The 228,469-nt window shown below is 69.0% G+C and carries 205 protein-coding genes, 3 tRNA genes and 4 pseudogenes (2 of these 212 only partly in view); 104 read left to right on the forward strand and 108 right to left on the reverse strand.

Features of this window, described 5'->3' with window-relative positions:
* The 5 genes from ACGFNK_RS03505 to ACGFNK_RS03525 all read right to left on the reverse strand — a co-directional run.
* A protein-coding gene (locus tag ACGFNK_RS03505; RefSeq protein WP_393411473.1) for an FkbM family methyltransferase crosses the window boundary here: on the reverse strand, positions 1-577 show its 5' portion. 200 nt of this gene lie to the left of the window's left edge; 577 of the gene's 777 nt are visible here — the first part of the coding sequence; it begins with the start codon at positions 575-577; its stop codon lies off the left edge, out of view.
* 26 nt (positions 578-603) lie between these two features.
* The gene (locus ACGFNK_RS03510) at positions 604-1,998 is read right to left on the reverse strand and encodes a hypothetical protein (RefSeq protein ID WP_393411475.1); all 1,395 of its coding nucleotides are present in this window, start codon (positions 1,996-1,998) and stop codon (positions 604-606) included.
* A 121-nt stretch (positions 1,999-2,119) separates the two neighbouring features.
* The gene (locus ACGFNK_RS03515; protein WP_393411477.1) at positions 2,120-3,061 is read right to left on the reverse strand and encodes a glycosyltransferase family 2 protein; all 942 of its coding nucleotides are present in this window, start codon (positions 3,059-3,061) and stop codon (positions 2,120-2,122) included.
* Positions 3,058-4,101 (reverse strand): GDP-mannose 4,6-dehydratase, encoded by a 1,044-nt coding sequence (gene gmd, locus ACGFNK_RS03520; protein WP_393411479.1) that lies wholly within the window; start codon positions 4,099-4,101, stop codon positions 3,058-3,060. The genes ACGFNK_RS03515 and gmd overlap by 4 nt, the downstream gene beginning before the upstream one ends.
* Before the next feature lie 26 nt (positions 4,102-4,127).
* Positions 4,128-4,688 (reverse strand): SAM-dependent methyltransferase, encoded by a 561-nt coding sequence (locus ACGFNK_RS03525; RefSeq protein ID WP_393411481.1) that lies wholly within the window; start codon positions 4,686-4,688, stop codon positions 4,128-4,130.
* Between the two features lie 215 nt (positions 4,689-4,903).
* Between ACGFNK_RS03525 and ACGFNK_RS03530 the strand changes: the two genes are divergently transcribed.
* On the forward strand, positions 4,904-5,950 hold the full coding sequence (locus ACGFNK_RS03530; RefSeq protein ID WP_393411483.1) for a GDP-L-fucose synthase family protein: 1,047 nt from the start codon (positions 4,904-4,906) through the stop codon (positions 5,948-5,950).
* Between the two features lie 166 nt (positions 5,951-6,116).
* On the opposite strand, the gene ACGFNK_RS03535 is transcribed toward ACGFNK_RS03530, so the two are convergent.
* The 4 genes from ACGFNK_RS03535 to ACGFNK_RS03550 form a co-directional block, all read right to left on the reverse strand.
* Positions 6,117-6,983, reverse strand: coding sequence for a tyrosinase family protein (locus ACGFNK_RS03535; RefSeq protein ID WP_393411485.1), 867 nt, complete (start codon positions 6,981-6,983; stop codon positions 6,117-6,119).
* Entirely contained in the window at positions 6,967-7,443 is a 477-nt protein-coding gene (locus ACGFNK_RS03540; protein WP_393411487.1) for a tyrosinase family oxidase copper chaperone, read from the reverse strand. Before ACGFNK_RS03540 ends, ACGFNK_RS03535 begins: the two co-directional genes overlap by 17 nt.
* A 245-nt stretch (positions 7,444-7,688) precedes the next feature.
* Positions 7,689-7,940 (reverse strand): hypothetical protein, encoded by a 252-nt coding sequence (locus ACGFNK_RS03545; protein WP_386352727.1) that lies wholly within the window; start codon positions 7,938-7,940, stop codon positions 7,689-7,691.
* Positions 7,941-8,235: 295 nt separating this feature from the next.
* Positions 8,236-8,856 (reverse strand): hypothetical protein, encoded by a 621-nt coding sequence (locus tag ACGFNK_RS03550; protein ID WP_393411490.1) that lies wholly within the window; start codon positions 8,854-8,856, stop codon positions 8,236-8,238.
* 426 nt (positions 8,857-9,282) lie between these two features.
* Here ACGFNK_RS03550 and ACGFNK_RS03555 point away from each other — a divergent pair, with 426 nt between their 5' ends.
* From ACGFNK_RS03555 to ACGFNK_RS03590, 8 genes are read left to right on the forward strand one after another with little or no spacing between them, the layout of a single operon-like run.
* Positions 9,283-10,554 (forward strand): glycosyltransferase, encoded by a 1,272-nt coding sequence (locus tag ACGFNK_RS03555; protein WP_393411493.1) that lies wholly within the window; start codon positions 9,283-9,285, stop codon positions 10,552-10,554.
* Positions 10,551-12,143 carry a sugar transferase gene (locus ACGFNK_RS03560; protein ID WP_393411495.1) on the forward strand — a complete coding sequence of 531 codons (1,593 nt, stop codon included), beginning with the start codon at positions 10,551-10,553 and terminating at the stop codon, positions 12,141-12,143. Before ACGFNK_RS03555 ends, ACGFNK_RS03560 begins: the two co-directional genes overlap by 4 nt.
* A 6-nt stretch (positions 12,144-12,149) precedes the next feature.
* On the forward strand, positions 12,150-13,514 hold the full coding sequence (locus ACGFNK_RS03565; protein WP_393411497.1) for an O-antigen ligase family protein: 1,365 nt from the start codon (positions 12,150-12,152) through the stop codon (positions 13,512-13,514).
* The gene (murJ, locus tag ACGFNK_RS03570; protein WP_393411499.1) at positions 13,511-15,211 is read left to right on the forward strand and encodes a murein biosynthesis integral membrane protein MurJ; all 1,701 of its coding nucleotides are present in this window, start codon (positions 13,511-13,513) and stop codon (positions 15,209-15,211) included. The genes ACGFNK_RS03565 and murJ overlap by 4 nt, the downstream gene beginning before the upstream one ends.
* The gene (locus ACGFNK_RS03575; protein WP_393411501.1) at positions 15,195-15,971 is read left to right on the forward strand and encodes a polysaccharide deacetylase family protein; all 777 of its coding nucleotides are present in this window, start codon (positions 15,195-15,197) and stop codon (positions 15,969-15,971) included. Before murJ ends, ACGFNK_RS03575 begins: the two co-directional genes overlap by 17 nt.
* A gap of 19 nt (positions 15,972-15,990) precedes the next feature.
* Complete coding sequence (locus ACGFNK_RS03580) at positions 15,991-17,151, forward strand: glycosyltransferase (RefSeq protein WP_393412152.1); 1,161 nt, start codon at positions 15,991-15,993, stop codon at positions 17,149-17,151.
* Positions 17,151-17,834 (forward strand): lipopolysaccharide biosynthesis protein, encoded by a 684-nt coding sequence (locus tag ACGFNK_RS03585; protein ID WP_393411503.1) that lies wholly within the window; start codon positions 17,151-17,153, stop codon positions 17,832-17,834. The genes ACGFNK_RS03580 and ACGFNK_RS03585 overlap by 1 nt, the downstream gene beginning before the upstream one ends.
* Positions 17,831-18,952 carry a GNAT family N-acetyltransferase gene (locus ACGFNK_RS03590; protein WP_393411505.1) on the forward strand — a complete coding sequence of 374 codons (1,122 nt, stop codon included), beginning with the start codon at positions 17,831-17,833 and terminating at the stop codon, positions 18,950-18,952. The genes ACGFNK_RS03585 and ACGFNK_RS03590 overlap by 4 nt, the downstream gene beginning before the upstream one ends.
* Here the strand turns inward: ACGFNK_RS03590 and ACGFNK_RS03595 are convergent.
* The 7 genes from ACGFNK_RS03595 to ACGFNK_RS03625 form a co-directional block, all read right to left on the reverse strand.
* Complete coding sequence (locus ACGFNK_RS03595) at positions 18,942-20,228, reverse strand: glycoside hydrolase family 26 protein (protein ID WP_393411507.1); 1,287 nt, start codon at positions 20,226-20,228, stop codon at positions 18,942-18,944. The genes ACGFNK_RS03590 and ACGFNK_RS03595 overlap by 11 nt on opposite strands.
* 228 nt (positions 20,229-20,456) lie before the next feature.
* A complete protein-coding gene (locus ACGFNK_RS03600) occupies positions 20,457-21,107 on the reverse strand; it encodes an LPXTG cell wall anchor domain-containing protein (RefSeq protein WP_393411509.1) in 651 nt (216 codons plus the stop codon).
* A gap of 663 nt (positions 21,108-21,770) precedes the next feature.
* On the reverse strand, positions 21,771-21,980 hold the full coding sequence (locus ACGFNK_RS03605; RefSeq protein ID WP_386352698.1) for a hypothetical protein: 210 nt from the start codon (positions 21,978-21,980) through the stop codon (positions 21,771-21,773).
* Positions 21,981-22,453: 473 nt separating this feature from the next.
* Entirely contained in the window at positions 22,454-22,660 is a 207-nt protein-coding gene (locus ACGFNK_RS03610; RefSeq protein WP_393411511.1) for a hypothetical protein, read from the reverse strand.
* A gap of 710 nt (positions 22,661-23,370) precedes the next feature.
* Positions 23,371-23,667 (reverse strand): hypothetical protein, encoded by a 297-nt coding sequence (locus ACGFNK_RS03615; RefSeq protein WP_393411513.1) that lies wholly within the window; start codon positions 23,665-23,667, stop codon positions 23,371-23,373.
* Positions 23,668-24,069: 402 nt separating this feature from the next.
* Positions 24,070-24,378 carry a hypothetical protein gene (locus tag ACGFNK_RS03620; RefSeq protein WP_393411515.1) on the reverse strand — a complete coding sequence of 103 codons (309 nt, stop codon included), beginning with the start codon at positions 24,376-24,378 and terminating at the stop codon, positions 24,070-24,072.
* Between the two features lie 212 nt (positions 24,379-24,590).
* Positions 24,591-26,510 carry an AMP-dependent synthetase/ligase gene (locus ACGFNK_RS03625; RefSeq protein ID WP_393411517.1) on the reverse strand — a complete coding sequence of 640 codons (1,920 nt, stop codon included), beginning with the start codon at positions 26,508-26,510 and terminating at the stop codon, positions 24,591-24,593.
* A 350-nt stretch (positions 26,511-26,860) separates the two neighbouring features.
* Here ACGFNK_RS03625 and ACGFNK_RS03630 point away from each other — a divergent pair, with 350 nt between their 5' ends.
* Entirely contained in the window at positions 26,861-30,001 is a 3,141-nt protein-coding gene (locus ACGFNK_RS03630) for a glycoside hydrolase family 2 TIM barrel-domain containing protein (protein ID WP_393411520.1), read from the forward strand.
* 4 nt (positions 30,002-30,005) lie between these two features.
* Here the strand turns inward: ACGFNK_RS03630 and ACGFNK_RS03635 are convergent, their stop codons facing one another.
* From ACGFNK_RS03635 to ACGFNK_RS03650, 4 genes are all read right to left on the reverse strand, one after another.
* Positions 30,006-31,598: a von Willebrand factor type A domain-containing protein gene (locus tag ACGFNK_RS03635; protein WP_393411522.1), complete on the reverse strand. Its 1,593-nt coding sequence runs from the start codon at positions 31,596-31,598 to the stop codon at positions 30,006-30,008.
* A gap of 180 nt (positions 31,599-31,778) precedes the next feature.
* On the reverse strand, positions 31,779-33,620 hold the full coding sequence (locus ACGFNK_RS03640; RefSeq protein WP_393411524.1) for a hypothetical protein: 1,842 nt from the start codon (positions 33,618-33,620) through the stop codon (positions 31,779-31,781).
* A gap of 145 nt (positions 33,621-33,765) precedes the next feature.
* Positions 33,766-34,008, reverse strand: coding sequence for a hypothetical protein (locus ACGFNK_RS03645; RefSeq protein ID WP_386352675.1), 243 nt, complete (start codon positions 34,006-34,008; stop codon positions 33,766-33,768).
* A 124-nt stretch (positions 34,009-34,132) separates the two neighbouring features.
* A complete protein-coding gene (locus ACGFNK_RS03650) occupies positions 34,133-34,462 on the reverse strand; it encodes a hypothetical protein (RefSeq protein ID WP_393411526.1) in 330 nt (109 codons plus the stop codon).
* A gap of 290 nt (positions 34,463-34,752) precedes the next feature.
* On the opposite strand from ACGFNK_RS03650, the gene ACGFNK_RS03655 reads away from it, so the two are divergent.
* A complete protein-coding gene (locus tag ACGFNK_RS03655; RefSeq protein ID WP_386352670.1) occupies positions 34,753-35,088 on the forward strand; it encodes a hypothetical protein in 336 nt (111 codons plus the stop codon).
* Between the two features lie 93 nt (positions 35,089-35,181).
* On the opposite strand, the gene ACGFNK_RS03660 is transcribed toward ACGFNK_RS03655, so the two are convergent.
* The 3 genes from ACGFNK_RS03660 to ACGFNK_RS03670 all read right to left on the reverse strand — a co-directional run bounded on the left by ACGFNK_RS03660 (position 35,182) and on the right by ACGFNK_RS03670 (position 39,557).
* Positions 35,182-35,691 (reverse strand): hypothetical protein, encoded by a 510-nt coding sequence (locus ACGFNK_RS03660; protein ID WP_386352668.1) that lies wholly within the window; start codon positions 35,689-35,691, stop codon positions 35,182-35,184.
* Between the two features lie 201 nt (positions 35,692-35,892).
* Complete coding sequence (locus ACGFNK_RS03665) at positions 35,893-36,771, reverse strand: ABC transporter permease (RefSeq protein WP_393411529.1); 879 nt, start codon at positions 36,769-36,771, stop codon at positions 35,893-35,895.
* Positions 36,768-39,557 (reverse strand): alpha/beta fold hydrolase, encoded by a 2,790-nt coding sequence (locus ACGFNK_RS03670; protein WP_393411531.1) that lies wholly within the window; start codon positions 39,555-39,557, stop codon positions 36,768-36,770. Before ACGFNK_RS03670 ends, ACGFNK_RS03665 begins: the two co-directional genes overlap by 4 nt.
* A 400-nt stretch (positions 39,558-39,957) precedes the next feature.
* Here ACGFNK_RS03670 and ACGFNK_RS03675 point away from each other — a divergent pair, with 400 nt between their 5' ends.
* Positions 39,958-41,166: a S8 family peptidase gene (locus tag ACGFNK_RS03675; RefSeq protein ID WP_393411533.1), complete on the forward strand. Its 1,209-nt coding sequence runs from the start codon at positions 39,958-39,960 to the stop codon at positions 41,164-41,166.
* 250 nt (positions 41,167-41,416) lie between these two features.
* Here the strand turns inward: ACGFNK_RS03675 and ACGFNK_RS03680 are convergent, their stop codons facing one another.
* From ACGFNK_RS03680 to ACGFNK_RS03695, 4 genes and pseudogenes are all read right to left on the reverse strand, one after another.
* Positions 41,417-42,844: a sialidase family protein gene (locus ACGFNK_RS03680; protein WP_393411535.1), complete on the reverse strand. Its 1,428-nt coding sequence runs from the start codon at positions 42,842-42,844 to the stop codon at positions 41,417-41,419.
* 131 nt (positions 42,845-42,975) lie between these two features.
* Complete coding sequence (locus ACGFNK_RS03685) at positions 42,976-43,320, reverse strand: hypothetical protein (protein ID WP_393411537.1); 345 nt, start codon at positions 43,318-43,320, stop codon at positions 42,976-42,978.
* Entirely contained in the window at positions 43,317-45,251 is a 1,935-nt protein-coding gene (gene iolD / locus ACGFNK_RS03690) for a 3D-(3,5/4)-trihydroxycyclohexane-1,2-dione acylhydrolase (decyclizing) (RefSeq protein WP_393411539.1), read from the reverse strand. Before iolD ends, ACGFNK_RS03685 begins: the two co-directional genes overlap by 4 nt.
* A pseudogene (locus ACGFNK_RS03695) lies at positions 45,248-45,701 on the reverse strand (5-deoxy-glucuronate isomerase); the annotation flags it as partial. The gene iolD and the pseudogene ACGFNK_RS03695, both read right to left, overlap by 4 nt.
* A 388-nt stretch (positions 45,702-46,089) precedes the next feature.
* On the opposite strand from ACGFNK_RS03695, the gene ACGFNK_RS03700 reads away from it, so the two are divergent.
* From ACGFNK_RS03700 to ACGFNK_RS03710, 3 genes are all read left to right on the forward strand, one after another.
* Positions 46,090-46,290, forward strand: coding sequence for a helix-turn-helix transcriptional regulator (locus ACGFNK_RS03700; RefSeq protein ID WP_386352649.1), 201 nt, complete (start codon positions 46,090-46,092; stop codon positions 46,288-46,290).
* Between the two features lie 448 nt (positions 46,291-46,738).
* Entirely contained in the window at positions 46,739-46,960 is a 222-nt protein-coding gene (locus ACGFNK_RS03705; RefSeq protein ID WP_386352646.1) for a heavy-metal-associated domain-containing protein, read from the forward strand.
* 21 nt (positions 46,961-46,981) lie between these two features.
* Positions 46,982-49,240, forward strand: coding sequence for a heavy metal translocating P-type ATPase (locus ACGFNK_RS03710; RefSeq protein WP_393411543.1), 2,259 nt, complete (start codon positions 46,982-46,984; stop codon positions 49,238-49,240).
* A 532-nt stretch (positions 49,241-49,772) separates the two neighbouring features.
* On the opposite strand, the gene ACGFNK_RS03715 is transcribed toward ACGFNK_RS03710, so the two are convergent.
* Both ACGFNK_RS03715 and ACGFNK_RS03720 read right to left on the reverse strand, forming a co-directional pair.
* On the reverse strand, positions 49,773-51,062 hold the full coding sequence (locus ACGFNK_RS03715) for a citrate synthase (RefSeq protein ID WP_393411545.1): 1,290 nt from the start codon (positions 51,060-51,062) through the stop codon (positions 49,773-49,775).
* A gap of 209 nt (positions 51,063-51,271) precedes the next feature.
* The gene (locus ACGFNK_RS03720) at positions 51,272-53,542 is read right to left on the reverse strand and encodes an ATP-dependent RecD-like DNA helicase (protein WP_393411548.1); all 2,271 of its coding nucleotides are present in this window, start codon (positions 53,540-53,542) and stop codon (positions 51,272-51,274) included.
* Between the two features lie 142 nt (positions 53,543-53,684).
* Here ACGFNK_RS03720 and ACGFNK_RS03725 point away from each other — a divergent pair, with 142 nt between their 5' ends.
* The 5 genes from ACGFNK_RS03725 (at position 53,685) to rbsD (ending at position 59,749) form a co-directional block, all read left to right on the forward strand.
* The gene (locus ACGFNK_RS03725; RefSeq protein ID WP_393411550.1) at positions 53,685-54,716 is read left to right on the forward strand and encodes a LacI family DNA-binding transcriptional regulator; all 1,032 of its coding nucleotides are present in this window, start codon (positions 53,685-53,687) and stop codon (positions 54,714-54,716) included.
* A gap of 35 nt (positions 54,717-54,751) precedes the next feature.
* Complete coding sequence (locus tag ACGFNK_RS03730; protein ID WP_393412154.1) at positions 54,752-56,356, forward strand: sugar ABC transporter ATP-binding protein; 1,605 nt, start codon at positions 54,752-54,754, stop codon at positions 56,354-56,356.
* The gene (locus ACGFNK_RS03735; protein ID WP_393411552.1) at positions 56,346-58,301 is read left to right on the forward strand and encodes a substrate-binding domain-containing protein; all 1,956 of its coding nucleotides are present in this window, start codon (positions 56,346-56,348) and stop codon (positions 58,299-58,301) included. Before ACGFNK_RS03730 ends, ACGFNK_RS03735 begins: the two co-directional genes overlap by 11 nt.
* 66 nt (positions 58,302-58,367) lie before the next feature.
* Positions 58,368-59,360, forward strand: a complete 993-nt coding sequence (locus ACGFNK_RS03740; RefSeq protein ID WP_393411554.1) for a ribokinase — start codon at positions 58,368-58,370, stop codon at positions 59,358-59,360.
* Positions 59,357-59,749 (forward strand): D-ribose pyranase, encoded by a 393-nt coding sequence (gene rbsD, locus ACGFNK_RS03745; RefSeq protein ID WP_393411556.1) that lies wholly within the window; start codon positions 59,357-59,359, stop codon positions 59,747-59,749. Before ACGFNK_RS03740 ends, rbsD begins: the two co-directional genes overlap by 4 nt.
* 206 nt (positions 59,750-59,955) lie before the next feature.
* Here the strand turns inward: rbsD and ACGFNK_RS03750 are convergent, their stop codons facing one another.
* The 4 genes from ACGFNK_RS03750 to ACGFNK_RS03765 form a co-directional block, all read right to left on the reverse strand.
* Positions 59,956-60,807 carry an MBL fold metallo-hydrolase gene (locus ACGFNK_RS03750; RefSeq protein WP_393411558.1) on the reverse strand — a complete coding sequence of 284 codons (852 nt, stop codon included), beginning with the start codon at positions 60,805-60,807 and terminating at the stop codon, positions 59,956-59,958.
* Between the two features lie 182 nt (positions 60,808-60,989).
* Positions 60,990-61,787, reverse strand: coding sequence for a sugar phosphate isomerase/epimerase family protein (locus ACGFNK_RS03755; protein WP_393411561.1), 798 nt, complete (start codon positions 61,785-61,787; stop codon positions 60,990-60,992).
* Positions 61,788-61,813: 26 nt separating this feature from the next.
* Positions 61,814-62,965, reverse strand: a complete 1,152-nt coding sequence (locus ACGFNK_RS03760; protein ID WP_393411563.1) for a dihydrodipicolinate synthase family protein — start codon at positions 62,963-62,965, stop codon at positions 61,814-61,816.
* A complete protein-coding gene (locus ACGFNK_RS03765; RefSeq protein ID WP_393411565.1) occupies positions 62,962-64,113 on the reverse strand; it encodes a Gfo/Idh/MocA family protein in 1,152 nt (383 codons plus the stop codon). The genes ACGFNK_RS03760 and ACGFNK_RS03765 overlap by 4 nt, the downstream gene beginning before the upstream one ends.
* A gap of 179 nt (positions 64,114-64,292) precedes the next feature.
* Here ACGFNK_RS03765 and ACGFNK_RS03770 point away from each other — a divergent pair, with 179 nt between their 5' ends.
* The 7 genes from ACGFNK_RS03770 to ACGFNK_RS03800 all read left to right on the forward strand — a co-directional run bounded on the left by ACGFNK_RS03770 (position 64,293) and on the right by ACGFNK_RS03800 (position 73,259).
* The gene (locus ACGFNK_RS03770; protein ID WP_393411567.1) at positions 64,293-65,342 is read left to right on the forward strand and encodes a LacI family DNA-binding transcriptional regulator; all 1,050 of its coding nucleotides are present in this window, start codon (positions 64,293-64,295) and stop codon (positions 65,340-65,342) included.
* A 500-nt stretch (positions 65,343-65,842) separates the two neighbouring features.
* The gene (locus ACGFNK_RS03775) at positions 65,843-66,775 is read left to right on the forward strand and encodes a GNAT family N-acetyltransferase (RefSeq protein WP_386352613.1); all 933 of its coding nucleotides are present in this window, start codon (positions 65,843-65,845) and stop codon (positions 66,773-66,775) included.
* A 40-nt stretch (positions 66,776-66,815) separates the two neighbouring features.
* A complete protein-coding gene (locus ACGFNK_RS03780) occupies positions 66,816-67,616 on the forward strand; it encodes a sugar phosphate isomerase/epimerase family protein (RefSeq protein ID WP_393411569.1) in 801 nt (266 codons plus the stop codon).
* A gap of 201 nt (positions 67,617-67,817) precedes the next feature.
* Positions 67,818-69,419 carry a flavin monoamine oxidase family protein gene (locus ACGFNK_RS03785; RefSeq protein ID WP_393411571.1) on the forward strand — a complete coding sequence of 534 codons (1,602 nt, stop codon included), beginning with the start codon at positions 67,818-67,820 and terminating at the stop codon, positions 69,417-69,419.
* Entirely contained in the window at positions 69,416-70,063 is a 648-nt protein-coding gene (locus ACGFNK_RS03790) for a Rid family hydrolase (RefSeq protein WP_393411573.1), read from the forward strand. Before ACGFNK_RS03785 ends, ACGFNK_RS03790 begins: the two co-directional genes overlap by 4 nt.
* Before the next feature lie 549 nt (positions 70,064-70,612).
* On the forward strand, positions 70,613-72,430 hold the full coding sequence (locus ACGFNK_RS03795) for a glycoside hydrolase family 3 protein (RefSeq protein WP_393411576.1): 1,818 nt from the start codon (positions 70,613-70,615) through the stop codon (positions 72,428-72,430).
* A gap of 193 nt (positions 72,431-72,623) precedes the next feature.
* Positions 72,624-73,259 carry a hypothetical protein gene (locus ACGFNK_RS03800; protein WP_393411578.1) on the forward strand — a complete coding sequence of 212 codons (636 nt, stop codon included), beginning with the start codon at positions 72,624-72,626 and terminating at the stop codon, positions 73,257-73,259.
* Between the two features lie 51 nt (positions 73,260-73,310).
* Here ACGFNK_RS03800 and ACGFNK_RS03805 read toward each other — a convergent pair whose 3' ends face one another.
* The 9 genes from ACGFNK_RS03805 to ACGFNK_RS03845 all read right to left on the reverse strand — a co-directional run bounded on the left by ACGFNK_RS03805 (position 73,311) and on the right by ACGFNK_RS03845 (position 87,456).
* The gene (locus ACGFNK_RS03805) at positions 73,311-74,765 is read right to left on the reverse strand and encodes a S28 family serine protease (RefSeq protein WP_393411580.1); all 1,455 of its coding nucleotides are present in this window, start codon (positions 74,763-74,765) and stop codon (positions 73,311-73,313) included.
* 233 nt (positions 74,766-74,998) lie between these two features.
* Positions 74,999-75,391, reverse strand: coding sequence for a hypothetical protein (locus ACGFNK_RS03810; protein WP_393411582.1), 393 nt, complete (start codon positions 75,389-75,391; stop codon positions 74,999-75,001).
* A gap of 100 nt (positions 75,392-75,491) precedes the next feature.
* A complete protein-coding gene (locus tag ACGFNK_RS03815) occupies positions 75,492-79,214 on the reverse strand; it encodes an ABC transporter ATP-binding protein (RefSeq protein ID WP_393411584.1) in 3,723 nt (1,240 codons plus the stop codon).
* A 76-nt stretch (positions 79,215-79,290) separates the two neighbouring features.
* Positions 79,291-80,316 (reverse strand): esterase-like activity of phytase family protein, encoded by a 1,026-nt coding sequence (locus ACGFNK_RS03820; protein WP_393411587.1) that lies wholly within the window; start codon positions 80,314-80,316, stop codon positions 79,291-79,293.
* A 465-nt stretch (positions 80,317-80,781) separates the two neighbouring features.
* Positions 80,782-81,570, reverse strand: a complete 789-nt coding sequence (locus tag ACGFNK_RS03825; RefSeq protein WP_393411589.1) for a phosphatase — start codon at positions 81,568-81,570, stop codon at positions 80,782-80,784.
* A 121-nt stretch (positions 81,571-81,691) separates the two neighbouring features.
* On the reverse strand, positions 81,692-83,065 hold the full coding sequence (locus ACGFNK_RS03830; RefSeq protein WP_393411592.1) for a phytase: 1,374 nt from the start codon (positions 83,063-83,065) through the stop codon (positions 81,692-81,694).
* Positions 83,066-83,203: 138 nt separating this feature from the next.
* Complete coding sequence (locus tag ACGFNK_RS03835; RefSeq protein WP_393411595.1) at positions 83,204-84,964, reverse strand: thiamine pyrophosphate-binding protein; 1,761 nt, start codon at positions 84,962-84,964, stop codon at positions 83,204-83,206.
* Positions 84,961-85,941 carry an agmatinase gene (gene speB, locus ACGFNK_RS03840; protein ID WP_393411597.1) on the reverse strand — a complete coding sequence of 327 codons (981 nt, stop codon included), beginning with the start codon at positions 85,939-85,941 and terminating at the stop codon, positions 84,961-84,963. The genes ACGFNK_RS03835 and speB overlap by 4 nt, the downstream gene beginning before the upstream one ends.
* A 54-nt stretch (positions 85,942-85,995) precedes the next feature.
* A complete protein-coding gene (locus ACGFNK_RS03845) occupies positions 85,996-87,456 on the reverse strand; it encodes a sodium:solute symporter (protein WP_393411600.1) in 1,461 nt (486 codons plus the stop codon).
* A gap of 125 nt (positions 87,457-87,581) precedes the next feature.
* Between ACGFNK_RS03845 and ACGFNK_RS03850 the strand changes: the two genes are divergently transcribed.
* Positions 87,582-89,063 carry a helix-turn-helix domain-containing protein gene (locus ACGFNK_RS03850; RefSeq protein ID WP_393411603.1) on the forward strand — a complete coding sequence of 494 codons (1,482 nt, stop codon included), beginning with the start codon at positions 87,582-87,584 and terminating at the stop codon, positions 89,061-89,063.
* Positions 89,064-89,115: 52 nt separating this feature from the next.
* Here the strand turns inward: ACGFNK_RS03850 and ACGFNK_RS03855 are convergent, their stop codons facing one another.
* The 3 genes and pseudogenes from ACGFNK_RS03855 to ACGFNK_RS03865 form a co-directional block, all read right to left on the reverse strand.
* Positions 89,116-90,627, reverse strand: coding sequence for an FG-GAP-like repeat-containing protein (locus tag ACGFNK_RS03855; protein WP_393411606.1), 1,512 nt, complete (start codon positions 90,625-90,627; stop codon positions 89,116-89,118).
* Between the two features lie 191 nt (positions 90,628-90,818).
* Positions 90,819-91,646, reverse strand: a complete 828-nt coding sequence (locus ACGFNK_RS03860; protein WP_386352569.1) for an endonuclease I family protein — start codon at positions 91,644-91,646, stop codon at positions 90,819-90,821.
* Between the two features lie 372 nt (positions 91,647-92,018).
* Positions 92,019-92,156: pseudogene (locus tag ACGFNK_RS03865) on the reverse strand (sigma factor); the annotation flags it as partial.
* Positions 92,157-92,309: 153 nt separating this feature from the next.
* Here ACGFNK_RS03865 and ACGFNK_RS03870 point away from each other — a divergent pair.
* Positions 92,310-93,167, forward strand: a complete 858-nt coding sequence (locus tag ACGFNK_RS03870; protein ID WP_393411609.1) for a serine hydrolase — start codon at positions 92,310-92,312, stop codon at positions 93,165-93,167.
* 39 nt (positions 93,168-93,206) lie between these two features.
* Here the strand turns inward: ACGFNK_RS03870 and ACGFNK_RS03875 are convergent, their stop codons facing one another.
* From ACGFNK_RS03875 to ACGFNK_RS03890, 4 genes are all read right to left on the reverse strand, one after another.
* The gene (locus ACGFNK_RS03875; protein WP_393411612.1) at positions 93,207-94,190 is read right to left on the reverse strand and encodes a phosphotransferase family protein; all 984 of its coding nucleotides are present in this window, start codon (positions 94,188-94,190) and stop codon (positions 93,207-93,209) included.
* Positions 94,191-94,289: 99 nt separating this feature from the next.
* Entirely contained in the window at positions 94,290-95,189 is a 900-nt protein-coding gene (gene tesB, locus ACGFNK_RS03880) for an acyl-CoA thioesterase II (RefSeq protein WP_393411615.1), read from the reverse strand.
* Positions 95,190-95,224: 35 nt separating this feature from the next.
* The gene (locus tag ACGFNK_RS03885; protein ID WP_393411618.1) at positions 95,225-96,382 is read right to left on the reverse strand and encodes an acyl-CoA dehydrogenase family protein; all 1,158 of its coding nucleotides are present in this window, start codon (positions 96,380-96,382) and stop codon (positions 95,225-95,227) included.
* A 175-nt stretch (positions 96,383-96,557) separates the two neighbouring features.
* On the reverse strand, positions 96,558-97,160 hold the full coding sequence (locus ACGFNK_RS03890) for a TetR/AcrR family transcriptional regulator (RefSeq protein ID WP_393411621.1): 603 nt from the start codon (positions 97,158-97,160) through the stop codon (positions 96,558-96,560).
* An 85-nt stretch (positions 97,161-97,245) separates the two neighbouring features.
* Between ACGFNK_RS03890 and ACGFNK_RS03895 the strand changes: the two genes are divergently transcribed.
* The 6 genes from ACGFNK_RS03895 (at position 97,246) to ACGFNK_RS03920 (ending at position 103,629) form a co-directional block, all read left to right on the forward strand.
* Entirely contained in the window at positions 97,246-98,862 is a 1,617-nt protein-coding gene (locus ACGFNK_RS03895; RefSeq protein WP_393411624.1) for a carboxyl transferase domain-containing protein, read from the forward strand.
* Between the two features lie 19 nt (positions 98,863-98,881).
* A complete protein-coding gene (locus ACGFNK_RS03900) occupies positions 98,882-100,993 on the forward strand; it encodes an acetyl/propionyl/methylcrotonyl-CoA carboxylase subunit alpha (protein WP_393411627.1) in 2,112 nt (703 codons plus the stop codon).
* Positions 100,990-101,937: a hydroxymethylglutaryl-CoA lyase gene (locus ACGFNK_RS03905; RefSeq protein WP_393411630.1), complete on the forward strand. Its 948-nt coding sequence runs from the start codon at positions 100,990-100,992 to the stop codon at positions 101,935-101,937. The genes ACGFNK_RS03900 and ACGFNK_RS03905 overlap by 4 nt, the downstream gene beginning before the upstream one ends.
* A gap of 7 nt (positions 101,938-101,944) precedes the next feature.
* On the forward strand, positions 101,945-103,105 hold the full coding sequence (locus ACGFNK_RS03910; protein ID WP_393411633.1) for an acyl-CoA dehydrogenase family protein: 1,161 nt from the start codon (positions 101,945-101,947) through the stop codon (positions 103,103-103,105).
* 51 nt (positions 103,106-103,156) lie between these two features.
* Positions 103,157-103,393, forward strand: a complete 237-nt coding sequence (locus tag ACGFNK_RS03915) for a DUF397 domain-containing protein (protein ID WP_393411636.1) — start codon at positions 103,157-103,159, stop codon at positions 103,391-103,393.
* Between the two features lie 107 nt (positions 103,394-103,500).
* Entirely contained in the window at positions 103,501-103,629 is a 129-nt protein-coding gene (locus ACGFNK_RS03920) for a hypothetical protein (protein ID WP_393411639.1), read from the forward strand.
* A gap of 45 nt (positions 103,630-103,674) precedes the next feature.
* Here ACGFNK_RS03920 and ACGFNK_RS03925 read toward each other — a convergent pair whose 3' ends face one another.
* The 3 genes and pseudogenes from ACGFNK_RS03925 to ACGFNK_RS03935 all read right to left on the reverse strand — a co-directional run.
* Positions 103,675-104,280: a DsbA family protein gene (locus ACGFNK_RS03925; RefSeq protein WP_393411642.1), complete on the reverse strand. Its 606-nt coding sequence runs from the start codon at positions 104,278-104,280 to the stop codon at positions 103,675-103,677.
* 27 nt (positions 104,281-104,307) lie between these two features.
* Positions 104,308-105,021 (reverse strand): SDR family NAD(P)-dependent oxidoreductase, encoded by a 714-nt coding sequence (locus tag ACGFNK_RS03930; RefSeq protein ID WP_393411645.1) that lies wholly within the window; start codon positions 105,019-105,021, stop codon positions 104,308-104,310.
* Positions 105,022-105,241: 220 nt separating this feature from the next.
* Positions 105,242-105,673, reverse strand: a pseudogene (locus ACGFNK_RS03935) (transposase); the annotation flags it as partial.
* A gap of 7 nt (positions 105,674-105,680) precedes the next feature.
* On the opposite strand from ACGFNK_RS03935, the gene ACGFNK_RS03940 reads away from it, so the two are divergent.
* Positions 105,681-107,339, forward strand: a complete 1,659-nt coding sequence (locus ACGFNK_RS03940; protein ID WP_393412156.1) for a bifunctional 3'-5' exonuclease/DNA polymerase — start codon at positions 105,681-105,683, stop codon at positions 107,337-107,339.
* Here ACGFNK_RS03940 and ACGFNK_RS03945 read toward each other — a convergent pair.
* The 3 genes from ACGFNK_RS03945 to ACGFNK_RS03955 all read right to left on the reverse strand — a co-directional run bounded on the left by ACGFNK_RS03945 (position 107,299) and on the right by ACGFNK_RS03955 (position 110,816).
* Positions 107,299-108,621, reverse strand: a complete 1,323-nt coding sequence (locus tag ACGFNK_RS03945) for an FAD-dependent monooxygenase (RefSeq protein ID WP_393411648.1) — start codon at positions 108,619-108,621, stop codon at positions 107,299-107,301. The two genes, ACGFNK_RS03940 and ACGFNK_RS03945, sit on opposite strands and share 41 nt — an antisense overlap.
* A gap of 81 nt (positions 108,622-108,702) precedes the next feature.
* On the reverse strand, positions 108,703-109,806 hold the full coding sequence (locus tag ACGFNK_RS03950) for a transposase (protein ID WP_393411651.1): 1,104 nt from the start codon (positions 109,804-109,806) through the stop codon (positions 108,703-108,705).
* Positions 109,807-109,937: 131 nt separating this feature from the next.
* Entirely contained in the window at positions 109,938-110,816 is an 879-nt protein-coding gene (locus ACGFNK_RS03955; protein ID WP_393411654.1) for a ScbA/BarX family gamma-butyrolactone biosynthesis protein, read from the reverse strand.
* 185 nt (positions 110,817-111,001) lie between these two features.
* Here ACGFNK_RS03955 and ACGFNK_RS03960 point away from each other — a divergent pair, with 185 nt between their 5' ends.
* Both ACGFNK_RS03960 and ACGFNK_RS03965 read left to right on the forward strand, forming a co-directional pair.
* Positions 111,002-111,616, forward strand: coding sequence for a ScbR family autoregulator-binding transcription factor (locus tag ACGFNK_RS03960; protein WP_393411657.1), 615 nt, complete (start codon positions 111,002-111,004; stop codon positions 111,614-111,616).
* A complete protein-coding gene (locus tag ACGFNK_RS03965) occupies positions 111,613-112,587 on the forward strand; it encodes an NAD-dependent epimerase/dehydratase family protein (protein ID WP_393411660.1) in 975 nt (324 codons plus the stop codon). Before ACGFNK_RS03960 ends, ACGFNK_RS03965 begins: the two co-directional genes overlap by 4 nt.
* A gap of 70 nt (positions 112,588-112,657) precedes the next feature.
* Here ACGFNK_RS03965 and ACGFNK_RS03970 read toward each other — a convergent pair whose 3' ends face one another.
* The 3 genes from ACGFNK_RS03970 to ACGFNK_RS03980 are packed head-to-tail and all read right to left on the reverse strand — an operon-like array spanning position 112,658 to position 116,444.
* Positions 112,658-113,956: an acyltransferase family protein gene (locus ACGFNK_RS03970; RefSeq protein WP_393411663.1), complete on the reverse strand. Its 1,299-nt coding sequence runs from the start codon at positions 113,954-113,956 to the stop codon at positions 112,658-112,660.
* Positions 113,957-113,959: 3 nt separating this feature from the next.
* Positions 113,960-115,165 carry an MFS transporter gene (locus tag ACGFNK_RS03975; RefSeq protein ID WP_393411666.1) on the reverse strand — a complete coding sequence of 402 codons (1,206 nt, stop codon included), beginning with the start codon at positions 115,163-115,165 and terminating at the stop codon, positions 113,960-113,962.
* 49 nt (positions 115,166-115,214) lie between these two features.
* Complete coding sequence (locus ACGFNK_RS03980; protein ID WP_393411669.1) at positions 115,215-116,444, reverse strand: MFS transporter; 1,230 nt, start codon at positions 116,442-116,444, stop codon at positions 115,215-115,217.
* Between the two features lie 169 nt (positions 116,445-116,613).
* Between ACGFNK_RS03980 and ACGFNK_RS03985 the strand changes: the two genes are divergently transcribed.
* From ACGFNK_RS03985 to ACGFNK_RS04015, 7 genes are all read left to right on the forward strand, one after another.
* Positions 116,614-117,072 (forward strand): MarR family winged helix-turn-helix transcriptional regulator, encoded by a 459-nt coding sequence (locus ACGFNK_RS03985; protein WP_393411672.1) that lies wholly within the window; start codon positions 116,614-116,616, stop codon positions 117,070-117,072.
* A 460-nt stretch (positions 117,073-117,532) separates the two neighbouring features.
* Positions 117,533-118,639, forward strand: coding sequence for a sedoheptulose 7-phosphate cyclase (locus ACGFNK_RS03990; protein ID WP_393411675.1), 1,107 nt, complete (start codon positions 117,533-117,535; stop codon positions 118,637-118,639).
* On the forward strand, positions 118,636-119,667 hold the full coding sequence (locus tag ACGFNK_RS03995; RefSeq protein WP_393411678.1) for an ROK family protein: 1,032 nt from the start codon (positions 118,636-118,638) through the stop codon (positions 119,665-119,667). Before ACGFNK_RS03990 ends, ACGFNK_RS03995 begins: the two co-directional genes overlap by 4 nt.
* Complete coding sequence (locus ACGFNK_RS04000; RefSeq protein WP_393411681.1) at positions 119,664-120,812, forward strand: alcohol dehydrogenase catalytic domain-containing protein; 1,149 nt, start codon at positions 119,664-119,666, stop codon at positions 120,810-120,812. Before ACGFNK_RS03995 ends, ACGFNK_RS04000 begins: the two co-directional genes overlap by 4 nt.
* The gene (locus tag ACGFNK_RS04005) at positions 120,809-121,582 is read left to right on the forward strand and encodes an SDR family NAD(P)-dependent oxidoreductase (RefSeq protein ID WP_393411684.1); all 774 of its coding nucleotides are present in this window, start codon (positions 120,809-120,811) and stop codon (positions 121,580-121,582) included. The genes ACGFNK_RS04000 and ACGFNK_RS04005 overlap by 4 nt, the downstream gene beginning before the upstream one ends.
* Complete coding sequence (locus ACGFNK_RS04010; RefSeq protein ID WP_393411687.1) at positions 121,579-122,424, forward strand: sugar phosphate isomerase/epimerase family protein; 846 nt, start codon at positions 121,579-121,581, stop codon at positions 122,422-122,424. Before ACGFNK_RS04005 ends, ACGFNK_RS04010 begins: the two co-directional genes overlap by 4 nt.
* A gap of 40 nt (positions 122,425-122,464) precedes the next feature.
* The gene (locus ACGFNK_RS04015; protein WP_393411690.1) at positions 122,465-123,502 is read left to right on the forward strand and encodes an alcohol dehydrogenase catalytic domain-containing protein; all 1,038 of its coding nucleotides are present in this window, start codon (positions 122,465-122,467) and stop codon (positions 123,500-123,502) included.
* A 460-nt stretch (positions 123,503-123,962) separates the two neighbouring features.
* Here the strand turns inward: ACGFNK_RS04015 and ACGFNK_RS04020 are convergent, their stop codons facing one another.
* Positions 123,963-124,430, reverse strand: coding sequence for a transposase (locus tag ACGFNK_RS04020; RefSeq protein WP_393412158.1), 468 nt, complete (start codon positions 124,428-124,430; stop codon positions 123,963-123,965).
* 134 nt (positions 124,431-124,564) lie between these two features.
* Here ACGFNK_RS04020 and ACGFNK_RS04025 point away from each other — a divergent pair, with 134 nt between their 5' ends.
* The 10 genes from ACGFNK_RS04025 (at position 124,565) to glmS (ending at position 136,800) form a co-directional block, all read left to right on the forward strand.
* Positions 124,565-125,422, forward strand: a complete 858-nt coding sequence (locus tag ACGFNK_RS04025) for a helix-turn-helix transcriptional regulator (protein ID WP_393411693.1) — start codon at positions 124,565-124,567, stop codon at positions 125,420-125,422.
* Between the two features lie 708 nt (positions 125,423-126,130).
* Entirely contained in the window at positions 126,131-127,177 is a 1,047-nt protein-coding gene (locus tag ACGFNK_RS04030) for an ABC transporter substrate-binding protein (protein WP_393411696.1), read from the forward strand.
* Positions 127,178-127,492: 315 nt separating this feature from the next.
* A complete protein-coding gene (locus tag ACGFNK_RS04035; protein WP_393411699.1) occupies positions 127,493-128,338 on the forward strand; it encodes a siderophore-interacting protein in 846 nt (281 codons plus the stop codon).
* A 184-nt stretch (positions 128,339-128,522) separates the two neighbouring features.
* Positions 128,523-129,989 carry a lysine decarboxylase DesA gene (desA, locus tag ACGFNK_RS04040; protein ID WP_393411702.1) on the forward strand — a complete coding sequence of 489 codons (1,467 nt, stop codon included), beginning with the start codon at positions 128,523-128,525 and terminating at the stop codon, positions 129,987-129,989.
* On the forward strand, positions 129,973-131,250 hold the full coding sequence (locus ACGFNK_RS04045) for a lysine N(6)-hydroxylase/L-ornithine N(5)-oxygenase family protein (RefSeq protein ID WP_393411705.1): 1,278 nt from the start codon (positions 129,973-129,975) through the stop codon (positions 131,248-131,250). Before desA ends, ACGFNK_RS04045 begins: the two co-directional genes overlap by 17 nt.
* Positions 131,247-131,810, forward strand: a complete 564-nt coding sequence (locus ACGFNK_RS04050) for a GNAT family N-acetyltransferase (RefSeq protein ID WP_393411708.1) — start codon at positions 131,247-131,249, stop codon at positions 131,808-131,810. Before ACGFNK_RS04045 ends, ACGFNK_RS04050 begins: the two co-directional genes overlap by 4 nt.
* On the forward strand, positions 131,807-133,609 hold the full coding sequence (locus ACGFNK_RS04055) for an IucA/IucC family protein (RefSeq protein WP_393411711.1): 1,803 nt from the start codon (positions 131,807-131,809) through the stop codon (positions 133,607-133,609). The genes ACGFNK_RS04050 and ACGFNK_RS04055 overlap by 4 nt, the downstream gene beginning before the upstream one ends.
* Positions 133,610-133,683: 74 nt before the next feature.
* Positions 133,684-134,571 carry a DUF4429 domain-containing protein gene (locus ACGFNK_RS04060; protein ID WP_393411714.1) on the forward strand — a complete coding sequence of 296 codons (888 nt, stop codon included), beginning with the start codon at positions 133,684-133,686 and terminating at the stop codon, positions 134,569-134,571.
* Between the two features lie 127 nt (positions 134,572-134,698).
* Positions 134,699-134,956 carry a hypothetical protein gene (locus tag ACGFNK_RS04065; RefSeq protein ID WP_328771391.1) on the forward strand — a complete coding sequence of 86 codons (258 nt, stop codon included), beginning with the start codon at positions 134,699-134,701 and terminating at the stop codon, positions 134,954-134,956.
* A gap of 26 nt (positions 134,957-134,982) precedes the next feature.
* Entirely contained in the window at positions 134,983-136,800 is a 1,818-nt protein-coding gene (gene glmS, locus ACGFNK_RS04070; RefSeq protein ID WP_393411717.1) for a glutamine--fructose-6-phosphate transaminase (isomerizing), read from the forward strand.
* A 185-nt stretch (positions 136,801-136,985) separates the two neighbouring features.
* Here the strand turns inward: glmS and ACGFNK_RS04075 are convergent, their stop codons facing one another.
* A complete protein-coding gene (locus tag ACGFNK_RS04075; RefSeq protein WP_386352519.1) occupies positions 136,986-137,576 on the reverse strand; it encodes a GPR1/FUN34/YaaH family transporter in 591 nt (196 codons plus the stop codon).
* Between the two features lie 203 nt (positions 137,577-137,779).
* Positions 137,780-138,307, reverse strand: coding sequence for a universal stress protein (locus ACGFNK_RS04080; protein ID WP_393411720.1), 528 nt, complete (start codon positions 138,305-138,307; stop codon positions 137,780-137,782).
* A 1,099-nt stretch (positions 138,308-139,406) separates the two neighbouring features.
* Here ACGFNK_RS04080 and ACGFNK_RS04085 point away from each other — a divergent pair.
* From ACGFNK_RS04085 to ACGFNK_RS04095, 3 genes are all read left to right on the forward strand, one after another.
* Positions 139,407-140,630, forward strand: a complete 1,224-nt coding sequence (locus tag ACGFNK_RS04085; protein WP_388671078.1) for a helix-turn-helix domain-containing protein — start codon at positions 139,407-139,409, stop codon at positions 140,628-140,630.
* Between the two features lie 120 nt (positions 140,631-140,750).
* The gene (gene orn / locus ACGFNK_RS04090) at positions 140,751-141,353 is read left to right on the forward strand and encodes an oligoribonuclease (RefSeq protein ID WP_393411723.1); all 603 of its coding nucleotides are present in this window, start codon (positions 140,751-140,753) and stop codon (positions 141,351-141,353) included.
* A 93-nt stretch (positions 141,354-141,446) separates the two neighbouring features.
* A tRNA-His gene (locus ACGFNK_RS04095) sits at positions 141,447-141,519 on the forward strand.
* A gap of 73 nt (positions 141,520-141,592) precedes the next feature.
* Here ACGFNK_RS04095 and ACGFNK_RS04100 read toward each other — a convergent pair.
* Complete coding sequence (locus tag ACGFNK_RS04100; RefSeq protein WP_393411726.1) at positions 141,593-142,648, reverse strand: LacI family DNA-binding transcriptional regulator; 1,056 nt, start codon at positions 142,646-142,648, stop codon at positions 141,593-141,595.
* Positions 142,649-142,996: 348 nt separating this feature from the next.
* Between ACGFNK_RS04100 and ACGFNK_RS04105 the strand changes: the two genes are divergently transcribed.
* The 4 genes from ACGFNK_RS04105 (at position 142,997) to ACGFNK_RS04120 (ending at position 147,779) form a co-directional block, all read left to right on the forward strand.
* Complete coding sequence (locus ACGFNK_RS04105; protein ID WP_393411729.1) at positions 142,997-144,316, forward strand: extracellular solute-binding protein; 1,320 nt, start codon at positions 142,997-142,999, stop codon at positions 144,314-144,316.
* 5 nt (positions 144,317-144,321) lie between these two features.
* Positions 144,322-145,335: a carbohydrate ABC transporter permease gene (locus ACGFNK_RS04110; RefSeq protein WP_393412160.1), complete on the forward strand. Its 1,014-nt coding sequence runs from the start codon at positions 144,322-144,324 to the stop codon at positions 145,333-145,335.
* A gap of 12 nt (positions 145,336-145,347) precedes the next feature.
* The gene (locus ACGFNK_RS04115) at positions 145,348-146,256 is read left to right on the forward strand and encodes a carbohydrate ABC transporter permease (RefSeq protein WP_393411732.1); all 909 of its coding nucleotides are present in this window, start codon (positions 145,348-145,350) and stop codon (positions 146,254-146,256) included.
* Positions 146,257-146,360: 104 nt separating this feature from the next.
* The gene (locus ACGFNK_RS04120) at positions 146,361-147,779 is read left to right on the forward strand and encodes a GH1 family beta-glucosidase (RefSeq protein ID WP_393411735.1); all 1,419 of its coding nucleotides are present in this window, start codon (positions 146,361-146,363) and stop codon (positions 147,777-147,779) included.
* Positions 147,780-147,857: 78 nt separating this feature from the next.
* Here ACGFNK_RS04120 and ACGFNK_RS04125 read toward each other — a convergent pair whose 3' ends face one another.
* Together ACGFNK_RS04125 and ACGFNK_RS04130 are read right to left on the reverse strand one after the other, a co-directional pair.
* A complete protein-coding gene (locus tag ACGFNK_RS04125) occupies positions 147,858-148,277 on the reverse strand; it encodes a PIN domain nuclease (protein ID WP_393411738.1) in 420 nt (139 codons plus the stop codon).
* Positions 148,274-148,483 carry a type II toxin-antitoxin system VapB family antitoxin gene (locus ACGFNK_RS04130; protein ID WP_393411740.1) on the reverse strand — a complete coding sequence of 70 codons (210 nt, stop codon included), beginning with the start codon at positions 148,481-148,483 and terminating at the stop codon, positions 148,274-148,276. Before ACGFNK_RS04130 ends, ACGFNK_RS04125 begins: the two co-directional genes overlap by 4 nt.
* A gap of 319 nt (positions 148,484-148,802) precedes the next feature.
* Here ACGFNK_RS04130 and ACGFNK_RS04135 point away from each other — a divergent pair, with 319 nt between their 5' ends.
* A complete protein-coding gene (locus ACGFNK_RS04135) occupies positions 148,803-148,997 on the forward strand; it encodes a DUF397 domain-containing protein (protein WP_393411742.1) in 195 nt (64 codons plus the stop codon).
* Here ACGFNK_RS04135 and ACGFNK_RS04140 read toward each other — a convergent pair.
* From ACGFNK_RS04140 to ACGFNK_RS04160, 5 genes are all read right to left on the reverse strand, one after another.
* A complete protein-coding gene (locus ACGFNK_RS04140) occupies positions 148,987-149,391 on the reverse strand; it encodes a hypothetical protein (RefSeq protein ID WP_393411744.1) in 405 nt (134 codons plus the stop codon). The two genes, ACGFNK_RS04135 and ACGFNK_RS04140, sit on opposite strands and share 11 nt — an antisense overlap.
* A gap of 38 nt (positions 149,392-149,429) precedes the next feature.
* Positions 149,430-149,921, reverse strand: a complete 492-nt coding sequence (locus ACGFNK_RS04145) for a trypsin-like peptidase domain-containing protein (protein WP_393411746.1) — start codon at positions 149,919-149,921, stop codon at positions 149,430-149,432.
* A gap of 66 nt (positions 149,922-149,987) precedes the next feature.
* The gene (locus ACGFNK_RS04150) at positions 149,988-150,218 is read right to left on the reverse strand and encodes a trypco2 family protein (protein ID WP_393411748.1); all 231 of its coding nucleotides are present in this window, start codon (positions 150,216-150,218) and stop codon (positions 149,988-149,990) included.
* A gap of 97 nt (positions 150,219-150,315) precedes the next feature.
* Positions 150,316-151,197, reverse strand: coding sequence for a GNAT family N-acetyltransferase (locus ACGFNK_RS04155; protein ID WP_393411750.1), 882 nt, complete (start codon positions 151,195-151,197; stop codon positions 150,316-150,318).
* A 15-nt stretch (positions 151,198-151,212) separates the two neighbouring features.
* Positions 151,213-151,629 carry a hypothetical protein gene (locus tag ACGFNK_RS04160; protein WP_393412162.1) on the reverse strand — a complete coding sequence of 139 codons (417 nt, stop codon included), beginning with the start codon at positions 151,627-151,629 and terminating at the stop codon, positions 151,213-151,215.
* On the opposite strand from ACGFNK_RS04160, the gene ACGFNK_RS04165 reads away from it, so the two are divergent.
* Entirely contained in the window at positions 151,522-151,851 is a 330-nt protein-coding gene (locus ACGFNK_RS04165) for an SDR family NAD(P)-dependent oxidoreductase (protein WP_393411752.1), read from the forward strand. The two genes, ACGFNK_RS04160 and ACGFNK_RS04165, sit on opposite strands and share 108 nt — an antisense overlap.
* Positions 151,852-151,911: 60 nt before the next feature.
* Here ACGFNK_RS04165 and ACGFNK_RS04170 read toward each other — a convergent pair whose 3' ends face one another.
* The 3 genes from ACGFNK_RS04170 to ACGFNK_RS04180 all read right to left on the reverse strand — a co-directional run bounded on the left by ACGFNK_RS04170 (position 151,912) and on the right by ACGFNK_RS04180 (position 155,725).
* A complete protein-coding gene (locus ACGFNK_RS04170; RefSeq protein WP_393411754.1) occupies positions 151,912-153,021 on the reverse strand; it encodes an ABC transporter ATP-binding protein in 1,110 nt (369 codons plus the stop codon).
* A gap of 5 nt (positions 153,022-153,026) precedes the next feature.
* On the reverse strand, positions 153,027-154,568 hold the full coding sequence (locus ACGFNK_RS04175; RefSeq protein ID WP_393411756.1) for an ABC transporter permease: 1,542 nt from the start codon (positions 154,566-154,568) through the stop codon (positions 153,027-153,029).
* A gap of 107 nt (positions 154,569-154,675) precedes the next feature.
* A complete protein-coding gene (locus ACGFNK_RS04180; RefSeq protein ID WP_386352488.1) occupies positions 154,676-155,725 on the reverse strand; it encodes an iron ABC transporter substrate-binding protein in 1,050 nt (349 codons plus the stop codon).
* A gap of 172 nt (positions 155,726-155,897) precedes the next feature.
* On the opposite strand from ACGFNK_RS04180, the gene ACGFNK_RS04185 reads away from it, so the two are divergent.
* Positions 155,898-158,663, forward strand: coding sequence for an AMP-binding protein (locus ACGFNK_RS04185; RefSeq protein WP_393411758.1), 2,766 nt, complete (start codon positions 155,898-155,900; stop codon positions 158,661-158,663).
* A 30-nt stretch (positions 158,664-158,693) separates the two neighbouring features.
* On the opposite strand, the gene ACGFNK_RS04190 is transcribed toward ACGFNK_RS04185, so the two are convergent.
* Both ACGFNK_RS04190 and ACGFNK_RS04195 read right to left on the reverse strand, forming a co-directional pair.
* Positions 158,694-159,575, reverse strand: a complete 882-nt coding sequence (locus tag ACGFNK_RS04190; RefSeq protein ID WP_393411760.1) for a spermidine synthase — start codon at positions 159,573-159,575, stop codon at positions 158,694-158,696.
* Between the two features lie 316 nt (positions 159,576-159,891).
* The gene (locus ACGFNK_RS04195) at positions 159,892-160,383 is read right to left on the reverse strand and encodes a hypothetical protein (protein WP_393411762.1); all 492 of its coding nucleotides are present in this window, start codon (positions 160,381-160,383) and stop codon (positions 159,892-159,894) included.
* 284 nt (positions 160,384-160,667) lie between these two features.
* On the opposite strand from ACGFNK_RS04195, the gene ACGFNK_RS04200 reads away from it, so the two are divergent.
* A complete protein-coding gene (locus ACGFNK_RS04200) occupies positions 160,668-162,185 on the forward strand; it encodes a hypothetical protein (RefSeq protein ID WP_393411764.1) in 1,518 nt (505 codons plus the stop codon).
* A 49-nt stretch (positions 162,186-162,234) separates the two neighbouring features.
* Here the strand turns inward: ACGFNK_RS04200 and ACGFNK_RS04205 are convergent, their stop codons facing one another.
* A complete protein-coding gene (locus ACGFNK_RS04205; RefSeq protein ID WP_393411766.1) occupies positions 162,235-162,831 on the reverse strand; it encodes a histidine phosphatase family protein in 597 nt (198 codons plus the stop codon).
* Between the two features lie 207 nt (positions 162,832-163,038).
* Here ACGFNK_RS04205 and ACGFNK_RS04210 point away from each other — a divergent pair, with 207 nt between their 5' ends.
* The 7 genes from ACGFNK_RS04210 (at position 163,039) to ACGFNK_RS04240 (ending at position 169,793) form a co-directional block, all read left to right on the forward strand.
* Entirely contained in the window at positions 163,039-164,127 is a 1,089-nt protein-coding gene (locus ACGFNK_RS04210; RefSeq protein ID WP_393411768.1) for a phosphatase PAP2 family protein, read from the forward strand.
* A complete protein-coding gene (locus tag ACGFNK_RS04215; protein ID WP_393412164.1) occupies positions 164,036-165,259 on the forward strand; it encodes a hypothetical protein in 1,224 nt (407 codons plus the stop codon). The genes ACGFNK_RS04210 and ACGFNK_RS04215 overlap by 92 nt, the downstream gene beginning before the upstream one ends.
* A 157-nt stretch (positions 165,260-165,416) precedes the next feature.
* The gene (locus ACGFNK_RS04220) at positions 165,417-167,030 is read left to right on the forward strand and encodes a hypothetical protein (RefSeq protein WP_393411770.1); all 1,614 of its coding nucleotides are present in this window, start codon (positions 165,417-165,419) and stop codon (positions 167,028-167,030) included.
* On the forward strand, positions 167,027-168,370 hold the full coding sequence (locus tag ACGFNK_RS04225) for an AAA domain-containing protein (RefSeq protein ID WP_393411772.1): 1,344 nt from the start codon (positions 167,027-167,029) through the stop codon (positions 168,368-168,370). The genes ACGFNK_RS04220 and ACGFNK_RS04225 overlap by 4 nt, the downstream gene beginning before the upstream one ends.
* A gap of 152 nt (positions 168,371-168,522) precedes the next feature.
* Complete coding sequence (locus tag ACGFNK_RS04230; protein WP_386352459.1) at positions 168,523-168,900, forward strand: hypothetical protein; 378 nt, start codon at positions 168,523-168,525, stop codon at positions 168,898-168,900.
* A 190-nt stretch (positions 168,901-169,090) separates the two neighbouring features.
* The gene (locus ACGFNK_RS04235) at positions 169,091-169,729 is read left to right on the forward strand and encodes a hypothetical protein (RefSeq protein WP_393411774.1); all 639 of its coding nucleotides are present in this window, start codon (positions 169,091-169,093) and stop codon (positions 169,727-169,729) included.
* A tRNA-Lys gene (locus tag ACGFNK_RS04240) sits at positions 169,720-169,793 on the forward strand. Before ACGFNK_RS04235 ends, ACGFNK_RS04240 begins: the two co-directional genes overlap by 10 nt.
* A gap of 61 nt (positions 169,794-169,854) precedes the next feature.
* On the opposite strand, the gene ACGFNK_RS04245 is transcribed toward ACGFNK_RS04240, so the two are convergent.
* The gene (locus tag ACGFNK_RS04245; RefSeq protein ID WP_393411776.1) at positions 169,855-171,183 is read right to left on the reverse strand and encodes a M6 family metalloprotease domain-containing protein; all 1,329 of its coding nucleotides are present in this window, start codon (positions 171,181-171,183) and stop codon (positions 169,855-169,857) included.
* A 468-nt stretch (positions 171,184-171,651) separates the two neighbouring features.
* Here ACGFNK_RS04245 and ACGFNK_RS04250 point away from each other — a divergent pair, with 468 nt between their 5' ends.
* On the forward strand, positions 171,652-173,592 hold the full coding sequence (locus ACGFNK_RS04250; RefSeq protein WP_393411778.1) for a putative bifunctional diguanylate cyclase/phosphodiesterase: 1,941 nt from the start codon (positions 171,652-171,654) through the stop codon (positions 173,590-173,592).
* Here ACGFNK_RS04250 and ACGFNK_RS04255 read toward each other — a convergent pair.
* Positions 173,583-174,686 (reverse strand): LLM class flavin-dependent oxidoreductase, encoded by a 1,104-nt coding sequence (locus ACGFNK_RS04255; RefSeq protein ID WP_393411780.1) that lies wholly within the window; start codon positions 174,684-174,686, stop codon positions 173,583-173,585. The two genes, ACGFNK_RS04250 and ACGFNK_RS04255, sit on opposite strands and share 10 nt — an antisense overlap.
* Positions 174,687-174,765: 79 nt before the next feature.
* The gene (locus tag ACGFNK_RS04260; protein ID WP_393411782.1) at positions 174,766-175,740 is read right to left on the reverse strand and encodes a D-2-hydroxyacid dehydrogenase; all 975 of its coding nucleotides are present in this window, start codon (positions 175,738-175,740) and stop codon (positions 174,766-174,768) included.
* Positions 175,741-175,982: 242 nt separating this feature from the next.
* On the opposite strand from ACGFNK_RS04260, the gene ACGFNK_RS04265 reads away from it, so the two are divergent.
* From ACGFNK_RS04265 to ACGFNK_RS04275, 3 genes are read left to right on the forward strand one after another with little or no spacing between them, the layout of a single operon-like run.
* Positions 175,983-176,846 (forward strand): decarboxylase, encoded by an 864-nt coding sequence (locus ACGFNK_RS04265; protein ID WP_393411784.1) that lies wholly within the window; start codon positions 175,983-175,985, stop codon positions 176,844-176,846.
* On the forward strand, positions 176,843-177,574 hold the full coding sequence (locus ACGFNK_RS04270) for a decarboxylase (RefSeq protein WP_393411786.1): 732 nt from the start codon (positions 176,843-176,845) through the stop codon (positions 177,572-177,574). Before ACGFNK_RS04265 ends, ACGFNK_RS04270 begins: the two co-directional genes overlap by 4 nt.
* Before the next feature lie 15 nt (positions 177,575-177,589).
* Positions 177,590-178,999: an amidase gene (locus tag ACGFNK_RS04275; RefSeq protein WP_393411788.1), complete on the forward strand. Its 1,410-nt coding sequence runs from the start codon at positions 177,590-177,592 to the stop codon at positions 178,997-178,999.
* Between the two features lie 11 nt (positions 179,000-179,010).
* On the opposite strand, the gene ACGFNK_RS04280 is transcribed toward ACGFNK_RS04275, so the two are convergent.
* Entirely contained in the window at positions 179,011-179,511 is a 501-nt protein-coding gene (locus tag ACGFNK_RS04280) for a DUF3830 family protein (protein WP_393411790.1), read from the reverse strand.
* A gap of 209 nt (positions 179,512-179,720) precedes the next feature.
* Between ACGFNK_RS04280 and ehuB the strand changes: the two genes are divergently transcribed.
* The 6 genes from ehuB to ACGFNK_RS04310 all read left to right on the forward strand — a co-directional run bounded on the left by ehuB (position 179,721) and on the right by ACGFNK_RS04310 (position 184,155).
* Positions 179,721-180,650 carry an ectoine/hydroxyectoine ABC transporter substrate-binding protein EhuB gene (gene ehuB / locus ACGFNK_RS04285; RefSeq protein ID WP_393412166.1) on the forward strand — a complete coding sequence of 310 codons (930 nt, stop codon included), beginning with the start codon at positions 179,721-179,723 and terminating at the stop codon, positions 180,648-180,650.
* Complete coding sequence (gene ehuC, locus ACGFNK_RS04290; protein WP_393411792.1) at positions 180,647-181,387, forward strand: ectoine/hydroxyectoine ABC transporter permease subunit EhuC; 741 nt, start codon at positions 180,647-180,649, stop codon at positions 181,385-181,387. Before ehuB ends, ehuC begins: the two co-directional genes overlap by 4 nt.
* Positions 181,384-182,031 carry an ectoine/hydroxyectoine ABC transporter permease subunit EhuD gene (gene ehuD / locus ACGFNK_RS04295; RefSeq protein ID WP_393411794.1) on the forward strand — a complete coding sequence of 216 codons (648 nt, stop codon included), beginning with the start codon at positions 181,384-181,386 and terminating at the stop codon, positions 182,029-182,031. Before ehuC ends, ehuD begins: the two co-directional genes overlap by 4 nt.
* A 43-nt stretch (positions 182,032-182,074) precedes the next feature.
* Positions 182,075-182,845 carry an ectoine/hydroxyectoine ABC transporter ATP-binding protein EhuA gene (gene ehuA / locus ACGFNK_RS04300; protein ID WP_393412168.1) on the forward strand — a complete coding sequence of 257 codons (771 nt, stop codon included), beginning with the start codon at positions 182,075-182,077 and terminating at the stop codon, positions 182,843-182,845.
* 294 nt (positions 182,846-183,139) lie between these two features.
* Positions 183,140-183,898: an IclR family transcriptional regulator gene (locus tag ACGFNK_RS04305; protein WP_393411796.1), complete on the forward strand. Its 759-nt coding sequence runs from the start codon at positions 183,140-183,142 to the stop codon at positions 183,896-183,898.
* A gap of 183 nt (positions 183,899-184,081) precedes the next feature.
* Positions 184,082-184,155, forward strand: a tRNA-Lys gene (locus ACGFNK_RS04310).
* Between the two features lie 100 nt (positions 184,156-184,255).
* On the opposite strand, the gene ACGFNK_RS04315 is transcribed toward ACGFNK_RS04310, so the two are convergent.
* The 3 genes from ACGFNK_RS04315 to ACGFNK_RS04325 form a co-directional block, all read right to left on the reverse strand.
* Positions 184,256-184,858, reverse strand: coding sequence for a lytic polysaccharide monooxygenase (locus ACGFNK_RS04315; protein ID WP_386353493.1), 603 nt, complete (start codon positions 184,856-184,858; stop codon positions 184,256-184,258).
* A gap of 118 nt (positions 184,859-184,976) precedes the next feature.
* The gene (locus ACGFNK_RS04320; RefSeq protein WP_393411798.1) at positions 184,977-185,657 is read right to left on the reverse strand and encodes a nucleoside/nucleotide kinase family protein; all 681 of its coding nucleotides are present in this window, start codon (positions 185,655-185,657) and stop codon (positions 184,977-184,979) included.
* Between the two features lie 159 nt (positions 185,658-185,816).
* Complete coding sequence (locus tag ACGFNK_RS04325; protein ID WP_393411800.1) at positions 185,817-186,743, reverse strand: SPFH domain-containing protein; 927 nt, start codon at positions 186,741-186,743, stop codon at positions 185,817-185,819.
* Positions 186,744-186,889: 146 nt separating this feature from the next.
* Between ACGFNK_RS04325 and ACGFNK_RS04330 the strand changes: the two genes are divergently transcribed.
* The 3 genes from ACGFNK_RS04330 (at position 186,890) to ACGFNK_RS04340 (ending at position 191,807) form a co-directional block, all read left to right on the forward strand.
* Positions 186,890-187,591 (forward strand): FadR/GntR family transcriptional regulator, encoded by a 702-nt coding sequence (locus ACGFNK_RS04330; RefSeq protein ID WP_393411802.1) that lies wholly within the window; start codon positions 186,890-186,892, stop codon positions 187,589-187,591.
* 329 nt (positions 187,592-187,920) lie between these two features.
* Complete coding sequence (locus ACGFNK_RS04335) at positions 187,921-189,870, forward strand: glycosyltransferase family 2 protein (protein ID WP_393411804.1); 1,950 nt, start codon at positions 187,921-187,923, stop codon at positions 189,868-189,870.
* The gene (locus ACGFNK_RS04340) at positions 189,867-191,807 is read left to right on the forward strand and encodes a galactose oxidase-like domain-containing protein (RefSeq protein WP_393411806.1); all 1,941 of its coding nucleotides are present in this window, start codon (positions 189,867-189,869) and stop codon (positions 191,805-191,807) included. Before ACGFNK_RS04335 ends, ACGFNK_RS04340 begins: the two co-directional genes overlap by 4 nt.
* Positions 191,808-191,894: 87 nt before the next feature.
* Here the strand turns inward: ACGFNK_RS04340 and ACGFNK_RS04345 are convergent, their stop codons facing one another.
* The 5 genes from ACGFNK_RS04345 to ACGFNK_RS04365 form a co-directional block, all read right to left on the reverse strand.
* Positions 191,895-192,908, reverse strand: a complete 1,014-nt coding sequence (locus ACGFNK_RS04345; RefSeq protein ID WP_393411808.1) for a glycoside hydrolase family 6 protein — start codon at positions 192,906-192,908, stop codon at positions 191,895-191,897.
* A gap of 319 nt (positions 192,909-193,227) precedes the next feature.
* Positions 193,228-193,908 (reverse strand): class F sortase, encoded by a 681-nt coding sequence (locus tag ACGFNK_RS04350; RefSeq protein WP_393411810.1) that lies wholly within the window; start codon positions 193,906-193,908, stop codon positions 193,228-193,230.
* Positions 193,909-193,917: 9 nt separating this feature from the next.
* Complete coding sequence (locus ACGFNK_RS04355; RefSeq protein WP_393411812.1) at positions 193,918-194,499, reverse strand: hypothetical protein; 582 nt, start codon at positions 194,497-194,499, stop codon at positions 193,918-193,920.
* Between the two features lie 114 nt (positions 194,500-194,613).
* Positions 194,614-195,393 (reverse strand): HAD-IIA family hydrolase, encoded by a 780-nt coding sequence (locus ACGFNK_RS04360; RefSeq protein ID WP_165344314.1) that lies wholly within the window; start codon positions 195,391-195,393, stop codon positions 194,614-194,616.
* Positions 195,394-195,622: 229 nt separating this feature from the next.
* The gene (locus ACGFNK_RS04365; RefSeq protein WP_393411814.1) at positions 195,623-196,339 is read right to left on the reverse strand and encodes a hypothetical protein; all 717 of its coding nucleotides are present in this window, start codon (positions 196,337-196,339) and stop codon (positions 195,623-195,625) included.
* Between the two features lie 408 nt (positions 196,340-196,747).
* On the opposite strand from ACGFNK_RS04365, the gene ACGFNK_RS04370 reads away from it, so the two are divergent.
* Both ACGFNK_RS04370 and ACGFNK_RS04375 read left to right on the forward strand, forming a co-directional pair.
* Entirely contained in the window at positions 196,748-197,287 is a 540-nt protein-coding gene (locus ACGFNK_RS04370; RefSeq protein WP_393411816.1) for a hypothetical protein, read from the forward strand.
* Positions 197,288-197,497: 210 nt separating this feature from the next.
* Positions 197,498-197,893 carry a hypothetical protein gene (locus ACGFNK_RS04375; protein ID WP_393411818.1) on the forward strand — a complete coding sequence of 132 codons (396 nt, stop codon included), beginning with the start codon at positions 197,498-197,500 and terminating at the stop codon, positions 197,891-197,893.
* Positions 197,894-197,985: 92 nt separating this feature from the next.
* Here the strand turns inward: ACGFNK_RS04375 and ACGFNK_RS04380 are convergent, their stop codons facing one another.
* Positions 197,986-199,089, reverse strand: a complete 1,104-nt coding sequence (locus tag ACGFNK_RS04380; protein WP_393411820.1) for an ROK family protein — start codon at positions 199,087-199,089, stop codon at positions 197,986-197,988.
* A 68-nt stretch (positions 199,090-199,157) separates the two neighbouring features.
* Here ACGFNK_RS04380 and ACGFNK_RS04385 point away from each other — a divergent pair, with 68 nt between their 5' ends.
* On the forward strand, positions 199,158-200,243 hold the full coding sequence (locus ACGFNK_RS04385) for a Gfo/Idh/MocA family oxidoreductase (protein WP_393411822.1): 1,086 nt from the start codon (positions 199,158-199,160) through the stop codon (positions 200,241-200,243).
* Positions 200,240-200,722 (forward strand): heme-degrading domain-containing protein, encoded by a 483-nt coding sequence (locus ACGFNK_RS04390; RefSeq protein ID WP_393411824.1) that lies wholly within the window; start codon positions 200,240-200,242, stop codon positions 200,720-200,722. Before ACGFNK_RS04385 ends, ACGFNK_RS04390 begins: the two co-directional genes overlap by 4 nt.
* 144 nt (positions 200,723-200,866) lie before the next feature.
* Here ACGFNK_RS04390 and ACGFNK_RS04395 read toward each other — a convergent pair whose 3' ends face one another.
* The 4 genes from ACGFNK_RS04395 to ACGFNK_RS04410 all read right to left on the reverse strand — a co-directional run bounded on the left by ACGFNK_RS04395 (position 200,867) and on the right by ACGFNK_RS04410 (position 203,999).
* Entirely contained in the window at positions 200,867-201,724 is an 858-nt protein-coding gene (locus ACGFNK_RS04395; RefSeq protein WP_386352385.1) for a fumarylacetoacetate hydrolase family protein, read from the reverse strand.
* Positions 201,725-201,869: 145 nt separating this feature from the next.
* A complete protein-coding gene (locus ACGFNK_RS04400) occupies positions 201,870-202,637 on the reverse strand; it encodes a YidC/Oxa1 family membrane protein insertase (protein ID WP_393411826.1) in 768 nt (255 codons plus the stop codon).
* Between the two features lie 159 nt (positions 202,638-202,796).
* The gene (locus ACGFNK_RS04405) at positions 202,797-203,108 is read right to left on the reverse strand and encodes a DUF6412 domain-containing protein (RefSeq protein ID WP_393411828.1); all 312 of its coding nucleotides are present in this window, start codon (positions 203,106-203,108) and stop codon (positions 202,797-202,799) included.
* A 66-nt stretch (positions 203,109-203,174) separates the two neighbouring features.
* The gene (locus ACGFNK_RS04410) at positions 203,175-203,999 is read right to left on the reverse strand and encodes a class E sortase (protein WP_393411830.1); all 825 of its coding nucleotides are present in this window, start codon (positions 203,997-203,999) and stop codon (positions 203,175-203,177) included.
* A gap of 112 nt (positions 204,000-204,111) precedes the next feature.
* Here ACGFNK_RS04410 and ACGFNK_RS04415 point away from each other — a divergent pair, with 112 nt between their 5' ends.
* The 3 genes from ACGFNK_RS04415 to ACGFNK_RS04425 all read left to right on the forward strand — a co-directional run bounded on the left by ACGFNK_RS04415 (position 204,112) and on the right by ACGFNK_RS04425 (position 206,194).
* Entirely contained in the window at positions 204,112-204,555 is a 444-nt protein-coding gene (locus ACGFNK_RS04415; protein WP_393411832.1) for a DUF3592 domain-containing protein, read from the forward strand.
* 58 nt (positions 204,556-204,613) lie between these two features.
* A complete protein-coding gene (locus ACGFNK_RS04420) occupies positions 204,614-205,627 on the forward strand; it encodes an SEC-C domain-containing protein (RefSeq protein ID WP_393411834.1) in 1,014 nt (337 codons plus the stop codon).
* A gap of 99 nt (positions 205,628-205,726) precedes the next feature.
* Entirely contained in the window at positions 205,727-206,194 is a 468-nt protein-coding gene (locus ACGFNK_RS04425; RefSeq protein WP_393411836.1) for a DUF3592 domain-containing protein, read from the forward strand.
* A gap of 102 nt (positions 206,195-206,296) precedes the next feature.
* Here the strand turns inward: ACGFNK_RS04425 and ACGFNK_RS04430 are convergent, their stop codons facing one another.
* Positions 206,297-206,650 carry a YrdB family protein gene (locus ACGFNK_RS04430; RefSeq protein WP_393411837.1) on the reverse strand — a complete coding sequence of 118 codons (354 nt, stop codon included), beginning with the start codon at positions 206,648-206,650 and terminating at the stop codon, positions 206,297-206,299.
* A 212-nt stretch (positions 206,651-206,862) separates the two neighbouring features.
* On the opposite strand from ACGFNK_RS04430, the gene ACGFNK_RS04435 reads away from it, so the two are divergent.
* Positions 206,863-207,255: a very short patch repair endonuclease gene (locus ACGFNK_RS04435; RefSeq protein ID WP_393412170.1), complete on the forward strand. Its 393-nt coding sequence runs from the start codon at positions 206,863-206,865 to the stop codon at positions 207,253-207,255.
* A gap of 19 nt (positions 207,256-207,274) precedes the next feature.
* On the opposite strand, the gene ACGFNK_RS04440 is transcribed toward ACGFNK_RS04435, so the two are convergent.
* On the reverse strand, positions 207,275-208,276 hold the full coding sequence (locus ACGFNK_RS04440; protein WP_393411839.1) for a YDG/SRA domain-containing protein: 1,002 nt from the start codon (positions 208,274-208,276) through the stop codon (positions 207,275-207,277).
* A gap of 160 nt (positions 208,277-208,436) precedes the next feature.
* On the opposite strand from ACGFNK_RS04440, the pseudogene ACGFNK_RS04445 reads away from it, so the two are divergent.
* Positions 208,437-211,597: pseudogene (locus ACGFNK_RS04445) on the forward strand (DUF3427 domain-containing protein).
* Between the two features lie 3 nt (positions 211,598-211,600).
* Here the strand turns inward: ACGFNK_RS04445 and ACGFNK_RS04450 are convergent.
* Positions 211,601-212,266 carry an ATP-binding protein gene (locus tag ACGFNK_RS04450; protein WP_393411841.1) on the reverse strand — a complete coding sequence of 222 codons (666 nt, stop codon included), beginning with the start codon at positions 212,264-212,266 and terminating at the stop codon, positions 211,601-211,603.
* A gap of 202 nt (positions 212,267-212,468) precedes the next feature.
* Here ACGFNK_RS04450 and ACGFNK_RS04455 point away from each other — a divergent pair, with 202 nt between their 5' ends.
* The 4 genes from ACGFNK_RS04455 (at position 212,469) to ACGFNK_RS04470 (ending at position 214,577) form a co-directional block, all read left to right on the forward strand.
* A complete protein-coding gene (locus ACGFNK_RS04455; protein WP_393411843.1) occupies positions 212,469-213,314 on the forward strand; it encodes a helix-turn-helix domain-containing protein in 846 nt (281 codons plus the stop codon).
* Positions 213,314-213,514: a DUF397 domain-containing protein gene (locus tag ACGFNK_RS04460; RefSeq protein ID WP_393411845.1), complete on the forward strand. Its 201-nt coding sequence runs from the start codon at positions 213,314-213,316 to the stop codon at positions 213,512-213,514. The genes ACGFNK_RS04455 and ACGFNK_RS04460 overlap by 1 nt, the downstream gene beginning before the upstream one ends.
* 117 nt (positions 213,515-213,631) lie before the next feature.
* On the forward strand, positions 213,632-214,183 hold the full coding sequence (locus tag ACGFNK_RS04465; RefSeq protein WP_393411847.1) for a GNAT family N-acetyltransferase: 552 nt from the start codon (positions 213,632-213,634) through the stop codon (positions 214,181-214,183).
* Between the two features lie 40 nt (positions 214,184-214,223).
* The gene (locus tag ACGFNK_RS04470; RefSeq protein ID WP_393411849.1) at positions 214,224-214,577 is read left to right on the forward strand and encodes a hypothetical protein; all 354 of its coding nucleotides are present in this window, start codon (positions 214,224-214,226) and stop codon (positions 214,575-214,577) included.
* An 82-nt stretch (positions 214,578-214,659) separates the two neighbouring features.
* Here ACGFNK_RS04470 and ACGFNK_RS04475 read toward each other — a convergent pair whose 3' ends face one another.
* From ACGFNK_RS04475 to ACGFNK_RS04495, 5 genes are all read right to left on the reverse strand, one after another.
* The gene (locus tag ACGFNK_RS04475) at positions 214,660-214,998 is read right to left on the reverse strand and encodes a hypothetical protein (RefSeq protein ID WP_393411851.1); all 339 of its coding nucleotides are present in this window, start codon (positions 214,996-214,998) and stop codon (positions 214,660-214,662) included.
* A 103-nt stretch (positions 214,999-215,101) separates the two neighbouring features.
* The gene (locus tag ACGFNK_RS04480) at positions 215,102-215,572 is read right to left on the reverse strand and encodes a hypothetical protein (protein WP_393411853.1); all 471 of its coding nucleotides are present in this window, start codon (positions 215,570-215,572) and stop codon (positions 215,102-215,104) included.
* Positions 215,573-216,263: 691 nt separating this feature from the next.
* Complete coding sequence (locus ACGFNK_RS04485) at positions 216,264-216,485, reverse strand: hypothetical protein (protein ID WP_393411855.1); 222 nt, start codon at positions 216,483-216,485, stop codon at positions 216,264-216,266.
* A 17-nt stretch (positions 216,486-216,502) separates the two neighbouring features.
* Complete coding sequence (locus ACGFNK_RS04490; protein ID WP_393411857.1) at positions 216,503-217,453, reverse strand: MerR family transcriptional regulator; 951 nt, start codon at positions 217,451-217,453, stop codon at positions 216,503-216,505.
* Positions 217,454-217,783: 330 nt separating this feature from the next.
* Positions 217,784-218,668: a sigma-70 family RNA polymerase sigma factor gene (locus ACGFNK_RS04495; RefSeq protein ID WP_393411859.1), complete on the reverse strand. Its 885-nt coding sequence runs from the start codon at positions 218,666-218,668 to the stop codon at positions 217,784-217,786.
* Positions 218,669-218,735: 67 nt separating this feature from the next.
* Between ACGFNK_RS04495 and ACGFNK_RS04500 the strand changes: the two genes are divergently transcribed.
* The 3 genes from ACGFNK_RS04500 (at position 218,736) to ACGFNK_RS04510 (ending at position 220,560) form a co-directional block, all read left to right on the forward strand.
* Positions 218,736-219,218, forward strand: coding sequence for a carboxymuconolactone decarboxylase family protein (locus tag ACGFNK_RS04500; protein ID WP_386352316.1), 483 nt, complete (start codon positions 218,736-218,738; stop codon positions 219,216-219,218).
* A 350-nt stretch (positions 219,219-219,568) separates the two neighbouring features.
* Entirely contained in the window at positions 219,569-220,093 is a 525-nt protein-coding gene (locus tag ACGFNK_RS04505; protein WP_393411861.1) for a hypothetical protein, read from the forward strand.
* Positions 220,090-220,560, forward strand: a complete 471-nt coding sequence (locus tag ACGFNK_RS04510; protein WP_393411863.1) for a GNAT family N-acetyltransferase — start codon at positions 220,090-220,092, stop codon at positions 220,558-220,560. Before ACGFNK_RS04505 ends, ACGFNK_RS04510 begins: the two co-directional genes overlap by 4 nt.
* Positions 220,561-220,567: 7 nt before the next feature.
* On the opposite strand, the gene ACGFNK_RS04515 is transcribed toward ACGFNK_RS04510, so the two are convergent.
* From ACGFNK_RS04515 to ACGFNK_RS04525, 3 genes are all read right to left on the reverse strand, one after another.
* Positions 220,568-221,281 carry a cation transporter gene (locus tag ACGFNK_RS04515; protein WP_393411865.1) on the reverse strand — a complete coding sequence of 238 codons (714 nt, stop codon included), beginning with the start codon at positions 221,279-221,281 and terminating at the stop codon, positions 220,568-220,570.
* Positions 221,281-221,616 (reverse strand): ArsR/SmtB family transcription factor, encoded by a 336-nt coding sequence (locus ACGFNK_RS04520; protein WP_393411867.1) that lies wholly within the window; start codon positions 221,614-221,616, stop codon positions 221,281-221,283. The genes ACGFNK_RS04515 and ACGFNK_RS04520 overlap by 1 nt, the downstream gene beginning before the upstream one ends.
* A gap of 104 nt (positions 221,617-221,720) precedes the next feature.
* Complete coding sequence (locus ACGFNK_RS04525; RefSeq protein ID WP_393411869.1) at positions 221,721-222,134, reverse strand: hypothetical protein; 414 nt, start codon at positions 222,132-222,134, stop codon at positions 221,721-221,723.
* Between the two features lie 239 nt (positions 222,135-222,373).
* Between ACGFNK_RS04525 and ACGFNK_RS04530 the strand changes: the two genes are divergently transcribed.
* The gene (locus ACGFNK_RS04530) at positions 222,374-223,486 is read left to right on the forward strand and encodes an ABC transporter substrate-binding protein (RefSeq protein ID WP_393411871.1); all 1,113 of its coding nucleotides are present in this window, start codon (positions 222,374-222,376) and stop codon (positions 223,484-223,486) included.
* A gap of 370 nt (positions 223,487-223,856) precedes the next feature.
* A complete protein-coding gene (locus ACGFNK_RS04535; RefSeq protein WP_393411873.1) occupies positions 223,857-225,317 on the forward strand; it encodes a sodium:solute symporter in 1,461 nt (486 codons plus the stop codon).
* Between the two features lie 115 nt (positions 225,318-225,432).
* On the opposite strand, the gene ACGFNK_RS04540 is transcribed toward ACGFNK_RS04535, so the two are convergent.
* From ACGFNK_RS04540 to ACGFNK_RS04560, 5 genes are all read right to left on the reverse strand, one after another.
* On the reverse strand, positions 225,433-226,260 hold the full coding sequence (locus ACGFNK_RS04540) for an MOSC domain-containing protein (RefSeq protein ID WP_393411875.1): 828 nt from the start codon (positions 226,258-226,260) through the stop codon (positions 225,433-225,435).
* Complete coding sequence (locus tag ACGFNK_RS04545; protein ID WP_393411877.1) at positions 226,245-227,111, reverse strand: alpha/beta fold hydrolase; 867 nt, start codon at positions 227,109-227,111, stop codon at positions 226,245-226,247. Before ACGFNK_RS04545 ends, ACGFNK_RS04540 begins: the two co-directional genes overlap by 16 nt.
* Before the next feature lie 64 nt (positions 227,112-227,175).
* The gene (locus tag ACGFNK_RS04550) at positions 227,176-227,685 is read right to left on the reverse strand and encodes a DUF2267 domain-containing protein (RefSeq protein ID WP_393411879.1); all 510 of its coding nucleotides are present in this window, start codon (positions 227,683-227,685) and stop codon (positions 227,176-227,178) included.
* A gap of 131 nt (positions 227,686-227,816) precedes the next feature.
* Positions 227,817-228,236 (reverse strand): Hsp20/alpha crystallin family protein, encoded by a 420-nt coding sequence (locus ACGFNK_RS04555; RefSeq protein ID WP_393411881.1) that lies wholly within the window; start codon positions 228,234-228,236, stop codon positions 227,817-227,819.
* Positions 228,237-228,363: 127 nt separating this feature from the next.
* Positions 228,364-228,469, reverse strand: the final stretch of a protein-coding gene (locus ACGFNK_RS04560) for a GlxA family transcriptional regulator (protein ID WP_393411883.1). Its footprint extends 875 nt past the window's final position; 106 of the gene's 981 nt are visible here — the last part of the coding sequence; its start codon lies off the right edge, out of view; the stop codon is at positions 228,364-228,366.

Below are 228,469 nucleotides of genomic sequence, written 5' to 3' on the forward strand. Positions count from 1 at the left end.
GCGGGACACACGAGACTTCCATCTGCAGTCCGGTGCACTGACCGACGCGGTCCGCGGCTCCTTCCAGGACGGCTCCTTCATATCCCTGGACGTCCAGTTTCAAGAACACGCGCTCCTCGGGCCCGGCTACTTGCGGCCAGACGGCGTCGAGGCGAAACTGCTCGGCTTCCTGGACGTCCACGTAGCGGGATTCCGGGCAGGCCTCTGTGTGCCTGGACAACATGGGCAGCACGGAACTGCTGGCACATCCATTACCGGCTACGTTGACGTTCACGGTGCAATTCCTGTCACCGAGGGCATACGGAAACACTTTCCACAGCGGGTCCGCCGCGGCGCGGCGGCGCAGCGTCCGCAAGGGCTCATGGAGCGGCTCGAAGGAGACGATCCTTCCGTGGTATCCGAACCGCCGCAACATCGCTCCGTAGTCACCGCGGTTCGCCCCCACATCGAGCACCAAATCGATGCGACTGCGGTGAATCAGCTGCACGATGCGGTAATCGAGTGAACACTGCGGAAACCGGTTCACATCAAGGCCGATTCGCTGCACGGCAAGACGGATGCGATGAAGGAGAGTCATTGCCCCATTGTCGGGGCTGCTTCCGTTTATTGCCGGTATTCACCGTGCTTCTGATTCGCCACTTTCCTGGCTGTGTCACCCCTCTGCTGGGCGACGAGCGGTTTTCTCCGCACATCGCTGAACCGGCCTGCCGCGTCGGCACGCAGCTGCCACAGACACAGCCCGAGGAGGATCCCTTGCTCGGGGAACGGAGAGTACGAGACGAAGAGTACAAGCTGGGAGACGACCACCAGACGCAGTGCCAGCGTGCCATTCCCGCAGCGACCGAGCCGCCGCCATACGAGAACGTACAAGGTCAGCAGCGTGAGCAGTCCGATAGCGCCCAGGCGAAGCACGACGTGCAGGTAGTAGTTGTGCGGGGAGACGGAGATCACCACGCCTCCGACCCACCGGTCGTAGCCGGAGCCGAACGGACTGCCCAGCAGCCATTCGGTCAGGGTCTTGGGCCCGTCCATCAGCTCCTGCCAGCCGAGAACCCGCCAGGAGAAGGTGCTGTTCGCGTCCTGAGTCTCCGCGAAGGAGTCGGCGAGGACGCTGCCGACCCCGCCGAACGTTCCGGCGGCGAACGCCAGCGCGACCACGCACAACGACACCACGGCTGTTGCCGATGAGGCCAGGCGTTGACCTGCTCGGGCAGGAATCAGCGCCCACCACACGACCGCCATCACGATGGTGGTTGCCCAGATGGTCCGGTGTTGCAGCAGTACCACGCAGACCAGACAGAGCAGCGCCGGCAGGATCTTGCCGCGGTCGCCGTCCGGCCAGCCTCTCCGCTCCCGCCGGTCTCTTCCCGGACTGTTCTCCGTGGTAGAGGCCGGGGCGGACGAGCCCCCGCCCCATGGGCACAGCAGGAGCACCGCACTCTGTGCGAGGACCAGAGCCGACCTGGCTGGCACCGGCCTGGGATCGTACACCTTCCCTCCTACGGTGGCGGCGTCGACGACCGAATGCAGTCCGGTGTTCAGCCATCCGACCAGGCTCAGTGCGGCGTACGCGGCGGCTGAGACCAGCCACAGCCGCACGACGGCCCGGGCCCTGCCGACGTGCAGGGGCGCGGTCGCGACGTACAGGGCCGCGGCGAAGACCTGCCAGAAGTAGACGCGGGCGTCATTGGCGGCGACGGGCAGGCCCCATACACCGACTCCCCGCTGGATCGAGCATGCGATCAGGAACATCACCGCCAGTACGAGCACCAACTCGGCCCGGGGCGGCACCCCCCGCCGCAGCAGCCGGGCGCTGGCCACGAGCACGGCGCAGGCGGCCAGCAGATCACTTGGGTAGATGCTGACGCCGACATCCAAGAGCGAGATCTCACCGTCCGCGGCGATCGCCCACACCTGTACGCCCAGGAGGAGACCGATGGCGGTATTGCAGTGCTGTGTGAAGATCCACAACAGGATGCCGAAGAGCGCCAGTCCCACGAAGAGCGTCTGAGTAATGTCCGAGGCGACGGCTAGGTCGTACACCGTTGGTCCGTCCTGGGGGGGTGGTGAGCCGGAGGCGGAAGCACGCGGCGGCACGCCGTGGCCGTGAATGGGTGCTTTAGAGGGGCAGGTGACGCTCGTCACCTGCAGTGGGAGTGGCGGCGCGGGTGCGCCGCCGACCGGGAGACCGTCTCGTCCGCACCGCGGTGACCAGTGTCTTCGCATACGGGGAACAGAAGACGACCGGCGACCAGACCCCGAAATGGCGACGGCAGAAGCGCCACCATGGCCCGGGGGGCTGTTCCCGCACCGATGTCGCCCGACGCAGCGCCGTGCGTGCCGTGATCCCGGTGGCCCGTGAAGTGCCGGGGGCGAACGGCGGATGGTCGTCACAGACACCCACGTGCCCCGGAGCCAACAGAACCGGGATGCCGGCCTTCCGTGCCCGCAGTCCGTAGTCGCTGTCCCCTATACGGTGTGGGAAGGCAGGGTCCAGGTCTCCAAGTGTCTGTCGTGCCGCATGGGTGACCAGAACCGCGTTGCCGTTGCAGGAGTCGCAGGCCAGGGGCCGACGGGGGTCCGGTTCGACCCGCTCGAGACGCGGTGGGCGCCAGGGGGCGCGGCGGAGCCGGTAGCCGCCGTAAGTGGTGCGGCTTCTGTCGGCGGAGACCATTGCGCCGGCGACCACGGCCGCCCGTTGGAGCGGCTCGGCGGTGCGCAGCAGCGCGGCGAGCGCGTTCGGGGCGAGGACTACATCATCGTTGAGCCACAGCACGTGAGCGCCGGGGTCCGCTCGTGCCGCCGCCATGGCCGTGCCCGTGCCCCAGTACACATCGGGATCCGCCCCGACCACATCGGTGCCCGGAAAGGCGGCGCGCACGGCGGCGCCGGTTCCGTCGGTACTTCCGGCGTCGACGAGGTGCACGGTCAGGGCTGTCCTCGGCGGCAGTCCGAGCTGCCTGTCCAATGACGCCAGAGCTGCCAGAGTGCTGTCCCGGCGGTTATGGCAGGTCATCAGGACGGCGACCTTCTGTGGAGCCGGGCTCCCTGTGCGCGTCACTGCCCGACCAACTCCAGAGCCGTCGGAGCGGCGGATGCACCGACGGGAGCGGCAGCCGCCGGGGACAGTGCCGCGATCTCGGCGTCGACCATGAGGTGGGCCAGTTCCGGGGCTCGCACCGTCGGGCGCCATCCCAGGACTCGCTCGGCCTTCGACGCGTCTCCGACTAGGTCGTCCACCTCTGTCGGACGCAGATATCGCTCGTCGAACCGCACATGGTCCCGCCAGTCGAGGCCGACGTGGGCGAAGCACTGCTCGACGAAATCGCGCACGCTGTAGCTGACGCCTGTGGCAATCACGTAGTCGTCCGGTTCGTCCTGTTGCAGCATCCGCCACATCGCCTCGACGTATTCGGCCGCGTATCCCCAGTCCCGTCGCGCGTCGAGGTTCCCCAGATAGACCACGTCCTGCAGGTCGGCCTTGATACGCGCGGCAGCCGTGGCCACCTTGCGGGTGACGAAGGTCGGTCCTCGGCGAGGAGACTCGTGGTTGAACAAGATGCCGTTGACCGCGTACATCCCGTACGCCTCCCGGTAATTGCGCGTCGCCCAGTACGCGTAGACCTTGGCGACTCCGTACGGGGAGCGAGGGTGAAACGGGGTGCCCTCGTGCTGAGGCGGCGGCGAGGCGCCGAACATTTCCGAGCTGGACGCCTGGTAGAACCGGCAGGGAAGGCCTGTCGCCCTGATGGCCTCCAGCAGTCGCGTCGTGCCGAGCCCGGTTGAGTCCCCGGTGAACTCCGGCTCGTCGAACGACACTCGTACATGGGACTGGGCGGCCAGATGGTAGACCTCATCGGGCTGCAGTCGCTTGAGCAGCCCCGCGATCCTGGTGCCATCGGTCAAGTCGCCGTAGTGCAGGAAGAGACGCGCATCCGGGTCGTGCGGGTCCCGGTAGAGATGGTCGATGCGTTGCGTGTTGAAGGTCGAGGCGCGGCGGACGATTCCGTGCACCGTGTACCCCTTCTGCAACAGCAACTCTGCGAGGTAGGAGCCGTCCTGGCCGGTGATGCCGGTGATCAGCGCGGTCTTGGCCGTCACGCGCACTCCTTTGCTGTGCTGCGAGGTCAGGAAAACTCACTGGGGCATGGAAGGGTGGTGGGCCCCGCGCGCGGGATGTGCTCGTGCCCCCAGTACTGCGAGATGGCGACCCGAGCCCGGAACGGGAGCCACTGGATTCCCGGAAACAGCCAGTGTGGTTCTACAGGGAAATAGCGGTAGGGAGTCTGTACCCAATGGTGGTCCGCATGGGCGTGCACCGTGTCGGCGAACTGCTGCCGTCGATAGTGCCCTCCCACGTGCTCCAGGACGGAGTTCGAGTACACGAGGTCGAACCGCTTGGTGGCCACGTGTGCGGGAAGGGAGAGACCGCACGCGTCCGCGACGACCGGCGTGATTCCGGCCTCCGCGTCCGCATGCCGGGCGGTGTACGGGTCGAGATTGACGGTCACCACATGCGCCGGCCGGACGGGTGCGGCGCTCCAGGCGGCCGGAGTGCCGCCGAGATCGAGAATGTGCATCTCGGCCAGGTCGGGAAAGCCCCGCAGCAGTTCGTCCCAGCGCTTGGCCCGAGCCGAGTGGGCCAGGGACCCGGGCCTTGTGGGGTCGGCGATCTTTGTCTTCAGCATGCTGTTCCTCGCTTGCCACGTAATGCGCGGCAATGCCCGTCCTGACGGTCACGCCGAGCGCCTCCTTGTGCTGGCAGAGCTGTCAGGCGGCAGATTTGCGGCTCCGCAGGCAGGCGCCTCAGGCACTCGGCCAGGATACGGAATCATCCTTCTTTTCCGTATTATGACGTCGTGTCGCGTTTGTGCTGATATTGCGTCAGCGAAGGAGGACAACGATGCCCACGGCCACCCGCGCGCATGCCGGTGCCACACACACGCCTGTCTCGGCGTCGACCGCCGTCGACAAGGAACAGAAGGGAAGTGTCCGCCGGCCCTTCGATCGCTCCGCACACGTATTCGTGGCCGGAGGCCGGGGGATGGCCGGTTCGGCGGTGTGGAGGGAGCTGCGCCGAGAAGGATTTACCAATGTGGTCGGGCCCGGCTCGGCGGACCTGGACCTCCGGGAGCGCCGGGACGTCTTCGACTGGTTCGCGGCCATGCGCCCGGACGTGGTGGTACTGGCCGCGGCGCGGGTGGGGGGGATCAAGGCCAACGCCACCCGGCCCGCCGAGTTCCTCTCCGACAATCTGCGCATCCAGGTCAATGTGCTGGACGCGGCCCTGGAGCACGAGGTGGAGCGGCTGCTGTTCCTGGGCTCCAGCTGCATCTACCCGAAGTTCGCCGACCAGCCCATCCGGGAGGAGGCGCTGTTGACGGGCCCCCTGGAGCCGACCAACGACGCCTACGCCATCGCCAAGATCGCCGGCATTGTGCAGGTGCAGGCGGTACGGCGGCAGCACGGTCTGCGGTGGATCTCCGCCATGCCGACCAATCTGTACGGGCCCGGGGACAACTTTCACCCAGAGCACTCCCATGTGCTGCCGTCACTGATCCGACGCTTCCACGAGGCGCGGCAGACGGGGGCGCCGCAGGTGGTGAACTGGGGCAGCGGCACTCCCCGTCGAGAGTTCCTGCACGTGGACGATCTGGCCAGGGCTTGTCTGCACCTACTGGAGCACTACGACGGGGACGAACCAGTCAATGTCGGGACCGGAACCGACCTGACCATCCGTGAACTGGCAGAGATGGTCGCCGAGGTGATCGGCTATCGGGGGCGCATCGAGTGGGACGCCGACCAACCCGACGGCACCCCACGCAAACTCCTCGACATCTCCCGGATCACCGCACTGGGCTGGGCGCCTCGGATCGACCTGCGAGAAGGATTGAGGCAGGTGTGCGCATGGTATGTGGACCGCCTCGCATCCGGCGACTTGCGGCACTGACCCGGCGAGGCTGAACAATTCGGCGCCCCGCAGCAGCAGCCACCGACGCTCCCCCGCTCCTGTCATCGACCAAGTGGCTGCCGAGGGCACGGCCCGAAGGCTCGTACTCGTACCCCGCCCCTGCGTACCGTGCCTACGCAGCTAACCCGTACCCGGCCCCTGCGGCCTACGCGTACCGGTAGATCGCGCTGAGGTCCTCCACCTCGCCCGGCGTCACGTCCCACGGCGGCATCCGCTCATTCCGCGCGGCGACCCGGCCGCGCTGTTCGTCTCCCCGGGCCAGCGGCTTGGCGGGGAGATAGCGGGCGCTGGGATGCCGCCGCTGCCAGCGGGACCAGAGGAGGTCGACAAAGGCGTGGTGCATCCAGAAGACGGGGTCGTTGACGGAGGCGCCGCCGACCATCTGGCCGCCGACCCAACGATGGACCCGGTTGTGGGTACGCCATGAGACGGCGCCCCGCCCCGGCCCCCACCCCTCCAGCTTGTTACGGAACCCCTTGGCCGACGTGGAATTCCAAGGAGCCGTGTCATAGACGGGGTCCTCAAGGGCCAGTTCCAGATCCGCGGCCGTGGGCAGCGCGATCGGGTCCCGCCAGCGGCCCAGATCGCGCGCGAGGAACTCGGTGTCGGTGACCCCCACCCGGATGGTCCACGCGCCGTTGCGGTAGGCGAAGGGTCCGGTCATGACCTGCCGGTCGGACCGCCGCCCGGTGCCGCCGAGCAGGTCCTCGGTCCACGGCACTGCCGTCGTGGTGCGGTTACGCGTCCAGTCCCAGTACGGCACGGTCACCGAGTCGTCCACGCGGCGCAGCGCCTCCTCCAGGTCCAGCAGGAACCTGCGGTGCCAGGGCAGGAAGGAGGGCGCCATATGGGCGACGCGCAGCCCTGGCTCACCGTCGGAGCGGTAGTACTCGATGTGCGTACGTACGAACTGGTCGTACTCGCCACGGCGTTTCACCTCGAGCAGCGCCTCGACGAACCGGCGCCGCTCTGACCCCGTGAGCGTGCTGACGTCCTTACGCGTGTACACCACAGCGGTGCTCCCCCTTGGTTCCCGTGTCCCCGCCCGGCGTACGGCCGCTCGTGTCATCCGGCGCGCCTTCCGGTGCGCCCAGCCCTGCGGTGGGGCCGAGTTCGTCGACGGCCGCGCGCGCGGCGGCGAGCGGAGTCGCGTACGACTGGTAGTGGTCGACCATGCTCACCCAGCTGCCGTCCGCTCGGCGCATCAGATGCAGCGGCCGGCCGTCCACGGCGATGTGCCACGTGCCGGAGCCACCGCCCCCGGACCGCCCGTCCTCGTGCCAGATACCGACGATCCGGCGACCGCGATGCGTCTGCTCGAACCGCGTCTCCTGCACCCCTGTCGCCCTCGACGCCACCACGAACGGCGCGGACGCCATCCCGACCACCGCCGCGAACGCCACCCGCAACACACGCCGCCGCCCCGCGGGCTCAGCCGCACTGCGTACCGGTCGTACTGGTGGAAACCTCATTGGTCTGTTGCTCAACACGATCTGCCTCCTCCTCGTCCCTGTGCGGAACACGCTGAACGCACGGAACACGCTGAACACGGTCAAAGGGCCGATCCCGCATGCGGCGGAATCGGCCCAGGGAGCCCAGGGAGCCCAGGGACGGTCACAAGAACCGATACACAGATCCGGAAAGGAACCCGGGCGAAGAATCCCAGCGAAGGCCTGAGACGAAAGTGCGCCCCAGCCCTTCACTTCTGCACGAGTTCTCAGCGCCCCAGCTGGCCATTACCCACGGTGCCCGTCGTCTTCTCGACGGCCTTGGGCACCAGGCCCTTCTCCGTGTCGAGCATCTTCTGACCGTCCAGCCCCGGCGCCTTGGCACCCTGAGTGAGGTTGCGCACGTTGCCATTGAGGTCGCCGGGCAGGCCCCCCGCGACGTCGGCGGCGACAGCGGGGGTGGCGAGACCAGCCACGACCAGGGAACCGGCAACGATGGCGGCAGCCTTCAGAGACTTCATCGCGTTCCTTTCTTCGGCAACCCGTAAGTCGCCAGCGGGAATTGCTTCACCGAAGCGAACGAGCCCCGGACACCACGGAAACCCCGAACACCGAAAATTCCGGCCCGCCGCAGAGAAGGTCACCCGAATGAAGGGCGCGTTTTATCCGCGTTTCTCATCCTCCTATGAACGCGACTACCTACACGGGGCAACAGGAGTCCGACCGCAGCAACGGACGCCGTACCGATCCGCAACGGCGTCGGTACGGCGTCCGGGCCGAGCTGTGCCTGCTTCGCCTCAGGCACAACTCCCGTTCTCAGGAGGGCTGCTCAAGGGGCAGGCCCGGGATGGGCAGGCCGGGGAGTCCGCCCAGGAGGGCGAGGACTGCGGCCACGAGCTTCTGCGACACGGTCTTGACCGCGGCGAGGGCGCCCGCGATGTCACCGGAGTTGGCGGCGGCGACCAAGTCGGTCACGGCCTGCTGCAGGGCGGCGAGCGCATCCTGCAGGCCGTCAGCGGGCAGCTGAGCCGACGTCGCCGGATCGGCCGGCGTCACCGGCGCCAGGGGCGCGGTGGGAGTCGTCACGCCCGGCGTGGACGGGGTCGACGGGACTGCGGAAGTCACCGGGTTCGCGGCGGCCTCGGCGATGGCGGCCTTGGCGGCGTCGCCGAGCCTCGTCACCTCCGCGGCGGAGAGCGGGGAGTTCTCGGCCTTCAGCACGGCGTTCTGAAGTTCGGTGACCGGGGCCACCACGGAGCTGACGGCGCCCAGCTGCTGGACCTGGTTCTGGAGGGTGGCCGCATCGTTGGCGGGGGCCGACTCGCGAGTACTTTCCCGCGCCGTGTCGGCCGCCAGGGTGGTGGGAGCCATGACACCGAGCAGAAACGTGGCGCAGAGTGCAGAGGTCGCGATGCGCCGTGCCGAAAGAGCACGCATTGAGGTTCCTTTCGCAAGGGTGCGTGGGGTCTTGTGGCCACCCTTAAACCGGTGGACACACACTGCAACCGAGCAGACGCACAGCGTCAACATCCATCCTCTCGTGACCGGACATCATCACTGGTGAGCAGCCATGTCGACCCCCTCTGGACACCTCGCCCCGTTCGGCGCAGCACCCCGACGGCACCGGCCGTACGGCCACCGACACGAGACGGGTGATTTAAGCATTTCGTCACTCTTGCCCGATATACGAGGTACTCCGGGATAGAGTGACGCACCGTCAGCAGAATTTGACGTTCCTCGCGAAAGGGCAACGCCGGTCATGCGTCATGCCCGGGGTCTTTCCACTGCGACTCGCACGGAGCTCCGCCCGTCCCATGGCCCGTCAGGGCGGGACGGCCGCCCTGCGGGTCGACTCGCACGGTGATGGTCAGCCGGTCTGCCGGATCGTTGCGCGGAGCGACGGGGCGAGGGACTTCGCCGCGCGTCCTCCACGTCACCCAGCCGGTGGACGGTGGCGTCGCCCACGTCGTCACCGAGCTGGTGCGGGCACAGCGTGTGGCCGGTTTCGATGTCACGGTCGCCTGCCCCGGCAGCGGCCTCGCCCGGACGCTGCGGGAACTCGGCGCAGACGTACGGCACTGGCCCGCCACCCGCGCGCCGGGATGGTCGCTTCCCGATGAGGTGCGCCGGCTCGCACTCATCGTCGACGAGATCCGGCCCGAGGTGCTGCACGCGCACAGTGCCAAGGCCGGGCTCGCCGCCCGGCTGGCGGTCAGGGGGCGGATCCCGACCGTTTTCCAGCCGCATGCCTGGTCGTTCGAGGCGGTCGGCGGGCTCACGGCGGCGACTGCCCTGGCGTGGGAGCGGTGGGCGGCGCGATGGGCCGCCCGTGTGGTGTGCGTCAGCGAGGCAGAGCGCGCGCGAGGCGTACGGGCCGGGGTGCAGGCCAACTGGCGACTGATCCCCAACGGGGTCGACCCGCAGCGTTTCCAGCCCGCCGCCGACACAGCCGCACAAGCCGACACAGCCGTACAAGCCCACGCCGCCGACACCCTTGTACAAAGCGAAACCACCGTACGAGCCACCCCGGCGCTCCTCACCACCCTCGATCCGTCCGACCTCCTGGTCGTCTGCGTAGGACGGCTGTGCCGGCAGAAGGGCCAGGACGTACTGCTCCAGGCGTGGCCCTCGGTCCTGCGGCACGTGCCCGGGGCCCGGCTCGCCCTCGTCGGGAACGGGCCGGACGAGGAGCTGCTGCGGCACCGTGCGCCCGAGGGCGTGCTGTTCGCCGGTGCTGTCGCCGATGCCCTGCCCTGGTACCAGGCCGCCGACCTGGTGGTGCTGCCGTCCCGCTGGGAGGGCATGGCGTTGGCACCGCTGGAGGCGATGGCGTGCGGTCGGCCCGTGGTGGTCACGGACGTGGCCGGAGCGCGCGAGAGTCTGCCGCCCCGTCACCGGACGCACTGCCTGGTACCCCCCGGCCGGCCGGGCCCGCTGGCCGACGCGCTCACCCGTGCGCTGCTCGATCCGCCGCTGCGCGAGTCGCTCGGCCGCCAGGGGCGCCGCCACGTTCTGACCGCGCATGACGTGCGGCACTCGGCCGAGGCGGTCGTGTCCCTCTACCGCGAACTCCTCGGCTCCGGGCGCCCGGTGACCCAGGTACCCATCGAGTGCAGGGAGTCCATCCGCTCGTGACCGTCGAACGCACCGTCTCTCCCCTCGCAGCCCAGCAACCGGAGCGGGGATTCCTGCCCGTTTCGGTCGTCCCCGCACTCGGGGCCCCCGGCGGCTCGGGGTTCGCCGCCAGGCAGCGGTCCGCCGCGCGGCGCGCCCCCGCGCTACCCCTGCTCCTCGTGGACGCGACGGCCGCGCTCACCGCCGCCCCGGCCCTCCCCCACCCCCTGCTGACCGCGCCACTACTGCTCGCCGTCCTCTGGCTGAACGCGCTGGCGGCGCTGTACCGCCCGGCCGCCGTGCCCGCCGTCCTGGACGAACTCCCCGCCCTCTGCGTCCGGATCACGGTGAGCTGGTGTGCCCTCGCGGCACTGGTCGCGGCGCTCTCCCCGGCCCACGCCCCGTCCGCCCGTACGCTGCTGACCGGCTGCGCCCTGCAGACGGCGGCGAGCTGCGCAGGCCGCGGCCTGCTGCACTGGCGCCGCCGCCGGATGCTGGTCCGCAACCCCGCCGCCGCGCTCGTCGTGGGCCCGGCCGCCACCGCCCAGCGCGTGGCCGCCGCCTTCCTGCGCCGCCCGGAGTGCGGTCTCAGACCGGTGGGCGTCCTCGCCGACGACCAGGCAGGCAGTGCGGGACTGCCCGTGCTCAGCACGGACGAGGAGGTGCAGCGGGCCGTCGTCCAGAACGGCGTGCGGTCCGTGCTCCTCGTCGGCCCCGTCGGTGAACACGGCCCGACGGTGCGGGAGTTGGCCGAGTCAGGCTGCGCGCTGTGGGAAATCGACGCGGAGGTACCGTCGTACGCCCCGGCCGTGAGCTCCGCGTACGAACAGGCCGACCGCACCGCCTACGTCCTGTCAGGAACCGCGACGGGCAAGGGCCCTGCCCCACACGACGGACCCGGCAGCACGGCACTCGCACACACGGGCCGCCCGGCCTCCAAGCCGTCAACCGGCGGCCTGTCCTTCCCCCGTACCCCCCGCGAGCGCATCGCCGGCTTCTCCTGCCGTCGCCTGGAGACCGGAAGCCGACACCCCGTCAGACCAGCCAAACGCGCCCTGGACGTACTGGTCTCCGGGCTGCTGCTCCTCCTCGCCGCCCCGGTACTGCTGGCCTGCGCACTGGTGCTGCGGATCAGCGAGGGACCGGGTGTCGTCTTCCGCCAGGAGCGCATCGGCGCGTACGGACTCCCCTTCACACTGCTGAAGTTCCGCACCCATCGCCCGGCCGACGAGCACGAGGCCGCCACCCGCTGGAGTGTGGCGGGCGAGCGGGACATGAGCCGGTTCTGCCGCTTCCTGCGCCGGACCTCGCTCGACGAGCTGCCCCAGCTGTGGAACGTCTTCCGGGGCGACATGAGCATGGTCGGGCCACGCCCCGAACGCCCGTACTTCGTCGCCGGCTTCAGCCGGACCTACCCCGGTTACGCCGCCCGCCACCGTATGCGGACCGGCATCACCGGGCTCGCCCAGATCCAGGGGCTGCGCGGCGACACCTCCATCGAGGACCGCGCCCGCTTCGACAACGCGTACATCGACGACTGGTCGCTGTGGCAGGACATCTGCATCCTGCTGCGCACGGCCGCCGCGCTGGTACGCCCGACGGGGAGCTGACCACCGGTGAGCCACACAAACGCCCTGCGGACCGCGCGCGGACTGGCGCCCGTCCTGCCGGTGGTAGCGGTGATCGCCCTGCTCGCGCTGCCCGTCGCACCGGGCGGCGAGGGCGGCGCGAGCCCCGCCGACGCCGCCTCCGGTGTCGTCGTCCTGTGCTGCGCGATTCGTCTGCTGCGGCACCGGCGGCGCCCCCTGTCCCGTACGGCCGTAGTGGTACTGGGCCTGCCCGTGGCCGGGTTCGCGGTGGCGGCAGCGGGGGCCATGACGCCGGGCGCGGCGCTCACCGGCTTCGCGCGCTGGCTGCAGATCTTCGTGCTCGTCCCGGCCGCCGTCCTACTGCTCGTCCGCGACCGGCGGGACGTCCGGCTGCTGGCCTGGTCGGTGGTGGCGCTTGCGATGTGGCAGGGGGCCGTCGGGGTGCACCAGTACGCGACCGGGACCGGCGCCTCGTACATGGGCCAGGAGATCCGGGCGGTCGGCACCTTCGGGCCGGGCGATGTCATGGGGATGGCGACCGTGGTGTCCTTCGGGCTGGTGTGCGCGGTGGGCCTGGCGCTCGCAGCCGGGTCCGTACGACAGCGGGTGTGGGCCTTGGTGTGCATGGTGCTGCTCGTCGTGCCACTGGCCGTGTCCTTCAGCCGGGGTGCGTGGATCGCGACGGTCGTCGCGTGCGGGGCGCAGCTGGTGCTCGCGGGCCTGCGGCGGGCGGTGGCGGCGGGTGCGGTCGTGGCCGCGGTCTCGGTGATCCTCGTCGGCGGGTTCGGAGTCGGCTCCACCCTGTTGCAGGAGCGGGTCAGCAGCATCGGCCAGGTCGGCGACGCGCCGGACCAGTCGGTCACCGACCGGTACACGATGTGGGCGGCGGCGGCCGACATGTGGCGTGAACGGCCGCTCACGGGCGTCGGTTTCAAGGGTTTCCCCGAGCACCGCGACGCTCACGCCTCGCTGGCGCTGTCGTCGGGCAGCGACATCGAGGGCGCGGGCACGGAGTACCGGAAGCAGCCGCTGCTGTCGCCGCACAACATGTACCTGCTGGTGCTCAGCGAGCAGGGCATCGTCGGGCTGCTGGCGCTCACGGGGAGCTGGCTGGCGCTGCTGGTGCCGGCGCTGCGAAGGCTGGTCCGCGCCCGTAGAGCGCGGGACCCCGGCGACGCCCCGACGGCGGAATCGTCCCTCGACTGCGGGCTCGTCGCCTGCGGGCTGCTGGTCTGGCAGCTGGTCAACTTCGCGTACGCCGATATCGGCGGGCCCACGACCGTCCTCACCGCGATCTGCCTGGGCCTGACGGCGTGGTGGGCATTGGGGGGCCGAGAGGGCTGTCCCGAACCGGCTGTCTCCGAGGCCTCCAAGGAGGCAGCTCCACGATGACGATCGTCCCACCTCCGCAAGCCGGAGACGCCACGGCCACCGCGGTGGCAGGCCCCGGCACGGACGCCCCCGCCCCCGCCCCCGGCAGTAGGACCACTTTCGTCTCGCACGGCTTCCTCGCCAGGGCGGCCTTCGTCACCGTCCTCCTCTCCCTGGCCGGTGCCCTGCTGGGCCTCGGCCGGGACCAGGCCCTGGCGCATCTCTTCGGGGCGGGGAGCGAGACGGACGCCTTCCTGGTCGCCTGGACCGTGCCGGAGTTCGCGGCGACGCTGCTGATTGAGGACGGGCTGGCCTTCGCGCTCGTACCGGCGTTCAGCGCGGTCGTGGCCCGTCGCGCCCACGGCGGCACGGGGGGCCACGGCGACCCGGTGCGCGCCCTGGTACGCGGCACGCTGCCCCGGCTGGCGTCGGCGTTCACTGTGGCGTCGGCGCTGCTCATCTGGGGAGCGCCGTACCTGGTCGAGATGCTGGCGCCAGGACTCCCGGACCCCCGCCTCGCGGTGGACTGCACCCGGCTCACCGGCACCTGCGTACTGACCTTCGGCCTCGCGGGTTACTGCAGTGCGGCCCTGCGCGCACACCGCAGGTTCGTCGCGCCCGCGGCCATCTACGTCGCGTACAACACCGCCATCATCACGGCGATGTTCGTCCTGGGCGGACGCTGGGGCGTGCGAGCGGCGGCTATCGGCGTCGCGCTGGGTGGGGTGCTCATGATCGTCACCCAACTACCCTCACTGCTACGGCAGTTGCGCCGCCGGCAGACGACCCTCGGACCGACCGGGACGAACGCGATGGCCCCTGCGGCCCCCGGAGATCCTGCTGCCGACCCGCGCGCCCTGAACCTCACCCTCTTCGTCACCGTGCTGCTCTTCGCCCTGTGCCGACAGTCCCAGGTCCTCATCGAGCGCTTCCTTGCCTCCCCGCTCCCCGCCGGCACCATCTCGCATCTCAACTACGCCCAGAAGGTGGCCCAGTTGCCGATGGTGCTCGCCCTGATGCTGTGCACGGTCACTTTCCCCGTCGTCTCGCAGGCACTGGCCGAGGGCGACACCGAGCGGGCCCGCGACCGCGTCGAACGCGACCTCGCAGCCGTGTCGTACGTCGTGCTGCTCGGCACCGCCGTCGTCGTCGCCTGTGCCCCGCAACTCGTCCAAGTCCTGTTCCAACGGGGTGCGTTCACCGCACAGGACACCGCGGCCACCGCCGCCGTGATGCGCGTGTACGCGCTGGGGCTGCTCGGCCACGCGCTGGTGGGCGCGCTCGTCCGGTCGTACTTCTCGGCGGGGCGCCCGACCTGGTACCCGGTGGCCGCCATGACCGCCGGTATCGCCGCCACCGCGGGGGCCGGCACGTGGGCGGTAGGCCCGTGGGGCGTGCTCGGCATCGCCGCCGCCAACGCGGCCGGCGTCAGCCTCACCGCCCTGATCCTGCTGTACGGCATGGGAACGCGCGGCGTGCCGATCCGCACCCGGCCGGTGCTGGCCGCGATGGGCAGACCGCTGCGCGCCACGGTGGTCGCCTGTGGGGTGGGCTGGCTCGGCGCGAGCCTCATCGACTCCCCCACCCTCGGGCTCACGGCCGGCGGCACGGCCGTCACCGTCGTCTTCCTCCTGCTCGCCGGAATGCCGGACGGGCAGGGCCTCGCCCCCACGATCCGCACCATCACCCGGAGGCTTCCCCATGCCCGTGTCCGCTGACCGCGGCCCTTCCGCCGCCCCCCGATCAGACTCGCCCCGGCGCAGACCCGGCCCGCCCCCGTGGGTGGCGATGTACCACTCCGTGGGCGACTGCTCCCACGACCCGTACCGCGTCACCGTCTCGCCCCACCGCCTGGACCGGCAGCTCGGCTGGCTCCGCCGACGGGGCCTGCGCGGCGTCGGAGTACGTGAACTGCTCGCCGCGCGCGCCCGCGGGGAGGGCCAGGACCTGGTGGGCCTGACATTCGACGACGGGTACGCCGACTTCCTCGCGCACGCCCTGCCGCTGCTGCGCCGCCACGCCTTCGGCGCCACCCTGTTCGTACTGCCGGGCAGGCTGGGCGGCGACAACGCCTGGGACCCCTGTGGCCCGCGCAAGCCGCTGCTGTCGGCGGACGGCATCCGCCAGGCGGCCGCCGAGGGCATCGAGATCGGCTCGCACGGCCTCACGCACCAGGACCTGACCCGGGCCGACGACGCGCTGCTCCGTGCCGAGGTGAACGACAGCAGAGCGCTGCTCTCCGAAGTGACCGGTGCTCACATCCACGGTTTCTGCCACCCGTACGGCCAAGCCGACCGCCGAACCGTCGACGCCGTACGGGAAGCGGGCTACAGCTACGCCTGCGCCACCACCCCCGGCGACCTGGCCGGCCCGTACGCCCTCCCCCGCGTCCACATCGGCGAGCGCGACACGGCCTGGCGACTGCACCTCAAGCGCCGACTGCACCGCCTGCGCCTGCGCCCCGTCGACGGAGTATGAGGCCCTCGCGATGCCCGGCTTGAAGGCCCTGCACATCATCACCGGCCTGGGCGTAGGCGGCGCGGAACAGCAACTCCGGCTGCTCCTACGCCACTTGCCCATCAACTGCGACGTCGTGACCCTCACCAATCCCGGCCCGGTCGCCGAGGGCCTGACGGCGGACGGCGTCCGGGTCGTCCACCTCGGCATGTCCGGCAACCAGGACCTCTCCGCCCTGCCTCGCCTCGCCCGCCTGATCCGGTACGGCAGCTACGACCTCGTACACACCCACCTCTACCGGGCCTGCGTGTACGGCAGAATCGCCGCCCGCCTGGCAGGCGTACGAGCTGTGGTGGCCACCGAACACTCCCTGGGAGGCACCCAGTTGGAGGGCCGCACCCTGACCTCCGGCATGCGCGCCCTGTACCTGGCCAGCGAGCGGCTGGGCCGGGCCACGGTCGCGGTCTCCCCCACGGTGGCCGACCGGCTCCGCGGCTGGGGCGTGCCCGAGCCGCGCATCGAGGTCGTGCCCAACGGCATCGACGTGGCCCGCTTCCGCTTCGATCCGGCCCGCCGCGAACGCACCCGCCGCCGCCTCGGGCTGCCGAAGGACGCGTACGTCGTCGGCGGCATCGGCCGGCTGACCGCGGGCAAGCGGTTCGGCGTCCTGATCGACGCCCTCGCCCAACTCCCTTGCGACTACATCCTGTTGCTGGTCGGTGGCGGCCCCGAGGAGAGCGTGCTGCGACGCGCCGCCCAGCGGGCCGGGGTCACCGGCCGGGTGCTGTTCACGGGCGAGCAGCCGTACGAACCCGACGGCACCCGCGACCGTCTGGATCTGCCCTCGCTGACCTCGGCGATGGACGTACTCGCCTCACCGAGCGCGGAGGAATCCTTCGGCCTGGCCGTCGTGGAAGGCCTGGCAGCAGGCCTGCCGGTGCTGTATGGCTCCTGCCCGGCCGTCGAGGACCTCCCGCCACGCCTCGCCACAGGGGCCCGCCGGGTACGCGGCGGCGCGGACGCGTTCGCCCGCGCCCTGGCCGAGACCCGCGCCCGGACCGGGCACGGCCCCTCCCGCCCGACGGACCGCCGGGCCCCCGCAGCCGCCCGCCACTACTGCATCACGCGCACCGCCGCACAACTCATGGACGTGTACGCGTCCGCCGTCTCGTCCCCGTCACCCCTCGGAGCAATCCCCTGATGACCACCAAGACCGACTCCCCCGCCGCCCAGGCACCCCAGGCAACCGCTCCGTTTCGTCGGCGGGCACTGAGACGCCTGCGCGCCCTGCCCCCCTGGTCCCTGCTGGCGGCCGGCACCCTCACCGGCGCCCTGGCCGGTACCGCATACGGCGCCCTCACACCACCCGCCTACTCCGCCTCGGCCTACGTCGTCGCCGTTCCCACCGCCGAGTCCGACCCACAGGCCGCACTCGGCTTCGCCCAGGCATACGGCCGGGTCGCCACGCAACTCGCGGTACTCGGCGACGCCCAGGTCTGGGCAGGCGTTCCGGCGCGGACGCTGCGCGAGAGCGTACGGTCGGCGACCTCACCGGACGCCCCGATGATCGCCGTGACGGCCACGTCCATCCGCCCCGACCTGGCCGCCGACATGGCCAACGCGGTCACCGGCGCGATGACCCGCCACGCCACCCGCACCAAGAACGCCACGCACATCGAACTCCGCCAGTTCTCCAGGGCCATCAAACCGACCGCCCCGTCCTCGCCGTCCCCGGCCCTGACCACCCTGGTGGGCGCGAGCGCCGGCGGCCTACTGGGCGGCCTCGCACTGCTGGCCCGCCCGCGCCACACCACCGCGGGCAGCGCGAACCCGGCCGTGGTCCCCGGCCCGGCCACCGCCGCCGACGCACACGGACAGCTGTGAGCGGCCTGACGGTACAGGCGGCCGAGGACACACTGCGGGCCGAACTGTGCACCGACGAGCGCGAGTTCACCGCCCTGGCCCCGGCATGGGACCGGCTGTACCGCAACTGCGGCACGGCAACCCCGTTCCAGAGCCACGCCTGGCTGCACTCATGGTGGACGTCGTACGGCACGCCGGGCCGACTGCGGCTGGTCCTGGTCCGCGAAGGCGCCGAACTGCGGGCGGCAGCCCCGCTGATGTGCGCAGGAGGCCCGCTGCCCCGCCTGGTCCCCCTGGGCGGCGCGATCTCCGACTACGGCGACGTACTACTCGACGACGACCACGCCGACCGCGCGGCAGCCGCACTCACCCAGACCCTATGGACAGCCGCCCGCACCACACTGATCGACATCCGAGAGGTCCGACCAGGCAGCGCAGTGGAGCAGGTATACGAGCACTGGCGCGGCCCCAGGCTCCAACTGCCCGACTCGGTGTGCCTGGAACTACCCGCCCACCCCCTGAACGAGCTGCTCACCCGCATGCCGACCAGCCGCGCCCGACGCGTCCAGACGAAGCTCCGCAAGCTCACCGCACTAGGCATCGAACACCGTTTCGTCCGCCCCGAAGAGGTGGCCTCGACCGTACGCACCATGCTGGACCTGCACCGGCTCCAGTGGCAGCAGCGCAAGGTGACCCCCGAACACCTCAAACCCCGCTTCCACGAGCACCTGTCTCGCGCGCTGGGCCCGCTGGTCCGTTCCGGGGACGCCGTGGTGACCGAGTTCCGAGCCGGTCCCGACGTACTGGCAGTCGACGTGACCCTGCTCGCGCGCCACCTGGCAGGCAACTACCTCTACGGCGCCCATCCACGCCTACGGGAATGGAAGACAGACATCGCCACCATGCTGCTGCACGCCTGCGCCGATCACGTATCCCGCGACGACCGCCAGGTACTGAGCCTGCTGCGCGGAACCGAGCCGTACAAATTCCGCTGGCGCCCCGACACCGTGGTCAACCAGCGCCTGCTACTGGCCCGACGCCGCAGCGCCCCACTCCTGTCAGCGGTCGCCTGCAAGGCCTACGCGCGCAACCGGGCCCGCGAACTCGTACGCGGGCAGAAGAACCCGCTCACCAACTGAACGACCACCAGTCACTCCGCCAGTCTTCGCGAATGCAGGGCTCTCCACCGATCCAGTACTCGACCCAGTCACCCAGATTCAACGAGCGGCAGCCTGAGGTGGTCTGGGGCTCGGGAGTGGGCTCAGGCTCAGGACTGGGCTCGGGCACGGGCGTTGGAACTGCCGTTGCTACTGGCGTCGGCACCGGCAACGCCGTCGGCGGCACGGTCCCGGTACGTCCGTAGAGCACGGCCCGATACACCTGAGCCGCCCGCGGATTCCGCCCGCACTGCCACACCCCGTGCGGGCAGTAGTCGGTGATCGTGTTGTACACCGGCTTGTGCTCATCCATCCAAGCAAGCATGCGCCGCATGTACTCCGGGTTGTCCCCGTTACGGAACAGCCCCCACTCCGGATACGAGATGGGCTTCCCATGCTCCTTGGCGAAGTCCACATGCTTCTGCAGCCCGTACGGCTCCGAAACCTGCTCGTCGAAGGACATCCCCCGCGGCTGGTCGTAACTGTCCATCCCGATGATGTCGACGGTGTCATCCCCCGGATAACACTCGGTCCACGGAACGGCATCACGCCCCCGACTGGGCGTGAAGTCAAACCGGAAGGCCTGCCCCGGCACCGACCGCATGGCGCCGACGATCCGGTTCCAGTACGCCTTCCAGGCCTCCGGGTCCGGCCCGCACCGATGCGTGTACGTGATGCCGTTCATCTCCCACCCCAGCACGAGCACGGTGTCCGGCACCCCCAACTCGACCAGCCGCTCGGCCAGCCGCCGGAAGTGCACATCGAACGCCCCGGCCGCGCCCCGACGCAGCAAGTGACGCACCTCGGCATCGGAGACGTCCTCCTCGTTACGCTCCATCATCGGCACATTGAGCACAAAGATCCGGTTGCTCTTCTCCCGCCGCCAGTTCGCCCAGTCATCGAGGAAGCGGGGCGCGCCCTCGATATTGCTCCAGAGGTCCCCGGCCAAATACGTACGCCCCACCCGCAACTCGGCCCCACCCAGCCACCGACTGAACCGGTCCGTCCGGACCACACCACGCCAGCTGTAGTCCAGGTAGGCCCCGAAGGCGGGGAAAGAGGTGGGGGTTGCACCGGTGGCTGTCGGTGCGGGAGTCGGTAGCGGCCCCGGTGCCGGTACCGAACCCGGCGTCCTGGCGTCCTCTTCCGCCCCGCTGCCCAAGAGGTGTCCAGTTCCCGCCAACAGGGCAGCCGCCGCAACAATGCCGGCCGCCACATACACGGGCCATCGTCTGAGGCGCCGATACCGTGCGGCCATGGCTGCTCCCGTCTCCGCTGATCAACGGCGGCCGTAACGGCTGCACTGCCGCCCATTTCTCCGGACTGTTCATGACATCGAGTCTTATGTGCGGCGATCCCGCCAGCGGAGTCCCTTGCCTGGCCACGCTTTGACCACCCAAGGAGTGAGCCCTGGCCGGGGACGAGTTCGGGGGCCGGACGAGTCTCCGTCCGGCCCCCGAGGGAAGCACTCCCGCGTGAATCCCCGTTACCTCCGCGAAGCGGCTCGACCTCGCCGGTACAGAATGGCGCCGCTCGCCAGCATCAGCGCGGCAGCACCTGAGGCCAGGAGCACCTGCTCATCACCACCGGTCTCAGCGAGCGAGGGCGGCTCCGCCGGGGGCTCAAACGCCGGAGGCTCGGCGGCAGGGGGCTCGGCAGCCGGGGTGGACGGGTGCGGCGACGTGGGCGTCGTCACCTCCGGCGGAGTGGTGGCAGGCGGTGACGTCGACGGCTCGTCGGGCGGCGTGTGCGAGTCGCCGCCGCCGTCCCCGTAGCCGACGTCGTCGTCGCCATAGCCACTGTCTTCGTCGTCCCCGTAGCCGACGTCGTCATCGCCATAGCCACTGTCGTCGTCCCCGTAGCCGCTGTCATCGCCGTGATCGACGCCGGGGGAAGCGCCATTCGATTCGCGTGAGTCCGAGCCACTGTTCCGGGGGTACTCGACGGAGGCATCGACCTCGGCGCTCACACCGACGGAATTGTCGTCGTCGTCCGCGTCAACGTCCACCGAAGCCTCGACGTCGCCGCCCGACAGGGCGCCGGACGATGCCCCGGAGGCTCCCTCGGCACGCGAGTCCGCGAACACCGGGGTGCCGTACAGGGACAGAATGCTCGTCGCGGCGGCTGCCACGACCATTCCCCTGCTCAGGTTCTGTCGCAATCTGGTCGTCTTCCTGCTCGAAATAAGTGGGAGAAGCCGGCATTGAAACCGAAGGAACCGGTCCAAGCCGACCTGTGCCTCAGCCGTTCGACTGGTCTTCCGACAGCGGCACGGTGGGGGCGAAAGAACTGGCTCTCTCGTCAGTTCCTCCCTCTCTTCCTACGACTGCGCCGGGGAGCGGCTTCACGCCTGCCATAGTTTCGCCGCGACTGGATTTTCTGACTGGTCAGATGATGCGACCCGGTGAAGTGCCAGTACCGGCACCCGGGGCACTGATAGATCCGGTCCGGAATCTTCTGGATCAGCGGCTGCCTGATGAGCCATGCACGAGCCTCGTCCTCCGCACGGAATGACGCCTTCCCCGTATCCGGGCAACGCGGCAGGATCACCGTGTCACTCATGTCCCCTCCGAACTGCGCTACGTTGCGCGATCACCTATGGCGTGGCGATTTCTCGCTGCTGGACACCTTGGGAAATGGAAAGCGCCTCCCCCTCGGCGGATGAGGTTTTCACCCCATCCACCTGTCAGGGAAAGACGCTTTCAGGTCGGGCCACGATCCCCAAGAGAATCGAGAGAGGCCCCTGACCGCCGAACTGGAGTCGAACGATCAAAACCTGGGCCCAGAGGGCTCAGGTCGTTCAGACGACGGGGAGCTCGACCGCGGCCGTGGCGGTGGCAGTGTTGGTGTTGGTGTTGGTGCTGGTGTTCTCGTTCGTGTTGTTGTTCTCGATGACGATGTTGGTCTCGTCGTCGCCGTAATCCCCAGCGCTGGCGGCCGAGGCGGATCCCGCAAGGAGGGCCACTGCCGCAACGGTCACGGCAGCGCTCCGCTTCATGCTCTTACGCATGTCATATCTCCGTTCTGTTTCTTCCCCGTTGGAAGAACGAAACCGATATTTCCCTGATGCGGAAGGTCGCACAACTTGAAAAGGGCCCTGCACCCCCAACTTCATCCAAATGGCCCTGCATCACAGACGGAATGGATTACCGAACTGCGACCGTCTGCCATTGTTCGTGGCAATGCCAGCCCATACCGCAGCAGCAGCCGCCCCTCCCACGCCTTGCGGTCATGGAAGAGTGGCGGCTACCGCGCCACCAGACGGGCGCCGACAAGGGGACGTGACCGCAGGCCGATCGGCAATACCACGCATTCGCCGTGACCCCGCCGCCAGTCCAGTGGAGCGCCTCTCCGACGGGCGGATGAGAATGTCACACCATCCGCCCGCCAGGGAAAGACACTTTCAGGCCGGGCCACAATCCCCAAGAGAACCGAGTGAACGCCGAACAGGACTCGAACGATCACAAACCGGCCCCACAGGGGTCAGAGCAGGTCGTCCAGGTCAAGGGCAGCGGTGGCCGTGGCGGTGTTGGTGTTGGTGTTCTCGTTCGTGTTGGTGTTGTTGTTCTCGTTGACGATGAAAATGTCCTTGTCGCCGTCGCCGCCAGCGCTGGCGGCCGAGGCGGATCCCGCAAGGAGGGCCAGCGCCGCAACGGTCACGGCAGCGCCACGCTTCATGTTCTTACGCATGCTATATCTCCGTTCTGTTTCTTCCCCGCTGGAAGAACGAAGCCGATATTGCCCCGATACGGAAGGCCATACAACTTCATATGCCTCTTGGCCCGGAACTTCATCCATATGGCCCTGCACTACGCGTGAGACGGTGCATCCGGCCGTCCACTCAATGGAACAACGACTGACGGGCGGGGAGCGGAGTTGAATCACCGTTCATTTCGAACTCCAGCCCGAACGCGAAGTGCGGTGCGGAAGTCAGGAGCACGATGGCCACCGAACGAAGCATGCGATGAGACATCTTTCCTCGTGGATAGCAATAGGGGCCGACCGCCATAGGCGGTCGGCCCCTAGGTTCCAAGTACCTAAAATATCCCTTAGGTTTTCGGGAGATGTGATCACGGGCGCACGGACCCGCAACACGCGTGCGCTGCCCAATTGGGTCACCGACGTTATGGCACGGCACAACCCAGCTCCAGAGGGCTCAGCCCACCCGTCACTACTGCGGCAGCCGCCAAGCAGCGGAATGCGCGGCTCGATGCCGCGCATTCGCCGTAGGCTCGCGGCGCACGACCGGAGCGTCTCTCCCTCGGCGGATGAGGATGTCACCTCATCCGCCCGTCAGGGAAAGACGCTTTCAGGTCGGGCCACGATCCCCAAAAGAATCGAGTGACCGCCGAGCCGGACTCGAACGTGCGCAAGCCGGCTCCATAGGGCTCAGCCCAGTGTCACAGCCCCAGGCCACTCAGGAGGCCACTCACGGCGCCAAGAGCGCCAGCATCCGCCGCGGCGGCGTCCGCAGCCCCGGCACCGGCGGCGAGGTCGTCGTCAGGCGTGATGGTGGCGGTGGCGGTGGCGGTGTTGCTGTTGGTGTTGGTGTTCTCGTTCGTGTTGGTGTTGTTGTTCTCGATGACAATGGTGTCTTCGTCGCTGTACTCCCCAGCACTGGCGGCCGAGGCGGATCCCGCGAGGAGGGCCAGCGCCGCAACGGTCACGGCAGCGCCCCGCATCATGCTCTTACGCACGTCACATCTCCGTTCTGTTTCTTCCCCGTTGGAAGAACAAAACCGATATTGCCTTGACGTGGAAGGCCGCACAACTTCAAAGAGCCCTGCACTCGGAACTTCATCCACATGGCCCCGCACTAAAGACGATGCGGATTATCGAATCCCCAGGCCACAACGGGTCGGTCGCCCAAATAGAGCAATGACACAGCCCGAACGCGCGGGGCGGTGGCCAGTACTTCAGCAGCAGTTCTCTATTCCTGCCTGAAACACGTACTGCTTTACCCAAGGAGGCGACCGTCTGCCATTCGACAGTGGCGCTGCTGGCCTAAACAGCAGCAGCCGCCGCTTCCCCACGCCTTGCGGCCATGAGAAGAGCGGCGGCTGCCGTGCCATCAGACAGGCGCCGACGAGGGGGCACCGTCAGGATGCGCAGATCGTGGTGCTCTTGCGGTCGGCCTCCAGCTCGGCGCAGACCTGCGGGACCTTGTTCACGGTGAAGGTGGAGTTTTGTCGAACACCGGCAGGAACGGTCTGTCGCAGCCTCGATTCGTTCCCGCCGGTGATGATCTTTGCATCGACGGTCTGATCCTTGGGGCAATCGATGGTGAGGGTGATCTCGCTGGTCGCCTCCTTGTCGACCTTCTGGATGTCGGCCTCGCAAGGAAAGCCCTGTTGCGCGGCCGCCTGCGCGGGCGCCGCGGCGAAGACCGGTGCGGAAGCCAGCAGCACGGTGACTGCCGACCGGAGCATGCGGTGAGGCATGGAGTACTCCCAAGTGTCACTGGGGCAGACCGCCACAGGCGGTCGCCTTCAATCACGGCGCCTAAGTGTCCCTTACACGCCATTTCGGGAAGATGTGATCACGGGTGCACGAATCATGCAAAATGCGTTGCTCCACTCAGGTGATCCCCCGCATGCCCGCACTTTCATGTGCGTCAGTGTCAGTTTCCGTACAGCGCTTCGATCTCAGCCGCGTACGTCCTTGTCACCGCGTGACGCTTGACCTTCAGAGAAGGAGTGAGCAGGCGGTTTTCCTCGGTGAACTCGCCTTCGAGGAGGACGAATTCACGGATCGACTCGGCGCGGGAGACCGCCTGGTTCGCGTAGTCCACTGCCTTCTGGACGTCGGCTCGCATGGCGGGGTCGCGGATGAGGTCGGACATGGGGGTGTCCGCGGGCATTGCGCGGACGTGGAGCCAGTGGGCTACGTCCTCGCGGTCGAGGGTGATCAGAGCGGCTACGTAGGGGCGGTTGTCGCCGACGAGTATGCACTGGCCTACCGGGGGGCGGCTGCGGAGGCGGTCCTCCAGGATGGCGGGAGAGACGTTTTTGCCGCCCGACGTGATGAGGATGTCCTTCTTGCGGCCGGTGATGGTGAGGTAGCCGTCCTCGTCCAGGGCGCCCAGGTCGCCGGTCGCGAACCAGTCGTCGGTCAGGGCGGCGTCTGTGGCGGCGGGGTTGTTCCAGTACGCGTTGAAGACGATGCCGCCCTTGATGAGGACCTCGCCGTCTTCGTGGATGCGGACCGCCGTGCCGGGGACGGGGAGGCCGACCGTGCCTGGGCGGGGTTTCAGCGGCGGGACGATTGTTGCGGCGGCTGTGGTCTCGGTCAGGCCGTAGCCCTCGTAGATGATGATTCCGGCCGCGTAGAAGAAGAGATTGAGGTTGCGGTCGAGGGGGGAGCCGCCGCTGATGGCGTAGCGCATGCGGCCGCCCAGTTCCTTGCGGATGCGGCGGTAGACCAGCAGGTCGTACAGAGCCCAGGCTGCGTACAGGCCCGGGTTCGGGCCCTGGCCGCGGCCGAGGAACCTGTTGAGGTGGGCCTCGCCGAAGCGGACGGCGATGCGGTCCGCACGGTCGAAGGAGGCGCCGCGGCCGATCCGTTCGGCGGTCGCGCGGCCGGTGGCGTGGATCTTCTCGAAGAGGTACGGGACGCCGACCAGGAAGGTGGGGCCGAACTCCCTGAGCGCGGGCCGGAGTTCGTTCGGCGTGATGCTCGGGAAGTGTCCCAGCTCGATACGGGCCATCAGGCAGGCGATCTGGATGGTGCGGCCCAGGATGTGGGCGAGGGGCAGGAAGAGGAGGGTCGAGGCAACCTCGCCGGTGATCTCTTTGAAGATGGGGTGCAGGAGTTCGACCGTGTTGGCGGCCTCGGCGTACAGGTTGGCGTGGGTCAGGACGCAGCCCTTGGGCTGGCCGGTGGTGCCGGAGGTGTAACAGATCGTCGCGGGCGTGCCGGAGGTGAGGTCCTCCCGGCGCTTGATGATTTCCTCGTCGGGGATGTTCCGGCCACGGGCGGTGAGTTCGGGGAGCGCGCCTTCGTCGATCTGCCATACGCGCGGGGGATCCGGGTGGTCCGCCGTGCCGGCCGTGACCGCTTCCGCGTTCTCGGGGGTCTCGGCTATGACGAAGCGCGCGCCCGAGTCGTGGACGATCCACTCGATCTGCTCGGCCGAGGACGTGGCGTAGATGGGGACGGACTGGCCGCCGGCCGCCCAGATCGCGAAGTCGAGGACCGTCCACTCGTAGCGGGTACGGGACATCAGCGCGACTCGGCCGCCTGGTTCGAGACCCTCCGCGATCAACCCCTTGGCAACAGCGGTGACTTCGCCGGCGAAGGCCTCCGCGGTGACCGGATGCCAGGTGTCGTTCGCGCTGCGGCGGAGGATCACGGCGTCGGGGGCCTCGGCCGCGTTGATGTAGGGCAGGTCGGCGATGCTGCCGGTGGTGGCCCTCGGTGCGAGGGGCGGCATACGGGCCTCGCGGACGACGCCTTGGTGGTCCCTGACGATCTCGACCTTGGTGCGGTTCGCCAGGTCGGTACGTTTCTTGGCCTGTTTCAGATCTTTGCGTACGCCCATGACGGCTCCCCGGTCGCGGCTCACTTGCGGTGGTGCGATGCGATACGTACTTACGCGGGCGTCAACTTACTCGTGCGTAGCGGAAGTTCAATCGGTTGTTCGGCTGTGTTCGAACCGGTTGCCCCCGGCGATGGCACGGGCGGCGCCTACCCAGGGGTGAGTTCGGTTCATGGGCGAGTGCAGTTCGTCGTGGCTTGTCGTGCCCACGCGGCGGAGCCGCACATTGATACAGCCCCGCCCCCAAAGACCTGCGGGCGCCCCCAGAGGCTTATGAGGCGGAGGAGGTCTTGCGCCCTGCGCGATTCCGTTCGACGCTGAGGCTTCGTGTTGCCTTCCGGTGGAGCCGCCGCATGAGCACATACCGTCCGAGCCGCCGCAACGTCCTCGTCGCAGGAGCGGCCCTCGCAGGGACAGCCGCGTTCGCCGCGCAGAAGCGGGCGTTCGCCGCCGAGGGGGACGAGTGGGACGCGAGTCCGAGGGTCTTCCAGGTCAACAGAGAGCCGGCCCGGGCCGCCCGCCTCGTGCCGTACGCGACCACCGCCGACGCCCGGCGCGGGCAGTTCGCGAAGTCGCCGTACTACCGCTCGCTGAACGGCAGTTGGCGCTTCCACTGGGCGAGAAACCCCGACCAGCGGCCCACCGGGTTCCACGCACCCGGCTTCGACGACAGCACCTGGGACCGCATCCCCGTCCCGTCGAACTGGGAGATCGAGGGCTACCCGGAGCCGATCTACCTCAACATCAAGTATCCGTGGATCGGTTACGAGAACCCGGCGCCCCCGCAGATCCCGCACGACTTCAACCCCGTCGGCTCGTACCGCCGTACCTTCACCGTCCCCGACGGATGGAAGAAACGGCGCACACTGATCTCCTTCCAGGGCGTGAAGTCCGCGTTCTTCGTGTGGGTCAACGGCAAGCGCGTCGGTTACAGCGAGGACAGCTACACACCCGCCGAGTTCGACATCAGCCCGTATCTGAAGTCCGGGCGCAACACACTCGCCGTGGAGGTCTACCGCTGGTCCGACGGCAGTTGGCTGGAGGACCAGGACATGATCGACCTGTCCGGGATCTTCCGCGACGTGTATCTGTACTCGGTTCCGCAGATGCACGTCGACGACCTGTTCGTGCGCACGGAACTTGATTCCGCGTACCGCGACGCCGTGCTGAGCGTCGATGTCGCATTACGCAACCGGGGTGGCGACCAGTCGGTCACAAGGCATCGCATCGTGGCCGAGCTGTTCGACGCCCGCGGACGGCGTGTGCTGAAGCTGGCCGACGCGGTCGAGGACGCGGTGACGCTGAAGGGCCAGGTGAAGGGGCCTGCTCTGTGGTCGGCCGAGCAGCCGAATCTCTACACCCTGGTCGTCACACTCAATGACGGCTCCGGTAAGGTCGTCGACATTCACAGCAAGCGGATCGGGTTCCGTCAAGTCGACTACGGCCCCGGCAAGTTCACCGTCAACGGCAAGCCGATCATGTTCCGCGGCACCAACCGCCACGAGAACGACCCCGACCGCGGGCAGGCCGTCGACGAGGCGCGGATGGTGCAGGACATCCTGCTGATGAAGCGTCACAACATCAACGCACTGCGCACCGCGCACTACCCCAACCATCCGCGGATGCTGGAGCTGTGCGACGAATACGGGCTGTACGTCGTCGACGAGGCGAACCTGGAGACGCACGGGGTACGCGACACCGTGCCGGGTTCGCTGCCCGAGTGGACCGACGCGTGCGTGGACCGGCTGCGTTCGATGGTCGAGCGGGACAAGAACCACGCCTGCGTGGTCGTGTGGTCGCTCGGCAACGAGGCTGGCCAGGGCTCGAACTTCAAGGTCATGGCCGACTGGGTGCACGCGCGCGACGCCTCGCGGCCCGTGCACTACGAGGGCATGAACGCGGTGACCGACGTGCACAGCGAGATGTACACCAGCCCGGCCGGCGTCGAGAGGTACGGCAGGTCCGGCAACCCGAAGCCGTACATGCTGTGCGAGTACACGCACATGATGGGCAACAGCGGCGGCAACCTCCCCGAGTACTGGGAGATCATCGAGCGCTATCCGAACCTGCACGGCGCGTTCTTCTGGGACTGGGCCGACCAGACGATACGGCTGCCTGTGCCCGGCGACCCGAAACGCACGTACCTGTCGTTCGGGGGCGACTGGAAGCCCGGCTATCCGACGGACGGGAACTTCTGCTGCAACGGCCTGGTGGCGAGTGACCGTGCCATACATCCGGGGCTGCTGGAGGCGAAGAAGGTCTACCAGCCGGTGGGGATCACGGCCGGTGATCTCGCCGCCGGTGTGGTGAAGGTGCGCAACAAGCACCTGTTCAGCGGCCTGGACGCGTACGAGCTGCGGTGGACCGTCACACGGGACGGCGCTCGCGTGCAGCACGGCACGCTCGCGGCACCCAAGGTCGTGCCGGGCGAGGAGGGCACTGTACGCATCCCGTATCGGAAGCCGCCCGCGCTCGAACCCGGGGCGGAGTACTTCCTCAACCTCTCCTTCGTGCTGCGGAAGAAGACGAGTTGGGCCGACGCCGGGCATGAAGTAGCCGCCGAACAGCTGGCGTTGGACTGGCAGGCACCCGCGCCCACCGAACCCGCACCGCGCGGCGACCTCACGCTGACGGAGACCGACAGCGAGGTCAAGGTGAGCGGTCGCAACGTGGAGGTGGTGCTGTCGAAGGCCTCCGGCACGCTCTCCTCGTACGTCTTCCGCGGCCGGCTTCTGCTCGCCGAGGGCCCCGTGCCGAACTTCTGGCGGGCACCGACGGACAACGACATCGGCCGTAAATTCCAGAACACGGCGCGCACGTGGCGCGACGCGGGAGCCAAGCGCACCGTGACGTCGGTCAAGGCCTCGCAGCCCTCACCCGGCGAGGTCGTCATCGAGGTCGGCTGTACGCTGCCCACCTCGCCGAGCGCCTCGACGTGGCGTACCGAATTCCGGGTACGCGGGGACGGCGAAGTGCGGGTGCGGCACACACTTGAGGCGGCCTCGGGGTTGCCCGATCTGCCCATGGTGGGCGCCCTGTTGACGGCTCCCGGGGGTTACGAGCGGCTCGACTGGTTCGGGCGTGGGCCGCACGAGAACTACTGGGACCGCAAGACGTCCGCGTTCGTGGGGCGTTGGCGGTCCACGGTCGACGATCAGGTGGCGCCGTACGTCCGTCCCCAGCAGACGGGGAACATGACGGACGTACGCCACCTGTCGCTGACCGACCGTGCCGGTGACGGGCTCACCGTGGCCGCCGATCCGGCGGACGGCGAGCCGTTGCTGGAGACGAGCGCGCTGCACTACTCGCCGTTCGATCTCGACGGGCCGCGTCATCCGTACGAGTTGAAGCGGCGCGACGAGACCGTGCTGGGCGTCAACCACCGGCAGATGGGTGTGGGCGGCATCGACTCGTGGGGTGCGGCCCCGCTGGAGAAGTACCTGCTGCACTCCGGCCGGTCGTACACGTACGCCTACCGGCTCAGGCCCGCCTAGTCCGCTACCGGCGCCCGGCCTGTTCGATCGTGTCGGCGAGTTGGCGTACCTCCTCGGACTCCGTGGTGTCGGCCAACTCGTCTGCGCGGTCGGACAGTTCAGGCAGTGAGGGGGCAGCGGGGAGACTGGACCAGCGGGAGTCGCCGGAGCGAAGGGCATCGGCGAAATAGGCGGCTATGGCGGTGACCTGGAGTCCGTTGCGGGCGTTGTCGCGGCTCCACAGGGGCTGGTTGAGGGCTTCGAACTCCAGCTGGGCCGACTCCTCGTGCGGGGTGCGGGTGTCGGGGTCGAGCCAGCGGACGGTCGCGGTGGCGAGGTGGCCGAAGGCGCCGGGCTTGGTGCGGACGGCGTATAGGGCCGTGACCGTGTGGCCGGGGCCGATCTCGCCGCCGTCGACGCTGTCGTTGCGGAAGTCCTCGTCGGCGACCTGGCGGTTGTCGTAGCCGATGAGCCGGAACTGCTCGACCGTCTGCGGGTCGAAGGCGACCTGCGCCTTGGCGTCACGGGCCGTCAGGTCGATGTTGCGGGGCAGACGGTCGACGAAGACCGTGCGGGCGTCCTTTTCGTTCGATACGTAGGTGGTGTGGCCGTCGCCCTTGTCGGCGAGCTGTTCCATCAGGGCGTCGCCGTAGTCGCTGCCGACGCCGACGCCGAACAGGGTGATGCCGTGCTCGCGGCGGGCGTCGGAGATACGGTCCAGGATCGAGTCGGCGTCGGTGTCACCGGTGTTGGCGAGGGCGTCGGAGAGCAGGACGACACGGTTGGTGGCGCCTTCGCGGCGGCCCTCGACGGCGGTGGCGTATCCGGTGTCGACGCCCGCGCCGAGGTTGGTGGAGAGGGTGGGTTCCAGCGTGTCGACGGCGTCGTGGACGCGGTCGCGGTTGTCGCCGAGGCGGGTCATTGGGAGTACGGTCTCGGCCTCGTCGCTGAAGGTGACGATCGCGACGGAGTCGTCGTCGCGCAGTTCGTCCGTCATCACGCCGAGGGACTTCTTGACCAGGTCGAGCCGGCCGGGCTCGCCCATGGAACCCGAGACGTCGATGACGAAGGTGAGGGCGGCGGGCGGCCGTTCCCCCCTGTCCTCGGCCGGGCGCGTGGCGAGACCGACGCGCACGAGCCGCCAGTCGTCGCTCTCCCCGCCTGCGTCCGTACGCGCGCCGTCGACCGTGACGGAGAAGCCGTCGCCGTCGGGACGCTCGTAGTTCTGGCGGAAACTGTTGATGAACTCCTCGGGCCGTATGGTCGCCGGGTCGGGCCGCCGGCCGTCGGCGAGGGTGCGGCGCGCGTACCCGTACGAGGCGGTGTCGACGTCCAGCGCGAACGTGGAGAGGTAGTCGGCGGGAGGCGGGGTGCTCTCGCGGATTTCGCCCTGCTGTTCGCCCGGGGTGGTGCCTTCGTCGGTGCCGGCGGGGCCGGTCGGCTGCGCGGGGGCTGGAGCCGGGAAGCGCTCGGTGTCGCTGGTCTTGTTGCTGCCGTCGTACGACGACTCGCCGGCGCCCGAGCCGCATGCGGCGAGCAGCAGGCAGCCCGCAGCCGTCAGAGCGGCAAGTGCGCCGCGCGGTCGCCGTGTTCGGTGTGTCGTCCGGTACTCGCCCATGTGGGCCCCCTCTGAGTTGACGTCGACGTCTGTGACTGTGACGCCGGAGAGGGCCGAGGTGTGCGGCACGGGGCGTTGCGGATCGATCTCGAAGCGGGCACGGCGGGCGCCTGTTGAGACCGGTAGGTGATCTTCCGGAGACCTGGGGGTGTCCGTAGCGGCCCTTACGACCCCGTGTTCTCAGCGGCAGATCGGGGCGAGTTCCGGCAGGGGCAGGTTCTTGGGCGGGTGGCATACGCGCATGAAGGGCCGTCTGGGCAGTCGCGGTGAGTCAACGGTCTGCGGGGCAACGGTCTGCGGGTCAGCGGGGTGCGTGGCGGGCGCCTTTCGCGGAGTGCCTTCGCTCGTGGGGGCAGGGGCCGGCGCGGGGGAAGTCGACGCCGGTGCCTCCGGGCGGGGGTGTGGGCGAGGGGAGGCGGGCCGGGGGCGTGCGGTGTCCACGGCTGGTGGGGGCGGGAGTGCGATGAGAGCACCGCTGCCGATGCTGGTTCGCTCCGGTGCCGGTACGGGGGAGGTCGGTGCCTTGGCCGGTGGCCGACTCGAGGTGGCGGACGCTTCCGGGGATGCGGTGGCCTCTGGAGTGAAGTCCGACGGCGTGGCTTTGGGGACTGCGGGGAGCTGCGTCGAGGGGCGGGCCGGCGACGACACCAGGGACTCCAGCGTCACCGCCGCCGCGGCAGCCAGGCCACCCCACCACAGGGGTGCCGGCACCCGGCCACGGATCCGGCGCAGGAATCCGCGCAGTGCCCCGCCGGCAACGCGCTTGCGCAGCATCCGGGCGGCGAGGCCGAGCAACTGCCACAGAATCAGGACCAGCCCGAGCAGGGGAAGCAGCAGGAAGAGGATCTGTACGCAGGCCGAGGCCACGCCGAGGACGGGGTTGCTGCCCGTAGTAGCGCCACTGGCCAGCGTGACCATGGTCTGCCAGGCAGTGGCTGCGAGATCCGGAAGCCGGACGAACACGATGCCGAGTTGGATCGCAATCGCCGGCAGCACCGTGAGCACCCAGACGGTGACGACGATCTGGGGCCAGCGCTTGAGGGCGTTGAGCCGTTCGTCCGCGGGCCGACGGAGGATGGTCCGCTTGAGAATGGGGCCGACGTACTTGAAGAGGTCCGGAATTCCGACCAGGTCGGAGACGATGTAGTACCCGTCGAACCGGAGCGTGGGCAACAACTGCTGTGCCATTTCCATGTTGACGAGCAGGAAGGTCACCAACAGCAGCGGGGATCCGGTGTGGAGGTACAGCAGGACCAGGCCGAGGATGAACAGGCCGTTGAAGTAGACGCCGCCCAGATCGGTGCGTAGACGTCCGCTCTTGCTCAGTCGGTAGGAGTTGGTGACGTCGGTGTAGAAGGCGGGCCACACCAGATAGATGCCGCATCCCATGGCTCCGGGCGGCACCTTCCCGTACCGGCAGGCCGCGGCATGACCGACCTCGTGGAACGCGGCGGAGGCCAGGGTCAGCAGCACCACGAGCAGGATGCCGGCCGGGTTGGCCATCACGTGCGCCATCGCCTGGCCCATGTTCTGCGTGCTGAACAGCCAGATCTCACTGGCGACGATCGCCGTGACGGCCACGACGAGGATGAGGGGCCGGTACAGCCAGGAGAACAGTCCGCTGATGAACCAGGTGGCCCGTTCGGAGACGAGTGCGGCACGAAAGCGCAGGCCCAGGAAGGGATGCTCGCTCTTGGTGACGGTGGGCTGCGAGCCGTCGGTGTAGGTGGTGATGCCCAGCGGCGCCAGCTTGCGGTCGATCAGGAAGGTCACGTGCTCGGCTCTGAAGGTGCGGCCCGTCGTACGACTGAGTTCGCGTGCGACACGCGACGTCAGCTGACGCCCATTCAACGGTCTTTTCGCTGCCCTGGAGAGCTCGTCCAGGATCTGAGCGGTCTGGTAGAGAAGGGGCGGTAGGTGGATCACCTGACCGTCGAAGCGGTAGACCAGTAGCGGAGGGTTGCGATATCCGGATCCCGCGAACTCGCCCACCAGCTCGGTGCCTTCGGTGAGGGTGGGCACCGCGGTGGAGGAAACGAGGCCGTCCCGGGCATCGGGCGTGGATACTCGCGTACTGATGTCAATCTCCAGACGTCGGGCGGTGGAACGCAGCCGGCCGCCACGCAAGGGCGAGGTCCCTCGCAGGTTCTCGCAGGGTTTCCAGGGCTCAGCGGCTGGTGACCGCGGCAGGAATACACGTCATGCTGCTGCCGCCGCCCAGACCCAAAGTGCCGAAGGCGTCCGGCACTCCCGGGGAGTTCGTGGCCTGGCATGCGTAAGCCACATTGCCCCCGCCCTGGGGAAAGTTGAATGTCGTATGCCTGCTGAGATCAATCAGTGACAGCAGAAACTTGCCGGGGATCAACTCACCGGAGAGTTCGTCGAGTTCCCGATAGTCGACGGCAGACATGTTTCCCATTCTTGATTCCTTGGAGTTCGAGCCCGCTGTGGGGTATTCGGCCGGACAATAGGACGAGCGGCCGAGGAATGGATGAGCAAGAGCCCGTCCATTCCTCGGCCGCTCGAACACGTTCCTAGAACACGGCAGTCGAAGCCGGAATACAGGTAAGGCTGGAGTTCGGGTACAGGGCGCCGCCGAGCGGAGTGCCGCCGTTGACCAGCCCGGGCGAGCCCAGGTTGTTGACGGACTGGCAGGCCGAGGTCGACAGGGCGCCGCGGGGAGCGGCGTCACCGCCCTCCGCGACCGCTGAGCTGGAGCTGCCCGAGCTGGCGGACCCGACACCGTCGCCGCCGCCGCCGTGGCCACCGAGGTTACCGACGGGAACCACCGTGGACAGCACCGAACGCTCGGGCAACATCTCGCCGGTCAGGCTGTCGAGCTCGTCGAAGCTGATCGTAGGCATGGAATTCCTCTCGTCTCCGCATGAATTACTGCTTGCGGGAGAAGTTCTAACAGACTGTCACCGCACCACCAGCGGCCACTGTGCCGCGCCGTCGCGGTAATTCACCTGTTCCGACCAGAAGGAGCTGCACCTCATATAAACGGGGTGACACCTCATGCAAACCTCATACAAATGGGCGAGCCCCGGTGGTGGGGAACCCCGGAAGTGGTTGACGTTGAGGGAGATGCATCGGCGATCCCGTCTGCTGGCAATCGACCAGCGATCGTCGGTGTCGGAAGGAATACGCGACCATGCGTTCTGCTCGAGTACTGCTCGGCTCAGCCGTGCTGGCCACGGCCGCTCTGACCCTGTCGGCGCCCGCCGCCTTCGCCGCGCCCGGAGACCACGCCGTCGTCCAGGGCCACGACGGCAAGGGCAAGGGCATAAAGAAGCACGGCCACGGCAACGGCGACGGGAACCCCAGTTCCAGCTCGAGTTCCAGCTCGAGCGCCAGCTCCAGCAGCTCCTCCGGGGGTGGTTTCGGCGGCGGTTTCGGCGGCGTGGTGAGCGTGCCTGCCTGCAGCGTCGTGACAAGCGAAGGATCTTCGGTGTTCACCTGCCTGCCGGGCGCGACCGCGGTCTTTTAAAGGGCCGCCTCTCGACTGACCGTTCCCGGACCGGGAACGATGGCAGAAGGACCGCCGCCTCGCATGAGGCGGCGGTCCTGTCACATGACTTGCCTAACTCGTTGCCGCGGTCGCTGTTCCGCACGTCGGGCAGCGGCGCCGTGCGGCGGCCTTTGTGGAGGCCCTTGCAGCGAGGGTGCCGAGGGCCTGCTGGAGGGCCAGTTCCACTGCGGCGGGGACGAACAGCGTCCCGGTGCCGTCGGGCGGTACCAGCCATCGGAAGCGTCCTGGCATCCGATCCGGCGCCGGCACCGTGATCCAGGCTCCCTTGCCCAGGTACCGGACATCCGAGCCGACCCAGCGGCCCTCGGGATCCGGCGGCAGGAAGAAGCCCACCCTGCGTGCGCCCGTGTCCGCGAGTACGGGGCCGGGCGCCTGCGGGATGCACAGCAGGGCGTCCAGAGCCGGCACGCCCAGTTCCTCCGGCACACTCAGCACGTCCCAGAACCGTCCGCAGGGCAGTACCGCGATCCCCTCGTATCCCTGCCACCGCCGCTTGCAGTCGCGCGGGTCGGTCGCGGCGGCGGCCAGCCACTCCGTGGCCTGCTTGGTGACTGTTTGCATGGTGCCCCTCCGGATCCGTTGGCCCCGCACATGCGGGACAGCGCTCTCCCCCTCACCGCCAGGGCTGGTCGGACCCTTGCCTGCTCATGCTGATGGATCTTTCTACTCTGCGGGAGGGGTGGCGCACCGTGGCGAATACGTCCCGGATGTTCGGGTCAGGAACAGGTGTTCCCTCCGGGCCCGGAAAAACCCACCGTCGGCCTACGAGACGACGTCCTTGCGGGCGAACCCGCGGAAGGCCAGGGCGAACAGCACCAGTGCGTATGTGACGGAGATGGCCGTGCCCTGGATCATCTCGCTGTAGTCCGGATCCGGCTGGATGACGTCCAGCCAGGCGTACTGCCAGTGCGCGGGGATGAAGTCGCGCCAGTCGCCGAGAGCCGTCACCTCGTCGAGGACGCTGCCGATGATCGTCAGGCCCACCGCGCCGCCGACCGCGCCCAGCGGGGCGTCCGTCCGGGTCGACAGCCAGAACGCCAGCCCGGCGGTGACGAACTGGGACACGAAGATGTACGCCATCACGATCAGCAGAAGCCGCGCGGCGTCGCCGCTGGGGAGGGTGCCGCCGACGGGCAGTTGGAGTGGGCCCCAGCCGTACGCGACCGTGCCGACGGCGAGGGCGATGACCGGCAGCAGCACCATCGCGGCCAGGCTGAGGGTGAGTCCGACGACGAGCTTGGACCACAGCAGCCGGGCGCGGGGCACGGGCGCCGCGAGCAGATAACGCAGTGACGACCAGCTCGCCTCCGAGGCGACCGTGTCTCCGCAGAACAGCGCCACGGGGACGACGAGCAGGAAGCCCGCGGACGCGAAGAGGTTCACCGCGGCGAAGTTCGCGCCGGACGCCGTGGCCGTGTCCATCAGGTTCACCCGGTCGTTGCCGTCGCCCGGTTCGCCGCCGACCTGGAAGGCGATGGCCAGGATGAACGGCAGGGCGGCCAGGACCCCGAACATGATGAGCGTGCGCCGCCGCTTCAACTGCCGTACGAGCTCTACGCGCAGTGGCAGCGTCCGCCCCGCCCGGTAGCCCTCCGCCACTTCTTCCTTCTCGACCTTCTCGGCCTTTTCGAGGGTGCTCATTCGAAGTCTCCGATCAGGGTGAGGAAGGCATCCTCCAGGCGACGGTGCGGGCCGATCGAGGCGACGGGCACTTCGAGCCGTACGAGCTCGACGAGCAGCGCGGCGCTCCGCTCGGTGACGCCGGGCGCGCCCTCGGATTCCGGGGCGCCGGAGACGGTCACCGTGCCCTGGGCGCGGTCCGCTCCGCCGGAAGCCCCCACGCCGGCGGTCTCGGGCACGGCGGCTGCCTCTGTGGATGCCGTCGCCGGAGTCAGCCGTACGAGCAGGCCGTCATCCGTCCGTACCGCCGACTCCACGTCCCGCAGGGCCGCCACCTTCTCCACCACCGGGTCGGCGATGTCGGAGGCCAGGCCGACGAGCAGGGTGTCGCCGCCGCCGATGATGTCGCCCACGGGGCCCGCCTGGACCAGGCGGCCGTGGTCCATGACCACGATGTGAGTGCAGGACTGCTCGACCTCGGCCAGCAGATGGCTGGAGAGGATGACCGTACGGCCGGCGGCCGCGTAGCGGATCACGACCTGGCGCATCTCTCGGATCTGCGGCGGGTCGAGGCCGTTGGTCGGCTCGTCCAGGATGAGGAGGTCGGGCAGGCCGAGCATGGCCTGGGCGATGGCGAGGCGCTGGCGCATGCCCTGGGAGTACGTGCGGACCGCGCGGGACAGGGCGTCACCGAGGCCCGCGATCTCCAGGGCTTCGTCCAGGTGCGCGTCCTCCGGCGGGCGGCCCGTGGCCCTCCAGTACAGCTCGAGATTCTCGCGGCCGGAGAGGTGGGGCAGGAAGCCCGCGCCCTCGACGAAGGAACCGACGCGGGACAGCACCGGGGCGCCCGGGCGGATCGCGTGGCCGAAGACCCGGATCTCCCCGCCGTCCGGCTTGATCAGGCCCATCAGCATGCGCAGCGTCGTCGTCTTGCCCGCGCCGTTCGGGCCCAGCAGGCCCAGAACTTGGCCCTTTTCCACCGTGAAGGACAGGTCCCGGACCGCGTAACGGTCGTTCGACTTGGCGTACTTCTTGCTCAAGTCCGTGATCTGGAGCGGGACATCGGCCAGTTCCGGGTCGGGGGCGGGTGCGGCGGTGGGGCGGCGGGCCGTCAGCAGCAGGGCCAGCGCCGTGAGCGCGCCGGCCAGCGGCAGCCACCACACCCATGCGGGCAGCGGTGCCGTCGCCTCCGAGTCGCCGAGTGGCATCGGCACCCTCAGGCCGCCGTCTCCCGCCATGGAGACCGTGTAGGTCGCCGGAGCCGTCGGTGAGGCGTAGCCGAGGTCCGTCGAGGCGAGGACCAGGCGCAGCCGGTGGCCGTCGTCCACCTCGTAGTCGATCGCCGGCAGAGTGAGCCGTACGTCCTTGCCGGCCTTCGCGTCCTCCACCCTGATCGGCTCGACCAGCTGGGCGGGCAGCACTTGCTGCGCGCCGCCGTCCGGTCCGACGTCGTACACCTTCGCGAAGAGCACGGCCTCCTCGCTGGTCGACTTCACATGGACCGTTGCCGTCGGCGAGCCGGTGATCTGGAGGTCCTCCACGAAGGGCTCGGAGTCGAATGCGGCGAACTGGCCCGGGAAGTCGAGGGACACACCGATCCCGAGCGAGGAGAGCTGGGAGAGGCCGCCGGCGCCGCCGAGGCCGGGCAGGGCGGAGACGGCGGGCGGGTTGGCGCCCGCCGGGTTCTCGAAGGTCTGCTCACGCCCGGACAGGGCGATCGGACGCGTCTTGCTCGTCAGGCCGGGATAGCTGTCCGAGCTCACGCTGGTCAGCCGTGTGGTGCCCTCCTGGGAATCGACGCCGCCGCTGCGCGTGACCTGGAACGCGGGGCCGGTGTCCGCCCCCGGCTCGTCCTTCAGATAGCGGTCGAACCAGTCGCCCACGCGCGCGGACACCCGGGCCGCCTCCATGTCGCCGCCGTCGTGACCGCCCGAGATCCAGTCGACGTCCACGGGCGCGCCGTTGGCCCGGATCGCCTTGGCCATCGCGTCGGCCTGGCCGAGCGGGAACAGGGAGTCGGTCTGGCCCTGCGTGATGAGCGTCGGCACGTTGATCTCGTCGCCGACGGCGGACGGGGAGCGGGCTTCCAGCAGCTCCCGCGCCTCGGCGTCCGGCTCGCCGGACTCCGCGACCCGCTGGTACATCTCGCACAGCGTGGCCTCGAATTTGTCGCAACCGCCGCCGGTGTTCATGAAGATCCCGGCCCACAGCTTCTTGAAGACGCCGTTCGGGAACAGTGCGTCCGCGAGGTTCCAGTACGTGATCGCCGGGGCGATCGCGTCCACCCGCTGGTCGTGACCGGCCGCGAGCAGCGAGACCGCGCCGCCGTACGAGGCGCCGGTGGCGCCGACGCGCGGGTCGCCGTCCCGGTCCAGCTCGACCTCGGGGCGCTCGGCCAGCCAGTCGATCAGCTTGGAGACGTCGGCGACCTCGCCCTTGGGGTCGTTCAGGCCGATCTTGCCCGTGGACTTGCCCATTCCGCGTGCCGACCAGGTCAGCACCGCATACCCGTCGCGCGCCAGGTCCTCCGCCTGGGACCGTACGTCTTCCTTGCTGCCGCCGAAGCCGTGCGTGAGGAGGACGGCAGGGCGGCGGCCGGAGCCCGATGTGAAGTAGGAGGTGTCGATCTTCACCCCGCTGCCCATGGCCATGACTCTGTCGGCCCGGTCCACAGGTGCGGCCTCGTCCGAGGCGACGGCCGTCCACGTACCGGCGCCGGCGAGCACGACCACGGCGGCCGCGGCGGCGATCAGCCGGCGCGGCCTCCGAAGTACGGCCCCGCGCAGTCGGGGCAGTCGAAGATCCATGCGTCAACGGTAAGTGCCGCCGCCGACAACGGATGCCGTCTCCGGTCGGAAGTGGCAGACCTCCCACGGTCGTACGGCCTTCATTGCGCATACCGCAACCGCGGTACGCGGGCCATGGGCAACCGCGCGATGAATCTGAACGACCCGGCCCAGATCGCCGCACTCACGGCGCGCCACGAGGCCGGCTTCGTGCGCTCAGTCGGTCAGCCGCGGACCAGCCCTTGAGTGACTGTCATGTCGTCGGATACTCCGGCACAGGTTCCGCCCATATGGGGTGACTAGTGGTCATCAAGGATGAAAAGCACCAATAGAGCATTTAAATGATCATCTGTCTGGTCATCCTCGGATCAGCAGCATCAGCGAACACCGTCACGGGTCCGCCCGAGGAAGGCTCTTCAGGATGAGAGAAATGTTCACCGCCCGGCGGCGGATCGCCGCGGCGATCGCCGCGGCGGCCGCGGCCGCCGTCATCGGGTGCGGTACCGCCCTGCCCGCCGAGGCCACCCCGGCCACCGGAAGGATTCTGCACGAGGATTCCGTCAACGCCATCGACAACAGCTACATCGTCGCGCTGAAGGAGTCCGCCGGTTTCAACGCGAACTCGACGAAAGGCGATGAACTGGCGGCCAAGTACGGCGCCACGGTGGAGCGGACCTACAGCGCCGCGCTCAATGGCTACGCCGTCCGTGTCAGCGCCTCCGGTGCGAGGAGTTTCGCCGCTGACCCAGCCGTCGCGTTCGTCGAGCAGGACCAGGAGGTCCACGTCAATGGGACGCAGATCCTCCCGCCGTGGGGCCTGGACCGGATCGACCAGGCCAACCGTCCACTCAACCTGACGTACACGTATCCGGATACGGCGGGCGGATCCGCGACCGTGTACGTGATCGACACCGGCGTGCGTATCACTCACAGTCAGATTGACGGGCGCGCCAGGTACGGCTACGACTTTGTCGACCGTGACCCCATCGCCGCCGACGGCAACGGTCACGGAACGCACGTCGCCACCACGGCCGCCGGCAGTACGTACGGCGTGGCGAAGCTCGCCGATATCGTGGCGGTACGGGTGCTGAACAACAGCGGGTCCGGCACCGCCTCCGGCGTCATCGCGGGCGTCGACTGGGTCACTTCGCGCCGCGTCGGGCCGTCGGTCGCCAACATGTCGCTGGGCGCCGGCGCCAGCACGGCGCTGGACACCGCGGTGAGGAACTCCATCGCCTCCGGTATCACCTACGCGGTGGCCGCCGGCAACTCGACCCGGAATGCCGCCAACTTTTCACCCGCCCGGGTGGGTGCTGCCCTCACCGTGGGGGCCAGCACAAGCTCTGACTACAGATCCAGTTTCTCCAACTACGGTTCCGTGGTCGATATGTTCGCCCCCGGTTCGTCGATTCCCGCCGGCTGGCACACCAGCGACACGGCGACGCGCACGCTCTCCGGCACCTCGATGGCGGCCCCCCATGTCGCGGGAGCCGCGGCGGTCTACCTCACCTCGCACCCCACCGCCCGTCCGGCGACCGTACACAGCGCTCTCGTCAACGGGGCCACGACCGGAGTTCTGAGCAACATCGGATCCGGTTCACCCAACAGGCTCCTCAGACTCGTGCCGTAGGTGACGTCGGCCGAGTGCTGAGGCGCAGGACCAGACGGGGCCCGCCCTGGTGGGTCTTGATCTCCCACCGCTGGGCGCACAGTTCATGAAGAGGTTGGCGAGCACGGGCGACACTGCAGACCCCTGGGGCCCCCAGGGGTCTGGCTTTTTGCTCCTACGAACCGCTCCGCCGGCGCTTGCCGCATCGGTAATCAGCGCAATGGCCAGCAGTCATTTAGGAGTTGCTGGTTGGTCTCCTGGCGCGGTTGATCTAACTGGCTGCGCCGCCAGTGATCGGCAGCCCACCGGTGGGCACGAACATCGCCATGTCGAAAGTCGTTCCCTCGGGGGTCGAGGCGACGGGGATGACGCTGAAGGCGTTGCCACCAGGGGGAACCGAGGTGGAGATGTAGTCGCCGAACATGCGGCCCTTTGAGGTTGTGGGAAGCCAGGAGAGGTTCATGGGACCGGCGACCTCGGTGGCGGAACTCCATGTGGAACCGCCGTCGGTGGAGGAGATGAAGCCGGCGAAGAGCTGACAGGTCGCCGAGGTGCAGTTGGCATTGGGGTAGTAGTAATAGGTCAGACCGATCCTGGCTGTGGCACCCGAGGTACTGGGGTCGACGCCGATGCCCGGCACGAAATGGTCGACCGTGCTGTTGCCGGCATCGATGGGAACGCGAAGCGGGGCCGCCCAGGTCGTTTCGCTGGTGGATTTACTGATCACGATGTCGTTGCTGGCGCAGGTGGTCCGGAACCGGCAGTCCGACCAGGCGACGTAGGCCGTGCCGTTGGCGTCGATCTCGGCAGAGGGCAGGGTGTGGGGGGCGCGCAAGCCTCCGGCCACTGTGTGGTGCCTGACGTTGGAGACGAGAACGCTGGCGCGCCAGCTCGAACCGCCGTTGATGGAGCGGAACGAGCGAATCGAGCCGCCGGAGGAGCGGAAGGGCACGAGCACTGTCCCATTGGGACGGACGATCGGCTGACCGCCGAGACCGCGGGCACTGTCGGAGGTCGACCTGGGCGTACCCCAGCTCAGGCCGCCATCTGTGGACGTCCGCATCCGCATCAGGCTGCCGGAGCTGGTGATGTCGTACTGGGTGTAACAGTTCCCGAAGAAGGGGCTGGTGGGGTGGTTGTCGCAAACGATCCAGTTCTTGTCGACGGAGCCGGACGCGGTGGTGATCGGGTTGCTCCAGGTCAGCCCGCCGTCGGTCGAGCGGCTGGTGAAGACCCGGCGGCCAGGGCAGTTCAAGGCGAGGCTGGAAATGAGCCAGACGTTGTGGCGGGCGTCGAAGGCCACCGAGGGATCACTGGCCTGCCCGCACGGCCCGGCCTCGTTTCGCGTGATGCCCGGGAGGTAGCCGTGGGTCCAGTTGGCGCCGCCGTCCGTCGAGCGCGCGAAACCGATGTTGGACGCGCCGCCGCCGTGGACCCGCCCTACTTGGAACGCCGAGACGATGGTGTTTCCGAAGGTGAACGTGTCTGGTTCGACCTCGGTGCGGTGCTGAGCCTGGGAATCGGTGTACGGGTCGGAACTGACCTGAGTCACCGGGACGTTCGCTGCCGCGAGCAACGGCTTCGCAGAGCCGGACGAAGCGCTCGGCGTCGACGTTGCCACCGGAGCCGACGTGAGCAGCGCGGTCACCATGAGCGGCAGCGCGAAAGTGGCGGCGAGAAACATTCTTGTACGGGACACGCTGCTGTCGCCTTTGCTCAACGGGAACTGTTAAAGCTGAGGCGGCAGCGAAGCACGGATCACCGGCGGCATCCGTCAGGCCACACCGGCCAATCGGGGAAATCCGCCGGGTGGGCGATGACGATCGGCTGTCATCTCTCAAGAGGCAGCGGCATGGAGGGGCAGAACTGGGATCGAGCCCGCATCGGCGCAACGCCTCGATCGACCTTCATCGAGGCCGACGGGTCCTTTTCGCTCGGCTTGAGCACGAAGGATCTCGGTCCGCCGGGCGAGCGAGGACTGCCCCAGGTCGCGTACGCCTCCTTGGCGGCGGCGACCACCGCGTCCACCTCGTCCACGGTCGCGAAGGCGACCTGAGTGGTCACGGCGCCGGTCGCCAGGTCGGTGACCGGCCCGTACGTACCCGACACACCCTCGACGGTCTTGCCACCGATCCAGTGGCTGACGGTCTTCGTCGTGTCCGGAAACGCCCTCACAGATGGCGGCGGCGAGTGGCCGCGTGGCGGTCGTACACCTCGCGTGCCTTGACCGCCGACGAGCGGGTCGCGGTCTCGGCCACGGGTACGTCCCACCAGGCCTGCGCCGGAGGCGCGCCCGTGACCGTGTCCGCCGTCTCGGTCTCCACGTGGACACATATGGGTGTGTCGGCGGCCCGCGCCTCGGCGAGGGCGGCCCGCAGATCGCGTACGGTCTTCGCGCGCAGCACCCGCATACCCAGGCTGGCCGCGTTGGCGGCGAGGTCGACAGGCAGCGGGCGCCCCGTGAAGGTGCCGTCCTCGGACCGGTGGCGGTAGGCGGTGGCGAACCGTTCCGCGCCCACGGTCTCGGAGAGGCCGCCGATGGACGCGTACCCGTGGTTCTGCAGGATCACGACCTTGATCGCGATGCCTTCCTGGACGGCGGAGACGATCTCCGTCGGCATCATCAGATACGTGCCATCGCCGACCAGCGCCCATACGGGACGGTCCGGCGCCGCCATGCGCACGCCGATCGACGCCGGGATCTCGTAGCCCATGCAGGAGTAGCCGTACTCGACGTGGTACTGGTCCCTCGACCGCGTCCGCCACAGCTTGTGCAGGTCACCGGGGAGCGAGCCGGCCGCGTTGATCAGGATGTCGTCCCCGGTGACCAGCTCGTCGAGCAGACCGAGGACCTGCGGCTGGGTGGGCCGGGTGTCCGGCTCGTCCGCCTCATAGGCCGCGTCGACCCGGTGCTCCCAGCGCTCCTTGTCGTCCGTGTAATCGGTGACGTACGCGGGTTCGGCACGGTGGCCGTGCATCGCGAGCGACTCGGTGAGAGCCTCCAGCCCCGTGCGGGCGTCCGCGATCAGCGGCTGGCCGGACAGCTTGTGGCCGTCGAAGGGGGCGATGTTGAGGTTCAGGAAGCGGACGCCCTGGGCGGAGAAGAGGGTGCCGGATGCGGTGGTGAAGTCGGTGTAGCGGGTGCCGACGCCGATCACCAGGTCGGCGGTGCGGGCCAGTTCGCAGGCGGTCGCGGTGCCGGTGTGCCCGATGCCGCCGACGTCCGCCGGGTGGTCCCAGGCCAGCGAGCCCTTGCCCGCCTGGGTCGAGGCGACCGGGATACGGGTGGTGTCGGCGAACTCCTTCAGCGCGTCCTCGGCCTCACTGTGGTGCACTCCGCCGCCCGCGACGACCAAGGGGCGCCGGGCGTCCCGTACGGCCCTGACCGCGGCGGCCAGTTCCTCCGGGTCCGCGCCCGGACGGCGGACGGCCCAGACGCGGTCGGCGAAGAACTCCTCCGGCCAGTCGTACGCCTCGGCCTGCACGTCCTGCGGCAGCGCGAGCGTGACGGCGCCCGTCTCGACCGGGTCGGTGAGCACGCGCATCGCCTGGAGGGCGGCCGGGATGAGGGCTTCGGGACGCATGACGCGGTCGAAGTACTTCGACACCGGGCGCAGACAGTCGTTCACCGACACATCACCGGCGTACGGGACCTCGAGCTGCTGGAGGACCGGGTCGGCGGGGCGGGTCGCGAAGATGTCGCCGGGCAGGAGCAGTACGGGGAGATGGTTGATCGTGGCGAGGGCGGCGCCTGTGACGAGGTTGGTGGCGCCCGGGCCGATGGATGTCGTGACGGCGTGGGTGCTCAGGCGGTGCGACTGACGTGCGTAGCCGACCGCCGCGTGCACCATGGCCTGTTCATTGCGGCCCTGGTGGTACGGCATGACGGGAGGTCCGGAGGGCGTCCCCCCGGAAGGAACAGTGGCGTACTCGAGAAGCGCCTGTCCCAGCCCGGCGACGTTGCCGTGCCCGAAGATGCCCCAGGTGGCGCCGATCAGCCGGCGGCGCACCCCGTCCCGTTCCGTGTACTGGGCGGCCAGGAACCGCACCAGCGCCTGCGCGACCGTCAGCCTTGTCGTCGCCGTTGACGTCTTCGGCTCTGTCATCGGAAGCCCTCTGTGCTTTCTACGTGTCCCGAGTGGAAGCAGATCCGCCCCCGCCTGTCCTCACCCGGGCCGGCCGTCACGTTCAAGTAGTACCTCGCGTGACCGGGCTGGGCGATGGACGGGCCGTGCAATCCGTCGAGTACGAGGAAGGCATCGCCGGTGCGGACCTCGGCGAGGACATCGGAACCGCCCTCACGCGAGGGAAATACGCGCCGGCAGCCGAATCCGTTCGCTCGTGGGTCGGACGGGAACCTCCGGCGCGGGGCCGTAGCGGGCGGGGAGTCGTCGCTCGCACTTCGCTCCTGCCAGGGCGAAGCGGCGTCCCACGCCGGAGGCGATCTGCACCCGGGCGTCGAAAGGGGCGTCCGCGAAGTCCGTCACTTCGCTGAACGCGCCCTCTCTGCCCGGGAGTTCAAGTGGTGTGGCCTCTGCTGGGGCGGTACGGGTGCCGTTGTTCACCGGACCGCCCCGTCTTCAGCGCGTCCTCGCTACTGGACTCCAGCACGCCGGATTCCAGCGCGCCGGATTTCAGGGCATCGGACACCGCGGACTCGTCCATCGGGTTCCCTTCGCTTCGCTTCGGCTGCTCCCAGGTCTAGCGGCGCTGCGCGATGCCTGTCAATTGGTTGTCCAGACATTCGGACTAGGTCTCAGTTGCCGCGGCGCGTCACCTCTGTCACAAATACCGCCGTTCTGTCACACCCGTCCCGGTCGCGCGGGGCTTGCGTCACACCCGGGCGACAGGCACAGGCCCACGGTCACGCGATGTCGTTGGACGGTCACAGCCATGTGATCGCCAGCGCAGTGCCTTCGCGGCGCGCGCGGGGAGGTGCTATTGATGACCGACCGACAGCTCTGGTCGTACAAGGACATCGCGGCGCACATTCAGGTGCAGCCGGACACCGTGCGGTCTTATCGCAAGCACGGGATGCTTCCGCCGCCGGACCATGTGGAGTCCGGCAAGCCGTATTGGTATGCGGACACCATCCGGGCGTGGGTGGCCTCCCGGCCGGGGAACAGGGGGCGGCGGGCCGATTGACCTGCCGGTTTTTTCGCCCCTGCCGCCCCTACCCGTCCCATCCCTGGGGCTGCGCCCCGGGACCCCGCCAGGGGGTGGGGGTGACACGTCGTGTCGCGGCTGCGGGTACGTCGTGGCCCAGTCGCGCAGTTCCCCGCGCCCCTAAAAGCAAAAGCCTGCGCCCCGACGAAACTCTTACTTGCTCACCGGCGGGAGGGGACGTGGGCCGGTGCGTCGTATGCCCGTCGCTTAGGTTCTGTCTCAGGTCACCTTCGCTCTGTACCGACACCGGGCCGTACGCCCCGCCTGCGACGGGCTGACGCACCGGCCCGCGGCCCCGCACCCACCAGCCACCCAGGGGCGCGGGGAACTGCGCGACCAGCCACCCACCACCCAGGCTTTGGAGAAATACCCCCTAGGGGTACAGTGGGGAGCGAACGGTACCCCTACGCCCCCGAGGAGCAACGACATGACCGCACAGACCACCGTCACCTATCAGGTGAAGGGCATGAGCTGCGCCCACTGCGAAGGCTCCGTCTCCAGCGAGCTCTCCGAGATTCCCGGTGTCAGCTCGGTGAAGGCCGTCGCCTCGACCGGTGAGGTCACCGTCTTCTCCGCCGCCCCGCTCGACGAGGACGCCGTACGTGCCGCGATCGACGAGGCCGGGTTCGAACTCGCCGGCAAGGTCTGACCACACCAACGGACGCCCGACATGAGCAGCACGGCAACACCCCCCGCCACGCACGAGAACGCCGAGGTCGAGCTCACCATCGGCGGCATGACCTGCGCCTCCTGCGCGGCCCGCGTCGAGAAGAAGCTCAACCGCATGGACGGCGTCACCGCCACGGTGAACTTCGCGACGGAGCGCGCGAAGGTCTCGTACGAAGACGGCATACGCGTCGCCGACCTGATCGCCACCGTGGAGAAGACCGGCTACACGGCCGAGGAGCCGGCACCCCCGGAGCCGGAGCTCGAAGCAGAGGTCCCCCGCGAAGACCCCGAACTCGCCTCCCTGCGCGAGCGCCTGACCGTCTCCGCCGTGCTCGCCCTCCCCGTGGTCCTCCTCTCCATGATCCCGCCCCTCCAGTTCGACAACTGGCAGTGGCTGTCCCTCACGCTCGCCGCGCCCGTCGTCGTATGGGGCGGACTGCCGTTCCACCGGGCGACGTTCACGAACGCCCGGCACGGCGCGGCCACCATGGACACGCTCGTCTCCGTCGGCACGCTGGCCGCCTTCGGCTGGTCCGTATGGGCGTTGTTCTGGGGCCACGCGGGGATGCCGGGCATGCGGCACGGCTTCGACTTCACGGTGGCGCGTGCGGACGCCTCGTCGACGATCTACCTAGAAGTGGCCGCGGGAGTCGTCACCTTCATCCTCCTCGGCCGCTATCTGGAGGCCCGTTCCAAGCGGAGCGCGGGCGCCGCGCTGAGGGCCCTCATGGAGCTGGGCGCCAGGGACGTCTCCGTACTGCGGGAGGGGCTTGAGGTACGCGTCCCCGTCGCCGATCTCAAGGTCGGTGACCGCTTCGTCGTACGGCCCGGCGAGAAGGTCGCCACCGACGGCACCGTCGTCGAGGGCACCTCGGCGGTCGACGCGTCGATGCTGACCGGCGAGTCGGTGCCGGTGGACGTGACCGTCGGCGACGCCGTGACGGGCGCGACCGTGAACGCCGGCGGCAGGCTCGTCGTCGAGGCGACCCGCATCGGCGCGGACACACAGCTGGCGCGGATGGCGAAGCTCGTCGAGGACGCGCAGAACGGGAAGGCCGAGGCGCAGCGTCTCGCCGACCGGATCTCCGCCGTCTTCGTCCCCGCCGTCCTGCTGATCGCCGTCGCCACGTTCGGCGTCTGGCTGGGCACGACGGACGAGCTGACCGCCGCCTTCACGGCCGCCGTCGCGGTGCTGATCATCGCCTGCCCGTGCGCGCTCGGCCTCGCGACCCCGACCGCCCTCATGGTCGGCACCGGCCGCGGCGCCCAGCTCGGCATCCTCATCAAGGGCCCCGAGGTCCTGGAGTCCACGCGCCGCGTCGACACGGTCGTCCTGGACAAGACCGGCACGGTCACCACCGGCCGCATGACCCTCCAGGAGGTGTACGCCGCTGCCGGCGCCGACGAGAAGCAGGTACTGCGGCTCGCCGGCGCCCTGGAGCACGCCTCCGAGCACCCGATCGCACGGGCCGTCGCGACGGGCGCGGAGGAAGCTACCGGAACCCTCCCGGCCGTGGCCGGCTTCGAGAACGTCGCCGGGCTCGGCGTACGCGGGACGGTCGACGGGCACGAGGTGCTGGTCGGGCGGGCGCGGCTGCTCGACGAGGCCGGTGTCGCGCTGCCGGAGGAGCTGACCGCGCTGAAGACGCGGGCCGAGGCGGAGGGGCGTACCGCCGTGGCCGTCGCCTGGGACGGGGTGGCACGCGGTGTCCTGACCGTCGCCGACGCGGTCAAGGAGACCAGCGCCGAGGCGGTCCGCGAGCTGCGCGCCCTGGGGCTGACGCCCGTCCTGCTGACCGGGGACAACCGGACCGTCGCCGAGTCCGTGGCGCGCCGCGTCGGCATCGACGAGGCGTTCGTCTTCGCCGAGGTGCTGCCGCAGGACAAGGTCGAGGTGATCAGGCGGCTCCAGGCCGAGGGCCGGGCCGTCGCGATGGTCGGCGACGGCGTCAACGACGCGGCCGCGCTCGCCGTCGCCGATCTGGGGCTTGCCATGGGCACGGGGACTGACGCGGCGATCGAGGCGGGCGATCTGACGCTCGTACGCGGGGATCTGCGGGTGGCCGCGGACGCGATCCGGCTGTCGCGGAAGACCCTTGCCACGATCAAGGGCAATCTCGTCTGGGCCTTCGGCTACAACGTGGCCGCGCTGCCGCTGGCAGCGGCGGGGTTGCTGAATCCGATGATCGCGGGCGCCGCGATGGCGTTCTCCTCGGTGTTCGTGGTGACGAACAGTCTTCGACTCCGGGCATTTCGGTGATGTCGAAGTAAGAACCCCTCTAGAGTCCGACGCGAGCCTCACATAAGCTCTTCACAAGGCCCGCGCATCTTCCTTACTCTTGGGCTCCGATAGCGATATCGGGTCTCTTGTGCATCTTCAGGACATATGCAAGAGACGCAGATCACAGTGATGTGAACGTAACCCTCGAAGGAGTTCGTGAGTCTAAGTTGGCGATGTCAGAAGCGTCTTGGGGGGCGTGACTGACATCTGGGGATGTCTTGGGGGACGTTCCCGGAGCTGCGTTGCCGGGACACGTACACGGGGAGCTTGAGCGGCCCTCCCGTACGGGTCCCGGCAGACCGCACTCGCTTCAGTACGGACAGTTCAGCAGCACACGCAGTACATCGAGTTCTGCTCGTTTAGATCACAGCGATTCAGGCGCTGTCCTCAGGCGCCCGGCCGGATCCCGTGGGGGGAATCCGAACCGGGACAAGGAAGGCGCCCCGACTCCGGCCCGTGGGGGGACCGGCAGCGGGGCGCCTTCCGTTTTGCCACGTACTACGTACAGGCGTCAGCGAGACTCGACCGGGACGAAGTCCCGCAGAACCTCGCCCGTGTAGATCTGGCGCGGGCGGCCGATACGGGAACCCGGTTCCTTGATCATCTCGTGCCACTGGGCGATCCAGCCGGGCAGACGGCCGAGCGCGAACAGGACCGTGAACATCTCGGTCGGGAAGCCCATGGCGCGGTAGATCAGACCGGTGTAGAAGTCCACGTTCGGGTAGAGGTTGCGCGAGACGAAGTAGTCGTCGGAGAGCGCGTGCTCCTCCAGCTTGAGCGCGATGTCCAGCAGCTCGTCGGACTTGCCGAGAGCCGAGAGGACGTCGTGCGCGGCGGCCTTGATGATCTTGGCGCGAGGGTCGAAGGACTTGTACACCCGGTGGCCGAAGCCCATCAGGCGGACGCCGTCCTCCTTGTTCTTCACCTTGCGGATGAAGGAGTCGACGTCGCCGCCGTTGGCCTTGATGCCCTCCAGCATCTCCAGCACGGACTGGTTGGCGCCGCCGTGCAGCGGGCCCCAGAGCGCGGAGATACCGGCGGAGATCGAGGCGAACATGTTCGCCTGCGAGGAGCCGACCAGGCGGACGGTGGACGTCGAACAGTTCTGCTCGTGGTCCGCGTGCAGGATCAGCAGCTTGTCGAGCGCGGAGACGACGACCGGGTCCAGGTCGTACTCCTGCGCCGGGACCGAGAAGGTCATACGCAGGAAGTTCTCGACGTAACCGAGATCGTTGCGCGGGTAGACGAAGGGGTGCCCGATCGACTTCTTGTACGCGTACGCCGCGATCGTCGGAAGCTTGGCGAGCAGGCGGATCGTGGAGAGGTTGCGCTGCGTCTCGTCGAACGGATTGTGGCTGTCCTGGTAGAAGGTGGACAGCGCGGAGACCACCGAGGACAGCATCGCCATCGGGTGGGCGTCGCGCGGGAAGCCACGGTAGAAGTTCTTGACGTCCTCATGCAGCAGGGTGTGCTGCGTGATGTCGCCCTTGAAGGCGGCGAGCTCGTCGACCGTGGGCAGTTCGCCGTTGATCAGCAGGTAGGCCACCTCGAGGAAGGTGGAGCGCTCTGCCAGCTGCTCGATCGGGTAACCGCGGTACCGGAGGATGCCCTGCTCACCGTCGAGATAGGTGATGGCGGATTTATAGGCGGCGGTGTTGCCGTAACCACTGTCCAGCGTGACCAGACCGGTCTGAGCACGGAGCTTCCCGATGTCGAAGCCCTTGTCACCGACGGTGCTGTCTATCACCGGGTAGGTGTACTCGCCGTCGCCGTACCGCAGTACTACAGAGTTGTCGCTCACGTCATCCCTCACCGACGTTGTGCCTCTTCTTCGAGGTGCCCTGACTGCTTCTACCATCCCCCATTTGGCGCAGGAGAGTGCACTCGGGGTCGACCATGGGGCCTATTGGCGGCACTCAGTGCCGTCACCCTGCTCATCCTGCCCCCCTTCGCCCTGCTTCCGGAAGTGCTCTGTGACCCTTGCGACTCATTTGATCGATCAAATCTCGCTCACGGGTCGAGAGGCCGGGGTGAGAGCCGGAAATCCAGGGCCGTACAGCGCCGTCCCGCCGACACCGTGCGCACCGCCTGGCCTATCGCCCTGCGTGAACCGACCAGCACCACAAGCTTCTTGGCGCGGGTGACCGCCGTGTAGAGCAGGTTGCGCTGGAGCATCATCCAGGCACTGGTGGTCACCGGGATCACCACCGCCGGGTACTCACTGCCCTGGGAGCGGTGGATCGTCACCGCATACGCGTGCGCCAGCTCGTCGAGCTCGTCGAATTCGTACGGCACCTCCTCGTCCTCGTCGGTCAGCACCGTCAGCCGCTGGTCGTCCAGGTTGAGGGAGGTGACCACGCCGACCGTGCCGTTGAAGACACCGTTCGTGCCCTTCTCGTAATTGTTGCGAATCTGCGTGACCTTGTCGCCGACGCGGAAGACCCGGCCTCCGAAGCGCTTCTCCGGGAGGTCGGGCCGGGCAGGGGTGATCACCTGCTGGAGCAGACCGTTGAGGGTGCCGGCGCCCGCCGGGCCGCGGTGCATGGGGGCGAGGACCTGGACGTCGCGGCGTGGATCGAGGCCGAACTTCGCGGGAATGCGGCGGGCCGCCACGTCCACCGTGAGCCGGCCCGCCTCCTCCGTGTCGTCCTCGACGAAGAGGAAGAAGTCCTTCAGGTCCTGGGTGACCGGCTGCTTGCCCGCGTTGATCCGGTGGGCGTTCGTCACCACCCCCGACTGCTGGGCCTGCCGGAAGACACGGGTGAGGCGGACGGCCGGGACCGGGCTGCCGTCGGCGAGCAGGTCGCGCAGGACCTCGCCGGCGCCGACGCTCGGCAGCTGGTCGACGTCGCCCACGAGGAGCAGATGCGCCCCCGGAGGCACCGCCTTCACCAGCTTGTTGGCCAGCAGGAGGTCGAGCATCGATGCCTCGTCCACGACCACCAGGTCGGCGTCCAGCGGGCGGTCCTTGTCGTACGCCGCGTCCCCGCCGGGCTTGAGCTCCAGGAGCCGGTGCACGGTCGAGGCGTCCGCGCCCGTGAGCTCGGCCAGCCGCTTGGCGGCCCGGCCCGTGGGCGCCGCCAGCACGACCTTGGCCTTCTTGGCGCGGGCCAGCTCCACGATGGAACGGACCGTGAAGGACTTGCCGCAACCGGGGCCTCCGGTGAGCACGGCGACCTTCTCGGTGAGGGCGAGACGGACGGCATCTTCCTGCTCGGGGGCCAGCTCCGCTCCCGTACGGTCCTTGAGCCAGGCCAGGGCCTTGTCCCAGGCCACGTTCCGGAAAGACGGCATCCGGTCCCCGTCGGTGCGCAGGAGACGCAACAGCTGGGCGGACAAGGAGAGTTCGGCCCGGTGGAAGGGGACCAGGTAGACGGCCGTCACGGGGTCGCCGCCGTCGTGGCCGGGGACCTTTTCCCGTACGACTCCGGGGTCGCCGTCGTCCTCCTGGGGCGCCGCCAGTTCCCCGAGGCACTCGATGACAAGGCCGGTGTCCACCTGGAGCAGCTTCACCGCGTCCGCGATCAGCTGCTCCTCCGGGAGGAAGCAGTGGCCCTGGTCGGTGGACTGCGAAAGGGCGTACTGGAGACCGGCCTTGACGCGCTCCGGGCTGTCGTGCGGGATGCCCACGGACTGGGCGATCTTGTCGGCGGTCAGGAAGCCGATGCCCCAGACGTCGGACGCGAGCCGGTACGGCTGGTTCTTGACCACCGAGATCGAGGCGTCGCCGTACTTCTTGTAGATGCGGACCGCGATCGACGTCGACACCTCGACGGTCTGGAGGAAGAGCATGACCTCCTTGATCGCCTTCTGTTCCTCCCAGGCGTCGGCGATCTTCTTGGTCCGCTTGGGGCCGAGGCCGGGGACCTCGATGAGCCGCTTCGGCTCCTCCTCGATGATCTGGAGGGTGTCGAGCCCGAAGTGCTGGGTGATGCGGTCCGCGAAGACCGGACCGATGCCCTTGACCAGGCCGGAGCCCAGATAGCGGCGGATGCCCTGGACGGTGGCCGGCAGCACCGTCGTGTAGTTCTCCACCGTGAACTGCTTGCCGTACTGAGGATGGGAACCCCAGCGCCCCTCCATCCGCAGGGACTCCCCCACCTGGGCACCGAGCAGCGCTCCCACGACCGTCAGCAGATCGCCGCCGCCCCGTCCGGTGTCCACCCGGGCGACCGTGTAGCCGTTCTCCTCGTTGGCGTACGTGATCCGCTCCAGCACGCCCTCGAGAACCGCCAGGTTCCGCGCCCCGGTGCCCGCCTGGTTCCCCGCCAGATTCGACATGATCCGACGCTACCGCCCGCCTCTGACAACGGGCGAAGCCTGTGGACAACTTCATCACGATCCGGTCCCGGGGACTTGCGAAGTTTCGTGGAATCGATTCCAATCTCCCGTGGAATCGATTCCACGAGGAGGTGGGGCGGTGATGGCGAGCATCAAGGACGTCGCCGCGGAGGCGGGCGTCTCCGCTGCCACGGTGTCCCGGGTACTCAACGGCCACCCGTCCGTCAGCTCCGGAGCGCGCACCCGCGTCCTCGCCGCCGTCGACGCTCTCGGCTACCGCCCCAACGCGGTGGCCCGTTCCCTGCGCACCGACCAGACCCACACCCTCGGCCTGGTCATCAGCGACGTGCTCAACCCGTACTTCACCGAACTGGCCCGCTCCGTCGAGGAAGAGGCCCGCGCCCACGGCTACAGCGTCATCATCGGGAACGCGGACGAGCAGCCGGAGTTGCAGGACCACCACGTCCGCAACCTCCTCGACCGCCGTATCGACGGCCTCCTGGTGTCCCCCACCGACGGCGGCTCCCCCCTGATGCTGGACGCCGCGCACACGGGCACCCCGATGGTGTTCGTGGACCGGTGGATCCCGGGCGTGGACGTGCCGGTGGTCAGGGCGGACGGGCGCGAGGCGGTGCGCGATCTGGTCACCCATCTGCACGGCCTCGGGCATCGCAGGCTCGCCATCATCGCGGGCCCGGCGGCCACCATGACCGGCAGCGAGCGCGTCGAGGCGTTCCAGGAGGCACTGCGCGAGTACGGGCTTCCGCTGCCCGACGCGTACGTAGGGCAGGGCGACTTCCAGGCGGCCAGCGGACGCCGGGCCACCGAGGCGTTCCTGAACCTCCCCGAGCCACCCGAGGTGGTGTTCGCCACCGACAACTTGATGGCCCTGGGTGCCCTGGACGCCATCCGCGCGCGCGGGTTGTCGGTTCCGCACGACATCGCGCTCGCCGCGTTCGACGACATCCCGTGGTTCGTGCACACCGATCCGCCGATCACGGCGATCGCCCAGCCGACGGGCGAGCTGGGCCGGGCCGCCGTACGCGCCCTCGTCGACCGCATCGAGGGGCGGCCCCCGCAGTCCGTGACCCTCACCGCCCGTCTCGTCGTCCGCCGCTCGTGCGGCGAGCCCCCGCCCATGCAGCCTTCGTCCATGCAAAGGAGCATCACGTGAGCGATCAGGACGAGTTGCCGCGCAGCGAAGGCGAATTGCCGCCCGGCAAAGGCGAATCGCCGCATCCCGAAGACGAGTTGCTGCGTATCGAAGCGATACGCAAGACCTTCCCCGGTGTGGTCGCGCTCGACAGCGTCGACTTCGATCTGCGCCGCGGCGAGGTGCACGTGCTGCTCGGCGAGAACGGCGCGGGCAAGAGCACCCTCATCAAGATGTTGTCGGGCGCCTACCGGCCCGACGCCGGGCGCGTGGTGGTCGGCGGCAAGGAGGTCCGCGTCCATGGTGCTCAGGACGCCGAACGGCTCGGGATCGCGACCATCCACCAGGAGTTCAACCTCGTCCCCGATCTGACGGTCGCCGAGAACATCTTCCTGGGTCGCCAGCCTCGCCGCTTCGGGTTGATCGACCGTAAGCGGATGGAGGCGGACGCCGCCGAACTGCTGGAGCGGGTCGGCGTGCACGTGTCGCCACGCGCGCGGGTGCGTGAACTGGGTATCGCCCGCCTCCAGATGGTCGAGATCGCGAAGGCCCTCAGCCTGAACGCACGCGTCCTGATCATGGATGAGCCGACCGCGGTGCTCACCTCCGAAGAGGTCGACAAACTCTTCACCATCGTGCGCCGGCTGCGCGAGGACGGCGTCGGCATCGTCTTCATCACGCACCACTTGGAGGAAATCGCCGCCCTGGGAGACCGTGTCACGGTCCTGCGGGACGGCAGGAGCGTCGGGCAGGTACCCGCGACCACGCCTGAGGACGAACTCGTACGCCTCATGGTGGGCCGCTCGATCGAGCAGCAGTATCCGCGTGAACGGGCCGACGCCGGCACCGCGTTGCTCACCGTCGAGGGGCTCACCAAGGACGGTGTCTTCCACGACGTGAGCTTCGAGGTACGGGCCGGTGAGGTCGTCGGCATCGCGGGCCTGGTCGGTGCGGGACGTACCGAGGTCGTACGGGCGGTCTTCGGCGCCGATCCGTACGACCGGGGCCTCGTGGAGGTCGCGGGTGCGCGGCTGCCCGGGCACGACGTCGGCGCGGCGATGACCGCGGGCATCGGGCTCGTCCCCGAGGACCGCAAGGGGCAGGGGCTGCTCCTCGATGCCTCCGTGGAGGAGAACCTCGGGCTCGTGACGATGCGCGCGGCGACCCGTGGCGGGTTCGTCGACCTCAAGGGGCAGCGGGAGGCCGCCGCGCGGATCGCCGGGCAGCTCGGCGTGCGGATGGCCGGACTCGGCCAGCATGTGCGCACCCTTTCGGGCGGCAACCAGCAGAAGGTCGTCATCGGCAAGTGGCTGCTCGCCGACACCAAGGTGCTGATCCTCGACGAGCCGACGCGCGGTATCGACGTCGGCGCCAAGGTCGAGATCTACCAGCTCGTCAACGAGCTCACGGCCGCGGGCGCCGCCGTCCTGATGATCTCCAGCGACCTGCCCGAGGTGCTCGGCATGAGCGACCGGGTGCTGGTCATGGCCCAGGGCCGGATCGCGGGCGAGCTCTCCGCCCAGGACGCCACGCAGGACGCCGTCATGGCCCTCGCCGTCAGCACGACCCCGGAAAACACCGCGGGCACGAGCGGTACGGACAGCACGAACAGCACGAACAGCACGGACTCGGAAAAGAAGGAGGCCACCGGTGGCCACTGACACGCTCAAGAGCCGGGTAGGCGCGAGTGGCGCCCCGGGGCTGGGACGCCTCCTGCTCGACAACGGGGCACTCACCGCCCTGATCGTTCTCGTCATCGCGATGTCCGCTCTCTCCGGCGACTTCCTGACGACGGACAACCTGCTGAACGTCGGCGTCCAGGCGGCCGTGACGGCCATCCTCGCCTTCGGCGTGACCTTCGTGATCGTGTCGGCGGGCATCGACCTCTCGGTCGGTTCGGTCGCCGCGCTCTCCGCCACCGTCCTTGCCTGGAGCGCCACTTCGGAAGGCGTCCCGGTCTGGATAGCCGTGATTCTCGCCGTCGCGACCGGCATCGCCTGCGGTCTGGTCAACGGCATCCTGATCTCGTACGGGAAGCTGCCGCCGTTCATCGCGACACTGGCCATGCTGTCGGTGGGCCGCGGTCTGTCGCTCGTCATCTCGCAGGGCAGCCCCATCGCCTTCCCGGACTCGGTCTCGCACCTCGGTGACACCCTCGGCGGCTGGCTGCCCGTCCCGGTCCTGGTGATGATCGTGATGGGCCTGATCACGGCCGTGGTCCTGGGCCGTACGTACCTCGGCCGTTCCATGTACGCGATCGGCGGCAACGAGGAGGCGGCCCGCCTCTCCGGTCTCCGTGTGAAGAAGCAGAAGCTCGCGATCTACGCGCTGTCGGGCCTGTTCGCGGCGGCCGCGGGCATCGTGCTCGCCTCCCGCCTCTCCTCCGCACAGCCGCAGGCCGCCCAGGGTTACGAGCTGGACGCGATCGCCGCGGTCGTCATCGGCGGCGCCTCGCTCGCGGGCGGTACGGGCAAGGCGTCCGGCACCCTGATCGGGGCGCTGATCCTGGCGGTGCTGCGCAACGGGCTCAACCTCCTTTCGGTGTCCGCCTTCTGGCAACAGGTCGTCATCGGTGTCGTCATCGCGCTCGCGGTGCTGCTGGACACGGTGCGACGCAAGGCGGGCGCGACGCCGGGCGCCGCAGGGACCGGCGCCTCGGGCCGCAAGGGTCCGCAGGCCGTGAAGTACGCCCTCGCGGTCGTCGTCGTGGCGGCAGTCGTGGGCGCGACCTCCCTTCTCAACGGAGGCTCGTCCTCGTCTTCGTCCAGCCAGAAGATCGGTCTGTCCCTGTCGACACTGAACAACCCCTTCTTCGTGCAGATCAGGCAGGGCGCGGAGGAGGCCGCGAAGAAGGCGGGCGCGGACCTCACCGTCACGGACGCCCAGAACGACGCGTCCCAGCAGGCCAACCAGTTGCAGAACTTCACCAGCGAGGGCGTCGGCTCGGTCATCGTCAACCCGGTGGACTCGGACGCGGCGGGCCCGTCGGTGCGCGCCGCCAACAAGGCCGGTATCCCCGTCGTCGGCGTCGACCGGGGCGTGAACAAGGCGGAGACGGCCGCGCTCGTCGCCTCCGACAACGTCGCGGGCGGCAAGCTGGGCGCCAAGGCGCTGGCCGAGAAGCTGGGCGGCAAGGGCACGATCGTGATTCTTCAGGGCCAGGCCGGCACCTCCGCCAGCCGCGAGCGCGGGGCGGGCTTCGCCGAGGGCCTGAAGGCCTACCCGGGCATCAAGGTCGTCGCCGAGCAGCCCGCGGACTTCGACCGCACCAAGGGCCTCGACGTCATGACGAACCTGCTCCAGGCCCACCCCGACGTCAACGGCGTCTTCGCCGAGAACGACGAAATGGCCCTCGGCGCGATCAAGGCGCTCGGTTCGAAGGCGGGCAAGTCCGTCCAGGTCGTCGGCTTCGACGGCACACCGGACGGTCTCACGGCCGTCAGGAACGGGACGCTGTACGCCTCCGTCGCCCAGCAGCCGAAGGAACTCGGCCGCATCGCGGTGGAGAACGCGCTGAAGGCCGCGGACGGTGAGAAGGTCTCCGCGACGGTCAAGGTCCCGGTGAAGGTGGTGACGTCCGGGAACGTCGCCGACTTCGCGTCCTGAGCCGGTCCACACGGGGATTCACGGGGATTCACGGGGATTCACGGGGAACTGCACAAGGAGAGAGTGATGTACGACTACGACCTGCTGGTCGTCGGGTCGGCCAACGCCGACCTGGTGATCGGTGTCGAGCGCCGCCCCGGCGCCGGGGAGACCGTCCTCGGCTCCGACCTGGCCGTCCACCCGGGCGGCAAGGGCGCGAACCAGGCGGTCGCGGCCGCCCGCCTCGGGGCCCGTACGGCGCTGCTGGCCCGCGTCGGCGACGACGCGCACGGCCGTCTGCTGCTCGACTCGCAGCGGGACGCCGGCGTCGACACGGCGGGCGTTCTCGTGGGCGGGGCGCCCACCGGGGTCGCGCTGATCACGGTGGACCCGTCCGGCGACAACAGCATCGTGGTGTCGCCGGGCGCGAACGCGCGCCTGACGCCCACGGACGTGCGAGCCGCCGCTGCCCTCCTCACGGCCTCCCAGGTGGTGTCCGCCCAGCTGGAGATCCCGCTGGAGACGGTCGTGGAGGTGGTGCGGAGCCTGCGGCCCGGCACTCGCTTCGTACTCAACCCGTCGCCGCCGCGGGAACTACCGGAGGAGGTGCTCGCGGCCTGCGATCCGCTGATCGTGAACGAGCACGAGGCGCGGGTGGTGCTGGGTGCTGATGCGGGCCCGACGCCCTCTCAGTGGGCCGAGGCGCTCCTCGCCCTCGGCCCGCGTTCGGTGGTCGTCACCCTCGGCGGGGACGGCGCGCTGGTCGCGGACGCCACCGGGCAGACCCACGTCCCGTCCGTGAAGGTCGACGCCGTGGACACCACGGGTGCGGGCGACTCCTTCACAGCGGCGCTGGGCTGGCGGCTGGGGCTCGGGGAGTCCCTGGCGGAAGCCGCGAGGTATGCGGCACGCGTGGGCGCCGTGGCGGTCACCCGGGAGGGCGCCCAGGCCTCGTTCCCCACCGCCTCGGAGGTCGCCGCCCTGTGCAGTGCCATCCCGGGGGACAACCCCCGGACCCCCGGCCGAAAAGACGGGTCGGGCACCGCGCCCGGAACGTCCCCGCGAGGCGAGTCGCAGTGAAGAAGGCCGGAATCCTGAACCGTCACCTCGCGGGTGCGATAGCCGAACTGGGCCATGGTGACGGCGTACTGATCTGCGACGCCGGCATGCCCATCCCGGCCGGGCCGCGGGTTGTGGACCTGGCTTTCCGAGCCGGGGTGCCGTCCTTCGCGGAGGTTCTGGAGGGCCTGCTGGAGGAGCTGGTCGTGGAAAGGGCCACGGCGGCAAAGGAAATACGGGACGCGAATCCGGTGGCGTCCGCCCTGCTGGCCGACCGCTTCCCGGTCGCCCTGACGCACGTCTCCCACGACGACCTGAAGGCCCACTCGGCGAACGCTCGCCTGATCGTGAGGACCGGCGAGGCCCGCCCGTACGCCAACGTGCTGCTGCACTGCGGAGTCTTCTTCTAGGAAGCACGCCGAGAAAGCCCCGAAAAGGCTTCGAGGGGGCCGGTCCGTCGACCGAGCCCCCTCGTTCTACCCCTCCCCAACATCAGAACCCCCGCGGATCCCCCCAGATCCCCCCTCCAGAAGCCCTGATGCCAAGTACGACCCGCGGGGTGGGCGGAGGGTTGCACGGTCTCCGGAGATTTTTTCGGGAGACGCGGGAACACCCGTCACGTTGCCGATGGCCGTGGCTGTTCCGGCGGGACCGACCCCTCGGCGACCGCCATCCACTGGTCGAGGTCGGCCTGCGTGAACTCCGGCCATGCCGGAATCTCGGGAAGCCGGCGGAGAAGGTCGAACGCCTCCGCAGTCTGCGGCCCGCGAAGCACCGGCGAGTGACAGCCGGCGATGACCTCGGCGTCCAGCCGCTGGAAGTCGTCCACCACCGCCCGGAACTTCTGGCCGTCGAGCAACGCGACCCAGGGCGAGACCAGGCGCCCACCGAAGAACTGGCCGTCGCGAAATTCATCGGCGGACAGGTCGCCGATTTCGGGGACGGGAGTGGGCACGTTCGTCGCGAAGGTGTCCACCGCCCACAGGACATCGGTCTTCGGGTCGAAGAGGGCGCGTGTTGTGGGGTTGTCGTACAACGGCGGCCGCTTGGCCACCAGCGTTCGGTCACCCACATCCACCGTATCGCCGTCGATCATGAAGCGGCACCGGTTGATGGGCGTCTCCCATTCCTCGGCCATGCGCCCGATCGAGAACCACGTCGTCAGCAGCGTCGCGTTCGGGCATTCAGCGAGGACCGACAAGAGGTTGCCGGCGTGGTCACGGTCGTCGTGGGTGAGGAAGATCCACCGCACGTCCAACGGATCCACCACGGACCACGCGGCCTCCAGCCACTGCGCCCGCACCGCTGGTGCCCCGGTGTCCACAAGCACCGGTTCGGCTCCCCGGATCACCATCGAATTCATCGGGAAGTGGCCGACCGGCGGGGCTTCCAGGGCCCACGGGATGACGAACGTCTCCTCGGCAATCCGGTACGGCCGCAGAAGATTGAAGGTTTCCATGGTCGTCATCGCTGCTCTCCCTAGAACGGAGTCCGGCCACAGCACCCGTGATTCCAGTCCAGCCCCACGGCAGGCCGTCGTCAAACGCAGACAAGCGCCCACCGCAAGGAGCAGCCGTCGGCAGTGGACGTCCCGTGGGGCGCCCCTTCCCTCGCAGGGCGCCCCACGCGCGTCAGCTCCACGCACACCCCTTACGAGGCGTGCTCCACGAAACATGCCGCCGTCTCTGCCAGCACCTCGCGGCCGTCCCGTGCCCACAGGCCGGTGTTGAAGAGCTCGACCTCGATGGGGCCGGTGTAGCCCGCCTCCTCGACGTAGCCCTTCCACTCGCGCATGTCGATCGCGCCGTCGCCGATCTGACCGCGGCCGGTGAGGACGCCCTCCGGGAGCGGGGTCGTCCAGTCGGCCAGCTGGAAGGTGTGGATGCGGCCGGTGGCGCCCGCTCGGGCGATCTGGGCGGGGGCCTGGTCGTCCCACCAGATGTGGTACGTGTCGACCGTCACGCCGACCTGGTTCGCCGGGAAGCGTTCCGCCAGGTCGAGGGCCTGGGTGAGGGTCGACACCACGCAGCGGTCCGAGGCGTACATCGGGTGCAACGGCTCGATGGCCAGCCGTACGCCACGCTCCTGGGCGTACGGGCCCAGTGCGGCCAGCGCGTCGGCGATGCGCTCCCTCGCCCCGTGCAGGTCCTTCGAGCCGGGCGGGAGGCCGCCCGAGACCAGGACCAGGGTGTCCGTGCCGAGGGTGGCCGCCTCGTCGATGGCCGCCCTGTTGTCGTCCAGCGCCTTCGCCCGCTCGTCCGGGTCGATCGCCGTGAAGAAGCCGCCCCGGCAGAGGGTCGTGACCGTCAGGCCCGCGTCACGGATGAGCTTGGCCGTAGCCTCCACGCCGTACGACTGAACCGGCTCTCGCCACAGGCCCACGCCGGGTACGCCCAACTCCAGGCAGGCGTCGACCAGTTCGGGCAGAGACAGCTGCTTGACCGTCATCTGGTTGATGGAAAAACGCGACAGGCTCACTGTTCCACCCCGTACAGCGACAGCAGGTTCTTCATCCGCGCCGCAGCCTGCGCCGGGTCCGGGAACAGGCCCAGCCCGTCGGCCAGTTCGTACGCGCGGGCGAAGTGCGGGAGCGAGCGGGCGGACTGGAGGCCGCCGACCATCGTGAAGTGCGACTGGTGGCCGGCGAGCCAGGCCAGGAAGACCACGCCCGTCTTGTAGAAGCGGGTCGGGGTCTGGAAGAGGTGGCGCGACAACTCGACCGTGGGGTCGAGGAGTTCACGGAAACCCTTCACGTCACCCGTGTCGAGGACCCGTACCGCTTCCGCCGCGAGCGGGCCCAGTGGGTCGAAGATGCCGAGCAGCGCGTGGCTGAAGCCCTGGTCGTCGCCCGCGATCAGCTCGGGGTAGTTGAAGTCGTCGCCCGTGTAGCAGCGGACTCCCTTCGGCAGACGGCGGCGCAGGTCGATCTCCCGCTGGGCGTCCAGGAGGGAGACCTTGATGCCGTCGACCTTGTCGGGGTGCGCGGCGATGACCTCCAGGAAGGTGTCGGTCGCCGCGTCCAGGTCGGACGAGCCCCAGTAGCCCTCCAGCGCCGGGTCGAACATCGGGCCCAGCCAGTGCAGGATCACCGGCTCGGCAGCCTGGCGCAGCAGATGGCCGTACACGGCGAGATAGTCCTCGGGGCCGCGGGCCACCGCCGCCAGCGCCCGTGACGCCATGAGGATCGCCTGCGCGCCCGTCCCCTCCACGAGCGCGAGCTGCTCCTCGTACGCGGCCCGGACCTCCGCCAGGGGGCCCGATGCGAGCTGGTCCGTGCCCACCCCGCACGCGATCAGACCGCCGACGGCCTTCGCCTCGGCGGCCGAGCGGCGGATCAGCTCGGCCGCCCCGGCCCAGTCGAGCCCCATCCCCCGCTGAGCCGTGTCCATCGCCTCCGCGACCCCGAGTCCGTGCGACCACAGGTGCCGGCGGAAAGCGAGTGTGGCGTCCCAGTCGACGGCCGCGGGCGAATCGGGGGACACGTCGGCGTACGGGTCGGCCACGACGTGCGCGGCGGAGAAGACCGTACGGGAGCTGAACGGGGCGCCCGTGGTGAGGGCGAGCGGTTCCGTGCGCGGAGTATAGGACCTCAACACCCCGTCCACACCGGGCAGTTGGATCGTCACAGCGAGATCTCCGGTACGTCGAAGCGGCGGCCCTCGGCCGAGGACTTCAGCCCCAGCTCGGCGAGCTGGACACCGCGGGCGCCCGCGAGCAGGTCCCAGTGGTACGGCGCGTCGGCGTACACATGCTTGAGGAACAGCTCCCACTGCGCCTTGAATCCGTTGTCGAACTCGGCGTTGTCGGGCACCTCCTGCCACTGGTCGCGGAAGACCTCGGTGGCGGGGATGTCCGGGTTCCACACCGGCTTGGGCGTTGAACTGCGGTGCTGGACACGGCAGTTGCGCAAGCCCGCGACGGCAGAGCCCTCGGTCCCGTCGACCTGGAACTCCACGAGTTCGTCGCGGTTGACGCGTACGGTCCAGGAGGAGTTGATCTGCGCGATGGCGCCGTTCTCCAGCTCGAAGATGCCGTACGCGGCGTCGTCGGCCGTGGCGGCGTACGGCTTGCCCTGCTCGTCCCAGCGCTGCGGGATGTGGGTCGCGGTCAGCGCCTGTACGGACTTGACGCGGCCGAACAGCTCGTGGAGTACGTACTCCCAGTGCGGGAACATGTCGACGACGATGCCGCCGCCGTCCTCGGCGCGGTAGTTCCAGGACGGGCGCTGGGCGGGCTGCCAGTCGCCCTCGAAGACCCAGTAGCCGAACTCACCGCGGATGGACAGGATCCGCCCGAAGAAGCCGCCCTCGATGAGGCGCTTCAGCTTGAGCAGGCCGGGCAGGAACAGCTTGTCCTGGACGACGCCGTGCTTGATGCCCTTGTCCGCGGCCAGCCGGGCCAGCTCCAGGGCACCCTCGAGGCCGGTTGCGGTCGGCTTCTCGGTGTAGATGTGCTTTCCGGCCTCGATCGCCTTCTTGAGGGCGTCCTCGCGGGCGGAGGTGACCTGTGCGTCGAAGTAGATGTCGATGGCCGGGTCGTCGAGTACGGCGTCGAGGCTGGTGGACCAGTGTTCGAGGCCGTGCTGGTCCGCGAGCGCCTTCAGCGCGTGCTCGCGGCGGCCGACGAGCACCGGCTCGGGCCACAGCACGGTGCCGTCGCCGAGATCGAGGCCGCCCTGTTCGCGCAGGGCGAGGATGGAGCGGACAAGATGCTGGCGGTAGCCCATGCGTCCCGTCACGCCGTTCATCGCGATGCGCACCGTCTTGCGTGTCACGTCATTCCCTTCGTACGCGTCCTGCGCCGCGTACGCCCCACAGTGAACAGGTGAGCGTTGCAGCAAGCGCTTTCTATATGTGAAGAAGCTAGCCTCTGTGCAGCGGATCGGACAACCCCGCGCGGTGATGAGATATGCGACGAAGATGCCCGAGTAGATGCCTGACCGGAGGACGATAGATGACCGTGACCCTGGCGGACGTGGCGGCTCGCGCGCAGGTCTCGCCCGCCACCGTGTCCCGCGTGCTGAACGGCAACTACCCCGTGGCGGCGACGACCCGCGAGCGGGTGCTGCGGGCCGTGGACGAGCTGGACTACGTACTGAACGGCCCGGCCAGCGCGTTGGCCGCCGCCACCTCCGACCTGGTCGGGATCCTGGTCAACGACATCGCCGACCCCTTCTTCGGGATCATGGCGGCGGCGATCCAGTCCGAGATCGGCGGGCCGGGCGGGCGCGCGGGCGGGGAGCGGCTGGGCGTCGTCTGCAACACGGGCGGCTCCCCGGAGCGTGAGCTCACCTACCTCACGCTCCTTCAGCGCCAGCGCGCTGCCGCGGTCGTACTGACCGGGGGTGCCGTCGAGAACACCGAGCATGCGGCGGCCGTCGCGACGAAGCTGCGGAAGCTGGCGGACGCGGGGACGCGGGTTGTCTTGTGCGGGCGTCCGCCTGCGCCTTCCGACACCGAGGCGGTGGCGCTCACGTTCGACAACCGCGGGGGCGGGCGGGAGCTCACCGAGCACCTGATCGAGCTCGGGCATCGGCGTATGGGGTATATCGCGGGGCCTCAGGAGCGGACGACTACGCGGCACCGTCTCGAAGGTCACCGGGCCGCGCTGGCCGCGCACGGCATTCCCGACGAGCCCGCGTGGACTGTCCACGGCCGCTACGACCGGCGGGCGGGTTACGAGGCGACCCTCGAACTCTTGCGCCGTGAGCCGTCGTTGACGGCCGTTGTCGCCGCGAACGACACGGTGGCGCTGGGCGCGTGTGCCGCTCTGCGCGACTCCGGGCTTCGTATCCCCGATGACGTCTCCGTTGTGGGCTTCGACGACCTTCCCTTCAGCGTCGATGCGGTGCCCGCGCTGACGACGGTGCGGTTGCCGCTCTCGGAGGCGGGGGCCCTGGCCGGGCGGATCGCCATGGAGCGGGAGGAGCCGCCGGAGGGGGGGATTGTGACGGTGCGGGGGGAGTTGATGGTGCGAGGGTCTACGGGGGTCCCCAAGGAGTGACGGCTCGCTCCGCTGGGAGTGCGGTTTGAAGCTGCGGGCCGTCGGCGGTTGAGCAGGGCGCCTACCGGGAGGGTGGGTGCGGTTCATGGGGCGAGTGCAGGCCCGTCGTGGCTGGTCGCGCAGTTCCCCGCGCCCCTAGAAGCAAAAGCCTGTGCCCCGACGAAACCGGCACTCTCCCACGGCGGGAGGGGACGTGGGCCGGTGCGTCGTATGCCCCTCGCGTAGGTTCTGTCTCGGCCCACCTGCCGCCCTGTATCAGCAAAGGGCCGTATGCCCTGTTGGCGACGGGCTGACGCACCGGCCCGCGGCCCCGACCCACCACGCACCTAAGGGGCGCGGGGAACTGCGCGACCAGCCACACCCAACCCGCACTCAACAACGAACCCACCCGCCCAACCGCCGGAGGCACCCCGTGGGCGATCCATGGACGGGGAGCCGGAGGCGGCCTACTCTCGGAATGGCGATATCTCTGACTGAGTCAACCATCTTGAGGTGGGGCCATGACCATCCAGGACATCCGCTCGTTCAACCGGTTCTATACGAACGTCATCGGCGCGCTGGACTACAGCCGTCAGCTGTACGCCCCGTACACGCTGACCGAGGCCCGTGTGCTGTACGAGCTCGCGCACTCTCCCCGTACGGACGCCGCCGATCTGCGTGTCGAACTGTCGTTGGACGCCGGGTACTTGAGCCGGATTCTGGCGAAGTTCGAGCAGGACGGGCTGATCGAGCGTGTGCCGTCCGAGAAGGACACCCGGCGGAGGCACGTCACGCTCACCCCGCACGGGCGTGAGGCGGCCGATCTGCTCGACGAGCGGTCGCAGGAGGCGGTCGGGTCGCTGTTGGCGACCGTTCCGGCGGGCGAGCGGCCCCGGCTCGTAGAGGCGATGCGCACGATTCGGGACGTGCTGTCCGACGGCCGTGCGCCGCGCGGCGAGGACGTCGTCCTGCGGGAGCCCGGCCCCGGCGACCTCGGCTGGATCGTGCAGCGCAACGCCGCGCTGTACGCCGCCGAGCACGGGTTCAACACGGACTATGAGGGCCTGGTCGCCCGGATCGTCGCGGACTTCGCGGAGGATCACGACCCGCATCTGGAGCGGGTGTGGATCGCGGAGCTGGACGGCCGCGCGGTGGGCTGCGTGATGTGCGTACGGGACGAGGCGCCGGGCGCCGCACGTCTGCGGCTCCTCCTCGTCGAACCGGACGCCCGCGGCCTCGGCATCGGCGACCGGCTCGTGCGTGCCTGCATCGAGTTCGCGCGGGGTGTCGGCTACCGCGAGATGGTCCTGTGGACGAACGACGTACTGACCTCTGCCCGCAAGATCTACCAGCGCCACGGCTTCGTCCTCCTCGCCGAGAAACCGCACCGCTCCTTCGGCGTGGACCTGGTCGGCCAGGACTGGCGCCTGGACCTGCACGGCGCACAGGACTGAGTCTGCCCAGCATGCGGGGGCGGCAGGTAGGGTCCGCAGCATGAAGTTGGCCTTCTCCACTCTCGGCGTTCCCGGACTCCCCATCTCCGACGTGGTGCGGCTCGCGGCCGCGCACGGCTACCACGGTGTCGAGCTGCGCGCGCACCCCGAGGAGCCGGTCCACCCCGGTATCGAACTGAGCCGACGGGCCGACGTCGCCGCCGAGTTCAAGGCGGCCGGCGTCGAGATCCTGGGCCTTGCGGGGTACGCGCGCGTGGCCGCACCGGGCGACGACGAACCCGTACTCCAGCAGATCCGCGAACTCCTGGAGCTGGCCCGCGACTTGGGCGCCCCCTTCATCCGTGTCTTCCCCGGCGGCGGAACCGACCAGAGTCCGGAGGAAGCGGACGCGACGGCCGCGCGGCGGCTGGGCACGGCAGCGGAGTACGCCGCCGATCTGGGCGTACGCATCCTCCTGGAGACCCACGACTCGCACCGCACGGGCGCGGATGCGATCCGTGTCCTCGGCCTCGTCGGCCATCCCCGCGTCGGCGCCCTCTGGGACGTCATGCACACCTGGCTCGGCGGCGAACAGCCCGGCTCGACGTATGTGGCCCTCTCCCCCTACCTCGGCTACGTCCAGGTCAAGGACATCGCCTCGGCCGACGACACCACCCCGCTGCCGCTCGGCTCGGGCGTCCTCCCCCTCACCGAGTGCGTGGAACTCCTCTCCCGCGAGGGCTGGGACGGCTGGCTGTGCTGGGAGTACGAGAAGCGCTGGTACGAGTCGGCTGCGCCGCTGGAGGGCTTGCTGGGGGCGGGCCGGGAGCACCTTTCGCGGTTGCTGAACGAGTCGGCGTGAGCCTGGGCAACCAGGGCTCCGACCGCACCCCGCTCCTCTGATCGTCTCCGTATACGCCATTGGCATGCACCTGTAACACCTCTGGCGGAGGCTCGTAGGGCACTCCGGCCTCACCCGCAACTCACCTCCCACTGGGCCGGGTTGACCCAACGATGCGGCCCCGGCCCGGCACGGCCGTGGGCTGCGGGCGAGGAGAAATTGATGGTTGCAGAGGCATCTCGCCGTGGCTTTCTGAGATCGGTCGGGGTCGCGGGCGGCGCCGGAATGCTGTACTCGGCGATGGGGGCCCTGGGGCTCGCGCCGGTCCCCGAAGCGAGGGCCGAGGAGTACCGGGCGCCCCGGAGCGGCGACTTCGCGCTCACCGGACGGAGCCGCAAGAAGGTCCTGGTACTCGGCGGCGGCATAGCCGGCCTGGCGACGGCGTACGAACTGGGCAAGGCGGGCTACGACTGCCGGATCCTGGAGGCGAAGGACCGCCCGGGCGGACGCAACTGGACGGTCCGCGGCGGCACCACGCTGACCGACCTGGACGGGCGTACGCAAAAGGGTGCGTTCTCCAGAGGCCAGTACATGAACGCGGGTCCGGCCCGGCTGCCGCAGACCCACGTCACACTCGAGTACTGCCGCGAACTCGGCGTTCCCCTCGAGGTGTTCACCAACCAGAACGCCAACGCGTACATCTACCACGAGAAGAGCGCCGCCCTCGCGGGCAAGCCGGTCCGCTGGCGCACGGCGAAGGCCGATGTCTACGGCTATGTCTCCGAGTTGCTCGCCAAGGCCACCGACCAGGGCGCCCTGGACAGGGAACTCACCGCCGCCGACAAGGAAGGGCTCATCGCCTTCCTGCAGAACTTCGGCGCCATCAAGGGCAAGGCGGACGGCTTCGCGTACACCGGCAGCGACCGTCGCGGCTACTCGGTCGAACCGGGAGCCGGCTTCGAGGCGGGCACGGTGCTCGGCCCGGTGCCGTCCCTGTCTGACGTGGTCGCGAGCGGCGTCGGGCAGCGCTTCTCCTTCGAGTTCGGCTACGACCAGGCCATGCTGATGTTCCAGCCGGTGGGCGGGATGGACGCGATCCCGTACGCCCTCGCCAAGGCCATCGGCCAGGACCGGATCACCTACGGCGCCAAGGCGATGGAGGTCAAGAACCTTCCGGACGGCGCCGAGGTCACGTACGAGGACGCCGAGGGCCGTATCCGCACCCGGCGCGCCGACTTCGTCGTGGCGGCGGTCCCGCCCATGGTCATGGCCCGGATCAAGCACAACCTGGGAGCGGACGTCACCGCGGCGCTGAAGTACCCCGTCGCGACCCCCGTCGGCAAGATCGGGCTCGAGTACCGCAGCCGCTGGTGGGAGACGGACGAGCACATCTACGGCGGCATCACACCGACCGACACGGACCTGGCCACCATCTGGTACCCGTCGTACGGCTATCAGGGCCGCCGCGGCACGCTCATCGGCTACTACAACTTCGGTGACAACGCTGTCGCGTACAGCGGTCTGCCGCACGCCGAGCGGCTGAAGCGGGCGGTGAGCCGGGGCGTGAAGATCCATGGCGACAAGTACCGCACCGAACTCGACAACTCCTTCAGCGTCGCCTGGCACCGCACGCCTCACATCGAAGCGGGCTGGGTCGGCTGGCCCTCACAGACCGGCCCCGAGTACAGGCTGCTCAACCAGCCCGCGGGACACGTCTACTTCGCCGGTGACTGGCTCAGCCATGTCATCGCCTGGCAGCACGGAGCGTTCACCTCGGCACGCAAGGTCGTGACCGGGATCCACGAGAGGGTGATGGCCGGATGAAGCGGCGTACGAAGGTTTTCGTCGGTACGGCCCTGACCGGGGCGCTGCTGACCGGCTCGGCGACGCTGGCGGGCGCCAAGGGCTGGTGGTCGCCGGGCCCGCAGGAGGTACGGGTCATGCTGCCCGAGGGGCAGTCCAACCCGGCCATCGCGAACGGCGTGGCGACGGGCGGGGAAGTCGCCGTCTACCAGAGCAGCGGTCTCGGCCCGTCCGCGCTGAACCCGGCCGCGCCGGAGGGCACGCCCGAGCGCTACACCGACCCCGCCCTCACCGAAGGGGCGCAGGGCGTCACGATCACCGAGGCACAGGCACTCGTCGTCCTGAGGAACATCAAGACCAACCTCGAGACCGCGGGCGTGAAACCGGCCGACGTCATCACGATGAAGGCATACCTGATGAAGCCGCCGGGCGCCCCGATCGCCGACTACGCGGGCTGGAACCGCGCATACCGCCAGTACTTCGCCAACATCGACCTGAAGTCGCTCCAGGTCGTGCCGGTACCCATGGGCACCTCTGCCCCCAAGCCGCCGCTGCTCGCCAACAAGGCCCGCCCGGCGCGGGCGACGATGGAGGTCGCCTCGCTGGCGGTGCCGGGGTGGCTCGTGGAGGTCGAGGTGACGGCGACGTACGACAAGAAGCGTTGATCGGCGAGTTCACAGGTTCGCTGCGGCGCCACGGCCCAAAACAGCGCCGCAGCGACCCCATCGGACACGGTGGTGCACCCCCGTACCAATTTCCGGGAATCGGCCCGATCCGGGGAACCCATCCGCGCCACCGCCCGTCCAATGCGCAGGCTGCCGGATGAGTCTCCGCTGCGCGGTGTCGGCCCTCGCTGCTGGCTGCGATCGCTGACCCACCCTCTCCAACCGCCTGCGGCCGGCAGCATGCCGTCATCGGCGCGCCCCCCTCCAACAGCGCCGATGACGGCCCCTCTTGGGGCCACTTTCGTTCGAGCACTCCGCTGGAAGCACAGTTGAACCCGCGGATTCGTTGTGGCCGGTCGCGCAGTTCTCCGCGCCCCCTGAAGGAAGGCCTGCGGGTCTCCTTCAGGGGGCGCGGTGCCGCGCCGGACATCTCTAGTGGCGCGCGCTCTTGACTGGCAGAAAGTTCCCGGATATCCGTGACTTCTCGGAAGTTTCCTTCATACTCGCCCCTCCACGGGCCCCCTCGGGCCCTCTCCGGAAGGAGCGCACGTGTACGAACGCACGAGGAAGTCCGGCACCTCCAGACGTACGCTGCTCGCCGCCACGGCGGGCACGGCGGCGGCCGTCGCGATCGGCCAGACCCCCGCCCGGGCGGACGGCCACGACAGGCGGCTGCGCGCTCTCATCTCCCGTATGATTCTTGAAGAGAAGGTCGGCCAGCTCTTCGTGATGCGGGTGTACGGGCACTCGGCGACCGCGCCCGAGCAGGCCGACATCGACGCGAACCTCAAAGAGATCGGTGTACGGACCGCCGCCGAGCTGATCGCCAAGTATCACGTGGGCGGGATCATCTACTTCGCCTGGGCGCACAACACCCGTGACCCGCACCAGATCGCGGACCTCAGCAACGGCATCCAGAAGGCCTCGCTGGAACTGCCCCGCGGGCTGCCCGTGCTCATCTCCACCGACCAGGAGCACGGCATCGTCGCCCGCGTGGGCAAGCCCGCGACGCTTCTGCCGGGCGCGATGGCGCTCGGCGCGGGCCGCTCGCGGTCCGATGCCCGCAGGGCCGGGCAGATCGGCGGCGCCGAGCTGCGCGCGATGGGCATCCGGCAGGACTACGCGCCGGTCGCCGACGTGAACGTGAACCCGGCCAACCCGGTCATCGGCGTACGCTCCTTCGGCGCCGATCCGCAGGCCGTGGCCGCCCTGGTCGCCGCCCAGGTGAAGGGCTACCAGAGCTCCGAGGTGGCCGCCACGGCCAAGCACTTCCCGGGGCACGGCGACACCGAGACCGACAGCCACTACGGCTTCCCGGTCATCGAGCACACCGAAGCGCAGTGGGCCGAGCTGGACGCGCCGCCCTTCAGGGCCGCGATCGCCGCCGGTATCGACTCGATCATGACCGCGCACATCATGGTTCCCGCGCTCGATCCCTCCGGCGACCCGGCCACGCTCTCCCGCCCGATCCTCACCGGCATCCTGCGCGAACGGCTCGGCTACGACGGAGTGGTGGTGACGGACTCGCTCGGCATGGAGGGCGTCCGCACGAAGTACGGCGACGACCGTGTGCCGGTGCTCGCGCTCAAGGCCGGTGTCGACCAGCTGCTCAACCCGCCGAAGCTGGACGTCGCCTGGAACGCGGTCCTGGCGGCCGTACGCGGCGGCGAGCTGACCGAGGCCCGCCTCGACGAGTCGATCCTGCGCATCCTCCGGCTGAAGTCGAAGCTGGGGCTGCTGAAGGACCCGTACGTGTCCCATCGCGGCGTCGACCGCGTCGTCGGCATCCCGGCGCACCGGAGGGCGGCCGACCGGATCGCCGACGGTACGACGACGCTGCTGGTCAACTCGGGCGGTCTGTTGCCACTTTCGCGCCGTACGCATCAGAAGGTGCTCGTCGTCGGCGCCGATCCCGCCTCCCCGTCAGGGACCACCGGGCCGCCGACGACCGTACTCGCGGGTGCGCTCAAGGAGCTGGGCTTCGCCGCCACCGCGCTGTCCACCGGTACGGCTCCCTCCGCGGCGACCATCGCGCAGGCCGTGGCGGCGGCGCGGGACGCGGACGCGGTGGTCGTCGGCACGTACAACGTCACGGCGGCCGGCTCGCAGAAGACACTCGTCGGCGAACTGCTCGCGACCGGCCGCCCGGTGGTCGCGGTGGCCGTTCGCAACCCGTACGACGTGGCGCAACTGCCCGACGTTCAGGCCTGCTTGGCGACGTACTCCTGGACCGACGTCGAACTGCGCGCCGCTGCCCGGGTGATCGCGGGCCGTATCGAACCGGCGGGCAGGCTGCCGGTGCCGGTGCAGCGGGCGGACGATCCGGCGCAGGTGCTGTATCCGATCGGGCACGGGCTGAGTTACTAGCTCCTAGTCGGACAACGGGCTGAGTTACCAGGCCCTTGTCGGACATCGGACGACGTACGGCTGTACAGTCCGCCGTACGCCACGTACGCCGCACACCCGGCGCACCGCCCCCAAAAGACGCAAAGCACCCCGCACGTCTGGCGTGGGCCCGTTGTGGCGGGTCACGCTGGGCGGGGGTATCGGGGGGAGCATCATGTACAAGGCACGGTGTGGGTGGGTGGTGTGCGCGCTGCTGATGCTGGTGGCGGCGCTCACCGGATGCGAGCGGCTTTCGGGATCCGCGGATTCCGGGGAGGGCCGGCTCGGCGAGAGCGGGCAGGTGACGCCGACGCGGACCGTTGGGTTCGGGGCGGAGTTTCTGGGGGTGGACGAGTGCAGTTCGTTCGGGCGCACGTCGTTCACCGAGGTGCCGTGCAGCAGTGAGCGGGCGGCGGCTCGGGTCGTCGCGCGCCACGACGGCAAGGTGAGCGAGGGCCCCGCGTGCCCCGCCACCACGGACTTCGTGCTGCACATCAGCGAACAGAAGCCGTCCGCGGACGAGGACGGCGACGGCGCGGTCCCGCAGGGGTACGCCTGTATGCGCAATCTGGAGAAGCCGCATCCCGGCGACCCTGGCGGCGGCGGAGGCCCGCGCACGATCGTCGGCGACTGCGTCTACAGCGCGGGCGAGGGCGAGGTCCGCGAGACGGCGTGCGACGGCAAGGGCGAGAAGTCGCCGGAGTACAAGGTGACTTCGGCGGTCGAGAAGCGTACCGAGTGTCCTGCGCCGACGGCCCTGTACGTCCGGCTCGGCGGGCCGAAGCCGGTGGGCTGCGCCCGCCCGCTGTGATCAACGGACGGGCGCAGCAAGGAAGTCGGAGCAGACCGGGCAGTTACGGCTTTACGGCCGCAGCTGGCGCTCCGCGCTGTGCTTGTCCAGCTTCCTGTCGTACTTGGCCAGCGGCTTGGCCTTCGACGGGTCCTCCTGGACCGTGGCGGAGGCGACGCCCGCCCACTTCAGGATGCGGGCCGTGGCGAGGGCCTTCTCGTCGGCGACGAGGCCGGCGACATTGGCGCCGTGGTTCGCCCCGGGGGCCGTGAAGATGTACGAGTCACGGGCGCCCTTGCCCAGGTGGAACGGCTCGGCGCCCCACGGGTCGTTTTCGCCGTACACGAACAGCATCTGCTCGGCGTTGTGCTTGACCCAGGTGTCGACGTCGCGCATCGCCCACGGCTGGAACTTCATGGAGATGTCGCGCGGCACGAAGTTCCGCGGCGGCTGGTAGCCGTAGCGGATCAGCCCCGACTCGATGTGCGGGAACTCGATGGTGGGCGCCCCGAGTTGCGTACCCGCCTGGTAGTAGTACGGCGTGTACTGCTCCAGGCCCTGGTCGGCGTAGGCGGAGAAGCCGACGATCGTGTCGATCGTGCCCCAGATCTCGTCGTCGGTGGCGTTCGCGGCGTCCGCCGGGATCGTGTCGCAGTCGCCGAGCAGGCTGTACTGCCAGAAGCCCCACACGTAGTCGAGTACGACGGCCTCGTACGCCTTGTCGAGGCTGCCGACGGTGTTGAAGGTGAGGCCCTCGGCCGCCGCGTACTCCTGGTAGCGCTTCTCCAGCGGCTCACGGCGTACGAGCGCCTCGCGCTGCACGGCGTTCAGCTTGTCGCGGCACTCCTTGGTGCCGACGCCCGCGAAGAACCGGTCGTACGCCGAATCCTCCTTGTTCACCACGTCGTTGGGGGCGACGTACGCGACGACGCCGTCCATGTCACGCGGATAGAAGCGCTCGTAGTACGTGGCGGTCATGCCGCCCTTCGAGCCGCCCGTGGAGAGCCACTTCTTGTCGTAGACCTTCTTCAGCGCCTTGAAGATACGGTGCTGGTCGCTGGCCGCCTGCCAGATGTCGAGCTTGGACCAGTCGGCCGGGTCGGGGCGGGACGGAGTGAAGAAGCGGTACTCCATCGAGATCTGGTTGCCGTCCACGATCTGGGTCGGCTCGCTGCGGCGCGGCGTCGTCGAGACGTTGTAGCCGCTGGTGAAGAACACCGACGGGCGGGCCGTGTCCTTGTGCAGCACCGTGATGCGCTGCTGGAACGTGCCCTTGGACGGGCGCCGGTGGTCGACCGGCTGGGTGTAGTTGAGGACGAAGTAGCGGTAGCCGGCGTAGGGCTTCTCCTCGATCAGGCTCATGCCCGGTATCGCGAGAAGGCGGTCCTTGATGTCGGCGGTGTCGTCCGTTATGGCACTGGTGCGGGTGCCGGCGGCCTCCGGCTGCGCGGCGGTGGCCGCGCCGGCCGTGCTCACCGTGCCTATGAGCACCACGAGCGACAGCAGCCATCTGAGCGTCTTGCGCATGCACACTCCCCTGGAAAACACAGATGTCCGCCGGAACCTAGCGGAGCAACTCCGTTGACACCAGGGGATGTTGGACGCATTCCGGACAGAAATGCTCTGCTGGGAGTGGGATTCGAAGCTGCGGCTCCGCCATGGCTGGTCGTGCCCCGCGGCGGAGCCGCATATGTCACAGCCCCGTGCCCCTGAACAGAGGCCTGCGGCCTCTGTTCAGGATCGCGGTATCGCGCCGGACTTCAGCAGAGGATCCAGCCCGAGCTCACCGAGCCCGAGCCGACGGTGCCCTTCACCAAGACGCAACGGTGGCCGACGTGCACGGTCACCGGGCCGGCATGGTGCGTGAAACGCCCCTTGTCGACGGCCGGCCGGGCACGGGCCGCCCGGACGCTCACGGACATGTACGTGCGGGCACCCTGCCTCTTGCGGATGGTCACCGCGCAGACGTACCCGCGCTTCTTGTAGATCTGGACGGATCCGGTGGAGAAGGGCAGCGTACGGACCTGGCGGCCGGCGCAGAGCGCCGCCGCCTCCGCGGTGCCCGTGCCCGGGCCCGCGAGGGACAGCAGTCCGGAAGCGGTCAGTACAGCCACACCGAGCGCCATATGACGGCGTATCGCGCTCTTGTCCACTGTTGTTCCTCCCGCAGCAATCGGCGTACTCCGTCTACGGACGCATGACGGAGGCCGTCTGGTTGCTTGGCGGAAGAAAGGCGGAAGAAAGACTACGACGCTACGACAGCGGGACTGTGGCGGGCTCCCCGACGAACATGCGCCACAACTCGGCGTACCGTCCGCCCCGTTCGAGGAGTTCCTCGTGCGTGCCGTCCTCCGCCACCCGGCCGTGGTCCATGACCACGACCCGGTCCGCACGGGCCGCCGTCGTCAGACGGTGGGCGACCACGAGCGTGGTGCGGCGGCCCGCGATGCGGTCGGTGGCCTGGTTGACCTGGGCCTCGGTGGCCAGGTCGAGGGCGGCGGTGGCCTCGTCGAGCAGGAGGATGTCCGGGTCGACGAGTTCGGCGCGGGCGAGGGCGATCAACTGGCGTTGCCCGGCGGAGAGGTTACGGCCTCGCTCGGCGACCTCGTGGAGGTAGCCGCCGTCGAGCGTGGCGATCATGTCGTGTGCGCCGACCGCGCGGGCGGCGGCCTCCACCTCGGCGTCGGTGGCGTCCGGGCGGCCGTACGCGATGGCGTCCCGGACCGTGCCCTGGAAGAGGTACGCCTCCTGGGGGACGACGCCCAGACGGTGCCGGTACGAGGTGAGATCCAGCGCGCGCAGATCCGTGCCGTCGACGGTCACCCGCCCGCCCGTCGGGTCGTAGAACCGGGCGACCAGCTTGACCAGCGTCGACTTGCCCGCGCCCGTCTCGCCGACGAAGGCCACGGTCTGCCCGGCGGGGATGCGCAGGGAGACCCCGCTGAGCGCCTCTTCATTGTCGTTGTACGCGAAGTCGACGTCCTCGAAGGCGACGTCGCCCCGCAGGGACGGCACCTCGCGTGCCGCGTCGGCGGCCTTGGTGGAGGTCGGCTCCTGGAGGAGTTCCTGGACGCGGCCCAGCGAGACGGTCGCCTGCTGATAGCCGTCGAAGACCTGCGAGAGCTGCTGCACGGGGGCGAAGAACAGGTCGATGTAGAGCAGATACGCGACCAGCGCACCGGTGCTGAGCGTCCCCGCGTCGATCCGCCCCGCGCCCACGATGATCACCGCGGCCGCCGCGGCCGACGAGAGGAGCTGCACGAAGGGGAAGTACACCGAAATCAGCCACTGCCCTCGGATCCGCGCCTGGCGATAGCTGTCGCTGCCTGCCGCGAACCGCTCCCGGCCGCCCCGCTCACGCCGGAACGCCTGCACGATCCGCAGTCCCGCCACCGACTCCTGAAGGTCCGCGTTCACCACGGACACGCGCTCACGGGCGAGTTCGTACGCCTTCACACTCGCCCGGCGGAAGAAGACCGTGCCGATGATCAGCGGCGGCAGCGTGGCGAAGACGACGAGCGCGAGCTGGATGTCGATCACGAACAGCGCGACCATGATGCCGAAGAAGGTGACCACCGAGACGAAGGCGGTGACGAGTCCCGTCTGCAGGAACGTCGACAGAGCGTCCACGTCGGTCGTCATCCGGGTCATGATCCGGCCCGTCAACTCCCGCTCGTAGTAGTCGAGTCCGAGCCGCTGGAGCTGCGCGAAGATCTTCAGCCGGAGCGCGTACAGGACCCTTTCGCCCGTACGTCCGGTCATGCGGATCTCACCGGTCTGCGCCGCCCACTGGACGATCACGGTGAGCAGGGCCAGCAGGGAGGCCGTCCACACCGCGCCCTCGGCGACCTTGGTGACACCGTCGTCGATTCCGTTCCGGATCATGATCGGCAGCAGCAGGCCCATGCCCGCGTCGACGGCGACGAGGCCGAGGCTGACCAGGAGGGGGAGCCCGAAGCCTCTCAGCAGTCGTCTCAGGCCGTACGACTCCTCCGGGGTGACCGCCCGCGCCTCGTCGATGCCGGGCTTGTCGTCCGCCGGGGGCAACGCCTCGACCTGGGCGAGGAGTTCGGGTGTCGCCGGCATCCCGTCCATGGCCGCGTCCCGGGGCTCACGGTCGCCGGTCCACAGCTTGGGCGTGATCCCGCGCTCGGCATCGAACTCGGCGTCCAGCTCGTCCCGTACGGACGTGTCCTCGACGGGGCAGGCGGGCTGGGTGTGCCCCGGCGAGACGCCGCCCAGCTCGTCCGGGTCGGTGAGCAGCCGCCGGTACAGGGGCGAGCGCTGCTGGAGCTCTTCGTGCGTACCGATGTCGGCGAGGCGTCCGCCGTCGAGGACGGCGATGCGGTCGGCGAGGTTGAGCGTGGAACGGCGGTGGGCGATGAGGAGGGTCGTACGGCCCTCCATGACGTGCTTGAGCGCCTCGTGGATCTCGTGCTCGACGCGGGCGTCCACGGCCGAGGTCGCGTCGTCCAGGACCAGCAGGCGCGGGTCGGTGAGGATCGCGCGGGCGAGGGCGACGCGCTGGCGCTGCCCGCCGGAGAGGGTCAGGCCCTGCTCGCCGACCTTGGTGTCGTACCCGTCGGGCAGCTCGTCGATGAACCGGTCCGCCTGTGCGGCCCGCGCGGCGGCGTCGATCTCCTCCTGAGTGGCGTCGGGGCGGCCGTAGGCGATGTTGGCGCGCACGGTGTCCGAGAAGAGGAAGGAGTCCTCGGGGACGAGCCCGATCGCGGCGCGCAGTGATTCGAGGGTCAGCTCGCGCGCATCGTGGCCGCCGACGAGGACGGCGCCGCGCGTGACGTCGTAGAAGCGCGGAAGGAGCAGGGAGACCGTCGACTTGCCGGACCCCGAGGAGCCGACGACCGCGAGGGTCTCACCCGGCCGGATCTCGAAGCTGAGCCCGTCCAGAACGGGTTGCGAGGCGTCGGCGTACCCGAAGCTCACATCGTCGAACTCGACGGTCGCGGGCGCGTCGGCCGGCAGCGGCTTCGTGCCGTCCTCGATGGACGGCTCGGTGTCGATCAGCTCAAGGACGCGCTCCGCACCGGCGCGGGCCTGCTGACCGACGGTGAGCACCATGGCCAGCATGCGGACGGGTCCGACGAGCTGGGCGAGATAGGTCGAGAAGGCGACGAACGTACCGAGCGTGATGTGCCCGCGTATGGCGAGCCAGCCGCCCAGCGCGAGCATCGCGACCTGCCCGAGCGCGGGCACGGCCTGCAGTGCCGGGGTGTAGCGGGCGTTCAGCCGGATGGTCCGCAGCCGCCCCGCGAAGAGCCGCCGCCCGACCTCTCTCAGCTTCCCGGTCTCCTGGTCCTCCTGCCCGAACCCCTTCACCACGCGTACGCCGCTGACGGCGCCGTCGACGACTCCCGCGACGGCGGCGGCCTGGCCCTGCGCGTACCAGGTGGCGGGGTGCAGCCGGGTGCTGCTGTGCTTGGCGATGAACCACAGAGCGGGGGCGACGGCCAGCGCTACGAGGGTGAGCGGCAAGGACAGCGAGGCCATGATCCCGAGGGAGATCAGGAAGAGCAGCACGTTCCCGATGGTCATCGGGAGCATGAACAGCAGGCTCTGGATCAGCTGGAGGTCGCTGGTCGCCCGGCCCACGACCTGCCCGGTCGACAGCTCGTCCTGCCGCCGTCCGTCGAGCCGGGTGATCGCCTTGTACATCTCGGTCCGCAGGTCGTGCTGGACGTCGAGGGCGAGTCGGCCGCCGTAGTAGCGCCGGATGTACGTGAGGACGTACACGAGGAGGGCCGCACCGATGAGGGCGCCTGCCCACGGGGCCATGTCCCGGCTCTTGTCCCCGATGACGTCATCGATGATCACCTTGGTGACGAGCGGGACCAGCGCCAAGACCGCCATACCGGCGAGCGAGGAGCCGAGCGCGAGCACGACGTCCTTCGGATACCGCCACGCGTATCCGGCGAGCCGCCGCGCCCAGCTGCTCGTCTCCCCCTGTTGCGCTGCCACGCCGGTGCCTCCCGAGATCCTTGTCCGCCGGAAGGCACCAACGCGATCGGAACCGGATTTCATCCCTCCGCAATAGTCAGAGGCGTACGCGCAAGGAGTAGAAGCGGGTGATCTGCGCCGTGTTCTGGTTGTCGTCGCTGGCCAGGAGGACCTTGAGGCGGCCGTGGCGGTGGCCGGTGACGGTCATGGCCTCGATGTTGTCGAGGAGGGGGTTGGGCTGGGGCTGCTTGGCGGTGGCGCCGAGGGTGGGGCAGTTCACGAGGTCGGCGAGGAGGGTTTTCCTGACCAGGCGTACGTCGTTCTGGCCGGTCAGGTTCTCGACGCCGCTCGTGTCCGTGGCGCGGCGGAGGTCGGCGGCGTAGAGGCGGACCGTGTTGCCGACACCCGACGTGAAGCCGCGTTCCAGGACGAGGAGGCGGCCGTCGGGGGTCGCGGTGGTCTCGACGACGCCGAGCCCGGTGTCTGCGCGATAGCCGTACTGGGCGGCCAGGCGGAAGTCCTGGGAGCCGTGGCGGTGCCAGGTCTGGAAGCGGACGATGCCCGGGGTGTCACCGGAAAGGGAGCCCTCCATGCCGGCCAGCAGGGTGCGGCCGCCGTTGAGGAGGGTCAGGGCTTCGAAGGTCTGGTTGGTGGCGGCACGCCCGGCGGGGGCGACGCGAAGGTCGTTCGGCACGGGGAGGCGGCCCAGGATCGCGCCGTCCCGCCCGTACCGACGGACCGCCGGCTCCCCCTCGGACGACACGAGCCGCGTACCGTCCCGCTCGACGGCCAGCCCCTCGGAGTCGAGCGCGGCCTTGTTCTCATCCGCGAGCGCGACGACGGAGCGGGGCTGGAGCGTCTTCGGGTCCAGGGTGAAGAGGGATGACCGGTCGGAGAGGGCGGCGAGCTTGCCGTCCCGGTCGACGGCGAGCGCGGAGAAGTTACCGACGTAGGAGCCCTCGTACGTCGTCTTGTCGAGGGCGTCGGAAAACCCGTCGATGGAGACGGAGGGCGAACAGGCGTTCCGGGGAGCGGCTGCGGCTCCGGCGGGCCCGGCGGCGGTGAGGCAGGTGGCCGCGGTCAGGCCGGCGGTGAGGGTCGCGAGTATGGATCTCAAGCGCATGGGATCACGGTAGGGCGGGGGTGGTTGAGAGGGAGACGGAAATAGCGTGAACAGTTCTCCCTGCTGCGTTCAGATGCCGCTCGTTGCGCAAGGGGGGCGGCTCGGGTTTGTCTCGCCCCCGCCGCCCTTACCCGTCCCATACCAAGGGGCTCCGCCCCTGGACCCCGCTGGGGCTCCGCCCCCGACCCCACCATGGGCTCCGCCCCCGACCCCACCATGGGCTCCGCCCCCGACCCCACCATGGGCTCCGCCCCTGGACCCCCTCGGTGCTGCGCCCCGGACCCCGCTGCGGGGGCCAGCCCCCGGACCCCCGCTCCTCAAACGCCGGAGGGGCTGATTTTCAGCCCGTCCGGCGTTTGAGGGCGAGGCCGCCAGGCCGATGGGGGTCTGGGGGCGCAGCCCCCAGCGGGGCCCAGGGCCGGCCCCGGCATGGGACGGGTAGGGGCGGCGGGGGCGAACCCCCTGCTACGCCAAGTCCGCCGCATCCAGCAGATAAGCCGTCATCGGGTCATAGTGCCGAGGACTCGTGACGTGGTCGTCCAGGGGAATCGTCACCTGGAGCGTGCCCTCGGATTCCGCGAGGAACAGCGCGGGGTCGTTGCAGTCGGCGTACCCCATGGAGTCGATGCCCTGCTGGCCGGCGAAACCCGCCCAGCCGTGGTCGGCGACGACCAGATCCGGCAGCGGCCGGCCCTCGCGCTCGAGCCCCGCCAGGATGGCCCGCATCGGCTCACCGGAATGCGTGTGCCAGAGCGTGGCCCCCTGCTCCAGGACCGCCACATCCGCGAACTGCATGACGTACCCCTCGTCCGTCTGCAGCCCGTCCGGGATCACCACGATCTCGCACCCGGCGGCACGCAACCCCGCCGCCGTCGCCCGGTGCACATCCAGCAAGCCGCCCGGATGCCCCGTCGCGAACAGCACCCGCTGCTGCCCGGCCGCCGCCTTCCGCAGCCGTGACGCCATCCGGTCAAGGGCATCGACCGTCAGCTCCGGATCGATGGTGTCCTGCCCGTGGCGGTACTCCGGGTCGTCGTTCACTCCGCAACGCTCCGCCATCACCGCGAGCACGTCCTGCTCGTCGGTCCAGCGGTCACCGAGCTCAAGGCCGAGCCAGAAGTTGCGGTCGCCGTTCGACAGTTTGCGGTAGTGGGAAAGGTTGTTCTCGCGGGGGGTGGCGACATCGCCCGCGATACGCGTCCGTACGAGGTGGTCGACGAGCTCGGCGCGGCTGGGGGTCCCGGGTATCGGCATGGCCCCTATTCTGCCGGTGCGCTCCGCGTGGCGAACTCGTGTTGCGCAGCCTGGGACGGGGGGTCACGTGGTGTTCGTCACCCGCGGCCCGTGACCGGACCGCGGGTGACACTACTGTCGGTCAGTCGTCGTCGGACTCACGCGGGTCGAAGGACTCCGTGTCGACGGTCAACGGCGTGGGGAAGGCCGAGGCCAGCGCGTCCCAGCGGACGAACTTGAAGTTCGTGGCGTCGCGGTCGCCGTCCTCGGGGGCCGCGTGCCCGTCGTGCGTGACCAGCAGGCCCTTGGGGAACGCCCCGCCCAGCGGGACGTTGACCACGGTGGCGCCGTCCGACTCCTGCACGCTGTCGGCCGCCGGGCCGTCAGTGATCTCGTACTGGCCCACGTAGGCGTTGCTGCCCTCGCGGCGGTAGACGGCGAAGGTGTTGTCGCCCTGGCTGGAGGCGAGGACGTAGCCCTTGCCGTCAGCCGCGTGGTACACGGTGATGCCCTCGGCGTCGGCGGACAGATGAGTGCCGCCGTAGCCGGGGTCGTTCGCCGTGTCGATCACGCACTCCTCCTCCGCCGTGTCGTACGTCCACGGGACGCCGTACTCACGGACCTTGTCGAGAAGGGCCGGCTTCTCGAACTCCGCGTCGTCCAGAGGGATCCGCCACAGGCCGACGTCCTCCTGGGCCGCGTACAGCGTGTGCGTCTCCTGGTCGACGGTCATGCCCTCGAACTGCGCACGGTCACCCGGGTCGGCGCACGGCGTCCACCGCGTGCCGTTGGGCAACGTGAACGTGCCGGGGATGTCGAGGGTGTCCGCGGTGCCGTAGCCGACCTTGCCGTTGCTCGCGGTCAGCTTGAGGAGCTTCAGCCGGGTCTCGGAGCGGCGGCTGACCACGATGTACACGTCGCCGTCATCGACGTATGCGGCCAGGCCGTAGGCGGTGCGCTGCTCGTCCACGGCCGTCTCCGAGGCGGAGAACACCGGGGGCACCGTGGCGGCGGTGACGTCGGTCAGCGGGGGGCGGCCCTCGGCGACGGCCTTCGGGTCGATGGCGTAGATCCGGATCCGGTCCCGGCCCCGGTCGCTCACGAGTGCCAGGTCGGTCTTCTTCCCGCCGAGGTCGAAGCCGTAGACGACGTCGATGTTGTTGAAGCGCCCCGCCTCGGCGTCCGGGCCCGGCGCGGCCGGGGCGGCGATGTGCTGCAGCCGCTGCCCGTTCAGCCCGTACACGTCGAGGCCGGCGTTCTTGAGCGTTCCCACAACGATGCTGCGTGCGGGGGCGGCGGGGTCCACCCACACCGCCGGGTCGTCCGCGTCGGCGTCACCGCCGGCCTCGTCGTCGTACACCGCCGGCGTCTCCACGGCCGCGGTGACCGCGACCGGCTGCGCCCCCGAGTCGGCCAACGCGACCGGGGCGGAGCCGGCTAGCAGCAGGGCGGCGAGTACGGCGGGCACACGGGCGCGGCCGGCCCGGTGGGACCGGGGCAGTCTGGAGGCTTCCATGAGGGCTCCTCTGTCAGGGGCAAGTCAATTGCGACGCTGCGGGAGGGGGCGCTCGGAAGCCAACCACCGGTGTTGGATCACGGAAGGAGCTGTTCTGCGAAGCGGGAGGAAACAGTGGGCTACTGCCGGGAGACGCCGTCAGTCCAGGTGCGTAGGCGCGAACATCCGTAGCACCGCCGGCAGGACGATCACCGACGGGCCGGGCGTTGACAGGGCCTTCGCCAAGTCGTCTTCGAGGGTCTCGGGTGCCGTACGGACACCCGGTACCCCGAACGACTCCGCCAGGGCCACATAGTCCGGGCGGGCCAGTTCTGTGGCCGTCTCCGTGGCTGTGGCCGTCGCCGTCGTCTCGCCGAAGGTGTCCGTCATGTACTCGCGGAGGATGCCGTAGCCGCCGTCGTCGATGATCAGCCAGGTGACGTCGAAGTTGTGTTGCTTCGCGGTGGCGAGTTCGGCGATGGAGTACAGGGCGCCGCCGTCGCCGGAGACCGCGAGGACCGGGCGGGTGGGGTCCGCTGCCGCGGCGCCCAGTGCGGCCGGGAAGGCGTAGCCGAGGCCGCCCGCGCCCTGGGCCGAGTGCATGGTGTTCGGGTGGCGGGCGTCGAAGGCCGACCAGGCCCAGTACGCCAGGATCGTCATGTCCCAGAAGGAGGGGGAGTGCGGGGGCAGAGCTCGGCGTATCGACGCCAACATGTCCTGTTCCAGGTTGAGTTCCTGGGCGGCGATGCGTGCACGGACCCGTTCCAGGAGCGTACGTACCCGCTCGGGAGCCGCCGCGTCCGTGCGCTCTTCCACCGTCTCCAGCAGGGCGGAGAGCGCGAGCCTGGCATCGGCGTGGATGCCGAGCGCCGGGTAGTTGGACTCCAGCTTGCCCAGGTCCGCCTCGATCTGGATCAGCCGGCCCCGCGGCTTGAACGTGCGGTAGTTCGACGACATTTCCCCCAGGCCCGAGCCGACGACGAGAAGTACGTCCGCGTCCTCCAGGAAGTCCGTGGTGTGCCGGTCCTCCAGCCAGGACTGCAAGGACAGCGGGTGCTCCCAGGGGAACGCGCCCTTGCCGCCGAAGGTGGTGACCACGGGCGCCTGGATCCGCTCCGCCAGCGCCCGCAGCTTTCCGGACGCGTCCGCCCGTACGACCCCGCCTCCCGCGATGATCGCCGGGCGGGCCGCCCCCGACAGCAAGTGGGCCGCCACCGCCGTGAGTTCGGGGCGCGGGACCAGTTCCTCGGGCGTCGCGTCGGCCGCCGTCACCTCCGGCAGCTGCGTCTCGGCCAGCAGTACGTCCTGCGGGATCTCCACCCACACCGGCCCGTGCGGAGCCGTCAGCGCCGACTGCCACGCCGCCGCGATCGCCGACGGGATCTGCGACTGCGTACGGACCGTATGGACCGACTTGACGACGCCCCTGAACGAGGCTGCCTGGTCCGGGAGTTCATGGAGATAGCCGTGACGGCCGCCGCCCAGGCCCGCCGTCGGGATCTGACTGCTGATCGCCAGCACGGGCGCGCTCGCCGCGGCCGCCTCCTGGAGTGCGGCCAGGGACGTCAGCGCGCCCGGGCCCGTCGAGAGCAGCAGCGGGGCCGCCTCGCCGGTGATGCGGCCGTACGCGTCTGCCGCGAAGCCCGCGTTGTTCTCGACGCGCAGGCCGATGTACCGGAGCGAGGAGCGGCGCAGTGCGTCGAACAGGCCCAGGGCGTGCTGGCCGGGGAGACCGAAGACCGTCGTCGCGCCGAGACCGGACAGGGTTTCCACGACCAGGTCTCCGCCGATGCGGCCAGTGATCACGTGGCGCGTAGCGCCTCCCTGAGGGGTGGTGGTCGGGCGACGGGCGGGCGGGTTCAGCGCGGCTGATGTCTGGGCGGGCGTGGGGCGGAGCACCAGGTCGTGGTCGTGCGTCACTTGGCCTCGGTCTCCTTACGAGCCCGCGCGATCTGGCGGGACATGATCGTCGTCAGTTCGTACGCCGTGTGGGACGCGGCGACCGACGTGATCTCGGCGTGATCGTACGCGGGCGCGACCTCCACGACGTCCGCCGAGACGAGGTTGCAGGACGCCAACCCACGGAGGACCTCCAGGAGTTCACGCGACGTCATGCCGCCTGCCTCCGGCGTACCCGTGCCGGGCGCGTGCGCCGGGTCCAGGACGTCGATGTCGATGGAGATGTAGAGCGGACGGTCGCCGATGCGCTGCCGCAGCTGGTCCGCCACCTCGTCGACGCCGCGTCGCATCACGTCCGCCGACGTCACGATGCCGAAGCCCATCTTCTCGTCGTCGTCCAGGTCCTTCCTGCCGTACAGCGGACCGCGCGTGCCGACGTGCGACAGCGCCGACGTGTCGAGGATGCCCTCCTCGACCGCCCGGCGGAACGGTGTCCCGTGCGTGTACTCCGCGCCGAAGTACGTGTCCCAGGTGTCGAGGTGCGCGTCGAAGTGGAGCAGGGCGACCGGGCCGTGCCGCTTCGCGACCGAACGCAACAGCGGGAGCGCGATGGTGTGGTCACCGCCCAGGGTCATCAACCGGGCGCCAGTGCCGAGCAGTTCGTCCGCCGCCGCCTCCACCGTCTCCACCGCCTCGTTGATGTCGAAGGGATTGGCCGCGATGTCGCCCGCGTCCGCGACCTGGGCCAATGCGAACGGAGACGCGTCCTGCGCCGGGTTGTACGGCCGCAGCAGCCGCGAGGCCTCCCTGATCGCGTTCCCGCCGAAACGGGCACCCGGCCGGAACGAGACGCCCGCGTCGAACGGCACGCCCACGACCGCGACGTCGGCGCGGCCGACCTCGTCGAGGCGGGGCAGCCGGGCGAAGGTCGCGGGACCCGCGTACCGCGGAACGCGGGAGGAGTCGACGGGGCCGCGGGGCGTCTCGTTGCTGCTCATGGTTGTTCTGCCTTCTTTCCTACGCTTCGTCGCGTATGTACTGCACGGCCGACTCTAGTGGGGAGCCGGAACGGGTTCGGACACGGGTTCGGGAGCCCGGCCCGCCAGTCGCTCGCGCCAGGCGGCGAGCACGGCGGCGTCGGTGGCGGGCGTGGCCAGCGAGACGATCACGTACGTGGCCAGCGAGGCCGGCAGCCCGTAATAGATGGGCTCGTTGGCGAGGATTCCGTACGCCGCCATCAGCGCGATGACCGCGAGGCCGCCGACCGCGACGGAGGCCAGCGCGCCCTGAGCGGTGCCGCGCTTCCACAGCAGGCCGCCGAGGATGGGGACGAGGAGGCCGCCGACGAGGAGGTTGTAGGCGACGGTCAGGGCCTCGACGACGTTGTTGAGCGCGATGGCGGTACAGATCACCGCGAGGCCCATGATGAGGATGAAGGCCCTATTGCCCCTGACCTCGTCGTGCTGCTCCTCGGACGGTCGGACGGCCCCTCGCAACCGCGACCAGATGTCGTTGTTGGCGACGGTCGCGCAGGCGATGAGAGCGCCGGAGGACGTCGACATCACGGCGGCCAGCGCTGCGGCGAGCACCAACCCCCGTACCCCCATGGGGAGTTCGTCCTTCACGATGGTCGCGAAGGCGTCGTCCGCGCTGCCGAGCTTCGGGTAGAGGACCTTGGCCGCCGTACCGATGACGGCGCCGGCGAGCGCGTACGCCAGGCAGTAGGTGCCCGCGATCGTGCCGCCCCACTTGGCGGTCCGGTCGCTGCGCGCGGTGAACACGCGCTGCCAGATGTCCTGCCCGATCAGCATGCCGAAGGTGTAGATGAGTACGTACGTGAAGATCGTCTCGCCGCCGATGCCCAGCGGATCGAAGTACGACGTCGGCAGTTCGTCCCTCATCGCGCCGAAGCCGCCCGCCTTGACGACCGCGATGGGGAGCAGCAGGAGCAGTACGCCGATCGTCTTGACCACGAACTGCACCATGTCCGTCAACGTGATGGACCACATGCCGCCGAGCGTCGAGTACGCGACGACGATCGAGCCGCCGAGGACGATCGCGACCGTGCGGTTCATGTCGAAGAGGACGTCGAAGATCGTGGCGTACGCGATGGTGGACGTGACCGCGAGCATCAGCGTGTACGCCCACATGACGACGCCGGAGATGACACCGGCGCGTCCGCCGTAGCGCAGGTCGAGCATCTCGGAGACGGTGTAGACCTTCAGCCGGGCGATGCGGGCGGAGAAGAAGACGGACAGGGCGAGGAGCCCGAGGCCGATGGTGAAGACCATCCAGGCGCCGGAGAGCCCGTACTGGTACCCGAGGCCGACGCCGCCGATGGTGGACGCGCCGCCGAGGACGATCGCGGCCATGGTGCCGGAGTACATGGTGGGGCCGAGGCGGCGGCCCGCCACCAGGAACTCGCTCTTCGACCTGGCGCGGCGCATGCCCCACCACCCCATGGCCAGCATGCCTGCCAGATAGACGACGATGACTGCGTAGTCGACGGCCACGGGGCCCTCCTTCACTCGGTGTCGCCGCCTGCGGGTGACGAGCACCGACACTAGGTGGCCGGAAAGCGACTGCGAAGTGTACGTTTCATCCATTCGAGCCGCTTCGAGTGGAGGGAACGTCCACCGTGCCGGACCCTTCCGTCCCTCCCACCCCACCGGTCCCACTGGCGGCTCTCCTGGCCCGCGAGGACCTCGCCCTCCGCCAGATCGCCGGGCCGGCCGATCCGGACATCGTCATCCACTGGGCGCACACCTCGGAGATGGCGGACCCGTACCCGTACCTGCTGGGCGGCGAGCTGCTGCTGACGGCCGGGGTGCACATCCCGGAGGCGGCGGGTTCGGGGACGTACTTCGAGGACTACGTGTCCCGGATCGTCGCGGCGGGCGGCGCAGCCCTCGGCTTCGGGGTGGCGCCGGTGCACGACACGGTGCCGCGGGCGCTGGTCGCGGCCTGCGAGGCGTACGAGCTGCCGCTGGTCGAGGTCCCGCCGCAGACCACCTTCTCGGGCGTGGCCCGGGCGGTCTGGCAGCTCATGGCCCAGGCCCGGCACGCGGAGCTGCGCCGCGTGACCGAGGCCCAGCAGAGCCTGGCCGCGGCGGCCTCCCGGCAGGACCCGGTGCCGTCGGTCCTGCGGCAACTGGCTCAGCGGGTGGGCTGCCGGGCAGTGCTGTACGGAACCGACGGGGCGGAAGTCGCAGTTGCGGGGCGGGAGTTGGGGCCGGGAGTGAGTGGTGCGTTGGTGGAGCTGGCGGCGATCGTGCGGCCGGTCGAGGGCCCCGGGGCCACGCCCACGCCCGCCCCTTCCTCCGCCACCGACACCGTGGACGGCACCCATCTCGCCGCGTACGCCCTCGGTACGGAGCAGAGGTTCGTGCTCGCAGTGGCGGCGCCCCGGCGCGAACCCGGCGACCACACCATCGCCTCCGTCGCCGCCGTACTCCTGTCCCTCCTCACCGGCGAGCACCAGAGCGGTACCGGCGCGGCCCGCTCCTCAGCTCTCGTACGGCTGCTGCTGGGCGCCGCACCCGAGGACGTGGCGCCTCTCCTGGGCGGGAAGCGGTGGGTCGTGGTGCACGCGTGTCCGGACGGCCCCGCGCCGGATGCCGTCGCCGCGTCCGCGCTGGGGGCGGCACTCGGCTCGGCGCTCGTGGACGTGGACGGGGAGGTCGTACGCGTCCTCGTGCCCGCCGACCGTGAGCCGGTCCCGCAGTCCGGCTGGACGTGCGGGGCGAGCTCGGCCGTCGGCCCGCAGGAATGGGCGACCGGCGATACGCAGGCGGCCCGCGCGCTGGCTCGCGCGCGGGCCACCCGTACGCCCCTGGTCCGCCACGGCGAACGCCCCGGCCTGGCCGGTCTGATTCCGCCGGCCGAGGCCGAGGCTCACGCCCGTACGCTCCTCGCCCCGATCGCCACGAACCCGGCCCTCCCCGAGACCCTCCGCACCTGGCTTTCCCTGCACGGCAGTTGGGACCGCACGGCGGTCGCCCTGTCCGTGCACCGGAACACGGTGCGGCAGCGGGTCGCGCGGTGTGCGGCCCTGCTGGGCATGGACCTCGACGATCCGGACGTACGGATGGAGCTGTGGTTCGCGCTCAGGCACGAGTGAGGCCCAGGACAGGCGCGGGCGCCTGTCCTGGGCCTTACGTTTCCTCAGCCGCTCAGCGCAGGTCCGAGCCGAACAGTGCGTCCGCGGACGGTGCCGACAGCGTCCCGGGGCCGAAGGCGAAGGCCGACGTGGTGGTGAGGCCACTCGTCTTGCCGCGCAGGAGCCAGACCGCTCCGGCGTCGGCGTTCTCAGCCGTCGAGGAGACGGCGAGGTCGCGGTGGCCGTTGCCGTCGACGTCCAGGAGCGAGGCAGCCGCGCCGAACCCGTCGTTCGTCTCGGCGACTCCGGGCACATCCTCGGTGTTCTGGTGGAAGACCTGGGTGCCGGTGCCCGTGACGCCGAAGGCGCTGCCGGGGACCAGGGCGAACGAACCGGCGTCGGTGAGGCCGCTGAAGTCCTCGCCGGAGATGCCGAGCGCGATGTCCGCGTAGCCGTCGCCCGTGACGTCGGCGACCGAGACCGCGGAGCCAACGTTGTCACCGGGCTCCTGGGCGCCGTGGAAGCCGGGCAGGCTCTGGTCGAAGGCCTGATCACCGGCGTCGTTCAGGCCCTGGGCCGAGCCGAACGCTATGCGCACCTTCTCGCTCGCGTCGTCGGCACCGACCACCACGTCGTCGATGCCGTCACCGTTCACGTCACCCACGCCGGTGCCCGGCTGGGGACCGCCCGCGGTGTCTCCGGGTGCCCGCACGGTGGTGAATCCCGAACTGCCGCCGTACAGCACCCGGTTGCCCCAAGTACCGTCGCCGGTGTAGGCCCACTGGACGATGTCGTCCTTGCCGTCACCGTTGACGTCGCCGACCTGGCCGGAGACGACAGGTCCGGTGATCGAGTCGGGGCCGTCCACGCAGCCGCCGTTGGTGACGCATGAGGCGTCGTCCGCCTCGTAGCCCCACCATTCGGACTTGTCGAGGATGTTCAGGGTGGCGGCGGGCTTTCCGGTGCGTGTGATCGGGCCCTTCCACAAGGTGGCCGGGGCGCCCTCGGGGTCGTCGCCGCCGACGTCCTGCTTGGAGAACAGGGCCAGGTCCGTCGTGCCGTCCCCGTCGAAGTCACCGGCCTGGGGGGCGGCCCCGTATCCGGCGATGTTCGTGCCGCCGGTGAGGCCCGAGGGGGAGCCCCAGAGGATGACGGATCCCGCGGTGCCACCGGCGATCACGAGGTCGCCGTAGCCGTCGCCGTCCAGGTCGCCCTTGGTGAAGGTGGACCCGAAGCGCTGGTCGGCTGTGGCCGAGCCGGGAACACCGCCGGTGGAGCGGCTGATGAGCTTCTTGTTGGTGGCGGAGAGGCCGCTGGACGAGCCGTACGTGACGGCCACGTAGCCGGCCTTGGCAGCGCCGGAGATCGTGGCGTTCGGCGCGCCGACGACCAGGTCGGCGTAGCCGTCCCCGTTTAAGTCGTCCTTTACGTCAACGTCCGCCGATTCGGCCGTGGGGGCGGCCTGGGCTGCATGGGCGGAGGCCCCGGTAAGGGCCAGGCTGCCGATCCCTCCGGCGAGCAGCGCCGCGGCGGCCACAGGGGCGGTCAACCGGGCGGTGGGGGTCCTGCGTCGTGCTCGGGACATGCATGTGCCTTTCGAGTCGATCCTTTCAGCGCGTGGGGGACACGCCTTCATGGGATGAGACTCGGACGGTAGGTCACCGGTTGTTCGACCTGAAGACATTCATTGTTCATTTGTAAGCTTGGCTTGAATCGAACTCCCCGGTAACCCGGGGAGTTCGAGCCTCTGCGCGGTGTACTACCAGGCCGGATGCGCTACCAGATCGCCTCCACCCACTCGGGGTGGTCGATGAACGGGTTGCGGTTGTGCTGGTAGTTGTCGTAGATGATCTCGTTGCGGTTCTCCTCGAAGACGCTCGGCGGGTCCTCGGCGTTCCACTGCTTCAGGACCGAGAGGCGGCCGTGGTACGGGGAACTGCCGTTGGTGACCGAGTCGTTGGGCTCCAGGTCCGCCCAGCTGTCGTCGCCCTCGTAACGGACGGCCATGTAGAGGATCATGCGGGCCACATCGCCCTTGACGGCGTCGCGCGGCTCGAACGAGTTCGAGTCGGTGTAGTTGCCGGCCGCGCCGCTGACCGCGCTGCCGCCGTTGTCGAAGTCCTTGTTGCCGCGGATGCTGTTGATCCGCACGTCCTCGGGGCGCAGATGGTGCAGGTCGGTGCCGGGGCCCGCCGAGGTGCCGAAGTCGCCGTGGGACTGGGCCCAGACGTGCTCGCGGTTCCAGTCGCCGGTGTCGCCGCCGTTGAGGGACTTGCTGCGGGAGGTGCCGCTGTAGAGCAGGATCACGTTGTTGCTGTTGTTCGGGTCCTGGTCCGTGGCCTTGAGGGCGTTCCAGACCGAGGAGTACGAGATCCTGGTCTGGTCGCTGATGATCGTGTGCAGCGCGTCCTTCAGCGCCGGACCCGTCTTGCCGATCGCGCCCTCGTAGTACGTGTCGTCGTACGCGGTGGTGGTGGCCACGGCGGGGCTCGCGGCGGCGGTCGGCAGCGTGATTCCGACGAGTACGGCGGCGGCGGTCAGCGCGAGCGGCTTCCAGTTGCGTATTCGTCTGCCGGTCCGACTGCCTGTCTGCGTAACGGACATGGGGGTGCCCTTTCCCGGGGACGGCACGCGAGCCCGCCCGGAGCCTGACTCGAGCGCCGGGCGTTCTACGCGAGTTGACCGTACGGTCAAGCGGGAGCGTGGCACGGGAGAGGGGTCCGCCGTGTAACCGGGAAGGGGCGTTTGTGTGACGTTCCCGTATAGCTGCGTGGGGCGCGGGTTTTCCCCAACTGGCTGAGGGTTTGCCCTGGTTGACGGCTGATGGAGTCAGGCGGTAGGGCGATGCGGTGCCGTCACCTGGGCGCAGCGGGCCGGGTCCGGTATCGCGCGAGGACGGCGGCGCCGGTCTGCTCGGCCGACAGGCACTCCAGGTACGCGGGCGGGTTGCCGGCGGGGAAGAGCCGCCGGCCGGTACCGAGGGCTGTCGTACCGGTCGCGGGCCTTCCAGGCGCGCAGCATCGTCTCCTGCACCAGGTCCTCGGCCTCGTGGAACGAGCCCAGCATCCGGTAGCAGTACGCCACCAACTCACCCCGGTACGGCTCGAAGTCCACGGGCTCATCATGGCGTGCCCGCTGGGCGTTGGGCCTCTCACCGCCCAGAACTTCCGTGCGGGAAACGTGTGTGCAACTTTCGGCCACTCAAATGAGTCACAAGAGGCAGTGCGCCGGAGCGCGCTCGTGTTCTCCAAGGGATGGGAAGCCTTCATGACTCACCGGATGTCCCGGCGTGCCCGTGTGCTGTGCGTGGGGCTCGGTGCCGGAGTGCTCGTGCCGTTCGTGGCGGGCGCGGGGCCCGCCGTCGCGGCGACGCCGCAGGTCAGTTGTACGTCCGCGAAGGCGGGCCTGGCCGCCAAACTGCAGCGGGACATCACGACCGCCCTCGCGAACCGCAACGGCACGATCGCCGTCGGCCTCTACGACCGTACGACCAGGACGACTTGCACGCTGCGGTCGGGTACGGCGTACGACTCGGCCAGCATCGTGAAGGTGACCGTGCTCGCCACGCTGCTGTGGGATGCCAGGAAGCACAACCGGTATCTCACTCAGCGCGAGACCGATCTCGCCACCGCCATGATCACCAAGTCGGACAACTCCGCGACCAGCACGCTGTGGAGACAGCTGGGCGTGACCAAGGTGAGGGGCTTTCTCGCCGCCGCCGGGATGACCCAGACCCAGCCCGGCGCGAACGGCTACTGGGGACTCACCCAGATCACCGTCCGCGACGAGCAGAAGCTGCTCGCCCTCATCACCGCGAGGAACTCCGTCCTGAGCGACAACTCCCGTGCGTACATATCGAAGTTGATGGGGAGGGTCATCTCCTCGCAGAGATGGGGTACGCCGGCGGGGGCGCCCTCCTCCGTGTCCGTGCACGTCAAGAACGGCTGGCTGTCGCGGTCCACGTACGGCTGGCGCGTCCACAGCATCGGTACGTTCAAGGGCGGCGGCCACGACTACATGATCTCCGTCCTCACCCACGGCAACAGCACGATGACCTACGGCGTCAACACGATCCAGGGCGTGGCCCGCGCGATCCACAGGGACGTCGTGCCGACGACCGGCTGAGCCGTCCGAGCCGGGCTCCGCCCCACTCACAGCCCCCGCCTAGACCAGTGTCAGCGCTTCCTTCAGGTTGTGTTCGGCGATGTTCTTCATGAAGGTGCGGTCGGGGAAGTCGCCGTCGAGGAGTCGCAGTGGGCCCGCCGTGAGGGAGAGGCGTTGCGCGAGCGTGTAGAGGGCGAGGCGGTTCTCGTCCAGGCCGGACACTGCCAGGGGGCCGTACTCGTCGTTCAGGCGGATGCGCAGGAAGACGTGCTCCCACTCGACGTCGAAGTACATCAAGCCCTCGATGTCGATCAGTACGGGGTTGCCCTCCGCGTCCACCTGTACGTGGTCCGGGCCCAGTTCGCCGTGCACGACCGAGTACTCCGTGCGCGGCTGCACCTGCTCGGCCAGCACGAGCAGCCGCTCCTCCAGTTGGTCGCGGGCGGTCGCGATCCTGGGGTCGCGGGAGGCTGCCTCGGTGAGGTCCCGTAGCGCGCGATCGAGGACGACCGCCTCGCATGACGTTCCGCGCGAGGTTTCGCCGGCGTCGACCACGGCCACCTTGCCGTACGTCGGTGCCCGGTGGTGCCGCATGGCCTCCAGCGCCGCTGCGAGGCGGGCCATGACCGGGGCGGCCGTGCGTGGGTCGCGCACGAGGAGTTCCTCCAGGTTTTCGCCGGGGACGTCCTCGACGATCGCCAGGTCGGCCCGGTAGTGCGTGCCGTCGCGGTCGAGCAGGCGTATTGCCGGGACGCGGACGCCGAGCGCGTCCAGTCGCGTGTGGGCGGCCTCGAACAGGTCGAGACCCAGGCCGGGCGAGAACGGATCGGTGAGGTCGTCGTCGCCGTCGGCCGACGGCCAGTAGTTCTCGGCGGCGTCCCACACGTAGGCGATCGCCGTTGTCGCGTCGTCCATCGTCAGGCGGTAGACACCCTTCTTGCTGCCGCCCGCAACCCGTTCGACTCCCTCCAGCCGCCGCCCGGCTCCCAGCGCCGCCCGCGCCGCGCCTGCGAGCTGATCCCGTGTCACAGTCCCCGGTGCCATATTCCGGACCGCCTCCCCATCGCCACAGCCCGTGCACCTTACGGGAGTTCGATATCGCTCGGACCAAGCCCCGGCCCTCCGCGCCCCCGGAGGGCCCCGTCACCGAGGAACCCGTACCACACCCTCCTGGATCACCGTGATCGCCAACTGCCCCTCCCGCGTGTAGATCCGGGCCTGCCCCAGCCCCCGCCCGCCCGACGCCGACGGCGACTCCTGGTCGTACAGGAGCCACTCGTCCGCCCGGAACGGCCGGTGGAACCACATCGCGTGGTCCAGTGAGGCCCCGACCACGTCCCCCACGGCCCAGCCGCCCCGCCCGTGGGCGAGGAGGACGGAGTCGAGGAGGGTCATGTCGGAGACATAGGTGGCCAGGCAGACGTGCAGCAGGGGATCATCCACAAGCTTGCCGTTCGTGCGGAACCACACCTGGGAGCGCGGCTCACGTGGCTCCCCGACGCTGGCGAGCGGCGGTGCGTCCACGTACCGGAGGTCGACCGCGGCGCGGGCCTCCAACAGCCGCTCCAGAACGCCCGGTTCCCAGAAGGCGTCCGCGTACGCCGGCAGGGTCTCCGCCGCGGTCGGCAGGCTCTCGGGGTCGGGCGAGTCCGGCATGGGGGCCTGGTGCTCCAGGCCCTCCTCGTACGTCTGGAAGGACGCGGAGAGATGGAAGATCGGCTGCCCGTGCTGGACCGCGACGACCCTCCGGGTCGTGAAGGAACGGCCGTCGCGGATCCGGTCCACGGTGTAGACGATGGGCGCGCCGGGGTCTCCGGGGCGCAGGAAGTACGAGTGCAGGGAGTGGGCGAGCCGGTCCTCGGGAACCGTACGCCCGGCGGCGACCAGCGCCTGCGCCGCGACCTGTCCGCCGAAGACGCGCGGGACGACGGAGGAGTGGGAACGGCCGCGGAAGATGTCCTGCTCGATCCGCTCGAGGTCGAGCAGATCGAGCAGGGAGTCGAGTGCCTCGCGTGGCCGGCTCGCCTCGCTTGCCTGGCTCATGATGTCGGTTGTGCCGTGCGGCAACTGCGCACGGCCTACAGCCCCATGTCCTTCGCGATGATCATCTTCATGACCTCGCTGGTGCCGCCGTAGATACGGTTGACGCGGTTGTCGGCGTACAGGCGGGCGATCGGGTACTCGTTCATGAAGCCGTAGCCGCCGTGCAGCTGGAGGCAGCGGTCGATGACCCGGTGCGCGACCTCGGTGCAGAACAGCTTGGCGCTCGCGGCCTCGGCCGGGGACAGCTCGTCCGCGTCCAGGGCTTCCAGCGTGCGGTCGGCGACGGCCTGCGCGGCGTCGACCTCGGCCTGGCAGGCGGCCAGCTCGAACTTGGTGTTCTGGAAGGAGGCGACCGTCTTGCCGAAGACCGTACGGTCCTGGACGTACTCCTTGGCGAACCGGACCGCCGCCGCTGCCTGCGCGTACGCGCCGAAGGCGATGCCCCAGCGCTCGGAGGCGAGGTTGGTGCCGAGGTAGGCGAAGCCCTTGTTCTCCTCGCCGAGCAGGTCGTCGACCGGCACCTTCACGTCGACGAACGCCAGCTCGGCGGTGTCGGAGGTCTTCAGCCCGAGCTTGTCCAGCTTGCGGCCGACGGAGTAGCCCTCGGACTTGGTGTCGACGGCGAACAGGGAGATCCCGAAGCGGCGGTCGTCCTCGCGCGGAGCGGAGGTGCGGGCGCAGACGATGACGCGGTCGGCGTGCACACCGCCGGTGATGAAGGTCTTGGCGCCGTTGAGCACATAGTGCGTGCCGTCGTCGGAGAGCTTCGCGGTGGTCTTCATGCCCGCGAGGTCGGAGCCGGTGCCCGGCTCGGTCATCGCGAGGGCCCACATCTCCTCACCGGAGACGAACTTCGGCAGGAACCGCTTCTTCTGCTCGTCGGTGCCGAGCATCTTGATGTACGGCAGACCGAGCAGCACATGCACACCGGAGCCGCCGAAGGAGACACCCGCGCGGGCGGTCTCCTCGTACATGATGGCCTCGAACTTGTACGAGTCGATGCCCGCGCCGCCGAACTCCTCGGGGACGCGGATCCCGAAGACGCCCAGCTCGGCGAGCTTGTAGTAGAAGTCGCGCGGCGCCTGGCCCGCGGCGAACCACTCGTCGTACACGGGGACGACCTCGGCCTCGATGAAGGCTCGCAGGGTCTCCCTGAACGCCTCGTGATCCTCGGTGAAGACGGTACGGCGCATCGTGTACGGCTCCTTGGCTCGCGCTGCTCGGTTTCAAGCGCCGAGTGTCTTTTCTAAGCGCTTGCTCAGGCCACGTTACCCGCCGGTCACTACAGTCGTCCAGAGACGTAGGTCACGCTGACGGCAGGTCACACGGGCACCGCGCCACGCCGGAACCAGTCACCGCAGGACCGGCTCACCCCGGAGCCGAGACGGCCGCCGCCTCGAACGCCCCCCGCGCCATCCGGTGCAACAACGCCGCCGTCCCCGCCCGGCCGGGCAGCGAGCCCGGGCGCCCGAGGTGCGGCGTCGAGTTCAGCAGCCCGAACACCGCGTGGACGGCGGCCCGGGCGGCCGGCTCGGCGAGGTCCGGGTACACCTCGCGCACGACCTGCACCCACAGCTCTACGTACTGCCGTTGGAGCTGCCGTACGAGCTTGCGGTCGCTGTCCCGGAGGCGGTCCAGCTCGCGGTCGTGCAAGGTGATCAGAGGGCGGTCGTCGAGCGCGAAGTCGATGTGCCCTTCGACGAGCGAGTCGAGGACCGCCTCCGGGTTCCCGGCGACCTCGGCGGACCGCCGCTTGCCACCGGTCAGCAGCTGCTCGCTGATCCCCACGAGCAGCTCGGCGAGCATCGCGTCCTTGCCCGCGAAGTGCCGGTACAGGCCCGGTCCGCTGATGCCGACCGCCGCCCCTATCTCGTCGACACCGACGCCGTGGAAGCCTCGCTCGGCGAAGAGCCGGGCGGCTTCCTTGAGGATCTGTTCGCGGCGGGTGAGGGCGTCGGTTCTGATGGCCATGGAGGCAATTCTAGACAGCGAGGTTAGCGCTCGTTAACCTGATGGAAACGGTTAACGCTCATTAACAAGGTGAGGGGACTCCACGATGCAGGAGGCACCGGAGCTGACCAGCGCGGCTGACCCTGCGTCGGCGGCCTGGCGGGCCAACGAGGTGGCGCACCGCGCCCTCGTGGACGAGCTGCGGCAGAAGCTGGCCATGGCGCGGCTCGGCGGCGGCGAGCGGGCGCGCGCCCGGCACACCGCGCGCGGAAAGCTGCTGCCGCGCGACCGCGTGGACACCCTGCTGGACCCGGGCTCACCCTTCCTGGAGCTGGCCCCGCTCGCCGCCGACGGGCTGTACGACGGCCAGGCTCCGGCGGCAGGGGTCATCGCCGGGATCGGGCGGGTGAGCGGCCGCGAGTGCGTGGTCGTCGCCAATGACGCGACCGTCAAGGGCGGCACGTACTACCCGATGACGGTGAAGAAGCACCTGCGCGCCCAGGAGGTGGCGCTGGAGAACCGCCTCCCCTGTGTGTACTTGGTGGACTCCGGGGGCGCGTTCCTGCCCATGCAGGACGAGGTCTTCCCCGACCGCGAGCACTTCGGGCGGATCTTCTACAACCAGGCGCGGATGTCGGGGGCGGGGATCCCGCAGATCGCGGCGGTGCTCGGCTCCTGCACGGCGGGTGGGGCGTATGTCCCCGCCATGAGCGACGAGGCCGTGATCGTGCGCAATCAGGGCACGATCTTCCTCGGCGGCCCGCCCCTGGTGAAGGCCGCCACCGGAGAGGTCGTCACCGCCGAGGAGCTGGGCGGCGGCGAGGTCCACGCGCGCGTGTCGGGTGTCACCGACCATCTCGCGGAGGACGACGCGCACGCGCTGCGGATCGTGCGCACCATCGTTTCCACCCTCCCCGCGCGCGGAGCACTGCCCTGGACGGTCGCACCGGCCGTGGAGCCGAAGGCGGACCCGGCTGGGCTGTACGGCGTGGTGCCGGTGGATTCCCGTACCCCCTATGACGTACGCGAGGTCATCGCGCGCGTGGTCGACGGCTCGCGCTTCGCGGAGTTCAAGTCGGAGTTCGGGCAGACGCTGGTGACGGGGTTCGCGCGGGTGCACGGGCATCCGGTCGGGATCGTCGCCAACAACGGCATCCTGTTCTCCGAATCGGCCCAGAAGGGCGCCCACTTCATCGAGCTGTGCGACCAGCGCGGGATCCCGCTGCTGTTCCTGCAGAACGTCTCGGGCTTCATGGTGGGCCGTGACTACGAGGCGGGCGGTATCGCCAAGCACGGCGCCAAGATGGTCACGGCGGTGGCCAGTACGCGCGTACCGAAGCTTACGGTGGTGATCGGCGGCTCGTACGGCGCGGGCAACTACTCGATGTGCGGCCGGGCGTACTCCCCGCGCTTCCTGTGGATGTGGCCCAACGCCAAGATCTCCGTGATGGGCGGCGAGCAGGCCGCGTCGGTCCTCGCGACCGTCAAGCGCGACCAGTTGGAGGCCCGCGGCGAGTCCTGGCCCGCCGAGGAGGAAGAGGCCTTCAAGGAGCCGATCCGCGCCCAGTACGAGCGCCAGGGGAACGCCTACTACGCGACGGCCCGGCTCTGGGACGACGGGGTCATCGACCCGATGGAGACCCGGCAGGTGCTGGGACTGGCCTTGACCGCGTGCGCGAACGCCCCGCTGGGCGAGCCCCAGTTCGGCGTCTTCCGGATGTGAGGGTGAGGGACTCTTGACCATGTTCGAGACAGTGCTTGTGGCCAACCGGGGCGAGATCGCGGTCCGTGTCATCCGTACGCTCCGGTCGCTGGGTGTGCGCTCGGTGGCCGTCTTCAGCGATGCGGACGCCGACGCACGGCACGTCCGGGAGGCGGACACGGCCGTACGGATCGGTCCGGCGCCGGCGGGTGAGAGCTATCTGTCGGCGGAGCGGCTGCTGGAGGCGGCGGCACGGACGGGCGCGCAGGCGGTGCATCCGGGCTATGGCTTCCTCGCCGAGAACGCCTCCTTCGCGCGTGCCTGCGCCGACGCCGGGCTCGTCTTCATCGGGCCGCCCGCCTCGGCCATCGAGCTCATGGGCGACAAGATCCGGGCCAAGGAGACAGTGCGGGCGGCCGGGGTTCCGGTCGTGCCGGGAGCCGCCGATCCCGAACTGGAGGAGGCGGCCCGCGAGTTGGGCGCCCCCGTGCTGCTCAAGCCCTCGGCGGGCGGCGGCGGCAAGGGGATGCGGCTGGTGCGCGACCTGTCGGTGCTGAGCGAGGAGATCGCGGCGGCCCGGCGTGAGGCGCGGGCATCCTTCGGTGACGACACGCTGCTCGTGGAGCGGTGGATCGACCGGCCCCGGCACATCGAGATCCAGGTCCTGGCCGACGGCCACGGCCATGTGGTGCACCTGGGCGAGCGTGAGTGCTCCCTCCAGCGCCGGCACCAGAAGATCATCGAGGAGGCGCCGAGTGTGCTGCTCGACGAGAAGACGCGGGCGGCCATGGGGGCGGCGGCGGTGGAGGCGGCGCGGTCCTGCGGGTATGTGGGCGCGGGCACGGTCGAGTTCATCGTGCCGGGCGACGACCCGTCGGCGTACTGCTTCATGGAGATGAACACCCGGCTCCAGGTCGAGCATCCGGTGACGGAGATGGTCACGGGGGTCGATCTTGTCGAGTGGCAGCTTCGGGTCGCTGCGGGTGAGCGGCTGGCGTTCGGGCAGGGCGACATCGCGCTCACGGGGCACGCGATCGAGGCGCGGATCTGCGCGGAGGATCCGGCGCGGGGGTTCCTTCCCTCCGGGGGGACGGTTCTGACTCTGCGCGAGCCTCAGGGCGACGGTGTTCGCACCGACTCAGGGCTCAGTGAAGGCACCGAGGTCGGCAGCCTGTACGACCCGATGCTGTCCAAGGTCATCGCGTACGGGCCGGACCGCGCGACCGCGCTGCGGAAGCTCCGGGCGGCCCTCGCCGAGACGGTGACGCTGGGGGTGCCGACCAACGTGGGTTTCCTGCGGAGGCTGTTGGCTCACCCTGCCGTCGTGGCCGGGGAGTTGGACACGGGGCTGGTGGAGCGGGAGGTTGACGGGCTGGTCTCGGCTGAGGTGCCGGGTGAGGTTTACGTGGCGGCGGGGTTGCTGCGACAAGCGGAACTTTTCCCCAAGCCCGCCCCTCCCCGAAGCTGGGGGCTGCGCCCCCAGACCCCCCTTCGGCCTGAACGGCCTCGTCCTCAAACGCCGGACGGGCTAGATGGGTGGACCGATCCTTTCTCGGTACCCAGCGGATGGCGACTCGGCGGGGAGCCCGCCTGGACCGTGCACCACCTCCGCGTACCCGGCCACGACCCAGTCGAGGTACGCGTACGCGGCACTCTCCGCGACGCGGAAGTCTCGTGGGGGTCTGGGGGCTTGCCCCCAGCTTCGGGAAGGGGCGGGCTTGGGGAAGAAAACCCACCCACCCGCACCGGCACCGTCACCCTCCACCTCAACGGCGTCACCCACACCTTCGCCACCCTGCCGACAGGCACCTGGCTCGGCCGCGACGGCGACGCCTGGAACGTCCAGGACTACGACCCCGTCGCCGCCTCCCTCACCGGCGCCGCCCGCACCGGCGTCGACTCCCTCACCGCCCCCATGCCCGGCACGGTGACCGTCGTGAAGGTGGCCGTCGGCGACGAGGTGACCGCCGGACAGAGCCTGCTGGTCGTCGAGGCGATGAAGATGGAGCACGTCATCTCCGCCCCGCATGCCGGCACCGTCGCCGAACTGGACGTCACTCCGGGCTCGACCGTCGCCATGGACCAGGTGCTGGCCGTGATCGCGCCCCAGGAGCAAGAGCTGGGGCAGGAGCAGGAGGAGGCCACATCATGACCACTCCCGAACTGGGACTCCCCATGGCCGTCCCCGCCCGGGGCCTCCCGGCCGCCGTCCGGATCTACGAGGTCGGCGCCCGCGACGGCTTGCAGAACGAGAAGGGCACGGTCCCGACAGAGGTCAAGGCCGAGTTCATCCACCGCCTCGCCGACGCGGGCCTGACGACCATCGAGGCCACCAGCTTCGTACACCCGAAGTGGGTGCCCCAACTGGCGGACGCGGAACAGCTGTTCCCCCGCGTCAGCGAACTCCCGGTCGCGCTCCCGGTCCTCGTGCCGAACGAACGCGGCCTGGACCGCGCCCTGGCGCTCGGCGCCCGGCAGGTCGCCGTCTTCGCCAGTGCCACCGAGTCCTTCGCGAAGGCCAACCTCAACCGCACCCTCGACGAGTCGCTGGCCATGTTCGAGCCGGTGGTGAACCGGGCGAAGACGGAAGGCTGCCACGTCCGCGGCTACATCTCCATGAGCTTCGGGGACCCGTGGGAGGGCGCGGTCCCGATCCCCCAGGTCGTCCGGGTCTGCAGGACCCTGCTCGACATGGGCTGCGACGAACTGAGCCTCGGCGACACGATCGGGGTGGCGACAGCCGGACACGTCCAAACCCTCCTCGCCGCTCTCAACGAAGAAGGCGTTCCCACGCACACCCTCGGCGTGCACTTCCACGACACCTACGGCCAGGCCCTCGCCAACACCCTCGCGGCACTTCAGCACGGCGTCACGACCGTCGACGCGTCCGCCGGAGGCCTCGGCGGCTGCCCGTACGCCAAGTCCGCCACCGGCAACCTCGCCACCGAAGACCTCGTGTGGATGCTGCGGGGCCTCGGCATCGACACCGGGGTCGACCTCGACCGTCTTATCGCCACGAGCGTGTGGATGGCCGACCGACTGGGCCGGCCCAGCCCGTCCCGTACCGTCCGCGCCCTCTCCCACAAGGAGCAGTGAAAGAACGATGGATCACAAGCTCTCCCCCGAACTCGAAGAACTCCGGCGTACGGTCGAGGAGTTCGCACACGACGTGGTCGCCCCGAAGATCGGTGACTTCTACGAGCGGCATGAGTTCCCGTACGAGATCGTGCGGGAGATGGGCCGGATGGGCCTGTTCGGGCTGCCGTTCCCGGAGGAGTATGGCGGTATGGGCGGCGACTATCTGGCGCTGGGCATCGCGCTGGAGGAACTGGCCCGAGTGGATTCCTCGGTGGCGATCACGCTGGAGGCGGGCGTCTCGCTGGGCGCGATGCCGGTCCACCTCTTCGGTACGGAGGCCCAGAAGCGGGAGTGGCTGCCCCGCCTCTGCACGGGCGAGATCCTCGGTGCCTTCGGCCTGACCGAACCGGACGGCGGCTCGGACGCCGGCGCGACCCGTACGACGGCCCGTCTCGACGAGGCGACGAACGAGTGGGTGATCAACGGCACCAAGTGCTTCATCACCAACTCCGGGACGGACATCACGGCTCTGGTCACCGTCACGGCGGTCACCGGCCGCACTCCGGACGGCAAGCCGCGCATCTCAGCGATCATCGTCCCGTCCGGGACGCCGGGCTTCACGGTGGCGCCCGCGTACTCGAAGGTCGGCTGGAACGCCTCGGACACCCGCGAGCTGTCCTTCGACGACGTCCGCGTACCCGCCGCGAACCTGCTCGGTGAGGAGGGCCGCGGTTACGCCCAGTTCCTCCGCATCCTCGACGAGGGCCGTATCGCCATAGCGGCCCTGGCGACGGGTCTGGCGCAGGGCTGCGTCGACGAATCCCTCAAGTACGCCAAGGAGCGCCACGCCTTCGGCCGCCCGATCGGTGCGAACCAGGCGATCCAGTTCAAGATCGCCGACATGGAGATGAAGGCCCACACGTCCCGCCTCGCCTGGCGCGACGCGGCCTCCCGCCTGGTGACCGGCGACCCCTTCAAGAAGGAGGCGGCCCTGGCCAAGCTCTACTCCTCCACGATCGCCGTGGACAACGCCCGCGACGCCACCCAGATCCACGGCGGCTACGGCTTCATGAACGAGTACCCGGTGGCCCGCATGTGGCGCGACTCCAAGATCCTGGAAATCGGCGAGGGCACGAGCGAGGTCCAACGCATGCTGATCGCACGGGAGTTGGGCCTGGTCGGCTGACATCTCTCTCGCTCAGAGGAGCAGCTCCGCCCACACTGCCTTGCCAATCCCATGCCGCCGCGGACAGCACCCCCACTTCTCCGCCAGGGCAACGACGAGAGCAAGGCCACGCCCGCACTCCTCATCAGCCTGCGCCTCCCTGTATCGGCAAGGGGCATCGACGTCCGCGACTCAAAGGCCGTACCAAGCCCCTCACTCGCCTCCTCTCCCGCCTCATGGAGCACGTTCCTCCGTGCCCTCACCGCCGACACTCTCATCCATGGCGGCCAAGGTGTCGACCGGTCTTGATCTTGGCGGTCAGTACGGTTTCACCGGCTCTTCTCTCTGCGGTTTCCCGGGACGTCACCTACGGCGAAGACGCCTCCCGCGTCCGCACCGGCAACGCACCCCGCGTCATGGCCAGCCTCCGAAACCTGGCCGTCAGCCTCCAACGACTCGCCGGCCACACCAACATCGCCGCCGCGCTCCGCGCGGGCGCACGCGACGCCACCCGCCCGCTCAAACTCCTCGGAATCCTCACCTGACCAGGCATCAACGAATTTGCCGGAACCCTGTCGGGGCGTGGTCGATCATCGGTGCTCGTTCAGCGCGACAAGCAAGGTGTCCGTGGGCTGCACGTCGGACAGTGTTGGCCCGTTTGTGAAGCGAAAGACCGGTGTGGATTCGATACCGAGTTCGCGGCCGCGCGCGAGTGCGCCTCGCAGTTCTTCTTCGCTGACGCCTGTTGGCTCCACTCCGGTTTCAGCAGCAAGACGCGTGAGTTCGGCCCGGTCAGACAGGTGCGTGCCCTCGGTGAAGTATGCCCGAAAGAGGCGTTCCGCCATGTCCTCACCCCGGCCTTGGGACGACGCCTGCAAAAGTAGCCGATGCGCCTCGAACGTATCGGTGAACAATGCCTTTCGGAAGTTGAACACCAGGCCCTCAGCAGCGCCGAGGGTAGTGTCGTCGGCAATCGCTCGAGCGGTTTGTTCGCCGCGTTCACGCCTGAGCAGATCGAAGTGCGTCCCTCCGTCAAGCGGCGCATCGGGGCGCAGTTGGAACGGCTGGAACCGGACGTCGACCACGCCCCCGTCGGCCCGGTAGCGAATGGCGGCGCGTTGGAGTCGAGTGAAGCCAAGGTACGAGCCGGCACAGACGAAGTCGAGGACTATCTCGACGGTTCGCGCTTCTGACATGGATCTCCTCAGGTCCGAGTTCTTGTGTCACCAGGGAAGGGGGCCCGCATTGCCGTAGAAGCCGCCCGTCGGACCTTCTTTGTCGATGGAGGCCAGGGCGACGATCACGGCTGCGCCCTCCGTGACGGTCTGGGCCCCCGGCCTTGCTATCTGACCTGGGTCGGAGTCGGTGAGTCCGGGGTCCACTGTGTTGATCCGCATCTGGGGATAAGCATGGGCGTACTGAACCGTCACCATGTTGAGCGCGGCTTTGGCCGAGCCGTAACTCACCGAAGGCACCCACACCGGTATTTCCGCGGGATAGCCGGTCGGGTCCACCGCCGCGGCGATCGAACCCAACCCACTGCTCACGTTGACCACGACGGGGTTGTCGCTGGCGGCCAGCAGCGGGGCAAACGCGTGCGTCATACGAACGACACCGAAAACGTTGGTGTCATAGACAGTCAGCATGTCCTCGGCCGTGATGTCGGCGGCCGCTTGCCGAGAGCCGAAGATGCCGGCGTTGTTGATGAGCACATCCAGCCGCTCGACCTCCTCGCCGATCCGCTTCGCGGCGGCGACGACCGACGCATCACTGGTCACGTCGACCTGAACCGTTCGACCGCCGACACGCCGCACGGCCTCGGCGCCGCGCATGGGATCGCGGGCGCCCAGGTAGACCTCATGTCCGGCCTCGATGAGCTGACGGGCCGTCTCCAGACCGAGGCCGCGGTTCGCACCGGTGATCAGTGTTGTGGTCATGTCGCCAGCCTGCCGTTGTTCAGCGAGGTATGCAGGCCCCAGGACTTCCTAGGAAAAGCAGTACTAGCCTCGCCGTTTCGGTTGGGGTGATGAGACGTCGCTGATCGTCAGATGTCGGGTGGGCGAGGTGTTTTCGCTGCTTGGGCATGGTGGAGTCCCGGCGCGGTGGTCGGGTTCTCCAAGGTCCTTCGGGTTGTGGGCGGTCGGCTGGGACTGCCGGTCAGCCGGCGGGACGGGGCAGTGCGGCGAGGCGGTGGAAGGCCGTGGCGAGTTCGTGTTTCCAGGGCCAGGTCGCCGAGATCCGCAAGCGCAGACGGCGGCCGCCGCGGGTGAGGCGGGCGGCGACGTGCAGCAGCCGGTAGCGGAGCTTCTTCGGCTCGGCAGCGGCGAGTTCGCCGTCCAGCAGCAGGACGCGCATCCAGGCCAGCAGATCGATCGCCGTGAGGCTGAGTTCGAGCCAGACGGTATTGACGTTGAAGTCGCGGGAGGGGAAGCGGCCGAAGCCGGTGATCTTGCCGCACCGGATGTGGTCCTCGACGGAGGCATGCCCGCGGTGACGGACCTCCAGGAACTGGGCGGACCCGCCATCCGAGTAAGGGGTGTCGGTGAGGAACACTTGATGCCGTAGGCCCTCGTCCTGGTCGAACGAGGACGGTGGCATCGAGATCGCCCCCCTCGGTCCTGGCGGGCTGCTCGACGGGCCGGTGCGGCGGGTCTCGGACCCCGCCGAGGCCGTGCGCGGCCTGCCGGACGTCACACGCTGGGTGTGGCGGTCGACGGCCGAGACGTATCCGCGCCTGCTCGCCGCGGGGATGCGAGTGGAGCGGTGCTACGACGTCGAGGACGCGGAGACGCTCCTCCTCGGCCACGAGGGGCGGTACGGCGAGCCCCGCTCGGCGGCCGCCGCCCTGGCCCGGCTGCGCGGCGGCCCCGTACCGCCCGATCCACCCCAGCGGTCCGCCGAACCCGGCTCGCAGTCACCCCTCTTCGAGCCGCAGGCCGCGCACCTACCACTGGCCGACCTGGTCGAGGTGTACGCCGAGCAGCAGCGCCGCCATGACGCCACCGCCCACCCGGACCGCATGCGGCTGCTGACCGCCGCCGAGTCGGCGGGGATGCTGGTGGCCGCCGAGATGAACCGGGCCGGACTGCCGTGGAGCGCCGAGGTGCACCGCCGGGTGCTGCACGACCTGCTCGGCGAGCGGTACGCGGGCGGGGGCGAGCCCCGGCGCCTGGCCGAACTCGCCGACGAGGTGTCCGCCGCCTTCGGCCGGCGCGTACGCCCCGATCTGCCCGCCGATGTCATCAAGGCGTTCGCGCAGGCCGGAATCAAGGTCAAGTCGACCCGACGCTGGGAGATCGAGTCGGTCGACCATCCGGCCGTGAAGCCGCTGGTCGAGTATAAGAAGCGGTACCGGATCTGGGTCGCCCACGGCTGGTCCTGGCTGCAGGACTGGGTGCGCGACGGCCGCTTCCGGCCCGAGTTCCTGGCGGGCGGGACGGTCACGGGCCGATGTGTCACCAATGGCGGCGGTGGCCTCCAGATCCCCAAGGTCATCCGGCGTGCGGTGGTCGCCGACCCCGGCTGGCGGCTGGTGGTCGCCGACGCCGACCAGATGGAGCCGCGCGTGCTGGCGGCGATCTCCCGCGACCCCGGTCTGATGGAGGTCGCGGGCCGCGAGACCGACCTGTACCAGTCGGTGTCCGACCGCGCCTTCTCCGGCGACCGCGCCCAGGCCAAGCTCGCCGTGCTCGGCGCGGTCTACGGCCAGACCTCCGGCGACGGCCTGAAGAACCTCGCCGCGCTCAGACGCCGCTTCCCCAAGGCCGTGGCGTACGTCGACGAGGCCGCCCGCGCGGGCGAGGAGGGGCGGCTCGTACGGACCTGGCTCGGGCGGACCTGCCCGCCGGCGGCCGGGGCGACGGAGGACACGGCGGAGGAGGCGGGCATCCCCGCCGCCGAGGAGGACTCCGACGATCGGCAGCCGGCCCGGTCGGAGTGGATACCCGGATACGCCTCCCCCAACGCCCGCGCGCGGGGCCGCTTCGCCCGCAACTTCGTCGTCCAGGGCAGCGCCGCCGACTGGGCCCTGCTGCTGCTCGCCGCACTGCGGCGGACCTGCGCGGACATGGCGGCCGAGCTGGTCTTCTTCCAGCACGACGAGGTGATCGTGCACTGTCCCGAGGAGGAGGCGGAGACGGTCGTGGCGGCGATCCGGGAGGCGGCGGACCTCGCGGGGCGGCTGACGTTCGGTCAGACGCCGGTGCGGTTTCCGTTCACGACGGCGGTGGTGGAGTGTTATGCGGATGCGAAGTGATCGTGCCGGTGATCAGCCGGCCTCGTACGTGTCCTGGGTCCGCCTCTGCGGCTGAGTGACCGGCCCACCCCGCACCCCTGCCGCAGAAGTGGGAAGTTCCCCATGGCGTGCCATCAAAACGATCCGACGCAGTACCCGTGGACAGGAAGGGGCGGGCGAGGGCTTGGTCGTCAGCCCAACGGGTCTGGCCGTACCGGGATCCGCATCCTGCACGGATGTCACACGCTTGCTCACCGCGTCGTGCGTCGTACTCGGCAAGCCAACTCCGCGCACCGCCTCCTGAGACGTCCCACGACTTCCCGAGTTCGACGGCATCCTTCAGCGCGTGGTGCATGCCTGACACCTCGAGCGGACGTGCCGGCTGCGCGATGTCACCGACCAGCGCGACCCTGCCGCGTACCCGGCCCGAGGTGGACTTGCGGCTGAGGACTGTCCATGCCCGCCAATGCTCGCCCATCGTAAGAGCGTTGCGGGCGGCGTATCCGATGTCCGGGAAGGCTGCGAGCACTTGCTCCAGGTCCACTCGTGCACCGGACAGGCTGTCGCCGGTGTGACGGTGCCGGGTGGCAGAAAGACTCAGGTACCTGTAGTCAGGCAAGGGGTAGTGCGATACATGCCATCCCACCCCCACCCAGGACGTGGCTGCGCGCCCCTGCCATCGACTGGCGACCAGTTCCATCGGAATGACGGCGCTATAGACCGCAAGCTGCTCCTGCGAAGCACCGCAGGCCTGTTGCGCATCGTTGTGGACGAGGGAGCGAGCACCATCTGTGAGGATCAGGGCATCCCCTGTGACGCTACGTCCGTCGGCGAGTGCGGCAACCACTGACTCACCATGCTGGGTGTAGCCGACCACGCGGCTGTCCGCACACAGCTGGACAGAGTCCAGATCCCAGCACGCCTCGAGCAGCGGTTCGTACACATCCAGCCGGTGAGCTGTCGCGTGTGCCGAGCAGGACCACCCGCAACCAGCAAGCAGCGACTCCGAGGTGACCGGCTTCCCGGTCGAGCCGTCCATGATGCGGAATTCGTTGATCGTCAGCGACCGTGCGCGTACGGCTTCGCCGACTCCCAGCCGGTCCAGGAGCTGGAAGCCCTCAGGCGCCAACCGGACCCCCGCTCCACTCTCGGTGAAGACCGGCCGCTGCTCCAGTACGAGAACGTGATGGCCCCTCTTTCCCAGAGCAACCGCTGTGGCCAGACCACTGATGCCACCACCAGCAACCAGAATGCGCATGGCTCGATCATGGGCCCCGAGGGGCGACGCGGGCGATGTGATCAAGGCCCTTGTGTCAGAACTTCGCGGAGAGGTGACACAGACCGGAGAAGGATGTTTAGTCGACACGGTGTCCGTGTTAGGCATTTATGCCCCATACTCGATGCGCTCCATGGAGTCCATGCACTGGCTCCATGGGCGAACACGGGACCTGGCGGCCGCGACCACCTGAGCGACGTGCGCAGCCGCCGCCAAGGTCATGTGCCGATGCCAACCGTCGGAAGTCCGTCCCTCGTAGTCGAGGGTCCCCACGTGCGATGCGGAACTGGCGAAATCCCGCTCAACGCGCTGCGTGGACTTGGCAAGCCGCAGGAGGACCCCCAGGGGTGTTGCCCTCAGGTTGGTGAGCCAACACCGAACCGGCTGCTCCTGTCCACTGTCCCACTGCCCCAACAGCAGGAGCGGACGGTCGGCCCATTCCACCCGGACACCGGCGACCAGGCTTCTGCGCACGTCGCCCGTCGCCGGGTCCGTCCACTCCACCGGACGCCGAAGCATGCGGCTGAGCTGGAGCAGACGGGCGGCGGGAAGCGAACGGCGTGCCCGTCCCTGTGCCTGATCCAGCACCGACAGGTTGGCGGGCACGGCGGACAGCAGAGGGGCGCCTGCGTCCATGTACCGATCGAAGGCCGGACGCAGGTCGGCCCCTGGGATGTCCAGGACCACCGGACGGGGCCCGACCGCACACTGGTCGAATCCCAGAGTTGCCGATGCGACGCACTCCGCGGCCTGTTGGCCGGAACGCAGCAGGTTCCATTTCACGGGGACGGTGACGTCCTTGGCCACACCCCACACTCCAATGGCCTGCCCGGTCCCCCTGGGGATGGGCCGTGACTGCACCACCCAGGCGGCGAACCGCAGCTCGTTGTCGGCATAGCGCTGAAGAGCGCTGCTGACCGGCTCCCAGTCCCAGGTGGAGGAGGCGATGAAGTGGTGCAGGCTCTGCGCCAGTTCGGGGCCGCCGACGTGCGAGGCGATGTTCCGGACCGACTTGCGGCCCTCGGCCGCGATCAGTCCGCTCAGATACTGGGCACCCTTGATTCTTTGATCGCTGCGAGGCAGGGGGGCGAAGAGCGACTCGGACAGCTCGTCCAGGACCCTGCTGCTCTTCGCACCGGCCGACACGAGCGGTTCGGGTCTTACGGGCCTTACGGGCCTCCCGGGTCGTACGGCCTGCGGAACGCGGCGCATAGGAATCCCCCTCAAATCATGGCTTCGTTGTTTCGGATGTGGCGTGAGCGGGCGCCGTCCGAGGGCCTGTACCCGGCCGAAGAGAAGGGAAAGGGCTGTTGCGAGCAGCGCCGTGAGCCCTGTGATCCGCTTTACACTTCGCCCAGGGTGACGACACAGGTGAAGATCTCTCCATCGTGTTGCCGGGCAGTGACCAGGACGCGCCGGCGGCCTGCCGCGTCACCGTCGAGCGGGCGGGTGTCGATCCAGCACGGCGCGTCGAGCTCCGCATAGCGCATGAACTCGGTTTCCATGCCTGTGACAACCGTGGCGCGAGGGTACGAGGTGGCCTGTGCGGCCTGGCGTGCCGCTTCCAGGAGCAGCATGCCCGGAGCATGGTCGACCAGATGGTCGAAGAGGATCGGGTGTGACGTATCCGCCCGCAGCCGCCACCGGTTGTCACCGTCGGCAGGCGAGATGACGACGTCCTCGACGCGCTCTCTCCCCACCACGTGCGCGGGGGCCGGGGGCGGAGCGGGGATGGCTCGGGCGTTGGCGATGCCGATGTCGGCGTAGGCCCCGCGGAGCCGGGCGTATGTGGCGCGGTCCTGGACGGTGAAGTTCGTCCGGGCGCTGCCCAGTTGGGAGCCCTCCCGCCAGGCCTGCGCCGAAAGAGCCACGGCTGCCGCTCTCTCCTTGCGGTACCTCACATCCGTGCACGTGATGCGTAACTCGACGTCGACCGCCCGCCCTTCGGAGCGCAGCGCACCCGGGTCGAGGTCCCAGTGGAAGCTGTGCCAGAGCAGCTGGTGGCCGAACGGCACGTTGTACGCGGCGTGCGACAGCAGGGGCAGCGTCTGACGGACCGTCTCGCTCAGCAGCAAGGGGTCGTGCAGCCCATGGCGGACTTGGTAGAACTCGTGAGTCCGCGGCCAGTGGGCGCGCACCGTGAAGGCGCCGGGTGCGGGCCGGCACCAATCGGTGAGAAGGACCTCTGCCGGGTTCGCCTTGTGGGTGTAGGCCTGGGGCACAGGCGTGCGAGGTAAGTCCGCCTCGTCGTAGGCAAGCTGAAGCGATGGCAAGGTGATTCTCCCCCGCTGACTGGCTCTTGAGCGCGTACACGCTGATGGTTCAACGTGCAACATACATAAGATAGCGACTATTATTTTTGTTTGTCGAGAGGACAAGGTGCGGGGTGAATCGGACCACACGGCCGATGCAGCAGCGTGCGGTGCGCACGCGGGAGGTGCTCCTGAGGGCTGCGGCGGAGGTGTTCGACGAGGTCGGCTACACCCGGGCGAGCATCACCAAGATCATTGACCGGGCGGGGCTGACCGCCGGTGCCGTGTACTTCCACTTCAAGTCCAAAGAGGGGCTCGCCCGTGCCGTGATCCACGAGCAGGCAGCGGATCTGCTGTTCCCCCAAGGGGAGGCCGGGCTCCAGCGCCTGATCGACATGACCGGCTACCTGGCGGTGGAGATGCAGCAGAACACGCTGTTTCGCGCGGGCGTCCGACTCGCGGTCGAGCAGAACGAGGCCGACCTTCACGAGTACGCGATCTATGAGTGGTGGGCTGAGCGCTTCCGCGAGGAACTCGTCGCCGCGCGGCGCAAGGGGCAACTGCTCCCGTCGGCCGACGAGGACGCCTTCGCCTCCCTGCTGGTCGCCGCGTACACCGGTACGCAGATCATGTCGCAGCTCTCCACCCAACGGGCTGACCTGCCGGGACGGATCGCCGACATGTGGCACTGCCTCCTGCCCGCGCTGGCTCCCGCCGACGTCATCGCACAGATCACGATTCCTGTTTCCGAGACGGAGGCCGGGGCATGAGACGGCCGCAGGTCGTCCTGACCGGGGGGACCGGATTCATCGGGTCGAGGGTCCTGCACCGCTTGCTGGACCCGGAGCCGACGGGCCACCCGGTCGAGGTCCGGGCGCTCGCGCGCACCGAGCAACGGTCGTCTGCCGCGCCCCGCCTGTCCTGGGTGCCCGCGGACCTGACCCGCCCGGCGTCGCTGGACGGCGTCGGCGAGGACGCGGATGTCCTGATTCACCTCGCCGCACGGATCAGCGGGAGCGAGGCCGAGTGCGCGGCCGTGAACGTCCACGGCACCACCGCGCTGCTCGAGGAGGCCCGGCGTCGCGGCGTGGGCCGGATCATCCAGCTGTCCACCGCCGCGGTGTACGGCCCCGGACCGCACCGCGGGATCACCGTGAACGAGGTGGCCCCGGCGCCGGTCTCCCCGGCCAGCCGTACGCGGCTGGCGGGAGAGCGGGTGGCCGTGGACGCGGGGGCCACCGTTCTCCGACCGGGACTCGTGACCGGAGCCGGCGATCGCTGGGTCGTACCGGCCCTGGCCGATCTGCGGGAACAGCTGCCTGTCCGGTGGAACGGCGGCAAGGGGCTGGCGTCCATGGTGGACGTGGACGACCTGGCCCGCCTGATCGTGCGGCTCGCGACCATGCCCGACGGCCCGCCCAGCGGGATCTTCCACGCCAGCCACCCCCGCCCGGTCCGCAATCGAGACCTGATGACCACGCTCGCCGACCTCGGGGTGCTGCCCCCGGCCCCGGCGGAGGACCGTTCCTGGGAAGCCTGCCTGGAGCACCTCCGGCGATCACCGCACGGCGTGAGCGAGCGTCAGTTCGAGCTGCTGGCGGGCGACCACTGGTACGACAGCGACGACATCTGGCGGATCGCTGAACGCCCCGCGGGCCCGGGGCCGTTGGCCCGTCTCTCGGCGGCCTCGCCGTGGTACGCGACTCACCTCGCCGAACGGCGGAGAGCGCCGCGCGCCTGACGGCTGCGGCGCGGGTGTACCCGGGGTACGGGCGGCCCGGTTCCGCCGTACCCGGGGTATCCGTTGTTCCTCAGCCTGCCACCGGCTGTGTCCGCGACTGGCCGCCGCTGTCGTCCGGCTCAGTCATGGGCGGGGTGGCTGCCGGCTTCCGGGAGCGTCCCCAACGCCGCATCACCGGACGCTCGACGCCGATGTACAGCAGCCAGCCACCCACCATGGACACGCCAAAGATCACGGCAAGGACGGCGAACCCAGCGAGCGTTCCCACCCGGCCCTCATCCATGATCATCGTACGGACCACGTACATGACGACGTAGTGGATCACGTAGAAGCCGAAGGAGATCTCACCCAGCCAAATGGCGGCACGGCTGCGCAGGGCCGTACGCCGGCCGGCGGTGTCGACCTGGGCCACGGACACGATGAGCAACGCGAGAGGTATCGCGGTCACCGCGTACAGGCCGTACAGCCACGGGGCCGCCAGAGCCGCGGCATACGACAGCGCCACCAGAGCACCGGCCGCGCCCAGGGGCAGTCGGATCCAGCGGCCGGCCAGCACCGCACGCGCCGTGATCATGCCCAGCAGGAACTCGAAGAGCCGGACCGGGGGGAAGTTGTACGCGAACCACCACTGCACCACGGACAGCGGATACTTCTCCGGCGTCTGCGGCGAGCTCGGCAGCAGGAACTGCACCACGAGCTGAATGCCGATCATTCCCACCACCATGGCGCCGGCCCAGAGCCACAGCTGACGGACCGGGATCTTCCGCACCAGCTTCAGGAAGAAGGGGAAGAGGAGGTAGAAGAGAAGCTCACTGCACAGCGACCAACTCGGCAGGTTCACGCTGATGAACGTGTCGTGCTGCGGGAACCACGAGTGGATCAGGAACAGGTTGGGAACCCACGCGGACGGCGGGGTGAACTGCGCGGCGAACAGCAGCATCGCCAGGGCCCACACCACGACGTGGTTCGGATAGATCTTCAGCAGGCGCCGCCGCCAGAAGGAGGTGAGGGTGTCACTTCCTCGCGCCGACCACGTCAGCACGAATCCGCTGAGGATGAAGAAGAAGGACACCCCCATCCAGCCGGCTTTGCTGAAGAGCCACTCGTAGCCGTGCGCGACATCCTCGTCGGCGAACGGGCTCAACGGGAAGTTGGTCAGCGAGGAGTGGAACGCGAAGACCAGCGCGGCCGCGATGAAACGCAGGCCCGTCAGCGACGGAAGCCGGGCGGCGGCGGTGCGCGTGCCACCCCGTGTGTCACCACCTATGTCGCCCCGTGTGTCGCCACGCATGACGCCCCGTGTGTCGCCACGTATGTCGCCGGGTTCGGACGACGCGTCCGACTGTCCGCCGCTCGATGTTGCAGCCATGGCTCACACGCTCCTGACGGCCGCCGCGACGGCCTCTTCCTCGGGGCGCGTCGCCGCCTTCGCGCGCCGCCGCTCGGAGAGCGCCAGCTGAAGGATGACCGCAGTGCCGAGCGCGGTCAGCAAAGCGGCTGCCAGCGGCACGCCACGGACACCGAAGCCGAGATCGATGACCTCGCCGCCGTACCAGGACCCCACGGCTGCGCCGACACCGAAGGCGGACATGTTCGCCGTGAGCGACAGCGTCGGAGCCTCGGCCGCCGTGGACAGCACCCGGGTCTGCAGGCCCGGGATCAGCGCGAAGGTGGCCACGGAGAAGAGGAACACGAAGACGCCGCTGAGCGCCATGACGGGGCTGACCAGCCAGTAGAGGGCGCAGGTGAGGGTCAGCAGGGCGGACAGGCCGATCATGCTGGCCATCAGAGAGCGGTCGGCCAGCCGTCCGCCGATCATGTTTCCTACGATCGACCCGACTCCGTAGGCGATGAGCAGTCCCGGCACCCAGGAGTCGGCGAAGCCGCTGACGTCCGTGAGCAGGGGCACCATGTAGGTGATCAGGGTGAACATGCCGCCCGAGCACAGGGCCGTCGCCAGGACGGTGCCCAGGACGTTCCACTTCTTGAAGACCTTCAGCTCGCGCGACACACCGGAGTTGTCCGTGGCACCCTTCGCCTTCGGCACGGTGACGAATACCAGGAGCGCGGCGGCCACGCCCAGGACGGCGATGGTGCTGAACGTGGTGCGCCAGCCGAAGTGCTGTCCCACGAAGGTGCCCAGGGGAACACCGAGGACCGTGGCCAGGTTGATGCCGAGCTGGGTGGCGGCCACCGCGCTGCCGGCCTTCTCCTTCGGCACCATCGAACCGGCCGCGACCACACACAGAGCGACGAACGTGCCGTGGATCAGCGCGGTGATGATGCGCCCGACGACGAGGACGCCGTAGGAACCGGCACTTGCGGACACGATGTTGCCGATGACGGAGCCCACGAGGAGGCCGGTCATCAGGGTGCGTCGTTCGATGCGCGTGGTCAGCAGCGTGACCACGGGCCCGCCGAAAGCCATGGTGAGGGCGTACACAGCCACCAAGAGACCGGCTGTGGAGATGCTCACGGCGAGGTCGTCGGAGAGCTCGTGCAGCATGCCGCTGGGGACGAGTTCGGCTGTGCCCACGCAGAAGATGGCCAGGATCAAGCTGACTAGACGAATAGGCATGGATTTCCCTTGGGGGTGCTGATGGGGGGAAGGTCGGCTGTCGCGGGGGTTACGGCGTCTTCTGGCTGAGCGCGACGTCCGCGGTGCTCGCGTCGAGCGCGGGAAGTTCCGGCGATTCGCGGCGACCGCGGGCCCACATCGCCAGCGAAAGGACCAGGGCGATCGTGGTGGCGAGGGCGGCGGTCAGGGTCACGGACCGGACACCGAAGCCGAGGTCGATGGTCGTACCCCCGAGCCACGCGCCGAGTCCGTTGCCCAGGTTGAACGCGGACACGTTGGCCGACAACGCGAGGGCCGGCGCGGCGGAAGCCACCGCGAGGATCCGCGCCTGGAGCGCCGGAATGATGGAGAAGCCGGCGGCACCGAACACGAAGAGCGCGACGGCCGCGGGGATCTGGTGGGGGGCGGCGGCCCAGAAGAGCAGGAGCGCGGCCAGCAGGGCGGTCTGGGCGCGCAGCACTCCGCGCATGACGTTGGCGTCCGCAGACTTGCCGCCCAGGATGTTGCCCAGGACCGAGCCGACGCCGAAGACGATGAGCAGGATGCCCACCATCGCAGGAGCGAAGTGGCCGATGTCGCGGAGCAGGGGCGCCAGGTAGGTCGACGTGGTGAAGACCGCTCCCTGGGCCAGCACGGTGATCAGCATGGAGAGCTGGAGGCTTCCCTTGCGGAACACCTTCATCTGTTCGCGCAGTGAGGCGGGCTCCTCGGCCGTCTCGTCGCTCTCGGTGGACAGAGCGCTCGGCACGAACTTGTAGATGAGGAGATGGCACATCACAGCGAAAGCTGTGACGTAGGCGAAGGTGGCTCGCCATCCGAACTGCTGCCCGATGAACGTGCCGATGGGGGAGCCGAGCACGTTGGCGAAGTTGAAACCCAGCGCGATCTTGGCCATGGCGGTCGCCTGCTTGTCCGGGGGGGACATGAGAGCGGCGACATGCCAGGCCACGGCGGCGAAGGTGCCGTGGCTGAGCGAGGTGAAGACGCGTGCTCCCATCAGCGTCGCGTAGTTGGGGGCCAGCGCGGCGATGACGTTACCGGCGATGAAGACGCCCATCAGGCTGAGCAGCAGCGCCTTGCGGGACCACTTGGTGGTCAGCAGGGTGATGACCGGACCACCAATGGTCACCCCCAGTGCGTAGCCGGTGACCAGCAGGCCGGCCGACGGGATGGACACGTCCAGATCGGCCGACATCTCGGGCAGGATCCCCGCGATGACGACCTCGGCAGTGCCCACACAGAAGACCCCGAGCATCAGGGCCAGGAGGGGCAGTGGCATGGCGACCCGAGCCTTTCGTAGGAAGCCAGTTCCAGTGATGATGCATGCGATTGCATGTAAATGATGGCCTAACATGAGGGTGTGGTCAACTGCCGCAAGGAGTTACGCTGGGCGACGGTGACGGATGGGTAAGCGGATCGTTCGAAAGACTCAGTGAAGGGCCTGGTCAATGGAGACTTGGGGACCGGAGGGTGGGCGGGATGAGATCGCCCTCTGGCGGCAGCTCGCGCGCTTGATGGAGCAGGTCAACGCGACCGCGGGCAGGCGATTGACCCGCAGTCACGGGATCTCCATGAACGAGCTGCTTCTCTTGCTCTCCCTGACAGAGCAGCGGGACGGCACGCTGCGGATGTCGGACCTCGTCAAGACACTGGGGGCCAACCAGCCGGCCGTCAGCCGGACGGTCGCCCGGCTCGAGGACGTCGACTGGGTGGTGCGCCGCAGCGCCCTCGACGACAAGAGGGGGGTGGATGTGCAGGTCACCGAGACAGGCAGGCAGCTCGCCAAGGCGGCACAGCAGACCCTGCGCAAGGCCCTGACCGAGGCCCTCGACGCGGCCGCGCTCAATGACTCCACGGCCTCGCTCGTCGCCCGGCTGAGGTATACGCCGGCCGTGCCGATGGACTGAGCACACCGCGCCCGCTTCCGACAGCGGCCCCGGCCGCAGGTTTCCCACCTGCGGCCGGGGCCGCGGCTTTGGGTTCACAACAAGACTGTTCAGCAATAAACATGCATCGGAATACATAGATTGTGACGCCTGCCACGTTGCGATGTATGCACATGAAGCAATAGCGTTCGAACCTGATGGGCGGACCGGTCGGTTGGTTTTGCCGACTCGGTCCTCATGGACCCCCGTGGTTCCCTCCCCGTCCGCGTCGCCGCGGCCACTCCGTACGACATCCGGGTGGCTCCCCGGCCACGGCGATGCCGCGCGCTTCCAGTTACCCGAAGACGCTCATGGAGGTCTTGTCATGTCCCATACAGAATCGCCTCGACCTGCCGGTCTGAACCCGGTTGCCGATCTCCCCAAGCCACCCGGACTTCACTGGAACGTCCGGGCTGAACAACCCGTCGCATACAGCGTCAGCATGGTGCGCGGACTGCTGGATCTCGAGAACCCCACCCTTGCCCGCGCCTGCGGCGGCGGTCAGGGGCACCCCTTCCGCTGCCTCCTAGTGATCGATGCCGCGGTCGACAGCCTCTACCGAGAAGCGTTCGCGGAGTACCTGGACCGCTGGCAGATCGAAGCAACCTGGCAGGTCGTCCAGGGCGACGAGGACGCGAAGTACCTCGAGCAGGCCGTCCGCGTCACCGAGGCCATGTCGCGGATGGGGATCCTGCGCCGTGCCGAGAAGGTGGTCGCCGTCGGCGGCGGTGTGGTCCTGGACATCGTCGGCTTCGCGGCGAGCATGTACCGCCGCGGTGTGCCCTACCTCCGCATCCCCACCACGCTGGTCGGCCAGATCGACGCCGGGATCGGGGTGAAGACCGGGATCAACTACGGACACCACAAGAACCGCCTGGGGGCCTACTTCGCGCCGGAACTCACCCTGATCGACCCGGAGTTCCTCCGCACCATCGATCCGCGCCACGTGGCCAACGGAATGGCGGAGATCATCAAGATGGCTCTGGTCAAGGACGCCGTCCTCTTCGACCTCCTGGAGGCGACGGTCGGCTCCATCACCCGTTACACCCTGGCCGGCTGCGGCTCGGCGGTGAGCGAGGTCCTGTCCCGGGCGATCTCCGGCATGCTCGACGAACTGGAGCCGAACCTCTGGGAGCAGGTACTGGAGAGGTCCGTCGACTACGGCCACACCTTCAGCCCGTCCCTGGAACTGCGCGCCGACCCGCCACTGCTGCACGGTGAAGCCGTCGCCGTCGACATGGCGATCTGCCTTGCCCTCGCCCACCTGCGCGGGCATCTCTCGAAGAGCGACACGGACCGGGCGCTGAAGCTGCTCCAGGGTTTCCAACTCCCTATCTCGCACCCGATCTTCACGCAGGAGCTCCTCGAAGAGGCTCTCGCCGACGCGGTCAAGCACCGCGACGGGCTCCAGCGTGTTCCCCTCACACGGGGCATCGGCTCCGTGGTCTTCGCCAACGACCTCACCGCGGAAGAGCTCGGCCGTGCGCTGGAGTTCGTCGACTCCTGGAAGGCGGCCGCGGACGGGGAACTCGTTGGCGCGGCGGTATGAGCACGGCCATCACTGTCTTCGACGTCGGCGGAACCCATATTCGCCAGGCGTGGTGGCTGCGCGGGGGAGAGCTACGCGCCCGTACGTCACGCCCCTCACCCAGTTTCAAGCGCTTTCCCGGTGCCACGGTCTCCGAGCTCCAGGACATGATGGTCCGGGACCTGTGCGATGCGGCTCCCGAGACACCGGATGCCGTTGTCGGCATCTCCTTCGGAGCCGCGCTCGACCACCGCTCGGGCATCGTCTACGCCTCCGCACCGCTGTGGGGTGAGCACAGCGCGCCGTACGACCTGCGGGCGGCGTTGGCGTCCCGGCGACGTGACGTCCGGTGGCACATCGTCAACGACGTCACGGCCGCACTCCTGCATGCCGCGGCGGCCTCCAGCCGTCGCGGACACCGCAAAGTCCTGCTGGCCACCATCAGCACGGGCATCGCCTGCCGAGTCATCGACCAGCGGCAGGGCCGGATTCCGGTGGACGGCTGCGGACTGCAGGGCGAGATCGGTCACCTGCCGGCCAACACCGAGCTGGCCGGACGCCCGATCGAGCTGGAGTGCGACTGCGGGAAGACGGGGCACGTGGCAGCGTACGCATCCGGCCCCGGCATCGCACGGATGGCGCAAGCCCTCAAGCGGCGGGAACCGGGCCGCTGGGCAGCGTCTCGACTCGGCCTGCTGACGGCCGACGGGACGGACTTCGAAGCATCGTTACGCCGTGCGCTGGACGAGCAGGACGACCTCGCGGTCGAGCTGCTCGACGCGGTCACCGCTCCCGTCGCAGCCGTCCTGCGCACCGCGTTGTGCCTCGATCCTGAGATCGACGAGGCAGTCCTGACCGGCGGCGTCGTACACGGCCTCGCCCAACACTACCAACGTGCCCTGATGGGACACCTCACCCGGCAGGGGCTGTATCTGACCAGCGACCGCACCCCCGACTGGTTGGAGCAGCGCATCACCGTCACTGGTCCTGGTGAAGCCGACAGCCTGGCGGGCGCAGGGATCGCAGCATGTGCCGGAGTGCCGGCATGAGGACAGCTCAGAACATCCCGGATCACCAGGCACTCGTACGTGAGGCAGGAAGAGTCAGACTGCGCCTTCGTCCCACCCAGCAACCAGCACCGGGTGAGCTGCTGGTGGCCACACAGGTGGCAGGGCTGTGCGGAACCGACATCCAGATGCTGCGCGGGTTGCGCGATGACCCCGCACCGGTCATCGGCCACGAAGGCATTGCCCGGGTAGTCGCTGCCGGGGCGGGTGTCCCGGACTCATTGCGGCCGGGCATGCCGATCGTGGTCAACCCCACCCACAGGTCGGACCCGTCCTTCTTGCTGGGACACAACGTCGACGGCCTGTTGCAGGAGCGCACCCGCATTCCCGCGACAGCGGTGCGGGACGGCCTCGTCGTGCCCCTGGAGCAGCCGCCCGACGCTGTGCTCGGCACGCTGATCGAGCCACTGGCAGCCGTCCGGTACGCCTTCACCCTGCTGGCCACGGCACACCCTCGCACCCTGGTGGTGTACGGCGACGGAACAATCGGGCAGCTCGCCGCACGCGCTGCCCGCCGATGGCTCGGGGAGGGCGTACGTGTCCTCCTTGTGCATCACACCCGTGACGGACTGGCATGGAGCGCCCAACGCCACGTACCCGGCGTGGAGTTGCTGCTCGGCGGGGAGCGGGGTGAGGTACCCCCGCTCGGCGGGGAACCGGTCGCCGCACTGCTCGCAACACCGCGCGACGGCACGCTGGACGCACTCGAATCCGCCCTGCGCCTCGACAGCGGCGACCTGACCGTCGACATGTTCGGCGGTCTCCCGCCGGGCGCCGCCAGCGCACTGCTGCCCGGAGTCGATCTGGCTGCCGTCCGGGCCGCCAACTGCGCGGGGCATCCCGTGCCGGCCGCCTGCACGCAGGTGAGCACCGCCCAAGGCCGACGCGCACGCCTGACGGGCCACCGCGGTGTGGGCAACGGCCATCTCGCCGAGGCGGCCGCCGAGTTGTGCCGGGATCCGGCGTCCTACCGCGACCTGGTGACCCATGTCGTGGGGCTTCGGGAAGCCGCCCAGATCATGAACGACCTGTCGGCCAGTCGCAGCCGGACCGTCGCCGGGAGCCGGCTCATCAAACTCGCGGTGCGTTTCGTCCCAGTGCCGCCTTCTCCCCTGGAGACTCAGTGACAGCACATGGTCAGAACCGCCGCCGCGCACTGGTGGTCGGCGGGTCCACGGGTATCGGCCGCGGCGTCGCGGACGCCTGGGCCGAGGCACGGCTCGACGTCATGGTGCTCAGCAGATCGGCTCCGACCGGGGCCGGTGCCGACCGCCTCCGCTGGGTGGCCACGGACCTCACGGACGCCGCCCAGGTCGCTGAGAGCCTGGCGCTGGCTACCTGCGAGCCCCTGCACTCGGTCTGCTACTCGGCGGTTCACTACGGTGACCGACGAGCCCTCTTCAGGGACTGCACCGAGGCGGAGTGGCGACGCCAGATCGAAGTCAATCTGCACGGCCTCTGGCTGACGCTCTCTCAGACGCTGCCGGCACTGCGCCGTGCCGAGGCTCCCGGAGTGTTTCTCGGGGTTTCGTCCGAGGTCGTCTACAACGCGGGTCCGGGGCGATCCGGATACGCCGCCTCGAAGGCGGCCGCCTCGGCTCTCCTCGACTCCATCGCGCAGGAGGAAAGCGCCGAAGCCCTGCGCGTCGTACAGGCCCTCCCGGCCGGCATGGTCGACACCGCCGGGATCCGGCGCAGGCGCCCGGAGGGGTTCGACTACAGCACCTACATGAGGCCAGCGAGCTTTGCCCCGCTGGCCCGGGAGCTGGCGGCAACGGCCGGAGCCGAACTGCACGGTGCCCATCTGGTGGTCGACGGCGCGGGCGCCTGGTACCCGGTGAGCGAGAAGATGCCGGTGTCCCAGAGCCGCACAATCTCGTCGGGGACGGGATCGTGACGCGGTTCCCCCTCGTCGGGCTTGCCGGCTGGCGGCTGCCGGGGGATCACTTCGACGCGGTCGAACTGGCGCGCAGGATGGGCACCGAGAGCCTCCAACTCGACCTCGGGGGCCCCGGCAGAGGACCATGGCTCGACGCGGCGGGAACCGTGGACCGGCTCCGGGACGATTGCGCCCGATACGGGGTGAAACCGCTCGCTGTCTCCGGCAACACACTCAACGACATCGGGCTCAACGCGCCGGTGGGCAGCCAGGACGCGCTGCGTGCCCGCCACATCCTGACTCGCGTGCTCGACACGGCCCTGGCCCTGGGAACGCCGCTGGCGTTCGTACCGAGCTTTCGCCGCAGTGCCATCAACGACATGCAGGATCTGAGGCGGACCGCGGCCGTGCTGGCCTGGGCGGCGCGGGAGGCAGAATCACGCGGACTGCTCCTGGCCAACGAGAACGGCTTGGACCCGCAGCGCGCGCGAACTCTGGTCGATGAAGTGGCGGCACCCTCCTTCCGACTGCTGCTGGACACCTACAACCCGCGTGCGTCCGGCCTCGATGTCCTGGCACTGATCGAGGCGACCCATGAGTGGATCGCACCCCAGATCCATCTCAAGGACGGCACGAACGGCGTCGTGGCCCGGGAACTCCTCGGAGATGGAGACGGCCGGGTATGGGAGGCACTCGCCGCCCTTCAAGCACAGGAATACACACCCGAAGCACTGATCCTCGAAAACGACTACCGCGACGGCGACATGAGACGTCTCGCCCTCGACGTCGAACGCGTACGCGTACGCGCCCGGGCTGCACACACGGACGCGCGAGATACTGAAATCCAAATGAGGAGTTGAATTGCCAAGCCTCCCGCCCGCATATGTAACGACCACACTGATGGACGGCGTAGTGAGCCTTGGCGCTCACGTCTTCCCGCAGGACACGCTCGGCGACGACACCGTCGTGATCAAGCCTGACTACATAGGAATCTGCCGGGCTGACGCCAAAGAGATACTCGGCTCACGCGATGTCATGGAAGACCGCGGTCCGCTGTTCGGTCACGAACTTGTCGGCGTCGCCGCCTTCGCAGGTGCCCGGACCGGGTTCCAAGAAGGCGACCTGGTCACCCTCAACCCCAACATCACTCCGACGCGCACGACCGGCTTCGCCGAGTACATCTTTGTACACGGTACGAAGGAGCAGCTGGACCAAGCCGTAGTGCGGGTGCCGGAGCCGCACATCCGGGACAACATCTGGATGCCCGAGCCGTTTGCCTGCATCGTGCACGCGCTCAGGAATCTGCTCGAACTCACGAAACTGCCCTCTCTCCAGGGCAAGAGGGTGGGCATCATCGGCGCCGGCTGCGCAGGGCTGATGTTCGCCATGTACGCCAGGCACCTGGGAGCGTCGGTCTCGGTGTTCAACCGCGGAGAGACGCGACGCGCATTCGCACGGGACCAGGAGATTCTCGCCGAGGGCGAAATACATCCCCTGGCGGACGCGAAGACGGAGGCGCACCGAAACCAGTTCGACATCGTGATGGTGACGCCCACCATAGCCACGACAGAACTCCTCGAAATCGCCGCCGACATGGCGACGGACGGAGCGGTTCTGTTCGTCTACGGCGGCACACGCAAAGGTGACAGCTTCCCCATCGGCCAGGCGGACATCGACGCCATTCGCCGACAGGAACGCATCGAGTCCGTGGAGTATCTCGGGAAGCGGCTCGACATATCGGGTGCCTACGGATGCCTCAGGGAAGACTACGAGGAAGGCTTCAGGCTGCATGCGGAACACCCGCACGACTTTCCCCTCGAAAAACTGACGTCAAGGCAGATCAGCCTCGATGATTTCCCGCACCTTGTCATGGATATCGCTGCGGGGAAGGAGGACTACCCCGGAAAGGTACTGATCAAGGTCACCTCCCAGGGCTGATTGGGTGGGGCCGCGACGCAATCAAGGAAGGTCATACCGGCGTAGATCACCAGCCAGCCGGAGCCGGGAGGCGAGAGCGGGAGCGGCAGCGGCAGCGGCAGCGGCAGCGGCAGCGGCGGGATCACACTGGCGACGACGAACGGCGCGGGCATGTGAAGGGAAGATCGAGCTGAGACCGGGGACCGGCGCGCGGCCCGCGCCCGGCGCCACCGACGCGTCTACTGAACGCAAAAGCCCAGCTCAGACACTGTCTGAGCTGGGCTTGGAGAGAGCCGCCTTCGGGATTCGAACCCGAGACCTACGCATTACGAGACCATGAGCGATCATGTTGCCCTGGTGCCTTGTCGTGCTCTCCGGTGGCGTTTTTCCTGATCAGAGCAGGTACGACAGGTTGACCAGTGCTACGCCGTGATGCACTGTCCAAAGGCGTCTGTCCACCGGCTGTCCAACGGCGGGGCTCTCACCGGCCCGCCAGCGAGAATGCCCTAGGCCGCCAGCGATGCTGCCGAACGGTCGGAGAGAGACGAGCGGAGGTCACTGTGGAACCCCACAAGCCACCCGCCAGCGAGGCGAGGGCGCTCTCGTCAACATCGGCGAGCAGCCGCCAGGCCGTTGGTGTCGAGGCGACAGGGCCGAAGACTGCTGGCTGGTCCCGCAGTACGGCCAGGGCCGCGATGGCCTCGCCGCCGTTGGCGAGCATCACGGCCAGGTCGGTGGCGATCCGGCCCGGGTCGTGTCCGGTCCCGCGTGGCCGAAGCGGCCTGAGCGCGGCAGAGTACGCGGCGGTCAGGCCCGTGGCATCGGCGAGTTCCGCCAGCAACCGTGCCCCGGCATGCCCGACCACCCCCGAACCATCGGCACAGACCTGGACCTTGGGACGCAACCCGATAGCCTGCACGTAGAAAGTGCCCTCCGCCTGGACCGACAGAACCCCTCAGCAAGGTTCATCGTCCCAGGTCAGGAAGGCACTTTCGTATTTCCGCCTCAACAGCCGCCGTACCCAACCGAAACGGCGAGGCTAGGTTCAAGCCGCCGACCTGTCAGTCAGCCCATACTTGACAGATGAACAAGGCTGTGGAGCTAGGCCACGCGTTACGGACCTGGCGGGACAGGCTCGACCCGACGGCTGTCGGCTTCCCCGCAGGCCGCAACCGCCGCACGCCCGGCCTGCGGCGGGAGGAGCTCGCGCTGCTCGCCGGGATCTCGGCCGACTACATCATGCGCCTGGAACAAGGCCGGGTGGGGACGCCATCGGCCCAGATCCTGAACGCACTGACCAGGGCGTTGCGGTTGTCTGAGCAGGAACGGCGCCACCTGTTCATCCTCGCTGGGAAACAGCCGCCGAACGACGGTCAGGTGACCGCCTGGATCACGCCGAGTGTGCGACGGCTCATCGACCAGATGCAGGACGTTCCATTGGGCGTCTACGACGCGATCTGGAACCTGATCGCCTGGAACGGACCCTTCGCCGCTCTGCTGGGCGATCCCTCCGAGGCGTCCGAGCGGGAACGAAACGTGCTCTGGTCGCATTTCCACCGGCGGCCAACCACAGTTACGCACGAACCGCATGAGGAAACACGCTTCGAGCAAGCCGTCGTAGCCGATCTGCGCGCCGCCACCGCCCTGTACCCGGCAGACGCACGCGTGGCCGACCTCGTGGCCGAACTGAGTGAAACCAGCGCCCACTTCGTCGAGCTATGGAACTCCCATGCGGTAGGTGTACACAGCACGTGCACCAAGACCGTCCATCACCCCGAGATCGGCCCATTGACCCTGGACTGCGACGTTCTCACGGTACCGGGCAACGACCTACGCGTCGTGGTCTTCACAGCCCCACCCCACACCGACTCGGCCAGCGAGCTACGCCGAGTCGTATCAACGGAACGCTACCGAACGCACGAAATAGGCCGCCCGGCCTAACAAAGCCGCGTCAGCGGCAAGCAGGATTCGCCACCTCGCGGTCAAGGGCCTGAAACCCGAATCGAGCCGGTGACTACTCGTCGGGTCGGTGCCGATGGCGTACCCGAGGCGAGGGGCCTACGATGCACAGCAGTGGTCATGCACGACAACTGTTGCGGATCCTGCGGCCCGGCTTCGAAGCGACTGGCGCGCCGACCCACACGGATAGCAGAAGTGCGGTATCCGACGTCGGACCGGGCTACTGGACACCGCGACGCCAGCCAAAGCCGCCAGAGTCCGGGATCGCTGCCGATCGGCAAGATCGCTAATGGTGTCGAGCAGGGCGTTGAGTGACAGCCGCTGGCCGCGCGCGGTCAGCCAGTGCCGGTTTCGTGGCCTCGATGTGGTCGGCGGCCGTGTTGGAGTCGGCGTGGTCGCGACAGTGGCATGCTCCGCCGACTGCTGGGTAAGCGGGATCCGACGGCTCGCCAGCCGACCACTGAGGCGTCAGGTCGGCCTTGCCATTCGCGGCACAACCGGCTGCACTGCGTCCCGATGGAGGGGCAGCAACCTCGCCCGCCTTCGATCCACAGGCGGCTCACAGCAACGGGCATACATCGCTCCGGGTGTCTCAGCACCCGGAACCACCTTCTGGATTTGCAGTTAGGTTAGGCTAACCTGACTTGATACTTTGTCCCGCAATCCAGCCCCGTTCGAAAGCAGCCACACATGTTCAACGCCCGTTCCGCCCACCTCACCCGCCGCGGCGTCCTCGCCGCGGGCGGCGCCCTCGGCCTCGGCGCTGTCCTCGCGGCCTGCGGCGACGACGACGCGCAAAGCGGTGGCTCGGCCGACTCCAAGGAGGCCGCCAAGTCCGGCCCCTGGAGCTTCAAGGACGACCGCGGCGAGACCGCCAAGACCGACAAGGTCCCGGCGAACATCGTCGCGTTCACCGGCGTCGCCGCCGCGCTCCACGACTACGGCATCGAGGTCAAGGGCGTCTTCGGCCCCACCAAGACCAAGGACGGCAAGGCCGACGTCCAGGCCGGTGACCTCGACATCAACAAGGTGACCATTCTCGGCAACGAGTTCGGCCAGTTCAACGTCGAGAAGTACGCGACCCTGGCGCCCGACGTGCTGATCACCACCATGTTCGACGACGCGGGCACGCTCTGGTACGTCCCCGAGGAGTCCAAGGACAAGATCGCCGCCCTCGCCCAGAGCGTCGGCATCTCCGTCTACGACCGCCAGCTGACCGGGCCGCTGCAGCGCATGATGGCGCTCGCCGAGTCACTGGGCGCCGACGTCAAGGCCGCCAAGGTGACCGCCGCGAAGAAGCGTTTCGAGGACGCCTCCGCCAAGGTGCGCGCCGCCGTCAAGGCCAACCCCGGCATCAAGGTGCTGGCCGGCTCCGCGAGCCAGGACATCTTCTACGTCTCCACCTCGAACCTCTCCGCCGACCTGGAGTACTACAAGGCGCTCGGCGTGAACTTCGTCGAGCCCCCCGCCGACGTACTGAAGGCCAGCGGCGGCTGGTTCGAGAATCTGAGCTGGGAGAACGTCGACAAGTACGACGCGGACCTCATCATGATGGACAACCGCTCCTCGGCCATCCAGCCCGCCGACATCACGGAGGGCACGTGGAAGCAGTTGCCTGCCGTCAAGGCTGGGCAGGTCATCGCGCGTGACCCGGAGCCGATCTTGTCCTACGACAAGTGCGCGCCGCTCCTCGAGAACCTGGCCGAGGCCATCGAGAAGGCCAAGAAGGTCAGCTGAGCGGGGTTGGTCGACTGCGGGCCGTTTGGTGGCTGGTCACGCAGTTCCCCGCGGGTGCCTCCGGCGGTTGAGCGGGTGCGTATTCGTTGTGGTTGCTCGCGCCCACGCGGCGGAGCCGCATATTGACACAGCCCCGCCCCCTAACGGAGCGCCACCGGCCCTTCTGCCAGCGGCGCGCGGGCCGGCCCCTTTCGGGCGGTCGCCGGCAGCAGCGCCCCTCCAGGGGCGCGGGGAACTGCGCGACCAGCCACAACGCACCCTCAGCCCGGACTCAACAGCACCCCCTACCCCCTGACGAAAAACTCAGGAGCCCGCATGGCAACAGCCATAGCCACCCCGTACCGTTTCTTCTCCCTCCAGGTCGTACGGACCAGGCGGCTCAGCCCGTCTCTCGTCCGAGTCACCTTCGCGGGCCCAGACCTCAAGGCCTTCGCCTCCAACGGCCTCGACCAGAGCCTCTCCCTCTTCCTTCCGCGGCCGGGGCAGGAGCACCCAGTCATGCCGATGGAGTACGGCGAGGGCTGGCGCCAGGCCTGGATCGACACCCCCGAAGACGTACGCGCGATCATGCGCTCGTACACACTCCGCGCCCTGAGGCGCGACCCCGACGAGATCGACATCGACTTCGTGCTGCACGGCACGGAACCCGGCGCCCCCACCCCGGCCGGCCCGGCCTCCCGCTGGGCCGCCGATGCCGAGCCCGGTGACCGAGTCGTGCTGCTCGGCCCCGCCGTCGCCGACAACACAGCGATCCGTTTCCGCCCGCCCATCGACACCGACCTGATCGTCCTGTGGGCGGACGAAACCGCCCTGCCCGCCGCCGCAGCCATCCTGGAGTCCCTGCCGGCCGGGACCAGGGCAGCCGCCTGGCTGGAAGTCCCGCACGCAGGCGACCGCCTCGAACTCATCAACCCCGCCGACGCCGACATCACCTGGCTCGTACGCGACAAGGGGTCCCCCATGGCCCACGACGCGATCCGAGCGGCCCAACTCCCGCCCGCAGAAAGTCCGTACGCCTGGATCGCGGGCGAGTCCGGCCAAGTGAAGGAGCTGCGCCGGCACCTCGTACGCGAGCGGGAGATCGACCGTCGACGGGTCACGTTCGTCGGTTACTGGCGGCGCGGGCTGACCGAGGAGCAACTGCGCGCGCAAGCAGAGTGACAGGGAGAGTGATTCACCCAACACACACAGCCACCAAAGGCAAGCAAACGCGCAACTAAAGGGACATGAGGGCCAGCGGCCATTGAGAAGTTAGGTTAGCCTTACCTAAGTAAGGCGCCCACGCACTCTCAAGGACACCGCTCTCCCCACCCCCACCCTCTCCTGCCCCGGAGGAAACACCCCCATGCGCTCGCACCTGCTCAATGACACGACCGCGGAGCGGTACCGCAGCTCCGTGACCGAAGGAATCGAGCGGGTGGCGGCCAAACTCGCCACCACCAACCGTCCGTTCACCGGCGTCACGGTCGACGCCCTCGCGCCGAGCATCGACAGGATCGACCTCGACCGGCCGCTGCTCGACACCACCGCGGCCCTGGACGAGCTCGAAGAGCTCTATCTGCGCGACGCGATCTACTTCCACCACCCGCGCTATCTCGCGCACCTCAACTGCCCGGTCGTGATCCCCGCCGTCGTCGGCGAGGCGGTCCTCTCGGCCGTCAACTCCTCGCTGGACACCTGGGACCAGTCCGCCGGCGGCACCCTCATCGAGCGCCGGCTCATCGACTGGACCACCGAGCGCATCGGCCTCGGCCCGGCCGCCGACGGGGTGTTCACCAGCGGTGGCACCCAGTCCAACCTCCAGGCGCTGCTGCTTGCCCGCGAGGAGGCCAAGCCAGGGCGGGCAGGGTGGGAAGAGCCGGCCTCGTACGCCAAACTGCGCGTCTTCGCCTCCGAGGTGAGCCACTTCAGCGTCAAGAAGTCGGCGAAACTGCTCGGGCTCGGCGAGGACTCCGTGGTCTCCATCCCCGTCGGCCACGACAAGCGGCTGCAGACCGTCGCGCTCGCCCATGAGCTGGAGCGCTGCCGCCGCGACGGGCTGATCCCGATGGCCGTCGTCGCCACCGCGGGCAGCACCGACTTCGGCTCCATCGACCCGCTGCCCGAGATCGCCGAGCTGTGCGAGCAGTTCGGCGCCTGGCTGCACGTCGACGCGGCGTACGGCTGCGGGCTGCTCACCTCCCGGAGGAACCGCCACCTCATCGACGGCATCGAGCGCGCCGACTCCGTCACCGTCGACTACCACAAGTCCTTCTTCCAGCCGGTTAGTTCATCCGCCGTGCTGGTCCGGGACGCGGCCACGCTGCGGCATGCCACGTATCACGCGGAGTACCTCAACCCGCGCCGCATGGTGCAGGAGCGCATCCCCAACCAGGTCGACAAGTCCCTGCAGACCACCCGCCGCTTCGACGCGCTCAAGCTGTGGATGACGCTGCGCGTGATGGGCGCCGACGGCATCGGTGAACTCTTCGACGAGGTCTGCGAACTCGCCGCCGACGGCTGGAAGTTGCTTGCCGCCGATCCGCGCTTCGACGTGGTGGTTCAGCCGTCGCTGTCCACGCTCGTCTTCCGCTACATCCCGGCGGCCGTCACCGACCCGGCCGAGATCGACCGCGCCAACCTGTACGCCCGCAAGGCCCTGTTCGCCTCCGGTGACGCGGTCGTCGCGGGCACCAAGGTCGGTGGCCGCCACTACCTGAAGTTCACCCTGCTCAACCCCGAGACCACGACGGACGACATCGCCGCCGTACTCGATCTGATAGCCGGCCACGCCGAGCAGTACCTGGGAGAGTCCCTTGACCACGCTTCCTGAATCCCCCGAGAAGACCTACGACTTCATCGGGATCGGCCTCGGCCCCTTCAACCTCGGCCTCGCCTGTCTCACCGAGCCGATCACCGAACTCGACGGCGTCTTCCTGGAGTCCAAGCCGGACTTCGAGTGGCACTCGGGGATGTTCCTGGAGGGCGCGCACCTCCAGACGCCGTTCATGTCGGACCTGGTCACCCTGGCCGACCCGACGTCCCCGTACTCCTTCCTCAACTACCTGAAGTCCTCCGGGCGTCTGTACGCGTTCTACATCCGCGAGAACTTCTATCCGCTGCGCGTCGAGTACGACGACTACTGCCGCTGGGCGGCCGGGCAGCTCTCCAGCATCCGTTTCAACACGACGGTCACCGAGGTCACGTACGTCGATGACGTCTATGTCGTACGGACGGAAGCCGGCGAGACCTACCGCGCCCGGCACCTCGTGCTCGGCACCGGAACGCCGCCGTACATCCCCGAGGCCTGTCAGGGTCTCGGCGGGGACTTCATCCACAACTCCCGCTACCGGCAGCACAAGCAGGAGCTGCAGGCGAAGAAGTCGATCACCCTGGTCGGCAGTGGGCAGTCCGCCGCGGAGATCTACTACGACCTGCTGAGCGAGATCGACGTCCACGGGTACCGGCTGAACTGGGTCACGCGCTCGCCGCGGTTCTTCCCGCTCGAGTACACCAAGCTCACGCTGGAGATGACCTCCACGGAGTACATCGACTACTTCCACGCGCTGCCGGAGCGGACCCGTTACCGGCTCCAGTCGGAGCAGAAGGGCCTGTTCAAGGGCATCGACGGTGAGCTGATCAACGAGATCTTCGATCTCCTCTACCGGAAGAACCTCGGCGGTCCGGTCCCTACCCGGCTGCTCACCAACTCCTCGCTGAACAGCGCGAGTCATGAGAACGGCACGTACATCCTCGGCCTGCGTCAGGAGGAGCAGGAGAAGGACTTCGAGCTGCTCTCCGAGGGCCTGATCCTGGCGACCGGCTACAAGTACGCGGAGCCGGAGTTCCTGAAGCCCGTACGGGACCGGATCCGCTACGACGAGCACGGCAACTACGACGTGACCCGCAACTACGCCATCGACACGACCGGGCGCGGCATCTTCCTGCAGAACGCGGGCGTCCACACGCACTCCATCACCTCACCGGACCTCGGCATGGGCGCGTACCGCAACGCGTACATCATCCGGGAGCTGCTCGGCACCGAGTACTACCCGGTGGAGAAGACCATCGCGTTCCAGGAGTTTGCCGTATGAGCACTGTGATTCGCGGGTCGCTCTCGCTGCGCCCCCTCGACCCGCTCACCGACGCCGAGCTGCTGCACTCCTGGGTGACCCATCCCAAGGCGGCCTACTGGATGATGCAGGGCGCCAAACTCCAGGACGTGGAGCGCGAGTACATGCGGATCGCCGCCCATGAGCACCACGACGCGTTCATCGGGCTGCACGACGGCGAGCCGGCGTTCCTGATGGAGCGCTACGACCCGCGGTACGTCGAACTGGTCGGCCTGTACGAACCCGAGCCCGGCGACGTCGGCATGCACTTCCTGGTGGCGCCGACGGACACGCCCGTGCACGGCTTCACCTTGGCCGTGATCACCGCGGTGATGGAGTCCCTGTTCGCCGACCCGCGCACCCGGCGGGTCGTCGTCGAACCGGACGTGACGAACACGGCGGTGCACGCGCTGAACGAGGCCGTCGGCTTTGTGCCCGTACGCGAGATCCAGAAGCCGGAGAAGCGCGCGCTGCTGTCCTTCTGCACGCGGGCGCACTTCCTTGAAAGGCACAGCTTGGCTTCGCGAGGAGTGGCGATATGACCCTGACCACCGACACCGCAGCCGGACCGCATCTGTCCGACGCCGTGGCGCACCTGACCCCCGAACGCTGGGCGCGCGCCAACCGCCTCCTCATCCGCAAGGCCCTCGCGGAGTTCGCGCACGAGCGGCTCCTCACGCCTGAGGCCGGCGACGACGGCTCGTATGCCGTACGCAGCGACGACGGTCTCACCCGCTACCGCTTCACCGCCGCCCGTCGCGCCCTCGACCACTGGCAGGTCGACGCCGAGTCGATCACCCGGCACCGCGACGGCAGAGAACTCCCCCTGCACGCCATGGAGTTCTTCATCGAGCTGAAGGGTGCGCTGGGCCTGAGCGACGAGGTGCTGCCGGTCTATCTGGAGGAGATCTCCTCCACCCTCTCCGGCACCTGCTACAAGCTCACCAAGCCGCAGCTCACCTCCGCCGAACTCGCCAGGAGCGGCTTCCAGGAGATCGAGACGGGGATGACCGAGGGCCACCCCTGCTTCGTCGCCAACAACGGGCGGCTGGGCTTCGGGGTCCACGAGTACCTCTCGTACGCCCCTGAGACCGCGAGCCCCGTACGGCTGATCTGGCTGGCGGCGCACCGCTCGCGGGCGGCGTTCACTGCGGGCGTGGGCCTGGACTACGAGTCCCTGCTGCGGTCCGAGCTCGGGGACGAGACGCTGAAGCGGTTCTCCGTCACCTTGACCGAAAAGGGCCTCGACCCGGACGACTACCTCCTCATCCCGGTCCACCCCTGGCAGTGGTGGAACAAACTCTCCGTGACCTTCGCGGCCGAGGTCGCCCAGCAGCACCTGGTGTGCCTGGGTGAGGGCGACGACGAGTATCTGGCCCAGCAGTCGATCCGGACGTTCTTCAACAAGAGCGCCCCCGAGAAGCACTATGTGAAGACCGCGCTGTCGGTCATCAACATGGGCTTCATGCGCGGTCTTTCCGCCGCGTACATGGCGGCGACGCCGGCCATCAACGACTGGCTGGCCCAACTCGTCGAGAACGACCCGGTGCTGAAGTCCACCGGCCTGTCGGTCATCCGCGAGCGCGCGGCCGTCGGCTACCGGCACCTGGAGTACGAGGCCGCCACCGACCGCTACTCCCCGTACCGCAAGATGCTCGCCGCCCTATGGCGCGAGAGCCCGGTCCCCTCCCTCCGCGAGGGCGAGCAACTGGCCACCATGGCGTCCCTCGTCCACGTCGACCACGAGGGCGCTTCCGTCGCGGCGGCGCTGATCGAGCGCTCGGGCCTCGCGCCGACGGAGTGGCTGCGCCGCTATCTGCACGCCTACCTCACGCCGCTGCTGCACAGTTTCTACGCGTACGACCTCGTCTTCATGCCGCACGGCGAGAACGTCATCCTCGTCCTCGAGGACGGCGCCGTGCAGCGCGTGATCTACAAGGACATCGCGGAGGAGATCGCGGTGATGGACCCGGACGCGGTGCTGCCGCCGGTGGTCGAGCGGATCCGTGTCGAGGTGCCCGAGGACAAGAAGCTTCTGTCGATCCTCACAGACGTCTTCGACTGCTTCTTCCGTTTCCTGGCCGCGAACCTCGCCGACGAGGGCGTCATCGAGGAGACCGACTTCTGGCGGACGGTCGCCGACTGCGTACGCGACTATCAGGCAGCCGCGCCCGAACTGGCCGACAAGTTCCGGCAGTACGACATGTTCGCGCCTGAGTTCGCGCTGTCGTGCCTCAACCGGCTGCAACTGCGCAACAACAAGCAGATGGTCGACCTCGCCGACCCGGCCGGAGCACTCCAGCTCGTCGGCAACCTGAAGAACCCCATAGCCGGGCTGTAGCAGCAGCCCCACAAGCAGGCGGGCGCCCTCGAGTACGGTCCCAGGGGGCGCCCGCCGTCGTACAGAATTGCCGTATGGCGGAAATCATCCAAAAGGACGGTACTTGGACCTTCGACGGCGATGCCCTGCACCTGACTCCGGGGCGCGACAAGAGCGTGAGCCTGTTGCGCAAGACGCTGGGTGAACTGACGGTCCCGCTGGGCGCGTTGGCGGGGATCTCCTTCGAGCAGGGCAAGAAGTCCGGGCGGTTGAAGCTCCGGCTGCGAGAGGGCGCGGACCCGTTGCTGCAGGCGACCGGCGGCAAGCTCGCCGAACCCAACGACCCGTATCAGCTCGCCGTCGACTCCGACCGCTACGGCGTCGCCGAGTACTTCGTGGACGAGATCCGCAACGCGCTGCTGCTGGACCAGGTCCCGGCCACCGCCGTCGACCGCTATCTGCTGCCGGGCCCGTCCGTGCCGCTGTCGGTGTCCGCCGGGGACGGCACCGCGAGCTTCGACGGGGAGCGCGTACGGCTGGACTGGAACTGGAAGACGGAGGAGGCCAAGGCGGCGTCCGGTCCCCGCACGCTCTACTTCGCGGACATCCAGTCCGTGGAGTGGCACCCGGCCGTCGGCCTGGAGAACGGCTGTCTCCGCTTCACCGTCCGCAACGCCCCGACCAAGGCCCCGCCGAAGTACGACCCCAACTCCGTTGAGCTGTGGGGCTTCAAGAAGGACCCGCTGATGGCACTGGTCGCGGCGGCGGTACAGGCTCGCCTGCCGCACCCGTCGGCGGCATCCCTGGAGGACAGGGTGCCCACACCGTCCAACTCCCCGGTCAAGGACGCCGAGCCGCCCACCGAGCCCGACCACGACGCCCTTCTGCGCCGCCTGCGCGAACTGGGCGAACTACACAAGTCGGGCGTCCTCACGGACGAGGAGTTCACCCTGGCCAAGCAGGCCATCCTGAAGCGCCTCTGAGACGACCTCCGACCCGACATAGATCTTTTGCGGCCAGGGCAGGTTCTTTGAGACAGTTCCGCCACAGCACTGCCCGATATCGGGCAGATTTCTTGCGATCACCCGCCCCATCATTCAGGATCATCGAGTGCACGACGAACTCGTTGATCATCTGACGCGCTCCACCGCCCTGAGCCGGGGCGAGGCACTGCGGGTGATCCAGGACGTGCTCGCCTACTTCGACGAGACGACCGAGGAATACGTCCGTCGCCGCCATCGCGAGCTCCAGGTTCAGGGCCTGGTGAACGCGGCGATCTTCGAACGGATCGCGGCAGACCTGAAGTACCGCGCGGTCGCACCGCCCGAGCTCACGCTCAGACAGCTGCGCCGCATCGTCTATGGCTAGATCGTCTAGGGCTAGGGGCCTTCTGTATGTGTGGAATCGTCGGATACATCGGCAAGCGTGACGTGGCGCCGCTGCTGCTCGAAGGCCTGCAGCGCCTGGAGTACCGCGGCTACGACTCCGCCGGCATCGTCGTGACCAGCCCGAAGACGGCCGGCCTCAAGATGGTCAAGGCCAAGGGCCGGGTGCGCGACCTGGAGGCGAAGGTTCCGGCCCGCTTCAAGGGCACCACCGGCATCGCCCACACGCGCTGGGCCACGCACGGCGCACCCTCCGACGTCAACGCGCACCCGCATCTGGATGCCGAGGGCAAGGTCGCCGTCGTCCACAACGGCATCATCGACAACGCCTCCGACCTGCGCAAGAAGCTGGAGGCCGACGGAGTCGAGTTCCTCTCCGAGACCGACACCGAGGTCCTCACCCACCTCATCGCCCGCTCGCAGGCCGTGAAGCTGGAGGACAAGGTCCGCGACACGCTGCGTGTCATCGAGGGCACGTACGGCATCGCCGTCATGCACGCCGACTTCCCCGACCGCATCGTGGTGGCCCGCAACGGCTCCCCGGTCGTCCTCGGCATCGGCGAGAAGGAGATGTTCGTCGCCTCGGACATCGCCGCCCTGGTCGCCCACACCCGGCAGATCGTCACCCTCGACGACGGCGAGATGGCCACGCTGAAGGCCGACGACTTCCGTACGTACACCACCGAAGGCACCCGTACGACGGCCGAGCCGACCACCGTGGAGTGGGAGGCGGCCTCGTACGACATGGGTGGCCACGACACGTACATGCACAAGGAGATCTCCGAGCAGGCCGACGCCGTGGACCGGTGCCTGCGCGGCCGCATCGACGACCGGTTCTCCACCGTGCACCTGGGCGGCCTGAATCTGGACGCCCGCGCGGCGCGCAAGATCCGCCGCGTGAAGATCCTCGGCTGCGGCACCTCGTACCACGCGGGCATGATCGGCGCCCAGATGATCGAGGAGATGGCCCGTATCCCCGCGGACGCCGAGCCGGCCTCCGAGTTCCGCTACCGCAACGCGGTCGTCGACCCCGACACGCTGTACGTCGCGGTCTCGCAGTCCGGCGAGACGTACGACGTACTGGCCGCCGTGCAGGAGCTGAAGCGCAAGGGCGCGCGGGTGCTGGGCATCGTGAACGTGGTGGGCAGCGCCATCGCCCGTGAGGCCGACGGTGGCATGTACGTGCACGCGGGCCCCGAGGTGTGCGTCGTCTCCACGAAATGCTTCACCAACACCACGGTCGCCTTCGCACTGCTCGCGCTGCACCTGGGCCGCACCCGTGACCTGTCGGTCCGGGACGGCAAGCGGATCATCGAGGGCCTGCGCAAACTGCCCGGCCAGATCTCCGAGATCCTCGAGCAGGAGGACGCGATCAAGAAGACGGCCGAGCAGTACGCCGAGGCCCGCTCGATGCTCTTCATCGGTCGCGTACGCGGCTACCCGGTGGCCCGCGAGGCCTCGCTGAAGCTCAAGGAGGTCTCGTACATCCACGCAGAGGCCTACCCGGCATCCGAGCTGAAGCACGGCCCGCTGGCGCTGATCGAGCCGGCCATGCCCACGGTTGCCATCGTCCCCGACGACGACCTGCTGGAGAAGAACCGCGCCGCCCTGGAGGAGATCAAGGCCCGCAGCGGCAAGATCCTCGCGGTGGCGCACCAGGAGCAGGAGAAGGCCGACCAGACGATCATCGTCCCGAAGAACGAGGACGAGCTGGACCCGATCCTGATGGGCATCCCGCTCCAACTCCTCGCCTACCACACGGCGTTGGCCCTGGGCCGGGACATCGACAAGCCCAGGAACCTGGCAAAGTCCGTGACGGTGGAATAAAAAGATCCACAAGACGGCCGAAGCGATAATTGAGCAACCCCGACGGCGATCAACCAGCTCCGCGAGAGCGGCGCCGGTTTAGGCGCAAAAGGGGGCGCGAACGGCCTCCCGTGTGTGCCACCAGCACACAGGAGGCCGTTCTTTGCGGGAGCCGAGGTCGCCCATTACCTCGGCTCGTGGCTGCCTCAGCCGGTAGCCGTCATCCTCCGGCCGGCAGCGCGTCGTGGGAGTGCGGTGGGCCAGTGGGCCAGGAACGCCGTCGCGACGTACCAGGCCACGGCGCCGCCCGCCACGGCGAACCAGCCGCCGACCTTCCCGAGCGCTTCGTTGTCCGCGAAGCTCGAGATGGCGAGAAGCACAAGCGCGACGAAGAACAGCCCGTAGGCACCCTGTGCGAGCGGTCCACGGGCCGCCGCCCCGAGGGTCAGGCTCAGCGCGACAAGGGCGAACAGCAGGAAGAACAGCCCTGCGGCGTTGTCCGACAACGCGCTACCGGCGGTGACTCCCCAGTCGCCCGTCATCGCACCCCAGGCGAACCACAGGGCCCCGAACCCCGCGAAGGCCGTGCCGGTGACGATGTCACGGTCGCGGAACGCGAACAGACCCGCGATGAAGAGCGCGATGCCGCCCACGTACGTGGCGAGGCCCACGGCGTCGGCCGCCGTCACGCCGTCGATCACTTCTGTGTGACCGAGGCCGAAGAACAGCAGGGTGACGCCGAGGGCGAGATGACCGAGGGTGGTGATGGTGCTTCCCGCAGTGACGTCGTTGTTCACGGCGGGCCCCCTTCCGTGCAGGAGCGCTTGCGCGATGCCCTGTGCCGGGGCCGTGTCGGCCCAGCGACCGGTATGTACCCTTCACAAGGACACAAACCACCTCTACGCGCGAGTAGGTTTATGCCGCGTCACGAGCGCGCCGGCACCCGGCCGCGCCTCGCCTCACCTGGGACAACGCCTGGAGCAACGGGGACGATGACGCGTCACGGGATGACGATGACAGGGCGCTGCGCCCGCTTCGCCAGCCGCCCCGCGACCGAGCCGAAGATGCGCCCGACGATGCCGTGCGTGGAGCCGACGACGATCGCGTCCGCCTCGTACTCCCGCCCGACCTCCTCGAGCTCGTGGCAGATGTCGCCGCCGCGCTCGACGAGGATCCAGGGCACCTCGGCGAGATAGTCCGCGCAGGCGAGTTCGAGCCCCAGCACCTCGGTGCGATGGTCGGGGACGTCGACGAAGACCGGGGGTTCACAGCCCGCCCACACCGTGGTCGGCAGCCGGTTGGCGACGTGCACGATGATCAGGCCGGAGCCGGAGCGGTGTGCCATTCCGATCGCATAGGCGAGGGCGCGCTCGCTGGACGTCGAGCCGTCGAAACCGACGACGACGCCGTGTTTGAACGCGGGGTCACAGGATTGACGTGTCTCTTCCGCCGCGAAGGGCTCGGACGTCGTGGGATCGACGACGGGGCGCTTGCGGTCCGCGGGATCGTAGAATTCTTGACCGGCCATGGCTGTCTCGGCGTTTGGATCCTCATGGGTGGGACGACAGGTGCTACGGAGCTGTGTCCGGGAATCATCTTCCCAACCCCATACCCCCAAGGGTACGGCGGCACGCCTCCTCTGCCCAGATCCCGCGACGGCCGCGGGAGGGTTCCAGGGAGCATGCACGAGAGGGCACCCGCAACGCAATGGTTGCTGCCACGTACAGGCTGTTTGCACAGGGTTTCGATCGCCGTGGCACGGCAGTTGCTCGGTTTGCCACGCTTCTCGGTCTGTTTCCGCCGCCCGGTTCGTCCCGGCGGACTCCCGCCGCGGTGCGGATTCCGTGACCGGCGGGTCGAACAGGCGTTGAACTCCCGTAAGCCACCGCTCCAGGGAGGCCCACCGTGTCCGCACCCCAGCCCTCCTCCGGGAAACCCGCCGCACAGGACCCCGTCGGCGACTCCGTGAGCGATGTGGTGCGCTGGGCGGCCTTCAGTTGCGTACTGGTCCCCGTGGTGCTCGTCTTGTACGGAACCTCCCTGGCGGGCGCCGCCGGCACCACCCTCGGGCTGGCGGCCGTGACGGCCGTGTGCCGGGCCTTGCTCAGGCGGTCCGAGCGGTTCGCGGCGGGCACGGTGAGCGAGAAACCGGCCGGGAAACGGACAGCAAATCGCCGACGGCGCGTCAGGGGCGGTACAGGAGCGCACAGAGGGGGTCGGAGAGCCTCAGAAAACGCGCCGGTCGACTGACCGGTTTCCGCTCACGCACCCGGTGCTTTTCAGCCAACTTCCGTCTCCTGTGCATTCCTTGGCCGAAGGGGTCTCCACGCCCCGTTCCACCTGCACCGAAAGGGGCACCAAGGGGCGTCGCACCCTACGGGGACCGGCCACGGAGCCGAGGCGCACTTCCCTGTACGGCCCACGAGTGCAACGCTTCGTGATCGAATGCTTCACGCCAAGTTGCCATGTCGACAATGTGCCGAGTGCTGAACTGGCCACGTAGGCACCATGGGACACAGTAGATTCGATCATGCTGTCTTACGGCGGGGGACTCGTGCAGGACCGAGGGGAAACGTGCAGGAGCGACACAACCGAGGAGCCGCGACCACCGAGGGGGGCTTAGCAGTATGAGCCACGACTCCACTGCCGCGCCGGAAGCCGCGGCCCGGAAACTTTCCGGGCGACGCCGCAAGGAGATCGTCGCGGTGCTGCTGTTCAGCGGCGGCCCCATCTTCGAGAGTTCCATTCCACTGTCGGTGTTCGGGATTGACCGCCAGGACGCCGGCGTACCGCGCTACAGGCTGCTTGTCTGCGCCGGGGAGGAGGGGCCCCTGCGGACCACAGGGGGACTCGAACTCACAGCGCCACAGGGGCTGGAGGCGATATCCAGGGCGGGCACCGTCGTCGTGCCTGCCTGGCGGTCGATCACCTCGCCGCCGCCGGAGGAGGCGCTCGACGCACTGCGCCGGGCCCACGAGGAGGGCGCCCGCATAGTCGGGCTGTGCACCGGCGCCTTCGTACTCGCCGCGGCGGGGCTGCTGGACGGCCGGCCGGCGACCACCCACTGGATGTACGCGCCGACGCTGGCCAAGCGCTATCCGTCCGTCCATGTCGATCCCCGCGAACTGTTCGTGGACGACGGCGACGTACTGACATCGGCGGGTACGGCTGCGGGCATCGACCTCTGTCTGCACATCGTGCGGACGGACCACGGAAACGAAGCAGCCGGAGCGCTGGCCCGCCGTCTGGTGGTCCCGCCCCGGCGCAGTGGCGGTCAGGAGCGCTACCTCGATCGGTCTTTACCAGAGGAGATCGGCGCCGACCCGCTCGCGGAGGTCGTCGCCTGGGCGCTGGAACATCTCCACGAGCAGTTCGACGTGGAGACGCTGGCGGCACGCGCATACATGAGCCGTCGTACGTTCGACCGCCGGTTCCGCTCGCTCACTGGGAGCGCTCCGCTGCAGTGGCTGATCACGCAGCGGGTGCTACAGGCGCAGCGGCTCCTCGAGACGTCCGACTACTCGGTGGACGAGGTGGCGGGCCGCTGCGGCTTCCGCTCCCCGGTGGCCCTGCGCGGCCACTTCCGCCGGCAGCTCGGCTCGTCCCCCGCCGCGTACCGGGCCGCCTACCGCGCCCGGCGCCCGCAGTCCGACAAGCCCTCGGACGCGGAGGAACCGCCACCGCCGCAGCCCCCGCAGGAGTCCGCCCCGGTCCCCCAGCAGACCCGCCGCACGGCCGCCGCCCACGCGGTGGGCCCGACGGCGTCCCTGTCCACGGAGCCGGGCAAGAGCGGCAACGAGATGTACGCCAACGGCCGGCCCAGCCTGCCGGGGCAGCGGAGCGCGCCCTAAGGGACGTAAGGCCGTAGCGGGGTGGGATGCGGCCCTTTCGGGCCGGCCGCCCGCCCCGCCCGGCAGCCGGCCTGGTCCCGCGCCTGCCCCCCGGTATGGCGGGGCCGTAGGGTAAGGCATATGAACGATCGCATGGTGTGGATCGACTGCGAGATGACCGGCCTCTCGCTGTCCGACGACGCGCTCATCGAGGTGGCCGCACTGGTCACCGACAGTGAGCTGAACGTGCTCGGCGAAGGGGTGGACATCGTGATCCGCCCGCCCGACACGGCGCTGGAGACCATGCCGGAGGTGGTGCGCGCCATGCACACCGCCTCCGGTCTCCTCTCCGAGCTGGCCGCCGGTACGACACTCGCGGACGCCGAGGAGCAGGTCATGGCGTACGTACGGGAGCACGTGAAGGAGCCGGGCAAGGCCCCGCTGTGCGGCAACTCCGTGGGCACGGACCGCGGTTTCCTGCTGCGGGACATGCCGAGCCTGGAGGAGTACCTCCACTACCGGATCGTCGACGTCTCCTCCGTCAAGGAGCTGGCCCGCCGCTGGTACCCCCGGGCGTACTTCAACAGCCCGGAGAAGAACGGCAACCACCGCGCCCTGGCGGACATCCGCGAATCCATCGCCGAACTCCGCTACTACCGTGAGGCGATCTTCGTCCCACTCCCGGGCCCGGACTCGGACAAGGCCCGCACGATCGCCGCAAAGCACGTTCTGCCTGCGCAGTAGGGGCCCCGTAAACGCGGGCGCGAGCACCCCTCGGGACCCTGTACACTTTTTCTCGGCCGGTCGGGAAGTCCACGCGGATAACCGCCGGTCATGGTGGGTGTAGCTCAGCTGGTAGAGCACCTGGTTGTGGTCCAGGATGTCGCGGGTTCAAGTCCCGTCACTCACCCTCAAAGATCAAGGCCCGACCTGCACTGACAGGCCGGGCCTTCATCATTCCCGAACCACGGGAACACCGCCCCTCACGACGAGGCGCGCTCCACCAACGTCGCGGGAAGTACCAACTGCCGCTTGTCCAGGCCACGCGAGACCGCCGGACGGCGGTCCGCGATCTCGTCGAGCAGGAGGTCGAGCATCGCGCGGCCCATGTCCTCGATCGGCTGGCGGACGCTGGTCAGCGGCGGGTCCATGTGGCGGGCGATGGCGGAGTCGTCGTAGCCGACGAGGGCCACGTCGTCGGGTGTGCGGCGGCCCACCTCGCGCAGGACCTGGCGGGCGCCGGCCGCCATGACGTCGGAGCCGGCGAAGACGGCGTCCAGGGTGGGGCGGCGGGCGAGCAGTTCCGTCATCGCGCGCCGGCCACCCTCCTCCGTGAAGTCACCGGTGATGATCAGGTCCTCGTCGACTCCCCGGCCCGCGTCGCGCAGCGCGTCGCGGTAGCCGTCGATGCGGCGCTGGGCTCCGAAGACGTCGAGGCGGCCCGCGATGTGGGCAATCGTGCGGCAGCCCCGGCCGAGCAGGTGCTCCACCGCGGCCCGGCCGCCGCCGTAGTTGTCCGAGTCGACGGACGGCAGCGTCTCCTCCGCGGATCTGCGACCACTGATCACCGCCGGGATCTCCAGCTGGGACAGCAGATCCGGCAGCGGGTCGTCCGCGTGGACCGAGACCAGCAGGACACCGTCCACCCGGTGCGCCGCCAGGTACTGGGCCAGCCTGCGCCGCTCCCGGTCACTGCCGGCGAAGATCAGCAGGAGCTGCATCTCGGTGTCCGAGAGGGCCGCGCCCACGCCCCGGAGCATGTCCGAGAAGTACGGCTCCGCGAAGAAGCGGGTCTCGGGCTCGGGGACGACGAGGGCGATCGCGTCGGTGCGGTTCGCGGCGAGAGCGCGGGCCGCCGTGTTCGGGACGTAACCGAGTTCCGCGACCGCCGCCTCGACGGCGGCTCGTGTGGCGTCGCTGACCCGCGGGGAGCCGTTGATGACGCGGGAGACCGTGCCGCGGCCCACTCCGGCGCGCGCGGCGACCTCCTCGAGGGTCGGCCGCCTGCCGCTGCGGCCCCGCGCTCCGTGGACTGCCATGCCCCGCCTCCCGTCGGACGCGGCTCGCACCGCGTGTGGCCTGGAATCTAACAGTGTCGGTCCGTACCGGGCTTCCGGCGCCCATCTCCCGGCGTCGGCGCCGGACTTCGATCACTCCCCCGGCGTTAGCTAACAGCCCGATAACTGAAGACATATCTCGCTGCTCGGTCCCTTGACACCCCCGCGTCGAGCGGCGAACCTTCAACACATCACTTGTGGGAGCGCTCCCACAGTACCTGGCACATACACATCCCGCACGTTCCCCGCCCGAGCCGCAAGCGAGAACACACGGGCCCAGCAAGACAGTTGGCCGGGGGGTCGGCACGTCAGGGCAACAGGAGGACGACAATGCGCGCACGTACCCGAACCGGCCGCCGCAAGGTGGTAGTCCTCGCGGCCGTGGCGTCGCTGGGCGCCGGACTGCTGGCCGGCTGTGCCGATGACGGTGGCGACGAGGAGTCGACCGGCAGCGGCAGCGGCGGCGGCAAGACCAAGATCACCCTGGGTCTCTTCGGCAGCTTCGGCTTCGAGGAGGCGGGCCTCTACAAGGAGTACGAGAAGCTCAACCCGGACATCAGCGTCCAGCAGACGGTGATCGAGCGGAACGAGAACTACTACCCGCCGCTGGTCAACCACCTCACCACCAACAGTGGCCTGCAGGACATCCAGGGCATCGAAGTCGGCAACATCAACGAGGTCGCGAACACCTACGCGGACAAGTTGGTGGACCTGTCCAAGTACGGCAAGGAGAGCGACTTCCTGGACTGGAAGTGGAAGCAGGCGACCACCGAGAGCGGCGAGACGATCGGCCTCGGCACCGACGTCGGCCCGATGGCCATCTGCTACCGCAAGGACCTGTTCGAGGCGGCCGGTCTGCCCACCGACCGCGAGGAGGTCGGCAAGCTGTGGGCGGGCGACTGGAAGAACTTCGTCGAGGTCGGCAGGGACTACAAGGCGAAGGCCCCGAAGGGCACCACCTTCATGGACTCCCCCGGTGGTCTGCTCAACGCCATCATCGGCAGTGAAAAGGAGCGTTTCTACGACTCCTCCGGCAAGGTCATCTACAAGTCGAACCCGGCCGTGAAGGCCGCCTTCGACCTGACGGCCGATGCCGCCGAGGACGGGCTGGTCGGCAACCAGACGCAGTTCCAGCCCGCCTGGGACACCACGATCGCCAACAGCAAGTTCGCCGCGATGTCCTGCCCGCCGTGGATGCTCGGCTACATCGAGAGCAAGTCGAAGCCCGAGAACGCCGGCAAGTGGGACGTGGCCACGCCGCCCAAGGCCGGCAACTGGGGCGGTTCCTTCCTGGCCGTGCCCAAGTCGGGCAAGAACGCCGAGGAGGCCGCGAAGCTCGCCGCCTGGCTGACCGCGCCCGAGCAGCAGGCCAAGCTGTTCTCGAAGCGAGGCAGCTTCCCGAGCGCGCAGGCGTCGTACGATCTGCCGCTGGTGACGGGCGCGAAGAACAAGATGACCGGTGACGCCCCGATCGGCGAGATCTTCGCGCCGCTGGCCAAGGAGAGCCCGATCCAGACCATCGGCCCGAAGGACCAGATCATCCAGCAGGGTCTGACCGACAACGGCGTGGTCCTCGTGACGCAGGGCAAGTCGCCCAAGGATGCCTGGGAGACGGCCGTCAAGACCATCGACAACAACCTGGAGAAGTGACCGGTATGGCCACCCGGCACGACACCGCCGCGCCCCCCGCCAAGGAGGGGGGCGCGGCCCCGGGCCGTCCTCCGGCCGACGCGGTACCACCGGAGGTGGCGAAGAAGCGCGCCCGGCTCTCCCGCCGATGGCAGCGGGACATGCGGTGGAGCCCGTACGTCTTCGTCTCGCCGTTCTTCCTGCTGTTCCTGGCGTTCGGTCTGTTCCCGCTGATCTACACGGCCTGGGCGTCCCTGCACACGGTGGAGCTGACGGCGCCGACCGACATGGAGTGGGCGGGGCTGCGCAACTACACCCGCATCTTCGACGACGAGTTCTACTGGAACGCGGCGCGCAACACCCTGACCATCGGCATCATCTCCACCGTCCCGCAGCTGCTGATGGCAATGGGCCTGGCCCATATCCTCAACTACAAGCTGCGTGCCTCGACCTTCTACCGGGTCATGATGCTGGCGCCGTACGCGACGTCGATCGCTGCCGCCTCCCTCGTCTTCGTGCTGCTCTTCGGCCGCGACTACGGCATGATCAACTGGGCGCTGAACTTCATCGGCATCGACAACATCGACTGGCAGAACGAGAAGTGGGCCTCGCAGCTCGCGGTCTCGACCATCGTCATCTGGCGTTGGACCGGCTACAACGCGCTGATCTATCTGGCGGCGATGCAGGCCATCCCGCAGGATCTGTACGAGTCCGCGGCACTGGACGGCGCCTCGCGCTGGAGGCAGTTCATCCACGTCACGCTGCCCCAGCTGCGCCCGACGATCCTGTTCACCGTGGTCGTGTCGACCATCGGGGCGAGCCAGCTGTTCGGCGAACCGCTGTTGTTCGACGCCAACAAGGGCGCGTCCGGCGGCTCCCAGCACCAGTTCCAGACGCTCGGTCTGTACATGTACGAGCAGGGCTGGCTCAACCAGCACCTGGGCCGCGCCTCCGCCATCGCCTGGACGATGTTCCTGATTCTCATCGTGATCGGCATCGTCAACTACGTCATCTCGCGCCGGCTGCGCGCCAGTAGTTAAGGAGAACCGGCCGTGACGACGACCCTGACCAAACCTCCGGCGGACCCGGAGCCCGGACCGCCCAAGCGCGTACGGGGGCCCAAGGCGGCGCGCGCCGGCGGGCAGATGCACGCCGGGCCCATCGCGTACATCGTCCTCGCCCTGTTCACCATCGGCTCGTTGTTCCCGCTGGTGTGGACGGCGATCGCCGCGTCACGCGACAATGCGCGGCTGGCGGAGACACCGCCGCCGTTCTGGTTCGGCGCCAACCTCTTCGACAAACTCGAACTGGCCTGGACCGACGCCAATCTGGGCGAGGCGTTCCTCAACACCACTCTGGTGGCGGGCGTTTCGTCGCTCACCATCGTGTTCCTGTCCACCATCGCCGGCTTCGCCTTCGCCAAGCTGCGCTTCAAGGGCCGCAACGCGGCACTGCTGATCGTCATCGGCACGATGATGGTGCCGCCGCAGCTCAGCGTGATCCCGCTGTACATGATGGTCGCCGAGCTGGGCTGGACCGACCAGCTCCAGGCGGTGCTGCTGCCGTCGCTGGTGAACGCCTTCGGGGTGTTCTTCATGCGGCAGTACCTCCTCCAGGCGCTGCCGGACGAGCTGATCGAGGCGGCCCGCGTGGACGGTGCGAGCAGCTGGCGCGTGATCTGGCACGTCGTGTTCCCGGCGGCCCGGCCCGCGATGGCCGTGCTGGGCATGCTGATGTTCGTGCAGACCTGGAACGACTTCCTGTGGCCGTTCCTGGTGCTCACCCAGCTGGGCAACCCGACCGTGCAGGTCGCGGTCGCCGGCCTCGGCCGCGGCTACACCCCCGACCAGGCCCTGATCATGGCGGGCGCACTGCTCGGCACCCTGCCACTGCTGATCGTCTTCGCCATCTTCGGCAAGCAGATCGTCGGCGGCATCATGCAGGGCGCCGTCAAGGGCTGACCCCGCCGACTGTCCCCGCGCACGGGGGCCGGGCCATCGCCGCCCCGGCCCCCGCCCTCCCCCACCTACCCCTCGGCCTCCACGACCCCTATGGGAGCGCTTCCATGCCTGAGCCTGTGACCTTTCCCCCCGCCTTCCTCTGGGGAGCCGCGACCTCCGCGTACCAGATCGAGGGGGCGGTGCGGGAGGACGGCCGTACGCCCTCGATCTGGGACACCTTCAGTCATACGCCGGGGAAGACGGCCGGTGGCGAACACGGTGACATCGCTGTCGACCACTACCACCGCTACCGCGACGACGTGGCCCTCATGGCGGAGCTGGGCCTCGGCGCATACCGCTTCTCGGTGTCCTGGCCGCGCGTGCAGCCGACGGGCCGCGGCCCCGCCGTCCAGCGCGGCCTCGACTTCTACCGCCGCCTGGTGGACGAGCTGCTCGCGCACGGCATCAAGCCGGCCCTCACCCTCTACCACTGGGATCTGCCGCAGGAGCTGGAGGACGCGGGAGGCTGGCCGGAGCGCGACACGGCGCTGCGTTTCGCCGAGTACGCGCAGATCGTCGGCGAGGCGCTCGGCGACCGCGTCGAGCAGTGGATCACCCTCAACGAGCCCTGGTGCAGCGCCTTTCTGGGGTACGGGTCCGGGGTGCACGCTCCGGGTCGTACGGACGCGGCGGCCTCGCTGAAGGCAGCCCATCACCTCAACCTGGCGCACGGGCTCGGCACTTCGGCCCTGCGCACCGCGATTCCCGCCCGCAACACGATCGCGGTGAGCCTCAACTCCTCGGTGGTCAGGACGGTTTCGCAGGACCCGGCGGACCTGGCGGCCGGGCAGCGGATCGACGACCTGGCGAACGGCGTCTTCCACGGCCCGATGCTGAACGGCGTGTACCCCGAGACGCTCTTCGAGGCGACGTCCTCGGTCACGGACTGGTCGTACGTCCTCGACGGCGACCTGCAGCTGATCCACCAGCCCCTGGACGCCCTGGGTCTCAACTACTACACCCCGGCACTGGTTTCAGCCGCCGAGTCCGCCCCGGCCGGCCCGCGCGCGGACGGCCACGGCGCCAGCTCGTACTCGCCCTGGCCCAGCGCGGACGACGTGATGTTCCACCAAACCCCGGGCGAGCGCACGGAGATGGGCTGGACGATCGACCCGACCGGCCTCCACGAGTTGATCATGCGCTACACCAGCCTGGCACCCGGACTCCCTCTGTACGTCACGGAGAACGGCGCCGCCTACGACGACAAGCCGGACCCCGACGGCCACGTCCACGACCCCGAACGGATCGCCTACCTCCACGGCCACCTCTCGGCCGTCCGCCGCGCGATCGCCGACGGCGCGGACGTCCGCGGCTACTACCTCTGGTCCCTGATGGACAACTTCGAATGGTCGTACGGCTACGGCAAGCGCTTCGGCGCGGTGTACGTCGACTACTCGACCCTGGCCCGCACGCCCAAGTCGAGCGCCCTCTGGTACGGACAGGCGGCTCGCACGGGGGAGCTGCCTCCGGTGACCACTGAGTAGGGGGAAACAGGGGGAACGGGGGAACCGGGGGGGACCGGGGGATGGGGCGCGGCGCTTGAGGGGGGTGCCGCGCCCCAGTCAGAGGTCGCCCGGGGGCGCGAGCCACTGAGTCGGCTGCCCGGTGACCGAGGCGATGGTCTCGAAGTCGTTGTCATAGTGCAGCATGGTCAGCCCCTGGAGTTCGGCGGTCGCGGCGACGAGCAGGTCCACCGCACCCGCGGAACGGTGCCTGCCCTTGTCCGTGAGTTCCCGTTGCACGTCCCAAGCGCGCGTCACCGCGCGGTCGTCCAAGGGAGTCCAGCCGAACAGCGCGTCCAGGTCCTGGACCAGATCCGCCCGGTCTTCCGCATTCCTGGCGCTGTAGAGGAACTCGACCTCGGTAAGCGGGCAGCGGGCGATCAGCCCCTCCTCCAGAGGCTTCTCCCAGCGTGCTCGGGCGGGCCGCTTCAGGATGCGGACCAAAGCGCTGGTATCGATGAGGTAGGCGGCCGCACTCATCGACGGTAGTTCTCCTTGTCCAGCAACGTGTCGAAGTCACCGGCGTCGGCCCGCGCCGCGAGCCGGGCCAGGGCGAGCGCACGCTTCTTGCGCTCGACGCCTTCCTTGAGCGCGGCGTTGACGGTGTCCTTCTTAGTCTTGGTTCCGAACGCTATGGCCGCCTCGGCAAGCAGTTCCTCGTCGATGTCGATCAGCGTCTTGGTCATGAGCGGACCTCCTGGATATCCATCGATGGCCTGAGTATATCCGCCGTGGTCGCAGTCGGTCGCGCTCATGGCCCCACCTCAGCGACCGCGAGGCCGATGACCTGGTCACCTGAGCACGCCGGTACGTCCGCTCCCCGCGCTCCAAGCTCGAACCAGATGACCTTGCCCCGCCCCGGGCCGTGCGTGCACACGCACCAGAGCGGCTCTCCGAGCTGGCGCTGGATCCGGTCGACCCGGAATCGGCACCGGAGTCGCACGAGTCACGCGATTCGCCGAGTCTGATCCAGCACGTCATGTACACCCTGTGAAAGGAACCTCGATGCCCCAACTCGCTTGGCAGAAGTCCTCGTTCAGCGGCGGCGGCGAAGGCGAGTGCGTAGAGCTGGCGGCAGCCGCAACCCCGTACCGCATTCACCTCCGCGAGAGCGATCAACCGCACGGGATAGCCACGGCCACACCTCACGCCCTGGCACACCTTCTGCACGCCATCAAGGCCGGAGGCCTCAGTCGCTGAGCGTCAGCCCCAGGTACCCGAAGACGACGTCCCGTACGCGGAGGACGGCGTCGGGGTCAATCGCGGCGAGGACCGGCGCGGCGTAGTGCCAGCCGTCCGGGGTCAGGGCTTCCGCGAGGAGAGATCTTGCGCGCGGGATGTCCGGGCCGGACGAGGGCGGGGCCAGGAGGCCGGCCAGGCGTCGGACGATCAGGATGTCGGCCCAAGGCGTCTTTCTGATCTGGGTCAACCGGAGATCCGCGGGTAGGCACGCGACGTACTCGGCAAGGGCGGCGAGTGTCTCCGAGCGTTCCTCTTCGGTCTCCTGGCGCCATGCGACGGCCCGGGCTGCCTCGTGGTCGCCGAGTGAGGTGTACGCGAGGGCCAGGACGGTGCCCGTCCGATGGTGGAACACGATCGGCCGCGCCCGACATCCCCTCCCATGCGTCTCGTTCAGGATCCGGGTCGTCGGGTGGAGGCGAGGTGACACCGAGATCGAGGGTGCCCTCGCGCCGGTTGGACAGGACCGCGCAGGTGGCATGCACGTGCTCGGCGTCGCGGAAGCGTGAACCATCCTCGTCCGTACGGAGTTTGAAACGCGGGAAGCCGAGAGCCGTGCAGTGCAGGACCGCGTCCTGATCGCCGACGCCCGTACGCGACACGATCGACGTCCGTGTCGTCTCCGTCCGGGAGAGCGAGCACGGCGACGTCGATACCCTCGTGCCGCCACACCACGCCCGCCTCGACGATCCGCTCGCCCGGCCGGTCGGCCTGAAACCGAACCCTGACGCCCGCCGCACCCATGACGACATGCGCCGCGGTCAGCACCTTGCCGGGCGAGACGAGATATCCGGATCCGCGCCGCCCCGCGCCACCGCCGTGCGGCGCAACGATGATCTCGGCGACCCGCTCCGGCCGCAGTCCTCGATCAGCGTTCGCCGTCAACCTCGTCGCCCACGATCATCGCCGCCGACTGCGTCAAGCTGCCGTCCGCTGCGACGGTCCTGGGAGTCAGTGTGAGCGCGACCGCTGCGTCTCCGCCTGTGCGTACTTGCCGTTCGCCCCGCCGTCGACGACCCACAGTCGCACCTTGGCATCCCCGCCCGCCTCCCGGCTGACGGCGACGGTTGCCTCGACCTCCACAGGCCCCAGTTCAAACCGCACGGCCTCGCCTTCCCCGTCCGCCAGCGCCGTGGTCAGCTGATGCCTCAACTCGCGAATCATGTCGGACAGTTCGATCACACTTCCCCCTCGTACGCACGGTGCTCAGATGCTACAAGTCACCTCCGCCACACTTCGGTCCCCTCCTCGGCGAACACATCGCTCTCGATTTCCGAGATCACAGCGACAGACTCTCGGCGTCCCGGTACTGGTCCCGGATCTCGGGGAGTTGCCGGAAGCCAGCTGACTTGTAGGTGGCGACGGCGCCGGCATTGAGGCTCGGGGTGCAGACGACCGCGCTCGACGAGCCCAGCTCCTGGAGTGCGGCCGCCGCGGCGACGGTGATCGCCTCGCCATAGCCGTGACCGCGATGTTCCCGGTGCACGCCCATCGGCTCGAGCAACCCGGGCCTGCCCGGTCCGGCCGACCACACCGTCACCGCCGCCACAGCGTTGCCCTGGTCGTCGTACGCGATCAGACACCGGGCGTCGGCGTACGGCAATCCGGCCGCCATCGCGTGCCAGCGCTCGTCCGTGAACGGCGACCCGTCGAACGACGCCCGCTGTACGGCGGTCCGCACGTGCGCCTTCTCCGGCCCGGTCACCTCGATCCGCACGCCCGGGTCCTTCACCGGCCCCGTGAGGTCGCGGCGCAGCGGCGTCCACGGCTCGTCGACGCTCCAGCAGTCCTCGGACAGCAGATCTTGGACCAGTGCGCCCATCGGCGCCTCGATGTTCACCTTCCCCTCGGGCAGTACGCCGCGCTCCGGCTCGGTCACGTCCTCGACCAGCTGCCGCGCCAGCTCCCCGTCCCGCTGAGCGTCTGGCGCAATCGTCAGCCGCAACAACCCGGGACCGTCCCGCAGCCCGACGGCGAGAATCCGTCCGTCCCGGCTCCACGTCCGGACCGCCGCGGCCGTCGCCTCCGTACCGAACCGCCAGAACCAGCCCAGATCCCCCGGATGCAGTTGCATCGGCGCCCCTTCGTACTGCCACTCCCGCAGCACGCCCACAGCCTCGCTCAACCCGTCAACTCCCGGCTCACCCAATGCAATCGGCATACGCCCGATCACACATCACCGCACCGACAGTCCGCACCCGGTTTCCGGCCGGCCAGCGTGGTGGGGGTGTTTGACCATCCGCCGGACGTCGTCGAGGCGGTGCCGGGTCAGGGGGGCGAGCTGCTGGTGGCCTATGACGGAGAGCAGTTCGAGCTTTCCCTGGCTGTCTGTGCCGGGGCGGGCGGCCAGCACCACCATGGTCTGAGCGCGGTCTTGGGTGCACAGGTACTGGGCGTCCATGTCGATATGGCCGAGGTCCGGGTGGAGGACGGTCATAGACTCCCCGTAGCGCCAGGGTGACCTCCCCGCGTTCCCACCTCGTCGATGGCCTTCGTGCCGCTGGCGGTCACCCCGACCTACAGCGCGACGAAGGCGACGCTGCACGGCTTCTCGGAGAGCCTGCACGTACAGGTCGCCGACAGCGGCGCCCAGGTGATCGAGGTGGTCCCGCCGGGCGTGCGCACCACCCTCCTCGGCCAGCAGGACGACGAGAGGGCCATGCCGCTGGAGGACTACCTCACCGAGACCATGGACCTTCTGCGAGAAAGGCCCGACACCAGGGAGATCGTCGTCGAGCGTGCCAGGTTCTTCCGCGACGCGGCGACGAACGGTACGTACGACGAAGTCCTGGCCATGCTCGGCGATTACCGCTGAGCGGCACACGGAACGCGATGTTGTAGCGCCGCAGTCCCTCGTACGCACGGTGCTCAGATGCTACGAGTCACTCGGCCGCACTTCGGTCCCCTCCGCATGCAGCGCCCCCGCCCCCACAACCCGCACCCCCGTCTCCTCCCCCGGCCGCACCCGCAGCGGGCCCGCGACCCGGATGCCGACCGGGGCGTCGTGGCCGTCGACGGACACGGTGACCATGGCGTCGTGGCCGTAGTAGCAGACGTCGGTCACCGTGCCCCGTGCCGCGCCTTCCGCGGTGGGATCGGTGAGCCGGAGTTGTTCCGGGCGGAGCAGTACCGTGCCGGTGCGCAGGCCCGCGTGCGGGGCGCCCAGGGACACGGTGCCCAGCGCTGTGCGGGCCGTGCCGTCGTTCTCGACCGTGCCGGGGAGCAGGACGGCGTCGCCCACGAAGTCGGCGACCCAGGGGTCGGCGGGGCGCCGGTAGAGATCCTGCGGGGTGTCGCACTGGGCGACGCGGCCGTCGCGGACGACGGCGACGAGGTCGGCGGTGGACAGGGCCTCCTGCTGGTCGTGGGTGACCAGCACGGCGGTTGCTCCCGTCGCGCGCAGCGCCGTTCGCACGTCCGCCCGTACTCCCGCCCGTAGTGCGCTGTCGAGGGCGTTGAACGGCTCGTCCAGCAGCACCAGTTGAGGGCGCGGGGCGAGCGCCCGGGCGAGTGCGACGCGTTGCTGCTGGCCGCCCGACAGTTCGTGCGGCATGCGGTCGCCGTAGCCTGCCAGGCCGACCAGTTCCAGCATCTCTTCCGTGCGGCGGCGTCGCTCGGCCCGGTCCACACCCTTCAGGCCGAAGGTCACGTTGTGCGCCACGCTCAGGTGCGGGAACAGCGCGCCCTCCTGCGGGACGATGCCGACGCGGCGCCGCTCGGGTGGCACATGGACGCCCGCACCCGGGCCGGTCAGGACCCGGTCGCCCACCCGTACCGTGCCCGCGTCGGCGTGCAGAAAGCCGGCGACGATGCGCAGCAGGGTCGTCTTGCCGCAGCCGGAGGGGCCGAGGACCGCGGCCAGCGCACCGGTCGGCACGGTCAGGTCGAGTCCGCGCAGGACGGGGCCGCCGTCACCGTAGGACTTGGTGAGCCCTTCGACGTGCAGTTCGTTCGCGTTTTCGCTCGCGTTTTCTTTCGCGTTCATGTCCGTCATGTCCGGTGCCTGCCCAGGAGGTACGAAGGGACCGCGGCCAGCAGGATCAGCGCGGCAGCGTAGGGTGCGGCCGCCGCGAAGGACCCGGCGCCCGTCTCGGTCCAGAGGCGGGTGGCCAGGGTGTCCATGCCGGTGGGGCGCAGGAGAAGGGTGGCGGGCAACTCCTTCATGCAGACCACGAACGTGAGTGCCGCACCCGCCGCCACCCCCGGCGCGGCCAGCGGCACGGTCACCTCGCGCAGGACCTGCCACGGCCGCCGCCCCAGCGACCGCGCCACGTCCTCCAGCACGGGCGGCGCCTGGAGCACGGCGGCCCGCGTTGCGGCCACCGCGACCGGCAGGAAGAGGACCGCGTACGCGCAGACCAGGAGCGGGAGTTGCTGGTACAGGGGGTACGCGTAGCGGACCGCGAAGAAGACGAGGGAGAGTGCGACCGTGATGCCGGGCAGCGCATGGCCCGCGTACGCCGCCTGCTCCAGCAGGCGCGCGCCGCGCCCCCGGTGCCGGGCGGCGATCACCCCGACCGGCAGGGCGAGGGCCGTGGTGAGGGCGGCCCCGGCCGCGGCGACTGTGAGCGTGGCCCACGCGGTGTCCGCGATCCCGCCCAGGTCCCAGGTGGCCGAACTGCCGGCGGCCAGCCAGTACCCGAGGGTGCCGAGCGGGAAGACGACGGCCACGGCCACGACCGCCCCGCACCAGAGGAGGACGAGGGGCCGCCACCGGCCCAGTGCCATCGGTACGGCCGGGCGGGCGGTGCCGGTGCCGGTCCTGGCGTGCCCCGCGCGTCCGCGCGTACGGGCCTCGGCAGCGACCAGGGCCACCGTCATCACCACCAGCACGACGCTGAGCGCGGCGGCCGGGGTGCGGTCGAAGGACGCGCGGTACGAGGTGTGGATGGCGCGGGTGAAGGTGTCGTACCGCATCAGTGAGACCGCGCCGAAGTCGGAGAGCACGTACAGCGCGACGAGCAGCCCGCCGCCCGCCGCGGCCGGTCGCAGTTGCGGCAGAGTGACCCGCAGGAAGGTCGCCGCCGGGCCGTGGCCGAGGGAGCGCGAGGCCTCCTCCTGCGCGGGGTCGATGCCGCGCAGCGCGGCGGCGACCGGCAGATGGACGTACGGGAAGCTGACCAGGGTCAGGGCCAGTGCGGCGCCCGCGAAACCGGCGAGTCCGGGGGCGGCGGACAGCCAGGTGAAGGCGGCGACGTAGCTGGGCACCGCCAGCGGCATCGTGGCCAGCACCGACCAGGCGCGGGCGCCTGGCAGGGCGGTGCGCACCGTCAGCCAGGCCAGCGAGACGCCCAGCACCAGGCTGGCCGCGACGACCACGGCGGTGAGGCCGAGGCTGCGGCCGAGCAGGTGCAGCGTGCGTTCGTCCGCGACGACGTCCCAGGCGTAACCGGGGCCGCGTTCGAGGGCGCGGACGGCGAGATAGCCGAGCGGGAGCAGGGCGAAGAGGGCAGCCACGCAGGCGGGGACGAGCAGGACGAGGGGTGTTCTGCGCCCGGCCGTGCTAAGGAACGGCCGGGCGCCGCGCGCCATTTGGACCGTACGGAAACGGGGTGGCTCCCCGCCTGTCCGGGACCGACGTGCACCGGGCACCCCACTGCTCGTGTCGGGGCGCCCGGACTGTGGTGTGCGCACGGCCGTCAGACCAGCCCGACGTCCTGGAGCATGGCCTGGGTCTCCTGGACGGATTCCAGCTTGCCCAGGTCGATGTCGGGGGACTGGAGGGAGTCGAACGGCGGCAGGTCCTCGACTGTGCTCGTGACGCCCGCGGCCAGCGGGTACTCCATGGTCTTGTCGGCGAAGTAGGTCTGCGCCTCCTTGGACAGCAGGAAGTCGACGGCCTTCTGTGCGGTCTCGCTCTGCCCGCTGTCCTTGAGGACGCCCGCCCCGGCGACGTTGATCAGCGCGCCGGGGTCCTTGCCGGGCAGGAAGTGCAGCTTGGAGCCGACCTTGTCCTCGCCCTTCTCGGCGACCCGCTCGTACCAGTAGTAGTGGTTGACCAGCCCGAGAGAGACCTCGCCGGCCTCGACCGCGTCCAGGGTGGCGAGGTTGTGCGCGTAGGTCTTGGCGCCGTTGTCCTTCAGCGCCTTCAGCCACTCGCGGGTGGCGTCGTCGCCCTCCAGGACGCGCATGCCGGTGACGAAGGCCTGGAAGGAGGCGTTGGTGGGCGCGATGCCGACCTTGTCCTTCCACTCGGGCTTCACCACGTCGTGGACGCTGTCCGGGACCTCGTCCTCGGTGACCTTGTCCGGGTTGTACGCGATGACGCGGACGCGCCCGGAGAGGCCGACCCAGTCGCCCTCGCCGCCCTTGTAGGCCGTGTCCACCTTGTCGAGGGTGGCCTGGGGCAGCTTCTGAAGCATGCCCTCCTTGGAGAGAGCGCCGAGCGCTCCGGCGTCCTGGGAGAAGAACATTCCGGCCTTCGTCCTGTCCCCCTCCTCCAGGATCTGCGCGGCCAGCTCGGCGCTGTCGCCGTAGCGCACCTCGACCTCGGTGCCGACGGCCTTCTCCAGCTTGTCGAGGATCGGCTTGACCAACTTCTCGTTGCGGCCGGAGTAGATGACGAGGGCGGAGTCGCCGCCCTCCCCCGAGCTGCTCTTGTCGTCGTCGGAGCCGCAGGCGGCGAGGGCGGGGAGCAGCAGGCCGGCCGCGACGAGCGCGGTGATTCGGCCAGCCAGAGGGCGTCGCATGAGGGTGCCTTCCTGCGTGGTTCGCCGGGACGCCGCAGGTCGCGTCGTCGGGTGGCGAGCGGCGTAGTGACGCTTTTTAGCCAACTGTGAACATGCTATGAATAAGGTAAACCTTGCCTAACCGTCAAGGGATCTGTGTTACCGGCGGACTCTGCTGCGGAAGGCGCGCACCGTGATCGACCCCTTTGGGCCCCTCCAGGCGCCGCCCACCGTTTCCACCCCGTGGGCCGCCCCGCCCGCCTCGGTGCCCTTTCCGGAACCGCCCGTACGTCCGCACGACGCGCCGCCCGTACGTCCGCACGACGCGCCGCCCGTACGTCCGCACGGCGTGCCGTTCGCGCGGGAGCTCGCGGCGTACGGCGACCGCGTCGCGCTGATCACCCCGGAAGGGGAGCTCTCCTACCGCCGGCTGGCAGAGCGCGTGGCCGCCACCGCCGAGCGCCTCGGCCCCGTGCGCCGGCTGGTGCTGCTGGCCGGCGGCAACCGGGCCGACGCCCTCGTCGTCCACCTCGCCGCCCTCTCCGCGGGCCACCCCGTGCTGCTCGTCCCCGGCGACAACGACAGCGCGATACACGCCCTGACCGCCGCGTACGACCCGGACGTGGTGGCCCGGCCGAACGACCACGGCACCTGGACCCTCGACGAGCGGCATCCCAGCAGCAGCCACACCCTCCATCCGGATCTCGCCCTGCTGTTGAGCACCTCCGGTTCGACCGGCTCACCCAAACTGGTGCGGCTCTCCCACGAGAATGTCCAGGCCAACGCCGAGTCCATAGCCACGTACCTCGGCATCTCCGAAACCGACCGCGCGGCCACGACCCTCCCCATGCAGTACTGCTACGGCCTGTCGGTGGTCCACAGCCACCTGCTGCGCGGCGCCGGGCTGATCCTCACGGACCGTTCGGTGTCGGAGCCGGCCTTCTGGGCGGAGTTCCGCACCGCCCGCGGCACGTCCCTCGCGGGGGTGCCGTACACCTTCGACCTGCTCGACCGGGTCGGCTTCGAGCGGATGCGGCTGCCGCATCTGCGCCGCGTCACCCAGGCCGGCGGTCGGCTCGCGCCCGAACGCGTCGCATGGTACGCGGAGTTGGGGCGCCGATCCGGCTGGGAACTGTTCGTGATGTACGGGCAGACCGAAGCGACGGCACGTATGGCCTACCTGCCGCCGCACCTCGCCGCCGAGCGCCCGGAAGCCGTCGGGGTGCCGATCCCCGGTGGGTCCTTCCGGCTGCACCCGGTCGACGACCAGGATGATCCCGGGATCGGCGAACTGGTCTACTCGGGCCCGAACGTGATGCTCGGCTATGCCGAGAGCCCGGCCGACCTCTCCCTCGGCCGGACCGTACGGGAACTGCACACGGGGGACCTCGCCCGGCGCGCACCCGATGGACTCTACGAAATCGTGGGCCGCCGCAGCCGGTTCGTGAAGATCGTCGGTCTGCGGATCGAACCCCAGCGCGTCGAGACACTGCTGGAGCGGCACGGGGTCACCGCATACTGCACGGCGGACGGCGACGCGCTGGCTGTGGCCGCGGTGGGGGGCAAGGCCGTCGACGGTGACCGGCTGCGGCGCCTGGTGGCCGACGAGTGCGGAATCCCGGCCCGCGCGATACGGGTCCGGATCCTCGCCGAACTCCCGCGGCTCGCCGCGGGCAAGCCCGACTACGAGGCCGTACGACGGCTGACGCGCCCGGCACCGGAGGAGGTGGCAGAGGCAGGGCTCGCAAGGGACCTGTGCCGTCTCTACGCCGAGATCCTCGACCGGGCCGATGCCACCGAGGACAGCAGCTTCGTGAGCCTGAGCGGCGACTCGCTCTCCTATGTCGAGATGTCCCTGCGGCTGGAGGAGGCGCTCGGCGGGCTTCCGGCCCACTGGCACACGAAGCCGATCCGCGAACTGCGCGCCCTGGCAGCCCCCGTGACGGAACCGGCAGGCGCGGAAGCCGGCAAAGTCCCGGAAACCGAGCGGGCCAGACGGCCGATCCGGTGGAACGGGCGGAACCGTACCCGTAGCCACACCGGTACTCATATCCCGAAAACCCCGCGGTCATCGCGGTCCTGGCGCACCCGCCGCACGCTGGAAACCGGCGTAGCCCTACGGGCAGTGGGGATCGTCCTGATCGTCGCCTCGCACATACCCGTCTTCTCCCTCCAGGGCGGCGCGCATGTGCTGATCGGCGTCGCGGGCTTCAACTTCGCCCGTTTCCATCTCACCGGGGCCGAACGCCGCGCGCGCCTACGGCACCTGTGGCGCGGCATCGCACGCGTCGCCGTGCCGAGCGTGGCGTGGATCGCCGGCGCGGTGGCGCTGACCGGCCTCTACGACCCGGCCAACGCCCTGCTGCTGAACAGCCTCCTCGACCAGGGGACCGAACGTCCCGAATGGCACTACTGGTTCGTGGAGGCACTCGTCTACTTCCTGGTCGTCCTCGCCGTGCTGATGGCCGTCCCCCTCCTGGACCGGCTGGAGCGGCGGTACGCGTTCGGGGTGCCACTGGCGCTCCTGGCGGTCGGGCTGATCGGCCGGTACGACCTGCCGGACCTGGCACCCGCCCGCTTCCACCTCGGACCCACCGTGGTCTTCTGGCTGTTCGCGCTGGGATGGGCTGCCGCGCGGGCGACCACCACGCGACAGCGGTCGCTGCTCACGGCGGTACTCCTGCTCGCTCTCCCGGGCCTCTTCCACGACCAGCCGCTGCGCACCACTCTCGTGGTGGCCGGGCTGACGCTGCTGATCTGGGTGCCGACGCTGCCCAGTCTGGGCCCGCTCAACCGGATCGCGGGCATCCTGGCGAGCAGCTCGCTCTATATCTACCTGACGCACTTTCAGGTCTATCCCCGCGTCCCGGACGACTTCCCGCTCCTGGCCCTCTTCGCCTCCCTGGCCGTCGGCATCGGGTACGCGGCCGTGGCGACGCGGGTGGTCAGGCGGCTGTGACGCCTTCTTCCGCCGTGACGTGCGCCGGAATCAGCGGAACGCCGAGGGCGGTGGCTGCGGTGAGGCCACCGCCGCCGCGTCCGTGACCGCTGTGGCGCCCCCGGTGAAGTCGGTCAGCGTTCTGCCGTGTTCGACCCTCGCGGGGTGCGGGTCCGAGGCGGCGCGGCGGGTCAGTTCGGCGATCGGGAGCGGGCGGTCGGAGGCGACGAGGACCGCGTTGCCGAAGCGCTTGCCGCGCAGTACGGCCGGGTCGGCCACCAGGGCGAGCTCCAGGAAGACGCCCGCCGCCGTGGCGATCTGCCCGCGCAGGTGGGCCAGCGGCGGGCCGTCGGCGAGGTTGGCCGCGTAGACGCCGCCCGCCTTGACCACCCGTCGGACGTCGTCGAGGAACTCGGTCGAGGTCAGATGCGCCGGCGTGCGCGCCCCACTGAACACGTCCGCGATGACGAGGTCCGCCCAGCCGTCCGGCACCTTGGCGAGCCCCTCGCGGGCGTCGGCGGAACGTACGCGGATCCGGGCGTTCGGGTCCAACGGCAGTTCGCGGCGGACCAGTTGGACGAGTGCGGCGTCGCGTTCGACGGCCTGCTGGGTGGAGCGGGGTCGGGTGGCGGCGATGTAGCGGGCGAGGGTGAGGGCGCCGCCGCCGAGGTGCACGGCGTGCACGGGTTTGCCCGGCGGGGCGGCGAGGTCTATGACGTGGCCGAGGCGGCGCTGGTACTCGAAGTTCAGATACGCCGGGTCGTCGAGGTCCACGTACGACTGAGGGGCACCGTCGATGAGCAGCGACCAGGCACGCGCCCGGTCCCGGTCGGGTATCAGCTCGGCGAGCCCGCCGTCGACCGGGGCGACGACGGCCTGGGGCGCCGGCCGCCGGTCACCTGACCGCTTGTTCCGCGCCTTCGCCCTTGCCATCACGCCATTATCGCGGCGTACGGGCGGGGCGGCTCAGCGACGGCGGAAATGCGGTTCAAACTGCGGGTACGTCGTGGCTGGTCGCTCCCCCACTCTCGGCTTCTCCCCCACTCTCGGCTTCTCCCCCACTCTCGGCTTCTCCCCCACTCTCGGCTTCTCCCCCACTCTCGGCTTCTCCCCCACTCTCGGCTTCTCCCCCACTCTCGGCTTCGCTCGAGCGGGGGGACCCCCATGAGCGGGGGACCCCCATGAGCGGGGGGACCCCATCGCGGCGGAGCCGCATATGGCACAGCCCCGCACCCCTGAAGGAGCGCGGTCAACGGCAGTTGTCGGCCGCCTCGATCAAGCGAGCCGCCTCGTCCAGCGCAGCGCGCAGGACGACCGGGTCCGTGGCGAGCTCCGAGTCCTCCGGGGGCAGGAGCCAGCCGGAGCCCTCGACGGGCGGCTCCCCGGACACGGACCCAGAACCAACGCCCTCGGCGACCGCAGCCTCGGCGATGAGGCTGATACCCCCGCCGTCGGTCTGCGTACAGGTGCTGCCCGGCACGTCCCAGGCATCCGCCGTGCCAGGCGGCACCAGGAAGCCGAGGGTGTCGCAGGTGTCGTCGTGCAGGACGGGACCCACGGCCTCCGAGGCACCCCGGCGCAGGATGTCGACGGCCTCCAGGCCCTGCCGCGTCGGGACGGTGACGAGGTCACAAGGATCACAGGGATCGCAGGGATCATCGGGCTCCGCCTGCCCCGCACCGTCTGGCGGGGCGTCCGTCGGGAGTGGCGCACGGCGATCGATGCTCTGTCTGGTCTCCATTCCGGCCTCCATCGTGGAACCCCTCCTCGATCGAACTCACCGCATGGTTCAACGCGCCCGGACGTCAACGGCTACGGCGCAACTGAGCCGCAAAGGATGGCAGTTCATGGCAGATCATGGATGAGATATCCGGTTTGTAGCCAAACCTCGCGTGGTGGACTCGTCACAGCGGGTACGTTCTTGCCCGCCGGAATCCCGAGCGGGACCCGATCAACCCGAGTGGGAAGTGATCAACTCGCCTTGGTTCCGGCATGGTTCGACGGTTCGCGAGAGAGGGCCCGGCCATGGCGTCGTACACGACGACCTCGTCGTCCCAGTCACCTCGGCCACCGCGGCCGAACCTCGCCTTCCGGGAGCTGCGCGGGCAGCGTTCGCCGGGCGAGTTCGCCGCGGCGGTGCGACGGGCCGCGCGGGAGATCGGGGAGCGGGTGAGCTGCGACGCGCGCTATGTGGGGCGCGTCGAGGCGGGGGAGATCCGCTGCCCGAACTACGCGTACGAGCGGGTGTTCCTGCATATGTTCCCCGGCCGGTCGCTGACCGACCTGGGGTTCGCGCCCCGCTCATCGGTACGCGGACGCGGGGCGCGCGCCACGGATGAGGCGCTCCCCTCGCGCACCACGAGCCCGACGTACGCCCCGCATGAGACGGATGGGGCGCACGAGCCGTATGAAACGCAGGACGCGCAACACGCCTGCGGCACGCACAACACGTACGGCATGCAAGACACGTACGTAACGCAAGGCACGTACGAGTACCACGATCAGAACCACGAGGAGAGCGACGTGCAGCGTCGCGCATTCATGACCGGAGGCACCGCCACCGTGGCGGCCGCCTCCCTGGGCCCCCTGGGTCTCGCGTTCGGCGGCCCGGCCGTCGCGGCGGACCGTCCCGTGCACCGGGTCGGCGAGGCCGAGGCGGGCGCGCTCGAAGAGGCCGTACGGCAGATCCGGGTGCTCGACGACCGGCACGGCGCCGACGGGCTGTACCGAAGGGCGGCGGCTCCGCTGCGGGCCGCGTACGCCCTGCTGGACGCGGGCGCGACCCGGCGGGCGACCGCCGAGCGGCTGCACTCGGGCGCCGGTGAACTGGCCATCTCCGTGGGCTGGCTGGCGCACGACTCGGGGCGCTTCGGCGATGCGCGCTCGCACTACGCGGAGGCCCTCGCCACTGCCCGGGTGGCCGGGGACCCGGCCCTGGAGGCACACGCCTTCTGCAATACGTCCTTCCTGGCACGCGACGCGGGCCGCCCACGCGAGGCGGTGCGGGCGGCGCAGGCCGCGCAGCGCGGCGCACGTCCACTCGGTTCGGCCCGACTCCTGTCGCTGCTCGCCATGCGCGAGGCCGGCGGCTGGGCCGGGCTCGCCGACCGCACGGGCTGCGAGCAGGCACTCGCCCGCGCCCACGCGCTGTTCGACCGCGGGCCCTGCGACGCCGACCCGGAGTGGATGAGCTTCTACGGACCGGCCGAACTGGCGGGCCTGGAGGCCCAGTGCTGGTCGACGCTCGGCGACTGGCCGCGGGCGGCCCACCACGCCCGGCGCGCGGCCCGCCTCCAGGACCCCCATTTCACGCGCAACATCGCGCTCTACACCGCCGAACTCGCCGACGACCTGGCCCGCGCCGGCCACCCCGACGAAGCCGCCACGGCCGGACTGCGCGTACTGGACCTCCTGGACCTGGTGCAGTCCTCACGCGTCCAGACGATGCTCGCGGGCACGGCCCGCGTGCTGCTGCCGCATCGCCGCGCGACGGGGGTGTCGGACTTCCTGGAACGGCACGGGGCTCTGGCCCGGACGGCATAGGGCAGACGGTTTACGCGCTCCTGGGGCGCTTTGCGTAGGCACCTGACCGTTACGCGGTCAGGTGCCCGCAGTCGTTCCACGTCTCGACAGCAGGTTCTCCGTAGGCCCAGCCGAGCACCGACAGGGACGTCGGGTTGAGGCGGATCCGGGCCGCGAAGTCCAGGTCCAGGCCGAGCCAGCGGGCACCTATGGAGCGCAGGATGTGGCCGTGCGCGAACACGAGAACATCGCGGTCGGCGGAGCGCGCCCACGCCACGACCTCGTCCGCGCGCGCGGAGACCTCGCTGAGGGTCTCGCCCCGAGGCACCCCGTCGCGCCAGATCAGCCAGCCGGGCCGCCCCGTCTGGATCTCTGCGGGCGTCATGCCCTCGTACGCGCCGTAGTCCCACTCCATGAGGGTGTCCCAGACAGCCGCCCGGTCGCCGAAGCCGGCGAGTTCGCATGTCTCACGCGCGCGTGCCAGCGGACTCGTACGCACCTCGACCCCGGGGAGCCCGCCCAACGGCGCCCGGTGCAAACGCTCGCCGAGCAGCTTGGCGCCGCGCCTGCCCTCCTCCAGGAGAGGAATGTCGGTCCTGCCGGTGTGCTTGCCGGCCAGCGACCATTCGGTCTGTCCGTGCCGGGCCAGCAGGATGCGCGGAGCCATGAATTCAGCCTCTCCGGGTGACTCAGGGATGGATCAGGGATGACCCTCTGGTGGATCGCTCCATCATCGCCGAGGCTCTTGCGGGGCAACCCACTGGGCGATCTCTGCGTCTTCGAGGACCGAGGCGCCCCGTTCAGGCGTTCGCATAGGTTGGACCTTGGGGCGTGGCGCATCGGCCACGGGGGACAGAAGGGGGAGGGCGATCGGATGCGGCGGACCGATGTACCGGGCACCGAGGCGGTATCGCGCGCCCGGCCCCGCTGGTGGGCGGAACTGCCGCTGATCCTCCTGGTGTACGCCGTGTACTCGGCCGGCCGGCTGCTCGCGCGCGGGGACGTGACCACCGCCGTGGACCACGGTCTGGCGATCCTGCGCATCGAGAAGGTCTTCTACCTCAACGCCGAGCACCCGCTGAACCGCCTCTTCACCCGCGAGCCATGGCTCGGCATACCCGCCGACTTCTGGTACGCGTCGCTGCACTACCTCGTCACGCCCGCGATCCTGGTGTGGGTCTTCCGCTCCCGCACCGTGCGCTACCGGGCGGCCCGCACCTGGCTGCTGACGTCCACGTTCATCGGCCTGATCGGCTTCACGCTGCTGCCCACCTGCCCGCCCCGGCTGCTGTCCGCGGGGTACGGCTTCGTCGACACGATGGCCCAGTACAGCGACTACGGCTGGTGGGGCGGCGAGGCGAGCGCACCACGGGGCCTGGGCAGCATGACCAACCAGTACGCGGCGATGCCGAGCTTGCACGTCGGATGGGCGCTGTGGTGCGGGGTGATGCTGTGGCGGTACGGCGGCACGCGGCTCACCAAGGTCGCGGGGGTCGCGTACCCCTTGATCACCACGATCGTGGTGATGGGCACCGCCAACCACTACTTCCTCGACGCGCTCGCGGGCGCCGCCGTGATGGGCGTAGGGCTGCTGCTGACCCGGCCTGTGCTGCGGCTGGCGGACGTGGCCCGGCAGCGGTTCCGGATACTGCGTCCCGCCTGGGGCGGGACGACGGTCACACCGGGCTCGACACCGGTGCCGTCCGGCTCGGCATCGGGTACAGCATCGGGCGCGACACCCGTCACGGCGCCGGTTTCGGAACCGGCCCCGGAACCGGTCACAGTGGGCTCGCGCGGCACAGGCTCCTCAATTGTCAGTGGTGGATGCCAGACTTCCCCGGGTGAGCGAATTCCCGGACAGCGCAAGGTCAGTGCCGGCCCCGGTTCCGGCGCCGGGCAGAGAGCCGATCCCGAAGCAAGTCCCGCCGACGCGGGGGACGAGGCTCCGGCAGCGGCTCGCTGAGCTGCGCGGTCCTGCGGTCCCGGCGCAGCCGCTGGACGCCCGCGCTCTGGCGGCGCTCGCTGCGAACCCCGGCTGCAAGCGGCGCGCCATCCTCGACGGGGCGGGGGTGAACAAGGCGGCGCTGGCGAGCGCGCTCGGCTCGCCGTCGGCCTTCGGGCAGTCACAGTTCGCGTTCATGCGGGGCAATGCCTTCGAGGCCCGCGTCAAGGCCGACGGTGGCGCGGAGCTGCTGCGGCTGGTGCACGAGAAGCTGGACGCCGGGGCGGAGCCACCCGCGGCCGGCCTCGTTCCCGACCTGACGGCCGTGGGCCCCGAGGGACGTGCGGCCCGTACGGCACTGGCGCTGCGCGAAGCCACCGAGGCCGGCGCCTGGACGCTGCTCGACCACCCCATGCTCGCCCTGGACGTCGCGGGCTCCCCGGCCTTCCTGGAGCCTGACGCAGTGGTGGTGCATCCCGACGGCAGCTGGACGGTCGTAGAGATCAAGTCCTTCCCGATGCTGGACGGTTCGGCGGACGCCGCGAAGGTGGGCGCGGCGGCACGCCAGGCCGCGGTGTACGTACTGGCGCTGGAGCGGGTCGCGGACCGGCTCACCCCGGCCCCCGAGGTACGGCATTCGGTGCTCCTGGTCTGCCCGAAGGACTTCTCGAACCTCCCAGCCGCCTCCGCCGTCGACGTCCGCAAACAGCGCTCCGTGACCCGCCGCCAGCTGGACCGCCTCACCCGCATCGAGGACATCGCCGCCGCCCTCCCGGAGGGCACCTGCTTCGCCCCAGACCTCCCCACCCCCGACCTGACGGCGGCAGTCGAGTCGGTCCCCGCCACATACGCCCCCGAATGCCTCTCCACCTGCGAACTCGCCTTCCACTGCCGCGCCCGCTCCCGTGCAGAGGGCGCGGTGACGTCACTCGGCCGCTCGCTCCGGGCGGAGCTGGGCGGCTTGGCGCGGGTCGACGACGTCCTGTCGGCGGCCCGCGGCGAGTCCGGCGACCCGACCGACCCGGCGGTCGCTGCGCTGCGCAGAGCGGCGGAACTGCGGGCGGAGGCTCTGGGCGGCGCGGAGCTGCGCGCCGGGGTGCCGGGCGGCGGAGAGGGCGCGCGGGCCGAGGCATCGGGACGTGCAACGTGCTGAGCCCGTTCCCACCCCGGTGCGATCGGCGCCCCGTAAGGGCCGCGGTGCGTGACACCATGCGGCCCTGCCGCGCGGGCGCGACCAGCCCCCGCCGACCCGCACGCAATGCACCGGCCCGCGCGGAGCGCGCCGCGGCCACCGGCCATGAGGGAGCCGCATGTCCTTGATCACCACCCTCGCCCGACTCGAAGCCGTCGACACCGGCCGGGCACAGCCCCTCGCCACCGTGCGGCACCGGCACCTCACCGAGCGCCCCCTCGTCTTCGTACCGCTCACCACCGCCGGAGAAGCCGGGGCCCCGCTGGGGGCACTCGTCGGCACCGACCGCGAAGCGCCCCGTCTGCTCGTCGTGCCGCAGCCACGAGACCGCGACCTGCGGTTCACGTTCCTCGCCGAGCTGGCGGGAGTCGTGCTCCCGTACATCGACTCGTACGGCGAGGACGTCGAGGCCGCGGAGCGCACCGAGACCGATCCGGAAACCGGTAAGCGGGTCAAGGTCGAGGTCGAACTGTGCGCGGACGCACCGCAGTTGATCGTGCCGAGCCGGGCCGGTGTCGACTTCGTACGGCTTCTCGGGCGCTCCATGCGCTTCCGACGCACCTCCGAGCAGGACCCGGAAGCGCCTCATCCGGCACCCCCGCACGTACCGCTGCTCGGGCGATGGCTGACGCACTACGGGGAGCGGGCCCGGGTGCCCGGCTCCGCACTGCTGCTCGCCCTCACGGACGTGCTGTCGCGGCACTGGGCCACCGGCCAGAGCAGCCTGGAGGACCAGCACCTCGGCGCGCTCCTCGCCTGGATCGACCCTCCCGAGGGCGAGTCCGGCGCCGAGGCCGCGCTGCGGGCCGAGCTCCAGCGCGACGCCAGGGGGCAGCTCATGTGCCCGCCCGCCGGACCCGCCACCGACCCGGCGTTCGACAACAAGCTGCTCGCCCCCGCCATCGAGCGCTACGACCGGGCACGTACGGCACTCGCCGCCGCCGAGGACGGCCTGCAGGCGGACGACCGGCTCGGTGAACTCACCGCCGCCGAGCGCGGGATCCGCGACCTCGTCGACAGCCGCACCCGCCCCACCTGGGATGCGGTGTGGCGCGGCCTCGACCTGTTGCGCGCCCTGCCCGAGGGCACCCACGCCGCCGACCGCTGGACCCGCGACCGCTGGTCGTTCACCGGCCACCGGGACCGTGTCCTCGCAGGCGAGCCCCCGCAGCCGCGCCGGGACGACGCGGTCACCGCCGCGAACAAGCTAGCGACACGCGAGCGCGAACAGGCCCGGCTGGAAGCACAGGAAGCCCTCGACGATCCGCTCGTCATGGCCGGACGGCGGCTCGCCGGGGAGGCCTTCGCCGGCGAGGTCACGGACGTCGTCATGGCGTACAGCGAAAGCAAGCGCCCCAGCCCGCGCCCCCTCGTGACGGTCCGCACGGACGACCGGCCGCACCTCGCCGAGCGCGCCAAGGTCTACCGCTCGCTCGGCGGAAAACCGCAGGCGGCCGAGTACGTCGAGGGGACATACGAGGAGGACGGCGCCGACGCCGGAGGCATGAGCGTCGTCCTGCGCATCGTCGACAAGATGGGCCGCGGCAAGGAACCCGAGACCGGTTCCGTCCCCGAGAAGGGCGACCTCGCCTGCTTCACGCTCTTCGAGCACGAGCAGCGGGGCGGCGCGAAGCTGCCCGACCCGGAGGACACGCCGTGGACGCATGGCGGCCCACCGGGTGAGGCGACGGATCCGCCAGCCGACGCCGTGACCGAGGAGGACACCCTTTGACGACCACGACTGCTGTGTTCGACCCCGGCGCCGAAGCCGCCCGCGCCACCGACGCGATCCTGCGCGACACCCTGCGCGGGGCGCACCGCGGTGTCGTCGTCGACTCCCCGCCCGGCGCCGGCAAGTCCACGCTCGTCGTCCGCGCCGCACTCGAACTGGCCGAGGCGGGACGTCCGTTGATGGTCATCGCCCAGACCAACGCACAGGTCGACGATCTGGTCCTGCGGCTCGCCGAGAAGAACCCGGAGCTGCCCGTCGGCCGCCTGCACAGCAGCGACCCGGACCCCTACGACAAGGCACTCGACGACTTGCCGAACGTCCGCAAGTCGGCGAAGGCCGGAGATCTCGCCGGGCTCGACGTCGTCATCTCCACGGCGGCCAAGTGGGCCCATGTCAAGGGCGTCGAGCCCTGGGGGCACGCGATCGTCGACGAGGCGTACCAGATGCGCTCGGACGCTCTGCTCGCCGTCGCCGGCCTCTTCGAGCGGGCGCTGTTCGTGGGCGACCCCGGCCAGCTGGACCCGTTCGCGATCGTCGGCTCGGAGCAGTGGGCGGGCCTGTCGTACGACCCGTCCGCCTCGGCCGTGACGACGCTGCTCGCCCACAACCCGCAGCTGCCGCAGCACCGCCTCCCCGTCTCCTGGCGGCTCCCGGCGTCGGCGGCGCCGCTGGTCTCGGCCGCGTTCTACCCGTACACCCCGTTCCGCAGCGGCACGGACCACGACGACCGGCGGCTGGACTTCACGGTCCCGTCGGACGGTTCGGGCCCCGACCGCGTGATCGACGAGGCGGCCGAGGCGGGCTGGGGCCTGCTGGAACTCCCCGCCCGGCACACACCTCGTACGGACCCCGAGGCGGTACGCGCACTGGCCCAGGTCGTACGCCGCCTCCTGGACCGAGGCGGCGCGGCCACATCCGAGCGCTCCCCCGACCCGACCCCCCTGACCGCCGACCGCATCGCCGTGGGCACGGCCCACCGCGACCAGGCGGCAGCGGTCCGCTCGGCCCTGGCGGAGCTGGGCGCCGGGGACGTGACCGTCGACACGGCGAACCGCCTCCAGGGCCGCGAATACGACGTCACGGTCGTCCTGCACCCCCTCTCCGGCCGCCCCGACGCCACGGCCTTCCACCTGGAAACGGGCCGCCTCTGCGTACTCGCCTCCCGCCACCGCCACGCCTGCATCGTCATCAGCCGAGCCGGAGTACCCGACCTCCTGGACGACCACCCCTCCACGGAACCGGTCCAGCTCGGAGTCACGGTGAAGTTCCCGGATGGCTGGGAAGCGAACCACGCGGTGCTCGCCCACCTGTCGGAACACCGGGTGCCATGGCAGCCCTGACCGACCGCGAAGGCGATCCCGAGCTCTTCTACCTGTGCCCGAGTGAGCGACTGCGCGTCGGGCGGGCCTGAGGCCCACTTGCGCGGTCAAGAGACAATGGACGGTGGCCCACCCACTAGGACGGGTCGTCCACCGCATGAGGAGGAGAAGTCATGGCGGAGCAAACGCCGCGTCGGAGCGAGCCGCGGCTTCGCCCCGCGCCCCTGCTCTTCGAGCCGGCGGAAGCCGCCTCCGATCCGGAGCATTTCTTCGACCTGGAGTCGATCGACGATCCACGTGCGCTGCTGGACCGTGCCACGGAGCTGACGCACGCGTTCCGGGCTGCCACCGACCGTGCCGTCGAGTTCCAGGCGATCGCCGCAGCGCAGCTCGCCGACCCTCGCCGGTTCGACCGGCTCACCCCGGCCGATATCGCCGAGCGGGCGGAGTGGACCGAGGACTACGCGAAGAGAATGGTCGACTTCGGCCGGGAACTGCTCAGCGGGACGAACGGCAAGGGGCTCGGGCACGGAATCGGCGACCTGACCTGAGCCGGCGAACCTGAAGCCGGGGAACCCGAAGCCGGGGAACCTGGTTCGGCGAAGCCTGAGCCCGGGGCAAAGATCCCGCGGCATATGCCGGGTGGGCAAGCTACCCCACTCGCACCCCTCCTGTCCCGATTTCCGGCGACTCCTCGCAATCGGACCCTCACCCGCAGTAGACCTATGCGCCATGAGCGGCATGAGCAGCACAGGGAACCCGGCACGCACCGTCGCGCCCAGCGCACGTACCGTCGCGCAAGGTGCACTCACCCTCACCTCGGACGGAGCCGCCTGGCTCGCGTCCGCGCAAAGCCACACGCACACCACCGTCGCCGTCCGCAACGACCGGTCCACCACCCCGGCGGTCCTCCCCTGCGGCGCCGCCTTCGACGTCGTCAACGCTCCCGCGATCTTCGGCCGCCGCATGCTGGACCAGCTGTGGGGCGAGGGGCCGGGTTCGGGGCCGGTGGCCGTGTACCGGGGTCGGATGCTCCTGTTCGCGACGCCGGGCACCGCTCAGCGCCTGCCCGTGCTCCTGAAGTGGGAGGAGTGGGGCTCCGACGGCGGCGCGGGCCGCAGCCGCGCGATCCCGCCGCTGCTCTGCCACGGCAGGGGCGACGCGGTGACGATCCCGCCCGCGGGCACGACACCCGGCGACCCCGCACCCCTCCCCACACCCGCCCGCTGGCTCGTCGCCCCCGACACCCGGCGGCCCTGGCTGCCGGGCCCGGAGGTCCTGCTCTGGGCCGCGGTACGCGCAGCTCGGGCGGCCCGGATATCGATTTTTCCTCCCGCCGACCTGGGTGCTAAGGTCTACGACGTCAGCAGGCGCCGCTAGCTCAGTTGGTTAGAGCAGCTGACTCTTAATCAGCGGGTCCGGGGTTCGAGTCCCTGGCGGCGCACAGACGGTGAGAAGCCCCTCGCGGAAGCGGGGGGTTTTTCGCGTATCCGTACGCACCCGGCTCAACCCGTAGAGATCGTCACCGTCCACGCCCCCGAATCCGTGCGGTCCTCCACCTCGAGCCGTACGCCCTCCCCCGGCACCGTGAAGCTCTCCCCGAGCCCGACCGGGGCGTCCGCGAGCGGTGGATAGACCGAGTCCTCCCAGCAGGCGGCGGTGTCGGGGTGCGCGTCGAGGACCTCGACCGGTCCGCCTCCGGACACGGTCTCACTGCGTACGCGATAGACGAGCACCCCCTGTGAACAGACCGCTCCGTCGTTCCCGACGGGCCCTCGCGCCTCGAAGGCGATCACGCTGTCCCGCCCGGTGCGCACCACCGCCAGCTTGGTCCCACCCCCCAGTCCGAACCCGAGACCACCCGATCCCAGCTCACTCGACCCCAGCTCACCCGATCCCAGTCCCCCCGAAGGGAACCCCGACCCGCCCCCCAGCCGTCTCCCCCTGAACTCGGACTCGACAGCCTCCGCCCCCTCCGCACCCCCAGCCGCCCCGGCCACCGCCGCACCACCCGCCCCCAAGGGCTCCAACGTCATCCGCGTCCCCTCGCCGCCCGCCGCCTGCACACACGACACCTGTCGCGGATCCAGCCAGCCGAGCTTCCACTTGTGCCAGCCGAAGAGATCCGGTGCGAGCCCGAACTGGCTGCCCATGAGGTCCCAGTCGCCTACGTAGGTGTCCCAGTCCCCCTTGTCGTCGGCCGGCCGGTGGTAGAGGTCGGGCAGGTCGAAGACATGGCCCGTTTCGTGGGCCAGGACCAGCCGGTCCGGCGGATGCCGCTCGAAGACCGTGACGACCCGGCGGATGTCCGTGCCGTCGGCCCGTAGCGGTGCCTCGAGGTTGACCACCTTCGTCGCGTCCGAGTTGACGCCGGGGGCGTCCGGGTCGGCGACGAAGTAGACGACGTCGTAGCGCGAGAAGTCGACCCGGGGGTCGGACGCGACGAGGGCGTCGCGCAGATACGCCGAACGGCGCGCCGAGTTCCAGTCGCGCTTTATGGCGTACGCCGTGGAGGCGCGCGGCATCGGGAGCCATTCGCGGAGCGGATGCGGGCGCAACGTGAACTTGCCGTAGGAGGCGCGTTCGAAGAAGCGGCTGGTGGCCGGGAAGTGGTCGGCCGTCAGTTCGGTGGGTGTGGTCTGTGGGACGGAGTCGGGGAAGGAGAGGAAGATCATCACGGCGTCGAGGCGGCGGTCGGGGCGCGGATAGGCGGCGTTCCAGGTGTCGAGGCCCTCGGAGTGGTGGGCATCGGTCCGCTTCAGGGCGCAGGGCGTCGAGGGGGGTACGGCGTTCGAGGAGCCCGCCGCCAGGGAGGTGGCGGCGAGCGCCGTCATGGAGGTGAAAAGTGCCGCGGGACCATGCCAACGAGGTCGTGCCCCGCCACGGGTGAGCCCCTTGAGGGGGAACAGACGCGGCACTTCGACCTCCGGTGCGGAATTCGGGATACCACACCCAGCTTGTGCGCATTTGATACCTAACGCCTTGTTTGTCTGCACCAGAAGGGTGAGCACGTCGGCATCCGGACGAGCACGTCACGGGAGCAAGCACACCCCGAGCACTCACGGAACGTCACAAGCGATCGGCCACTGAAGGAACCTGTCCACGTGCGGGCAGAAACGATCTGTCAGAAGAGCCGGTTAATTGGGGAGACTGAGGAGTAGCTGGAAGGCGTTCGGGCCAGCCTCTATGATCGGCACACTTTCCTGCGCGGACACGGCTAGAGCGGCCGTCCTCCACCGGCCGACCACCCGACGAGACCTGTACGAGTAACGAGTGCACAGCGGGAGCGAACGGTGAGCGGAATGTCCGATGGGCCGGTGCCTGCGGCAGACCTCGTCCGGCCGAGCGTCACAAAGAGTGACAGTCAGCCGCTTTCTCACGAGAAGACGACCCCACGCGCCGACACTCACACCCCATGCGTCGACACGCGTACCACACGTACCGAACCGGTGACATCACGCGCCGAGGCCGAGCCTCCACGCGCCCCCACCGAAAACCATCAGACCGACGAGCTCGAAGACCGCACGTTCCGGGCCGCCTTCGACGCGGCCCCCGTGGCAATGGCCGTCGTCGACCGCGAGGGCCTGGTCGTCACGGCCAACGACGCGCTGGCCGCGCTGCTCGGCGCCGGCCCGGACGGTCTGGCGGGCCGGGTCGCCGCCGATCTGGTGGACCTCGCCTCCGACGCCCGCACCTGGCACGCGTACCGCGAGGTGCTCCGCGGCCGGCAGGCCAGACTGCGCTGCACCCGACGGCTCAAACACCCCGACGGGCACTCCCTTTGGGCCCAGGTGACGGTCTCTCCGCTGCCCGAGGAGGAGCAGGCCGTACTGGTCTCGGTCTGCGACATCAGCGCCCGCCGTGAACTCCAGGCGCGCCTGCGGCACTTGCAGATGCACGACCCGGTGACGCGGCTGCCCAACCGCACCCTGTTCTTCGAGCGCCTGTCGGCCGCGCTGGAGGCCGAGGCGTACGAGGAGTCCGGCACCGGCCGGATCGGTCTGTGCTACCTGGACCTTGACGGCTTCAAGGCGGTCAACGACACACTCGGCCACCGCATCGGCGACCGGCTGCTCGCGGCCGTCGCCGAGCGGCTGACGCGCTGCGCGGACGAGGCCGGGCACGCGCGAGCGGCCAAGCCGCTGGTCGCCCGGCTCGGCGGCGACGAGTTCGCGCTGCTGGTCGAGGACTCGACGGGTACGGAGCAGCTGGCGGAGCTCGCCAAGTCCGTACTGACGGCCCTTCAGGCGCCCTTCGACATCTCCGGGCAGCGGCTGTCGGTCTCGGCCTCGATCGGGGTCGTCGAGCGGCATGCGGCCGACACCACCGCGACGGGTCTGATGCAGGCCGCCGATACGACGCTGTACTGGGCGAAGGCCGACGGAAAGTCCCGCTGGACGCTCTTCGACCCGGAGCGCAACGCTCACCGCATGACGCGTCAGGCCCTCGCCTCCACGCTCCGGCCCGCCATCGAGAAGGGTGAATTCGCCCTGGAGTACCAGCCGTTGGTGGGCATGGACGACGGCGGTGTGCGAGGGGTCGAGGCGCTGGTGCGCTGGAACCATCCTCAGTTCGGCACACTGACGCCGAATCGGTTCATCGGACTGGCTGAAGAAGACGGTTCGATCGTGCAGTTGGGGCGCTGGGTGCTGGCCGCCGCCTGTCGGCAGGCACGCCGCTGGCAGTTGGACCACCCGGATGTGCCGCCGGTCTTCGTCAGCGTGAACGTGGCGGTGCGTCAGGTCTGGGACTCGGATCTGGTGGCGGATGTCGCGGCGATCCTCACGGAGACCGGACTCGCCCCGCATCTCCTCCAGTTGGAGCTCACCGAGTCGGCCGTGATGGGCTCGGCGGGCCGCCCGCTGCAGGCCCTGCAAGCGCTCAGCGACATGGGCGTACGCATCGCCATCGACGACTTCGGCACCGGGTACTCCAACCTCGCCTACCTCAGCCGCCTCCCGGTCTCCGTGCTGAAGCTCGACGGCTCGTTCGTGCGGGGCTTCCAGTACGAGGAGGCGGGCGACCGCGCGAACCCCGCCGACGAGGTCATCGTCGAGGCCCTCATCGAACTCGCCCACCGGCTGGGCCTGACGGTCACCGCCGAGTGCGTGGAGACCGCCGGGCAGGCCTCCCGGCTGCGGCGTATCGGCTGCGACACCGGCCAGGGGTGGCTGTACTCCCGGCCGGTGGCGGCGGATCGTATCTCCGCACTATTGACTGGGGTGGACTGTCCTCAGACCTGAGCCGTCCGAGTCTGCGGCAACTCGTAGGCGTCGGCGATCAGTTCGTACGAGCGCAGGCGTACGTCTCCGCTGTGGGCGTGGCTGGTGAGCATCAACTCGTCGGCGCCCGTGCGCTTTTGGAGGTCGTCGAGGCCGGTGCGGACCTGGTCCGCGGTGCCGTGGACGACGTTGGAGTTCCAGTCGTCCATGAACTCCCGCTCCATGGGGCTGAATTCGTACGCCTCCGCCTCCTCGGGGGTGGGGACGAGTCCCGGACGGCCGGTGCGCAGGCGGATCATGTTCAGGGCGGCGGCCATGACCTGGCGGCGGGCCTCCTTCTCGTCGTCCGTGGCGAGGGCGGAGACGGCGATGAGGGCGTACGGGGCGTCGAGGACTTCGGAGGGTGTGAACGACTCCCGGTAGAGGTCGAGGGCCGGGATCGTGTTCCGCGCCGAGAAGTGGTGCGCGAAGGCGAACGGGAGGCCCAGGGCGCCGGCGAGGCGGGCGCTGAAGCCGGAGGAGCCGAGGAGCCAGACGGGTGGGCGGTGCGGGTCCTGTACGCCACCCGGGGATGTGGACTGGATGGGGCCCGGGACCGCGTGGATACGGGCGTAGGGGTGGCCGTCCGGGAAGTCGTCGTCCAGGAAGCGGGTGAGCTCCGCGAGTTGCTGGGGGAAGTCGTCTGCGCCCTCGTTGAGCCGGTCGGTGCGGCGGAGGGCCGCGGCCGTTGCGCCGTCCGTGCCGGGGGCTCGGCCGAGGCCCAGGTCGATGCGGCCCGGGGCCATGGCCTCGAGGGTGCCGAACTGTTCCGCTATGACGAGGGGGGCGTGGTTGGGCAGCATCACTCCGCCCGAGCCGAGGCGTATCCGGTCCGTGTGGGCGGCGAGGTGGGCGAGGATCACGGCGGGGGAGGTCGAGGCGACGCCCGGCATGGAGTGGTGCTCGGCGACCCAGTAACGGTGGAATCCGCGGCTCTCTGCGAGGCGTACCAGCTCGACGCTGGTGCGCAGGGCGTCGGTGGCGGTGTGGCCCGCGCCCACGGTTGCCAGGTCCAGCACGGAGAGCGGCACCTGTGCGGTGCCTGCCGTGTCGCCTCGTATCTCGTCTGCCGCCACGGGGTGCCTCCTGCTGGGTACGACGTCGGGTCCGCGCGTACCTAACGGGGGACTGTCTCCGGTTATTCCGCCCCGCCGTTCAGTGCCCGGGCACGTACCCCCGCCGCTTGTCCACCACGTTCGGCAACGGCTCCCCCGCCTCCCACAGCTCGTACAACTCCACGAACTGCGCCCCGAGTTCGTCCCGCCAGCCGATGGTGTCGCCGCTCATGTGCGGCGAGACGATCAGTCCGGGGAGCTCCCACAGGGGGCTCTCGGAGGTGAGGGGCTCGTGCTCGAAGACGTCGAGCGCCGCCCCTGCGATCCAGTGCTTCGACAGGGCGTCCGCGAGCGCGTTCTCGTCTACGAGCTGTCCGCGCCCGATGTTGATGAAGCGCGCGGAGGGCTGCATCAGGCCGAAGCGCCGTGCGTCGAACATTCCGTGGGTCTCGTCGGTGAGGGGTGCCGCGGACACCACCCAGTCGGCGCGCGCCATGAGCCGGTCGAGTTCGTCCGGGCCGTGGACGCCGGTGCGTGGAGTACGTCCCACCAGGGCCGTTTTGATGCCGAGGGCCTTCAGGGTCTGCTCGATCGCCCGCCCGATCGGCCCCGAACCCACCACGCACGCGCGCGTGCCCGCGACCCGCTGCGACTCACGGTGCCGCCACTGGCGGGCCCGCTGGAGTTCCCACGTACGCGGCAGATCCTTGGCCATCGCAAGGACGAGCGCGGCCACGTACTCGGCGATCGGCTGGTCGAAGACGCCGCGGGCGTTCGTCACCACCGTGTCGGACGCGGCGAGCTCCGGGCACATCAGGTGGTCCACGCCCGCGCTCGCCGTGTGCACCCAGCGGGGCCGCGGGCCCTCACCCGGCCAGGCGCGGCGCACGGCGTGTGAGGTGAAGTTCCACACAAGCAGGACGTCCGCGGTCGGCAGCAGCGAGGCCAGCGTCGCCTCGTCGGCGTATTCGATCCGGGCCCGTCCGGCGAGTCTGCCGAGCCGGGGCGACGGTTCAGCGTCCAGCACCAGAAGGGTCATTGTTTCGGCCTCGTGCGCGGGATCAGGAGCGGTCATCGGGGAGAAACCGTTTCGCAATGAGAGTCCGCTTCTCTTGAGTCGGACGCACTGACGGGGAAACTGCGGGAGCCGTCTGAGATGCGCGGATTGACCACGCTCGCACCGGAACCTACCTTCGTCAACATGGACGCGTAGGCGGTCCGCTTTCCTGTCCCGACGTCCCGGCATGCGCCGGCTTGTGTCCCCCGGCCCTCGGCCGGTTCTCCACCACTAGCTCGACTTGAGTTTGGGGCCTGCTCATGGACGTCTCCTTCCTTGGTGGACCGCACCCGCAGCGGGGTGTGGGCATCGTCGCTCCCTTCGACTTCGCCCTCGACCGGGAGCTCTGGCGCTGGGTGCCGGACGAGGTTTCACTGCATCTGACCCGAACCCCTTTTGTGCCCGTCGAGGTCAGCCTCGACCTCGCGCGGCTGGTCAGTGAGCATGAGACGCTCGGAGAGGCGGTGCGCGCGCTGAACGCGGTGCATCCCGAGGTCGTCGCGTACGCCTGTACGTCGGGCAGTTTCGTCGGCGGTATCGCGGGCGAGCGGGCGATGTGCGAGGCGATGACGCGGGCCGGGGAGGTGCAGTCCCTGACCACGTCCGGTGCGCTGCTGGAAGCCCTCCAGGAACTGGGTGCCCGCCGTATCGCCCTGGTCACGCCCTACACCGTGTCCGTGACCCAGGCTCTGGAGGAGTACCTCGCCGAGGCCGGTATCGAGATCATCGGCACCTCCTCTCTCGGCCTGACCCGGCACATCTGGAAGGTTCCCTACCGCGACGTCGTCGACATGGCCCGCGAGGCGGTACGCGGAGCCGCGGACGCGCTGTTCATCAGCTGCACCAACCTCCCCACGTACGACGTGATCCCGCAGCTGGAGGCCGAGCTGCGGATTCCCGTCATCTCAGCCAACCAGGTGACGATGTGGGCCGCACTGCGTCACATGGGTACGCGAGCAGTGGGGCCCTATCAGGCGCTGATCGACCACTCGGCGCGGCAGCGTCCGGTGACGCCGGAAGCACTGCCGGAGTCACTGCCGGGTGCAATGCCGGGCGCAATGCCGGGATCAGTGCCTGAATCGCAGGGGCCCGCACTGCCAGAAGAACAGGAAGGTTGGGCATGACGGCACTCGGATTCCTCTACCCGGGCTACTCGGCCGAGGACGACTACCCGCGCATCGAGCTGCTCCTGGGCAGCGACATCCGCCTCACGCTCGTCCACACGGACATCGGCGAGGACGCCCACCGTGAGGACGCGCTGCTGGAGATGGGCTCGGCGGCCCGGCTCGCGGCCGGCGTCGAGGAGCTGCGGCTGTCCGGCGCGGAGGCGGTGGTGTGGGCGTGCACGTCCGGCAGCTTCGTGTACGGCTGGGAGGGCGCCCATGAGCAGGTCCGCGCCCTCGCCCGTACGGCCGGCCTGCCCGCCTCCTCCACGTCCTTCGCCTTCGTCCATGCGATCCGTGAGATGGGCGCGCGACGGGTCGCGATCGCGGCGACGTATCCGGAGGATGTGGCCGCGTTGTTCTCCGCGTTCCTCAAGGACGCGGGGATCGAGGTGGTCTCCGTCCGTGGCAGCGGCATCATCACGGCGGCGGAGGTCGGAACGTGGGGTGCCGACGAGGTCCTCACCATGGCCCGCTCGGGCGATCACCCGGACGCGGACGCCGTCCTCCTCCCGGACACCGCCCTGCACACGGCCTCTCACCTCCCCGCCCTGGAGAAGACCCTGGCCAAGCCGGTCCTCACCGCGAACCAGGTCACGGTGTGGGAGGCCCTGCGTTTGGCTGACCGCCGGGTGAACGCGCCTGAGCTGGGGATGCTGTTCACAAGGGAGCCGATTGTGCAGGTGTGACCCTAGGAGTGGTGGATGACCGAGCTCACCGAGCTGACCGCGCTGCAACTCGTCGACGGATACCGCAAGGGTGAATTCAGCCCCGTGGACGTGGTGCGGGCCGCGCTCCAACGGGCCGAGGAGATCCAGCCCTCCGTGAACGCCTTCGTACGCCTCACCGGTGACGAGGCCCTCGCGCGGGCGCGGGAGTCGGCAGAGCGCTGGCGGCGCGGTGAGCCGGCCGGTCTGGTGGACGGGGTGCCGGTCACGGTGAAGGACATCCTCCTGATGCGCGGCGGGCCGACCCTGAAGGGTTCCAACACCGTACGTGTGGAGGGGCGTTGGGACGAGGACGCGCCCTCCGTGGCCCGGCTGCGGGAGCACGGCGCCGTCTTCCTGGGCAAGACGACGACGCCGGAGTTCGGGTGGAAGGGCGTCACGGACTCACCGCAGTCCGGGGTGACGCGGAATCCGTACGACGTGACGCGGACGTCGGGCGGTTCGAGCGGCGGGAGTGCTGCGGCCGTGGCCCTGGGCGCCGGCCCCCTGTCCCTCGGTACGGACGGCGGCGGCAGCGTCCGTATCCCCGCCGCGTTCTGCGGGATCTTCGCAATGAAGCCGACGTACGGGCGGGTGCCGCTGTATCCGGCGAGCGCGTTCGGGACGCTCGCGCATGTCGGGCCGATGACGCGGGACGCCGCGGACGCGGCCCTCATGCTGGAGGTGATCAGCGGCACGGACGCCCGAGACTGGTCCGCGCTCGCGCCGCCGACCGAACGGTTCACGGACGCGCTGGACGGCAGCGTACGGGGACTGCGCGTCGCGTACTCGCCCTCCCTCGGCGGGCAGGTACCCGTACGCCCCGGTGTCGCGGCTGCCGTGCGGCGGGGCGTGGAGGGTCTTGCCTCCCTCGGCGCATACGTCGAGGAGACCGACCCCGATTTCACCGAGCCCGTGGAGGCCTTCCACACCCTGTGGTTCAGCGGGGCCGCCCGGGTGACGCAGAATCTCGGCCCGCACCAGCGGGAGCTGCTGGATCCCGGGCTGCGGGAGATCTGCGAACAGGGCGCCCGCTACAGCGCGCTCGACTATCTGGCCGCGGTGGACGTACGGATGGACCTGGGCCGGAGGATGGGCCGCTTCCACGAGTCGTACGACCTGCTGGTCACGCCGACGCTGCCGATCACCGCGTTCGAGGCGGGCGTGGAGGTGCCGAAGGGCTCGGGGCACCGGCGCTGGACGGGCTGGACCCCGTTCACGTACCCCTTCAACATGTCGCAGCAGCCCGCCGCCAGCGTCCCCGTCGGCCTTGACGGGGACGGGCTTCCGGTGGGTCTGCAGATCGTGGCCGCCCGCCATCGGGACGACCTGGTACTGCGAGCGGCGCACGCGCTGTACGAGGCGGGGGTGGCCCATGTGGCTCCCCCGCCGCGCCGCACCGCCTAGGGCTGGGGCGCTTACGCCCGGCGGAAGCTGAGCGTCTCCCCCAGCGCGCCCGCACGCCACAGGTCGTTGCAGGCCTCCGCCATGGCCTCCAGGCCCTCGACGACCTGGCCCCAGACGATGCCGGGCACCCAGCCGACGTCGGCGTTGATCAGCAGGTTGTTGCGTTCGTAGAAGAGGGCCAGGTCGATCACCGGGGTGCCGGCCTGGACGCCGGAGGCCCCGCCGTAGCCGTACGACTGTGTCCCCAGCTGGGTGCCGGAGAAGGAGAAGTAGCACAGGTCGCCGGGGATGGGGGTGACGGTGGGGTTTTCGAGCGGGGGCTCGGCGGGGGCGAAGGCGGGGAGCAGGGTGTAGATCTCGTTGCGGGCGTACTTCGCGTGGTAGACGTCGCTGCCGAGCGGGAGCGCGTTCCACACCGCCTCGCAGGTGATGGGGGCGCGGTCGTCGAGGAGCTTTGCGGTGCAGTGGACTCCGCGCTTGGTCAGGGAGACGTCGATGTAACGGTCGGCCATGGTCACACCCGTACCCCGGTGTGGACCTGAATCCACAGGCAGGCCGTGTGCAGCGAGTGCGGCGGGTGGGTCAACGCGCGCCCCCGACGGGGTCACGACCAGGCCACCCCACCCAACCAACCCCCATATACGGGGCATTGAGGGATGAGTGGACTCAGTGACCGAGAAGGACCGGCATGACTTCCGTTGGTTCGGGTAGCCGCGCGCCCATGGCTCGACCACACGCAAACCGTTCAGGAACCGACAACGGATCCCACAGAGGTCTCAGCCGCCGCTCACTGCTCACCGGAGCGGTGGCGCTGGGCGCTGCGGGAAGTCTCGGGGTGGCCGGCTGCAGCCGCGTCCCCGACGAAGGGAAGGTGCTTGGAGGCAGCCTGCTGGACACCCTGAAGGGTCAGGGTTCGGTGAAAATCGGCATCGCCAGCGAGCCGCCGTTCGGTTATGTGGGAGACGACGGACAGGCCACCGGAGAAGCGCCCGCGATTGCAAAGGTTATCTTCGAGCGGCTCGGCATCGGCGAGATCAAGCCAGTGCCGGTGGACTTCGGCGCCCTCATTCCCGGACTGAAGGCACGACAGTTCGACGTGGTGTCCGCCGGGATGTACATCAATCCCCCCCGATGCGAGCAGGTGCTCTTCTCCGACCCGGATTACCTGATGCTGGACGCCTTCATCGTCAAGAAGGGCAATCCGCACGGCATCAAGAGGTATGAGGACATCAAGGCGAAGGGTCTCAAGCTCGCTTCGGGCAAGGCCTACGCCCAGATCGACTCCGCCAAGGCCGCGGGCATCGGCAACATTCTGATCCTGCCGGACCAGGTCGCCGGCCTCGACGCGGTGGCCCAGGGACGGGTGGACGCCTTCGCCGGTACCCGCATCACGGTCAGCGACGCGGTGAAGGGGTCCAACCGGGCCGAGGCAACCGAGCCCTTCCAGCCCGAAATTGACGGAAAGCCCGTCTATGGCGCGGGCGGATTCGCCTTCCAGCTGTCCGAGCAGAACTTCCGTGACGCGTTCAACGAGGAACTGCTCAAGCTCAAGGAGAACAACTACAAGGAGCTTCTCGAGATCGTCAAGCCCTTCGGTTTCGGTATGGCAGACATGACCGACCTCACCGCGAAGGAGCTGTGCGCCGGATGATGAGCTCGGAGTTCTTCACCACATGGTTCCTGCCGGGTATCTGGATCACCATCCAGGTGACGGTGTACGCGGCTGCTCTCGGCGCGGTGATCGCGTTCGGGATCGGTCTCGCACGCGATTCGCAGTTCTGGATCGTACGTTTTCTCGCCGGGGTCTATTTCGAGATCTTCCGTGGGATGTCGGCCCTGGTGCTGATGTTCTGGATGTTCTTCGCCCTGCCCTTCTTCGGCTGGCAGCTGGTGCCCATGTGGGCCGGCGTCAGCGCGCTCGGCCTCACCTACGGCGCCTACGGTTCCGAGGTCGTCCGCGGTTCCCTGGCTGCCGTCTCCCCGGCGCAGAAGGAGGCGGGCATCGCGCTCAACTTCACCCGCTGGCAGCGGCTGCGGCTGATCGAGATGCCGCAGGCCTGGCCCGAGATGGTGCCACCGTTCAACAACCTGCTGATCGAGCTGCTGAAGGGCACCGCCCTGGTCTCCGTCATCACGGTGGCCGACATGACCTTCGCCGGCAATCTGCTCCGGCTGGGCACCAATGAGACGACCCCGATCTACACGCTGCTGCTGGTCCTGTACTTCGTACTCGCCTTCCTCATCACCCGCGGTATGCGGCTGGTGGAGCGCAAGGCGAAGGCAGGGATCGGGCAGCAGCCGGAGAAGCGGGGCGGGATCACCGCGAAGCTCAGCGCGCGCGGCGAGACCGTGCAGGCCGGTTCGGGTTCCGCGGGAGGTATGGGATGAACTGGGACTGGCAAGTCGTGGACGACTTCATGCCGCGGTTCTGGGACGGCGTGCTGGTCACGCTGCAGGCCCTGGCCATCGGCACCCTGATCGCCTTCGCCCTGGGCCTCGTGTGGGCGATGGCGCAGCGCTCCACGCTGATGTGGGTGCGCTGGCCGGTCATCGCGGTCACGGAGTTCATCCGCAACACTCCGCTGCTGGTGCAGCTGTTCTTCCTGTTCTACGTGGTGCCCAACTTCGGCCCCTCCATGTCGCCGCTCACCACCGGCATCGTCGGCCTCGGGCTGCACTACTCCACGTACACCGCTGAGGTCTACCGCGCCGGTATCGACGGCGTACCCGTCGGCCAGTGGGAGGCGGCCACGGCGCTGAACCTGTCCAAGGGCCGTACGTGGCGCGCGGTGATCCTGCCGCAGGCGATCCGCCGCGTCGTCCCGCCGCTGGGCAACTACGTCGTCGCCATGCTCAAGGACTCCCCGATGATCGCGACCATCGGCGCCTTCGACATGCTCGGCGAGGCCCAGGCCTTCAGCAACGAGACCTTCACCACGGAGGCTCTCACCGTCGTGGGTGTGGCGTTCATCGTCATCGCCTACCCCGCTTCCCTCTTGATCCGAGCCCTGGAGCGACGCCTTGTCCGCTGACACCCCTTTGCAGAAAGAGCCCGAGAGCAATGAGAACCCGCCGGTGGACGGCAGTGAGCTGATCCGCTTCGACAAGGTCACCAAGCGCTTCGGCAGCAACGTCGTGCTCGACAACCTTGACTTCTCGGTGGACTCCGGCAAACACGTCACGCTGATCGGCCCGTCCGGCTCCGGCAAGACGACGATCCTGCGTCTGCTCATGACCCTGCTCAAAGCCGACGAAGGCACGATCAAGGTCAACGGCGACTACCTCACCCACGAGGAGAAGAACGGCAAGCTCGTCCCGGCGGGCGAGAAGCACATCCGCGAGGTCCGCAAGAACATCGGGATGGTCTTCCAGCAGTTCAACCTCTTCCCGAACATGAAGGTGCTGCGCAACCTCACCGAGGCGCCGGTCACCGTGCTCGGCATGTCCAAGGAGGCGGCCGAGGAACGGGCCCGCGATCTCCTCGAACTGGTCGGCCTTACCGAGCACATCGACAAGTACCCGACCCAGCTCTCCGGCGGCCAGCAGCAGCGCGTCGCGATCGCGCGGGCCCTGGCGATGCGGCCGAAGGTGCTGCTCCTCGACGAGGTCACCTCGGCCCTCGACCCCGAACTGGTCGCGGGCGTCCTGGACGTGCTGCGGGACATCGCCCGCACTACCGACATCACGATGCTCTGCGTGACCCACGAGATGAACTTCGCCCGGGACATCTCGGACGCGGTGCTGATGTTCGACTCGGGCCGCGTCCTGGAATCCGGCCCACCGGAGAAGATCTTCGGCGACCCGGAGCACGAGCGGACGCGGGAGTTTCTGAGCGCGGTCCTGTAAGCGAAATCGACGAAGTCCGGTGCAGCCCCGCGCCCCTTCAGCGGCGCGGGGCTGTGACATGTGCGGCTCCGCCGCGCGGGCGCGACCTTCCAGTGATGACGAGACGTGAAAACGGCGATATCCGAGGTCGAGCCCCCGTGACTTGACTGCGGCATATGCCAGAGTGGCGCGTTCCTGCTGAGAGCGCCGGAACTCGCCACCCTTCTCGTCAACAGCCGCTTCCCGTCAGCCCTTTGGCGGCTATCGTGGAAGCAGCTCTCCACCCGAGAACGGCCAAGCAGCGCAGGGGGAACCGTGGCGCTCAAGCACGAGCCGACCGCGCCGTACCACTCGGCCCAGGACGCTCTGCGCGTACTGGAGACCGTGGCACGGCAGACCGGCGGAATCACCGACACCGAGCTCGCCCGCGCGACCGGCATCGGCACGGAGCGACTGACCACGCTCCTGCGGATGCTGCGCCGCGAGGGATACGTCCAGCAGATCACCGACGGCGCGTACGTCACCGGTACCGCCCTGGGCAGGCTGACCTCTGCGCACGGCCGCGACCAGGCGCTGCGCGAGCAGGTCCAGCGCAACCTCGACCGGCTGCGCGACTCGGTGGGCGCCGCCGTCTACATCAGCCGTTACGTCGACGGCGAGGTCCATGTCACCCAGTGCGCCGACAGCCCGAGCACACCCGCGGTGAACGAGTGGGTGGACTTCCGGCGCTCCGCCCACGCCAGCGCGATCGGCAAGAGCCTGCTCGGTCAGCTCGATGTGAACGCCCGCCGCGACCACCTGGCCCGCCACAAGATGGCCCGCCTCACCTCGCGCACCATCACCAGCGAGCGGGTCCTGCTGTCCCGGCTCGACGCCCAGGCGGCCAGCGTGCCGGTCCTCGACCTCCAGGAGTACGCGATCGGCACGGTGTGCGCGGCGGTCCCCATCACGGCCGGCTCCGCCGTGGGCTGCCTGGCCTTGTCCCTCCCGGTCGCGCACGCGCACCGGCTGCGGGCGGCGGCGGACACGCTGAACCGGGGGGCGGCACCCGTCCTGCTGTCCCTCGCGATCTGATCCGCCGGCCCTAAGGAGGCCGCAGGCCTCTTAGGGGCGCGGGGAACTGCGCGACCAGCCACGATGAACCCGCAGCTTCGAACCTGCCCGTCCAGCGGAGCGCTTACGTGGTCACAAGCACCCCCTCGGACCAGGTACTATTTTTTCCGTCGCCGACCGCCGCAAGCGGGAGGCGGGAGTCATGCGCCGCTAGCTCAGTTGGTTAGAGCAGCTGACTCTTAATCAGCGGGTCCGGGGTTCGAGTCCCTGGCGGCGCACAGTGCGAAGGCCCTCCACATGAGTGGGGGGCCTTCGGTCATGTCCGACGGTCATGTCCGGCCCTCGCGCCGGGATGCCGCCGGGATGCCGCCGGGATGCTCAGAACGTGACGTCCGAGCAGGCGTAGAACGCGTTGCCCGTGTCGGCGATCGTCCACACCGCGAGGATCACGTGGTGCCCGCTCTTGCCGGACGGCAGGGTGCCGCTGTGGGAGAGCGTCGCCGGCGGCTGACCGCTGTAGGGGACGGTCAGGAACGGGGTGGTGTCCAGGGCGGCCCGGGTCAGCGGGGCGTTCTGGTTCCACCCGTTCCTGGTGACGTAGTACCGGAAGTCGGTCGTCGAGTGCCGCGCCGTGAACTGCCAGCGGAAGGTGTGGCTCTGCCCGCCGGTGACCTTGGTCGTCGGCCAGGCGCCGCCGGACGGGGTCCTCGGCTGGTCGAGCGCGCTGAAGTTCCCATGGCCCGCGGAACAGATCTTGCCGTCCGCGGGTCCGGCCGACGGGAAGCCCTTGGGGCCCTCGACGCTCTGGGGCTCCCACTGGATGGCACCGCAGTTGGTCACGGTGCCGTTCGCGCAGAGTTTCTGCCGGCTGATGGGGAGGTCGGTGTAGCCGTGAGCGCTGGCGCCGCCGGTGGAGAGCACGAACGCTCCCGTGGTGGCGAGGCCGACCACGACCGCGGACCACTTGGTCCTCTTCTTGATCTTCTTGCCGATGCTTTTGCGCATGCTGCCGCTCCTGGAGAACGTGGGGGATTTCCGTGAGCTGTGCGTGCGCATCGCGATGCGTGGAGCGATGATTCAGGTCTAGACCAAGCTCAGATTATTGCGGCCCCTTGAACATGTCCATACCAATCGCGGAAACGTCCATACCAATCGTCGAAACGATCCGATGGCACCGGTCCCGGGACTTCTCCACCAGCTCCCCGTTCGGGTCATCGTTCGTCGCGACCCAGTTCCGCGCCTGCCCCTCACTCCGCCCGCCCGCCAACTGCCGCTCCACCAGCCGGGTTTGGCGGACGTCGCCGGGCGCCTCCACATACCAGCACTCCCGCATGAGCCCGTACGCCTCGCGCCAGCCCGGCAGATCGCAGGCCAGGTAGTTCCCCTCGGTGACGATCAGCCGGGCGGCGGGCGGCACCACATGGCGTGCGGCGATGGGCTCGTCGATGGTGCGGTCGTAGTCCGGTACGTAGATGTCGGCGCCGGTGTCCTCCAGTACCCGGCGCACCAGCGCGACGTATCCCCACACGTCGAAGCTGGGTTCCGAGCCCTTGCGTGAGGTCAGGCCGAGCCGTTCCAACTGGCGGTTGGAGAGGTGGAATCCGTCGAGGGGAAGGTAGGCGGCCCGCTCGCCGAGGTGCGCGACCAGGGCGCGGGCGAGGGTGGACTTCCCGGCGCCGGGCGGGCCCGCGAGGCCCAGTACGGCGCGCGGCAGGCGGGCGGTCAGGTGCCAGGCGTCGGCGGCCAGGCCGGCGAGTGCGGGGCGGTCAGCGATCTCCATGCCTTGTATGGAACGCCAGCGCCGGGCCCTCCGCCAGAGGCTCTTGCGTGAGCCAAGCAGACTTGCCGAAGTCCGGCGCGGCCCCGCGCCCCTATAAGGGCCGCAGGCCCTTATAGGGGCGCGGGGAACTGCGCGACCAGCCACGACGAACCCGCGGGTTCAATCCTGCCCTCCCAGCGGAGCGTCCAGCGCCGCGAGCCGCCGCCGTTGTATCACCGCGGCGACTTCAGGCGCGTACTCGGTCCGGACCGGCTGTACGGAGAACACCTGGAGCCCGGCCGCCGCCGCGTCCGTCGCCACGGAGCGGGTCAGCTTCTCCCTGATGGCCTCGGTGTCGGCCGGGAGCCGGGCGAGTGCCGCCTCCACGCACTCGCGCAGGTATCGCTCGTGGTCCTCGACGCCGAGCGCGGCGCGGGCGGTGTCCTTGACCCGCCAGATCACCAACACGACGACGTTCAGTGCGAGTCCGTTGGCGTCGACGGCGGGCATCGGCTCGCTGCGCCAGTGCCGCAGGCGTACGTCGATCCGGTGCCGCAGCAGCAGCGGGCTCACCCACATCAGCCCGGTACGCCGGACAGTGCCGCGGTAGCGCCCGAAGAGCCCGAGTACCCAGGCGGACCCGGTCCGCCCGCGAGCCAGCCCGCCGAACCCGAAGAGCCCGACCGCCCCGGACGCGGCGAGCGCCGCCCACTGGGGAGCACCGAGTCCGGCACCCGCGTATGCGGGCAGCCCCGTCAACTCCCTGGCGAGGGGCGGCAGCACACCGGCCCACCAGGCCGCCACCAGACACCCGGCGACCCCGCCGCCCCCGGCCAGCAGGCCCACCGCGCCCGGAAGCACCCGCGCCGGCCGCTCCACCAGCCCGGGATCGACGACCGGCGATGGCACCGGCTCGCGTCGCGCCACCCGCGGCTGCTCCCCCGTCCCCCGCCGCGGACCAACCTGCCCGGCCGGCCGGCCCTGACCGGCCTCGGCGGGCCGGAACAGCAGGTGTACGGGGATCTCGGTGGTCGCCTCGTTGTGGATCAGTCGCGGCACCCGGGGTCCTTCGGGCCCCTGCTCCGACTCCGAAGTCGTCGTACTCATCGGGCGCCCCCTTCAGATGGAGATGTCCGCGCCTGCGCACATTCGTCAGTTTCTCAACCGACGCCGGGTGCCGCATGCTGACGGTCCGAACGATGGACGACCCAACAGCCGGGGCCCCTCCCAGGCCCACCCGCTACTCTCTCGCCATGGCGCGTGACCTGCAGGAGCGGATCAAGAAGCTCATCATCGACCGTCGGCTGCCCTCGGGGGCCTCGCTGCCGACCGAACCCGAGCTGATGGAGCTTCTCGGCGCCAGCCGGAACTCCGTGCGCGAGGCGCTGAAGGCCCTCCAGGCGATGGGCATCGTCGAGATCCGGCACGGCTTCGGGACGTATGTGGGCCCGATGTCGATGGCGCCGATGATCGAAGGACTCGCCTTCCGCACGGTCGCCGGGCACTACCGCGGGGAAGACTCCCTGGTCCAGCTGCTGGAACTGCGCGAGGCGCTGGAGACCGGGCTCATCTCGCGGCTCGCGGGCCTTATCCCGGAGGCGGACCTCGTTGAACTGGACGCCCTCGTCGACCGTATGGAGAGTCAGGCCGCCGAAGGGGCAGGCCTCGCGGAGACCGACCGGGCCTTTCACGCCACGCTGTACCGGGGCCTCGGCAACCTCCTGCTGGGCGAGGTCCTTGAAGCGTTCTGGGACGCCTTCCACCGCGTACGCACGGATCTCGTCGAACCGCCGCAGGATCCGAAGGTCACGTGCCGGCAGCATCGGGAGATCCTCGACGCGGTCCGCACGGGTGATGCACGACGGGCTGAGGACGCAATAAGAGAACACTTTGGTCACATTCGAGCACGGCTGACCGCTACCGCACCGCATGAGACCATCAGTCCTCCTAATTAGCGCGAATGACCGGTAAACACCGCGTTTCGCGTCTTGCGATCATGATGATCGTCGTAGAACCCTGAAGCCTGGGCTACAAGAGGCTGCGGTGACCTGGCAGTTGGGGGCCGGGGAAGCGGTTGCACAGGAAGCGGGGAGGAGGGGCCCCGTTCAGAGCCCGATGTCGAGGGGGGCATCATGCAACCGGAGGCACACCGTTCCATGTCTATAGGGTGTGGATGGTGTGGTGACGGGGGCCTGTTATTGATACGCCTGTGAATGTCGAGGGGGACCTCAGCAGGCGAACGGAACAAGGAGCACGCGATGCACTGCGTGTGGGGGGATGACTCATGACGTCGACGCCTACCGGCGGCCGGCAGAACTCTGACCCGTCTCAGACGACCCAGCTCAGGGTGCCGTCACAGACGACGACGGGCAGTTTCCGCAGAATCAAGAAGACGCTGCCGAGATACGACTACGAGCACTACAGCAGGCTCGCGGGTCCTCTCACCCAGCCCGATCCGCACAAGCCGTACAAGGTCAAGTACCGCTCGCTGATCTCGCAGGAGCCGCACCGCATCCGGGTCGCCCTGATGCTGATAGCCGCCCCCGTGCTGTCGCTGGTACTGCTCGCCTGGCTGCTGCAGCCCACGCACTGGACCGAACGCGAGAACCCGGTCTACGACTTCCTGCCCGCGCTCGACATCGTCATGCTCGTCTCGATCGGCCTGATCGAGTTCTTCCGCTGCATGAACGTGGTGTCGAACGCGCACGCCACGCTGGTCGCGCGCGACCCGATCCCGGTGGTGCCCGAGACCGGCACCAGAGTGGCCTTCCTCACCTCCTTCGTGCCCGGCAAGGAGCCGCTGGAGATGGTGACGAAGACGCTTGAGGCCGCGGTGAAGATCCGCCACCGAGGCCTCATGCACGTCTGGTTGCTGGACGAGGGCGACGACCCCGAGGTCAAGGAAGTCTGCGCGCGCCTCGGTGTGCACCACTTCTCCCGCAAGGGCGTCGCGAAGTGGAACCAGAAGAAGGGCCCGCACCGCGCCAAGACCAAGCACGGCAACTACAACGCCTGGCTGGACGCGTACGGCGACGACTACGACTTCTTCGCCTCGGTCGACACCGACCACGTGCCGCTGCCCAACTACCTGGAGCGGATGCTCGGTTTCTTCCGCGACCCGGACGTCGGCTTCGTCATCGGCCCGCAGGTGTACGGCAACTACGACAACCCCATCACCAAGTCCGCCGAGTCGCAGCAGTTCCTGTTCCACGCGCTGATCCAGCGCGCGGGCAACAGGTACGGCTCCCCGATGTTCGTCGGCACGTCAAACGCCGTACGGATCAAGGCACTCAAGCAGATCGGCGGTCTGTACGACTCGATCACCGAGGACATGGCGACGGGCTTCGAGATCCACCGCCACAAGAACCCGGCGACGGGCAAGAAGTGGCGCTCGGTCTACACCCCCGACGTGCTCGCGGTCGGTGAGGGCCCCAACGCCTGGACGGACTTCTTCACCCAGCAGATGCGCTGGTCGCGAGGGACGTACGAGACGATCCTCAAGCAGTACTGGAAGGGCTGGTACTCGCTTCCGCCGAGCAAGCTCTTCAACTACACGATGATGATCATCTTCTACCCGATGTCGGCCCTCAACTGGATCCTGGCGGCGCTGAGTTGTGCGCTGTTCCTGGGCCTGGGCGCCTCGGGTGTGAACATCGACCCGGCGATCTGGCTGATGCTGTACGGCAACGCCTCGGCGCTGCAGATCGGCCTGTACGTCTGGAACCGCCGGCACAACATCTCTCCGCACGAGCCGGAGGGCTCCGGCGGTGTGGCAGGCATGATCATGTCCGCGCTCTCGGCGCCGCTCTACGCGAAGGCGCTGATCGACTCGATGCTGCGCCGCAAGAGCAAGTTCGTGGTGACACCCAAGGGCGATTCGGCGAGCCCGGACACCTGGTTCGGGACCTTCCGTTACCACTGGTACTTCATCTTGATCTTCGCCGGTTCGATCAGTGCCGGCTTCTACTACGGCAACTCGCACCCCGCGATGGTCATCTGGGCGTCGTTCGCGCTTCTGATCACCGCCTCGCCGATGTTCGCCTGGCGCTACCAGATGCGCCAGGACGCGAAGAAGCCGCCGGCAGCGCCGCCGGAGCCGCAGAACGCGGTGACGACACCACAGCCTCTGCCCAACCATCAGCACGCCCCGCACGCACAGCACAAGCCGAGCTGGGCGGCGGACGGGGGCAGTGACCAGACCGTGCAAATCGCTCTTGGGGGACGCAAGAAATGAAAGACCGCTCCAGCCGCCACCGCCGCGTCCGGCGCATCGCGATAGGCGCGGCGGTGGTGGTGGCGCTGGCGGGGATGAACGGGCCGGCGCTCTACCGCTTCGGTTCGGCCAAGTACCACGACTACAAGATCAACCAGCCCGAGTACAAGGCCGCGAACGGCAAGTGGGAGATCGTCGAGTTCCCGGAGGAGTACCGGCAGAACACCATCCATGCCGCCCTGCTGCGCACCGGCAAGGTCCTGCTGATCGCGGGTTCGGGGAACAACCAGGACAACTTCGACGCGAAGAAGTTCGACACCCGCATCTGGGACCCGGTCAAGAAGACGATCAAGAAGATCGACACGCCCAAGGACCTGTTCTGCACGGGCCACACCCAGCTCGCCAACGGCAATCTGCTGATCGCGGGCGGCACCAAGCGGTACGAGAAACTCCAGGGTGACGTCACCAAGGCCGGCGGCCTGATGATCGTCCACAACGAGAACCCGGACAAGCCGATCACCATCCCCGCGGGCACCAAGTTCAAGGGCAAGGAGAACGGCAAGACCTTCGTGTCGAAGGACCCGGTCGTCGTCGAGCGCGCGAAGAAGACGTTCGACAAGGAGACCGGCAAGTTCACGGGCAACGAGCCGGGCCTCGGCCGTATCTACGTCGAGGCGCAGAAGCGTGGCGCCAAGTACGAGACCGGCACGGAGGACAACTACACGATCCAGGGCCTGAAGGGCACCGACGCGCGTAACACGTACGGCATCGCGCAGAAGCTGGCCCTCGACAAGAAGGACTTCCAGGGCATCAAGGACGCCTTCGAGTTCGACCCGGTGGCCGAGAAGTACATCAAGGTCGACCCGATGAAGGAGGCCCGCTGGTACCCGACGCTCACCACGCTGTCGGACGGCAAGATCCTCAGCCTCTCCGGCCTGGACGAGATCGGCCAGCTGGTGCCGGGCAAGAACGAGGTCTACGACCCGAAGACCAAGGAGTGGACGTACACCGCGAAGGAGCGGCAGTTCCCGACGTACCCGGCGATCTCCCTGATGCAGAACGGCAAGCTGTTCTACTCGGGCGCGAACGCCGGCTACGGCCCGGACGACATCGGCCGTGACCCGGGCATCTGGGACCTGAAGTCGAACAAGTTCGACAAGCTCTCCGGCATGTCCGACCCCAAGCTCCTGGAGACCGCGGGCACGGTGCTGCTGCCGCCCGCGCAGGACGAGAAGTACATGGTGATCGGCGGCGGCGGAGTCGGCGAGTCCAAGCAGTCCAGCAAGAAGACCCGCATCATCGACCTGCTGGAGGACGACCCGAAGTTCGTGGACGGGCCCGACCTGGAGAAGGGCACCCGCTACCCGCAGTACTCGATCCTGCCCGACGACAGCGTGCTGGTGTCCGGCGGCTCCGAGGACTACCGCGGGCGCGGCGACTCGAACATCCTCGAGGCCCGGCTCTACGACGCGAAGAGCAACGAGATGAAGCGGGTCGCCGACCCGCTCGTGGGCCGCAACTACCACTCGGGCTCGATCCTGCTGCCCGACGGCCGAGTGATGATCTTCGGCTCGGACTCGCTCTACTCGGACAAGGCCAACACCAAGCCGGGCAAGTTCGAGCAGCGCATCGAGATCTACACGCCGCCGTACCTCTACGGCGACGCGCAGCCCACGCTCTCCGGCGGGCCGAAGACCATCAAGCGCGGCGAGTCGGCAACCTTCAAGTCCGAGCACGCCTCGTCCATCAAGACGGCCCGCCTGATCCGGCCGAGCGCCTCGACGCACGTCACCGACATCGACCAGCGGTCCATCGCCCTGGACGTGGAGAAGACGGACGGCGGCATCGAGGTCACCGTCCCGAAGAACCGCAACCTCGTCCAGTCGGGCTGGTACATGCTGTTCGTGACGGACGACCAGGGCACGCCGAGCAAGGCTCAGTGGGTCAAGGTTCCCTGATGCGTTGAGAGTCGGACGTATCGAGAGTTACGTGACTGGGGGCGCCCTCCGCCAAGGAGGGCGCCCCCAGTCACGTACTGCCTGCTGCTACTGCCGGCTGGCCTTCGCCAGGTTCAGCGCGTACTCCGGCCACCACTCGCCCGCCTTCGGGCCCCCCCTGCAGGTGCCGTCGGACTCGCCGGGGCGCTTGACCCACAGGTAGGCGTCGACGAGGTCGTCGCCGGTCTTCGTCGTGGGCTCCTCACCGAGCGCGCGGCCCGGCGGGTTGCACCAGGGGTCCTCGCCTTCGGTGTACGGGCCGTTGCCGTTGCGGCTGGTGTCGATCACGAAGGGCTTGTTGCCTATCTTCGCCGACAGTTCCTTGCCGTACTGCGTGCTGTCCTCGGTGGTGTAGAAGTTCGACACGTTCACCGAGAAGCCGTCGGCCTGGTCGATGCCCGCCCGCTTGAGCGGATCGTAGAGATCGCTCGGGTTGCTGCCCGCGTTGCCCGCGTCCAGGTAGACCTTCGTGTTCTCCAGGGACGAGAGCTTCTCGACGGCGCCCTTGAGCAGGTCGAGGCGCTCCTGGTGGAACTCCTCCGCCGTGCAGCCGTCCACCACGTGCAGCAGCGCGTCCGGCTCCAGGATCACCGTGGCGTTCCGGTCGCCGATGCCGCTGGCGACCTGGTCGATGAACTCACGGTAGGCATTGCCGTCCGCGGCGCCACCCTGCGAGAACTGGCCGCAGTCGCGGTGCGGAATGTTGTATACGACGAGCAGCGCGTCCCGGTCGGCCTTCTCGGCCGCCTCGGTGAAGCCACGCGCCTCGTCCTCCGCGCTCTCCGGAGTGACCCACTGGCCGGTCGGCTGCGCGGCGATCTTCCGGATCAGCTCGGCTTCCTTCTTCTTCCCCTCCTCCGTGAACGTGCTCACCTGTTCGGCCGCGTTCCCGTCAGGGTTGACCCAGAACGGGTCGTCGCCCTTGGGCTGCTGGCTGACCTCGCCGGCCGGCTCGTTCGCCTCGTTGCCATCGTCCCCGGAGGAGAAACACCCCGCGAGCAGCAGCACCGCTCCGGCCACCGCCACGGACGCTCTGGCTCCGGCCCCCCTGCGCTCGTACATCCAACTCCCCCCATGGGTGCACTGTTCGAAGTACCAATCCTGACATACGTGTCTGTGCGGCACCGAGGGCGCCCGACCCTTGTCGGACACCTGTTACAGCGGCTCCGATCGGCTTCCACCGGCCCGCAAAGGCGCCGTAACTTCTCTGGGCCTAAACGCTCATTCGTTCTAGACTCCCTAGACTCCTTCCGGACTTCGACATCGACTCATCAATGCTCCGAGGCCTCCCGCGCCGACGCCGGGTTACTCCCGCAGCCCGTGCGCGCGTGGTCGAGGACCAGTCCGGCCGGCGGCTCAGGGGGAGCGGCCGTCGGCCGGGCTAGGTGTGTTCTTCGGTGAGGTACCTGGTGAGGTACGCCGACACCACCACGTTCGCCGTGTAGGTACGGCTGTCCGGGTCGAAGCTGCCGCCGCAGGTGATCAGCCGCAGCTCGGCGCGCCCCGACTTCCGTACCCCGTAAGCCTGTTGGGCATCGAAGCGGTCGCGCGCGAGGACCTGTACGTCATCCACGGTGAACTCGGCGACCGAGCCGTCGTCGCGGAGCACCCGGACCTTGTCGCCCGGCCGCAGCTCGCTGAGGCGGCGGAAGACCGCGGGCCTGGACTCGGTGTCGACATGCCCCGCCAGCAGCGCGGCTCCCTCGGCGCCGGGGCGCACACCGGCCCCGTACCATCCCACGGCACCCGCCCGGGCATACGGCGGTGCTTCGATCGCCCCGCGCGCATCGAGCCCGCGGGCCATCACGGGCGCCCGCACCCCGAGCGAGGGGACGACCAGCCTCTCCGGCCGTGCACTGCCTTCCAACGGCTCGACAGCGGGCGGCAGTTGGACACGGAGCGGCCGTCCCACCGCCGCCACGTCACCCGTGGTCGGCGCGGACGTCCCAAGGCGTACGTCGGTCACTTCGCGGCCCCACAGCCACAGCCCGAGCAGCAGCACCACCCAGACGACGCCCATCGTCAGGCGGCCGGCTCCGGAGGTACGTTCCCGGTCGGACATGGCGGGCCCTCACCTGCCGCGTCCCCGGCGCACACTGCGCACCGCAACGGCCACCGCGGCGGCGCCCGCCAGGACCAGACCGATCACGGTGTGCGGGGTGCCGGGCCCCTCGGCCCGCTCCTGAACGGCGGACAGCCGCGCGGTCCCACCACCGCCGGCGCTCACGGGGGCGGTGGGGGACTGGTGCGCGGAGGGCGCATCGGGCTTCTCTACGACGGTGAGGGTGCCCGTGGTCTCGCCGGTCTCGCCGGCCTTCTCGGCTTTGTCGCCGAGGCCGCCGCAGGTGACCTTGATGGCGTACGTGCCCGGGGTGAGCGTCGAGCGGATCCGTGTCTCGCCGACGAGTTCGCCGGTTCGCCCGGCCAGCAGGGCGTCCGCGACGAACGCCCGGGACGCGGCGGCGGTGCCCGACGTCTCCGACGTGCAGCCCCGCGCCCGTACCTGGATGTCGCTGCCCGGCGTCGCGGTCGACGGGGTGACGGAGACGCCCGTGTCCATGGCGAGGGCGGAGGCGGGGATGGGGACGGACACAGGGGTGAGCGCGGCGGTGACCATGGCACCGGCACAGAGAGTCAGTCGCAGTGAGCCCATCGTGAACCTCCAGATACATGGAGACTCCTCTCCCGGGCGCGTGAATGCACGTGGGGAGGGCCTCGGCTGGTCCGTTCGGGTACGGATAAGAGCGGATAAGAGGAGCCGTGGGGCTCACACCCGGTCGACGAGGTCCGCGATCGAGTCGACGACCTTGGACGGCCGGTACGGGTACCGCTCGACGTCCTCGGGTGAGGTCAGCCCGGTCAGCACCAGGAAGGTCATCATCCCCGCCTCGAGCCCGGCGAGTACGTCCGTGTCCATCCGGTCGCCGATCATCGCGCTGGTCTCGGAGTGCGCGCCGATGGCATTGAGCCCCGTACGCATCATCAACGGGTTCGGCTTGCCCGCGAAGTACGGCTTCTTTCCGGTCGCCTTGGTGATCAGCGCCGCCACGGCGCCGGTGGCGGGCAGCGGGCCCTCGGCGGACGGCCCGGTCTCGTCGGGGTTGGTGCAGATGAAACGGGCCCCGCCGTTGATCAGCCGGACCGCCTTGGTCATGGCCTCGAAGGAATACGTACGGGTCTCGCCGAGGACCACGTAGTCGGGCTCGTGGTCGGTGAGGACGTACCCGATGTCGTGCAGCGCGGTGGTCATGCCCGCCTCACCTATCACGTACGCGGTGCCGCCGGGCCGCTGGTCGTCCAGGAACTGGGCGGTGGCCAGGGCGGAGGTCCAGATGTTCTCGACGGGTACGTCCAAGCCCATGCGCTGGAGGCGGGCGTGCAGGTCACGGGCGGTGTAGATGGAGTTGTTGGTGAGCACCAGGAAGGGCCGCCCGGACTCCCGGAGCTTCTTGATGAAGGCGTCGGCGCCGGGGATCGGCACGCCCTCGTGGATGAGTACACCGTCCATGTCGGTGAGCCACGACTCGATGGGCTTGCGCTCTGCCATGTGCCGTCTCCTGACGTACGCGTGTACCAGCGTCCCAGGGTAGCCAGCGGCCGGATCATGGTGGAGGGGCGTCCGCCCTGTGGGAAGGGGGCGGGCAGGAGGGGGCAGGACGGCGATCGGGTTTGGTTCGGGGTCGGGGTCGGGGTCGGGGTTCGGCGTACGGGGGTTGGTTCGGGGTCAGGGATCGGCGTATGAGGGTTGGTTCGGGGTCAGGGATCGGCGTACGGGCTCAGCGTCGGCGTCGGGCCATGAGCACGACCCCGACTCCGGTACCGATGAGCAGCAGCCCTCCGGCCGCCGTTCCGAGCAGCCCGCGCCTCGAGGCGGGTCCGGTCCCGGCCAGCTCGTCGGGGAACGGCAGCCCCTTCTCGGGTACGGGTTCGGGGGTGGCCCCGTCTGGAGACTCTTGAGGATCTTGAGAGTCCCGAGGGTCATGAGGGTCTTGAGGGTCAGGAGGATCTTGAGGGTCAGGAGGATCTTGAGGCAACTGACTTGGATCTTCGGGCACTTGAGGCGTGCCCTCCTCGACGATGCGAAACCGGTAGTTGTTCGACTGCCCCACCCAGTCCCCGTCGTCGCCATCGTCATGCCGCTGCACAACGGCCGCGTTGGCGACGACATCATTGGGCACGGCGTCCTCGGCGACAGCAAAGCGAACCCTGACGGACAGCGTCTTCCCCGCCCCCACGCTGAACCCCGGAAACCCCCCGTCGCCGTCGTCGAACACCCCGATGCTCTCGTCCTCCCCACTCCGCTCGAAGCGGACGGGATACGGCCGCGCCCCGGCGCCCTCCGCCTCGTAGAACTCGAGCCGCACCTGCCCGCCCGCCAGCACCCGCTGCTGATCCGCGAGCACGACGACGGGATGGATGCTCCGGCAGGTCTCGCCGGTGGTGTTGGTGAGATCGAGATACCAGGTCTGATGATCCCCTCCGGCCTCATACACGGAGGGCCCGCCGTGGATCCGGGTACGAACAGGAAACGCCCGACTTCCGGACTCAGCTGAGCAGTTGGGCGCAGGGGCGAGGGCTTGCGCGGGCGAGGAGGCAAGGGCGGCGGTCAGGGAGAGGGCCAGAGGAAAAACGGAAAAATACGTACACAGTCGCATGGACATGGGAGCCTGCCAGGGGCCGCGGGGTCAGGCAGTCGGGAGGCTCCCGATGGGCCCCGTTCGGGGGGGCGAGTTCAGCAGGTCGGCGCAGCAGGGGAGCTATTGCCGGGGACTTCGTCATGCAGGGCTTGAGCCACTGATGCCGGGGGCCGGAACGGCCCGCCCTCCGTGCGGGTCAGCCCCCGGCGTACACTCACCGGCGCACCATCGAGCGATGGCGAACCCGAGGGGAAGACACCGTCCGTGCATGACGACGACCCGGCCTGGGGGCCGCTTCCCGCCCGTCCGGCTGCGGTGCGCTGGCTGCTGCTCCTCCCCCTGACCTTGCTGTTCCTTCCGCTGTGGTGGGTGGTGTGGGTCTTCCTCGCGGTCTGCCTCTACTGCGTAGCGCCGGTGGCCGAGCTGATCGTCTACATGGTGCCGCGTGCCGACAACGGCGCGACACGGATGCTGGACGCCACGCTGGGCCGGGCGCCGTTCGTCCCGCTCTGGTGCGTGACCCCCGTAGCACTGGTGTGGGAGGGCGACACGGCCTACTACCAGGCGCGCGTGGACCGGCGCATCGAGATGCAGACCCGGCGAGTGGAGACCTCCCAGCATCGTCGCGAGTACCACCGCGACCTGGAACTCGGAGCACACTACTTCCGGGGCGCCGGCGCCGGTTACGTCCTGCGCGTCGCCTCGGAGCGGGGCTGGAACCTCCATCAGGTGCTGCGCTCGCACCCCCGGCGTCGGCTCCGGCTGCGCCACAACGGTCGGCCACGGCCGGACTCCAGGAACTGACGGCCCCGGACCGTCCCCGGCAGGGGTCGCCGCCCTGCCTGATTGACCAACGGCGAACCAACCGGCGCTGGGCGACGCCGCAGGAATACCGCAACGAGGACGGGTCGATCGTCGTCAGCGCGAGGGCCGTCGGATTCTCGGCAGTTCCGACGATCCGTGAGGTGCACGAACACTACGGAACGGACTGACTGAGTGATACGACGTGAGCGAATGCGGTTGTTGCCGGCCGTCGTAGCGGCAGCGCTGATGTTGTCCGTCTCGGCGTGTTCGTCCGGTGCTGCCAAGTGCGAGGAGGCGTTCCCCGCGGCGGCGATGTCGGTCCCCGGCGTGGTCTCCGCAGAATGGGACTGCAGCGAACAGTTCGGCGGCGGCTGGCAGCGCGCTGACGTGGTGATCGAGGCGACCACCGAGGACGAGGCCATCGCGGTGATGGACGCGGTACTGCAGGCCATCGCCGCATCGCCCGACCTCGAGGACCGTTGGGCGACCCCGCAGGAGTACGTGACCGAGGACGGGTCGATCATCGTCGGCGCGAACGACGTGGGGTTCAACGGCCCGCCGAATGTCGGCGAGGTGCGCGAGCACTACGGCATCACGCCCGGCTGACACCGCCAGTACCTCCGGCCGGAGAGAGCCCCGGCGGCCTTCCAGCGGAGCGCTCACGCTTCGAACCGGCCTTCCCGGCCTTCGTAGAGCGCTCACGCTTCAGCCCGCCCGAACAGCGGCGCCAGCAGCAACTGAGCCGCCCCTTCAGCCACCCCCCACTCCCCGCCGGAGGCAACCCGCACCGGCACAGGACTACTGGCCCCCTCCCGCTGAGCCCGAGCATCGAGCACCGCCCCGACCCCCCACACAAACCGATCAGGCTCGGCAGCAACAATCCGCCCGCCCAGCAGCACAAGGTCAATATCGAGCAGCCCCACCAGATTCGCAGCGCCGGCGCCAAGCACACGAGCCGCCTCGCCCACATCCCCCCGGGCCACAGCCCCCAGGCACAACACCTCGATGCACCCACGATCCCCGCACGAACACACCGGCCCGTCCAGCTGGATCACCTGATGCCCGAACTCCCCCGCCCCGGTGCGCGCCCCCCGGTGCACGGCCCCACCCAGCACAAGCCCGGCCCCCAGCCCCGTACCAAGGTGCAGATACGCGAAAGACCCGACCTCACCTTCAACGGCGAGCCCGAGCGCAGCGGCATTGGTGTCCTTGTCCAGTACGACCGGCATGCCCAGCCGCCGAGCCAGCGCATCGCGCAGCGGAAACCCGTCCCACTCGGGAAACCCGGTCACCCGATGCAGCACCCCGTGCGTGTGGTCGAGCGGGCCAGGCATGGCAACCCCGGCCCCCAGGACCGCCCCCAGCTCCCCGTCCAACCCTCCGACCAGCCGCTCGACCTCCCCCGCAACCACCGCCACCACGGGTTCCGCGCCCGCCCCCAGATCCAGCGGCGCCCGCCGCTGCCCAATGACCGCCCCGGTCAGATCGACGATCAGCGCCCGCAGCTCATCCCGTTCGAGATGCAGGCCCACCGCGTGCCCGGCCTCCGGTACGAGGCGGAGCGAGATCCGCGGCTTACCCCCCGTGGAGGCCTGCCGCCCCGCCTCCACCACCAGCCCGTCGTCCCGCAACCGCGCGGTGATCTTGCTGACGGCCTGCGGAGTCAGTCCCGTACGCTCGGCGAGCTCAAGCCGGCTGATGCCCGCGCGCCCGGCGCTGCGCAGCAGATCGAGCACCAGCGCGGCGTTGTAGCCGCGCAGTGCGTACAGATTCGCGCCGCCTCCGCCGTTGGTCCTGTTCACGAACCCATTGTCCCCCTAGCTTGCCCTTTGGCAACAGCGTTGCTTAAGTGGGTGGCATGGTGGAGAACATGACCGGCATACCCTCTGTCGCACCCTCCCGCGTAGGCCTCATCGGCTACGGCCTCGCAGGCTCCGTCTTCCACGCCCCCCTGATCGCCGCCACCGAGGGCCTCGCCCTCGACACGATCGTCACCGCGAACCCGGAGCGGCAGCAGCAGGCGAGGACCGAGTTCCCAGACGTACGGATCGCGACGGCCCCCGACGAACTCTGGGCCCGCGCCGACGATTTGGACCTGATCGTCATCGCGTCCCCGAACAAGACCCACGTCCCGCTCGCCACCGCCGCCCTCAAGGCGGGCCTCCCGGTCGTGGTCGACAAGCCGATCGCGGGCACGGCGGCACAGGCCCGCGAGCTGGCCGCGTTGGCCGACGAACGCGGACTGCTCCTCTCCGTCTTCCAGAACCGCCGCTGGGACCACGACTTCCTGACCCTCCAGCAGCTGCTCGCCGACGGCGAACTCGGTGACGTCTACCGCTTCGAGTCCCGCTTCGAACGCTGGCGCCCCCAACTCAAGGGCGGCTGGCGCGAGTCCGGCGACCCGGCAGAGGTCGGAGGTCTGCTGTACGACCTCGGCAGCCACGTCGTCGACCAGGCCCTGGTCCTCTTCGGCCCCGCGGCCTCGGTGTACGCGGAGTCGGACGTACGCCGCCCCGGCGCCGAGGCGGACGACGACACGTTCATCGCGCTCACGCACACGAGCGGCGTCCGCTCCCACCTCTACGTCTCCGCCACCACCGCCCAACTCGGCCCGCGTTTCCGGGTGCTGGGCTCGAAGGCCGGCTACGTGAAGTACGGCCTGGACCCCCAGGAAGACGCCCTGCGCGAGGGCGAACGCCCGACCCCGGGCAAGAACTGGGGAGTTGAAGCCGAGAACCTGTGGGGCCGCCTCGGCTCCGGCGACTCCCCCCTGACCGGCGGCGGCCACCCCGTCCCGACCCAGCCGGGCGCGTACCCCGCCTACTACGCCGCCATCGCCGCCACCCTCCGAGGCACCGGCCAAAACCCGGTCACCGCCCTGGAAGCGGCCGCCGCCCTGGACGTACTGGAAGCCGCGCGCCGCTCGGCCCGCGACGGAGTGGCGGTGACCCTGTGACCTCCAACGTCCCCACCATCGCCCCCAGCGTCGCCGAACTCGAGGCCCAGGAACGCCGGTTGACGCTCCCCCACTTCACATACGACGACGCCTGGACCCTCGGCACGCTCCTCGTCGACCTCGCCCGGGAGCGGGGCGCCCCGGTAGCGATCGACATCACCCGCTCCGGCCAACAGCTCTTCCACGCCGCCCTCCCCGGCTCCACCCCCGACAACGACGCCTGGATCGCCCGCAAACGCCGAGTCGTCGAGCGCTATGCCGCCTCCTCCCTCCTCATCGGCACCCGCTTCCGCGCCAAGGGCACCACGTTCGAGGACTCCTCCCGCCTCGATCCGGACGTGTACGCGGCCCACGGCGGCGCCTTCCCGATCACGGTCGAGGGAGCGGGCGTGATCGGCGCGGTGGTGGTCTCGGGGCTGCCGCAACTGGAGGATCACGCGATGGTGGTGGAGGCGCTGGAACGCTTCATCACCGGCTAACCGATTGACCGCCGGATCAGGGGAGCGCCCCGAAGGGGCGCGGGGCTGTATCAATTTGCGGCTCCGCCGCGTGGGCGCGACCAGCCACAACGGCCCCGCACCCAACAAACCACAGGAAGTTCCCCGCCCAACCCAGTGGAACGCCTACGCGTCCTTGAGTTCCTGCCGCTGCCTCCCCAGCCCCCCGATCTCCAGCTCCACCACGTCCCCCGCCCGCAGGAACGGCTTGGGCTCCGGCTGCCCCATCGCCACCCCCGCCGGCGTACCCGTATTGATGACGTCCCCGGGGTAAAGCGTCATGAACTGGCTTACGTAGCGCACTACTTCGGCCACGGGAAAGATCTGGTCGGCCGTGTTGCCGTCCTGCTTCAGCTCGCCGTTGACCCACAGCTTCAGCGACAGCTGCTGCGGATCCGGCACCTCGTCCGCCGTCACGAGCCACGGCCCGAGCGGGTTGAACGTCTCGCAGTTCTTGCCCTTGTCCCAGGTGCCGCCCCGCTCGATCTGGAAGGCGCGCTCGGAGACGTCGTGCGCCACCGCGTACCCGGCGACATGCGCGAGCGCCTCCTCGTGCGAGCCGAGATAGCGCGCCGTACGCCCGATGACGACGGCCAGCTCGACCTCCCAGTCGGTCTTCTCGGAGCCGCGCGGCACGAGCACGGTGTCGTACGGCCCGACGACCGTGTCAGCCGCCTTGAAGAAGATGACCGGCTCGGCGGGCGGCTCGGCACCGGTCTCGGTGGCGTGGTCGTGGTAGTTGAGGCCGATGCAGACGACCTTGCCGATCCGGGCGAGCGGCGGCCCGACCCGCAGCCCCGTCGCGTCCAGCGCGGGCAACTCCCCCGCCTCGGCCGCGCTCCGGATCCGGCCCAGCGCCGCATCGTCGGCGAGCAGCGCCCCGTCGATGTCCGAGACGACGCCCGACAGATCCCGCAGGACCCCCTCGGCGTCGAGCAGCGCGGGCCGCTCCGCTCCAGCCGTACCGACTCGCAGCAGCTTCATGATCCCTGTCTCCCTCGATCGCGGGTCCCCACCGACGGGCAGGGCCCAGGCCAAGACACAGGGCACGCGGCACAGCCATCGGAGGACTGGTCGATCCTCCAAGCTGTACGTCCACTCCGCAAGACCCGGTTCACCACCTGGACTTTCACCCGGCGGCAGCCGCCAACGGCGAGGCCCCCGGCATGTCCCGGTACAGCACAGCCCGCTCGACGGCACTCCACGTCGTACTGGTCACCACGTACAACGCGGCGGCCAGCGGCACGACGGCGACCGTGAACAGCGTCATGAACGACATCAGCGGCATGAACTTCAGGACCGCCCCCATCCCCGGCACCTGCTGCTCACCACTCCCCGAAGCCGCCACCCCGCTGGTGGCCATCTGCCGCTTCGTACGCCGGTAGTTGAAGGTGGCGACCCCGGCGACGACCACGAACAGCCCGAGATAGACCAGCCCCTGCGCCCCGAACACTCCGCCCTCGCCGAGCGCGTCCATCCACCGCCCGCCGAGCGGCGCAGCGAACAGCTTGTGCGCGAGCAGGGCGTTCGCCTCGCCGCCGATCGTGGAGTTCGAGAACAGGTGGTAGAGCAGGAAGAAGGCCGGCAACTGAAACAGACTCGGCAGACAGCCGGACAGCGGCGAGACCTTCTCCTTCGCATGCAGCTCCATGACGGCCTTCTGGAGCTTCTCAGGGTTCTTCCCATGCTTCTTCCGCAGCGCGGCGATCTGCGGCTGCAGCCTGGCACGTTCCCGCTGCCCCCGCGCCGCGGCCCGCGACAAGGGGTGCACGAGGAGTCGTACGAACGCGGTGAACACAACGATCGCCGCAGCCGCCGCGGACGCCTGGAACAACGGCTCGAGGAGATCGGCCAGCCCTTCGACGAGGCTGGCGAAAAGGGACATGAAGGCGGACATGGGTGAGCCCTCCGGGGGTCTCGTCGTACCGGGAGATGAGAGATCTGAGATCTGGATCCGGGACCTGGATCTGGGACCTGGATCAGGGACCTGGGATCTACGTCGGTATGACGGCCCGAGGGGAGGGCTGCTGCGTGCTGTTTCTGTTTCCGATGTCCCCTACGCGGCCGTCAGGAGGAGACGGCCGGGTGCTCGAGGACGCGTACGCCCGGAGGCGTCGGGATCGCGTTGCGGCAGGAACGCCGTACGCCGCTCACGGTCGCGGATGGCCGTACGCACCCGCGTACGGGGCACGGCGGGCGCGAGCCGCGAGGCGATGACGGAACAGACGGCGAGCGCGGATCCGGCCGCGGCGGTCGCGGCGAACGCGACGGCGCCGACGAGGCTGCCGGAGTCGAGGAGCGCCACCTCGACTAGGAGGAGGAAGAGGAAGGCGAGGGGCCGCAGCCTGGCGGCGACGGGCGTACCCATCAGCTGTCCTCCCTTCCTCACGTCGTTACGCGTGCTGCCTCATCCTAACTGGGCCGCCGCATCGGGTTAATCGGGTTGACGAGGCCGCATGGAGGCGAGCTTCCCCCAGACGACGAGGCGGTACTTGGAGGTGTACTCCGGGGTGCAGGTGGTGAGGGTGAGGTAGTAGCCGGGGTCGGAGTAGCCGTACCGCGGGTGGACGAGGCTGCGCGGGACCTCGCGGATCACCCCGCCGTCGCGCGGGGCGGTCTGCGGCAGGGTCCGGTCGACGACGTACGTATAACCGGCCGTACGGGTCTCGACCTCGATCCGGTCCCCTTCCCGCAGCCGGTTGATGTACCGGAAGGGCTCCCCGTGCGTGTTCCGGTGCCCCGCGACCGCGAAGTTGCCGGCCTGGCCGGGCTGGGCGGTGTCCGGGTAGTGGCCGACGTACCCCTTGTTGAGGACCTTCGGCTTGCTGATGCCTTCCGCGACGGGGACGCGGAGCCCGAGGCGGGGGATGGTGAGGATGGCGTACGCCTGATCCCAGCGGGGTTGCTGAACGGGGGTGGTGGGATTGGCTGGGGAGCCGGGTCGCCGGCCGGAGCGGGAGGACTCGCCGGCACCGCTTGAGCCGCTGGAACTGCCAGGACCGCTGGAGTCGCCGCCCGCCTCGGGAGGATCACCGCCACCGACCCCGGAATGACTGCCGCCCTCCCACTCCCTCTCCAGGGCCTGGACCTTCCTCTCGGCACCCTCCCGGGCCTGCCGATTGGTCCACCACAGCTGATGGACGACGAGGAGCATGAGGACGACACCGAGGGTGACGAGAAGCTCGGCACCGTTCCAGAGGACGCGCGCCGCCAGGGCACGCCGCCGCAGACTCCGCCGACTGGTGACGGGAACCCGCATGCGTACGCCTCCTGCCCCACGCGACCTGCCCTTTCACTGCGGGCGCACGATAAGGGCTGCGGCCTCAACTCACCATCCCCATAAGCGCGATGAGAGCTTAGGCTCGCTGCTCATGAGTGCGTACTGGCTCCTGGCCCTGATCCCGTTCCTCGGCGGGCTCGCCCTGAGCGGGCAGCAGGGCATGCTGGCGGTCACCGAACGCTTCCTGCGCCGCGCCGCGCGCCGCGTCGAAGGCACGGTCACCGGCCACGTGACCTCCCGCGAGGCGACGTACGCCGCCGTGCACCCCGTCGTCCGCTGGACGGACGACGACGGCGTCGAGTACGAACGCGCCGTCCCCGACACGGTCAGCGCCCAACGCATCCGCGAGGGCCTCCGCGTGCGCCTCCTCGTCATGCCGGGTGCCCCCGACACGGTGGTTCTGGACTCGCCGCACCGCTACAAAGCGGCGATGTTCGGCGTATGGCTGGGGGTGGTGCTGTGGGTCGGCGCGCTGACCGCGGTGCTGGTCCGCATCGCGACGCTGTTGCCCTCTTCCTGCGACCGCTACTGCTGAACGGCCCTGGCATGCACATCTCTCTTGTTCGTACGGCGACGGCAGTACCGTGTCCCCCATGCGCCCCGACACGCCTGCCGAGTACGTCGACCACAACGCCGAAGCAGCACGCCTTGAGCGGACCGCCGGCCTCTACCCCGAGGACGCAGAGCACCTGCTGCTGCAGGCCGCGGCCCACCTGGAACTGGCCGACGAACGCCCCCGGGCCACGACCCTCTACGACCGCCTGCTGTCGTCGACCTCGCTGGAGAACCCCCATCTCGTACGGGCCCTCAAGGCGGCCAACCTCTGGGAGTACGGCCACGAGGCGGAAGCGAGAGCAATCATCGACGGAGTACGAGCCGCTTCCCCCCGCGACCCGGCCCCCTGGGTGATCGTGGCGGAGTCGCTGGAGGCGCACGACGAGCTGGAGGCGGCGCAGGAGACGTTCACGGAGGGCGCGACGCTGTTGCTGACCGACGTAACGGACCCCCCGTACGCCACCCACCCCCTCCTCTTCGGCCGCCACCGAGTCCGCCGCATGCTGGGCATGCCCCACGACGCCTGGGACACCCGCGCGGACACCCTCCACAAGGCCCCGGTGTCCTTGGACGAACTCCACGACCCGAAGCGGGTGTGGTCCCTGGGCTCCGACAACCCGGCAGAACTCCAGGCAGAGATCGCCCGCCTCCAGTCGGAACTGACGACCGCGAGGGAGGCCCTCTCCCGCCCGTTCCCCGTGGCGATACTGCACTGGCCGGCGGACGAACTGGCCGAACTGGTCGCCGCGTACCCGTCGTTGGAGCCGGAGTACCCGTCGCATGAGGAGCACCTGGCGACGATAGAGACGTCGCTGAGGGAGCTGGCGGCTTCGGGGACTGGGAACTTGGGGATAGTGCCGGGGACGGTGCCGTCGTACGAGGCTTTCGCGGCATCGGAGCTGGCGTCGCCTGCGGACGCGTCGCTGCTGCCGCAGTATGCGACGACGCTGGCGGCTCGGGGGCGGGCTGTGGCTTGGCCGCCGGAGCGGGGTGGGGCTTGTTGGTGTGGGTCGGGGCGGGTTTATGAGGGGTGCCACGGGGTCGGCGCCTGACGGGAGCGCCACGGGGGCGCCGACGGGCAGGAGCAGTGCCACAGGGGCGCACGACGGGCAAGGGCGCCGCGGGGACGCGGCTGACAGGGGGAGCTCGACGTGGATCAACCTTGGCTCACCTTCGAGTTCCTCTTGGCCGCACTCCTGCTGGGCTTCGGCGTCTTCGTCCTGCGTATCGCTCTCCGAGAACGCCGGGCCCTGGCCCGCCTCGGCGTCCGGGGCGTCCGCACATCGGGCGAGGTGGTACGTGGAGAGCGCCGCGAGGGCGACACCGTCCACCCGCCCCAGGTCCGCTACAAGGCCCCACCCATCGACCACCCGAACGCCCCCGCCGAACAGACCTACCGCCGCACCCCGCTCAACGCCGAGCAGCACCCCCTCCAACGCGGCGTCCCGGTCACCCTCCGCTACGACCCGAGAGACCCACGCCGCATCGTGGTGATCCGAACGGACAGCGGAGCCCCGGGAACCATCTCCTACTCCGCAACGGCCCACTTGATCTGGGCCATTTTCTTCCTCCTGTTCGGAGCGGTGGTGGCAGCGGTGGCCTTCTCGGACCTCGTCTGAGGGCTCAGCGACGCCTGTCGCCTGATGATGCTGGGTCAGGACAACGCCGTGCCGAGACGGCGGAGACGACGCTGAGTGAAGGTTGCTGCCACTGCCGACGACTCACTCAGCAGCACGCAGCACCGTGACCACCCACGTGTCGAGAACCACGACGCCCCCGAACCACAGCGCAAGGCCGCGATGCCCGATCGCCGCCAGGGCCACCACAGCGGCACCGAACACCAGCGCCTTAACAGCAAGCACGCCAACCAGGGGCAGGCTGAATGAAGCTCCGGGCGCGGCGAACGCCCCCCACACCACAGCGGCAAGCAGCGGAGCACCAAGGCCCAGGGCTACGGACGCCAGCCGGGAGACGGGCTGAGTGAACCCCCACCAAGCCAGGGCCACGAGCGCGGCGACTTCGAGAGCGAAGGCGAGCGCTTCGGCGGTCCAGGCGAGCGGGGTGGGGATCGTCATAGAGGTTGGCCTCCTTGGCCAGTCACGCTCGAGATGCGACACCCCAGTCTTGGTTCCGCTCCCACGCCTCGTCTGCCTGCCCGCGAGTGACGCACGTGACTCACGAATGTGGTAGAGCTTGGCCTGGTCGCCCAGGAGCAGACCGCCGAGGACGCCGGCACAATACATCCGTGTCTGAAGCCGTTCCCTCTTCTCCCGCCGTCTCAGCCCGCATGAGTCGCCAGAACTCCCGGAATACAACGCCGGAGATCGCGGTTCGGCGCCTCCTGCACGCCTCAGGCCTGCGCTACCGCGTGAATGTGCAGGTGCCCGGCATGCCGCGCCGCACCATCGACATCGTCTTCACCAAGGCCAAGATCGCGATCTTCCTGGATGATTGCTTCTGGCACGGCTGCCCCGAACATGCGACACAGCCGAAGGCGAACGCGGAATGGTGGCGCGCCAAGCTCGACAGGAACGTCGCCCGTGATCTCGAAACGACCGAGCACCTGACCGCGGCAGGGTGGACGGTGCTGCGCTTTTGGGAGCACGAGTCCGCCGAAAACGTCGCTCGTCGCATCACTGCTTCCGTCACGTCCAAACCAGCGTCCCCCGACAGACCCTGACCGAATGCTGGTCCCAGCCCTAAGCCTCGTTGGGACCATCCTCTTTCTGCCAATGCTCGCGGTGATAGTGCGTATAGTTGGGATGCACCTTGTGGGTTCGGTGCTTCTTGAGCGTCGGTCGTAGGTTCACGCCGAACAACCCCGCACGCATAACGATCGACCAATTGTCCTTTATGACTACTGCACCGATGTCGAGCAGTACGTGGCAATTAGGACAGAGACACAGGACGTTCGGCTCAACGTCCGGTCCGAAGTGCGGCTTCCCAAGGGGCTTGATGTGAGCACCTTCGCTGTAAGGCTTGCCATCCGGTCCCATCAAACGCAGGCCGCAGATTTGGCACTCATGGTCGTACAGCTTCTTGACACGCCTGATCAGCCCGCTGTCTCTAACTTGACGCTGCACCCACGAGGAGCGCACGGCGGGGTACTTCTCGGCCTCTTCCTCCCGCCGCTCTTCCTCCTCCTTCAGCACCTCGACAGCGTGACGTTCCAGGCCAGTCACTTCTTGGAGAGATTCAGGAAGTCGCTCCAGGTCGAACTGGCAAATTTTGACCTCTGAACCGTCCGGCGCTGGAGACTTGGCAATGGCTATACGGATAGCGGTGATCTCATACAGGCCGTCGTATCGGTAACCCTTTCCTGGCGAGTACCGCTTGTCTCCCTCGTAGCCGCGAACGACACGTATGAAGTGACCTCGCTCATAGCTCAACTTCAGGGCAGCGTTATCCCGGTACTCCCAGGACTGACTGCTCTTGAGCTTCGTAACGCCGCCTTCTGTGTACTTGTCCTTATCTGACGAGGCTCCCGTGTATCGGACCGAGTACCACTCGTCATCGTCGTCTTCGTAGCCTCCATTGAGCACGATGGCGTCAGAAACCCAACTGCCATCTTTGTCCTTGATCCGCGAGATACCTCGTTGCAGGTCACCATGGAGCCGGGTATCGAACAGCTCCCTCCGCCCCTTGAAGAAGCTTCCGGGTCCGACACCCTCGACATAACCGATCACACGTTCGTTCCCCATGCGACCACACTGGATCGCAGCCGATCATCCATGTCAACTCTTTTGCCTACTCCATCGATTCGTGGACCATTTTTGATCGATCCATGCCAGTTCGGCCGTCGATTGTCAGTGGCAGCTGCTACAACCGACACGTTGCTGTACGTGAGTCGAGGGAGCCAGCGTGACCCAGCCAGGGGATCTGTCACAGCCCGTCGCGGGCCTGTATGAGGAGCTCATCACGCTGCGGTGCGAGCAGAAGTTGAAGGAGCTCGCAGACCTCGGGTGGCAGCCGGTCAGCGACGCAGTTGGAGCTGAATCAGTTCCGCACGTTCTGGCGCGATATGTCGCCCGGACGGTACGACGTGTACTGCTGGGCCTACCGGCCGAGGAGCGGGTATACGCGGCCAACCACATCCTGGAGTCAATCAGCACCCTGGAAGGCGCACAGGAGTGGGTTGATCTGGTGGCAGACGGGCCCCGCCACCTCCTTGCGCTGACACGACAGGAGGCTCCCGGCGTCTTCTCCGTACGACCGGGTATCCCACTCTCCGACACTGCGCTCATCACCAACGCGCCAGAAGACCCCAGCCTCGGCTTCGAGTTGCGCGCCGAACTCGCCACGCAGACCGCGTCGATCTGCTCTGCGCCTTCGTGAAGTGGCACGGGCTGCGCATCATCGAGCAGTCCTTGCAGGCAGCTCATGCGCGAGACGTGCCCATACGCGTCATCACGACGACGTATATCGGCGCGACCGAGCGACGCGCGCTGGATCGGTTGGTGCAGGAGTTCAACGCCGAGGTCAAGGTCAACTACGAGACACGGTCGACACGGCTGCATGCGAAGGCGTGGCTGTTCCGTCGGAAGAGTGGTTACGACACGGCGTACGTCGGCAGCTCCAACCTCTCCAAGGCTGCACTGCTCGATGGCCTGGAGTGGAACGTTCGGCTGTCTTCCATCGCGACGCCTGACGTACTACGGAAGTTCGAGGCGACCTTCGAGGCGTACTGGAGCGATCCGTCCTTCGAGTTGTACGACCCTGAGACTGACGGCAGCCGTCTACAGGAGGCGTTGGCGATCGCCGGAGGTGTCTCCTCGACGTCCGCGGCGGAGCGCAGGATCACGTTGTCCGGCCTTGAGGTACGGCCGTATCCGCACCAGCGCGACATGTTGGAACGGTTGGAAGTCGAGCGTGAGATCCACGACCGGCATCGGAATCTGTTGGTGGCGGCGACCGGTACCGGTAAGACAGTGATGGCGGGGCTCGACTACAAGCAGCTGCGTAAGAAGCACGGCCGAGACCTGCGGCTGCTGTTCGTGGCGCACCGCAAGGAGATTTTGCAGCAGTCCCTGCGGACCTACCAAGACGTCTTGGTTGACCCGAACTTCGGCGAATCCCTCCACAGCGGAGAGATCCCGGAGCGCTGGACGCATGTCTTCGCCAGTGTCCAGTCGCTGAACGCTCGGGCGCTGGACCGGATCGCCCCTGATCACTTCGATGTGATTGTGATCGACGAGTTCCACCATGGAACCTCACCGACGTATCGAAAGATCCTCGACCACTTCAAGCCGCTGGAGCTGCTGGGTCTCACCGCCACTCCCGAGCGCATGGACGGCAAGAGCATCCAGGACGAGTTCTTCGATGGTCGGATCGCCGCCGAAATGCGACTATGGGAAGCACTGGAGAACGAACTCCTCAGTCCGTTCCACTACTTCGGCATCAGCGACAACACCGACCTGAGCACTGTGGAGTGGAAGCGAGGAGCGTACGACGCAAATGCCCTGAACGATGCGCTGTCCGATAACGGACCGCGTGCTCGATTGGTCGTGAAGGCCGTTGAGGAAAAGGTCGCCGAACCAGCCACCATGCGAGCGCTGGGCTTCTGCGTGTCGGTCGTACACGCGCACTTCATGGCGAAGACCTTCCGCACCGCCGGCCTCAACGCCATTGCTCTGTCCGGCAAGACGCCAGGTAACCAACGTGAGCAGGCACTCGCTGACCTCAAGTCAGGAGCACTGCAAATCATCTTCTCGGTCGACCTCTTCAACGAGGGGCTCGACATCCCAGACGTCGACACCTTGCTCCTGCTCCGACCCACGTCCAGCGCGACCGTGTTCCTCCAGCAGCTCGGCCGCGGCCTCCGTCGCACCGAGGACAAGGCCGTGCTGACCGTGCTGGACTTCATTGGCCAGCATCGCAAGGAGTTCCGTTTCGAGAACCAGTTCCGCGCTCTGACGAATCTGACCCGCAACAGGCTCCTGGACCACATCAAGCATGACTTCCCACAGCTGCCGTCCGGCTGCGAGATCATCCTTGAGGAGAAAGTCAAGAAGACCATCATCGCCAACATCAAGGAGCAGATCGGCGTCAACGTCACGGCGTTGACGCGCGAGGTAGCCGACTACGCCGAGCCAGAGCTCAGTCGCTATCTCCACGAGAGTGGCCGCGAGCTCAAAGAGCTCTACAAAGGCAGTGGCAACTCGTGGACCGGACTGCTCCGCCGTTCCAGCCTGTTGAAAGGTGAGGCACCGGAAGGTGAAGCCGCGCTGCTCAAGCGCGTTCCCGCCTTCCTCCACGTGGACGATCCACTGCGGGTAGCGGCGTACACACGGATGTTGGAAGACGACGCCCCGCCCTACAACGCGCTCGACGAGCAGGGACAGGCCTATGCCCGCATGCTCTTCTTCCAGCTGTGGCCGCTCGGTGGCGTCACCCGCAAGGGCTTCGCGAACTACGACGCCGGATTTGCAACGCTGCGCAAGCATCACGCCGTACGCAGTGAGCTGCGCCAGGTACTGGAGTACAACCTCGCCCACACTGAGCACGTCCCGATCCCGCTCCTCGGGATTGGCGACCAAAACGGTGTCCCGCTCACTGTGCACGCCTCGTACAGTCGCGAAGAGATCCTCCCCGCCCTTGGCCAGTCCTACATCGGCGGCTTCATGCCGGGCGACTTCCGCGAGGGTGTGAAGTGGTGTGAGTCGGTCAAGACCGACGCCCTCCTCATCACGCTAGAGAAGGATGAGAAAGACTTCTCTCCGCAGACCCGCTATCACGACTACGCACAGAGCGAGACCGTCTTCCATTGGGAGTCCCAGAACCAGACGTCGGAAACCTCCCCGACCGGCCTCCGCTACCAGCATCACGCTGCTGAGGGCAGTCACGTCCTGCTCTTCGTACGCCGTTACAAGAGCACTGATATCGGAGGAGCTCAGCCGTGGATGCTGCTCGGTCCGGCCGAGTACGACGGCCACACGGGGAGCAAGCCGATGGCGATCACGTGGAAGCTGAAGCACGAGATCCCAGCGGATGTCTGGACGTACTCGGCGATCGTGGCGGGGTGACTCTCACACTGATTCGCCCGCGATGCCGACTTCAGCCTCGAAGTGCATCTGGGCCCGGTCGAGCGCTTCATCCGCATCGCGGCCATGCGCCCGAAGCCAGTGCAGGAGGTCGGCGATGGCATCGATCGCTGCCTCCTCTGCCGTAGCCGAATTCAGCCGACTTGGGCCTGCCGTCGTGTGCAGCGGCATTGCTACACGATAGAGATCGAGCACTTCCTCGGCTCTTGCTACACGAGGACTTCCGCTGTGCCCCTTGGGCGTAGTCAGGTTGGTAGAGAGCTCACACCATGTCACCTTTCGATCAGCCAGGAGCTGGACGCCCCAGCGGTCGGCGATGGCGTCGATGAGTGACATACCCCGTCCTGCCTCGGCATCGAGGTCCGGACCGAGGAGTGTCGGAAGGGCTCGAGAGTCGGGGTCGTGGACCTCGATACGTAGATGAGTGCCGCTCATAGAGACGGCGAGGGTGGTCGGAGTGCCGGGACCAACGTGCGCAATGACGTTGGACACCAGCTCGCTGACGCAGAGTTGGGCTACGTCGATGACCTCGTGCAAACCCCATAGCCCCAGGTGCACCTTCATGATGCGGCGCAGACCTGAGACTTCCTCGGGCTCGGCCGCGAAGGGGAGGTCCCACGGTTTCCTCGGCAAGCCGACGGTGCAATCCATCGTTCAACTCCTCGGCGTAATGTCGAATTGCGGTACGCAATCGACTGCACACTGAGGGTTGCACTGGAACTCTCAAAATGGAACTCTCATCCTTCGTCGATGGGAGCACGGCTGCTATCCGCGCGCCCCCGGCGCGCACCACCTTGCCGTTGCGGTTAAGCAACCTCGACGATCTGACAGATCGACATGAAGGGCCTTGGACATGGCAGTCGGACCCACCACCCGCAGGCGCCAGTTGGGGGCCGACCTGCGCCGCCTCCGCGAGCTCAAAGGCCTCACCTTGGAGGAAGCAGGCGCGCACGTCGGCATCTCGAAGGCGACGCTGAGCCGCTACGAGACCAAGGAGGGCTCGGTCAAGTGGCCTGCTGTGGACGCCCTTTGTCGTGAGTATGGCGCCTCGGACGAGGAACGACTTGCCTTGGTCGAGCTGGCGAAGGGTGCCAAGATCCAAGGTTGGTGGCGGTCACTCGCCGACCCCATCCCCGAGTCGATGAACCTCATGCTCACACTCGAAGACGAGGTGGTGCGGGAGGATCACTACGCCTGCATGTACATCCCTGGTCTCCTCCAGACCCGCGCCTACGCCGAGGCCGTTCACCGCGCCTCGGAGATGCGGTGTCCCGAGAGGGAGGTGCAGCACATGGTCGACATCCGCATGAAGCGACAGGAGCTCCTTCAACGGGAGGATCCACCGCACGTCTGGTGCGTAATCGACGAGGCGGCGATCCGGCGCACAGTCGGCGGGCACGAGGTCATGAGCGAGCAACTGCGGCACCTGCAGACCCTGTCGGAGCTCCCCCATGTGACCGTTCAAGTCCTGCCGTTCTCAACCGGAGCTCATGCAGCGGCAGTTGGAAGCTTCGTCGTCCTGGGAGGCCAGACTCCCGAGCTGGATGTGGTGTATGTGGACATCCTCGGCGGGGGGCTCTTCATGGAGAAGCCCGAGGAACTGGAGCGTTATAGGTTGGCGTTCCAATACCTCCGCGCACAGGCACTCGACCTCGAGTCCTCTGCGACGCTGATCCACCGCATAAGCCAGGAGTCGTGATGGCCGTACGGTCCGAGCCCCACTGGTTCAAGTCCTCGTACAGCGGTGGCAGCGGTACCGAGTGTGTGGAGTGCGCTCACGCCTTGGACGGTGCCCTCGTACGCGATTCCAAGAACGCCAGTGGACCTGTAATCGCCGTCCGCGCGCACGCGTGGCAGGCCTTCATACGGGCTTTGAGGACGGCGAAGCCGGGGTGCTGACGACGGCTCGGGGGGGGGAGGAGATCAAGTGCTGCCCTCCCAAGGGTTGGACATGGAGGCTTCCTCATCCTTGATCCACCACATCCGCAAGGAGCTGTAAATGCCCAGGGAGCTTCTGTGAGCCTAGAGCTGCGGCACTACACCAACATCGAGCCCGTACGGCAGATGATCGTGGACATCCATGTCGAAGTCCGCCAGCGCGACTTGGGCCTCACCGCGCCCTTCTACTCCGCCGAACGCTTCAACGAGCGTCTGACAAGCCACAGGTCGACACCGGGCTGGGAAGCGGTCATCGCCTACGACGGGACCGAGCCCGCCGGTTTCGCGTACGCCACCCCGCTCGGCACCAACACCCGATGGTGGACAGCCATGACCACCCCGCTGCCCGACGGATACACGGTCGAGACGGGCAAGCGCACGCTCGCGCTGAACGAGATCGTCGTCCGGCGTCCGTGGCGCGGCACCGGCCTCGCCCACCGTATCCACGAGGAACTCCTGGCGGGCAGAGGCGAAGAGCGGGTCACACTGCTGGTCAACCCGAAGGCGGGAGACGGCAAGGTCCAGGCCGTTTACGAGCGTTGGGGATACGAGAAGCTCGGTGAGCAGCAGCCGTTCCCCGACTCCCCCGTGTTCGCCGCGATGATGCGCGATCCGTTGCAGCAGGCGTGACCGTCACGGGCGAACCTTGTGGCTCGATACAGTCGTGTCCATGGCAAATCCTTGGCTACGGGCGATCGAGGCGGGCGGGCGCACGGTGGACAACCCGACCGAGGAGGAACTTCACGATCTGCTGGCAGACATGAACCTGCGCCCTCGCTTCGTGATCCTTGGCAGACTCGGCCTCGAACCTGCAAATCAGCACTACATGCAGGCTTACCTGAACGACGACATGAGCTACCAGGTCGAGTACCGCGAAGGCAGTGCAGACAAGCACTACCAGGCCCATGTCCCGAAGCCGCCCGACATGATCGGTCCGGAACCCATCGCAAAGCTGATGGTTGATTGGGCGCATGATCGCCAGGGATGGCGTGAGGTACTCAAGTGGGTTCCCAAGCCACTGTGACGTCGCTTCTGGACGACCGCCTCATGGTGTTCCACCACGTCGACGGGAATGGCGAACTGTAGCGGTCCGGCGAAAATCTAGCTCAGCACAGGCGGCGCCCCATCTTCGCCGCCTGCCGCTCATAGCCCTTGGTCGCCCACCACTCGTCCAGGAGGCTGCGGACCAAGGAGGCCAGCATGTCCAGTCGACCAGGCTCGGGCGCAGGCGAGGTGAATACGTCCACGAAGGACTTGTCGCTCCACGGCAGCACGACTTCCCACCGTTCTTCCGGGTGATTCGGCTGCGCGATATCGAGCTGGTACGTCATCGTCACGCTGCGATCGTGGTGGTGGTCGATCTGCAAGTCGCGGACGTTGAATCTCGTGCTTCCTTGGGTAAACGAGCGGGCGAGCACCAGTTCCGCTGGAGACCGTGCCGGCATGAGCTTTTCCCCTTCACTTCACCCTAGGAGCGCGATTGACGGGATCGTTGTGCGGGTCATTCTCAGGCCGCTGACCCGCACAACTTTGTCCGTAGTCTTAGTCTTAGCAGCGCGATGCGGAACTGGCTGTGACCTTGTATGCGGTGCGGACGTCGTTTCCGCCCGCGGGGGTTCCTATGAGCACACGGAACGTTTCCCGGCTGCACGGCGGCAAAGTCCAGAGGGAGAAGCTGCTGGGGACGTAGACCCGCTTCCCGTTGGCGATGGTATTGCTGATCTTGTTGTCGAACCTAGTGCTCCACCGGTGTCGGATGTGCTTCCATCCCCACGTGCTGGTCCCGCACCGGAGCGTGTACCGGCTAACACCACGGTAGTACTCTCGCACTACGTAGTTCCTGCCGTGATTCCTGCACTTCGCGGCGACACTGTCCGCGCTCGCCACGCTGGCTGTCTGCCGCGATACGTCGTGGCCGCCCTGGGCGGTGGCGCCGGATGCGGCGCCTGATGTTGCCACGAGAGCGACGGCGAAGATGCCGGTTGCAGCAGCCTTGCCGGTACGGCTGGCGGTCTTCATTAATGATTCCCCCTCTGCTTTGCTGGCTATCAGGCCTGAGCCCTCCCTTGAGGCGCACATCGTCCTGTCGTGCCGGTGCTAGACCAGGGGCTGTGAGTGCTTTTCCCATGGTCATTGAGAGCTACAGGTGAGGAGTTGAGGGCCGCACGTGGTCGATCGCGCGAAAGTTCCCCCGATCCCCGCTTCGTTGGTGAGCCTAGGGGGTTCATATTCCTGTCAGGAAGCCATTTCCCGTATGAGTCAGTGGCAGGAAGCGATTGATGGACGGTGGGTAATCGTCTCCCCCCGGTCTCACGTAGGCCAGATGATGGTAGAACTGGCATTCCGCCCACGCTGTCATCACAAGCCGTGCAGATGTGATTTGGGACACGAACCTGCGGAGGATCCGCCAGGCTTTCAGCCGTGCCATGCCGCCGCGGTGTATCCACCCGGCGTCGGCGGCGGCTCTGGACATCGATGTTGCTGCATGGTGCGGGCTGGGTGCTGGTGGGTTCCGAACTCGGTGGTGAAGCGGGGTTGTTGGCGCTCTCTGACACGGCAGCTGTAAGTCTGATCGCTGATGCGTTGTGACTGAGCGCCACGGTTTTGGCCGCGCTTGCGTGACGACTACGCCAGAAGCACACCGCGCACTACGTCGCCCGGCTGTCACTGATGAACGGGTGACGACCAGGTGCCCTTTCCAGTTGACCCGTTAGCTCCTGCGCCCGGCCGCCTTCGCCTGGCCGCGCGCCCAACCCGCGACAGTCGCGCCGATGGCGGCGGCGACAACGTAGACGGTGATGCTGACTGCGAATCCGCCTGGTAACCAGCCGAGTAGGCCGGCGTTGTCGTGGTCGACGAGCTGGCGGATCGCTCCCTGTCCCCCAAGGACGAGGAGAGCCATACCGAGGATTTGCAGAACGTCGTACTTCACGTGATGCCCTCCGGTGCTCAAGACGTTGCTGCCACGGCAGAAGCACCGGGGAGGACGGTGGTGAACCAGGTGTAAACGGGGGCGAGTGTGGGGGATGCAGGCCATCCATTGATCGTCGCCAGGAGCCGCCAATAGCGCGCCGTGTGCGGGTCGGTGGTCATCTGCAGGCGGGCAAGGAGCCATCGGCGCAGATCGCCGTCGCCGGCGAGCTCGAATGCATGGCCGTAGAGGCCGCCCAGTGAGTCGGCAAGGGGGGCGGTTTGGGCGGAGGCCGGGAGGATGCCGACGGATACGGCTTCGTCGATACGTTCACGTATCGCTTGGTTGAGACCGTCGTGCAGATTGCTGACGTCCTGCTGGGAAGGCTCTTCCGCCTGGTTCTCAGCGATGCGTCGCACCACCGTACGGAAGTCTGCGTTCTGGCAAAGTTCGGCGAGTTCCACCCAGGCCCCGACCTGTTCAGGCGTGGGATCGTCGGGGAGTTCGGGCATGGCGGATCGCATCAGGGTCACGAACTCGGGGTTGGCATCAAGGTCCCGGAAGGTGTCGTCGATGAAGTCCGCGACCAGTCGGCGTCGTTCGGCCCGGGAGAGCGTGGTGAGTCGGTGCATGAGGTCGATCTCCATGGTGGTGGGGCCGCGCCTGGCGACTGCGCGTAGTACTGCCCGGCGCAGGCGGAGGGTCTGGATCTGTACGTCCAGGGCGTTGGCGTGTGCTTCCGCGACTTCCGGTATGGACAACTCCCGGTCCAGGACCTTGCGCACGGTCGCCAGGTCGAACCCGAGATCACGCAGCGTGCGGGCCAGTTCCAGGCGTGCGAGTGCGTCGAGGCCGTATAGCCGGTAGCCCGTCGGGGTCCGATCGGTCGGCGGGACGATGCCCTGATCGGAGTAGAACCGGATGGTCTTCACCGTCAGACCGGTTTGGCGGGATAGTTCTCCGATGGAATAGAGGCTGTCGCTGTCCATGCACCCAGCTTGAGGTCTCCCCCCACAGGAGACTCAACCGATGCCGGTTGAGACCGCGCTTCCATGAAGGGTCGCCTGAACATCCGGGCACGTGTGTGGTGTGCTCGATCACCGCTGTCTCGTCCCGGCGTCGGAACGTGCCGTCGCGCGGCGAAGTGGTTGTCCGTATTGATGCTGGGGTTGGGTGGGTTCCGACGCCACCGCAGAGTCTTTGACGCTGACCGCAGGCTGTACGGCAGGGCAGACCGGTTCGGCGGCATGGTCCCGCCTGACGCCGCGGTGGCGATCGGCCACCGCGGCGGGGCCTGCAGCGGTCAGGCGGTCAGGCGGTCAGGCGGTCAGGCCGAGGGTGGCCAGCCGCGACGGGTCGGTGAGGATGTCCAGTTCGGTGATTCGGCCGTTCCGGATGGTGAACGACATGACCGACAGCGGACGGCCTTCGGCGAACGACACCACCCCGGGCGTGCCGTTGACCAGCACCAGGCGGACGTCAGCCGCGAAGCGGGCGAAGGTGATCGCCTGGGACGCCACGTCGGCCGCGCCGCGCCGCAGAACGCTCGGGACGAGCGTGCCGCCGTCGGAGCGTGCCACCACCTCGGGGTCGAGGACGGCCAGCAGCGCCTCGAAGTCACCGCCACGGGAGGCGGTCAGGAACGCGTTCACGACCTCGCGCTTGCGAGTGATGTCCGCGTCGGCGGACGGGGCGGCGCCCTGGACGCGGCGGCGGGCGCGGCTGGCGAGCTGCCGGGTGGAGGCGGAGTTCCGGCCGAGGACGGGCGCGATCTCGTCGAAGGGCACGTCGAACATGTCGTGCAGAACGAAGGCCAGCCGCTCGGCCGGGGACAGGGTCTCCAGCACGACCATGAGCGCGATGCCGACCGAGTCCGCAACCAGGATCTCCTGCTCGGGGTTGCTCGTGGCGAGGCCGCTGACGACCGGGTCCGGCAGCCGGGCCTTGCCCTCCTGCTCGGGGAGCGGGTCCTCACGGCGCGAGGTACGGGAGCGCAGCATGTCCAGGCAGACCCGGCCGACGACTGTGGTGAGCCAGGCCCCGAGGTTCTTCACGTCGCTCACGTCAGTGCGGCTGAGCTTCAGCCACGCCTCTTGGACGGCGTCCTCGGCCTCGGCGAGCGACCCGAGCATCCGGTAGGCCACCGAGCGCAGTTGGGGACGCTCCGCCTCGAAGCGCTCGGCCAGAAGAATTTCTTCGCTCACCTGTCACATCCTCGCGTCGGGGTCCGTCGGTCCAGTGACGGACGCTCACCGATGAAGAGGAAACACCATGTCGAACGCCAGCATCACGACCACTGCCCGCATGAAGAACCCCGCGATGGTTCTGCCGGACGCCATGAAGGGCATCCAGAACATCTACAAGGCCATGTACCAGGGCGGCGTCGCGCCGCAGATCCTGGAGCTGGTCCACCTGCGGGCCAGCCAGATCAACGGCTGCAGCGCCTGTGTGTTCGCGGGTGTAGCGGGCGCCAAGAAGCACGGCGAGACCGACGAGCGGCTGCACGCGGTGGCCGCCTGGCGCGAGGCCCCGTTCTTCACCGACGAGGAGCGCGCCGCCCTGGCCCTGACCGAGGCTGCCACCCGGATCGCCGACCGCTCCGGAAAGGCCGTCCCCGACGCGATCTGGGACGAGGCGGCGGACCACTTCAACGGCGAGCAGCTCTCCGCGATCATCCTGATGATCGGCCTCACCAACTTCTTCAACCGCATCAACGCGACGATCGAGGAGCCGGCCGGCGCATCCTGGAACTGACGGGTCTGCGCGGCCACGCGGTCCAGCAGCACGGTCCCGACCGCGTTGTCGTGCAGGCCGACGCGCGTACGACCACAGTGACGACCAGGCCGAGCACGTCGACTGCGATCCCGCGCTTGTGCCCGGGGACCTTCTTGGCCGCGTCCCTCCCGGCGTCGCGGCCGGGATGTTCACGGCGGCGTGCACGCTCTGGGTGTCCAGCACCACCAGGCCACTGCGGATCTTGTGCGCCACTCCGTGTACATCGACGTGTACATCGACTCTGCGTGCAGCGACTGGGCGACCAAGGCATGTACCGGCGGATCACACGTCCTTGTCGGGCGCCATGGGGGAGCCTGCATCATGAGCGTGTGACCAAATTTGATGAAGCCCAGTCTCTGTCACCTGCCGATGCGGGCGCGTTGCTTGCGCTGGCTGATGGCCACCATGCCCGCACCGTGCGCCCGCTGGGCAGCCCTGAGATCGCCGGGCACGTGGTGAAGTCTTATGCGATCGAGGCGCCTGGGCGGTCTGTGACGGACCAGGACTCACAGGCCGCGCTGCGGATCGCGGCCGATCACCTGTCGTCGGCTTATCTGCGGGGCTCCGTTGGGCTTTCCGTGCTGCTGCTGCACGCCGGAGGCGACGGCGACTACGTACTGGTGCACACATGGATCGAGGGGTACATGTCCGACCTCGCCGTCTTCACCGGGCCGGCCGGGGACATCAGCGGGCTGCGGCCCGGCCGGTCGGGTCTTGCGCCTTGCGTGTGGGAAGCGGCGGTACTGGCCTACGAACGGGACGCGTTCAGTCGGCATGTGCTGGATGGGGACGGCGCTCTCGAAGAGCGGCTGGCCGCATGGCGCGGCGACATGCTGGAAGGAGAGGTTCGTTGACGGGCGCCGCGGTGCCGCGGGTGCGGCATGCGCGCCCCGCCGATCTGCCGCACATCGCCCTGCTGGCGGCCGAACACGCCGCGTACGAGAAGGCGGTGCCGCCGGCTGCCGACCTGCCCCAGCGGCTGGAGACACTGCTCTTCGGTCCGGCGGCTCCGCGCCTGTGCTGCTTCATCGCGGAGCTGGGCGACGGCGAGATCATCGGATACGCCTCGTGCGCGCCCGAGTTGTCCACATGGGACGGTGCGGAGTACCTCCACATGGACTGCCTGTTCCTACGAGACGGCCACCGGGGCCTGGGCGTCGGCCCGATGCTGGTGGATGCCGTGCTGGCCGAAGCACGTGCACGGGGACTCAGCCAAGTCCAGTGGCAGACTCCACCATGGAACAAGGACGCGATCAGGTTCTATGACCGGCTGGGTGCCCAAGCGAAGGAAAAACGCCGCTACTTCCTGTCCGTCGACTGAGGTTCGGTCAGTTGCAGCAGTCGCAGCCGGGACGGCAGCCGCACGCGTCGCTCGTCTCCTTGGTGGCGGCCGGGACCGTTGCGGTGGAGGGGGCGCAACAGCCCTTGCCCTGCCAGGCGTCGCGGCCTTCCTTGATGGCTATGGCGGCTATGACGAGGGCGGCGATGGGGTCGGCCCAGGACCAGCCGAGCGTGGCGTTGAGGACCAGGCCGACCAGGAGTACAGCCGAGAGGTACGTGCACAGCAGCGTCTGCTTGGAGTCGGCGACCGCGCTGGCGGAGCCCAGTTCGCGGCCCGCGCGGCGCTGGGCGGCGGACAGGAACGGCATGACCGCGAGGGAGAGAGCGGCCAGCACAATGCCAGGGATGGAGCGTTCGGCCTCGCCGGTGCCTGCCAGGGCGCGTACGGCGTCAACGGTGACGTAGGCGGCGAGCGCGAAGAACGACACCGCAATGATCCGCAGGGTCGTCCTCTCGCGGGCCTCGCGTCCGGCGTGCTCGCGGGCGGAGAACTGCCAGGCGACGGCGGCGGCCGAGGAGACCTCGATGACGGAGTCGAGGCCGAAGCCGATCAGGGCGGTGGACGAAGCGAGGGTGCCGGCGGTGATGGCGACGATCGCCTCGATCACGTTGTAGGTGATGGTCGCCGCGACCAGCAGACGTATCCGACGGGCGAGCACGTCACGGCGGGCCGGGGGTGGGCCGAGGGATATCGCGGTCATCAGCAGCACCCCTTTTCGTCAGCGTCGACACAGGTGCGGTCGGTCTCGACGGCCACCACGGCGGTGCGCAGGTCATCCAGCGCGTGGCCGAGGCGCTCGTCGGCGAGCTCGTAGCGGGTGCGGCGACCGTCGGGCACGGCGACGACCAGGCCGCAGTCGCGCAGGCACGCGAGGTGGTTGGACAGCCGGGTCCGCGAGATGCCGAGGGCGTCGGCGAGGTCTGCGGGGTAGGCCGGGGCATCGCGCAGGACAAGCAGGACACGGCAGCGGATCGGGTCGGCGAGCGCGCGGCCGAACCGGGCCAGCACGTCGATGTCGGAGGCAACAGTCAGCACATCACGACAGTACACGCAATCCTGAATTCAGGAAATCGTGGACTCGCAGCCCGACTCAAGCGAGCAGATGTTCGTCGGCGCTTGCCAGTCGGCTACACCTCGGCCTATGTCTGGATCCATCGCCTCAGCGCCCCGACCGTATCCTCCGGCGTCGTGTTGAAGCACAGCCGGATCCCGGGCGCCGCCTCGGTGAGGACGTTGACCAGCCGCTCGAAGAGGAGGGTGTTCTCCGGCAGCATCCGTACGCCACCGCCGATCATCGCCAAGCCGAACGCATGCTCCTGGAGCTGCTCCCGGACGGTCTCCTCGGCACGGTCCGGAGAGAGGTCGATCAGGCACACAACAGCGTCGAACCCCGCTTCGCGCAGCGCCGCGTTCGCCTCATCGATCCGGGCAGTGAACACCGCCTCGTCGACGCCGTCAGGCATCCGGCTGTAGTCGAGCGCCCTCGGATGCAGCCCGATGGAAAGTACCTTCGTGTCGCCCGGCAGCGGAGTCGAGGTCGTCGGTCGGCCCATGGGCGGTGCCCTCTCTGCTTGCGTCACGGTGATCTTCCCGGTGTATCACGGAAGTTGGGCAGAACCACCGGACCCTCTGGGATCGATCCCGGGCGGCCGAAGGGATGATGCGAGCGACACCTGGGGTATGGGGCGCCGAATCCGGCCATTCTCGGCTCGGCTACTCTCGGCGCCACTGACGTCCACTCTGCGATCCGGGCAAGCCGCGACCGGAATCGTCACCCGGGAGACGCCGACGCATGAGTACGCCGACATCGCCACCTGGAGCGGAGCGGACTGACGGATCATCCGTCCAGATCGGCGCTCTCGTTCCGTTGACTCGGCCCGGCTGGGTCGAGGCAGGCCAACACCTCCTCGCTGGGCTCGAGTTGGCCGTTCGCGAAGTCAATGACGCCGGAGGGATCGTCGGAAGGCCACTCGAGCTGGTGGTCCGGGACACCGCGGCTGATCCACAGAGGGCCGCGGCGGCCGTAGACGAGTTGGCCCGCCTGGGCGTGGCTGCCCTGGCGGGGGAGTATCACAGCGTCGTCGCTCGCGCCGCTGCCGCCAGGGCCGACGCCCTCGGCCTGCCGTTCCTCTGCTCGTCAGCGGTTCTCGACGCGCTCACCGAACAGCCGACGGAATGGGTCGCGCGCCTCTCCCCGCCGCAGTCCCGGGGCTGGCAGGTGTACGCAGACTTCCTCCTCGGCGCGGGCCACAGCCGAATCGCCGTAGCAGCCCAGCCGAGTGTCTACTGGGCATCTGGGACCCGCATTCTGCGGGACTACCTCACTCCACGGGGCGGCACCGTCATCGAACTCGACATGAGCGCGCTCACCCTCACGGCCGTGTGCGACGAACTCGTCGACAATCGCGCGACAGCCCTCCTTCTTCTGGTCGGCCACCCCGAGCCGGCCGTGCCGATCGTCAACTCTGTCCGCCGCGACCAGCGCCTCGCCGAGATCATGATCGGTGCTCCGGCCGGGCAACCGGAGTTCGCCGAATGGGCGACGCTGCTGGGCGACGACAGCGCCGGGATCCCGTTCTTGCGCTACCTGCCCGAGCGCCTCAGTCCACTCGGTACACGAGTCGAGACGGCCCTGCGTGAGCGGCTGGGCGAAGCGCCCTCCTTCGTCGCCTTCGAGGGCTACGACACGGTCGCCGTCCTCGCCGATGTGCTGCGTTCTCACGGCGCGGACCGGGCGCGCACTGCCGAATCCTGGCCGCGCGTTGCAATGGAAGGCACCCGCGGGCAGATCCAGTTCTCCCGCACGCCAGGCATCAGCGTTTGGCAATGGGCTGGAACGCCGGTCCAAGTCGTTGATCGAGATCCGGCGGAACCCGATCGCTTTCGGATCCTCCACGCCGGCTGAGAGCACGGAGGTCCGACTGCCCTGATCCCCCACCACCGCTGCCGCCGCCGTCGGCAAGGGAGCCAGTTGCCCGATTGCGTTCGGCTCCGCCTTCCTCAGCCGTTGTAGCGTCTTGACCTGCACGGACTGCCCTGTAGTCGGCGGAGCCACTTGAGTAGCGTCGCCGGCGGGTTATGGCGACTTGTAGCGAGTCATAGTGAGTTGGCCGTACGCAATACGCGCCCCCAACTGTACGTATCGCACGATGCATGACGCCGATGGGCGGGCAATTTCCTTGCACTTCGTACAGCGACACACGTCGGTTCCAGCCATACGATCTGTGACTCCGCCCCCCGCTCATAAGGCATCGCACCGCAAGGAGCGCGGCACAGTGGCGTCCCTCAACTGGCTCGACTGGCTCGTAATCAGCATCTACTTCTATCTCCTCATCGCGATCGGCCTGCAGTCGGTCAACCGGGACAGCTCCGATGACTTCGCCGTCGCGGGCCGCAGGATCAGCGGCGGGGTGGTCTTCGCCAGCCTCGCCGCGTCCTTCCTCGGCGGTGGGGCCGTCATGGGTACGGCGAGCAGTACCTTCAGTGACGGCTATGTCTTCCTGTTCGCGATCTGCGCTTTCTCCCTGCAGACGGTGCTCGTCGGGCAGTTCGTGGCGCCGCGGCTGCGCCACTACGAAGGAGCGCACACGGTCGGCGACGTGATGGACGCCCACTATGGGCCCGTCGCCCGGCTGCTGACGGGCCTGCTGTCCATCGCCGTCTGCGCCGGAATTCTCGGCGCTCAAGTGCTCGCCGTCGGCACGGTCTTCCATCTCCTGCTCGGTACCTCGAAGCTGGCCGGCGTCCTCGTCGGGATGACCTTCGTGCTGCTGTATGCCACCTTCGGTGGCATGTGGTCGGTCGTGAAGACCAATGTCGCGCAGTTTGTGATCTTCGGCGTCTTCCTGCCCGTCGTTCTGCTCTTCGCGGTGGCCCATGCGGGCGGCCCCGTGGCGCTGATGGCGAACGTCCCTGAAGGCCACACCTCGCTCCTGGGCAGCTGGACTCCGCTGGCCTTCATCGGGGTCTTTGTCTCGTTCCTGCTCGGCGAGACCCTGGTACAGCCGTACGCCCAACGGGCTTTTGCCGCAAAGGATCCCCAGGCGTCCCGGTACGGCTTTCTGCTGGCCGGGGTCTTCTCGGTCGGCTTCTACTTCGTCACCGCGTCCATCGGCCTGGTGGCGCGCGTCGTGTACCCGGACATCGAACCCGACCAGGCGCTGCCCACTGTCGTCTCCGAGCTGCTGCCCGTAGCCATGAGCGGGCTCGTCCTGGCTGCCCTGTTCGCCGTCATCATGTCGACGGCGGACTCCTACCTCAACGCCACCGCGGTCAGTTTCGCCAAGGACATCTACGTCTCCTTCCTGCACCGCGGCGCCGGCGACCGGCTGTTGCTGGTGGTGCAGCGTCTGATCACGGTGGTGGTGGGAGTCGCAGCGGCGATCTTCGCTCTCTCAGCACCGTCGATCATCGACGCACTGCTGCTCGCCTACAACCTGTGGGCGCCCACTGTCGTCGCCCCACTGATCCTGGGTGTGGTGTGGGGTTTCCGCAGCCGTATCGCGGGGACGGCGGCGATCGTCGCGGGTGGCGGCGCCATGGCCGTCTGGCTGTGGGAGCTGCACGAGCCGTTCGGTCTCAGTGCGCTGATCGTCGGCGTGGTGGTCAACATCGTGGTCTACGCCCTCGCCTACCTGCTCGACCCTCGGGCTCACCGGCTCCTCGCCCAGGCCGAATCGGCACGTCCGGCGTCCGCGCCCGCACGCGCGGCCGGCGTCGGCCCTGGAGGTAACTGAACATGTACGTCCTGCTGTTCTACGGCGTGCCCCTGGCCGTCATGGCCGTGGCCCTGGCCGTCGCCGTCGTCGGCCCCCGCTTCTACCTCAAGGAGTCGGCGTAGGAGTCGCCCGGCTACAGCTCCGGCTCGCCCCACGAGGTGACGTGCGCCTCGTCGCCTACGGAGAGTTTGCCGGGGCGGAGCACGGCGTACTTCGTGCCGAAGGCCACGCCGTCGGGGGCTCGGCGGTAGGTGGCGAGGGTGCGGAGGGGTTCCGGGCCAGCCCTCGTGCCGGTTTGCTGGTCGACCGTGGTGACGGCGCAGCGGATGGCGAGCTTGGTGTAGCCGAGTTCCGTATCGGCGATGGTGATCCGGTGGGCGCGGTCCTCGGTGTGGGGGTCGTCCCAGCCGCCGATGACGATGTTCGGGCGGAAACGGTCCATGGGGAGGGCATCGCCGCCGCGTTCGGTCAGCCGCTGGTTCAGCAGATCCAGCGTGGACCGTGACAGGACGTGGACGGCGCTGCTGTCCGCGTAGCCGGAGGTGCCGGGGATCCGGCCGTCGGTGACTCGGTCGTGCTCGCGCGGTACGCGTACCAGACGGCTCGGCGCGCCGAGGACTTCGGACAGCCACGCGGCGGCTTCGTCACCCTGGTCGATTCCCGTGAACGGCGCGCCGAACAGGTTCACGTCCCGGCGCGGGCCGGATGCGTCGACGTCGATGTCCAACGCGTACGGGCGACCGGGGGCGTGGAGGGTGAGCCGCTCTCCGTCGGCGCTGATCCAGGGGTGGATCAGCGCCAGCCGCGGCCAGCGCCGTTGCGTGCGGTACACGCCTTCCTCGCTGGTGACCATGAAGCTCCGGTCGTGCGCGAGCCCCGCGGGCGTCAGCACCGCGTCTTGCGCCGAGACGCCGGCGCATCCCTTGACGGGGTAATACAACAGCTCTACGACTCTGGCCACGTGCTCCCCTTGTCTCGTAAGTCGTTCATGCCGTAGGTCGTGCGTGCCGTAGGTCGTTCGTGCCGTAGGTCGTTCGTGCCGTTCCCGTGCCAGAAAGCCCGCACCGCTTCGTACAGGGGCCGGGGCTGGTCCAGGTGCACGTCATGCCCCGCGTCCTCGATGACCTCGGTCTCGGTCGTCGTCGACGTCGGGCGTCGGGTACGCATCTCCGCCGGCTCCGACACCGGCATCGTGCCCTGTGCGCCGCGTACGACGAAGGTGGGGCAGCGGACCTGTTCCCACTCGGCCCAGTACGAACGCTCGGCGAGCTCCGCCACCGCGGCCACCATCATGTCCCGGTCCGCGAAGGGCACCGGGGACTTGTCCAGCCAACTGCCGATCTCGGTCGGCAGGTTGGGGCTCGGACCGGACGGACCCGCCTCGATCAGGATCAGGGTGTCGATGAGGTGCGGGTGGGCCGCCGCGGTGAGAAACGCCGTATGGCCGCCCAGGGATTGGCCCACCAGCGTTACCGGGGGCAGGGACAGGTGCTCGATCACGGCCACCGCATCCGCGACGCAGGACGCTCTCGTCATGTCCCGGGGGCGGCGCGTGCTGGCAGCGTGGCCTCGGGCGTCGTACCTCACCACCCTTTGGCCGTCCCTGTGAAGGCGGGTCGCCAGGTCGTCCCACTCCCCCATGTGCCCCGCCAGGCCGTGCAGGAGGAGGAGTGTGGACGACGAACTGGAGCCGCCTTGGGTGTCGCTGTACGCGATGCGGGTGCCGTCAGGGGTGGTGACATGCCCGGCGGCGGGAGTGGGTGTCATCGCCGGTCGCGGAGGCGGGGGCGCGGAGCCCTGCGGTGTCGGCATGCGCTCCCCCGTTCACTCGCTCCCCGACGAGTCTGCGCATGCCCTCTCCGCGTCAACAACTGATTTAGCGAGGCGCGAGCTCCGCTCGGCCGAACAACAGGGCGTATCCGGGCGGGAGTTGGCGCAGGATGCGGACCACGAGGTCGTCGCCCACCGTCGACGCGAGGACGCTCAGTACGGAGCTGACGTCCCAGCGGGCCGTGGCCGGGGTCGCTCCCTCGATGCGGACGGCGACGTTATCCACGAACTCGGCTGCGGTCAGCTGCCGGGTGGCCGGGATCTGGGAGGCGATGACGCCCGCCGCCTCCTCGGGCAGGCGGTGCGCCAGGTCGACGCGTTCGTCGCCGATCACATGGCCGCCGAGGGCGGACAGCACGATACGGGTGACGCGTTCGGCTTCCGCCGCGGTGGTGTACTGGCCGGATTCCCGTACGGCTTCGATCAGCCGATCCCAGCTGGTCGTAGTCGTCGTGGTCGTCGTGGTCGTCGTGGTCGTCGTTCTCGGCGTGCTCGGCGTGCTCGGCGTGCTCGGCGTGCTCGGCGTCCTCTTCGGTCCCGTCGGCCTCGTCGTCATGGTCGTCCCCCTCATCGCGCGTACTCCTCCTGGTATCGGTCTTCGTCTCGGTCTCAGGGCATGGGCTCCGCCCCGCGGGCGAACCCGCGGGGCGGTACGGCACGGCGGCCGGCGCGTTCTGTCAGCTGCCGTCAGCTGCTCAGCTGCTTCTTGGATCCGCCGCCGGAGATCTGGATCCGGCGCGGCTTGGCCTGCTCGGCCACGGGGATGCGCAGCGTCAGGACCCCGGCCTCGTACGAGGCGTCGATGCGCTCCGTGTCGAGGGTCTCGCCGAGGAACAGCTGGCGGGAGAACGTACCGGTGGGTCGCTCGGCGACGACGACCTCCGCGCCGTCGGGGGCGGGGGAACGGCGTTCGGCGCGTACGTTCAGCACGTTCCGCTCGACGTCCAGGTCGATCGACTCCGGGTCGATGCCTGGGAGGTCGAAGTGGACGATGAAGTCGTCACCGGACCGGTAGGCGTCCATCTGCATCGCGACGGGGCGAGCGGAGCTGAAGACCTGCTGCGCGAGCCGGTCGAACTCGCGGAAGGGGTCGGTACGCATGAGCATCACGGGTCACTCCTTTCGTGCGGTGGCTGGGTGCGATGCCCTACGGCTTCTTATATAACTCCCTAGAGGAAAGTTGACAAGCCCCGACTCAGTCTCGGGCGCCTAACGCCCTCCGACCTGCAAGCCCTCAGTCCACGGCCACGCCCCGGAACGCCCTCCGGTACGCCTGCGGACTCGTACCCACCACCCGCTTGAAGCGGTCCCGGAATGCCGTCGGGGAGCCGAAACCCGCC

The organism is Streptomyces sp. NPDC048825 (assembly GCF_043198355.1).
GTDB classification, from domain to species: domain Bacteria; phylum Actinomycetota; class Actinomycetes; order Streptomycetales; family Streptomycetaceae; genus Streptomyces; species Streptomyces xiangluensis.

Coding starts and splice junctions, on each gene's coding strand:
- ACGFNK_RS03915 (WP_393411636.1), top strand. CDS start 103,157: ATGCCGCCGCGGACAGCACCCCCACTTCTCCGCCAGGGCAACGACGAG.
- ACGFNK_RS04395 (WP_386352385.1), bottom strand. CDS start 201,724: ATGAAGCTGCTGCGAGTCGGTACGGCTGGAGCGGAGCGGCCCGCGCTG.
- ACGFNK_RS04025 (WP_393411693.1), top strand. CDS start 124,565: ATGAACAAGGCTGTGGAGCTAGGCCACGCGTTACGGACCTGGCGGGAC.
- ACGFNK_RS04135 (WP_393411742.1), top strand. CDS start 148,803: ATGCCCCAACTCGCTTGGCAGAAGTCCTCGTTCAGCGGCGGCGGCGAA.
- ehuB (WP_393412166.1), top strand. CDS start 179,721: ATGGCTCGACCACACGCAAACCGTTCAGGAACCGACAACGGATCCCAC.
- ACGFNK_RS03890 (WP_393411621.1), bottom strand. CDS start 97,160: ATGGCCATCAGAACCGACGCCCTCACCCGCCGCGAACAGATCCTCAAG.
- iolD (WP_393411539.1), bottom strand. CDS start 45,251: ATGACAGAGCCGAAGACGTCAACGGCGACGACAAGGCTGACGGTCGCG.
- ACGFNK_RS03895 (WP_393411624.1), top strand. CDS start 97,246: ATGCAGGAGGCACCGGAGCTGACCAGCGCGGCTGACCCTGCGTCGGCG.
- ACGFNK_RS04385 (WP_393411822.1), top strand. CDS start 199,158: ATGACCGGCATACCCTCTGTCGCACCCTCCCGCGTAGGCCTCATCGGC.
- ACGFNK_RS04060 (WP_393411714.1), top strand. CDS start 133,684: ATGGCGGAAATCATCCAAAAGGACGGTACTTGGACCTTCGACGGCGAT.
- ehuC (WP_393411792.1), top strand. CDS start 180,647: ATGATGAGCTCGGAGTTCTTCACCACATGGTTCCTGCCGGGTATCTGG.
- ACGFNK_RS03630 (WP_393411520.1), top strand. CDS start 26,861: ATGAGCACATACCGTCCGAGCCGCCGCAACGTCCTCGTCGCAGGAGCG.
- ACGFNK_RS04320 (WP_393411798.1), bottom strand. CDS start 185,657: ATGGAGATCGCTGACCGCCCCGCACTCGCCGGCCTGGCCGCCGACGCC.
- ACGFNK_RS04360 (WP_165344314.1), bottom strand. CDS start 195,393: ATGGCAGAGCGCAAGCCCATCGAGTCGTGGCTCACCGACATGGACGGT.
- ACGFNK_RS03710 (WP_393411543.1), top strand. CDS start 46,982: ATGAGCAGCACGGCAACACCCCCCGCCACGCACGAGAACGCCGAGGTC.
- ACGFNK_RS04410 (WP_393411830.1), bottom strand. CDS start 203,999: ATGCGGGTTCCCGTCACCAGTCGGCGGAGTCTGCGGCGGCGTGCCCTG.
- ACGFNK_RS03740 (WP_393411554.1), top strand. CDS start 58,368: ATGTACGACTACGACCTGCTGGTCGTCGGGTCGGCCAACGCCGACCTG.
- ACGFNK_RS03755 (WP_393411561.1), bottom strand. CDS start 61,787: ATGACGGTCAAGCAGCTGTCTCTGCCCGAACTGGTCGACGCCTGCCTG.
- ACGFNK_RS04330 (WP_393411802.1), top strand. CDS start 186,890: ATGGCGCGTGACCTGCAGGAGCGGATCAAGAAGCTCATCATCGACCGT.
- ACGFNK_RS04175 (WP_393411756.1), bottom strand. CDS start 154,568: ATGGCGCGCGGCGCCCGGCCGTTCCTTAGCACGGCCGGGCGCAGAACA.
- ACGFNK_RS03860 (WP_386352569.1), bottom strand. CDS start 91,646: ATGTCCGTTACGCAGACAGGCAGTCGGACCGGCAGACGAATACGCAAC.
- ACGFNK_RS04165 (WP_393411752.1), top strand. CDS start 151,522: ATGGCCTTCGTGCCGCTGGCGGTCACCCCGACCTACAGCGCGACGAAG.
- ACGFNK_RS03700 (WP_386352649.1), top strand. CDS start 46,090: ATGACCGACCGACAGCTCTGGTCGTACAAGGACATCGCGGCGCACATT.
- ACGFNK_RS04525 (WP_393411869.1), bottom strand. CDS start 222,134: ATGGGCCGACCGACGACCTCGACTCCGCTGCCGGGCGACACGAAGGTA.
- ACGFNK_RS03635 (WP_393411522.1), bottom strand. CDS start 31,598: ATGGGCGAGTACCGGACGACACACCGAACACGGCGACCGCGCGGCGCA.
- ACGFNK_RS03655 (WP_386352670.1), top strand. CDS start 34,753: ATGCGTTCTGCTCGAGTACTGCTCGGCTCAGCCGTGCTGGCCACGGCC.
- ACGFNK_RS03875 (WP_393411612.1), bottom strand. CDS start 94,190: ATGGCACCGGGGACTGTGACACGGGATCAGCTCGCAGGCGCGGCGCGG.
- ACGFNK_RS04155 (WP_393411750.1), bottom strand. CDS start 151,197: ATGCCGATTGCATTGGGTGAGCCGGGAGTTGACGGGTTGAGCGAGGCT.
- ACGFNK_RS03925 (WP_393411642.1), bottom strand. CDS start 104,280: ATGTCAGAAGCGCGAACCGTCGAGATAGTCCTCGACTTCGTCTGTGCC.
- ACGFNK_RS03720 (WP_393411548.1), bottom strand. CDS start 53,542: ATGTCGAATCTGGCGGGGAACCAGGCGGGCACCGGGGCGCGGAACCTG.
- ACGFNK_RS04235 (WP_393411774.1), top strand. CDS start 169,091: ATGAGCAGCACAGGGAACCCGGCACGCACCGTCGCGCCCAGCGCACGT.
- ACGFNK_RS04375 (WP_393411818.1), top strand. CDS start 197,498: ATGCGGTTGTTGCCGGCCGTCGTAGCGGCAGCGCTGATGTTGTCCGTC.
- ACGFNK_RS03775 (WP_386352613.1), top strand. CDS start 65,843: ATGACCATCCAGGACATCCGCTCGTTCAACCGGTTCTATACGAACGTC.
- ACGFNK_RS04015 (WP_393411690.1), top strand. CDS start 122,465: ATGGACGGCGTAGTGAGCCTTGGCGCTCACGTCTTCCCGCAGGACACG.
- ACGFNK_RS03750 (WP_393411558.1), bottom strand. CDS start 60,807: ATGACGACCATGGAAACCTTCAATCTTCTGCGGCCGTACCGGATTGCC.
- ACGFNK_RS04530 (WP_393411871.1), top strand. CDS start 222,374: ATGAGTACGCCGACATCGCCACCTGGAGCGGAGCGGACTGACGGATCA.
- ACGFNK_RS03770 (WP_393411567.1), top strand. CDS start 64,293: ATGACCGTGACCCTGGCGGACGTGGCGGCTCGCGCGCAGGTCTCGCCC.
- ACGFNK_RS03885 (WP_393411618.1), bottom strand. CDS start 96,382: ATGCGCCGTACCGTCTTCACCGAGGATCACGAGGCGTTCAGGGAGACC.
- ACGFNK_RS04085 (WP_388671078.1), top strand. CDS start 139,407: ATGAGCCACGACTCCACTGCCGCGCCGGAAGCCGCGGCCCGGAAACTT.
- ACGFNK_RS04210 (WP_393411768.1), top strand. CDS start 163,039: ATGCGGCGGACCGATGTACCGGGCACCGAGGCGGTATCGCGCGCCCGG.
- ACGFNK_RS03910 (WP_393411633.1), top strand. CDS start 101,945: ATGGATCACAAGCTCTCCCCCGAACTCGAAGAACTCCGGCGTACGGTC.
- ACGFNK_RS04180 (WP_386352488.1), bottom strand. CDS start 155,725: ATGCGACGCCCTCTGGCTGGCCGAATCACCGCGCTCGTCGCGGCCGGC.
- glmS (WP_393411717.1), top strand. CDS start 134,983: ATGTGTGGAATCGTCGGATACATCGGCAAGCGTGACGTGGCGCCGCTG.
- ACGFNK_RS04055 (WP_393411711.1), top strand. CDS start 131,807: ATGACCCTGACCACCGACACCGCAGCCGGACCGCATCTGTCCGACGCC.
- ACGFNK_RS03950 (WP_393411651.1), bottom strand. CDS start 109,806: ATGCGCCGCGTTCCGCAGGCCGTACGACCCGGGAGGCCCGTAAGGCCC.
- ACGFNK_RS03675 (WP_393411533.1), top strand. CDS start 39,958: ATGAGAGAAATGTTCACCGCCCGGCGGCGGATCGCCGCGGCGATCGCC.
- ACGFNK_RS03990 (WP_393411675.1), top strand. CDS start 117,533: ATGGTGCGCGGACTGCTGGATCTCGAGAACCCCACCCTTGCCCGCGCC.
- ACGFNK_RS04440 (WP_393411839.1), bottom strand. CDS start 208,276: ATGGGGAACGAACGTGTGATCGGTTATGTCGAGGGTGTCGGACCCGGA.
- ACGFNK_RS03905 (WP_393411630.1), top strand. CDS start 100,990: ATGACCACTCCCGAACTGGGACTCCCCATGGCCGTCCCCGCCCGGGGC.
- ACGFNK_RS04545 (WP_393411877.1), bottom strand. CDS start 227,111: ATGCCGACACCGCAGGGCTCCGCGCCCCCGCCTCCGCGACCGGCGATG.
- ACGFNK_RS04435 (WP_393412170.1), top strand. CDS start 206,863: ATGAGTCGCCAGAACTCCCGGAATACAACGCCGGAGATCGCGGTTCGG.
- ACGFNK_RS03995 (WP_393411678.1), top strand. CDS start 118,636: ATGAGCACGGCCATCACTGTCTTCGACGTCGGCGGAACCCATATTCGC.
- ACGFNK_RS04490 (WP_393411857.1), bottom strand. CDS start 217,453: ATGGACAGCGACAGCCTCTATTCCATCGGAGAACTATCCCGCCAAACC.
- ACGFNK_RS03600 (WP_393411509.1), bottom strand. CDS start 21,107: ATGGTCGTGGCAGCCGCCGCGACGAGCATTCTGTCCCTGTACGGCACC.
- ACGFNK_RS04550 (WP_393411879.1), bottom strand. CDS start 227,685: ATGACGACGAGGCCGACGGGACCGAAGAGGACGCCGAGCACGCCGAGC.
- ACGFNK_RS04200 (WP_393411764.1), top strand. CDS start 160,668: ATGGCGTCGTACACGACGACCTCGTCGTCCCAGTCACCTCGGCCACCG.
- ACGFNK_RS03980 (WP_393411669.1), bottom strand. CDS start 116,444: ATGCCACTGCCCCTCCTGGCCCTGATGCTCGGGGTCTTCTGTGTGGGC.
- ACGFNK_RS04000 (WP_393411681.1), top strand. CDS start 119,664: ATGAGGACAGCTCAGAACATCCCGGATCACCAGGCACTCGTACGTGAG.
- ACGFNK_RS04265 (WP_393411784.1), top strand. CDS start 175,983: ATGGACGTCTCCTTCCTTGGTGGACCGCACCCGCAGCGGGGTGTGGGC.
- ACGFNK_RS04480 (WP_393411853.1), bottom strand. CDS start 215,572: ATGAAGACCGCCAGCCGTACCGGCAAGGCTGCTGCAACCGGCATCTTC.
- ACGFNK_RS04455 (WP_393411843.1), top strand. CDS start 212,469: ATGGCAGTCGGACCCACCACCCGCAGGCGCCAGTTGGGGGCCGACCTG.
- speB (WP_393411597.1), bottom strand. CDS start 85,941: ATGAGCAGCAACGAGACGCCCCGCGGCCCCGTCGACTCCTCCCGCGTT.
- ACGFNK_RS04190 (WP_393411760.1), bottom strand. CDS start 159,575: ATGGCAAGGGCGAAGGCGCGGAACAAGCGGTCAGGTGACCGGCGGCCG.
- ehuD (WP_393411794.1), top strand. CDS start 181,384: ATGAACTGGGACTGGCAAGTCGTGGACGACTTCATGCCGCGGTTCTGG.
- ACGFNK_RS03975 (WP_393411666.1), bottom strand. CDS start 115,165: ATGCCTATTCGTCTAGTCAGCTTGATCCTGGCCATCTTCTGCGTGGGC.
- ACGFNK_RS04270 (WP_393411786.1), top strand. CDS start 176,843: ATGACGGCACTCGGATTCCTCTACCCGGGCTACTCGGCCGAGGACGAC.
- ACGFNK_RS04470 (WP_393411849.1), top strand. CDS start 214,224: ATGGCAAATCCTTGGCTACGGGCGATCGAGGCGGGCGGGCGCACGGTG.
- ACGFNK_RS04515 (WP_393411865.1), bottom strand. CDS start 221,281: ATGACCGCGATATCCCTCGGCCCACCCCCGGCCCGCCGTGACGTGCTC.
- ACGFNK_RS03660 (WP_386352668.1), bottom strand. CDS start 35,691: ATGCAAACAGTCACCAAGCAGGCCACGGAGTGGCTGGCCGCCGCCGCG.
- ACGFNK_RS04400 (WP_393411826.1), bottom strand. CDS start 202,637: ATGTCCGCCTTCATGTCCCTTTTCGCCAGCCTCGTCGAAGGGCTGGCC.
- ACGFNK_RS04260 (WP_393411782.1), bottom strand. CDS start 175,740: ATGACCGCTCCTGATCCCGCGCACGAGGCCGAAACAATGACCCTTCTG.
- tesB (WP_393411615.1), bottom strand. CDS start 95,189: ATGAGCCAGGCAAGCGAGGCGAGCCGGCCACGCGAGGCACTCGACTCC.
- ACGFNK_RS03805 (WP_393411580.1), bottom strand. CDS start 74,765: ATGCGCAAGACGCTCAGATGGCTGCTGTCGCTCGTGGTGCTCATAGGC.
- ACGFNK_RS03555 (WP_393411493.1), top strand. CDS start 9,283: ATGGTCAGCCGGTCTGCCGGATCGTTGCGCGGAGCGACGGGGCGAGGG.
- ACGFNK_RS04100 (WP_393411726.1), bottom strand. CDS start 142,648: ATGGCAGTCCACGGAGCGCGGGGCCGCAGCGGCAGGCGGCCGACCCTC.
- ACGFNK_RS03985 (WP_393411672.1), top strand. CDS start 116,614: ATGGAGACTTGGGGACCGGAGGGTGGGCGGGATGAGATCGCCCTCTGG.
- ACGFNK_RS04345 (WP_393411808.1), bottom strand. CDS start 192,908: ATGTACGAGCGCAGGGGGGCCGGAGCCAGAGCGTCCGTGGCGGTGGCC.
- murJ (WP_393411499.1), top strand. CDS start 13,511: ATGACGATCGTCCCACCTCCGCAAGCCGGAGACGCCACGGCCACCGCG.
- ACGFNK_RS03800 (WP_393411578.1), top strand. CDS start 72,624: ATGTACAAGGCACGGTGTGGGTGGGTGGTGTGCGCGCTGCTGATGCTG.
- ACGFNK_RS04030 (WP_393411696.1), top strand. CDS start 126,131: ATGTTCAACGCCCGTTCCGCCCACCTCACCCGCCGCGGCGTCCTCGCC.
- ACGFNK_RS03855 (WP_393411606.1), bottom strand. CDS start 90,627: ATGTCCCGAGCACGACGCAGGACCCCCACCGCCCGGTTGACCGCCCCT.
- ACGFNK_RS04230 (WP_386352459.1), top strand. CDS start 168,523: ATGGCGGAGCAAACGCCGCGTCGGAGCGAGCCGCGGCTTCGCCCCGCG.
- ACGFNK_RS03605 (WP_386352698.1), bottom strand. CDS start 21,980: ATGCGTAAGAGCATGAAGCGGAGCGCTGCCGTGACCGTTGCGGCAGTG.
- ACGFNK_RS04170 (WP_393411754.1), bottom strand. CDS start 153,021: ATGAACGCGAAAGAAAACGCGAGCGAAAACGCGAACGAACTGCACGTC.
- ACGFNK_RS04110 (WP_393412160.1), top strand. CDS start 144,322: ATGGCCACCCGGCACGACACCGCCGCGCCCCCCGCCAAGGAGGGGGGC.
- ACGFNK_RS03785 (WP_393411571.1), top strand. CDS start 67,818: ATGGTTGCAGAGGCATCTCGCCGTGGCTTTCTGAGATCGGTCGGGGTC.
- ACGFNK_RS04500 (WP_386352316.1), top strand. CDS start 218,736: ATGTCGAACGCCAGCATCACGACCACTGCCCGCATGAAGAACCCCGCG.
- ACGFNK_RS03670 (WP_393411531.1), bottom strand. CDS start 39,557: ATGGATCTTCGACTGCCCCGACTGCGCGGGGCCGTACTTCGGAGGCCG.
- ACGFNK_RS03530 (WP_393411483.1), top strand. CDS start 4,904: ATGCCCACGGCCACCCGCGCGCATGCCGGTGCCACACACACGCCTGTC.
- ACGFNK_RS04120 (WP_393411735.1), top strand. CDS start 146,361: ATGCCTGAGCCTGTGACCTTTCCCCCCGCCTTCCTCTGGGGAGCCGCG.
- ACGFNK_RS04555 (WP_393411881.1), bottom strand. CDS start 228,236: ATGCTCATGCGTACCGACCCCTTCCGCGAGTTCGACCGGCTCGCGCAG.
- ACGFNK_RS03830 (WP_393411592.1), bottom strand. CDS start 83,065: ATGGAAGCCTCCAGACTGCCCCGGTCCCACCGGGCCGGCCGCGCCCGT.
- ACGFNK_RS04430 (WP_393411837.1), bottom strand. CDS start 206,650: ATGACGATCCCCACCCCGCTCGCCTGGACCGCCGAAGCGCTCGCCTTC.
- ACGFNK_RS03870 (WP_393411609.1), top strand. CDS start 92,310: ATGACTCACCGGATGTCCCGGCGTGCCCGTGTGCTGTGCGTGGGGCTC.
- ACGFNK_RS04350 (WP_393411810.1), bottom strand. CDS start 193,908: ATGTCCGACCGGGAACGTACCTCCGGAGCCGGCCGCCTGACGATGGGC.
- ACGFNK_RS04220 (WP_393411770.1), top strand. CDS start 165,417: ATGTCCTTGATCACCACCCTCGCCCGACTCGAAGCCGTCGACACCGGC.
- ACGFNK_RS04245 (WP_393411776.1), bottom strand. CDS start 171,183: ATGACGGCGCTCGCCGCCACCTCCCTGGCGGCGGGCTCCTCGAACGCC.
- ACGFNK_RS03585 (WP_393411503.1), top strand. CDS start 17,151: ATGACCACCAAGACCGACTCCCCCGCCGCCCAGGCACCCCAGGCAACC.
- ACGFNK_RS04050 (WP_393411708.1), top strand. CDS start 131,247: ATGAGCACTGTGATTCGCGGGTCGCTCTCGCTGCGCCCCCTCGACCCG.
- ACGFNK_RS04275 (WP_393411788.1), top strand. CDS start 177,590: ATGACCGAGCTCACCGAGCTGACCGCGCTGCAACTCGTCGACGGATAC.
- ACGFNK_RS03665 (WP_393411529.1), bottom strand. CDS start 36,771: ATGAGCACCCTCGAAAAGGCCGAGAAGGTCGAGAAGGAAGAAGTGGCG.
- ACGFNK_RS04125 (WP_393411738.1), bottom strand. CDS start 148,277: ATGAGTGCGGCCGCCTACCTCATCGATACCAGCGCTTTGGTCCGCATC.
- ACGFNK_RS03900 (WP_393411627.1), top strand. CDS start 98,882: ATGTTCGAGACAGTGCTTGTGGCCAACCGGGGCGAGATCGCGGTCCGT.
- ACGFNK_RS04195 (WP_393411762.1), bottom strand. CDS start 160,383: ATGGAGACCAGACAGAGCATCGATCGCCGTGCGCCACTCCCGACGGAC.
- ACGFNK_RS04340 (WP_393411806.1), top strand. CDS start 189,867: ATGAAAGACCGCTCCAGCCGCCACCGCCGCGTCCGGCGCATCGCGATA.
- ACGFNK_RS04475 (WP_393411851.1), bottom strand. CDS start 214,998: ATGCCGGCACGGTCTCCAGCGGAACTGGTGCTCGCCCGCTCGTTTACC.
- ACGFNK_RS03625 (WP_393411517.1), bottom strand. CDS start 26,510: ATGGGCGTACGCAAAGATCTGAAACAGGCCAAGAAACGTACCGACCTG.
- ACGFNK_RS04405 (WP_393411828.1), bottom strand. CDS start 203,108: ATGGGTACGCCCGTCGCCGCCAGGCTGCGGCCCCTCGCCTTCCTCTTC.
- ACGFNK_RS04325 (WP_393411800.1), bottom strand. CDS start 186,743: ATGAGTACGACGACTTCGGAGTCGGAGCAGGGGCCCGAAGGACCCCGG.
- ACGFNK_RS04035 (WP_393411699.1), top strand. CDS start 127,493: ATGGCAACAGCCATAGCCACCCCGTACCGTTTCTTCTCCCTCCAGGTC.
- ACGFNK_RS03705 (WP_386352646.1), top strand. CDS start 46,739: ATGACCGCACAGACCACCGTCACCTATCAGGTGAAGGGCATGAGCTGC.
- ACGFNK_RS04415 (WP_393411832.1), top strand. CDS start 204,112: ATGAGTGCGTACTGGCTCCTGGCCCTGATCCCGTTCCTCGGCGGGCTC.
- ACGFNK_RS03550 (WP_393411490.1), bottom strand. CDS start 8,856: ATGCGTGCTCTTTCGGCACGGCGCATCGCGACCTCTGCACTCTGCGCC.
- ACGFNK_RS03920 (WP_393411639.1), top strand. CDS start 103,501: ATGGCCAGCCTCCGAAACCTGGCCGTCAGCCTCCAACGACTCGCCGGC.
- ACGFNK_RS04250 (WP_393411778.1), top strand. CDS start 171,652: ATGTCCGATGGGCCGGTGCCTGCGGCAGACCTCGTCCGGCCGAGCGTC.
- ACGFNK_RS03965 (WP_393411660.1), top strand. CDS start 111,613: ATGAGACGGCCGCAGGTCGTCCTGACCGGGGGGACCGGATTCATCGGG.
- ACGFNK_RS03575 (WP_393411501.1), top strand. CDS start 15,195: ATGCCCGTGTCCGCTGACCGCGGCCCTTCCGCCGCCCCCCGATCAGAC.
- ACGFNK_RS03595 (WP_393411507.1), bottom strand. CDS start 20,228: ATGGCCGCACGGTATCGGCGCCTCAGACGATGGCCCGTGTATGTGGCG.
- ACGFNK_RS03650 (WP_393411526.1), bottom strand. CDS start 34,462: ATGCCTACGATCAGCTTCGACGAGCTCGACAGCCTGACCGGCGAGATG.
- ACGFNK_RS04205 (WP_393411766.1), bottom strand. CDS start 162,831: ATGGCTCCGCGCATCCTGCTGGCCCGGCACGGACAGACCGAATGGTCG.
- orn (WP_393411723.1), top strand. CDS start 140,751: ATGAACGATCGCATGGTGTGGATCGACTGCGAGATGACCGGCCTCTCG.
- ACGFNK_RS04280 (WP_393411790.1), bottom strand. CDS start 179,511: ATGGCCGACCGTTACATCGACGTCTCCCTGACCAAGCGCGGAGTCCAC.
- ACGFNK_RS03645 (WP_386352675.1), bottom strand. CDS start 34,008: ATGTCTGCCGTCGACTATCGGGAACTCGACGAACTCTCCGGTGAGTTG.
- ACGFNK_RS03790 (WP_393411573.1), top strand. CDS start 69,416: ATGAAGCGGCGTACGAAGGTTTTCGTCGGTACGGCCCTGACCGGGGCG.
- ACGFNK_RS04460 (WP_393411845.1), top strand. CDS start 213,314: ATGGCCGTACGGTCCGAGCCCCACTGGTTCAAGTCCTCGTACAGCGGT.
- ACGFNK_RS03780 (WP_393411569.1), top strand. CDS start 66,816: ATGAAGTTGGCCTTCTCCACTCTCGGCGTTCCCGGACTCCCCATCTCC.
- ACGFNK_RS04080 (WP_393411720.1), bottom strand. CDS start 138,307: ATGGCCGGTCAAGAATTCTACGATCCCGCGGACCGCAAGCGCCCCGTC.
- ACGFNK_RS04105 (WP_393411729.1), top strand. CDS start 142,997: ATGCGCGCACGTACCCGAACCGGCCGCCGCAAGGTGGTAGTCCTCGCG.
- ACGFNK_RS03525 (WP_393411481.1), bottom strand. CDS start 4,688: ATGCTGAAGACAAAGATCGCCGACCCCACAAGGCCCGGGTCCCTGGCC.
- ACGFNK_RS04450 (WP_393411841.1), bottom strand. CDS start 212,266: ATGGATTGCACCGTCGGCTTGCCGAGGAAACCGTGGGACCTCCCCTTC.
- ACGFNK_RS03725 (WP_393411550.1), top strand. CDS start 53,685: ATGGCGAGCATCAAGGACGTCGCCGCGGAGGCGGGCGTCTCCGCTGCC.
- ACGFNK_RS04130 (WP_393411740.1), bottom strand. CDS start 148,483: ATGACCAAGACGCTGATCGACATCGACGAGGAACTGCTTGCCGAGGCG.
- desA (WP_393411702.1), top strand. CDS start 128,523: ATGCGCTCGCACCTGCTCAATGACACGACCGCGGAGCGGTACCGCAGC.
- ACGFNK_RS04335 (WP_393411804.1), top strand. CDS start 187,921: ATGACGTCGACGCCTACCGGCGGCCGGCAGAACTCTGACCCGTCTCAG.
- ACGFNK_RS03540 (WP_393411487.1), bottom strand. CDS start 7,443: ATGAGGTTTCCACCAGTACGACCGGTACGCAGTGCGGCTGAGCCCGCG.
- ACGFNK_RS03960 (WP_393411657.1), top strand. CDS start 111,002: ATGCAGCAGCGTGCGGTGCGCACGCGGGAGGTGCTCCTGAGGGCTGCG.
- ACGFNK_RS03930 (WP_393411645.1), bottom strand. CDS start 105,021: ATGACCACAACACTGATCACCGGTGCGAACCGCGGCCTCGGTCTGGAG.
- ACGFNK_RS04420 (WP_393411834.1), top strand. CDS start 204,614: ATGCGCCCCGACACGCCTGCCGAGTACGTCGACCACAACGCCGAAGCA.
- ACGFNK_RS03970 (WP_393411663.1), bottom strand. CDS start 113,956: ATGGCTGCAACATCGAGCGGCGGACAGTCGGACGCGTCGTCCGAACCC.
- ACGFNK_RS03820 (WP_393411587.1), bottom strand. CDS start 80,316: ATGCGCTTGAGATCCATACTCGCGACCCTCACCGCCGGCCTGACCGCG.
- ACGFNK_RS03825 (WP_393411589.1), bottom strand. CDS start 81,570: ATGCCGATACCCGGGACCCCCAGCCGCGCCGAGCTCGTCGACCACCTC.
- ACGFNK_RS03610 (WP_393411511.1), bottom strand. CDS start 22,660: ATGCGTAAGAACATGAAGCGTGGCGCTGCCGTGACCGTTGCGGCGCTG.
- ACGFNK_RS04355 (WP_393411812.1), bottom strand. CDS start 194,499: ATGGGCTCACTGCGACTGACTCTCTGTGCCGGTGCCATGGTCACCGCC.
- ACGFNK_RS03545 (WP_386352727.1), bottom strand. CDS start 7,940: ATGAAGTCTCTGAAGGCTGCCGCCATCGTTGCCGGTTCCCTGGTCGTG.